Source organism: Streptomyces formicae (assembly GCF_002556545.1).
Lineage (GTDB): Bacteria > Actinomycetota > Actinomycetes > Streptomycetales > Streptomycetaceae > Streptomyces > Streptomyces formicae_A.
Genome location: NZ_CP022685.1, coordinates 5,581,368 through 5,807,406, shown reverse-complemented (window position 1 = coordinate 5,807,406; position 226,039 = coordinate 5,581,368). Strand labels below are relative to the sequence as shown.

214 protein-coding genes, 1 pseudogene and 2 riboswitches (1 of these 217 running past the window's edge) are annotated in these 226,039 nt (G+C 70.8%); of the genes and pseudogenes, 59 read left to right on the top strand and 156 right to left on the bottom strand.

What is annotated here, in order from left to right:
* The 4 genes in view from KY5_RS25410 to KY5_RS25395 are tightly spaced (at most 59 nt apart) and all read right to left on the bottom strand, a layout consistent with a single transcriptional unit that may run on beyond the window.
* On the bottom strand, nt 1–1,041 hold the 5' portion of the coding sequence (locus KY5_RS25410) for a hypothetical protein (protein ID WP_098244387.1). 63 nt of this gene lie to the left of the window's left edge; only the first 1,041 of its 1,104 coding nucleotides appear in the window; its start codon is at nt 1,039–1,041; its stop codon lies beyond the left edge, outside the window.
* A gap of 53 nt (nt 1,042–1,094) precedes the next feature.
* Nucleotides 1,095–2,045, bottom strand: coding sequence for an N-acetylneuraminate synthase family protein (locus KY5_RS25405; protein WP_098244386.1), 951 nt, complete (start codon nt 2,043–2,045; stop codon nt 1,095–1,097).
* A gap of 13 nt (nt 2,046–2,058) precedes the next feature.
* On the bottom strand, nt 2,059–3,375 hold the full coding sequence (locus KY5_RS25400) for an N-acylneuraminate cytidylyltransferase (protein ID WP_098244385.1): 1,317 nt from the start codon (nt 3,373–3,375) through the stop codon (nt 2,059–2,061).
* 59 nt (nt 3,376–3,434) lie between these two features.
* On the bottom strand, nt 3,435–4,811 hold the full coding sequence (locus KY5_RS25395) for a DUF6716 putative glycosyltransferase (RefSeq protein WP_098244384.1): 1,377 nt from the start codon (nt 4,809–4,811) through the stop codon (nt 3,435–3,437).
* Between the two features lie 198 nt (nt 4,812–5,009).
* On the opposite strand from KY5_RS25395, the gene KY5_RS25390 reads away from it, so the two are divergent.
* Genes KY5_RS25390 through KY5_RS25380 form a run of 3 tightly spaced genes read left to right on the top strand, consistent with a single transcriptional unit; the run spans nt 5,010 to nt 8,511 of the window.
* Nucleotides 5,010–5,987 carry a glycosyltransferase family 2 protein gene (locus tag KY5_RS25390; protein ID WP_098244383.1) on the top strand — a complete coding sequence of 326 codons (978 nt, stop codon included), beginning with the start codon at nt 5,010–5,012 and terminating at the stop codon, nt 5,985–5,987.
* Nucleotides 5,987–7,369, top strand: coding sequence for a polysialyltransferase family glycosyltransferase (locus KY5_RS25385; protein ID WP_098244382.1), 1,383 nt, complete (start codon nt 5,987–5,989; stop codon nt 7,367–7,369). The genes KY5_RS25390 and KY5_RS25385 overlap by 1 nt, the downstream gene beginning before the upstream one ends.
* Entirely contained in the window at nt 7,366–8,511 is a 1,146-nt protein-coding gene (locus KY5_RS25380) for an acyltransferase family protein (protein WP_098244381.1), read from the top strand. The genes KY5_RS25385 and KY5_RS25380 overlap by 4 nt, the downstream gene beginning before the upstream one ends.
* Here KY5_RS25380 and KY5_RS25375 read toward each other — a convergent pair.
* Entirely contained in the window at nt 8,495–9,145 is a 651-nt protein-coding gene (locus tag KY5_RS25375) for a TetR/AcrR family transcriptional regulator C-terminal domain-containing protein (protein ID WP_159072598.1), read from the bottom strand. The genes KY5_RS25380 and KY5_RS25375 overlap by 17 nt on opposite strands.
* Nucleotides 9,146–9,182: 37 nt before the next feature.
* Here KY5_RS25375 and KY5_RS25370 point away from each other — a divergent pair, with 37 nt between their 5' ends.
* Together KY5_RS25370 and KY5_RS25365 are read left to right on the top strand one after the other, a co-directional pair.
* Nucleotides 9,183–10,640: an FAD-dependent monooxygenase gene (locus tag KY5_RS25370; protein ID WP_098244380.1), complete on the top strand. Its 1,458-nt coding sequence runs from the start codon at nt 9,183–9,185 to the stop codon at nt 10,638–10,640.
* Between the two features lie 18 nt (nt 10,641–10,658).
* On the top strand, nt 10,659–11,129 hold the full coding sequence (locus tag KY5_RS25365; RefSeq protein WP_098247475.1) for a MarR family winged helix-turn-helix transcriptional regulator: 471 nt from the start codon (nt 10,659–10,661) through the stop codon (nt 11,127–11,129).
* Nucleotides 11,130–11,150: 21 nt separating this feature from the next.
* Here the strand turns inward: KY5_RS25365 and leuE are convergent, their stop codons facing one another.
* Entirely contained in the window at nt 11,151–11,807 is a 657-nt protein-coding gene (leuE, locus tag KY5_RS25360) for a leucine efflux protein LeuE (RefSeq protein WP_098247474.1), read from the bottom strand.
* Nucleotides 11,808–11,996: 189 nt separating this feature from the next.
* Nucleotides 11,997–13,577 (bottom strand): acyl-CoA mutase large subunit family protein, encoded by a 1,581-nt coding sequence (locus KY5_RS25355; RefSeq protein ID WP_098244379.1) that lies wholly within the window; start codon nt 13,575–13,577, stop codon nt 11,997–11,999.
* 92 nt (nt 13,578–13,669) lie between these two features.
* On the opposite strand from KY5_RS25355, the gene KY5_RS25350 reads away from it, so the two are divergent.
* Complete coding sequence (locus KY5_RS25350) at nt 13,670–14,569, top strand: L,D-transpeptidase family protein (protein WP_098244378.1); 900 nt, start codon at nt 13,670–13,672, stop codon at nt 14,567–14,569.
* A gap of 271 nt (nt 14,570–14,840) precedes the next feature.
* On the opposite strand, the gene KY5_RS25345 is transcribed toward KY5_RS25350, so the two are convergent.
* From KY5_RS25345 to KY5_RS25330, 3 genes are all read right to left on the bottom strand, one after another.
* The gene (locus KY5_RS25345) at nt 14,841–16,061 is read right to left on the bottom strand and encodes a hypothetical protein (RefSeq protein WP_098244377.1); all 1,221 of its coding nucleotides are present in this window, start codon (nt 16,059–16,061) and stop codon (nt 14,841–14,843) included.
* A complete protein-coding gene (locus tag KY5_RS25340; RefSeq protein WP_098244376.1) occupies nt 16,061–16,726 on the bottom strand; it encodes an RNA polymerase sigma factor in 666 nt (221 codons plus the stop codon). Before KY5_RS25340 ends, KY5_RS25345 begins: the two co-directional genes overlap by 1 nt.
* 1,127 nt (nt 16,727–17,853) lie before the next feature.
* Complete coding sequence (locus KY5_RS25330) at nt 17,854–18,210, bottom strand: hypothetical protein (RefSeq protein ID WP_159072597.1); 357 nt, start codon at nt 18,208–18,210, stop codon at nt 17,854–17,856.
* Nucleotides 18,211–18,429: 219 nt separating this feature from the next.
* Here KY5_RS25330 and KY5_RS42965 point away from each other — a divergent pair, with 219 nt between their 5' ends.
* Nucleotides 18,430–18,552: a hypothetical protein gene (locus KY5_RS42965; RefSeq protein WP_267894293.1), complete on the top strand. Its 123-nt coding sequence runs from the start codon at nt 18,430–18,432 to the stop codon at nt 18,550–18,552.
* A gap of 548 nt (nt 18,553–19,100) precedes the next feature.
* On the opposite strand, the gene KY5_RS25325 is transcribed toward KY5_RS42965, so the two are convergent.
* The 10 genes and pseudogenes from KY5_RS25325 to KY5_RS25285 form a co-directional block, all read right to left on the bottom strand.
* Complete coding sequence (locus tag KY5_RS25325; protein WP_098244374.1) at nt 19,101–19,337, bottom strand: hypothetical protein; 237 nt, start codon at nt 19,335–19,337, stop codon at nt 19,101–19,103.
* Nucleotides 19,338–19,509: 172 nt separating this feature from the next.
* Nucleotides 19,510–20,130, bottom strand: coding sequence for a hypothetical protein (locus KY5_RS25320; protein ID WP_098244373.1), 621 nt, complete (start codon nt 20,128–20,130; stop codon nt 19,510–19,512).
* Nucleotides 20,131–20,665: 535 nt separating this feature from the next.
* A pseudogene (locus tag KY5_RS43260) lies at nt 20,666–20,912 on the bottom strand (DUF4158 domain-containing protein); the annotation flags it as partial.
* A 624-nt stretch (nt 20,913–21,536) separates the two neighbouring features.
* Nucleotides 21,537–22,544 (bottom strand): terpene synthase family protein, encoded by a 1,008-nt coding sequence (locus KY5_RS25315; RefSeq protein WP_098244372.1) that lies wholly within the window; start codon nt 22,542–22,544, stop codon nt 21,537–21,539.
* Between the two features lie 51 nt (nt 22,545–22,595).
* Complete coding sequence (locus tag KY5_RS25310) at nt 22,596–23,549, bottom strand: Rieske 2Fe-2S domain-containing protein (protein WP_159072596.1); 954 nt, start codon at nt 23,547–23,549, stop codon at nt 22,596–22,598.
* Nucleotides 23,550–23,681: 132 nt separating this feature from the next.
* Nucleotides 23,682–24,671 (bottom strand): Rieske 2Fe-2S domain-containing protein, encoded by a 990-nt coding sequence (locus KY5_RS25305; protein WP_098244370.1) that lies wholly within the window; start codon nt 24,669–24,671, stop codon nt 23,682–23,684.
* On the bottom strand, nt 24,668–25,735 hold the full coding sequence (locus tag KY5_RS25300) for a polyprenyl synthetase family protein (protein ID WP_234362857.1): 1,068 nt from the start codon (nt 25,733–25,735) through the stop codon (nt 24,668–24,670). Before KY5_RS25300 ends, KY5_RS25305 begins: the two co-directional genes overlap by 4 nt.
* A 65-nt stretch (nt 25,736–25,800) precedes the next feature.
* Nucleotides 25,801–26,328 carry a flavodoxin-dependent (E)-4-hydroxy-3-methylbut-2-enyl-diphosphate synthase gene (locus KY5_RS25295; protein WP_098244369.1) on the bottom strand — a complete coding sequence of 176 codons (528 nt, stop codon included), beginning with the start codon at nt 26,326–26,328 and terminating at the stop codon, nt 25,801–25,803.
* A gap of 423 nt (nt 26,329–26,751) precedes the next feature.
* The gene (locus tag KY5_RS25290) at nt 26,752–27,378 is read right to left on the bottom strand and encodes an RNA polymerase sigma factor (protein WP_098244368.1); all 627 of its coding nucleotides are present in this window, start codon (nt 27,376–27,378) and stop codon (nt 26,752–26,754) included.
* A gap of 156 nt (nt 27,379–27,534) precedes the next feature.
* Nucleotides 27,535–28,398 (bottom strand): hypothetical protein, encoded by an 864-nt coding sequence (locus KY5_RS25285; RefSeq protein WP_159072595.1) that lies wholly within the window; start codon nt 28,396–28,398, stop codon nt 27,535–27,537.
* Between the two features lie 350 nt (nt 28,399–28,748).
* Here KY5_RS25285 and KY5_RS25280 point away from each other — a divergent pair, with 350 nt between their 5' ends.
* Nucleotides 28,749–30,098 carry an FG-GAP-like repeat-containing protein gene (locus tag KY5_RS25280; protein ID WP_098247472.1) on the top strand — a complete coding sequence of 450 codons (1,350 nt, stop codon included), beginning with the start codon at nt 28,749–28,751 and terminating at the stop codon, nt 30,096–30,098.
* Nucleotides 30,099–30,123: 25 nt separating this feature from the next.
* Here the strand turns inward: KY5_RS25280 and KY5_RS25275 are convergent, their stop codons facing one another.
* The 4 genes from KY5_RS25275 to KY5_RS25260 form a co-directional block, all read right to left on the bottom strand.
* Nucleotides 30,124–31,722 carry an amino acid ABC transporter substrate-binding protein gene (locus KY5_RS25275; protein ID WP_234362856.1) on the bottom strand — a complete coding sequence of 533 codons (1,599 nt, stop codon included), beginning with the start codon at nt 31,720–31,722 and terminating at the stop codon, nt 30,124–30,126.
* Nucleotides 31,723–31,757: 35 nt separating this feature from the next.
* Complete coding sequence (locus KY5_RS25270) at nt 31,758–33,968, bottom strand: hypothetical protein (RefSeq protein WP_098244366.1); 2,211 nt, start codon at nt 33,966–33,968, stop codon at nt 31,758–31,760.
* 119 nt (nt 33,969–34,087) lie between these two features.
* Nucleotides 34,088–34,729 carry an RNA polymerase sigma factor gene (locus KY5_RS25265; protein WP_098244365.1) on the bottom strand — a complete coding sequence of 214 codons (642 nt, stop codon included), beginning with the start codon at nt 34,727–34,729 and terminating at the stop codon, nt 34,088–34,090.
* 126 nt (nt 34,730–34,855) lie between these two features.
* Complete coding sequence (locus tag KY5_RS25260) at nt 34,856–35,293, bottom strand: hypothetical protein (RefSeq protein WP_199843228.1); 438 nt, start codon at nt 35,291–35,293, stop codon at nt 34,856–34,858.
* Between the two features lie 278 nt (nt 35,294–35,571).
* Here KY5_RS25260 and KY5_RS25255 point away from each other — a divergent pair, with 278 nt between their 5' ends.
* Nucleotides 35,572–36,093, top strand: a complete 522-nt coding sequence (locus tag KY5_RS25255; RefSeq protein ID WP_234362855.1) for a hypothetical protein — start codon at nt 35,572–35,574, stop codon at nt 36,091–36,093.
* A gap of 11 nt (nt 36,094–36,104) precedes the next feature.
* On the opposite strand, the gene KY5_RS25250 is transcribed toward KY5_RS25255, so the two are convergent.
* The 4 genes from KY5_RS25250 to KY5_RS25235 form a co-directional block, all read right to left on the bottom strand.
* Nucleotides 36,105–36,692 (bottom strand): hypothetical protein, encoded by a 588-nt coding sequence (locus tag KY5_RS25250; RefSeq protein ID WP_098244364.1) that lies wholly within the window; start codon nt 36,690–36,692, stop codon nt 36,105–36,107.
* Nucleotides 36,693–36,763: 71 nt separating this feature from the next.
* Entirely contained in the window at nt 36,764–37,270 is a 507-nt protein-coding gene (locus tag KY5_RS25245) for a hypothetical protein (protein ID WP_098244363.1), read from the bottom strand.
* A 127-nt stretch (nt 37,271–37,397) separates the two neighbouring features.
* The gene (locus KY5_RS25240; RefSeq protein ID WP_234362854.1) at nt 37,398–38,207 is read right to left on the bottom strand and encodes a DUF4328 domain-containing protein; all 810 of its coding nucleotides are present in this window, start codon (nt 38,205–38,207) and stop codon (nt 37,398–37,400) included.
* A 147-nt stretch (nt 38,208–38,354) separates the two neighbouring features.
* On the bottom strand, nt 38,355–39,947 hold the full coding sequence (locus KY5_RS25235) for a beta-N-acetylhexosaminidase (protein ID WP_234362853.1): 1,593 nt from the start codon (nt 39,945–39,947) through the stop codon (nt 38,355–38,357).
* A 255-nt stretch (nt 39,948–40,202) separates the two neighbouring features.
* Between KY5_RS25235 and KY5_RS25230 the strand changes: the two genes are divergently transcribed.
* The 6 genes from KY5_RS25230 to KY5_RS25205 all read left to right on the top strand — a co-directional run bounded on the left by KY5_RS25230 (nt 40,203) and on the right by KY5_RS25205 (nt 45,048).
* Entirely contained in the window at nt 40,203–40,853 is a 651-nt protein-coding gene (locus KY5_RS25230; RefSeq protein ID WP_418952814.1) for a 2-oxo-4-hydroxy-4-carboxy-5-ureidoimidazoline decarboxylase, read from the top strand.
* Nucleotides 40,854–41,021: 168 nt separating this feature from the next.
* Nucleotides 41,022–41,402 (top strand): succinate dehydrogenase, cytochrome b556 subunit, encoded by a 381-nt coding sequence (sdhC, locus tag KY5_RS25225; protein ID WP_079043698.1) that lies wholly within the window; start codon nt 41,022–41,024, stop codon nt 41,400–41,402.
* Between the two features lie 7 nt (nt 41,403–41,409).
* The gene (locus KY5_RS25220; RefSeq protein WP_055550387.1) at nt 41,410–41,901 is read left to right on the top strand and encodes a succinate dehydrogenase hydrophobic membrane anchor subunit; all 492 of its coding nucleotides are present in this window, start codon (nt 41,410–41,412) and stop codon (nt 41,899–41,901) included.
* 16 nt (nt 41,902–41,917) lie between these two features.
* Complete coding sequence (gene sdhA, locus KY5_RS25215; protein WP_098244360.1) at nt 41,918–43,672, top strand: succinate dehydrogenase flavoprotein subunit; 1,755 nt, start codon at nt 41,918–41,920, stop codon at nt 43,670–43,672.
* Nucleotides 43,672–44,442: a succinate dehydrogenase iron-sulfur subunit gene (locus KY5_RS25210; RefSeq protein WP_098244359.1), complete on the top strand. Its 771-nt coding sequence runs from the start codon at nt 43,672–43,674 to the stop codon at nt 44,440–44,442. The genes sdhA and KY5_RS25210 overlap by 1 nt, the downstream gene beginning before the upstream one ends.
* A 198-nt stretch (nt 44,443–44,640) precedes the next feature.
* Complete coding sequence (locus KY5_RS25205) at nt 44,641–45,048, top strand: VOC family protein (RefSeq protein ID WP_098247467.1); 408 nt, start codon at nt 44,641–44,643, stop codon at nt 45,046–45,048.
* On the opposite strand, the gene KY5_RS25200 is transcribed toward KY5_RS25205, so the two are convergent.
* The gene (locus tag KY5_RS25200; RefSeq protein WP_098244358.1) at nt 45,045–47,438 is read right to left on the bottom strand and encodes a caspase, EACC1-associated type; all 2,394 of its coding nucleotides are present in this window, start codon (nt 47,436–47,438) and stop codon (nt 45,045–45,047) included. The two genes, KY5_RS25205 and KY5_RS25200, sit on opposite strands and share 4 nt — an antisense overlap.
* A 65-nt stretch (nt 47,439–47,503) precedes the next feature.
* Nucleotides 47,504–48,067, bottom strand: a complete 564-nt coding sequence (locus KY5_RS25195; protein WP_098244357.1) for a MarR family winged helix-turn-helix transcriptional regulator — start codon at nt 48,065–48,067, stop codon at nt 47,504–47,506.
* Between the two features lie 71 nt (nt 48,068–48,138).
* On the opposite strand from KY5_RS25195, the gene KY5_RS25190 reads away from it, so the two are divergent.
* Nucleotides 48,139–49,518 (top strand): MFS transporter, encoded by a 1,380-nt coding sequence (locus tag KY5_RS25190; protein ID WP_098244356.1) that lies wholly within the window; start codon nt 48,139–48,141, stop codon nt 49,516–49,518.
* Between the two features lie 20 nt (nt 49,519–49,538).
* On the opposite strand, the gene KY5_RS25185 is transcribed toward KY5_RS25190, so the two are convergent.
* The 4 genes from KY5_RS25185 to KY5_RS25170 form a co-directional block, all read right to left on the bottom strand.
* On the bottom strand, nt 49,539–49,760 hold the full coding sequence (locus KY5_RS25185; RefSeq protein ID WP_098244355.1) for a hypothetical protein: 222 nt from the start codon (nt 49,758–49,760) through the stop codon (nt 49,539–49,541).
* A gap of 28 nt (nt 49,761–49,788) precedes the next feature.
* Complete coding sequence (locus KY5_RS25180; protein ID WP_098244354.1) at nt 49,789–50,187, bottom strand: ATP-binding protein; 399 nt, start codon at nt 50,185–50,187, stop codon at nt 49,789–49,791.
* A gap of 164 nt (nt 50,188–50,351) precedes the next feature.
* Nucleotides 50,352–51,923, bottom strand: coding sequence for a metallophosphoesterase (locus tag KY5_RS25175; RefSeq protein WP_098244353.1), 1,572 nt, complete (start codon nt 51,921–51,923; stop codon nt 50,352–50,354).
* Nucleotides 51,924–51,925: 2 nt separating this feature from the next.
* Nucleotides 51,926–52,168, bottom strand: a complete 243-nt coding sequence (locus tag KY5_RS25170) for an SCO4848 family membrane protein (RefSeq protein ID WP_098244352.1) — start codon at nt 52,166–52,168, stop codon at nt 51,926–51,928.
* A 163-nt stretch (nt 52,169–52,331) separates the two neighbouring features.
* Here KY5_RS25170 and KY5_RS25165 point away from each other — a divergent pair, with 163 nt between their 5' ends.
* Nucleotides 52,332–53,540 carry a D-alanyl-D-alanine carboxypeptidase gene (locus tag KY5_RS25165; protein ID WP_324964250.1) on the top strand — a complete coding sequence of 403 codons (1,209 nt, stop codon included), beginning with the start codon at nt 52,332–52,334 and terminating at the stop codon, nt 53,538–53,540.
* Here the strand turns inward: KY5_RS25165 and KY5_RS25160 are convergent.
* Genes KY5_RS25160 through KY5_RS25145 form a run of 4 tightly spaced genes read right to left on the bottom strand, consistent with a single transcriptional unit; the run spans nt 53,485 to nt 56,438 of the window.
* A complete protein-coding gene (locus KY5_RS25160; protein WP_098244350.1) occupies nt 53,485–54,513 on the bottom strand; it encodes a YihY/virulence factor BrkB family protein in 1,029 nt (342 codons plus the stop codon). The two genes, KY5_RS25165 and KY5_RS25160, sit on opposite strands and share 56 nt — an antisense overlap.
* The gene (locus KY5_RS25155; RefSeq protein ID WP_418952877.1) at nt 54,501–54,980 is read right to left on the bottom strand and encodes a GtrA family protein; all 480 of its coding nucleotides are present in this window, start codon (nt 54,978–54,980) and stop codon (nt 54,501–54,503) included. Before KY5_RS25155 ends, KY5_RS25160 begins: the two co-directional genes overlap by 13 nt.
* On the bottom strand, nt 54,974–55,927 hold the full coding sequence (locus tag KY5_RS25150) for a decaprenyl-phosphate phosphoribosyltransferase (RefSeq protein WP_098244349.1): 954 nt from the start codon (nt 55,925–55,927) through the stop codon (nt 54,974–54,976). The genes KY5_RS25155 and KY5_RS25150 overlap by 7 nt, the downstream gene beginning before the upstream one ends.
* Nucleotides 55,920–56,438: a phosphatase PAP2 family protein gene (locus KY5_RS25145; protein ID WP_098244348.1), complete on the bottom strand. Its 519-nt coding sequence runs from the start codon at nt 56,436–56,438 to the stop codon at nt 55,920–55,922. The genes KY5_RS25150 and KY5_RS25145 overlap by 8 nt, the downstream gene beginning before the upstream one ends.
* 167 nt (nt 56,439–56,605) lie before the next feature.
* Between KY5_RS25145 and KY5_RS25140 the strand changes: the two genes are divergently transcribed.
* Nucleotides 56,606–58,057 carry an FAD-binding oxidoreductase gene (locus KY5_RS25140; RefSeq protein WP_098247465.1) on the top strand — a complete coding sequence of 484 codons (1,452 nt, stop codon included), beginning with the start codon at nt 56,606–56,608 and terminating at the stop codon, nt 58,055–58,057.
* A 13-nt stretch (nt 58,058–58,070) separates the two neighbouring features.
* A complete protein-coding gene (locus KY5_RS25135) occupies nt 58,071–58,826 on the top strand; it encodes a decaprenylphospho-beta-D-erythro-pentofuranosid-2-ulose 2-reductase (protein WP_098244347.1) in 756 nt (251 codons plus the stop codon).
* Here the strand turns inward: KY5_RS25135 and KY5_RS25130 are convergent.
* From KY5_RS25130 to trpS, 3 genes are all read right to left on the bottom strand, one after another.
* Nucleotides 58,823–59,014 (bottom strand): hypothetical protein, encoded by a 192-nt coding sequence (locus KY5_RS25130; RefSeq protein WP_098244346.1) that lies wholly within the window; start codon nt 59,012–59,014, stop codon nt 58,823–58,825. The two genes, KY5_RS25135 and KY5_RS25130, sit on opposite strands and share 4 nt — an antisense overlap.
* A 5-nt stretch (nt 59,015–59,019) precedes the next feature.
* Nucleotides 59,020–59,601, bottom strand: coding sequence for a 2'-5' RNA ligase family protein (locus KY5_RS25125; protein ID WP_098244345.1), 582 nt, complete (start codon nt 59,599–59,601; stop codon nt 59,020–59,022).
* An 83-nt stretch (nt 59,602–59,684) separates the two neighbouring features.
* On the bottom strand, nt 59,685–60,698 hold the full coding sequence (gene trpS / locus KY5_RS25120) for a tryptophan--tRNA ligase (RefSeq protein WP_098244344.1): 1,014 nt from the start codon (nt 60,696–60,698) through the stop codon (nt 59,685–59,687).
* An 89-nt stretch (nt 60,699–60,787) separates the two neighbouring features.
* On the opposite strand from trpS, the gene KY5_RS25115 reads away from it, so the two are divergent.
* From KY5_RS25115 to KY5_RS25105, 3 genes are all read left to right on the top strand, one after another.
* Complete coding sequence (locus tag KY5_RS25115) at nt 60,788–61,390, top strand: RNA polymerase sigma factor (protein ID WP_234362851.1); 603 nt, start codon at nt 60,788–60,790, stop codon at nt 61,388–61,390.
* Nucleotides 61,383–62,234: a hypothetical protein gene (locus tag KY5_RS25110; RefSeq protein ID WP_098244343.1), complete on the top strand. Its 852-nt coding sequence runs from the start codon at nt 61,383–61,385 to the stop codon at nt 62,232–62,234. The genes KY5_RS25115 and KY5_RS25110 overlap by 8 nt, the downstream gene beginning before the upstream one ends.
* Before the next feature lie 72 nt (nt 62,235–62,306).
* Nucleotides 62,307–63,047, top strand: a complete 741-nt coding sequence (locus tag KY5_RS25105; RefSeq protein ID WP_098244342.1) for a hypothetical protein — start codon at nt 62,307–62,309, stop codon at nt 63,045–63,047.
* A 145-nt stretch (nt 63,048–63,192) separates the two neighbouring features.
* Here KY5_RS25105 and glyA read toward each other — a convergent pair whose 3' ends face one another.
* Nucleotides 63,193–64,488: a serine hydroxymethyltransferase gene (gene glyA, locus KY5_RS25100; protein ID WP_098244341.1), complete on the bottom strand. Its 1,296-nt coding sequence runs from the start codon at nt 64,486–64,488 to the stop codon at nt 63,193–63,195.
* Nucleotides 64,489–64,528: 40 nt separating this feature from the next.
* A riboswitch (ZMP/ZTP riboswitch) is annotated at nt 64,529–64,619 on the bottom strand.
* A 111-nt stretch (nt 64,620–64,730) separates the two neighbouring features.
* Between glyA and rocD the strand changes: the two genes are divergently transcribed.
* Entirely contained in the window at nt 64,731–65,972 is a 1,242-nt protein-coding gene (gene rocD / locus KY5_RS25095; protein ID WP_199843222.1) for an ornithine--oxo-acid transaminase, read from the top strand.
* A 170-nt stretch (nt 65,973–66,142) separates the two neighbouring features.
* Entirely contained in the window at nt 66,143–66,583 is a 441-nt protein-coding gene (locus KY5_RS25090) for a hypothetical protein (RefSeq protein WP_098244339.1), read from the top strand.
* On the opposite strand, the gene KY5_RS42250 is transcribed toward KY5_RS25090, so the two are convergent.
* The gene (locus KY5_RS42250; protein ID WP_199843220.1) at nt 66,571–69,882 is read right to left on the bottom strand and encodes an ATP-binding protein; all 3,312 of its coding nucleotides are present in this window, start codon (nt 69,880–69,882) and stop codon (nt 66,571–66,573) included. The two genes, KY5_RS25090 and KY5_RS42250, sit on opposite strands and share 13 nt — an antisense overlap.
* Before the next feature lie 137 nt (nt 69,883–70,019).
* Here KY5_RS42250 and KY5_RS25080 point away from each other — a divergent pair, with 137 nt between their 5' ends.
* Nucleotides 70,020–71,051: an NADP-dependent oxidoreductase gene (locus KY5_RS25080; protein ID WP_098244338.1), complete on the top strand. Its 1,032-nt coding sequence runs from the start codon at nt 70,020–70,022 to the stop codon at nt 71,049–71,051.
* On the opposite strand, the gene KY5_RS25075 is transcribed toward KY5_RS25080, so the two are convergent.
* Complete coding sequence (locus KY5_RS25075; RefSeq protein ID WP_098244337.1) at nt 71,029–72,222, bottom strand: glutathionylspermidine synthase family protein; 1,194 nt, start codon at nt 72,220–72,222, stop codon at nt 71,029–71,031. The two genes, KY5_RS25080 and KY5_RS25075, sit on opposite strands and share 23 nt — an antisense overlap.
* A gap of 40 nt (nt 72,223–72,262) precedes the next feature.
* A complete protein-coding gene (locus KY5_RS25070) occupies nt 72,263–72,655 on the bottom strand; it encodes a hypothetical protein (RefSeq protein WP_098244336.1) in 393 nt (130 codons plus the stop codon).
* A 164-nt stretch (nt 72,656–72,819) separates the two neighbouring features.
* Between KY5_RS25070 and KY5_RS25065 the strand changes: the two genes are divergently transcribed.
* Nucleotides 72,820–73,683, top strand: a complete 864-nt coding sequence (locus KY5_RS25065; RefSeq protein WP_098244335.1) for a hypothetical protein — start codon at nt 72,820–72,822, stop codon at nt 73,681–73,683.
* A 43-nt stretch (nt 73,684–73,726) separates the two neighbouring features.
* Here the strand turns inward: KY5_RS25065 and KY5_RS25060 are convergent, their stop codons facing one another.
* A complete protein-coding gene (locus KY5_RS25060) occupies nt 73,727–75,157 on the bottom strand; it encodes a PLP-dependent aminotransferase family protein (protein WP_098244334.1) in 1,431 nt (476 codons plus the stop codon).
* A 47-nt stretch (nt 75,158–75,204) separates the two neighbouring features.
* Between KY5_RS25060 and KY5_RS25055 the strand changes: the two genes are divergently transcribed.
* Genes KY5_RS25055 through KY5_RS25045 form a run of 3 tightly spaced genes read left to right on the top strand, consistent with a single transcriptional unit; the run spans nt 75,205 to nt 76,900 of the window.
* Complete coding sequence (locus tag KY5_RS25055) at nt 75,205–75,729, top strand: carboxymuconolactone decarboxylase family protein (RefSeq protein ID WP_098247461.1); 525 nt, start codon at nt 75,205–75,207, stop codon at nt 75,727–75,729.
* Entirely contained in the window at nt 75,726–76,172 is a 447-nt protein-coding gene (locus tag KY5_RS25050; RefSeq protein ID WP_234362850.1) for a carboxymuconolactone decarboxylase family protein, read from the top strand. Before KY5_RS25055 ends, KY5_RS25050 begins: the two co-directional genes overlap by 4 nt.
* Nucleotides 76,169–76,900, top strand: a complete 732-nt coding sequence (locus KY5_RS25045; protein WP_098247463.1) for an isocitrate lyase/PEP mutase family protein — start codon at nt 76,169–76,171, stop codon at nt 76,898–76,900. Before KY5_RS25050 ends, KY5_RS25045 begins: the two co-directional genes overlap by 4 nt.
* 89 nt (nt 76,901–76,989) lie before the next feature.
* On the opposite strand, the gene KY5_RS25040 is transcribed toward KY5_RS25045, so the two are convergent.
* From KY5_RS25040 to KY5_RS25020, 5 genes are all read right to left on the bottom strand, one after another.
* Nucleotides 76,990–77,955 carry an ABC transporter substrate-binding protein gene (locus KY5_RS25040; protein WP_199843218.1) on the bottom strand — a complete coding sequence of 322 codons (966 nt, stop codon included), beginning with the start codon at nt 77,953–77,955 and terminating at the stop codon, nt 76,990–76,992.
* A gap of 2 nt (nt 77,956–77,957) precedes the next feature.
* Nucleotides 77,958–79,925 (bottom strand): ABC transporter permease, encoded by a 1,968-nt coding sequence (locus tag KY5_RS25035; protein ID WP_098244332.1) that lies wholly within the window; start codon nt 79,923–79,925, stop codon nt 77,958–77,960.
* Nucleotides 79,925–81,040, bottom strand: coding sequence for a quaternary amine ABC transporter ATP-binding protein (locus KY5_RS25030; protein ID WP_098244331.1), 1,116 nt, complete (start codon nt 81,038–81,040; stop codon nt 79,925–79,927). Before KY5_RS25030 ends, KY5_RS25035 begins: the two co-directional genes overlap by 1 nt.
* Nucleotides 81,037–82,572, bottom strand: coding sequence for a GMC family oxidoreductase (locus tag KY5_RS25025; RefSeq protein ID WP_098244330.1), 1,536 nt, complete (start codon nt 82,570–82,572; stop codon nt 81,037–81,039). The genes KY5_RS25030 and KY5_RS25025 overlap by 4 nt, the downstream gene beginning before the upstream one ends.
* A 141-nt stretch (nt 82,573–82,713) precedes the next feature.
* Nucleotides 82,714–84,243, bottom strand: a complete 1,530-nt coding sequence (locus KY5_RS25020; protein ID WP_199843216.1) for an aldehyde dehydrogenase family protein — start codon at nt 84,241–84,243, stop codon at nt 82,714–82,716.
* A gap of 165 nt (nt 84,244–84,408) precedes the next feature.
* Between KY5_RS25020 and KY5_RS25015 the strand changes: the two genes are divergently transcribed.
* Entirely contained in the window at nt 84,409–85,248 is an 840-nt protein-coding gene (locus KY5_RS25015) for a hypothetical protein (protein WP_098244328.1), read from the top strand.
* 10 nt (nt 85,249–85,258) lie between these two features.
* Here the strand turns inward: KY5_RS25015 and KY5_RS25010 are convergent, their stop codons facing one another.
* A complete protein-coding gene (locus KY5_RS25010; RefSeq protein ID WP_234362849.1) occupies nt 85,259–85,840 on the bottom strand; it encodes a hypothetical protein in 582 nt (193 codons plus the stop codon).
* Nucleotides 85,840–86,085 carry a helix-turn-helix transcriptional regulator gene (locus tag KY5_RS25005; protein WP_055554276.1) on the bottom strand — a complete coding sequence of 82 codons (246 nt, stop codon included), beginning with the start codon at nt 86,083–86,085 and terminating at the stop codon, nt 85,840–85,842. The genes KY5_RS25010 and KY5_RS25005 overlap by 1 nt, the downstream gene beginning before the upstream one ends.
* 38 nt (nt 86,086–86,123) lie before the next feature.
* On the opposite strand from KY5_RS25005, the gene KY5_RS25000 reads away from it, so the two are divergent.
* Complete coding sequence (locus tag KY5_RS25000; RefSeq protein ID WP_234362848.1) at nt 86,124–86,465, top strand: hypothetical protein; 342 nt, start codon at nt 86,124–86,126, stop codon at nt 86,463–86,465.
* Between the two features lie 49 nt (nt 86,466–86,514).
* Here the strand turns inward: KY5_RS25000 and KY5_RS24995 are convergent, their stop codons facing one another.
* Complete coding sequence (locus tag KY5_RS24995) at nt 86,515–87,462, bottom strand: LysR family transcriptional regulator (RefSeq protein ID WP_098244327.1); 948 nt, start codon at nt 87,460–87,462, stop codon at nt 86,515–86,517.
* Between the two features lie 200 nt (nt 87,463–87,662).
* Here KY5_RS24995 and KY5_RS24990 point away from each other — a divergent pair, with 200 nt between their 5' ends.
* The gene (locus KY5_RS24990) at nt 87,663–88,997 is read left to right on the top strand and encodes an MFS transporter (protein WP_234363210.1); all 1,335 of its coding nucleotides are present in this window, start codon (nt 87,663–87,665) and stop codon (nt 88,995–88,997) included.
* A 76-nt stretch (nt 88,998–89,073) separates the two neighbouring features.
* Here KY5_RS24990 and KY5_RS24985 read toward each other — a convergent pair whose 3' ends face one another.
* Together KY5_RS24985 and KY5_RS24980 are read right to left on the bottom strand one after the other, a co-directional pair.
* Nucleotides 89,074–90,063 (bottom strand): malate dehydrogenase, encoded by a 990-nt coding sequence (locus KY5_RS24985; RefSeq protein ID WP_098244325.1) that lies wholly within the window; start codon nt 90,061–90,063, stop codon nt 89,074–89,076.
* 801 nt (nt 90,064–90,864) lie between these two features.
* Nucleotides 90,865–92,016 (bottom strand): helix-turn-helix domain-containing protein, encoded by a 1,152-nt coding sequence (locus KY5_RS24980; RefSeq protein ID WP_098244324.1) that lies wholly within the window; start codon nt 92,014–92,016, stop codon nt 90,865–90,867.
* A 643-nt stretch (nt 92,017–92,659) separates the two neighbouring features.
* On the opposite strand from KY5_RS24980, the gene KY5_RS24975 reads away from it, so the two are divergent.
* The gene (locus tag KY5_RS24975) at nt 92,660–92,989 is read left to right on the top strand and encodes a hypothetical protein (protein ID WP_098244323.1); all 330 of its coding nucleotides are present in this window, start codon (nt 92,660–92,662) and stop codon (nt 92,987–92,989) included.
* Between the two features lie 67 nt (nt 92,990–93,056).
* Here the strand turns inward: KY5_RS24975 and KY5_RS24970 are convergent, their stop codons facing one another.
* The 4 genes from KY5_RS24970 to KY5_RS24955 all read right to left on the bottom strand — a co-directional run bounded on the left by KY5_RS24970 (nt 93,057) and on the right by KY5_RS24955 (nt 96,504).
* On the bottom strand, nt 93,057–93,740 hold the full coding sequence (locus KY5_RS24970) for a response regulator (protein ID WP_098244322.1): 684 nt from the start codon (nt 93,738–93,740) through the stop codon (nt 93,057–93,059).
* A 4-nt stretch (nt 93,741–93,744) separates the two neighbouring features.
* Nucleotides 93,745–94,926, bottom strand: a complete 1,182-nt coding sequence (locus KY5_RS24965) for a sensor histidine kinase (protein WP_098244321.1) — start codon at nt 94,924–94,926, stop codon at nt 93,745–93,747.
* A gap of 230 nt (nt 94,927–95,156) precedes the next feature.
* Complete coding sequence (locus KY5_RS24960) at nt 95,157–95,630, bottom strand: DUF3017 domain-containing protein (RefSeq protein WP_098244320.1); 474 nt, start codon at nt 95,628–95,630, stop codon at nt 95,157–95,159.
* Nucleotides 95,631–95,649: 19 nt separating this feature from the next.
* Nucleotides 95,650–96,504, bottom strand: a complete 855-nt coding sequence (locus KY5_RS24955) for a bifunctional methylenetetrahydrofolate dehydrogenase/methenyltetrahydrofolate cyclohydrolase (RefSeq protein ID WP_098244319.1) — start codon at nt 96,502–96,504, stop codon at nt 95,650–95,652.
* 254 nt (nt 96,505–96,758) lie between these two features.
* Here KY5_RS24955 and KY5_RS24950 point away from each other — a divergent pair, with 254 nt between their 5' ends.
* The gene (locus KY5_RS24950) at nt 96,759–97,391 is read left to right on the top strand and encodes a hypothetical protein (protein WP_098244318.1); all 633 of its coding nucleotides are present in this window, start codon (nt 96,759–96,761) and stop codon (nt 97,389–97,391) included.
* Nucleotides 97,392–97,477: 86 nt separating this feature from the next.
* Here KY5_RS24950 and purH read toward each other — a convergent pair whose 3' ends face one another.
* A complete protein-coding gene (gene purH / locus KY5_RS24945) occupies nt 97,478–99,040 on the bottom strand; it encodes a bifunctional phosphoribosylaminoimidazolecarboxamide formyltransferase/IMP cyclohydrolase (RefSeq protein ID WP_098244317.1) in 1,563 nt (520 codons plus the stop codon).
* 29 nt (nt 99,041–99,069) lie between these two features.
* Entirely contained in the window at nt 99,070–99,708 is a 639-nt protein-coding gene (gene purN / locus KY5_RS24940) for a phosphoribosylglycinamide formyltransferase (protein ID WP_418952813.1), read from the bottom strand.
* A gap of 254 nt (nt 99,709–99,962) precedes the next feature.
* Here purN and KY5_RS24935 point away from each other — a divergent pair, with 254 nt between their 5' ends.
* Nucleotides 99,963–100,733 carry a hypothetical protein gene (locus KY5_RS24935; RefSeq protein WP_234362847.1) on the top strand — a complete coding sequence of 257 codons (771 nt, stop codon included), beginning with the start codon at nt 99,963–99,965 and terminating at the stop codon, nt 100,731–100,733.
* Between the two features lie 36 nt (nt 100,734–100,769).
* Here KY5_RS24935 and KY5_RS24930 read toward each other — a convergent pair whose 3' ends face one another.
* Entirely contained in the window at nt 100,770–102,449 is a 1,680-nt protein-coding gene (locus tag KY5_RS24930; RefSeq protein WP_234363209.1) for a DUF6350 family protein, read from the bottom strand.
* A 233-nt stretch (nt 102,450–102,682) separates the two neighbouring features.
* Here KY5_RS24930 and KY5_RS24925 point away from each other — a divergent pair, with 233 nt between their 5' ends.
* Nucleotides 102,683–104,083, top strand: coding sequence for a sigma factor-like helix-turn-helix DNA-binding protein (locus KY5_RS24925; RefSeq protein WP_098244314.1), 1,401 nt, complete (start codon nt 102,683–102,685; stop codon nt 104,081–104,083).
* Nucleotides 104,084–104,267: 184 nt separating this feature from the next.
* On the opposite strand, the gene sucD is transcribed toward KY5_RS24925, so the two are convergent.
* The 7 genes from sucD to KY5_RS24890 form a co-directional block, all read right to left on the bottom strand.
* Complete coding sequence (gene sucD, locus KY5_RS24920) at nt 104,268–105,152, bottom strand: succinate--CoA ligase subunit alpha (RefSeq protein ID WP_055552078.1); 885 nt, start codon at nt 105,150–105,152, stop codon at nt 104,268–104,270.
* Between the two features lie 21 nt (nt 105,153–105,173).
* Nucleotides 105,174–106,352 carry an ADP-forming succinate--CoA ligase subunit beta gene (gene sucC / locus KY5_RS24915; protein WP_098244313.1) on the bottom strand — a complete coding sequence of 393 codons (1,179 nt, stop codon included), beginning with the start codon at nt 106,350–106,352 and terminating at the stop codon, nt 105,174–105,176.
* A 288-nt stretch (nt 106,353–106,640) separates the two neighbouring features.
* Nucleotides 106,641–107,339 carry a hypothetical protein gene (locus KY5_RS24910; protein ID WP_098244312.1) on the bottom strand — a complete coding sequence of 233 codons (699 nt, stop codon included), beginning with the start codon at nt 107,337–107,339 and terminating at the stop codon, nt 106,641–106,643.
* A 141-nt stretch (nt 107,340–107,480) separates the two neighbouring features.
* Nucleotides 107,481–108,332 (bottom strand): hypothetical protein, encoded by an 852-nt coding sequence (locus tag KY5_RS24905; protein WP_098244311.1) that lies wholly within the window; start codon nt 108,330–108,332, stop codon nt 107,481–107,483.
* 169 nt (nt 108,333–108,501) lie between these two features.
* Nucleotides 108,502–109,671, bottom strand: a complete 1,170-nt coding sequence (locus KY5_RS24900; protein WP_098244310.1) for a VWA domain-containing protein — start codon at nt 109,669–109,671, stop codon at nt 108,502–108,504.
* Nucleotides 109,668–112,121 carry a DUF5682 family protein gene (locus KY5_RS24895; protein WP_234362846.1) on the bottom strand — a complete coding sequence of 818 codons (2,454 nt, stop codon included), beginning with the start codon at nt 112,119–112,121 and terminating at the stop codon, nt 109,668–109,670. The genes KY5_RS24900 and KY5_RS24895 overlap by 4 nt, the downstream gene beginning before the upstream one ends.
* Nucleotides 112,118–113,296 carry an ATP-binding protein gene (locus tag KY5_RS24890; RefSeq protein WP_199843212.1) on the bottom strand — a complete coding sequence of 393 codons (1,179 nt, stop codon included), beginning with the start codon at nt 113,294–113,296 and terminating at the stop codon, nt 112,118–112,120. The genes KY5_RS24895 and KY5_RS24890 overlap by 4 nt, the downstream gene beginning before the upstream one ends.
* Before the next feature lie 153 nt (nt 113,297–113,449).
* Here KY5_RS24890 and KY5_RS24885 point away from each other — a divergent pair, with 153 nt between their 5' ends.
* Both KY5_RS24885 and KY5_RS24880 read left to right on the top strand, forming a co-directional pair.
* Nucleotides 113,450–114,805: an SWIM zinc finger family protein gene (locus KY5_RS24885; RefSeq protein ID WP_098244309.1), complete on the top strand. Its 1,356-nt coding sequence runs from the start codon at nt 113,450–113,452 to the stop codon at nt 114,803–114,805.
* 17 nt (nt 114,806–114,822) lie between these two features.
* Complete coding sequence (locus KY5_RS24880) at nt 114,823–116,409, top strand: DUF5691 domain-containing protein (RefSeq protein ID WP_098244308.1); 1,587 nt, start codon at nt 114,823–114,825, stop codon at nt 116,407–116,409.
* 35 nt (nt 116,410–116,444) lie between these two features.
* Here KY5_RS24880 and KY5_RS24875 read toward each other — a convergent pair whose 3' ends face one another.
* A complete protein-coding gene (locus KY5_RS24875; protein ID WP_098244307.1) occupies nt 116,445–116,861 on the bottom strand; it encodes a cobalamin B12-binding domain-containing protein in 417 nt (138 codons plus the stop codon).
* Nucleotides 116,862–117,282: 421 nt separating this feature from the next.
* On the opposite strand from KY5_RS24875, the gene KY5_RS24870 reads away from it, so the two are divergent.
* Nucleotides 117,283–118,197 carry an alpha/beta fold hydrolase gene (locus tag KY5_RS24870; protein ID WP_199843624.1) on the top strand — a complete coding sequence of 305 codons (915 nt, stop codon included), beginning with the start codon at nt 117,283–117,285 and terminating at the stop codon, nt 118,195–118,197.
* Between the two features lie 192 nt (nt 118,198–118,389).
* Complete coding sequence (locus KY5_RS24865; RefSeq protein ID WP_098244305.1) at nt 118,390–119,892, top strand: M23 family metallopeptidase; 1,503 nt, start codon at nt 118,390–118,392, stop codon at nt 119,890–119,892.
* Nucleotides 119,893–119,967: 75 nt separating this feature from the next.
* Here KY5_RS24865 and KY5_RS24860 read toward each other — a convergent pair whose 3' ends face one another.
* Nucleotides 119,968–122,532 (bottom strand): ATP-dependent DNA helicase, encoded by a 2,565-nt coding sequence (locus KY5_RS24860; protein ID WP_098244304.1) that lies wholly within the window; start codon nt 122,530–122,532, stop codon nt 119,968–119,970.
* A 243-nt stretch (nt 122,533–122,775) separates the two neighbouring features.
* A riboswitch (cyclic di-AMP (ydaO/yuaA leader) is annotated at nt 122,776–122,939 on the top strand.
* A 7-nt stretch (nt 122,940–122,946) separates the two neighbouring features.
* On the opposite strand from KY5_RS24860, the gene KY5_RS24855 reads away from it, so the two are divergent.
* Entirely contained in the window at nt 122,947–124,155 is a 1,209-nt protein-coding gene (locus KY5_RS24855; protein ID WP_098244303.1) for a C40 family peptidase, read from the top strand.
* A gap of 38 nt (nt 124,156–124,193) precedes the next feature.
* Here KY5_RS24855 and KY5_RS24850 read toward each other — a convergent pair whose 3' ends face one another.
* Both KY5_RS24850 and KY5_RS24845 read right to left on the bottom strand, forming a co-directional pair.
* A complete protein-coding gene (locus KY5_RS24850; RefSeq protein ID WP_098244302.1) occupies nt 124,194–125,114 on the bottom strand; it encodes a MerR family transcriptional regulator in 921 nt (306 codons plus the stop codon).
* A 218-nt stretch (nt 125,115–125,332) separates the two neighbouring features.
* On the bottom strand, nt 125,333–125,686 hold the full coding sequence (locus KY5_RS24845; RefSeq protein WP_055543936.1) for a hypothetical protein: 354 nt from the start codon (nt 125,684–125,686) through the stop codon (nt 125,333–125,335).
* Between the two features lie 345 nt (nt 125,687–126,031).
* Between KY5_RS24845 and KY5_RS24840 the strand changes: the two genes are divergently transcribed.
* Together KY5_RS24840 and KY5_RS24835 are read left to right on the top strand one after the other, a co-directional pair.
* On the top strand, nt 126,032–127,081 hold the full coding sequence (locus KY5_RS24840) for a C40 family peptidase (RefSeq protein ID WP_098244301.1): 1,050 nt from the start codon (nt 126,032–126,034) through the stop codon (nt 127,079–127,081).
* A 78-nt stretch (nt 127,082–127,159) separates the two neighbouring features.
* Entirely contained in the window at nt 127,160–127,780 is a 621-nt protein-coding gene (locus KY5_RS24835) for a hypothetical protein (protein WP_098244300.1), read from the top strand.
* A gap of 4 nt (nt 127,781–127,784) precedes the next feature.
* Here the strand turns inward: KY5_RS24835 and KY5_RS24830 are convergent, their stop codons facing one another.
* Nucleotides 127,785–128,510 (bottom strand): LuxR C-terminal-related transcriptional regulator, encoded by a 726-nt coding sequence (locus KY5_RS24830; RefSeq protein ID WP_098244299.1) that lies wholly within the window; start codon nt 128,508–128,510, stop codon nt 127,785–127,787.
* The gene (locus KY5_RS24825) at nt 128,507–129,796 is read right to left on the bottom strand and encodes an ATP-binding protein (RefSeq protein WP_199843210.1); all 1,290 of its coding nucleotides are present in this window, start codon (nt 129,794–129,796) and stop codon (nt 128,507–128,509) included. The genes KY5_RS24830 and KY5_RS24825 overlap by 4 nt, the downstream gene beginning before the upstream one ends.
* 184 nt (nt 129,797–129,980) lie before the next feature.
* Between KY5_RS24825 and KY5_RS24820 the strand changes: the two genes are divergently transcribed.
* Both KY5_RS24820 and KY5_RS24815 read left to right on the top strand, forming a co-directional pair.
* Nucleotides 129,981–131,345: a PspC domain-containing protein gene (locus tag KY5_RS24820; protein WP_098244297.1), complete on the top strand. Its 1,365-nt coding sequence runs from the start codon at nt 129,981–129,983 to the stop codon at nt 131,343–131,345.
* Nucleotides 131,332–131,556 carry a hypothetical protein gene (locus tag KY5_RS24815; RefSeq protein WP_098244296.1) on the top strand — a complete coding sequence of 75 codons (225 nt, stop codon included), beginning with the start codon at nt 131,332–131,334 and terminating at the stop codon, nt 131,554–131,556. The genes KY5_RS24820 and KY5_RS24815 overlap by 14 nt, the downstream gene beginning before the upstream one ends.
* Nucleotides 131,557–131,595: 39 nt before the next feature.
* On the opposite strand, the gene KY5_RS24810 is transcribed toward KY5_RS24815, so the two are convergent.
* The 3 genes from KY5_RS24810 to KY5_RS24800 all read right to left on the bottom strand — a co-directional run bounded on the left by KY5_RS24810 (nt 131,596) and on the right by KY5_RS24800 (nt 134,437).
* Nucleotides 131,596–132,120 (bottom strand): DoxX family protein, encoded by a 525-nt coding sequence (locus KY5_RS24810; protein WP_098244295.1) that lies wholly within the window; start codon nt 132,118–132,120, stop codon nt 131,596–131,598.
* A gap of 93 nt (nt 132,121–132,213) precedes the next feature.
* On the bottom strand, nt 132,214–133,479 hold the full coding sequence (locus KY5_RS24805) for a hypothetical protein (RefSeq protein ID WP_098247456.1): 1,266 nt from the start codon (nt 133,477–133,479) through the stop codon (nt 132,214–132,216).
* Nucleotides 133,480–133,651: 172 nt separating this feature from the next.
* Nucleotides 133,652–134,437, bottom strand: coding sequence for a class II aldolase/adducin family protein (locus tag KY5_RS24800; RefSeq protein WP_098244294.1), 786 nt, complete (start codon nt 134,435–134,437; stop codon nt 133,652–133,654).
* A 130-nt stretch (nt 134,438–134,567) separates the two neighbouring features.
* Here KY5_RS24800 and KY5_RS24795 point away from each other — a divergent pair, with 130 nt between their 5' ends.
* Entirely contained in the window at nt 134,568–135,047 is a 480-nt protein-coding gene (locus KY5_RS24795; RefSeq protein ID WP_098244293.1) for a pyridoxamine 5'-phosphate oxidase family protein, read from the top strand.
* 65 nt (nt 135,048–135,112) lie between these two features.
* Here the strand turns inward: KY5_RS24795 and guaA are convergent, their stop codons facing one another.
* Nucleotides 135,113–136,693: a glutamine-hydrolyzing GMP synthase gene (guaA, locus tag KY5_RS24790; protein ID WP_098244292.1), complete on the bottom strand. Its 1,581-nt coding sequence runs from the start codon at nt 136,691–136,693 to the stop codon at nt 135,113–135,115.
* Nucleotides 136,694–137,091: 398 nt separating this feature from the next.
* Here guaA and KY5_RS24785 point away from each other — a divergent pair, with 398 nt between their 5' ends.
* Nucleotides 137,092–137,424 (top strand): chorismate mutase, encoded by a 333-nt coding sequence (locus KY5_RS24785; protein WP_098244291.1) that lies wholly within the window; start codon nt 137,092–137,094, stop codon nt 137,422–137,424.
* 587 nt (nt 137,425–138,011) lie between these two features.
* Here KY5_RS24785 and KY5_RS24780 read toward each other — a convergent pair.
* The gene (locus tag KY5_RS24780; protein ID WP_159072594.1) at nt 138,012–138,869 is read right to left on the bottom strand and encodes a hypothetical protein; all 858 of its coding nucleotides are present in this window, start codon (nt 138,867–138,869) and stop codon (nt 138,012–138,014) included.
* 82 nt (nt 138,870–138,951) lie between these two features.
* Complete coding sequence (locus KY5_RS24775; RefSeq protein WP_199843208.1) at nt 138,952–139,317, bottom strand: hypothetical protein; 366 nt, start codon at nt 139,315–139,317, stop codon at nt 138,952–138,954.
* A 238-nt stretch (nt 139,318–139,555) separates the two neighbouring features.
* Between KY5_RS24775 and KY5_RS24770 the strand changes: the two genes are divergently transcribed.
* Entirely contained in the window at nt 139,556–140,590 is a 1,035-nt protein-coding gene (locus KY5_RS24770) for an LAETG motif-containing sortase-dependent surface protein (RefSeq protein WP_098244289.1), read from the top strand.
* 132 nt (nt 140,591–140,722) lie between these two features.
* Here the strand turns inward: KY5_RS24770 and KY5_RS24765 are convergent, their stop codons facing one another.
* The 9 genes from KY5_RS24765 to KY5_RS24725 all read right to left on the bottom strand — a co-directional run bounded on the left by KY5_RS24765 (nt 140,723) and on the right by KY5_RS24725 (nt 158,700).
* A complete protein-coding gene (locus KY5_RS24765; protein WP_098244288.1) occupies nt 140,723–142,543 on the bottom strand; it encodes a GMC family oxidoreductase in 1,821 nt (606 codons plus the stop codon).
* A 75-nt stretch (nt 142,544–142,618) separates the two neighbouring features.
* The gene (locus tag KY5_RS24760) at nt 142,619–144,235 is read right to left on the bottom strand and encodes a succinic semialdehyde dehydrogenase (RefSeq protein ID WP_098244287.1); all 1,617 of its coding nucleotides are present in this window, start codon (nt 144,233–144,235) and stop codon (nt 142,619–142,621) included.
* 146 nt (nt 144,236–144,381) lie between these two features.
* Nucleotides 144,382–146,145, bottom strand: a complete 1,764-nt coding sequence (locus KY5_RS24755) for a serine/threonine-protein kinase (RefSeq protein WP_234362845.1) — start codon at nt 146,143–146,145, stop codon at nt 144,382–144,384.
* The gene (locus KY5_RS24750) at nt 146,145–147,905 is read right to left on the bottom strand and encodes a serine/threonine-protein kinase (protein ID WP_098244285.1); all 1,761 of its coding nucleotides are present in this window, start codon (nt 147,903–147,905) and stop codon (nt 146,145–146,147) included. Before KY5_RS24750 ends, KY5_RS24755 begins: the two co-directional genes overlap by 1 nt.
* Nucleotides 147,906–148,022: 117 nt before the next feature.
* Nucleotides 148,023–149,651, bottom strand: a complete 1,629-nt coding sequence (locus tag KY5_RS24745; RefSeq protein ID WP_098244284.1) for a serine/threonine-protein kinase — start codon at nt 149,649–149,651, stop codon at nt 148,023–148,025.
* Between the two features lie 69 nt (nt 149,652–149,720).
* A complete protein-coding gene (locus tag KY5_RS24740; protein WP_098244283.1) occupies nt 149,721–151,367 on the bottom strand; it encodes a serine/threonine-protein kinase in 1,647 nt (548 codons plus the stop codon).
* 201 nt (nt 151,368–151,568) lie between these two features.
* A complete protein-coding gene (locus KY5_RS24735) occupies nt 151,569–154,238 on the bottom strand; it encodes a protein kinase (RefSeq protein WP_098244282.1) in 2,670 nt (889 codons plus the stop codon).
* Between the two features lie 124 nt (nt 154,239–154,362).
* Entirely contained in the window at nt 154,363–156,477 is a 2,115-nt protein-coding gene (locus KY5_RS24730) for a serine/threonine-protein kinase (protein ID WP_098244281.1), read from the bottom strand.
* A gap of 513 nt (nt 156,478–156,990) precedes the next feature.
* Nucleotides 156,991–158,700: a glycerol-3-phosphate dehydrogenase/oxidase gene (locus tag KY5_RS24725; RefSeq protein ID WP_098244280.1), complete on the bottom strand. Its 1,710-nt coding sequence runs from the start codon at nt 158,698–158,700 to the stop codon at nt 156,991–156,993.
* A 227-nt stretch (nt 158,701–158,927) separates the two neighbouring features.
* Between KY5_RS24725 and KY5_RS24720 the strand changes: the two genes are divergently transcribed.
* Nucleotides 158,928–160,181, top strand: a complete 1,254-nt coding sequence (locus tag KY5_RS24720; protein ID WP_098244279.1) for a nucleotide sugar dehydrogenase — start codon at nt 158,928–158,930, stop codon at nt 160,179–160,181.
* Between the two features lie 78 nt (nt 160,182–160,259).
* Here KY5_RS24720 and KY5_RS24715 read toward each other — a convergent pair whose 3' ends face one another.
* The 4 genes from KY5_RS24715 to KY5_RS24700 form a co-directional block, all read right to left on the bottom strand.
* Nucleotides 160,260–161,384 carry a GuaB3 family IMP dehydrogenase-related protein gene (locus KY5_RS24715; protein WP_098244278.1) on the bottom strand — a complete coding sequence of 375 codons (1,125 nt, stop codon included), beginning with the start codon at nt 161,382–161,384 and terminating at the stop codon, nt 160,260–160,262.
* A 112-nt stretch (nt 161,385–161,496) separates the two neighbouring features.
* Nucleotides 161,497–163,005 (bottom strand): IMP dehydrogenase, encoded by a 1,509-nt coding sequence (gene guaB, locus KY5_RS24710; RefSeq protein WP_098244277.1) that lies wholly within the window; start codon nt 163,003–163,005, stop codon nt 161,497–161,499.
* Between the two features lie 129 nt (nt 163,006–163,134).
* A complete protein-coding gene (locus tag KY5_RS24705; protein WP_055549856.1) occupies nt 163,135–163,710 on the bottom strand; it encodes a sigma-70 family RNA polymerase sigma factor in 576 nt (191 codons plus the stop codon).
* 266 nt (nt 163,711–163,976) lie between these two features.
* Nucleotides 163,977–164,588, bottom strand: a complete 612-nt coding sequence (locus KY5_RS24700) for a response regulator transcription factor (RefSeq protein WP_003948568.1) — start codon at nt 164,586–164,588, stop codon at nt 163,977–163,979.
* Between the two features lie 389 nt (nt 164,589–164,977).
* Between KY5_RS24700 and KY5_RS24695 the strand changes: the two genes are divergently transcribed.
* The gene (locus tag KY5_RS24695) at nt 164,978–165,301 is read left to right on the top strand and encodes a WhiB family transcriptional regulator (RefSeq protein WP_098244276.1); all 324 of its coding nucleotides are present in this window, start codon (nt 164,978–164,980) and stop codon (nt 165,299–165,301) included.
* Nucleotides 165,302–165,362: 61 nt separating this feature from the next.
* Here the strand turns inward: KY5_RS24695 and KY5_RS24690 are convergent, their stop codons facing one another.
* Nucleotides 165,363–166,259 carry a LysR family transcriptional regulator gene (locus KY5_RS24690; RefSeq protein ID WP_098244275.1) on the bottom strand — a complete coding sequence of 299 codons (897 nt, stop codon included), beginning with the start codon at nt 166,257–166,259 and terminating at the stop codon, nt 165,363–165,365.
* A gap of 81 nt (nt 166,260–166,340) precedes the next feature.
* Here KY5_RS24690 and KY5_RS24685 point away from each other — a divergent pair, with 81 nt between their 5' ends.
* Both KY5_RS24685 and KY5_RS24680 read left to right on the top strand, forming a co-directional pair.
* Entirely contained in the window at nt 166,341–167,018 is a 678-nt protein-coding gene (locus KY5_RS24685; RefSeq protein ID WP_098244274.1) for an MOSC domain-containing protein, read from the top strand.
* 33 nt (nt 167,019–167,051) lie between these two features.
* Nucleotides 167,052–167,825, top strand: a complete 774-nt coding sequence (locus KY5_RS24680) for an SDR family NAD(P)-dependent oxidoreductase (protein ID WP_098244273.1) — start codon at nt 167,052–167,054, stop codon at nt 167,823–167,825.
* A gap of 280 nt (nt 167,826–168,105) precedes the next feature.
* On the opposite strand, the gene groL is transcribed toward KY5_RS24680, so the two are convergent.
* From groL to KY5_RS24660, 3 genes are all read right to left on the bottom strand, one after another.
* The gene (groL, locus tag KY5_RS24675; RefSeq protein ID WP_098244272.1) at nt 168,106–169,734 is read right to left on the bottom strand and encodes a chaperonin GroEL; all 1,629 of its coding nucleotides are present in this window, start codon (nt 169,732–169,734) and stop codon (nt 168,106–168,108) included.
* A 144-nt stretch (nt 169,735–169,878) separates the two neighbouring features.
* On the bottom strand, nt 169,879–170,187 hold the full coding sequence (groES, locus tag KY5_RS24670; protein WP_016434667.1) for a co-chaperone GroES: 309 nt from the start codon (nt 170,185–170,187) through the stop codon (nt 169,879–169,881).
* Between the two features lie 506 nt (nt 170,188–170,693).
* A complete protein-coding gene (locus KY5_RS24660; protein ID WP_098244270.1) occupies nt 170,694–171,620 on the bottom strand; it encodes a polysaccharide deacetylase family protein in 927 nt (308 codons plus the stop codon).
* A gap of 82 nt (nt 171,621–171,702) precedes the next feature.
* Here KY5_RS24660 and KY5_RS24655 point away from each other — a divergent pair, with 82 nt between their 5' ends.
* Nucleotides 171,703–172,938, top strand: a complete 1,236-nt coding sequence (locus tag KY5_RS24655; protein ID WP_098244269.1) for a THUMP-like domain-containing protein — start codon at nt 171,703–171,705, stop codon at nt 172,936–172,938.
* Between the two features lie 144 nt (nt 172,939–173,082).
* Here KY5_RS24655 and KY5_RS24650 read toward each other — a convergent pair whose 3' ends face one another.
* Together KY5_RS24650 and KY5_RS24645 are read right to left on the bottom strand one after the other, a co-directional pair.
* Nucleotides 173,083–174,336 carry an RNA polymerase sigma factor gene (locus tag KY5_RS24650; protein WP_098244268.1) on the bottom strand — a complete coding sequence of 418 codons (1,254 nt, stop codon included), beginning with the start codon at nt 174,334–174,336 and terminating at the stop codon, nt 173,083–173,085.
* A gap of 108 nt (nt 174,337–174,444) precedes the next feature.
* Complete coding sequence (locus KY5_RS24645; RefSeq protein WP_098244267.1) at nt 174,445–174,798, bottom strand: YciI family protein; 354 nt, start codon at nt 174,796–174,798, stop codon at nt 174,445–174,447.
* Between the two features lie 392 nt (nt 174,799–175,190).
* Here KY5_RS24645 and KY5_RS24635 point away from each other — a divergent pair, with 392 nt between their 5' ends.
* Together KY5_RS24635 and KY5_RS24630 are read left to right on the top strand one after the other, a co-directional pair.
* Nucleotides 175,191–175,625, top strand: a complete 435-nt coding sequence (locus KY5_RS24635) for a hypothetical protein (RefSeq protein WP_324964135.1) — start codon at nt 175,191–175,193, stop codon at nt 175,623–175,625.
* Between the two features lie 38 nt (nt 175,626–175,663).
* Complete coding sequence (locus KY5_RS24630) at nt 175,664–176,260, top strand: class I SAM-dependent methyltransferase (protein ID WP_098244266.1); 597 nt, start codon at nt 175,664–175,666, stop codon at nt 176,258–176,260.
* Nucleotides 176,261–176,274: 14 nt separating this feature from the next.
* On the opposite strand, the gene KY5_RS24625 is transcribed toward KY5_RS24630, so the two are convergent.
* Genes KY5_RS24625 through tsaB form a run of 4 tightly spaced genes read right to left on the bottom strand, consistent with a single transcriptional unit; the run spans nt 176,275 to nt 178,835 of the window.
* Nucleotides 176,275–176,532: a hypothetical protein gene (locus tag KY5_RS24625; RefSeq protein WP_098244265.1), complete on the bottom strand. Its 258-nt coding sequence runs from the start codon at nt 176,530–176,532 to the stop codon at nt 176,275–176,277.
* A complete protein-coding gene (gene tsaD, locus KY5_RS24620) occupies nt 176,529–177,653 on the bottom strand; it encodes a tRNA (adenosine(37)-N6)-threonylcarbamoyltransferase complex transferase subunit TsaD (protein WP_098244264.1) in 1,125 nt (374 codons plus the stop codon). The genes KY5_RS24625 and tsaD overlap by 4 nt, the downstream gene beginning before the upstream one ends.
* Nucleotides 177,646–178,128, bottom strand: a complete 483-nt coding sequence (rimI, locus tag KY5_RS24615) for a ribosomal protein S18-alanine N-acetyltransferase (protein ID WP_199843622.1) — start codon at nt 178,126–178,128, stop codon at nt 177,646–177,648. The genes tsaD and rimI overlap by 8 nt, the downstream gene beginning before the upstream one ends.
* 50 nt (nt 178,129–178,178) lie before the next feature.
* Entirely contained in the window at nt 178,179–178,835 is a 657-nt protein-coding gene (gene tsaB, locus KY5_RS24610) for a tRNA (adenosine(37)-N6)-threonylcarbamoyltransferase complex dimerization subunit type 1 TsaB (protein WP_098244262.1), read from the bottom strand.
* A gap of 154 nt (nt 178,836–178,989) precedes the next feature.
* Between tsaB and KY5_RS24605 the strand changes: the two genes are divergently transcribed.
* Complete coding sequence (locus KY5_RS24605; RefSeq protein ID WP_098244261.1) at nt 178,990–179,538, top strand: hypothetical protein; 549 nt, start codon at nt 178,990–178,992, stop codon at nt 179,536–179,538.
* 578 nt (nt 179,539–180,116) lie between these two features.
* Here the strand turns inward: KY5_RS24605 and tsaE are convergent.
* From tsaE to KY5_RS24570, 6 genes are all read right to left on the bottom strand, one after another.
* A complete protein-coding gene (gene tsaE, locus KY5_RS24595) occupies nt 180,117–180,629 on the bottom strand; it encodes a tRNA (adenosine(37)-N6)-threonylcarbamoyltransferase complex ATPase subunit type 1 TsaE (RefSeq protein WP_098244259.1) in 513 nt (170 codons plus the stop codon).
* A gap of 10 nt (nt 180,630–180,639) precedes the next feature.
* Complete coding sequence (locus KY5_RS24590) at nt 180,640–181,872, bottom strand: alpha/beta fold hydrolase (protein WP_199843206.1); 1,233 nt, start codon at nt 181,870–181,872, stop codon at nt 180,640–180,642.
* Nucleotides 181,873–181,895: 23 nt separating this feature from the next.
* Entirely contained in the window at nt 181,896–183,065 is a 1,170-nt protein-coding gene (gene alr / locus KY5_RS24585; RefSeq protein ID WP_098247455.1) for an alanine racemase, read from the bottom strand.
* Between the two features lie 62 nt (nt 183,066–183,127).
* Entirely contained in the window at nt 183,128–184,024 is an 897-nt protein-coding gene (locus KY5_RS24580) for a L,D-transpeptidase family protein (RefSeq protein WP_098244258.1), read from the bottom strand.
* Between the two features lie 103 nt (nt 184,025–184,127).
* Nucleotides 184,128–185,564, bottom strand: a complete 1,437-nt coding sequence (locus KY5_RS24575; RefSeq protein WP_098247453.1) for an NAD(P)H-hydrate dehydratase — start codon at nt 185,562–185,564, stop codon at nt 184,128–184,130.
* 46 nt (nt 185,565–185,610) lie between these two features.
* Nucleotides 185,611–185,979: a holo-ACP synthase gene (locus tag KY5_RS24570; RefSeq protein ID WP_098244257.1), complete on the bottom strand. Its 369-nt coding sequence runs from the start codon at nt 185,977–185,979 to the stop codon at nt 185,611–185,613.
* 58 nt (nt 185,980–186,037) lie between these two features.
* On the opposite strand from KY5_RS24570, the gene coaA reads away from it, so the two are divergent.
* Together coaA and KY5_RS24560 are read left to right on the top strand one after the other, a co-directional pair.
* Nucleotides 186,038–187,036 carry a type I pantothenate kinase gene (gene coaA / locus KY5_RS24565; protein ID WP_199843204.1) on the top strand — a complete coding sequence of 333 codons (999 nt, stop codon included), beginning with the start codon at nt 186,038–186,040 and terminating at the stop codon, nt 187,034–187,036.
* A gap of 22 nt (nt 187,037–187,058) precedes the next feature.
* Nucleotides 187,059–188,006 (top strand): DUF389 domain-containing protein, encoded by a 948-nt coding sequence (locus KY5_RS24560; protein WP_098244256.1) that lies wholly within the window; start codon nt 187,059–187,061, stop codon nt 188,004–188,006.
* 19 nt (nt 188,007–188,025) lie between these two features.
* Here the strand turns inward: KY5_RS24560 and glmM are convergent, their stop codons facing one another.
* The 4 genes from glmM to KY5_RS24540 all read right to left on the bottom strand — a co-directional run bounded on the left by glmM (nt 188,026) and on the right by KY5_RS24540 (nt 191,869).
* On the bottom strand, nt 188,026–189,384 hold the full coding sequence (gene glmM, locus KY5_RS24555; RefSeq protein WP_098244255.1) for a phosphoglucosamine mutase: 1,359 nt from the start codon (nt 189,382–189,384) through the stop codon (nt 188,026–188,028).
* Between the two features lie 138 nt (nt 189,385–189,522).
* Nucleotides 189,523–190,044 (bottom strand): 30S ribosomal protein S9, encoded by a 522-nt coding sequence (gene rpsI, locus KY5_RS24550; protein ID WP_055548454.1) that lies wholly within the window; start codon nt 190,042–190,044, stop codon nt 189,523–189,525.
* Between the two features lie 42 nt (nt 190,045–190,086).
* Nucleotides 190,087–190,530 (bottom strand): 50S ribosomal protein L13, encoded by a 444-nt coding sequence (rplM, locus tag KY5_RS24545; RefSeq protein WP_030782512.1) that lies wholly within the window; start codon nt 190,528–190,530, stop codon nt 190,087–190,089.
* 187 nt (nt 190,531–190,717) lie between these two features.
* A complete protein-coding gene (locus KY5_RS24540; protein ID WP_418952812.1) occupies nt 190,718–191,869 on the bottom strand; it encodes a glycosyltransferase family 87 protein in 1,152 nt (383 codons plus the stop codon).
* 191 nt (nt 191,870–192,060) lie between these two features.
* On the opposite strand from KY5_RS24540, the gene KY5_RS24535 reads away from it, so the two are divergent.
* Complete coding sequence (locus tag KY5_RS24535) at nt 192,061–192,930, top strand: hypothetical protein (protein WP_098244253.1); 870 nt, start codon at nt 192,061–192,063, stop codon at nt 192,928–192,930.
* 24 nt (nt 192,931–192,954) lie between these two features.
* Here KY5_RS24535 and truA read toward each other — a convergent pair whose 3' ends face one another.
* From truA to rplJ, 41 genes are all read right to left on the bottom strand, one after another.
* A complete protein-coding gene (gene truA, locus KY5_RS24530) occupies nt 192,955–193,809 on the bottom strand; it encodes a tRNA pseudouridine(38-40) synthase TruA (protein ID WP_098244252.1) in 855 nt (284 codons plus the stop codon).
* A gap of 81 nt (nt 193,810–193,890) precedes the next feature.
* Nucleotides 193,891–194,382, bottom strand: coding sequence for a 50S ribosomal protein L17 (gene rplQ, locus KY5_RS24525; protein ID WP_098244251.1), 492 nt, complete (start codon nt 194,380–194,382; stop codon nt 193,891–193,893).
* A gap of 146 nt (nt 194,383–194,528) precedes the next feature.
* Nucleotides 194,529–195,551 carry a DNA-directed RNA polymerase subunit alpha gene (locus KY5_RS24520; RefSeq protein ID WP_016645160.1) on the bottom strand — a complete coding sequence of 341 codons (1,023 nt, stop codon included), beginning with the start codon at nt 195,549–195,551 and terminating at the stop codon, nt 194,529–194,531.
* A 176-nt stretch (nt 195,552–195,727) separates the two neighbouring features.
* Nucleotides 195,728–196,132, bottom strand: coding sequence for a 30S ribosomal protein S11 (gene rpsK / locus KY5_RS24515; RefSeq protein WP_003948617.1), 405 nt, complete (start codon nt 196,130–196,132; stop codon nt 195,728–195,730).
* 65 nt (nt 196,133–196,197) lie between these two features.
* Entirely contained in the window at nt 196,198–196,578 is a 381-nt protein-coding gene (gene rpsM / locus KY5_RS24510; protein ID WP_030782528.1) for a 30S ribosomal protein S13, read from the bottom strand.
* Nucleotides 196,579–196,805: 227 nt separating this feature from the next.
* Nucleotides 196,806–196,919, bottom strand: a complete 114-nt coding sequence (gene rpmJ, locus KY5_RS24505) for a 50S ribosomal protein L36 (RefSeq protein ID WP_003948619.1) — start codon at nt 196,917–196,919, stop codon at nt 196,806–196,808.
* Nucleotides 196,920–196,976: 57 nt separating this feature from the next.
* Nucleotides 196,977–197,198, bottom strand: a complete 222-nt coding sequence (gene infA / locus KY5_RS24500) for a translation initiation factor IF-1 (RefSeq protein WP_003948620.1) — start codon at nt 197,196–197,198, stop codon at nt 196,977–196,979.
* Nucleotides 197,199–197,370: 172 nt separating this feature from the next.
* On the bottom strand, nt 197,371–198,207 hold the full coding sequence (gene map / locus KY5_RS24495) for a type I methionyl aminopeptidase (protein WP_098244250.1): 837 nt from the start codon (nt 198,205–198,207) through the stop codon (nt 197,371–197,373).
* A 106-nt stretch (nt 198,208–198,313) separates the two neighbouring features.
* A complete protein-coding gene (locus KY5_RS24490; RefSeq protein ID WP_098244249.1) occupies nt 198,314–198,967 on the bottom strand; it encodes an adenylate kinase in 654 nt (217 codons plus the stop codon).
* Complete coding sequence (gene secY / locus KY5_RS24485; RefSeq protein ID WP_055553518.1) at nt 198,967–200,280, bottom strand: preprotein translocase subunit SecY; 1,314 nt, start codon at nt 200,278–200,280, stop codon at nt 198,967–198,969. The genes KY5_RS24490 and secY overlap by 1 nt, the downstream gene beginning before the upstream one ends.
* A gap of 226 nt (nt 200,281–200,506) precedes the next feature.
* Nucleotides 200,507–200,962, bottom strand: a complete 456-nt coding sequence (gene rplO / locus KY5_RS24480) for a 50S ribosomal protein L15 (protein ID WP_098244248.1) — start codon at nt 200,960–200,962, stop codon at nt 200,507–200,509.
* Between the two features lies 1 nt (nt 200,963).
* Nucleotides 200,964–201,146, bottom strand: a complete 183-nt coding sequence (gene rpmD, locus KY5_RS24475; RefSeq protein WP_055553514.1) for a 50S ribosomal protein L30 — start codon at nt 201,144–201,146, stop codon at nt 200,964–200,966.
* Complete coding sequence (gene rpsE / locus KY5_RS24470; protein ID WP_055553512.1) at nt 201,146–201,748, bottom strand: 30S ribosomal protein S5; 603 nt, start codon at nt 201,746–201,748, stop codon at nt 201,146–201,148. The genes rpmD and rpsE overlap by 1 nt, the downstream gene beginning before the upstream one ends.
* A gap of 41 nt (nt 201,749–201,789) precedes the next feature.
* A complete protein-coding gene (gene rplR, locus KY5_RS24465) occupies nt 201,790–202,173 on the bottom strand; it encodes a 50S ribosomal protein L18 (protein WP_055564833.1) in 384 nt (127 codons plus the stop codon).
* Between the two features lie 3 nt (nt 202,174–202,176).
* Nucleotides 202,177–202,716 (bottom strand): 50S ribosomal protein L6, encoded by a 540-nt coding sequence (rplF, locus tag KY5_RS24460; protein ID WP_098244247.1) that lies wholly within the window; start codon nt 202,714–202,716, stop codon nt 202,177–202,179.
* 21 nt (nt 202,717–202,737) lie between these two features.
* Entirely contained in the window at nt 202,738–203,136 is a 399-nt protein-coding gene (gene rpsH / locus KY5_RS24455) for a 30S ribosomal protein S8 (protein WP_030359017.1), read from the bottom strand.
* A 221-nt stretch (nt 203,137–203,357) separates the two neighbouring features.
* A complete protein-coding gene (locus tag KY5_RS24445) occupies nt 203,358–203,543 on the bottom strand; it encodes a type Z 30S ribosomal protein S14 (RefSeq protein ID WP_003956452.1) in 186 nt (61 codons plus the stop codon).
* 5 nt (nt 203,544–203,548) lie between these two features.
* Nucleotides 203,549–204,106: a 50S ribosomal protein L5 gene (rplE, locus tag KY5_RS24440; protein ID WP_055553506.1), complete on the bottom strand. Its 558-nt coding sequence runs from the start codon at nt 204,104–204,106 to the stop codon at nt 203,549–203,551.
* Nucleotides 204,106–204,429 carry a 50S ribosomal protein L24 gene (gene rplX / locus KY5_RS24435; protein WP_016645174.1) on the bottom strand — a complete coding sequence of 108 codons (324 nt, stop codon included), beginning with the start codon at nt 204,427–204,429 and terminating at the stop codon, nt 204,106–204,108. The genes rplE and rplX overlap by 1 nt, the downstream gene beginning before the upstream one ends.
* Nucleotides 204,430–204,431: 2 nt before the next feature.
* Nucleotides 204,432–204,800, bottom strand: a complete 369-nt coding sequence (gene rplN, locus KY5_RS24430; RefSeq protein WP_003974257.1) for a 50S ribosomal protein L14 — start codon at nt 204,798–204,800, stop codon at nt 204,432–204,434.
* Nucleotides 204,801–204,927: 127 nt separating this feature from the next.
* Nucleotides 204,928–205,212: a 30S ribosomal protein S17 gene (gene rpsQ, locus KY5_RS24425; RefSeq protein ID WP_098244246.1), complete on the bottom strand. Its 285-nt coding sequence runs from the start codon at nt 205,210–205,212 to the stop codon at nt 204,928–204,930.
* Nucleotides 205,212–205,436, bottom strand: coding sequence for a 50S ribosomal protein L29 (rpmC, locus tag KY5_RS24420; RefSeq protein WP_005481220.1), 225 nt, complete (start codon nt 205,434–205,436; stop codon nt 205,212–205,214). Before rpmC ends, rpsQ begins: the two co-directional genes overlap by 1 nt.
* Nucleotides 205,436–205,855, bottom strand: a complete 420-nt coding sequence (rplP, locus tag KY5_RS24415) for a 50S ribosomal protein L16 (RefSeq protein ID WP_055553500.1) — start codon at nt 205,853–205,855, stop codon at nt 205,436–205,438. Before rplP ends, rpmC begins: the two co-directional genes overlap by 1 nt.
* 5 nt (nt 205,856–205,860) lie before the next feature.
* Nucleotides 205,861–206,703 carry a 30S ribosomal protein S3 gene (gene rpsC, locus KY5_RS24410; protein ID WP_055553498.1) on the bottom strand — a complete coding sequence of 281 codons (843 nt, stop codon included), beginning with the start codon at nt 206,701–206,703 and terminating at the stop codon, nt 205,861–205,863.
* Nucleotides 206,703–207,050, bottom strand: coding sequence for a 50S ribosomal protein L22 (gene rplV, locus KY5_RS24405; RefSeq protein ID WP_016645177.1), 348 nt, complete (start codon nt 207,048–207,050; stop codon nt 206,703–206,705). Before rplV ends, rpsC begins: the two co-directional genes overlap by 1 nt.
* Nucleotides 207,051–207,092: 42 nt before the next feature.
* A complete protein-coding gene (gene rpsS / locus KY5_RS24400) occupies nt 207,093–207,374 on the bottom strand; it encodes a 30S ribosomal protein S19 (protein WP_018528354.1) in 282 nt (93 codons plus the stop codon).
* Between the two features lie 12 nt (nt 207,375–207,386).
* A complete protein-coding gene (gene rplB / locus KY5_RS24395) occupies nt 207,387–208,223 on the bottom strand; it encodes a 50S ribosomal protein L2 (protein WP_055553495.1) in 837 nt (278 codons plus the stop codon).
* 39 nt (nt 208,224–208,262) lie between these two features.
* Nucleotides 208,263–208,682, bottom strand: a complete 420-nt coding sequence (rplW, locus tag KY5_RS24390) for a 50S ribosomal protein L23 (RefSeq protein WP_055553493.1) — start codon at nt 208,680–208,682, stop codon at nt 208,263–208,265.
* Complete coding sequence (rplD, locus tag KY5_RS24385) at nt 208,682–209,335, bottom strand: 50S ribosomal protein L4 (RefSeq protein ID WP_098244245.1); 654 nt, start codon at nt 209,333–209,335, stop codon at nt 208,682–208,684. The genes rplW and rplD overlap by 1 nt, the downstream gene beginning before the upstream one ends.
* An 8-nt stretch (nt 209,336–209,343) precedes the next feature.
* Nucleotides 209,344–209,988, bottom strand: a complete 645-nt coding sequence (rplC, locus tag KY5_RS24380) for a 50S ribosomal protein L3 (RefSeq protein WP_098244244.1) — start codon at nt 209,986–209,988, stop codon at nt 209,344–209,346.
* A 14-nt stretch (nt 209,989–210,002) separates the two neighbouring features.
* Complete coding sequence (gene rpsJ / locus KY5_RS24375) at nt 210,003–210,311, bottom strand: 30S ribosomal protein S10 (RefSeq protein WP_003948644.1); 309 nt, start codon at nt 210,309–210,311, stop codon at nt 210,003–210,005.
* Nucleotides 210,312–210,827: 516 nt separating this feature from the next.
* Complete coding sequence (gene tuf, locus KY5_RS24370; RefSeq protein ID WP_098244243.1) at nt 210,828–212,021, bottom strand: elongation factor Tu; 1,194 nt, start codon at nt 212,019–212,021, stop codon at nt 210,828–210,830.
* A 144-nt stretch (nt 212,022–212,165) separates the two neighbouring features.
* The gene (fusA, locus tag KY5_RS24365) at nt 212,166–214,292 is read right to left on the bottom strand and encodes an elongation factor G (protein ID WP_098244242.1); all 2,127 of its coding nucleotides are present in this window, start codon (nt 214,290–214,292) and stop codon (nt 212,166–212,168) included.
* A gap of 39 nt (nt 214,293–214,331) precedes the next feature.
* Nucleotides 214,332–214,802, bottom strand: a complete 471-nt coding sequence (gene rpsG, locus KY5_RS24360; protein WP_055553483.1) for a 30S ribosomal protein S7 — start codon at nt 214,800–214,802, stop codon at nt 214,332–214,334.
* A 2-nt stretch (nt 214,803–214,804) separates the two neighbouring features.
* The gene (rpsL, locus tag KY5_RS24355) at nt 214,805–215,176 is read right to left on the bottom strand and encodes a 30S ribosomal protein S12 (protein ID WP_003948652.1); all 372 of its coding nucleotides are present in this window, start codon (nt 215,174–215,176) and stop codon (nt 214,805–214,807) included.
* Between the two features lie 266 nt (nt 215,177–215,442).
* A complete protein-coding gene (locus tag KY5_RS24350) occupies nt 215,443–215,859 on the bottom strand; it encodes a hypothetical protein (RefSeq protein WP_098244241.1) in 417 nt (138 codons plus the stop codon).
* Between the two features lie 11 nt (nt 215,860–215,870).
* On the bottom strand, nt 215,871–216,629 hold the full coding sequence (locus tag KY5_RS24345) for a hypothetical protein (RefSeq protein WP_098244240.1): 759 nt from the start codon (nt 216,627–216,629) through the stop codon (nt 215,871–215,873).
* 146 nt (nt 216,630–216,775) lie between these two features.
* Nucleotides 216,776–220,675 (bottom strand): DNA-directed RNA polymerase subunit beta', encoded by a 3,900-nt coding sequence (locus KY5_RS24340; protein ID WP_098244239.1) that lies wholly within the window; start codon nt 220,673–220,675, stop codon nt 216,776–216,778.
* Nucleotides 220,676–220,771: 96 nt separating this feature from the next.
* Nucleotides 220,772–224,257 (bottom strand): DNA-directed RNA polymerase subunit beta, encoded by a 3,486-nt coding sequence (rpoB, locus tag KY5_RS24335; RefSeq protein ID WP_098244238.1) that lies wholly within the window; start codon nt 224,255–224,257, stop codon nt 220,772–220,774.
* A gap of 575 nt (nt 224,258–224,832) precedes the next feature.
* Nucleotides 224,833–225,219, bottom strand: coding sequence for a 50S ribosomal protein L7/L12 (gene rplL, locus KY5_RS24325; protein WP_098244237.1), 387 nt, complete (start codon nt 225,217–225,219; stop codon nt 224,833–224,835).
* Between the two features lie 108 nt (nt 225,220–225,327).
* Complete coding sequence (gene rplJ / locus KY5_RS24320) at nt 225,328–225,858, bottom strand: 50S ribosomal protein L10 (RefSeq protein ID WP_098244236.1); 531 nt, start codon at nt 225,856–225,858, stop codon at nt 225,328–225,330.
* Between the last annotated feature and the right edge of the window lie 181 nt (nt 225,859–226,039).

Genomic DNA, 226,039 nt, shown 5'->3' with positions numbered 1-226,039 from the left:
CCCGGACAGGAAGCCCTGGGCGCGCGGGGACGCCGTCTCGGTCAGCCAGGCCGGGTCGATGTCGCAGACCGCGACCTTCACCTCGGTGCCCGCGAGGGCGAGCGGCAGGGTGTGCACGACCGTCGAGGGGAAGCTGAGGATCGTACGGCCGATGGGGCCGCGCCGCGCGATCAGCTCCAGGGGCAGGTCGGGGCGTACGACCTGGAGGCCCGTCTCGACCGCGAGGCGGTGGAGCTTCTCGGCGCTCTCGCGGCGGTGTGCGAAGTAGCGGGTCGCGCCGTGCGTGTGCGAGAGCGCGCGGACCGCCTCCACGTAGCGGTCGGGGTCGACCACCCCGGTCTCCACCAGGGAGGTGCCGACGAGGTCGGCGCCCCGGGTGATGCGGGGCGGTCCGAAGCGCTCCCTGGTCCAGGCGAAGGCGTTGACGGAGACCGTCACGCCGTCCGGTGCCTGGTCGATGGGCATCGCGGAGAAGACCTCCACGGCACGCGCCCCGCCGGGAGTGAGGCGGCGCCGTGCCGTGGCCGACACCGGGGCGAAGACCAGGTCACGGGGGCCCGGTCTGCCGCCCTTGCGGTGCCAGCGCACCAGGCGTTCCCCACGGGCCAGTTGGGCGATGAACTCCATCGTGGCCGTGCCGTCGTCCACGACGACCAGGGAGCGGGCGCGCGTGATCGTGAGCAGCAGCTGCACGTAGCGCGAGAAGGGGTCGCCGATCACTATCCGGTCGGCCCTGCGCAGCGGGCCCGCGAGGCCGCCGATGGTGTGGAAGGGGGCGGCGGTGCCACCGCGCGCCTCCTCCCAGCGGACCTCGACGCCCTCGTCACGGGCCAGCTGGGCCATGCGCCGCAGCTGGCCGCGCGTCATCGGGTCGTTCGGGGAGAGGACGACGACGGTGAGTCCCCCGGTCGGGCCCGTCGCGGCCGCGGCGTGCGCCCACTCCAGGACGTTCAGAAGCTGAACAGGGCTCTCCACGAAGGCGAGCGTGGAGGGAGCGGTGGTGCCGGTGGCATCGGCGGCTCGGCCGACTCGGGGGCTCATCGTCGTATGTCCGTATCCCGTTAATCCGTATCCGGTTAAAGCGGGTCGCGTGCTCAGACGGCGACCGGCTCGGTCTCGGCCGACTCGCTCTCGGCGACGACGCCCGGGACGCGGCGCAGCTTCTTCATCGGGCCGAGCTCCGACTCGTAGACCTTCTTGACGCCGTCGCCGAGGGACGCCTCGATGGTGCGGATGTCGCGGACCAGACGGGTCAGGCCCTGCGGCTCGACGGAGGCGGCCTGGTCGGAGCCCCACATGGCGCGGTCCAGGGTGATGTGGCGCTCGACGAAGGTGGCGCCGAGGGCGACCGCGGCCAGCGTGGTCTGCAGGCCGGTCTCGTGGCCGGAGTAGCCGATCGGGACGTTCGGGTACTCGGCCTGGAGGGTGTTGATGACGCGGAGGTTGAGCTCCTCGGCCTGCGCCGGGTACGTCGACGTGGCGTGGCACATCAGGATGTTGTCCGAGCCGAGGACCTCGACCGCGTGGCGGATCTGCTTCGGCGTCGACATGCCGGTGGAGAGGATGATCGTGCGTCCGGTGGCGCGCAGGGCGCGCAGCAGCTCGTCGTCGGTGAGCGAGGCGGAGGCGACCTTGTGGGCGGGCAGGTCGAACTTCTCCAGGAAGGCGACGGCCTCGGTGTCCCACGGGGACGCGAACCAGTCGATGCCGCGCTTGGCGCAGTGCTCGCTGATGGCCTGGTACTCGGACTCGCCGAACTCCACGCGGTGGCGGTAGTCGATGTAGGTCATGCGGCCCCAGGGGGTGTCGCGCTCGATGTCCCACTGGTCGCGCGGGGTGCAGATCTCCGGGGTGCGCTTCTGGAACTTGACGGCGTCACAGCCGGCCTCGGCGGCCACGTCGATGAGCGCGAAGGCGTTCTCCAGGTCACCGTTGTGGTTGATGCCGATCTCGCCGGTGATGTACACGGGCTGGCCGGGGCCCGCCGTCTTCGAACCGAACTGACGGAGGCGGGAGTTGGCGCCGATGGGGGTGATGGAGCTCATGGCAGAACAGTCCTTAACTGTGGAGGGAGTCGAGAGAGGGGCCGAGGATCCAGGTGGCGATCTCTCGGATCGCGCCCTCACCGCCGGGGACGGTGGTGACCGCGCGGGCCGCGCCGCGTACGACGTCGTGGGCACTGCCGACCGCCACGGGCCAGCCCACGAGGGCGAAGCACGGGAGGTCGTTGACGTCGTTGCCGACGTAGAGCACGCGCTCGGGCGCGATGCCCTGTTCCTCGCACCACTGCTTCAGTGCGAGGTCTTTCCTGTCGATGCCGTGCAGGACGGGAAGCTTGAGCTTCTTCGCGCGCGCGGCGACGACCGGATTCTGTTCCGTGGACAGGATCAGCATGTTCAGGCCGCTCCTGCGGAGGGCCGCGATGCCGAGGCCGTCCCCGCGGTGCACGGAGACGAACTCCCTTCCATCGGAGTCGATCAGCACCCTGTCGTCGGTCTGGGTGCCGTCGAAGTCGAGGACGACCGCGTCGATGTCGGCGGCGGTCGGCAGGGCGTCCGCGCGGTCCGCGTCGAAGAGCGGGGCGAGCGCGCGGGCGCGGGCGAGGTCGTGCGGGTCGTCGACCTCGAGGACGCGGGCGGGGTCGGTGCGCACGGGCTCGGTGTGGCCGAAGAAACGGTGCTTCTCGGCGCGGAAGCCCGCCGCGTCCATCGCGTAGGCGGCGCCGGTCTCCAGGAGGTCCTGGGGGCGGTCCTGGCGGCGCGGCCGGAAGGACTTGTCGTGGTTGACGCCGTAACCGCCGCGCGTACGGGTGGAGTTGGCGAGGGTCGCGGTGCCGCCGGCGGCGTCCGTGCGCTGCGCGGTGACGTCCGCCGAGCCGTCCGTGGCATCGTCGGCGTCGTCGGCCGCGTCGCGCCAGATGAAGCCGTGGAAGGGGGCGACGGTGACGGCGGTGTCCGCGCCGTTCTCGACGACCGCTGCGGCCACCCCGTCGATGTCCTCGCGGGTGAGGAAGGGGCTGGTGCACTGCACGAGCAGGACGACGTCCACGGCGGCGCCGTGCAGGGCCTCGTGGGCGTCCATGGCGTGCAGGACGGCGGCCTCGCTGGTCGCGGTGTCACCGGCGATCGCGGCGGGGCGCAGGACGACCTCGGCTCCCGCGGCGCGGGCGGCCTCGCCGATCACGTGGTCGTCCGTGGAGACGACGACGTCGGTGACCAGGCGGGCGGCCAGGCACTCGCGGATGGCTCTGGCCACCAGGGGCACACCGCCGACCGGGGCGAGGTTCTTGGCGGGCACGCCCTTGGATCCGCCTCGGGCGGGGATGACGGCGAGGACGCGGCGCACCTGCGTGCCCGCTGGGTCGGGGTGGGACATGGCGGCTCCTGAGAGGTCGGCCGAGGAGGGGTGGGGGGTGACGGCGGCACGTCCGGGGTTCACAGCTCGCCCATCCGCCGGATGACGGGCGCCACGCGCTGCACTCCGTGGCGGTAGGCGCCGCGGGCCGCGCGGCGCACGATCTGCCGTACGGGACCGGGGTCCTTGTCGGCCGAGGGCGCGCCGGGCAGGGGTGCGCCGTCCGGGCCGAGGTGGTGGCGGGCGAGGATCGCGGGCAGATAGCCGCGCGCGGTGGTGAGGCTGTAGTACGGCCGCAGGGGCGGGAGTTGACCGGCGGCCGCGTCGGCGAGCAGCTCCGTGACCCGCTCGCGCGCCCCGTCGAAGGCCCGCTCGTAGCTTCCGTCGGCGGCGACGCCCTGCCGGGACAGCCACCGCTCGTCGGGCTCCGGCAGGTCGCCCGCGTCGAGGCGGTCCCAGGAGGTGAGGCAGCCGGAGCCGGTGAAGTGGTGGTTGCCGAGCGCCTCGCGCACCCCGAGGTCGGTGAGGATCGCGGTGGGGACGCGGCGGTGCAGGGATTCCAGCGCCGCCGTCGAGGAGACGGTGACGAGCAGGTCGGTGCGGTCGAGCACCTCGCCCATGTGCCCGTAGACGAGACGGAAGTTGGCGGGCAGGCCGCCGTCGACGCGCTGCGCCAGCTTCTGGTAGGGCAGCTCCTCGATGTGCGTGGTGTGCTCACCGGGCTTGCTGCGCAGCTTGAGCAGCACCTCGCGGTCGGGGTGCAGTCGGGCGTGTTCGACCAGGCGGCGCAGCAGGTAGGTGCGCTGGGCCGCGCTCTCCGGCACGGAGGGCTGGGCGGCGAAGACGACGGTGTAGGGGTCGTGCTTCTCGTAGGGCGCGCCGCCGAGGAAGGGCAGCGCGGCCTCCGTCACCGCGGCGGCGTCGGCGCCCACTCCTTCGTACACGGCGCGGAAACGCTCCGCGTCCTGGCGGGAGTTGGCGAGGACGACGTCCGCGCCGTGCCGCAGCAGGAGGCCGTCGGCGAGCTTCTCGTAGACGACGCCGACGTAGCCGGTGACGACGACGGGACGCTTGCCCGCGTCGCCGGTCAGGCGGGCGTCCTCGATGACCCGGGCGAGGCCGTGCAGGACCGCCTGGACCGCGCCGCCCACCAGGGCGAGCACGATCACGTCGGGCGCGTCGCGCTGCACCTCCCGCAGGAACTCGACGGCGGTGACCTCGCGCAGCGAGTCCGCGCGCACTCCCACCTCTTCGAGCTGGCGGGGGGTCGGGGTGGCCCGGCCGCGGAGCAGATAGCCGCTGAGGCGGTGGCCCTGCGCTCCGTGCCCCTCGGGTCCATGCCCGTTCGGCCGACTGTCCGATACGATGCGGTTCGCGGTGAGAGCGCCCCATTTCCATCGCGTATCGGAATCGGCGAGCACGGCGACCCGCAGCGGGTTTCGATGACTTCCTTGCACGTCCCAGACGCTAGGAAGGCATTTCGATTCGCGGCCCAACTCAGGTGCAACAAACGGTTAACAGCATGCCGACGAATGGCGAATCAGCCCGGGAAATGGCTCAGGCGAAGGCTGGTTAACCGTTCCGCCACACGTCGTTCACCTGACATCCCACTGCGGGTCGACCTGAATCACGGGCCGACACCTAACGTCACCCACGTGGTTAAGCTCTCCGTCATCGTGCCGTTCTACAACGTGCAGCAATACGCGCCCGACACCTTGAAGAGTCTGCGCGCGAACGCGCGTGACGACTTCGAATTCATTCTCGTCGACGACTGTTCGCGCGACGAGACACCGGACATCCTGGAGCGTGCCGCGCGCGAACTCCCCGGCGCCGTCCATCTCAGACATGAGACGAACGGCGGCCTGGCGACCGCCCGCAACACGGGACTCGACGCGGCGCGCGGCGAGTACCTCACCTTCCTGGACGGTGACGACTGGCTCGCCCCGGGCTACTTCGCCCAACTGGTGGCCGCCATCGAGGAGTTGGGGTGCGATTTCGTGCGCACCGACCATGTGCAGTGCACCGCGCGGGCGCGCACCGTCCACCGCGTACCGCACGGCAGGCGGGGGGAGGTGCTCAGTCCGCGTGACGTCATCCTGCCCGCGGACCGCTCGACGTCCGTCGACTACGCCTACGCGTGGGCAGGCGTCTACCACCGCAGGCTCGCGGAGGCGGGCCTGCTCCACTTCACCGACGGGCTGCGCACCGCGGAGGACAGGCCCTGGATCTGGCGGCTGCACCGCGAGGCCGAATCCTTCGCCGCGGTGAGCCTTCTCGGCGTGTTCTACCGGCGCGGGGTCGCCTCTTCGCTCACGCAGATCGGTGACGTACGACAGCTCGATTTCATCAAGGCATTCGACCAGGTGGTGCGGGAAACCGCGGCGGACAGGGACGCGGACGAACTCCTGCCGAAGGCCGTGCGGACTTACTGTGCGATCATCTCCCACCATTTGGGATCCATCGAAAGGTTCGAGCCATCCGTGGCGCGCAAATTGAAGTCAATGAGTGCGGCCGCGCTGAAGCGGATGCCGCAGGACGTTCTCGACGAGGCGCTCGACTCCATGGACATACAACGGGCGACCCGTCTTCGCAGGCTGCGCAGGCGCCCGGTGTCGGCGGAGGTGGCCGCGTAATGGCGCAGCCCCGCACGGCGCCCGCTCCGGCGTCCCGCACGACCCAGATCTTCATGGCGTCCACGCTGTACGGCGCGGCGACGCTCGCCGCCGCCCTGGACGCCGACCGCTTCGGCCCGGCCGACCGGCGGATCCTCCTCGTCAGCAACAACGCGGCGACGCCCGAGACGACGACGCCGCTCGACGAGATGCCGGGCTTCGAGCGGCTGCGCGGCCGCTTCGACGAGGTGCGCTCCTGGAACGAGGCCATCTCCCCTTTCCATCCCGGCGGTTGGGCCCCGCGCGGCGACGACGTCGTGCTGTGGGAGCGCTACATCCGGCTGCTCTGGGACCTCGGTGACGACGACGTCGAGCTGGCCGTCGAGTCGATCCAGGTCAACCCGGCGCTCGCCCTCGCGCAGATCTTCACCGGCGTACCCGTGGACGTGTACGCCGACGGCCTGATGAGCTACGGCCCCACCCGCAACAAGATCGACCCGCTGGTCGGCACGCGCGTGCGGCGCCTGCTCCACCTGGACCTAGTGCCGGGCCTGACGCCGCTCCTGCTCACCGAGTTCGACGTGGCCCCCGAGGTCGTACCGACCGAGACGTTCCTCAAGGTCCTCGGTGAACTCGCGGAGGACGAGGAGGAGTTGCCGTCGATCGAGGCGCCCGCGCTGGTCCTCGGCCAGTACCTCTCCGCGCTCTCCATCCTCACCGCCGAGGAAGAGGAGGAACTGCACATCCGCATGGTGCGCGGCGCCGCCGAACTCGGCTACACCCGCGTGGTGTTCAAGCCGCACCCCACCGCTCCCGCCCGCTGGTCGCGCTCCCTGGAGAAGGCGGCAGGGGCGATGGGCGTCGAACTCACCGTCCTGGACACGCCGGTGCTCGCCGAGGTGCTCTACCAGCGGATGCGGCCCGCGCTCGTCGTCGGCTGCTTCTCCACCGCCCTCGTCACCGCGTCCGCGCTCTACGACCTGCCCGCCGCCCGCACCGGCACCGACCTGCTCCTGGAACGCCTCGCGCCCTATCAGAACAGCAACCGCGTCCCGGTCACCATCGTCGACGCGCTGCTGCCCGAGCTCACCGACCGCACGGCGGTCACCGAGCAGCGCACGGGCATGGGCGTGGGCGAGCTGACCCAGCTCCTGAAGGCCGTCGGCTTCGCGATGCAGCCGCAGATCTATCCGGGCCTGCGCCCGGACGCCGAGCGGCATCTCGCCACCCACCTCGACGCCGGCACCTGGCGCTACTTCAAGCGGCGCCGCCTCACCGCACTCGCCCTGCCCGGCGCGCTGCCCTCGCAGCTCGCCTTCATCCCGCGCAACGCGACGGTACGCCGGGTCGCCCGCCGGGCCCGCTCGGTGCAGCGCACCATCAAGAGGACCGCGCTCGGATGACCGCTCCGGCACCCACGCTCCCGAAGCACTCGCCGGGAGCGGACTCCCCATCCGACGCGCCCGCGGCCGCTCCCGCGCCGACCCGCGCGCGCCCGCGCCTGCGCGCCCTGGACGGACTGCGGCTCGTCGCCGCGCTGATGGTCGCCGCCTACCACTACGGCGGCAGGGACGGCGAGATCGCGCAGGCGTGGGGGAGCTCCCCCGCCGACCAGTTCCCGACCGCGAGCGAGTGGTTCGCCTACGGCTGCCTCGGCGTCCAGATCTTCTTCGTGATCAGCGGCTTCGTGATCTGCATGAGCGGCTGGGGCCGTCCGCTGCGCTCCTTCTTCGCCTCCCGCGCCTCGCGCCTGCTGCCCGCCTACTGGGCGGCGATCGTCCTGGTGACGGCGGTCTTCGCGCTGCCGGTGGTCACCTACGCCGCCGTCTCGCCGAGCGACGCGCTGGTGAACCTCACCATGCTCCAGCAACCGCTGGGCGCCGACCGGGTGTTGGGGGTGTGCTGGACCCTCTGGGCCGAGCTGCGCTTCTACGCGCTCTTCGCGCTGTGCGTGGTCATGCCGGGCGCGACCCGCGCGCGCGTGGTGCTGTTCTGCGCGGGCTGGACCCTGGCGGCGGCGATCGCCGAGGCCGCGAACGAGCCCCTCCTGGACCTGGTCCTGATGCCGGAGTACGCGCCGTTCTTCATCGGCGGCATCGGCATCTACCTGCTGCACCGCGACCGCCGTGACGTCACGGCATGGGGCATCGTCGGGGTGAGCTGGCTGATCGGCCAGCACTACGCGGTCGACCGGCTCTGGCACGCGCCGAACCCGGACTTCTTCTCGTACCGCTCCTCGTCCGTGATCATCGCGATCGTCACGGCGGGCTTCGCCGCGGTGCTCCTGATCGCCCTCGGGTACCTGCACCGCGCCGACTGGCGCTGGCTGACCGTGGCGGGCGCGCTGACGTACCCGTTCTACCTGGTGCACGAGCACCTGGGCTGGGTGACGGTGGCCGCGCTGCACCGGAAGCTGGGACTGCCCTCGTACGCGACGTTCGCCCTGACGATCGCGGCGATGCTGCTGCTCGCCTGGCTCCTGCACCGCCTCGTGGAGCAGCGGCTGACCCCGCTGATCCGCACGGCGCTCACCCGGATCCGGTAGCCCCGAGCGTCGCCCCGATGCCCGCGACGACCGCGGCGAGTCCCGCCTCGAAGCCGCGGTCGTGGTCGCGGAACACCTCCTCGCCCGCGGCCGCGGCCAGCGGGTAGTCGGCCAGGCGCGCGGCGCGGGCCACGAGGTCGTAGCCGCCGTCGCCGCGCGCGGGGTCGGGGCCCGTGGCCTGCTCCTCGATGACGTACCCGATGGTGTAGCTGTACACGGTGAACCAGGCGCGCGCGGCCGCGGCGGGCGGGAAGCCCGCCGCCGTCAGTACTCGCAGATGGGCCTCCATGGGCGCGGCGTACGAGGTGTCCGTGAAGTGCGTGCCGCTGTAGACCTTGGCGCCGTCGCGGTAGCGCAGCAGGTGTTCGCGCAGGCCGCGCATCGAGCCGGTGAGCGCCACCCGCCAGTCGGGGTCGGGATCGGCGAGGAAGTCCTCGCTCATGCGCCGCATCAGCTCGGTCGCCATCTCGTCGAGCAGCGCCTGCTTGTCCTTGAAGTGCCAGTAGAGCGCGGGCGCCTTGACGTCCAGGCGCTGCGCGATGGCGCGCAGGGTCAGCCCTTCGAGTCCGGTCTCGTTCAGCAGGTCCAGTGCGGTGCGCGCCACCAGGGCGCGGTCCAGCTTCGTCGTGGCCACCTTGACAACTTAACACCGTTAAGCCCATGCTCCGGACATGGAACTTAACAACGTTAAGGAGACCGGTGTCCTCATCGCGGGCGCCGGACCCACCGGCCTCGCCCTCGCCTGCGACCTGGCCAGGCGCGGCGTGCCCGCCCTCGTCGTCGAGCGGGCGCCCGCCCTCTTCCCCGGCTCGCGCGGCAAGGGCATCCAGCCCCGCACCATGGAGGTCTTCGACGACCTCGGGGTGAGCGACGCGGTGCTCGCCTCGGGCGGCCCCTACCCGGTCGCCATGGTGTGGCGCGAGGGCGAACGGCGCGGCGAGCACCGGATGTTCGACGCGTCGGAGCCGACCGGGGCGGCGCCGCACGCGGGGCCGTGGATGCTCCCCCAGTGGCGCACCCAGGAGATCCTGCTCGCGCGCCTGCGGGAGCTCGGCGGCGACGTCACGTTCGGCGCGGCGGTGACGGACCTGACGCAGGACGCGGACGGCGTCACCGTCGGCCTCTCGACGGGCACGGCGGTGCGCGCGGCGTACGCGGTGGCGGCGGACGGCGGCCGCTCCACCCTGCGCAGGGCGCTCGGCATCGCCATGACCGGCGAGACCGTGGACCCGCATCCGGTCCTGGTCGCGGACGTCCGCATCCCCGCGCTCGACCGCGACAACTGGCACATGTTCTCGCCCGCCGACGACGACGGCCTCGCCCTGGCGATCTGCCCGCTGCCCGGCATCCCCGACTTCCAGCTGACCGCGCGGTTCCCGGCGGGGACGACGCCCGACCTCTCCCTCCGGGGCGTGCGCGAGGTCGTCGCCGCGCGTACGCACCTGTCGGCCGACGACGTCACCGAGGTGCGCTGGTCCTCGGACTTCCGCCCGCGCGCGGCGCTCGCCGACCGCTTCCGCGCGGGCCGGGTCTTCCTGGCCGGTGACGCGGCGCACGTCCACTCCCCGGCGGGCGGGCAGGGCCTGAACACCAGCGTCCAGGACGCCTACAACCTCGGCTGGAAGCTGGGCGCGGTCCTTCGCCTCGGCGCCCCCGACGCCCTGCTCGACACCTACGAGGAGGAGCGGCTGCCCAACGCCGCCCATATGCTCGGCCTCTCCACCCGCATCCACCGGGGCGAGGCCCGGCGCGGCGCCGCCACCCAGCAGCTCGGCATCGGCTACCGCGCCTCGTCGCTAGCGGTGGAGACCCGCGCGGGCCTGGCCGACGAGGCGCTGCGGGCGGGCGACCGCGCACCCGACGGCCCGGACGCCACCACGGGCGAGCGGCTCTTCGACGCGTTCCGCGGCCCGCACTGGACGCTGCTCGCGGTGGGCACGGACACGGAACTCCCGCCACTGGACCGGACGCTGGTCCACGCACACCGGATCCCCGCCTACGAGCCCTACGGCAAGGGCGTCTTCCTGGTCCGCCCGGACGGCTACCTAGGGTGGGCGGGGGCGGACGCGACGGGGGTGCGGGCGTACCTGCGGTCCCACCTCGGGGCGGTTGACCTCAAGTCGACTTGAGGTCCTACGTTCGTGGGCATGACGACTTTCACGTACTCACACAGCGACGCCGACCTCGTCAACCAGCCGATCGGCTACTGGAGTTCGGCCGCGGGCACCGCCGTGGTCCACCACATCCGCACCCACCTGGCCGAGCTCGGCCTCACCCAGCCCCAGTGGTGGGTGATGGGGCAGCTGCACGACGCGCCCGAGGGCGGCCGGGGGCGCGACGAGGTCGTCGGCGTCCTGCGCGGCTACCTGGACACCGGCGACGGCGCCCTGCTGCACAACATCAGCGCCCTGCACGACCGCGGCCTGATCACCGAGGACACCGCGGGCCGCATCGCCCTGACCGACGAGGGACGGGCGCTGCGGGAGCGCGCGGCCGAACGGCAGCAGCAGATCCGCGCGGAGATCCACGAGGGCATCACCGAGGAGGAGTACGTCCTGACGCTCAAGGTCCTGCAACGCATGATCCACAACGTGGGCGGCGCGGCCTGGCACCACTGAGCCGACGCCGGACCCCGCCCGTCAGACGCTGCTGAGCGACAGCTTCACCGCGAAGCCGATGAAGAGCGCGCCCGCCGCCGACGTGGCACCCGCCGAGAGCCGCTTGCGGCGCCGGAACGCGGCGGCGAGCTTGGTGCCGCTGAAGATCAGCGCCGTGAGGTAGAGGAAGCTCGCGATCTGCGCGAGGGCGCCGAGCACCACGAAGGAGAGCGCCGGGTAGGCGTAGCCCGGGTCGACGAACTGCACGAAGAAGGCGATGAAGAACAGGATCGCCTTCGGGTTGAGCAGGCTGATCACCAGCGCCCTGCGGAACGGTCGCTCGGCCGCGCCGCCGTCCGCCGGGTCCGTGCCCGCGTCCTCGAAGCGCTCACGGCGGGAGCGCCACAGCGCGACGGCGGCCCGCAGCATCCCGATCGCGAGCCAGGTCAGGTACCCGGCGCCCGCGTACTTCACGATCCCGAAGAGCACCGCGTTGGCCTGGAGCAGCGAGGCCACACCGGCCGCGGACAGCGTCATGAGCACGGTGTCGCCGCACCAGACGCCCGCGGCCGCGGTGTACCCGGTGCGTATGCCCCGGCGCGCGGCGACGGAGAGCACGTACAGCGAGTTCGGCCCCGGAAGCAGGACGATCAGGACGAGGCCCGCGAGATACGTAGGAAGGTCTGTGACACCCAGCATGGCCGGAGTGTCGCACGCGCGTACGACATAGGGCACGGGTGTCCGGAGACCGGACAGCGCGCGCCCCTCATGACTGTGCGCGCCCGTGCGCGCGGAACGCCCGGAGTGCGGAGCATGCGCTCTACGAAGCGACCGCGCGACGCGCAGCCCGAGGAGCGTGAAGCCCGCGGCCCCGCGACCCGCGGCCCCTCAGAACGCGTCCGTGGGCTCGTACGCTCCCCACACCTCCCGCAGCGCCCCGCAGACCTCCCCCACCGTCGCCCGCGCCCGCAGCGCGTCCTTCATCGGATAGAGGACGTTCGCCTCGCCCTTCGCCGCCTCCTTGAGCGCGGCCAGGGCGCTCTCCACCGCCGCCGCGTCGCGTTCCGCGCGCAGCAGGGCGAGGCGGGCGCTCTGCCGCTCCTCGATGGCCGGGTCGACGCGGAGCGGCTCGTAGGGCTCTTCCTCGTCGGACCTGAACCGGTTGACGCCGACCACGACGCGCTCGCCGGAGTCGGTCTCGCGGGCGATCCGGTAGGCGTTGCGCTCGATCTCGCCCTTCTGGAAGCCCTGCTCGATGGCGCGCACCGCGCCGCCCAAGTCCTCTACGCGCAGCATCAGTTCGCGCGCGGCCGCCTCCACGTCGTCCGTCATCCTCTCCATCACGTACGACCCGGCGAACGGGTCCACCGTGGCGGTCACGTCCGTCTCGTACGCGAGGACCTGCTGCGTGCGCAGGGCCAGGCGCGCGGACTTGTCGGTGGGCAGCGCGATGGCCTCGTCGAAGGAGTTGGTGTGCAGCGACTGGGTGCCGCCGAGGACCGCGCCGAGACCCTGGACGGCGACCCTGACCAGGTTCACCTCGGGCTGCTGCGCGGTGAGCTGGACGCCCGCGGTCTGCGTGTGGAAGCGCAGCATCAGCGACTTGGGGTTCCGCGCGCCGAACTCCTCGCGCATCACCTCGGCCCACATGCGCCGGGCCGCGCGGAACTTGGCGACCTCCTCCAGGAGCGTCGTACGGGCCACGAAGAAGAAGGACAGGCGCGGCGCGAAGTCGTCCACGTCCATGCCCGCGGCGACCGCCGTACGGACGTACTCGATGCCGTCGGCGAGGGTGAAGGCGATCTCCTGCGCGGGCGATGCGCCCGCCTCCGCCATGTGGTAGCCGGAGATCGAGATGGTGTTCCACCTGGGCAGCTCGGCGCCGCAGTACCGGAAGACGTCCGCGGTCAGGCGCAGCGAGGGGCCGGGCGGGAAGATGTACGTGCCGCGCGCGATGTACTCCTTGAGCACGTCGTTCTGGATCGTGCCCGTCAGCCGTGCGGGGTCGACTCCCTGTTCTTCCGCGACCAGTTGGTACAGGAGCAGGAGCAGCGCGGCGGGCGCGTTGATCGTCATCGACGTGGAGACCTCGCCCAGCGGGATGCCGTCGAACAGGACCCGCATGTCGTCCACCGAGTCGACGGCCACGCCCACCTTGCCGACCTCGCCGTGCGCGATCGGGGCGTCGGAGTCGTGGCCCATCTGGGTCGGCAGGTCGAAGGCGACGGACAGACCCGTCGTGCCGTGCTCGATCAGCTGCCGGTAGCGGGCGTTGGACTCCGTCGCCGTACCGAAGCCCGCGTACTGGCGCATCGTCCAGGGGCGGCCGGTGTACATGGAGGGGTAGACGCCCCTGGTGAAGGGGTACGCGCCGGGCGCGCCGAGCCGCTCGGCCGGGTCCCAGCCGGCCAGCGCCTCGGGTCCGTACACGGGCTCGATGGGCAGTCCGGACTCCGACTCGTGTGTCATGCCTCCAGCTTGCGCCCGCGACGGGCACGCGTCACTCGCGGCAAACCGGGAAACACTTCCTGGAGTGATGTCCAGGAGCACTGGGGGGCGTGATGGGCAAGGGCGCGATATCGGTGGGAGCCGTGGCGGTGCTGGTGCTCGCCGCGGGGTGCAAGGCCGCGGCGATAGACACGGACGGCGGGCGGCCGAGCGCGGCGGGAGGCGGCGGGGACGGCAAGCCGGGCGCTTCGGCGCCCGCCACGCCCGCTCCGGACCCGACACCCGGTCGTACGAAGCCGTCGCAGCCGAGGGAGCCGTCGCAGGCGCCGGACCCGTCCAAGCCACGGGAACCGCAGGCGCCTCAGGAACCGCAGGCGCCGCCGAAGACGCTCCTCGCCCGGGGCGCGCACGGCGGGCAGGTGCGGGAGTTGCAGGCCAGGCTGCGCCAGGTCGCCTGGTTCCACGAGAACCCGACCGGGACGTACGGCCCGGCGACCACCGCCGCCGTCAGCGGTTTCCAGGGCAAGCGCGGCCTGCCCCGCACCGGCGCCGTGGACACCGCCACCTGGCAGCGGCTGCTCGCCATGACGCGCGAGCCGACGCGGTTCGAGCGGTACGCGGGCGGCGGCATCCCGCCCGCGAAGCCCGATCCGCGCTGTCTGACGGGCCGCGTCCTGTGCATCGCCAAGAGCAGCCGCACGCTGACCTGGATGGTGAACGGCAAGGCCCGCTCGACGATGGACGTGCGCTTCGGCGCGCAGTACACGCCGACCCGCGAGGGCACCTTCAGCGTCTACTGGAAGTCGCGGCACCACGTCTCGACGCTCTTCCACACCGCCATGCCGTACGCGATGTTCTTCAGCGGCGGCCAGGCCGTGCACTACTCGTCGGACTTCGCGGCGACCGGCTACGGCGGCGCCTCGCACGGCTGCGTGAACGTCCGGGACGAGAAGAAGATCGCGAAGCTCTTCGGCGAGGTGCGCAAGGGCGACAAGGTCGTCGTCTACAAGTGACGGCCGCCGTCTACAAGTGACGGCCGTCGTCTACAAGTGACGGCCGTCGTCTACAAGTGAAGGCGTCCCGCAGAGAGCGGGTCGTCCGGGGAGAGAAAGCAGCGTGGGCGGGATCGGGGGAACGTATCCCGCCCACGCTGGTGGCACGGAGCCGAAGGTACGGGGGGAACCCCCGGCTCGTGCGCGGGCCGATGACCAGTCGGCTCACTACTTACTGCGCCACCGTGCCGAAAAACGTCACACCCGGTCTCTGAATCCCGCCACGCAGGGGTTACGGCAGGTTCGGCAGAGCGCTGTAGGACGCCGTGGGGACCGTGCCGGGGGCGGAAGGGGACGACTGGGGCGGGCCGGGGTGGCCCCCGGTGTCGCCGCCCGAGGAGCCGCCGTCGCCGCCGTCCTCGCCCCCGCCGCCGCTCGAACCGCCGCCTTCGCCGTCGTCGCCGCCGTCCTCGCCGTCGTCACCGCCGTTGCCGTTGCCGCCGTTGCCCGCGCCCGCGTTGGCGCCGCCGTGGCCGCCGCCGTTGCCGCCGCCCGAGCCGCCGAGCACCCGGCCGCAGAACTCCTCCACGCGGGCGCGTCCCTTGGCGGCCTCTTCGAGACGGCGGCGCTTCTCGCCCTGGAGCTCGCCACTGCGGTAGGCGCGGCAGGCGGCCACGGCCTTGCGGTACCAGTCCCCGGTCTTGTCGCCCCGCGGCGTCTCGGCGCCGCCCGGCTTCTTCGTGGTGCCCGTGGTGTCGCCGCCCGCCTCGGCCTCGGGGGGCGAGCTGCTCTCGGTCTCCCGCGTGGGCTCCTCGTCCGGCGCGCTGCTCGCGTCCGGGTTCAGCTCCTCGGAGGGCTCGCTCGCGTCGTCCGACGGCGTCGGCAGGGACTCCTCGGAGGTGGCGACGGGCGATGCGGAAGCGGCCGGGCCCGATTCGCCGTGACCGCCGAACGGCGAGGGCAGCACTCCCGTGCCCGCCGCCACGGCGACACCGCCGACCATGCACGCCGCGAGCGCGGCGGCGAGCCCGAACCGCACCGGTCTGCCCCACCGGGAAGGACGCGGGCGCTCGGCCGCGCGGCCGAGGCGCACGGTCTCGCCCGCGGCGGCCTCGTGGGCGGGCGTCGCGTAGGCGGCGGAGCGGGTGGTGGCCCGCGCGGAACCAGGACCCACCGCCCGGAAGGCGGCCAACGCGGCGGCCTCGCCCGGGAGTTCACCCTGGACTTGCTGCTGCGCCGCGTCCTGCTGCGCGGGGCTCTGCGCCACGGGCTCCGCACCGGCCTGGAGCGCCGCGGCGGAACGGTCCGCGCCCGCGGTGGAACCGTCCGTGCCACCGGTGGAACCGTCCACTCCGGGGACGGTCGCGCGATCGTCGGCGGCCAGCGCGTCGAGCGCGCGGGCGATCCTTTCGGCCTGCGCGCGCACGTGAGGGTCGACGTCTTCGAGGGGCTCCCCGCGCAGCAGGCGCTCCGCCGCGTCCCGGTCCAGCCACTGGTACTGCTCGTCGGCCATCACATGTCCTTCTGCGTCCGCGTACGCGAATGCGTCACACCGGCGGACGTCACCGCGTGCCCACGCGGTTCTCTCTGAGGGGGTACGGCGCCCAGCGCGTCCGTCGGTCCCGCGCCGTCCGCGCCGAGCAGTTCCGCGAGTCGCTTCAGCCCGCGGTGCGCCGCCGTACGGACGGCCCCCGGGCGCTTGCCGAGGGTCTGGGCCGCGCTCTTCGCGTCGAGACCGACGACGACGCGGAGCACGACGGCCTCCGCCTGGTCCTGCGGGAGCTGCGCTATCAGGGCGAGCGCCGCGTCGGTGGCGAGGGACTCCATCGCCTCCCCCGCGGTGTCCGCTTCGCCGGGTTTGCCAGTCAGCTCGGACTCGTCGCCGCCTATCGCGGGGCGGCGGCCCCGCATGCGTATGTGATCGAGGGCGCGGTTGCGCGCTATGCGCGCCGCCCAGCCCCTGAACCGGTCGGCGTCCCCGCTGAAGCGCTCCAGATCGCGCGCTATCTGCAGCCAGGCCTCGGAGGCGACGTCCTCGGCGTCCGGCTCGGCGACCAGCGTGCGTACGTATCCCAACAGCCGCGGGTGCACAGCGCGGTACACAGAACGGAACGCGGTCTCGTCCCCGTCCTGCGCCGCAAGCACCGCGGCGGTCAGCTCCGCGTCGTCCCCCAGCACTCTCTCAATCCTGCCACTCGGAGATCTGCGCCCGGCCCCGGCGCGAAGCAGCACGCTACGGCCTCGCCAGGCCCACGTCCATGTTTGTACAACGTGCAACTACCGAGTGACAGAGCGCGGTGTGACAGAAAACGCACGCGCGGCGCTGAAGGAAGTACGGACCGCACGCGGTTCGTGCCGCGTGCCGGCCGGGGCCTCTCCTGTGGGGGGTGGCGGCCCCGGTCGTCGCGGAGATGCCCCGTGCTCCGGTCTGCCAAGACTCGGAGTGCGGGGCATCTACATGGCCCACAGCGTGGCCAACGCATCTTCAGACTCACCCCATGCCCTCTAGGCCGATGCGCTGGGCAGTGCCGGCCTCCCGGAAGACCGAGCCGCTCCCTGGTGGAGCACCATCGGGCGCTGACCTGGCCGGCATCTTGCGGGCCGCCCGGGGCTGTCCCGCCCTTACACAGCCTGTAGCCGTCACGTGCGAAGACCAGGCCGTGATCGTCCCAGTTCGAGCCGAGCTCTTCCTTCCACATCCAGGCCGTGGTCGACAAGGCAGCAGATCTGCGCGTGCTGGTCGTCGGCCGCGAGGTCTGGAGCACTTCGCGGCGCGCCCTCGCCGTCCGCCTGACGGAGGCGGGCGTCCTCTCCAGCCCCCGCTGGCGGGCGGCGGTGGAGGCCGTTCCCCGCGAGCTGTTCCTGAACCCCGGCGTGTTCCTGCCCGCGGAGGGGGCCGGTGGCTGCCGGTGGCCGCGGTCGGCACCGACCCGGCCCAGTGGGTACAGAGACGCATGCAACTGCCGGTACTCCGCGTATACGTGGACGACACGACCAACTACTGCAGTTTCAGCCGACCCGCCACGCAGTACAGGACCAAGACACTGGCTTGGGGGGCCGCCTCAGTATCCGAGGCTCCTCTTCTTCTAACCGCCCGGCAGTTCGGCCCATCGCATCCGGGCTGCGGGGCGAGTCAGCTAGAGCCTGTCCGACGGGTCGGGTGACGGTGTTCGCGTTCACTCGTTCTGCCAGGCGTGGGGAGGGGCGATCTGTCGGACCTGGAACGGGCTCGGCTGGAAGGCGACGCGAATATGAGGGGCCCGGAACCGTGACGGCGGTTCCGGGCCCCTCATGCGTGCGTCAGCTCAGACGATGAAGTTCTCGCAGGCGGTCGGAATCCAGCCCTTGGTCCCCCGGTAGTTGATGTACGACCACCGGTTGTCGTTGTGCCAGCCGCACTTCGAGTAGGTCTGCCCGTACTTCACCTCGCACGCGGCCCACTTGGCCTTGGCACCCTTCGGGTACAGGCCCTTGGCCGTCGAGTTGAGCTTCCGCGTCTTGCGGATCTTGACGCTCTCCTTCGCCTTGATCGTTTTCCCCTTGCCGCACGACTTGCTCGCCACGCTCGTGGGAGCGGCATCCGGCGTGACCGCACCGGCCGTCGCCGTTCCGGCCGCAAACGCGGCCCCCGTCATCGCCACGACACCCAGCAGAGAAGCCAACTTCCGCACTGCACAACCCCGTTCGCTAGCTGCGGGGCTTCTGCGCACCCCGCGGTACGCCGCACACCCTAGGTCATCATGATCGCGTACGCGAACGGAAAGGATATGGAGAGAAACACGGAAGGAGACGTGAAAGGAGACGCGGCGCCGACCTCCCGAAGGCTCCCGCCGGACCCGCCGGACCCGCCGTTGAGCGATCCTGTCGGAGCGGAAGACCAAATGAGCGGCAGCACCGGCAATGTGGAGAACTCCGTCTCGGGCGGACAGCAGGCGCGTCACGACCTCTTCGCGGGAGAAGCGGCCGCGTTGGTGCGCTCCCGGGCAGGTAGTTCCCCCGGGTAGGCCGGTGGGTCCGAATCGGCGTGCTGCTCCTCGTGGGCCACTCTCCCCAGCGCCCGCCCAGGCAGCCGAGCCAGGCCGGAGAAGGGTTGGGCTGCGCCGCTCGGAGATGGACGCCCTGCGTCGGTACACCGCGCTGACCGGACAACTGCGCCGGGGCCCGGCACCCGGCCTGACGGAAGCCGTCGCAGCCGCCCACTTCGTCCCCGCACCGGCCCGGTGGATCATGCACGTGAACGATGAGCAAAGACGGTCCATGGCACGCGCGTTCTTCCTTGAACGGCTTGGTGGATCTGCAGCGGCGGCCATCCACTTCGCGCGTGAACACAGGACGACCCATCCGCCTCGCCCACTCCACTTCCCGCCCGTCACGTAGCCTGCCGAAGCCGAGGTCAGCTAGCGGCCGCGGAAGTGGATGAGCGTCACGGTGGGTGCAGGCCGGACGTGTATCCAGCAGCGCGCCCACCGTCATCCACTCGCCGCAGGCTGCAAGGGTCTGCGTTTGATGCCGGCGGCGAGGCCGGTCGCCTCGCCGCCTGAGCCCGGGGGATCTACTTGGCGTGGTTGAGCACGTTGCCGTTCACGCAGTGGTTGAGCGTGTTGCCGTTCCAGGCGCCGCCCACGGGCACGACGGCGAGTTCCTGGAAGCAGACGGCGGCGGCGGTGAAGTTCCAGTTGTTCGCGGCGTTGATGCCGGGACCGAAGTTGTCGCCGTCGTCGGCGTGGGCAGGGGCGGCAAGGCAGGCCACGGCGAGAGCGAGGCCAGCGACAGAGATGATCTTCTTCATGCCCGGAGAACGAGGCTCTGGCCCGATGGTTGCGGCCCGGCTCTTCGGTGTGGGGTCACATGCTCTGACCTGGCCCGGCCCTCGCCGGGGAGGGGTTTTCGGCAGTGTCACACGGCGCTGTCGTCGACGGCGTGGTCGAGGAGCGCGCACATCACTGTGAGGCCCTCTCGTGTCAGCCCTGGCGGGTGAGGCGTGTGGTCGTGCGCAGTCCGAAGCCGTTGTCCTCCGTTGAGGCCAGGACCGTGGGGGTCTGGCTGCCGGAGGGGCAGTTCTGGGCGGCGAGCGCGTAGCCGTAGATGTACTTGCCGACGGAGTCCAGTTTGTCGATGTGCTTGAGCTCGCCCTTCACCGTCTGCCAGACCTCGTGGAGCACGGGCTCGTGCATCTTGGCGTTGAACTCGACCTTCGGGGCCCCGGTGAGGTTGAGCGTGTAGCCGCTCCTGCTCGTGACCTTCCCGTCCGCCGTGGTGTTCGCCCAGTATTCGCCCCGCGCGTCCTTGGTGAACTTGACCACCAGTTCGGCCTCGGCGTTGATGCCCGCAGCCGCTCTGAGCGGGGTGGAGGGCGTGTCGAGGCGGTGCGGGTTGAGGATCGGCGGCAGCAGGGAGGGGTTCAGTGATCCCGTGGTCTTGGTGGTGCCCCGGTAGGTGCTGCCCACGTACGCGTCGCGCGTGCCGCCGCACGCTGGGGCCTGCGCCTGCGCCAGGTCTGCGCCCGGGAGTACGACGAGGAGCGGGGCCGTGAGGATCGCGGACGTCACCAGCCGCATGGAGCGGGAGGAATGCCGGTTCATCGAGTTTCTCCTTTTGGTTCGGCGGTGCAGAGACGGGCACACGGTTGAGGGACGTCGCGCAGCGGACCGGCCCTCACCGGGAGACCTCAACTGCGTTCCCCCGGGGCATGACGCTCCAGTGCTCACTGACCTGAAGTGACCCGAACAGGGGTGCGATAAAACTCCAATGGCGGACAACGGCCGGAAGGTGCTGACTCGGCTCACGCCTCGCGGAGCGTGATGAATAAGCGCTGGATGTTGTGCGGTTCACGACCGACGCGAGGGCCCGGTGGCTTTGTCAATCAGTAGTCAAGTTGACGAACTCTTGTGCTTCGACGATCACGGCTTGGCGCTGTTTGTCGTCTGTGAGTGCTGCGGTACCGAGTCCAGCATCGGAGAGGACACTGTGGCCCAGGCCCGCCGCGTTCGCGGCCGTTGACTCAATGCCGGATCCGCATGGTTCGACCCCAAGGGCCGACCGGCCGATTGGGAACTGGAGCACCAGCTGTGCAACGTTCCGCCGAGCCAGCGCTTACCTTGATGGTCTGCCAGTTCGCTGTCGGTGAGTCCACGCCCGCCCGTGCAGGACGGTGCTGACCGCCTCGACCACGCCACATCCTCGTGCTACTCGCAGGACTCCCGGATCTCCCACGCGTGCTCCGTATGCCGTCGGCTTGCGCTCGGTGTACCGCTTCAGGCACGAGACATCCCCGATGCCGAGCCGCACGGCTAAGTGCTCGATGACGTGCCCACGGCGCGTCCAGCAGGTCGTCCGGGAGGAACCGGCCGATGTAGCGCACCGTGCGAACTCGCGGCCGCGCTCGACCGTGCGGCACCGGTGTCATGCCGACGCTATCGCTCGCATGACTGAGCCGATCCAGGAGAGCTGCCGGGGCACTTCCCCGGACTCGGCGCTGCCAGGGCGGCCGGAGGCTCGCGCCGACCGACCGCCCTGGCAGGCGACGGGCACGGATGAGCAGGACTCGGTCTCGCTGGCTCCCTTCCCCTGCCACATGGATGAACCGCCCTGGCCGCTACGGCCGGGCCGCGTCTGGCCTTGCGCACCGACCGGTTCATCCGCCTCGCCCTCGCCGCCGGACGGAAAGCCGCCGGTGACGTCGGCCTGGGGCACTCGGCCTGCGGCGCCAACCGCGTCGGGATCATCCTCGGTGTAGGCGGCAGCAGCCAGGACCACATGATGGAGGTGTTGCCCTTGTCAGGGGGGCTGATCGACGTTGCGGTTGCCCCCCCCAGGGCGTCGAGCCCAAGGTCACGGACTGAAATGGTGCCCGAACGAGCTCATCCGCTGTTCCGGTCCCCTGCCGCCGGGCTGCCAGTCGCCTGGTCAGGACCCGCAGAGTGCGGCTGGGCCGATCAATCGCGGACGGGGAGACAAGCGTCGCTCCGCGGGGAAGTCCAACTCGCCTTCAGAACAGTCCCCTCACTCGGAGCGGTTCGTCAATTCCATCGCCGCGGACCTGGATTCCGTGGGACCCGTAGCGTGGGGAGATCAGCGCCCAGTCGTGGTACCCGCGTGTGCCCGCGAGTACCGCGTCTGCGGCGCGCAGGCACTTTTCGATGTCGGTTCCGTCCAGGCCGACGCGTTGTTCGGCGTACGCCTGGAGGCGCGCATAACAGCGGCGCATCAGGTCGGCCTGCTCCTGTCCCCAGGCGACTGCTTTCGCGATCGCGTCTTCCCGGCTGTAGCCGTGCGCGTTGATCATGACTTTGATGAAGTTGTGCTCGTCGTCGTCGGATTCCTCCTTCTCCAGCGAAGCCAGGTCGTCGACCGCCAGTGCCACGCCGTTGGCCGCGCGTCGCAGGTTCTGGACTTCTGGACTGTGGAACCAGGCAGGGGGGAATTCTTCGTGACCCAGCTCGACGTACTCGAACCACACGGCGCCCCCGCTGCAAATGTTCCACAGGGAGACGTAGTTCTCGAGATCCAGCGCGTTCATGGCGCGGTACCTGTTGATGGTTTCCCATGCCTGTCCCCAGAAGTAGGCGCGCCAGGTGTGAGAGGCGTGTTCCTGCCAGTGGGGGGAGGCGACCTCGACACTGCGCTTCCACACATCGTGGAAGGCATCGACGACCACTGGCGCGGGCCCCACGGCGTGAAAGTCGAGCACGGCACAGAGCTGCTCGACAAGCTTGATCACGTGGTGCGGCTCGCGGCCGAACTTCGTGTCGAGCCCGTCGTCGATCACCCATGTCACCGCGAGGTAATCCGTCAGGATGTTCAGCTCCTCCGAGCCCGCCCAGGGATAGCCCATGGCCGTCAGGAGGGCGACGTCCTCACTTCCTAGCTGCTGAGTCCGGGAATCGCTGGGAAGCAGGTCGTACCCTTTCATCCACTTGAGGAGGTGCTCTCGTGCGGCCTGGACGTGGGGACTGGTCGCGGAGATCCCGGGGATGTCGAATTCGGTCCTTGGCATGCGGGCGTCCTCCTGAACAGTGGATGGGTTTGGCGGTGCGTTCCGAGAGCCCTAGTGGTGGAACTTCTCGGCCCACTTCCGGGCAGGCATGATGGGCCCGTCGCCCTGGGCCAGCTTCGGGCGTTCGATGAAGACGCGGCGGTCCCAGATCCTGATGTCGTTGTTTCCCTGCACGGTGCTCAGCCGCATCACCACGTATCCCACCAGTGTGGATACGACCCGGAGGATATGGCGGCCGGCCGGATTTCCGGGCGCGGAGCCGCAGCGGGTGACCGTGGTCCGGCGCAGTGTGATGAGGCCGCTGCCCTCCGGTGTGTATCCGATGATCTCGTACGCGGACACGGCGAACTTCGGCATCTTCAGACTCACGACTGCGTACCCGAGCCCGTACATCTCCGCGCGGACGTAGGTGGGGATGTTGCGGTAGAAACCGGTGAGTTCGAGGTCTATGACGTACCGAAAGTCGTCTTCGATCGGATGACCGTTGACGATCTTCGCCTGATTCGCGTGCACGACCTGGAAGTGCCCGAGGTCCACACCGTTCTCCAGGAGATCGATCTGGTTTCCGCGGAAGGTGTTCTGGTTGCGGTACCCGTAGCCGAAACCCTTCAGGTCCACCTGCTCGATGCGCCAGGCCGGGGCCGTGGCGGCCTCGTGGTACCAGGCGAAGACGAAGCCGTTGGCTTCCTGGGTGGGGAACGTACCCACGCGGGCGTTGTGGGGCGGGGTGGTGTTGTAGCCCGTTCGTGCGCAGGTGCCGTCGGGGGCGAAGCCGAAGGCGTGGAAGGGGCACACGATGAGCTGGCCCTCTACGTGACCACCGCCGAGGTGTGCCCCCAGGTGCGGACAGGTGGGCAAGATGACATGTGCCTGCCCGTCAGCGGTCCGATAGACGACGACCTCTGAATCGGCGAGCTTGCTGGTGATGACCTTCCCCGAAGGAACGTCGCGACTGAACGCGACCGGATACCAGCCCCAGGGGTATGTGTGGCGCTGCATCGTCATGCCGCTCTTCCTCATCAGGTCGGGGAGTCGGCTCTACGGCCGACTCCGGGTGGTAGCCGATGGCAGGCGAGCACGTGTCGCCCCTGAACAGGTGCGGACGAGGCACCGGGGCCGGTTGTCCCGTGGCGGCGTTCAGGCGGCGGGCGGAGGATCCGGCTGCGGGGCGGCCTCGTCGAACTGCCTCATCCATCGTCGGAGCGCGGCGATGTCCTCCTCCCCCTTGGTCAAGTGCGCGTGCTCGGGGTAGACCCGGTGCGCCCAGATGAAGATGTCGCGTTTCATCTGGTGGGTGGCCCCCCAGTGGGCGAGGTGGCTGACGAGGCGGTCGGCCCCTTTGCGTGCTGCTCCCTTGAGGAAGGTGGTGGCATTGGCGTACGTCGCCACTCGCAGAACCGATGTCCCCTGGTCTGCCGGGGTCTGCGTGACGATCTCCAAGAGCCGGAAGGCGGTACGGGGCATCGTCACGTGGGCGTGGATGAGGCCGGTTCCCTCCGCGTTCAAGCTGGCGAGCGTGGGGTAGTTCACCCAGAATCCCGCAGCGTTGAGACGGATCGACATCACGTGCTTCTCAAAGACGGTAGGGGCGGTCCGCCGGGGCGCCTCCATGGTGTGCAGGGCGGCGAAGTGCTGGTAATCGGGAGCGTTCTCGACCATGTCGCGGGGGCTGGCACTGATCGTCGCTTCCCAGGTGACGGCGTAGGTGAACGGGGATCGGTCCAAGTGAAGGGGCGTCCAGGCAGGTTCGGTCTCGCTCACCCAGACGTAGATGAATCCGTTGTTCTCGTGCACCCGGTAGTGCTGGACGCTCGGACGGATGGGGGGAGCCCCCCAGGGAACCTCGACGCATCGCCCCTCGGGGTTGAACGCCAGGCCGTGGAAGGGACAACGGATGTTGTCTCCCTCCACCCGACCGTGCCCGAGGCTCGCCCCGAGGTGCGGGCAGACCGGGTTGATCGCGTGCACGACTCCGTCAGCGGTCCGGTACAAGGTCACCTTCTTCTCGCAGACGACGGTGTTGACGATCTGCTGGTGCTTCAGGTTCTTGGAGTGGGCTGCTGCGAACCAGGTCGCGTCGTAGCCCGAGTGCCGGTCTCCGTTTCCTGAGCGAACGGCTGCGGTCATGACGTCCTCCACACCGTCTTGTCTGCGAGGCTGCGCAGTTGGTGGTGCACCTCGCGGGGCAGGGAGAGGCCCTCGAGGGCGGCCAGGGCCTGCTCGTAGCGGTTAGTGATCATGTGCTCGACGGCCTGGTCCGCGCCGGTGGCCCGCAGGACGGCCCGCACGGTGTCGGTGTCGTCCTCGTCCAGGCGGGCATTGCCGTACAGAGTGCGCAGCAGCCGTGCCTGGGTGTCGTCCGCGGCCTTCAGGGCGAAGGAGATGAGCACGGTGTGTTTGCCCTCGCGCAGGTCATCGAAGGTGGGCTTGCCGGTCTCGGCTTGATGGCCGAAGACCCCCAGCAGGTCGTCGCGGAGCTGGAAGGCTTCACCCAGCGGCAGCGCGAACGCGCTCAGTGCGTCCAGGAAGCGGGCATCGGCTCCGGCGAGGGCGGCACCGATGTGCAAGGGCCGCTCGCAGGTGTACTTGGCGGTCTTGTACCGGATGATCGCCAGCGCCGGGCCGGTGTCAGGGGAGGGGCGTCCGGTGGAGATCAGGTCCAGGTACTGGCCGTGCAGCACCTCCCCCCGCATCAGGTCGATGAGCGGCGCCACCTGTTCGAGCTGGGCCGGGCCGAGGCCGGTGTCCGGGGCACGGAGGAGTTCGTCGGACCACAGCAGGGCGAGGTCGCCGGCCAGGATGGCCGCGCTGGTGCCGATGTCCTTGGCCAGAACAGCGTCGTGGCCCGCACGGTGACGTGCAGCCAGCGCGCGGTGGACGGTAGGCCGTCCGCGGCGGGTGTCGGAGTGGTCCATGATGTCGTCGTGGATGAGGCAGAAGGCGTGAAACATCTCCAGAGCCGCGCCCACCTGAACCGCCTGCGCCAGGCCGCCCCCGCTGCTGCTGCCGGTGGTGTGCCAGCCCAGCACGCACAGCAGCGGGCGCAGGCGTTTACCGCCGGCCGCCAGAAAGTCATCCAGTGCCTGGGGGGCCTCGACAGGCAGCCCCTGTTCGCGAGCCGCGGCCTTCTTGTGGTGGATGAACGCGCCCAGAACCGCGTCGACCTGATGACGTATCCGGGCCGGGTCCAACGGGTCAGGGCAGGAGAGCATGGAGGGCAAGGGCTGGAGGGAGGGAGGCAGTGATCCGTTGACGGTCATGTCTGTTCACCGGCTTCACTGGAGTTGACCATCCTTCTTGGTGTGCTGCCGCTACTCGTGTCGGGCAGGCGGGACGCTCCGCCCAGTTGCGTCTCGACGAACGCTGATGCGGGGGCGGTGCGCAGCACTTCGCCGTGGCAGAAGACCTGTCCGTTGCCGTAGGAGACGCGCAGGGGGTGGGGGAAGCCGTCGAAGGCCGCCTCGACCTGGGAAACAGGTTTGTGGATGTCGGCCTGGAGGCGCGGGCGACCGCCGCGGCCGGGGCAGGCGGCGATCTCCAGCTTGCGAGGGCGCAGTCCCGGGGTCCGCGGGATGCGGCAGCCCGCCTTGACCTGTTCCACGGGGTCGGCCGAGAGGGAGACGCGGTTGGTGTCGCCGATGCCCTCCGCGACGAGGAACCGGCGGATCTCCCCGGCCAGCCCCGGCAACTGGTCCTCCGGCAGCGCACGCAGCGCCCCCGGGCCGACCACCCGCTTCAGCAGCGGCACCACCGGCACCACGCTGTCCGCCACGACCGTGGCCATCCCTCTGCTCCTCCCACCGGACGCGCCCTCTGCCGACCGTCGACCGTGCACCCCGGAAACCAGGTACACAGCACAAGGAAGCCGGCAGATCAGTGACGCTGTGACGCTGCACGTCGTTATTCATTTGCCCTGCCCCTGCACAACATGCCTGCTCACAGGGGGCTCGAAAGCATCCAACGAGGCAGGGGGGGGCGGAACAGAACATGGACATGGCATATCCCGTGCGGAAGCGCTCCTTCCGCACCACCACCGCCCCCCCTGCCCCGGGCGCCTGAAGGCGGCTTCACCGCCGCCTGGACCACACCGCCCAGCAGAGGACTCCGTGTGCGCCTCGATGAGGCTCGGCCTCGCCGCGTCTGTACGCCTGGCCCGACGGCCCGAGCCACCCGCTCCGCCATCACCCCCGCGCCCGGCGCGCGCCCTTCATCTCGACTCGCCCAGCGTGCCGGGCCCCTCATCCGCCGCGCCGTCGGGGCCGAGGCGCTCCCCGAGCCTGCGCAGTCCCCGGTGGGCGGCCGTCCGTACCGCTCCGGGCCGCTTGCCGAGGACCCGGGCCGTCGCGGGGCCGTCGAGGCCGACGACCACCCGCAGCAGGACGGCCTCCGCCTGGTCGCGGGGCAGTTCGCCGATCAGGTCGAGCACCCGTCGGGTCGAGATCGCCTCGAGGGCCTGTTCGGGGGTGTCGTGCGGGCCCGGCAGTTCGAGCAGGTCCTGTTCCGGGGCTGCGGGGCGCGGCCGGGTCCGCTGTCGGCGCAGGTGGTCGAAGGCCCGGTGCCTGGCGATCGTCGCGGTCCAGCCGCGGAATCCGGCGCCGTCCCCGCGGAAGCGCCCCAGGTCCCTGGCGATCTCCAGCCAGGCCTCGGCCGCCACGTCCTCCGCGGTCTCCCCCTCGGTGCCGACCAGGCCGCGCAGATAGCCGACGAGCCCGGGCTGGACGAGCCGGTAGGCGATGGCGAAGGCGGCCTCGTCGCCCTGCTGTGCCGCCGCGATCGCTCTGCCCAGTTCCTCGTCGTGCGCCCGCGCGCGACGGGATCTCCCACCCTGGCCCAACGCTTTCCCATCCGGCCGACGCGGCACGGTTCACCGTGCCCGTGCCCCCCCCACGGTCACCAGCGTCCCCCGGCACGGAAGTGTCACAGCGCGGGAGGGCACGGCCATCGGCGCGGGCCGCACGGTCCTGGCGGCGGGTCCCCCGGCGTACGCGCCTCACACCTCGAAGAGCGAGCCGCCGCCGGTACCTCCCGAGACCTCCGAGATGTCGATGGTCTGCGCCGCCGCGGGGGCCACCGCCTCGACCGGCTCGTCGTAGTCGGACATCCGCATCCTCATCGTCTCGCCGTTCTCCGCCGCCTCCAGGCCGAGGACGTACGGCTTGCCGTGCGCGGCCACGTACACGGTCGTCTCCCCGTTGCCGTGCTCGACGAGCGGAATGACGTCCTCGCCGTAACGCCGGGTCGGACCCTGGGCCTTGATGACGTCGTCCGGACCGGGGCCGCCCGGCATCTGCCTGGTGATCTTGTCGAGGTCGCAGCTGTCCACCGGCATCGCGGCGGAGCCGACGGCTCCGCCCGTCGGGATCTTCAGGTACTTCCCGCGCGCCAGCGCCGTCCGCTCGCGGGCCCGCGCGGCGATCTCCGGGCCCCGCCGGATCGCCAGCTCGCGGATCTCCTGGAGGGACCGGTCGCTGAACCGCACGTAGGTCGCCCGGCCCTCGATCATGATGAGGTCGCCGCGCTGCGTGGGGCCCGCGTCGAACGTGCCCGTGCAGTTGCTGTCGCGGTCCATGTGCAGGGAGACCTTCTGGCGGCCCCGCGCGCTGGTCCTGTCGACTGCGAGGCGCAGCGATCCCACGTCCTTGAACAGGCCCATGGCCTCGACGGAGATTTCCTTGCCGCGCCGCTCGTTCTCGGGCGTGACCTTTTCGAGGGTGCCCCCGGAGTAGCTCACCGCGCGGTCGTGGGTGCCGCAGGACGTGAGGACGCCCGCCACCGCGCCCACCGCGAGCGAGAGCGCGGCCGCCCGCACCCACCGTCTTCCCGTCCCTGTCCCCGTCCCCGTACGCCCGTACACGTGACTCCCCACCCACAGACATTTCACAGCGTCACACCTCTCACATGACCCAGCGCACCCGCCCGCCCCGCTGTCACACCTGTGGCGTGCGGGATACGTCACGCGACAAATCGCCCGCACTCCTACAACCCTTTCCCTCTTCGGCCGGTCGTACGGACTCGCTTGGTTCACCTGGAATTCGTTGAGGGGTGGGGTAATTGAGGCCGCGCGGAGCACGTGAGGAAGCCCGTGGAAGCACCCGCGGAAGAGCCCGTTCCACGCATGCGTACAGACCGCTGGGTCTGCGGCGCAGGGCGTGGCTGACGATCGGCGCCGTCGTGCTGGGGGGCGCGGGCACGGTACCGTACGCGATGGCGGAGCCCGGCGCGGGCAAGAACTCCGCGATACCCACCGGGGACTTCAACCGCGACGGCATCACCGACCTGATCGCGGGCACCCCCAAGGCGTCGTCGAGCCGCGGCCGCGTCACGGTCGTGCCCGGCGGCCTCGAAGGGCCCGTGGCCGCCTCGAAGATCTCCCTCACGCAGGCCAGTGAGGGCGTGCCCGGCGCGTCGGAGACCGGCGACGACTGGGGCGCGGCGACCGCGTGGGGCGACCTGAACGCCGACGGCTACGCCGACCTCGTGATCGGCGCGCCCGGCGAGGACGACGCGGCGGGCAACACCGACCGCGGCGCGGTCACCATGCTCTACGGCCCGAAGTTCACCTCCGGCACGGACATGCAGCTGGCGGACGACTTCCACTACAAGGGCGCCAGGTTCGGCTCTGCGGTCGCCTCCGGCGACTTCAACGCGGACGGCAAGGCGGACGTGTTCGCCACCGCGACGGGCACGGGCGGCTCGTGGGCCGCGCGGCTCGACCCCGAACACGAGTCGGGCGGCAGCCTCACCTCGGGCGACACGGCCATCGCGTACGCCGACGCGGCGTCCGGCGACTTCAACCGCGACGGCTACGCGGACGTCGCCCTCACCTACCGCGACCAGGCGGGCAAGGGCAAGGTCGCCTGGTTCAGGGGCGGCCGCTCGGGCCTGAGCCGGGTCGGCGTCCTGTCCGTGCCCGGCGGCCGCTCGGTCGCCGTGGGCGACGTCAACGGCAACGGCTACGACGACCTGGTCATCGGCCAGCCGTACACCGCCGAGTCGGGCGCGCACGCGGGCGGCCAGGTGACGGTGGTGCCCGGCACGTCGACGGGCCTCACGTCGACCGGCGCGAAGACCGTCCACCAGGCCACGTCCGGCGTCCCCGGCGCGGCGGAGGCGGGCGACGCGATGGGCTGGTCGGTCGCGGCGGGCGACTACAACGCCGACGGCTACGCGGACGTCCTGACCGGCGCGCCCGGCGAGGACATCACCCGCTCGGGCACCGCCCGCGAGGACGCGGGCACCTCCCTCCTCCTGAAGGGCTCCTCGTCCGGCCTCACCGGCACGGGCGCGAAGGCCTTCTCGCAGGACGAGCCCGGCGTCCCCGGCTCCACGGAGACCGGCGACCGCCTCGGCTCGTCGGCGACCCTGGCGCACCTCTCCGGCTCCGCCCGCGCGGACCTGGCCATCGGCGTGGAGGGCGAGGACGCGGGCGACGGCACGATCCTCCAGCTGGACAGCGGCAGTTCGGGCGTGCCGGGGTCCAGCGGCGTCTATTACGGGCGTACGGATCTTGGGACTCCTGCCGGGGCGCGGCTGGGGCAGGCGCTGACGCCGTGACGCGGCAGGCCGGGTGCCCGGCGGATCACCCCGTTCCGCTGGGCACCCGGCAGTCCGCGGGCTGCGGCTTGCCCTTGGGCCATCCGATGCCCACGAACTCCAACTTCTTCGTGGTCGGGTTCAGTTCGACCACCGCCACCGGCTTGTCGTAGGCGTTGCCCGCGTTGGTGAGGCAGATCAGGCCGCTGGTCCCCACGACCCGGTTGGTCGCCTCGATCCGCTGCCACATGTCGGAGACCCGCTTCAGGGGCGGCACCGTGCCCTCGGTCTGGGCGTTGGCGAGCAGGACGGCCTTGGCGATGGTGCGGACGCCGTCGTGCACCAGCATGGTGCGGGAGTCGTCCAGGCGGACGTCGCCGATGTGGCCCGCGGATCCCCTGCCGATCAGGAGGCGCAGCTCGCGCAACTCCTTCTGGGGCTCGGTGAAGTAGTCGGGCCGCTTCTTCGCCGCGCCCTCGCGGCCGAGCTCCGTGTCCCAGGCCGCGGGGTGCCCCGGGGCGGCGTACTGCACCGTGACGATGGGCTCCTTGCTGTCGCCGCCGCGCAGCTTCGCCCAGTCGTCGCCCTTCATGTAGCGGTTGAGCGTGGCCGAGCCCGAGCCGCTGACGATCGTGTACTTCTTGCCCTTGCACTGCACGTCGGCCAGTTTCAGGGCGAAGAGCCGCAGGTGTACGGGGCGGCCCGCGAAGTAGACGTAGCGCGCGGAGGACTGGCAGATGTTCTGGGCGATGAGGGTGAAGTCGTTGCCCGTGTCCCCCGGGTCGGTGATCGAGGGGGATTCGAACGGCTGGTCCTTGGGACCCGGAGGGCCCGGTTCCGTACGACTGAAGGCCTTGGCGAGCGAGTCGTTGTAGATGTCGTGCGGCCGCGTGTCCTTGACCAGGACGGTGTCCTCGTCCTTGAGCCTGCCGTGGAAGCTGGCCAGCGCGTCCGCCTGCTGGCGGTTGGTCGGGATGATGCGGGCGAGGCCGGGATAGGGGACCTTGCCGGTGCTCTTCTCCGGGTTGGCGAGTTCGTCCGCGCTCACCCGGCTCGCGAGGACCGGGATGTGCAGTTCGTTGGTCAGGCGCGAGATGGCCTTCTCCGTGGCGTCCAGGCTCAGGTTGAAGCCGGTGACGGCGCGGAGGTTGTCGCTCTTGTCCCTGGACATCTCACCCAACTGGTCGACGACCGCGGCCTGTTGGGCGTACCCGTCACCGGGATTGGCGAGCACGAGGCGCATCAGCGGGGTGCTCTCGTTGCGATTGGACCGGTACTGCGCGAGATAGGCCCCCTGGATCTCGCTGCGCAACTGCACGCGCTCGGCGGCGATGTCGGGCTGCAACGGCAGCATCAGGGCCACGGTGACATGGGGCTTGTCGCCGACGAACTTCTCGTTCTCCTTGGCGATCGCCCGCGCGACCTCCCTGATCTCCGGCGTACCGAAGTCGTAGCCGGAGCCGTTGACGCCTATGCACTCGCCGCCGTGCTTCTCGACGCCGGAGGCGCAGCTCTCGGGTGCGCCGATGGGCGGCAGGAACACCCACAGGAGCACGCCCGCGGCCGCGAGGCCGAGCAGCGTGAGGATCCTGCGCATCCAGTTGGCCCAGAACGTGTTGTACAGCCAGTTCCCGAACTGCCTCAACGCTGCCCCTCCCTCTCCGTCGTCCTCCGTGCGGGTCAGCCGAACCCGATGTGTTCCGTGCACACGCACCGTTGCAGCGGCTGCTTGTCCTCGGCGCGATCGCCCCAGTCGCGGGCCATGCGGATGAGCAGCGCGGCGCCGTCCGCCGCCCTCGCCACGTCCGCGCCCTCGGGGCCCTGGTCGCGCACCGCCTCGTCGGCGATCTTCGACAGCTCCTCGCTGAGCTCGCGCAGCGGCCCGCGCAGCACCGTCGGCACGGTCTCCTCCAGCGGCTGGATGCGGTCCTCGGTGAGCCACACCGCGTGCAGCAGCCGGTCGACCCTGCGGCGCAGGGTGTCGCCGCGCACCTGCGTCTCGCCGAGGGCGCGCGCGTAGCGGTCGTCGTCCGCGCCGATCAGCGCGGCGTCCGCGACGGCGAGGAGTTCCTCGCACCACTCGGCGGCGGGCCGGGTCAGGAAGGTCCCCGCCAGGTACCGCGTGACGAGGTCCGCGCCGTCGGAGGCGAGGAGGTGGTGCATGCGGTGCGCGCCCGCGGTCACGAACAGCGCGTCGGCGTGGTGGTCGCCGAGGTCCCGGTAGTGGCCCTGGAGCAGCGCGTGGTCCGCGTGCCAGGCCGCGCCGCCGTCGCGCAGCCGGTACAGGCGCCGGGTGAGCAGGCGGCGCAGGCCGAGGTCGCCGATGAAGTGCCGGGGGCAGCGGGGCCAGCCGGTGTCCTCCAGGAGTTCGGCGATGCGGTAGGCGTTGAGGCGTTCGCTGCGGTCCTCCTGGACGGCGCGCACCAGGGTCTGGGCGCACTCCACGTCGTGCGCCACCGACAGGTGGGTGAGCAGGTCGAGCCAGTGGCCTCGGTGTTCGGGCGGCAGCTCCTCGGGGAGTTCGCGGCCGACGAGTTCATCGACGAGTACGTCGGCCACCGGGCGGTCGGCGACGGGGCGGCCCTGTTCGTCCTCGCCCGCGGGCACCCGGGCGTCCAGGATCGCCCAGTCGGTGCACTCCTCGGGCGTGGGGAACGACGCCGCCGCGGTCGCCTCGCCGAGCCGCGTCACGAACAGCGGGCGGCCGCCGCTCAGCCGGTGCACACCGCTGTGGATGCGCAGGCGTACGGCGTTGTCGGGCTGCTCCCTGCCGCCCCTGAGCCTGCTGAGCTCGTCCTTCTGCTGGTCGCGGGTGAGCACGGGCATCCGTACGCGCAGCACGCCGCGCCACAGCGGCGCGTGGTCGGGGACGGCGTCCGGCGGGCGGCTCCACGCGGGCAGCGCGCCCATGAAGGGCCGCCACGTGGCCATGTCGTCGTGGTCGCTGCCCGCCCTGTGCAGGAAGCGGCCACCGTCCTCGCGCCGGGCGGTCGCGATGATCACGAGCCGGTCGTGGTGCCCCCGCTCCCGGTCCTCGAGAACGGGCTTCAGCAGGCGCCTGCCCAGCGCGCCGTCCGCGTGGTCGAGGAGCAGCGCGGGCCGTCCCACGCGCGTCAACTGGCCGCGTACGTTGCCGTACGCGGCGTCGATGTCCTGCCGCAGTGCCCGCAGGAGGAACCCCTCGGCGATCCGCCGCGCCTCCCCGCCCTGCTGGAAGTCGTCGGCGAGCGACCGCAGCCCGACCAGCGGCTGACCGCCCGCGCCGGGGTAGTCCCCGTAGCAAGCCGTCAGCGCGGCCCTGCCCTCCTTGGAGGTGCGGGCGAGGAGCCCGTCGAGGAGCGCGTTGATGAACGGCCCGACCAGCGGATGGGTGACGAGCCCCAGCAGGAAGCCCACGTAGTTCTTGGCCGTGCCCTTCAGCACGCCGCGCCAGAAGGAACCGGGCGGCAGCAGACCATCGAGCCGGCCCACCTCGTCCACCAGGCGCGTCGCGGGGGCGAGCGGGTCGCTCGCCGCCACGGCCGCGAGGCCCGCGTAGAGCCGTGGCACGGGTATCCCGCCGCCGTCACCGCGCCAGTCGACGTACTGCGAGGCGATCTTGCCGAGCACCTCGGTCACTTCCGACCGGCTCCGCGGCCGCTCCTCCGCCTGCTCCCGGCACCCTGTCAGGGCGCAGTCGACGTACGCGGTGGGCACGCGCGGCCCGAACCGCCCCCGCACACACCGCAGGAGCCGCCCCTTCCCCATCCCCGGCCCGCCCACGAGCAGCACCACGGGCAGGTCGTCCCCGTAGAGCAGATCCCGCCTCCGCCCGGCCGCCGTCCTGCCGAGCAGCCGAGCGATCAAGCCGCCGTCGGCCAGCAGCTCATCGAATCCCAGTTCCTCAGGCACGGGCCTCTCCGCGGCCGTGAGTGGCCAGATCGCTGAATGATGGCTCGTCAGGCTAACGAGACGCATGAGGCTTTGGGGAGAGTTTCGATGAGCTCGTGACATCCGGCCGGAAACCGCTCTCAGCAGGCCGCCCGTCTCACCCTGCGCACCGCGTACTCGCCCCCGGCGGCGCGCCGCCGCGTCGGCGCCTCGGCGTCCAACTCCCCCGCCAGGCGCCGGAGTCCGCGGAACGCCGCCGACCGCACCGCCGACGGCCGCTTGCCCAGGACGCGGGCGGCCGCGGGGGCGTCGAGGCCCACCACGACGCGCAGCAGCACCGCCTCGCCCTGGTCCGGGGGCAGCGCGCTCACCAGTCGCAGCACGTGCGCGGTGGAGAGTGCCTCGAGGACCTGGCCCGCGGTGTCGTCCGTGCCGGGCAGGTCGAACACCTCCTGCGAAAGGTGCGCGGGGCGCGGCCTGCTGCGCTGCCGCCGCAGGTGGTCGATCGCCCGGTGGCGCGCGACGGTCGCGGTCCACCGGCGGAACTCGCCGCCGCCCCCGCGGAACCGGTGCAGGTCGCGGACGATCTGCAGCCAGGTCTCGGACGCGACGTCCTCGGCGTCCTCGCGCACGAGTCCGCGCAGGTACCGGAGGAGTCCCGGATGAACACAGCGGTACACCACGGCGAAGGCCGCCTCGTCCCCCGCCCCGGCGGCCACCAGGGCCCGCGTCAACTCCTCGTCACTGCCCGCCGCATGGCGATGTACCCCACCCTGCCCCACGCTCTCCTCTTCACCCCGCCGACACCGCCCACCGTGCCCGTGCCCTGCCGCGCGCCTCGCCCGGCGGCTCACTCTGCCGCAGTCACCCAAAACAAAAGAAGACTCAATAAACCAACGACGGCCAATTCACGCCGCGTGCCCGACCCGTCCGGGCAGCGTCAGATAGAAGATCTGCAACGAGGATTCGGATCCATCCATTCCGCCGCGCTCAAGGCAATTGACGACCTTCCCCAAGGGGTTCCACACCCGACCGTCCGGCATTCGGACACCGACGGACTGCCCGAAGAATTCCCGCTGTTCCTTGTCGAGGTCGATCCACATGGCACCCGCACGCCGCACGAGGACTTCCCCGACATAGGCCCCGAGCCCGAACAACGCCCCCGCGATCTCACTCCGCTCACGGCCGCCCTTGCGCAGCCCTTCGATGAGGAAGTCGACCACGCGGAGGCTGGCGACGGAGAAATCGAGCGGCAGCCGATTCCGCGAAGTCACCTGCGCCACGAACCCCCGGGCCCGCCCCCGCATCTCCGCGGCTCTCGGCACCTGTCTGCCCTCATCGTCCATGACGTCCGCTCCTACGACTCGGTGATCGGGAGAGCGCGCGACGCACCCTCCCCCTACCCAGCGGAAGCCACTGCTCTGCTGTGACGGGCTCCCGGCATGCCGCTTCTCACAAGACCAACTGCCTTACGCCGTGAGCTCTGTTAGAGCTGACATGACGGATAATCACCCACTACGTCCGCTATCTTCCCCGCCTGGTGAACGGCGGCCCGGATGTTGTATAACCGGGCCGATTTGCGGGGTCGGCCGCCACCGGCCCCTCACGCGCATGGGGTGGGGAAATGAAGAAGGAGATCGCGGCCGAAGCGGGGAAGGATTTCGGCACGGTGGCCGGAATCGAGGAAACGGGGGAAACGGTCGTCCCGGAAAGCGAGGTCGAAGGAGAGGTGGTCGGCGAGATATCCGACCGGCGCGTCGTGTCCGTCGGCGCCGCGCTGTTCGCCCTCTGCGCCGCGTTCATCGTCTACGGCGCCCTCGACGAGGACGAGCCGGAGCGACGACGCCCCGCCCCCACCGCGTCGGTGACGTACCGCGTCACCGGCACGGGCGAGGCCGGAATCTCGTACGTGGCCGGGGGCGCGAAGGGCGACGCCACGGTGGAGGACGGTGTCGACCTGCCCTGGCACAAGACCGTGCGCGTACCGCTCGGTGAGGACCCGGCCGTCAGCATCCGGCTCGGGAAGGAAGGCGGGGAGGCGAGCTGCGTGCTCGCGATCGGCGGCGAACACCGGCGCCGCGCCACCGCGTCCGGCGCCTACGGACGGGCCACCTGCACGGCCGACCTGCCGGCGAAGCGGAACTGACGTACTACCCGCTACCCACGCCCCCGCGCCCGCCGCGAGACCACCGCCCGCAGCACCCGGCGTCCCTCCATGGACACGTCCAGGGCCTGTCGCAGTCCGCCCGCCGGGCCCGCGCCCCGGTTCGCGAGGAGCTCCAGGATCCTTATCTGGCGGCGCAGCTCGGCCGCGACGAGCGGCGACATGCTGTCCGTGCGACCCTCGCGGCGCGCCCGCACCGACCGGCCCGCGCCGTCCGGCGCGGTGTCCAGGAGCCGGTGCACCTGGAGCGCGGCGACGGAGCAGCCGTCCGCCCACTCCCGCACCTCGGCACCGCGCTGCGCGCCGGGCACGGCGTCGAGCATGCGCCGGGCGAGCGCCACGGCCTCGCCCGACGCCCCCATCGCCCCCGTCGCCCCGGACGGCTGCGCCGGGGGACCGAGCGCCTCGCGCGCGTCGGCGAGCGGCCCGCCCCAGTCGCCGCCGTCGGCGAGGCTCGCCCACAGCGGGCGCAGCAGGTCGTCGTCCGCGCCGAGTACCGGCACGCACCGGTCGAGGCAGGCGAGGCCGCTGGCCGCGAGACCCCTCTCGTCGGCCTGCGCGATCAGCTCCACCAGGCTCATGCTGTACGTCTCCCGTCCCGGACCCTGCACTGCCCCTTACTGCGTGCACTGCCCCGGGAACGTCACTGCCGTCACTGCGGCACGACACCGAGCCGGTCGAGGAGGCGGAAGAAGAGTTCCTCCGCCGAGGGTTCGGCCTCCGCGTTCAGCACGTCGAGCAGGGGCGCCTTCCGCGCCGTACGGCCCGCCTCGGCGGCCCAGGCCACCGCGCGTTCGGCGGCGTCGCGCGGTTCGAGGAAGTAGTCCTCGACGGTCAGCCCGCCGTCGCCGAGGTATCCGGCCATCGCGCGGCGCGCCAGACAGGTGGTCCAGGCCCCGCTCTCCGGCGCCGACGCCTCGATGACGACGCAGTCGCTGTCCATGACGTATCCGAAGAGCGCGGGCGCGCCCGTCTCCAGGGCCAGCGTGTTCATGTTGCCGACGTCGCGCGTGCCGTCGCCGCCCGGGACCTCCCACACCTGCCAGCCGTCGTCGCGCCGCACCAGGAGGCTGAGGTCCTCGCGGACGCTCGCCACCGCCGAGAGCTCCGCGAGCGGCTGCTCGCTCCTGCCCACGACGTAGTACCCCCAGTAGCCCATCGCCGTACCCCCGCTGTGCTCCGTGCTGCCCCGTTCCGCCTTCTTCGGGCGAATACACCACAGGCGTGGGCGAGTTCGCCACCAAAAAGGAGAAACCAAACAAGAACGCAAAGAACAGAAGTGCTCGCTAACCGTGCAGGCCGCCCAGCGGAAAGCCGCCCGGCACGACCCCGGGACCCGACCGCGCCTTCTGGTCCTGCCTGCGCGTGAGGCGGTGCACGAAGAGGATCGCGAGGACCGCGGCCGCGATGTCGAGCGCGTCCGACACCATCATCCCGGTGAGGGCGGAGTTGATCTCCTCGGGCTCCTCCGCCGCCGAGTAGCGCCGCCCCGCGTAGCGGCCCGCGAGGAGGCTCACCAGCCACAGCGTCCACCAGGCGTTGATCAGCCAGGGCGTCTCGCGCTCCGCCGGCGCCTCCAGGCTCTTGGAGCGGTCGCCGCTCGCGTCCCAGATGTCGATGGCGATCCGGCGCGGGAACCACAGGTTCACCACGGGCACGAACCAACTGCCCACCGTCCAGCCGCGCGACTTGCTATGGATGTGCGGGTCGAACGCCTCCGCGTTCACGCGCACGCGGTGGAACCAGACGAGGAAGACGACGCAGGTCGCGACGAGCGCCACCAGTTGCACCCCACCGGCGGCGGAGTACAGCTTGTCGGCGTGCTCGGCGTCCCGTGCGATGTCGTCGCCGTACTCCCCCGAGATCAGGTCGTCCATCACGCCGCGCACCGCGGTGGCCGCCCACAGCGCGTACAGATCGGTGAGGACGACGACGCCGAGCAGCGCCATGGCCGCCCTGCCGAGCCCGACCGGCGAGCGCAACCAGGCGGCGGGACCGCCACCTGGCGCGGGCGCGGCCGCGGGCGGCGGCGCTTCATAGGCCGCCACCGTGACGCAGACGTCGCAGAGCCCCTCCGACGTCGTCGCCGTGTTCAACTGACATTCCTTGCACAGCATGGCCGAGCCACCCCCCACGGGTTCACGGACTTGGTCCGGTGTTCGAAGACCGCCCGCGTCCCTCCCCAGAGCGCGTACGACGGCCGCAGGACCTTACCCCATCAGGACGGGCCACCTCAGGACAGATCAGCCCGTCTCGTCCGCCAGCTTCACGAAGTCGGCCCAGGACCGCCCCGGATCGCGGGGGTCCCACAGCTTCTGCACCGTCGCCCGCAGCGGCATGCGGATGCCCCGCGCCACCTGCTCCTGGGTCTGCGAGCCCGCCAGGTCGCACCAGACGGCGAAGGTGCCGCCGAGGATCTGGTCGTCGTACTTCCTGTCCACCGGGCGGGTGCCGCGCAGCACCAGCGGGGTCCAGCTCTCGTAGATCCGCTGACCGGTCGGGTAGCGGAAGGTGTTGGGCTGGCCGAGCACGTAGTAGAGGTACTCGTCGTTGTAGTTGAGGAGCTTCCGCCCCGCGCGCAGGTACTCGACGGGCTCGCGCGCGCCGATCTCCTTGCCGGTCCAGTACGCCACTTCGAGGTCGTCGGCGGCCTGCTCGGTCCCGCCCCTGAAGAACCCGTCGTTCCAGGCCAGCGGCTTCTTGTCGAACGGGCGCACGGTGTCGGCCCGGTCGTTGAGCCAGCCCGTCGTGAGGTCCTGCACCCGCCCGTCGGGGCCGTACTCCTCACGGGCGGCCGCGGCCAGCCGCGGGTAGGAGCCCTCGGGGTCCCTGACCGTGAGGGCGCGGTACTCGTCGGCGCCGAGGTGCCAGTGGGCGCCGGGGAACAGCTCCGCGTACTCCTCCAGGAGATCGTCCACGATCTCCGCCGCGCCCGGCTCGGAGATGTCGACGGCACCCCGCGTGGCGATGCCCCGGGCGTCGCGGAGCTGGAGGGAGGGGTGCTGGCGGATGACCGCGCCGAGGTGGCCCGGCGAGTCGATCTCCGGCACGACGGTGATGTGACGACTTTCGGCCAGTTTCACGATGCCGCGGACCTGCGCCTTGGTCAGGTGGTCGGCGGAGACGATCTCGGGGTGCGAGTCGGACTCGACGCGGAACGCCTGGTCGTCGGAGAAGTGCAGCCCGAGCTCGTTGAACTTGAGGTCGCCGAGCTCCCTGACGCGGTCCTCGATCCACCCCACGTCGAAGTGCTTGCGGGCGATGTCCAGCATGAAGCCGCGCCGCTCCTTGGCCGGACGGTCCCGTACGACGCCCTCCGGAGCGGTCCGCTCGCCGCGCACCTCCTGCTTCAGGGTCCGCGTCCCGTAGAAGACGCCCGTGTCCGTGGGGGCCTCGATCCGCACCCGCCGGTTCTTCACGGAGAGCGTGTACGACTCCGGGCCCGCGCCCTCACCGGAGGTGAGCGCCAGCTCCACGTCACCCTGCCGGGCCGCGCCCTCACCGGCGTACTTCAGTTTCAGCTCACCGGCGAGCAGGCGGCCCTCGTCGGCGAGGTCCCCGTCGCGGACGACCACGCGGCCGGAGTCGGCGGGCCGCCACCCGGGCCCGCGCGCGGCGGTGTGCTCGCGCACGGCGGGGATGGTCTCGGGCGCCTTGGAGAGGGCGTAGCTCCTTTCGGGGCTCGGCGAGGCGGACGAGGCGGACTTCCCGTCCGAGGGCGGCGGATTCGCGGACCCCCCGCCTTCTCCGTCCCCACCGGGCCAGAAGGCCACGGCGAGCACAACGGCCCCGGCGACGACGGCACCCCCGGCGGCCACGACGGGCCCGCGCTTCACAACACACCCCCCGAAACGGGACGAAAGGGTGGGCTGGTGGGGGAAACCTGCCGCGAAGCGGCAGCACAGAACACCCCGTACGGCACCACACCACATGTCAGACCCATGGATCCACGCTACGACGCGCCCCCGCGAGAGACTCGTCCACACCACAAGTCGAAACTCTCCCGTACGGGTGAAATTCGCCCATCCATCGGACGTCTGTCACCACGCCTCGCTAGCGTGGCGACTCCCCCACACCGCACCGCCCCGCCCTTGCCGTCCCCTGCCCAGGAGCGCACGCTGCCCCCGCACCGTTCCCCTAGTCCCACCGGCCGCGCCGCCCTGCGTCACCTGAACTCCGCCACACCGGACGCGGCCGAGGCCGTCCTGCTCACCTGCTGCGGCAGCGGTTACTGGGCCCGGCAGGTCGCCGCCCACCGGCCCTACCCCGACCTGGACGCGCTGCTCGCCGCGGGCGACGAGGCGTCGTACGACCTGGCGCCCTCCGACCTCGCCGAGGCCCTGGCGAGCGAGCCCCTCGACCCGACGGTTCCCCACCAGGGATCCCGGGTCAGCACCTCCCTGGGCACCTACACCGCCGTCCACACCGCGCTGCGCGCCGCCCACGCCGCGTACGAGAGCCGTTTCGGGCACTCCTTCGTGATCTGTCTCGACGACGCCGCGCCGGACGAGGCCCTCGACCTGCTGCTCTCCGGCATCCGGTCACGCCTCGGCAACGATCCTGAGGACGAGCGCGTCATCGCCGCCGAGGAGCTGCGCAAGCTCGCCCGCGGCCGGATGGCGCGGCTGACCATGGCCCCGGCCAGCCACGACACGGACGCCACGTACGAGAGGAGCGCGGGACACGCCGCCGCGGAAACCCGCCCGCAATCGCGTCCCGATAGCCCGTACGTGCCTGTTTGATTGCCTGTTTGATCACACCGGCGGACCCGGGGCAGGTCCACCGACAAGTCGTCGATACGATGACGAGCGGCCGGTGGACCGTACCCGGCCGGGCTCGTCCGACAAACTGTGTCTCATCGGCAAAAAGATGGCGGCCGGCCCCAATCCCCGCTCCCGGAGGGTTCTTCCGTGCCGGCTGGAACGCTGTACCGCGGCCGGGAAGGCATGTGGTCATGGGTGGCTCACCGAGTCACCGGTGTCCTCATTTTCTTCTTCCTGTTCGTGCATGTCCTCGACACCGCTCTCGTCCGCGTCTCTCCGGAGGCGTACGACGATGTCGTGGCTACCTACAAGACGCCGATCGTCGCTCTCCTTGAGTACGGCCTGGTCGCCGCCATCCTCTTCCACGCGCTCAACGGCCTGCGCGTCATCGCCGTGGACTTCTGGTCGAAGGGTCCCCGCTTCCAGAAGCAGATGCTCTGGACCGTCGTCGGCATCTGGCTCGTCCTGATGGTCGGGGCGCTCTACCCCGTCCTCGGCCACGCCGTCCGCGAAGTCTTCGGGAGCTGACGCCAGAATGTCCGACACCACGCTTGAGAAGTCCGGAACGTCCGGGGTCGGCCCCGTCGAGGGCGTCTCGCTCTACGACGCCGACAACCCGGCCCCGGTCATCGAGGCCCCGCGCAAGCGGACCTCCAAGACCCCGCGCTCGACCCGCGGCAACTTCGAGATGGCCGCATGGCTCTTCATGCGCCTGTCCGGCGTCGTCCTGGTCGTCCTCGTCCTCGGCCACCTGCTGATCCAGCTGGTGCTCGACGGCGGTGTCTCGAAGATCGGCTTCGCGTTCGTCGCGGGTCGCTGGGCCTCGCCGTTCTGGCAGGTCTGGGACCTGCTGATGCTGTGGCTCGCGATGCTGCACGGCGCGAACGGCCTGCGCACGGTCATCAACGACTACGCGGAGCGCGCGAACACGCGCCTGTGGCTCAAGGGCCTGCTGTACACCGCCACGGTGTTCACCATCCTTCTGGGCACGCTGGTGATCTTCACCTTCGACCCGAACATCCGCTAAAGCCGAGGCGACTTCAGTGAAGATTCACAAGTACGACACCGTCATCGTCGGCGCGGGCGGCGCGGGCATGCGCGCCGCCATCGAGTCGACGAAGCGCAGCCGCACCGCCGTGCTCACCAAGCTCTACCCCACCCGCTCCCACACGGGCGCCGCGCAGGGCGGCATGGCCGCCGCGCTCGCCAACGTGGAGGAGGACAACTGGGAGTGGCACACCTTCGACACGATCAAGGGCGGTGACTACCTGGTCGACCAGGACGCCGCCGAGATCCTGGCGAAGGAGGCCATCGACGCGGTCCTCGACCTGGAGAAGATGGGCCTGCCGTTCAACCGCACGCCGGACGGCACCATCGACCAGCGCCGCTTCGGCGGCCACTCCCGCAACCACGGCGAGGCGCCGGTCCGCCGGTCCTGCTACGCCGCGGACCGCACGGGCCACATGATCCTCCAGACCCTCTACCAGAACTGCGTCAAGGAGGGTGTGGAGTTCTTCAACGAGTTCTACGTCCTCGACCAGATCATCGTGGAGGAGGACGGGGTCAAGAAGAGCGCGGGCGTCGTCGCCTACGAGCTGGCCACCGGCGAGATCCACATCTTCCAGGCGAAGGCCGTGGTCTACGCGTCCGGCGGCACCGGCAAGTTCTTCAAGGTGACCTCGAACGCGCACACCCTCACCGGTGACGGCCAGGCGGCCTGCTACCGGCGCGGCCTGCCGCTGGAGGACATGGAGTTCTTCCAGTTCCACCCGACCGGCATCTGGCGCATGGGCATCCTGCTGACGGAGGGCGCCCGCGGTGAGGGCGGCATCCTCCGCAACAAGGACGGCGAGCGCTTCATGGAGAAGTACGCGCCGGTCATGAAGGACCTCGCGTCCCGTGACGTCGTGTCCCGCTCCATCTACACGGAGATCCGTGAGGGCCGCGGCTGCGGTCCCGAGGGCGACCACGTCTACCTCGACCTCACGCACCTCCCGCCGGAGCAGCTGGACGCCAAGCTCCCGGACATCACCGAGTTCGCGCGGACCTACCTCGGCATCGAGCCCTACACGGACCCGATCCCGATCCAGCCGACCGCGCACTACGCCATGGGCGGCATCCCGACGAACGTCGAGGGCGAGGTCCTCGCGGACAACTCGACCGTCGTTCCCGGTCTGTACGCCGCCGGTGAGGTCGCCTGCGTCTCCGTGCACGGCGCCAACCGCCTGGGCACGAACTCGCTCCTGGACATCAACGTCTTCGGCCGTCGCGCGGGCATCGCCGCCGCCGAGTACTCCGCCAAGAACGACTTCGTCGAGCTTCCGGAGAACCCCGAGGACCTGGTCGTCGGCCTCGTCGAGCAGCTGCGCGACGCCACCGGCACCGAGCGGGTCGCCGACCTCCGCAAGGAGCTGCAGGAGACCATGGACGCCAACGTCATGGTGTTCCGCACGGAGCAGACGATCAAGACCGCGGTGGAGAAGATCGCGGAACTCCGCGGCCGCTACAAGAACGTCTCCATCCAGGACAAGGGCAAGCGGTTCAACACCGACCTCCTGGAGGCCATCGAGCTGGGCAACCTGCTCGACCTGGCCGAGGTCATGGCGCAGTCGGCCCTGGCCCGCAAGGAGTCCCGCGGCGGTCACTACCGCGAGGACTACCCGACCCGCGACGACGTCAACTTCATGCGCCACACCATGGCGTACCGCGAGGTCGCCGACGACGGCACGGACTCGATCCGGCTCGACTACAAGCCGGTCGTCCAGACCCGCTACCAGCCGATGGAGCGTAAGTACTGATGGCTACCCCCACCCTCGACAAGGAAGACGCCAAGCCCGAGGCGGGCTTCGCCGACTCCCCGTACATCACGATCACCCTGCGGGTCCGCCGCTTCAACCCCGAGGTCTCCGCGGACGCCACGTGGGAGGACTTCCCGCTGGAGATCGACCCGAAGGAGCGCGTCCTCGACGCCCTCCACAAGGTCAAGTGGGACCTGGACGGCACGCTGACGTTCCGCCGCTCCTGCGCGCACGGCATCTGCGGCTCGGACGCCATGCGCATCAACGGCAAGAACCGCCTGGCGTGCAAGACCCTGATCAAGGACGTCAACCCGGCCAAGCCGATCACGGTCGAGCCCATCAAGGGCCTGACGGTCCTGAAGGACCTGGTCGTCGACATGGACCCGTTCTTCCAGGCGTACCGCGACGTGATGCCGTTCCTGGTCACCAAGGGCAACGAGCCGACGCGTGAGCGTCTGCAGTCCGCCGAGGACCGCGAGCGCTTCGACGACACGACCAAGTGCATCCTGTGCGCCGCGTGCACGTCCTCGTGCCCGGTGTTCTGGAACGACGGCCAGTACTTCGGCCCGGCCGCGATCGTCAACGCGCACCGCTTCATCTTCGACTCGCGCGACGAGGCGGGCGAGCAGCGCCTGGAGATCCTCAACGACAAGGACGGCGTGTGGCGTTGCCGCACGACGTTCAACTGCACGGACGCCTGCCCGCGTGGCATCGAGGTCACCAAGGCGATCCAGGAGGTCAAGCGCGCGCTGATCACGCGTCGCTTCTGATCGGTCTCCGCCCGTACGACGCCCTGCGGCCCCGCTCCTCGTGAGGAGCGGGGCCGCAGGGCTCAGCGGGGCCGTACCGGCTCAGCGGGGCCGTACGGCTCAAGAAACGCGTGCTCGCGGCGCGGTGCACGCGCGCCTGCGCCCCCGCGGCGCCCCTCGCCCTAGCCTGACGGAATGTCAGACAACCAGTCGGTCGGCCTGTCCGCTGACCAGTCCGCTGAGCTGCTCGGCTACGACAACGTCCTGTTCCCCGTCGGCGACCTCGGCGAGGCCGTCGGGTTCTACGAGCGGGCCGGGTTCCCCGTCTCCTTCCGGCTCGACGAGATCGGGCTCGCCATCCTGAAGGTGGGCAAGGAGACGCCCGGCGTCCTGCTGCGCGTGGAGGACGGCATCGCACCGCGTACGCCGCCGTGGCCCTCGCCCCGCGTGTGGCTGGAGGTCAGGGACGCCCGTGCCAAGGGGCGGGCCCTCGCCGACGCGGGCATCCCCCTGCTCGCCGCGCCGTTCTCCGTCGCCACCGGGTGGACCGTGGAGATCGCCGACCCGTGGGGGAACGTCGTGGGCTTCACGGACTACCTCAAGCGGCCGGAGCTGGCGCGGACCTAGGACCTCACGGCCGCGCCGCGGCGGACACCGGAGCACTGCCGGATCAGCTCCGGCGTCAGCGGTCCCCCGTCCGGTGAGGTCACCACGGCCCGCAGCTCGGGCGACTGGGCGGCGGCGCGCAGCGGCTCGGGGAAGTGGTCCGAGACCCACAGCGGCTCCGCGATGCCCTCCACCGCCTCCGGGTGGGCCGCCAGGTGGTCCGCGACGTTGGGCCAGCGGACACAGATCAGGCTCCACAGCGCCACGGCGTCCGGATCCACGTGGATGCCCTCCATGAAGCGGATGGGCCGCAGGACGCTGTAGATGTTGAGGAACTTCTTGACGGCCCGCGGGTTGTCGCCGAGTACCGCCGCGAACTTCCGCAGGGTGTGCTCGGCCCTCCGGCGTTCGGTGACGCCCCGCATCGTCTCGTAGACCGATCGCGTACGGCCCTCCTCGAAGCGCCGCAACCGCTCCATGAAGTCCCCTTCGGCGCGCGGCGTGACAGGATCCCGAGGAGACGGCCCCGCCTCTTCGGGGGGCGGGGGCGGGCCCGCGACCCTGAGCATCCGGTCCAGGTACGCGGTCCGCGCCCCCGCCGAGAGCGTCGGCACCGGCAGCGAGAGCTGGAAGAGCTTGTCCAGGAAGAGATGGCCCAGGGGCCTGCCCGGCTCGGTGATGCAGTCGGCGAACGACTCGTGGGCGGTCTCGTAGCTGCGCCTGAGCCAGCTGCCGTCGGCCGCGACGACGAAGTGGGCCGCGTACCGCGTCCCTCCCCGGGCGCCCCTCGTGGCGTTCCCCGTGCCGGTCCCCGTTCCGTTCCCCGTGGCACGGACCAGGGTCTGCACCATGTCCAGGAACTCCACCACGTACGCCTGACCGCAGCGGTCGAGGTCGTCGACGAAGAAGACGACCGGTTTGCCCGCGTGCTCCAGCAGCCACTGGAAGTGGGCGGCGATGTCCGCCATCGGATTGGCCTGGGTCTGCTCGAAGAGCCTGGCGCCGCGCACCGAGTCCCACAGGAACAGGCGAGCGGCGAGGAGCGCTCCCGCGCCGAGGGTGCCCAGCGCGGCGAAGAGCGCCGTGGCCGCCTTGACCTGCTGCTCCCAACCGCCGAGGCCGGAGTCCTGCGGCCAGATGAGATACCCGAGCAGGGCGGCGAGCAGGGCCACGACGACGAAGGCCAGGGCGTAGGGCGCGCCGGTTCTGCGGGCCCGCGCGGCCGACTCCCTGACCCGGACGAAGGGACGCGACCACCGGGGCCTGCTCCCCGCGACCGCCTGGCGCAGGCAGGTGAGCAGGGACCACCAGGCGGGCGCGAGCCGGGACTGCTGCCAGGCGTCGAACCGTACGACGCGGAAGTGGGTGTCGAGCTGCCCCTCCAGGAGGTTCAGCAGACTGCTCTTGCCGCTGCCCCACGGGCCGTCGAGGTGCACGAGGAAGGAGAGCTCGGGCTGCGTCACGTGGGTTTCCATCAGGCGCAGGGCGAGCACCTTCGCCATCGGGGCGCGGTGCAGGAGGTCTTCGGTGGCGGGGGCGTCGTGGGCCCATTCGACGTCTTCGTGGTCTTCGTGGTCTTCGGGTTCCTCGGCTTCCTCCGCCTCTTCGGCTTCTTCGGCTTCCTCGGCTTCCTCGATGTCTTCGGCCTCGGGCGTCGGAGATTCCGTGGCCAGCGGCTCGTACGCCCGGTTGCGGACCAGGCCCACCTCGACGCCGACCCCGTTGGTTTCCTGCACCTGCGGTCCCGGCAGGCCCAAGGACCGCATGGTGTAGCGGAGTTCGGCGGCGACGGCTCCCAGCGTCAGCAGCTCGGCCGACCCCGGGATGCCCTGCCTCAGCAGCCGGATCAGCTCCCCGGTGAAAGCCGTGTAGGGCTCGCCGGGGCGGGCCAGGGCCAGGGCGGTGGAGGCGCTCGACGTCAGCGTGAACGTTCCCGCCACCTCGCTGAGCGCGGCGAACTCGGAGGCCGCGGAGCTGCTCATGGAGGTCAGGGCGCGACCGCTGTAACAGCAGTCCAGTACCAGGATCTTGACCCGTGCCGGACTCCGGTTCAGGACGCGCCGCACGCTGTGGAACGGCAGGGCCGACAAGGACGGGTCGTCCTGCCTGGTCTCCGGCAGCGCGAGGTACAGCTCCCCGTCGTCGCCGACGAGGCCGTGGCCTGCGTAGTAGACGAGCAGGACGTCCGACGCACGGCTCGTCACCTCGTTCGTGCGGACCACGACCTCGTCCGCGTGTGAGGGGTTGACCACGGTCAGGACGCCAGACCGCCGGAACCCTCCGGACTCCCCGAGGACGGAACGCAGGTCCACCACGTTGTTGCGGATCGCCGGGATGTCGGGGAGATGCGCGTACGCGTCGCAGCCGATCAGCACGGCCTGTGAGCGTTCCGGATCCGGCAACCGTGGCATCGCGCGCCCCCCGTGGTCTCAACGCGGCTGCCCAGTATGGGACATCGGGCCCGGAGCCGCGCCTCTCAGGAGCGGTCCCAGCCCGCCCCGCCGCTCTCCTCCGCCACCACCATGATCCGGCGCAGCATGTCCGAGAGCTGCGCGCGCTCGGCCTTGGGGAGCACTCCGAACAGCCGCTCCTCCTCGTGGCCCACCACGTCCATCGCACCGAGCCAGGTCGCCCTGCCCTGCTCCGTGAGCTCCACGTCGACCCTGCGGCGGTCCCTCCTGGAGGGCGTACGACGGATCAGGCCGCGCCGCTCCAGGCCGTCCAGGCGGCCGGTCACGGAGGCCGGTGCCAGGTCCAGGTCGGCCGCCAGTTCGGAGGGGCTCGCCGAACCGCCGCGGCCCGCCAGTTTGTGCAGGGTGTCGAACTCGTGGCGCTCCAGGTCGAAGTCGGCCAGGGACTGCTCGCGGACCCGGCGCAGGTGGACGGTCAGCTTCTTCATGCGGGTGACGGCGCCTTCGACGTCCGGGTCGAGGGTGGGCAGGACCGGAAGCCATCGCTCCAGGTGGCCGTCCGTCCAGTCCCGGCCCTCCGCGGCTTCACCGGCCCGGGTGTCGCTCTCACGCTTCTTCGCATCCGCCATGGAGGGCAGCGTACTTCGGTCCCTCATATTTCGTTGACGAATAGTTCGGAAGCGAAATACAGTCCGCTCCCATGTCCCGCTCCGCGCCACCACCGACGCCCCGGCAGCCCACCCGCCTGCCTTCCCGGACACCCTCTCGCCCGCTCTCCCGCCCGCCCTCCCGCCTGCTCTCCCGGTTCCTGCCTCAACTCCTCCTGCGGAACTGCTCCTTCCGCCTCCTCTTCCTCGGCCGCTCCCTCTCCCTCGTCGGCGACGCCGTCATCCCCGCCGCCCTGACCCTCGCCGTGCTCCGCGCCACCGGATCCACCTCCGACCTCGCCCTCGTCCTCGGCTGCGCGATGGGCCCCCGGCTGCTCCTGCTGCCGCTCGGCGGTGTCGTCGGCGACCGGTTCGACGCCCGCACCGTCGCGCTCCTCACCGATGTCACGCGCTGCGCGACACAGCTCTTCGTAGGCGTCGAACTGCTCGGCGGCGAACCGCTGTTGTGGCACATCGCCGCCGCGTCGGCCGTCGGCGGGGCCGCGTCCGCCTTCTCCATGCCGACCCTGCCGACGCTCATCACGGGCACCGTCGCCGAGCAGGACCGGCTCGGCGCCAACACGCTGCTCGGCGTGGTCAGGAGCAGCACCGCCCTCGGCGGCCCCGTGCTCGCCGGGGTGCTCGTCGCGTTCGCGGGCCCCGGCTGGGCCTTCGTCCTCGACGGCGCCTCGTTCGCCGTCAGCGCGTGCCTCCTTTCGGTGATCCGCGTCCAGCGCGCCGCCTCCGAGGAACCCGCCGAAAGGCGCTCCCTGCGCAAGGACCTCGTCGAGGGCTGGCAGGAGGTGCGCGGCCGCGACTGGTACTGGACGAGCCTGCTCGGCCACTCCGCGTGGAACGGGGCCGCGGCCGTCCTGACGACCCTCGGACCCGCCGTCGCCGTCGCGGAGTTGGGCGGCGAGGGGGTCTGGATCTGGCTCCTGGAGGTCGGCGCCGTCGGCCTCCTCCTCGGCTCCCTGCTCGCCGGACGGGCCCGGCCACGGCGTCCGGTCCTCATGGCCAACCTGGGGCTCTCGACGTACGCGCTGCCGCTCGCCCTGCTCGCCTTCGAGGCCCCCGCCCCGGCCGTCATCGCCGCCTACGGCCTGGCCCAGGCCGGTCTCGGCTTCCTCAGCCCCGTGTGGGAGACCTCGGTCCAGGCGGCGATACCGGCCGGGGCGCTGGCCCGCGTCACCTCGTACGACTGGCTGCTCTCGATGGCCGCGATGCCCCTCGGATACGTCCTCGCGCCCCTGGCGGCGGACGCCTGGGGGTCAGGGGTCCCCCTGGGGATCGCGGCCGTCCTGGTGGCCGTGGCGTGCGCGGGGACGGCGGCGGTGCCGGGCGTCCGCCGCTTCACCCTCCCCGCGCACCCTGCCGAGGCCGGGGCGGACGGCACAGCGCCCTCGGCCGAGCCGGACGGCGTCCGCGTCTGACAGCGGGCGGCGGGCCCGGGTCAGTTCACCGCGTCCACCTCGTCCACGCTCGGGGTGACGTCGTACGCCAGTGGCTCGTCGCCGATCATCACGTGGCGGGCGCTGGAGGCGTAGCCGGGGGCGGGGGCGGGGCTGATGGTGGGTGGGCCGATGGTGGGTGGGCTGAGGTGGGTGGGCTGAGGTGGGTGGTCGAGCCCGGGCAGGCGGCGTGGGTCGACGCGGGCGTCAGCGACGTGCCACACGCCCGCTCGCGCGAGCGGCGGCGCCCGTTCAGCCCCGTACCAGCGCCCACACCGTCTTCCCCTCGCTGCCCCGCCGCCACACACCCCACGCCTCCGCGAGCGCGTCCAGGAGGCGCAGGCCGCGGCCGTTCTCGTCCTCCAAGCCGCCCGCGCCGCGCGGCTCGGGCACAGAAGGGCCCCCGTCGGAGACCTCGATGAAGCACGCGCCGTCCGCGAGCACCGTCACCGCGACCTCGAAATCCCGCTCGGTGACAGGACCGTGGAGGATCGCGTTCGTCGCGAGTTCCGACACGAGCAGCACGGTGTCGTCGAGCGCCCCCTGACCGGACGCCTGCCCCCAGGCCGACAAATGATCACGCACCCGGGCCCGGGCGAGCGGCACGGACGCCGGGTGCGGTGGCAGTCGGAAGGCATCACGTCTCAACAATCCCCGTTCCCCCTCCGGCCCGGCACGCGTCAAGAACCGCACAGACATCCGATGCCCATGCTGCGCTGAGAGACCGCGCGGTGTCACCGCGTCACACGAGGACTCGCCGATATCCGGCCAGATCCGGCGAGTTTCGACTCAACCACCCCCGAAGGGACGGCACTTCAGGCTCGGCGCGACGCCAGTTCCACGACCGTGATGTCCGACGGCGCCCCGACCCGCACCGGCGGCCCCCACGCACCCGCGCCACGGGTCACGTACAGCTGCGTGTCGCCGTACCGCTCCAGGCCCGCGAGCGTCGGATTGGCCAGGTCCGCGATGAAGTTGCCGGGCCACAGCTGACCGCCGTGGGTGTGCCCCGAGAGCTGGAGGTCGACACCGTGCTCCACGGCGTCGTGGATGACGACGGGCTGGTGGGCGAGGAGCACGGAGGCCCGCGAGCGGTCCCGGTCACCGAGCGCTTCGGCGAAGTCGGGCCCCTTCCCCTCGCTCTCGCCCGCCACGTCGTCGACCCCGGCGAGGTCGAACCAGGGCAGCTCGGTACGCGCGTTCCGCAGCGGCCGCAGACCCAGCTCACGCACGTGCTCGACCCACTGATCGGCCCCGGAGAAGTACTCGTGGTTGCCGGTCACGAAGAAGGCGCCGTGCCGCGCCCGAAGTCCCGCGAGCGGCGCGGCGGCGGGCCGCAGGTCCTCGACGCTGCCGTCCACCAGGTCGCCCACGACGGCGATCAGATCGGGCTGCGTGGCGTTGATCGTGTCGACCACGCGCCGCGTGAAGTTCCTGCCGAGGATCGGCCCGAGGTGGATGTCACTGACCACGGCGATCCGGAACCCGTGCGCCGCGCGCGGCAGCTTGGCCAGCGGCACGGTGACCCGCTTCACCTTGGGGCCGCGCAGCACGCTGTACGCCCCGTAGCCGACGGTCCCCGCCGCGACGGCAGCGGCGCTCCCGCCGATGACACGGGAGACGAAGAGCCGCCGCGAGGGCGCGGGGCGCGGCGCGGGCTTCCCGGTGGGCGGGCCTTGGGAGGGCGGCGTCGCAGAAAGCGGTTCTTCGGAGCGCGGCCTCTCGGCACGCGGGCCCTCGGAGAGCGCCGTCGCAGAAGGGACCTCTCCGGAGCGCGGCCTCTCGGCACGCGGGCCCTCGGAGCGCGGCATCGCAGAAGGGACCTCTCCGGAGCGCGGCCTCTCGGCACGCGGGCCCTCGGAGAGCGGCATCGCAGAAGGGACCTCTCCGGAGCGCGGCCTCTCGGCACGCGGGCCCTCGGAGAGCGGCACCTCGGAAGGGGCCTCTCCGGAGTGGCCCTCTCGGGAAACGGCCCCTACGGAGGACACCCTTTCGGAGGACCCCCTCTCTGAGAGCCCCCTCTCGGAGGGCCCCCGCTCGGAGGGCCCTCCCTCGGAGACCACCGCACCCCGCTCCACCCACCGCCGCAGCAGCAGCCGCACCGCCTCCCCCACCACCAGCGCGAGCACCAGGTAGAGGAAGAGCGCCATCCACAGGAAGCCCGGCCAGGCCAGGACCCGCTGGAGCCAGAACGGCGCACCCGCCCGCTCGGTCACGAGCGCCGCGACCATCACGACCGGCGCGGCCACGACGACCACCGTCCCGACGCGCCGGGCGAGTGACCCGGGAGTGGTGGTGTCACGCACGAGGCGACGCCACACGTACCAGTGAAGCGCGGCGAAGGCCGCGAGGACGGCAAGGCCCACGAGGACCAAGAGAACGGCCACCGCTATGACGTTCTGCGCAAGGCACGCACTCCACGGAACCCGATGACCCCTACCGCCGTCCCCAAGACAAAGGAGACAACGGCAAGCGTCAGGTGCACCCAGAAGTACCCGGTCGGGTTGTCCGCGTCGTCGAAGGCCAGCCCACTGCCGTCCTTCCACAGGTTCTTGACGAAAGTGATCCAGATGAACCAGCTCCACACCCCGAAGGCGAGCAGGAACCAGGAGACCGGGCGGCTGAGCTTCATGCGTTCAGTATCGCGAGGTCTTTCTCCGCACCGCCGCCGGGGTGGGGAGGCCGGGACACAGCGCACCTCGGCGACGACTTCCACAGCGGCGCCATGTACGTTCTCGTCCGTGCCTGCCTTGAAAAAGACCGCCTTCTTGGTCGCTTCCGCCGCATTGTTGTCCATGTCGACCGCGGCGCCCGCACTCGCGGACGGTAAGCCGGGAGGGGACGAGGGCCGACCGAAGCCGCCCGGCAAGATGTCCACGGTCGGCGGTGCCCAGCTCGGCGAGCCCGGCACCCAGGTGAAGCTCAAGCCCGGCGCCCCCGTGCTGCCCAAGGACCTGACGGGACGCTCCTGGATCGTCTCGGACGCGGAGTCCGGCGAGGTCCTCGCCTCGCACAACGCGCACTGGCGACTGCCCCCGGCCAGCACCCTCAAGATGCTCTTCGCAGATACGGTTCTGCCGAAGTTCCCCAAGACGCAGAAGCACAAGGTCGCGCTCTCCGACATGGCCGGCATCGGCGCGGGCAGCAGCATGGTCGGCATCAAGGAGAACGAGACGTACTCCGTCCACGACCTGTGGCTGGGCGTCTTCCTGAAGTCCGGCAACGACGCGGTGCACGTCCTGTCCGCGATGAACGACGGCGTCCCGCAGACCGTCAAGGACATGCAGAAGCACGCCGAGGACCTCCAGGCGCTCGACACGCACGTGGTCTCCCCCGACGGCTACGACGCCAAGGGCCAGGTCTCCTCCGCGTACGACCTGACGCTGTTCGCCCGCTCCGGGCTGCAGAAGAAGGACTTCCGCGAGTACTGCGCGACCGCCACGGCCACGTTCCCCGGCGCGACCAAGAAGGTCACCAAGGGCAAGGACAAGGGCAAGACCAAGCGCGAGTCCTTCGAGATCCAGAACACCAACCGGCTGCTCACCGGCGCCCCCGGCGTCAACCCCTACAAGGGCATCGCGGGCGTCAAGAACGGCTACACCACGAACGCGGGAAACACCTTCACCGGTGTGGCCGAACGGAACGGCAAGGTCCTCCTCGTCACCGTCATGAACCCCTCCTCCACCGAGACCCACGCGGTCTACAAGGAGACCGAGCGGCTCTTCGACTGGGGCTTCAAGGCGTCGGGCAAGGTCGACCCGGTGGGTGAGCTCGTCGCCCCGAAGGGCGCCACCGGTGCGGGCAAGGGCGCTCCTGGCAGCGGCGGCGACAACGCGGCCGGGACCAAGAACGTGGCCCACGCCTCCGACGACGGGTCGAGCGGCATGGGCATCGCCCTCGGCGTGACGGGCGGCGTGCTCGCGCTGCTCGCCGCCGGTGTCTTCGTGATCAGGCGTCGGTTGCCGCTGCCGGGCCAGGCCGGTCGCCGCGTTCCGCGCGACTGACCCCGGTCCGCGTAGCGGCTTCCCCGCCGGATCCCGCTCGGGTGGATCCTCCGGCCCCTGAAGAGGCCGTCTCTACGGAGACGGCCTCTTCGTCGTCCGCCTCGTTTTCCGCCGTCTCCTTGTGGGACGCCCGCCGCGTCGCCGTCCAGGCCGCGCAGAACAGCAGCAGCTTCGCGGTGAAGTTGATCCACAGGAGCAGCGCGACGGGCACTCCGAAGGCGCCGTACATGCTCTTCGCGGCGACGCCCTTCATGTAGCCGCCGAGCAGCAGCTTGAGCAGCTCGAACCCGGCCGCGCCGATCAGCCCCGCGATGAGCAGGTCGCGCCGGTGCGGCTGTACGCCGGGCAGCAGCGTCAGGACGTAGAGCAGCAGCAGGAAGTCCGCGAGTACGGCGATCGCGAAGGCGATGACCTGGAGCAGCACCGCGCCCCAGCCCTGTTCGTCGATGCCGAGGCGGTCGGCGGTCCAGCCCACCGTGGTCGACGCGAGCGCGGACGCGACGACCGACGCGAGGCCCGCGCCGCCGAGCCCGATGAGCACCCCGGCGTCCTTGACCTTGCGCAGGATCGGGTTCTCCTCGGTGTCCTCCAGGTCCCAGACGGCCCGCAGGCACTCCCTTATCGAGCCGACCCAGCCGATGCCGGTGAAGAGCAGCAGGGCGCCCGCGACGAGGCCGACGGTGCCCGCGTTGGCGACGAGCGCGTTCAGGTCCAGCTGGTCGGAGATGCCGGGGACCTGCTCGGAGATCTTGTCCTCGAGATGGTTCTGCTGCGTCTTCGAGAGCGTCGCGGCGGCGACCGCGGCGGCGACGGTCAGCAGCGGGAAGAGCGCGAGGAAGCTGATGAACGTCATGGCCGCGGCGAGGCGGGCCCAGTGCACCCGGTCGAGCCGCTCGTAGGCGTGCCACGCGTGCGTGCGCATGACCCGTTCGACAAGCGGCCCGATCACGGGCAGTTTTTTCAGCCAGTCCATGAAGCCTCCCTGCTCGCAGTCCTGCCCGATGTCCGGAAGACCAAAGTCCGAGTACCCCAGAACCGCAGAACAGTGGCGAATGCCATACCGATCCCCGCTCCGGAGACGGTGTCCGCGCGCTGGGACGTGAAGCCGAGGCCGTAGTGGGACACGGCGATGCACAGGAGTTGCACCAGGGCTCCCGCGATGTTGACGGCGAAGAAGACCGCGTACTGCCGCAGCCGCGGGACGTCGGCGGCATCGCGCCGGTAGGTGCCGAGCGCGTTGCCCGCGTACGCGACCGAGCAGCCCGCCACGAAGGACAGGGCCTTGGCGGTCAGCGGGTCCATGCCGACGGGTCCGCGCAGCCAGACGAAGAGACCGAGATCGGCGGCGTACGCGCAGATCCCCGCGGCGGCGAAGCCGAGCAGTTCGGGCCCCAGCGCCCGCAGCCGTTCGCGCGGGGACCCCGCTCCCCCGCTCACCAGTCCGTGACGGCGAGGCCGTACATGGCGAGCCACACCAGGCCGATCACGGCGAGCGCCCGGTCGCGCAGCACGACGTCCTCGGGCTCGCCCGCCGTACCCCGGTCGGCGAAGACGGCGTAGCGCAGGATCGCGAGGATGAACGCCGCCATGGACAACTGACGCCAGGGCAGCAGGCTGCCGTTGGCGGTGCCGCCGCTCTCCATGGCCCACAGGCAGTACGCCAGGACGGCGACCCCGGCGGCCAGCTGCCACACGAAGCGCAGGTAGCCGGTGGTGTACTCGGTCAGCAACGCGCGCGTGGCGCCCAGTTTTTCGGAGCTCCCCGCCATCTGCACGGCCTCGGAGTAGCGCTTGGCGGAGACCATGAAGAGGGCCCCGAAGCCCGTGGTGATCAGGAACCAGCGCGACAGCGGGATGCCGAGCGCGAGTCCGCCGATCATGGCGCGCATCAGGAAGCCGGTCGTCACGATCGTCAGATCGACGACCAGGACGTGCTTGAGGCTGACGCAGTAGGCGAGTTGCATGCCTACGTAGGCGGCGAGGAGCGCGGCCGTCAGCGGGGTGCACAGGACCGCGGCGGCCACCGGCGCGAGCACCGCGAGCACGCCCCCGACGGCGTACGCGACGGACACCGGCACCTGTCCCGCCGCGACTGGCCTGCGGCACTTGGTGGGGTGGGCGCGGTCGGCGTCGGCGTCGCGCGCGTCGTTGATCAGGTAGACGGCGGACGCGGCGGCCGTGAACAGGACGAAGACGATCGCGAGTTGACTGAGCGCATGGCGGGAGAAGAGCTCGCCCGCGGCCGCGGGAGCGGCGACGACCAGCACGTTCTTCACCCACTGGCGGGGCCGCGCGGTCTTCAGGAGGCCGAGCGGCAGGCTGACGGGGCCCGGCCTCGACGGTTGGGGCGGACGGGCGCGTTCCAGAGTGGCGGAACGTTCAGGCATGTGTGCGGCCTCCGTTCATCCAGGCGGCTCCCGCTCGCGCGGTCAGCGCTCCGAGCGCCGCGCCCGCGGCCACGTCCGTCGGGTAGTGCACGCCGACGACCATCCGGGAGACGCACATGGCGGCGGCCAGCGGGGGGACCAGGTGGGCGCCTACGGGGCCCAGGGCGCCGTACGCGACGGCGGCGGCCGCCGCCGACGTGGCGTGCGAGCTGGGGAAGGAGTGGCGGCCCGAGGTGCGCACGAGGGGCACGACGCCGCGGCTGCCGGGGCGCGGTCGGCGTACGACCTGCTTGACGCCCATGCTGACCAGGTGGGCGGCGACGGTCAGCGCCGTGCCGCGCAGCCACGCGCCGCGCCGCTCGCGGTCCACGTAGGCGCCGGTGAGTCCGGCGGCGATCCAGAGCGCGCCGTGCTCGCCGCTCCAGGAGAGGGCGCGCGCGGCGGACGCCACGCGCGGATTCGCGCCGCAGTCGCGCAGGGCCGCCAGCAACCGGTGGTCCATGTCGTGCATGTGGCCTCTTTTTCGAAGACATGTCGAGAACTGGGCATATCGACTCTTCTAGGCAACGCACCAATATTTACGGCAATGTTGAGTGACACTCCATCAATCACCCATTTCGGTGAGGAGATGGATGATTAGGAGCAAAGTATCCCGGTATGGGCGATACGGTCGCTTGCATGCCTGCCGACTCCCCCACCGACTCCCTCGCCACCCCCTCGACCGGCTCCCCCGTCCCACCCGCACCCGTGGCCACGTCGGACGCCGCACCCGTGGCCGCGTCGGACGCCGTGTCCGTCTCCGGCTGGGGCCGCACCGCCCCGACCACCGCCCGGCTCGTCAGGCCACGCACTCAGGAGGAGGCCGTCGCCGCGGTGCGCGGCTGCGGGGAGCGCGGCGGCATCCCCCGGGGCCTCGGCCGCGCCTACGGAGACGCGGCACAGAACGCGGGCGGCGCCGTCTTCGACATGACGGGCCTGGACCGGGTGCGCGCCATCGACGCCGACGCGGGCACCGTCGTGTGCGACGCGGGCGTCTCGCTGCACCGCCTGATGGAAGTCCTGCTCCCCCTCGGCTGGTTCGTGCCGGTGACCCCGGGGACCCGCTACGTGACGGTCGGCGGGGCCATCGGCGCCGACATCCACGGCAAGAACCACCACGTCTCGGGATCCTTCTCCCGGCACGTGCTCGCGATGGACCTCCTCACCGCCGACGGCACGGTCCACACGGTCACGCCCGGCACCCCCCTGTTCGACGCCTCGGCGGGCGGCATGGGCCTGACCGGCATGATCCTTTCGGCGACCGTCCAACTCCAGCCGGTCGAGACGTCCTTGATGAGCGTCGACACGGAACGCGCCACGGACCTCGACGACTTGATGGCCCGTCTCGCCGCCACCGACCACCGCTACCGCTACTCGGTGGCCTGGATCGACCTCCTCGCGCGCGGCGCGGCCATGGGGCGCTCGGTCCTGACCCGCGGCGACCACGCGCCCCTGGACGCGCTCCCGGCCCGGGCACGCGCGCGCAGGGCCCCGCTGGCGTTCCGCCCCGGCCAGCTGCCCGCCGCCCCCTCGTTCGTACCGGAGGGGCTGCTCGGCAAGGCGTCGGTGGGCCTGTTCAACGAGCTCTGGTACCGCAAGGCGCCCCGCTCCCGCACCGGCGAGCTGCAGAAGATCTCCACGTTCTTCCATCCCCTGGACGGCGTCCCGCACTGGAACCGCGTCTACGGACGCAGCGGTTTCGTGCAGTACCAATTCGTCGTCGGATACGGCAAGGAGGAGGCCCTGCGCCACATCGTGCGGCGCATCTCGGAGCGCGGCTGCCCCTCCTTCCTCGCCGTGCTCAAGCGCTTCGGAGAGGGCGATCCCGGCTGGCTGTCCTTCCCGATGCCCGGCTGGACCCTCGCTCTCGACATCCCGGCGAACCTGCCGGGACTCGGCGCCTTCCTCGACGAACTCGACGAGGAGGTGGCCGCCGCCGAAGGGCGCGTCTATCTCGCCAAGGACTCGCGGCTGCGGCCCGAGATGCTCGCCGCGATGTACCCGCGGCTCGACGACTTCCGCGCTCTGCGGGCCGATCTCGACCCGCGCGGCGTGTTCCGCTCGGACCTCTCCCGCCGCCTCGCCCTCTAGGAGACCGGTACTCATGAAAGACGCCTTCGGCACCCCTCAGTCCCTGCTCGTCCTCGGCGGCACCTCCGAGATCGGCCTGGCCACCGCCCGCCGCCTCGTGGCCCGCCGCACCCGCACGGTGTGGCTGGCCGGACGGCCGTCCCCGGACCTGGAGAAGGCCGCGGCCGCACTGCGCGACATGGGCGCGGACGTGCGCACCGTCGCCTTCGACGCCCTCGACCCCGAGTCCCACGAGGAGTCCCTCGGCAAGATCTTCACCGAGGGCGACATCGACATGGTGCTGCTCGCCTTCGGGATCCTCGGTGACCAGGCGCGCGACGAGGACGAGCCGCTCTCCGCGGTGCGCGTCGCCCAGACCAACTACACCGGCGCGGTCTCGGCAGGTCTGGTCTGCGCGCGGGCGCTCCAGTCCCAGGGGCACGGCTCCCTGGTGGTGCTCTCCTCCGTGGCGGGCGAGCGGGCCCGCCGCTCGAACTTCATCTACGGCTCCAGCAAGGCGGGCCTCGACGCCTTCTCCCAGGGCCTCGGCGACGCGCTGCACGGCACCGGAGTGCACGTGATGGTCGTCCGCCCCGGCTTCGTACGGTCGAAGATGACGGCGGGCCTGGAGGAGGCGCCCATGGCGACCACTCCGGACGCGGTGGCGGAGGCCATCGAGACGGGCCTGCGGCGCCGCTCGGAGACCGTGTGGGTGCCAGGAGCACTGCGGGTCGTCATGTCGGCGCTGCGGCACGCACCGAGGCCGTTGTTCCGACGGCTGCCGGTCTAGGCGCCCCGTCGGGGTTCGTACGTGGCGACGGCGGGCAGGGTCAGCGGGTTGCCGCTCTGCATGACGTAGACCTTGCCCGCGCCGACGAACTTCCGCGTCCCCGGCACCGGCACGATCGGGTCGAGCCAGAGCTGCTGCTTGCCCTTGGCCGTGACCTCGCCCGCCGCGGGCAGACGCGGCCAGGACACCTTGGTCAGCGAGCGGGCAGCGTGCCCCGGGCCGCCGGGGCCGGGGCTTGAGGGGGCACTACGGGGCCGCCGAAAGCGAACTCGCGCAGCTTGCGCCAGATGCCGTCGGAGCCCTGCTCGTAGAGGGCGAACCCGGTGCAGGGCCACTCGGCCTCGTACTCCGAGAGCTCCTGATAGGCCCGGTCCATCGCCTCTTCGGAGATGCCGTGCGCCACCGTGACGTGCGGGTGGTACGGGAACTGGAGCTCGCGCTCCATCGGTCCCGAGGCGTCCCGCACCCGCTCCTGCAGCCAGGAGCAGGCCGCGCCGCCCGCGACGACCTGCACGAAGACGACGGGCGAGAGCGGCCGGAAGGTGCCCGTCCCCGAGAGCCGCATCGGGAAGGGCCGCCCGGCCGCCGCGACCGAGGCCAGATGGGCCTCAACCGCGGGCAGCGCGGACGCGTCCACCTCAGTGGGCGGGAGCAGGGTCACGTGCGTGGGGATGCCGTGCGCCGCGGGGTCCCCGAAGCCCGCGCGCCGCTCCTGGAGCAGGCTGCCGTGTGGCTCCGGGACCGCGATCGACACACCGATCGTTACGGTCCCCACGTCGTACTCCTGTCGTCGTGTTGGTGGGCAGGGGGCGCTGCGGTGCAGCGCGGGTGCGGCTGTCGTGCTCGGTCCTGTGGGGCTCAGTGCTTGGCGGGCAGGAAGCCCACCTTGTCGTACGCCTGCGCGAGCGTCTCCGCGGCGACGGCACGTGCCTTCTCCGCGCCCTTGGCCAGGATCGAGTCGAGCGTCTCCGGGTCGTCCAGGTAGGCCTGGGTGCGGTCCCGGAACGGGGTCACGAACTCGACCATGACCTCGGCGAGGTCGGTCTTGAGCGCACCGTAGCCCTTGCCGACGTACTTCTGCTCCAGTTCCGCGATACCGGTACCGGTGAGCGTGGAGTAGATGGAGAGGAGGTTGCTGACACCCGGCTTCTCCGCCGTGTCGTAGCGGATCACCGTGTCGGTGTCGGTGACGGCGCTCTTGACCTTCTTGGCCGTGGCCTTGGGCTCGTCGAGGAGGTTGATCAGGCCCTTCGGCGTGGACGCCGACTTGCTCATCTTGATCGACGGGTCCTGAAGGTCGTAGATCTTCGCCGTCTCCTTGAGGATGTACGGGGAGGGGACGGTGAACGTCTCGCCGAAGCGGCCGTTGAAGCGCTCGGCGAGGTCACGGGTGAGCTCGATGTGCTGGCGCTGGTCCTCGCCGACCGGGACCTCGTTGGCCTGGTAGAGCAGGATGTCCGCGACCTGGAGGACCGGGTACGTGAAGAGACCCACGGAGGCGCGGTCGGCGCCCTGCTTGGCGGACTTGTCCTTGAACTGCGTCATGCGCGACGCCTCGCCGAAGCCGGTGAGGCAGTTCATGACCCAGGCGAGCTGCGCGTGCTCGGGCACGTGGCTCTGGACGAAGAGCGTGCAGCGCTCCGGGTCGAGGCCGGCGGCGAGCAGCTGCGCCGCGGCGAGCCGGGTGTTGGCGCGCAGCTCCGCGGGATCTTGCGGAACCGTGATCGCGTGCAGGTCCACCACCATGTAGAAGGCGTCGTGGGACTCCTGCAGCGCCACCCATTGGCGGACCGCGCCGAGGTAGTTGCCGAGGTGGAACGAGCCTGCGGTGGGCTGGATTCCGGAGAGCACACGGGGTCGGTCTGAGGCCATGCGACCCATTCTCTCAGGTGACTCTCATAGCTCGGAAACAGGTGTGTGACGGGTGGGAACCGATCGTGTCCGGCCGGTGTATCAAGAGTGTGAGGGCACAGGGGGAGGTCCTGGAGGGGGGCCGCGTCGTCGACGAGGGTGCGGTGATCGCCCGCGTGCGCGCCGGAGAGCCGGAGGCGTATGCGGAATTGGTGCGCGCGTTCACCGGTATCGCCCTCAGGGCGGCGAAGGCGCTCGGAGCGGGATCGGACGCGGAAGACGTGGTGCAGCAGGCCTTCTTCAAGGCTTACTGCTCACTGGCGCGGTTCAGGGACGGCTCGGCGTTCAGGCCGTGGCTGCTCTCGATCGTGGCCAATGAGACGAGGAACACAGTGCGTTCGGCGGTCCGGCAGCGGTCGGTCGTCGGCCGCGAGGCGGCGCTCGCCGAGGCGGAGCCACTGATACCGGAATCGGCGGACCCGGCCGTGGCGGCCCTGGAGGACGAGCGCAGGGCGGCGCTGCTCGCCGCCCTCGACCTGCTCAGTGACGATCACCGCCTGGTCGTGACCTACCGCTATCTCCTGGAGATGGACGAGGCGGAGACGGCCCAGGCGCTCGGCTGGCCGCGGGGCACGGTGAAGTCCCGCCTGAACCGCGCCCTGCGCAAGCTGGGGCAGCTGCTTCCAGGGGAAGGAGGTGGAGGGCATGAGTGAGCGGCGCGGCGAGGGCGACACGCCCGAGCCGGAGCGGCTGCGCCAGGAGCTGCTGGCGCTGGGCCGGTCGCTGGACGCGCCCGGAGCGGGCGGCGAGCCGGGCGATTCCATGGCCGAGCGCGTCCTCGCGCGGATACTCGCGGAGAGGATCCCGCCTCCCGTGGCCGAGCCGCCCGGCCCCGTCGAGCGGCTGCACCGGCTGCGGCGCGGCCTTCGGACACGCTGGCGAACGGTGACGGCCGCGCTGTGCGGGCTGCTCACGGTGCTCGCGCTCACGCCTCCGGTGCGGGCCGCGGTCGTCGAGTGGTTCGACTTCGGCGGCGTCGAGGTGCGGTACGACCCGTCGGCGACCCCGACGGCCAGCGCGCGCGTGCCCGCGTGCGCCGATCCGCTCCCGATGCGCGAGGCCCGGCGCCTCGCCGGGTTTGCGCCCGTCGTGCCGGGCGCGCTCGGCACACCGGCCGCGGTGTCGGTGACGCGGGAGCCGGGCGGCCGCGCCCTGCTCACCCTGTGCTGGCACGAGGACGGCCGGACGATACGGCTCGACGAGTACCCGGCACTCCTCGACCCGGGCTTCGCCAAGACGGTGCCGAAACTGCCCGAGTGGCTCGACGTGGGCGGGGGGACGGCGCTGTGGTTCGCCGAGCCGCATCGGCTCACCCTCCGGCTGACGGACGGCGACGGCGACCGGTGGCGGCGTACCGAGCGCGTCGCGGGCCCGACGCTGCTGTGGACGCGCGACCGCGAGCGGCTGACGCTGCGGCTCGAAGGAGTGGCGTCGAAGGAGCGGGCGCTGAAGATCGCCGAATCCGTTCCTTCCGGGTCGTCCGGATCGGGAACCTGAACGGCTCGGCCGGTGTACCAGAAGTGAACCGGCGCGGAGGGGCCGCGCCGCGGGGCGGCTGGGGGATCGGACATGGGGAAGGCAAGGGGAGCGTGGGGATCGGCGGTCGGGCTCGCGGCCGCGACCGCTCTGGTGGTGCTGAGCGCACCGCACGCGGTGGCAGGCGGGCCGACGAGCGTGCTGCTCGTCTCACCGGAGAGCACGGAGGCGGCGGCGCTCTACAACAACGACGCGAGGTACGGCCAGTTGGAGCGCTCGCTCGAACCGGCCGGTGCCCTCGACGGACCGGGCGAGCAGCCGCCGGGTCTCGGCATCGGCGAAAGCACCCGCCAGATCAACATCACCTGGATGGTGCACGACGTGAGCACGTGGCGGGTGGACCGCGTCTATCCCCCGCTGTCCGGCAAGAAGGGCGCGGACGTCTGGGTGCACCGCTCGACGGACGTCGCATCACTCAACGGCACCTGGTACAAGGCCAGGGATCCCGAGCGCCTGAGGTCCCTGCTCAAGCAGCTGGGGCTGATGGGCAAGGCGTCCCAGGAGGGCCATTCCGGGATCGCGCCCAGCGATGAGGAGACACCGGCGGCACCAGCAGCACCGGAGAAGCGTGAGGACCCGCAGGCGGCCGAAGCGAGGGGCGGCAGCGGGGGAAGTTCCGACACCGAATGGTGGTGGGCGATACCGGGCGCCGGAGCCGGGGCGGTCGCCGCGCTGCTGCTGCGCGGGCCGGTGACCGAGGGCTGGGCGGCGGCGTCGGCGTGGCGGCGACGGCCCCAGGATCGCGGGCCCCGCCAGAAGCTGCGGGACCTGTGAGCCGCAGGGCCTTGAGTCGCCGAGCCTGTGAGTCGCAGGGCCTGTGAGTGGCCGTCCACCGCGCCCGCCGGGCAGACGGCGAGCACGGCGGACGGATTCCGGCGGCGGATCAGGCAGCGGATCAGGCAGCGGATCAGGCGGCGGGTCAGACGGTCGGCAGGCCCGGGGCCGGGTGGGCGGCCATCAGGTCGGCGACCTCGCACCGGATCTTCGTCAGGGCGTCCTCGTCCCCGGCACCCGCGGCGGTGACCGAGCGGTCGATCCAGTCGGCGACGGTCGCCATGTGCTCCGGACCCAGTCCGCGCGAGGTGAGGGAGGGGGTGCCGATGCGGATGCCCGAGGGATCGAAGGGCTTCCTCGGGTCGAACGGCACGGTGTTGTAGTTGACGACGATCCCGGCCCGGTCCAGGGCCTTGGCGGCGACCTTGCCCGGGACGTCCTTGGGGGTGAGGTCCATCAGGATCAGATGGTTGTCGGTGCCGCCGGAGACCAGGTCGAAGCCGCGGGCGAGGAGGGCTTCGGCGAGGGCCTTGGCGTTGGCGACGACGGCGTGGGCGTAGTCACGGAAGGAGGGCTGGGACGCCTCGTGCAGGGCGACCGCGATGGCCGCGGTGGTCTGGTTGTGCGGGCCGCCCTGCAGACCGGGGAAGACCGCCTTGTCGATGGTTTTGGCGTGCTCCTCGCGGGACATGAGCATCGCGCCGCGCGGGCCGCGCAGGGTCTTGTGGGTGGTCGTGGAGATCACGTCGGCGTGCGGCACCGGTGAGGGATGGGCGCCGCCCGCGATGAGTCCGGCGATGTGCGCGATGTCGGCGACCAGGACCGCACCGGCCTCGCGGGCGATCTCGGCGAAGGCCGCGAAGTCGATGGTGCGGGGAAGGGCGGTGCCACCGCAGAAGATCAGCTTGGGGCGTTCCTTGAGGGCGAGGTCGCGGACTTCGTCGAGGTCGACGAGACCGGTGTCCTGGCGCACGCCGTACTGCACGCCGCGGAACCACTTGCCGGTGGCGGAGACGCCCCAGCCGTGGGTGAGGTGGCCGCCCATCGGCAGGGCCATGCCCATCACGGTGTCGCCGGGCTCGGCGAAGGCGAGGTAGACGGCGAGGTTGGCCGGGGAGCCGGAGTAGGGCTGGACGTTGGCGTGCTCGACGCCGAAGACGGCTTTGGCGCGGGCGATGGCCAGACGCTCGACGAGGTCGATGTTCTGCTGGCCCTCGTAGTAGCGGCGGCCCGGGTAGCCCTCGCTGTACTTGTTCTGCAGGACGGTGCCCGAGGCCTCGAGGACCGCGGTGGATACGTAGTTCTCGCTGGGGATCAGTCGCAGGGTGTCGGCCTGCAACCGCTCCTCGGCGTCGACCAGGGCGGCCAGTTCGGGGTCGGTGGCCGTCAACGCGGGATGGATGGGCCCGGAGCCGGGCCGAGCGGAAGAAGGGAGAGTCATGGCGTCCTCCGGGGCGAGCGGTGAGTGTCCGGTCGTGGTCCCGGGGTGCCCAGGCGGGCGGCACCTCGAAGGTTCTGCCTCGCACGGCTTCCTCGGGGTCCGTTCCCCGTGCGCCAGTCGCCGTGCTGTAGGGGCCACCTTAGCTGGCGCGCCGATACGGCATGTTTCTTCGTCCACGATGCGAGCGACGATAGAAATTGGGCGCCACACCCGCCTCACGCCGCACGACGAACGGAGACCCCGTGTCGACCACGCCAGCTGCTTCTGCGTCATCGCCGTCGTCATCGGCCACCGAGGAGTTGATCGCCTCGGCCGAGTCGCACAGCGCGCACAACTACCACCCGCTGCCCATCGTGGTCGCGTCGGCCGAAGGTGCCTGGATGACCGATGTCGAGGGACGCCGCTACCTCGACATGCTCGCCGGGTACTCGGCGCTCAACTTCGGCCACGGCAACCGCCGTCTGATCGATGCGGCCAAGGCACAACTGGATCGGGTGACGCTCACCTCGCGCGCCTTCCACCACGACCGGTTCGCGGAGTTCTGTACGCGCCTCGCCGAGCTCTGCGGCAAGGAGATGGTGCTGCCGATGAACACCGGCGCGGAGGCGGTGGAGACCGCCGTGAAGACCGCGCGGAAGTGGGGGTACCGCGTCAAGGGCGTGCCCGACGGGCAGGCGAAGATCGTCGTCGCGGCCGACAACTTCCACGGCAGGACCACGACCATCGTCAGCTTCTCCACCGACGAGGAGGCGCGGGCGGACTTCGGTCCCTACACGCCGGGATTCGAGATCGTGCCGTACGGCGACCTGGGGGCGATGCGGGCCGCGATCACCGACAACACCGTGGCGGTGCTCATCGAACCGATCCAGGGTGAGGCCGGGGTGCTGGTGCCGCCGCCCGGATATCTGGCGGGGGTGCGGGAGTTGACCCGCGAGCGCGGGGTCCTGTTCATGGCGGACGAGATCCAGTCGGGGCTCGGCAGAACAGGACGGACGTTCGCGTGCGAGCACGAGGGCGTGGTGCCGGACGTGTACGTGCTCGGCAAGGCGCTCGGGGGCGGGGTCGTGCCGGTGTCCGCGGTGGTCGCCGACACCGATGTGCTCGGGGTGTTCAAGCCGGGCGAGCACGGGTCGACGTTCGGCGGCAATCCGCTCGCCTGCGCGGTGGCGCTCGAGGTCATCGACATGCTGTCGACGGGTGAGTTCCAGCAGCGGGCGACGGAACTCGGCGAGCACCTCCACGCGGAGCTGAGGCTGCTCACCGGCACGGGCAAGGTGACGGAGGTCCGGGGGCGCGGGCTGTGGGCGGGCGTCGACATCGCCCCGTCGTACGGCACGGGGAGGGAGATCTCGGAGAAGTTGATGGAGCGCGGGGTGCTGGTGAAGGACACGCATGGGGCGACGATCCGGATCGCTCCCCCGCTGGTGATCAGCAAGGAGGATCTGGACTGGGGGCTCGACCAGCTGCGGGACGTACTGAGCTGAGTCCGACCGGGTCGTTTGGCGCAGTTTGAGGTAGATGGACCCTTTCAGGACGTTCGACCCTGGCGGGGCGATCCCGTTCCCGTATAGCTTTACTTCTCTTTTGTCCGGATTGGTGAAGCTGTGCGGGGTGGGGTTCTGTGGGGGTACGGGCGTGGCACTGGGGGGCACTGGTGGCGGCGGCACTGCTGCTGTTCGCGGCCTGTCAGTTCGCACTCGGCGAGGAGGACAAGGCCCCTCGATACGTCAAGGACGGCACCGCGGACCTCGAACTGAGCGTCACAGGCCGCCCGATACCGGAGACGCTGGCCGTCGTCGAGCAGGCCCTGGTGCGGCTGAAGGAACGGGACGCCGAAGGTCTCGCCGAGCTGGCGGAGGACGACAACGGAGCGCGGAAGACCGCCCGGGCCTGGGTGAAGAAGTGGGGGGACGCGGCACAGAAGCCGGTCGTCGCGGACTTCGGCGACGACACGATCAGCACCTGGATCACCGAGCTCAAGTTCGAGGGGGAGGCAGAGCCCCTGTCGATCGACCTCAAGCACAAGGGCGAGGGCAAGGGGGACCCCAGCCGTGAGATCGGCATCATCATGAGTCCCGGGTACTACGACGGCTGATGGGTCGCGCGGATGCGCTGGAGGGCGCGGCCCACGTCCTTGCGTTCGGCGGGCGGCAGGGGCGCGCCCGCTGCCTCGCGGAGGGCGGCCGCGGTGCCGAGGAGTTCGGCGGCGTGGGTGGGATCGTCGGCCAGGGCGCGGGCGCCCGCGAGTCCTTCCAGGGCGAGGGCCACGGCGCGTTCGTCGCCGGTGGTGCGGGCCACGGCCAGGCCGTCGCGGTGGAGTTCCTCCGCGCGCGGGGCGTCGCCGCGCTGTTCGGCGACGTAGCCGAGCTGGGCCAGGATCAAGGCCGTGCCGGAGTCGACGCCGAAGCGGCGGTTGAAGTCCAGCCAGGGCACGAGGAGTTCCTCCGCGGTGTCCAGGTCGCCGCGGTGGCGGGCGCCGATGGCCAGGCCCGTCTCGGCGAACTGCTGGGCGGGGCGGTGCGACTGCTGGGCGGCGAGGCGGGCCGCGCGCTGGTGGTGGTCGGTGGCGGCGGGGTCGTCGCCGGTCAGGAGGGCGAGTCTACCGAGGCGGGAGAGGCGGAAGGAGAGGTCGGTCCAGAGTTCGAGTTCCTCGGCGCCGCGCAGGCCGTCGCGTTGGAGACGGGCCGCTTCGTCGTAGTCGGCGGCGATCTCGGCGAGCACGCCGAGTTGTTCTGACGACTGCAACTGGCCCCAGCGGTCGCCCAGTTCGGTGAAGAGGGCAGCGCTGCGGGTGGCGTTGTCGCGCAGGGCCACGAGGTCGCCGCGGTAGAGGGCGCGGGTGGCACGGGTGGACAGGGCCGCGGCCTCGCCCCAGCGGTCGCCCGCGGCCCGGAACTCGGCGAGCAGCGCGTCGACCCGGGCATCCTCGCTCGCCGTGTGGTCGAACCCGCACCGCGCGAAGGCGAGCAGCCAGCGGGAGCGGGCGTCAGCGGGGGTGGTGGCCTCGCGCTCGCAGGTGAGGCCGTGCGCGCAGGTCTCCTCGCCGGTCAGCAGGGCGAAGGCGGCGTGGGCGGAGGCGGCGGCAGTGCGGGCCGAGCGGAGGTCCGTGGCGTGGACCTGAGGTTCCGACGTGAGGTTCAGGGCCAGGTCCAAGGAGCGCATGGCCTCGCGGAGGCGGCCGCGCAGGAACCAGTACCAGGTCAGGGCGTTGACCAGGCGCAGGGCCGTGGTGGCGTCGGCTTCATCGGCGGACCACTCCAGCGCGGCGCGCAGGTTCACCGCCTCGCGGTCGAGCCGCCGCAGCCAGCTCCGTTGTCCGGGGCCGCGCAGGGCGGCGGCACCGCGTTCGGCGAGGGCGGCGAAGTGGTGGGCGTGGCGGCGGCGCAGGGTGGCGGTCTCGGCGGCCTTGTCGAGGCGTTCGAGGCCGTACGCGGTGACGGATTCGAGCATGCGGTAGCGGATCTCGGGGGTGGCCCCCGGCGCCGGGGTGAGGAGGGAGCGGTCCACCAGGCGGGTGACCAGGTCGAGGACGTCGTCCTCCACGACCACCTCGGACGCGACACCCTCCGGTCCGGCCGACTCCGACCCGGCAGCCTCCGGCCCGACCGACTCCGGTCCAGCCGACTCCGGCCCTACCGACTCCGGAGGTGACAGCACCTCCTCCGCGCTCTCCAGGGTGAAATCGCCGCTGAATACAGCCAGTTGACGCAGGGCCCGGCGTTCCGGGGGCGTGAGGAGCTCCCAGCTCCAGTCGATCATCGCGCGCAGGGTGCGCTGGCGGGCCGGGGCGTCGCGGCGGACCTGGTTCAGGAGGCGGAAGCGGTCGTGCAGGCGGTCGGCGAGGGCGTGCACGCCCAAGGCGCGTACGCGGGTGGCGGCGAGTTCCACGGCGAGCGGGATGCCGTCGAGGCGGCGGCAGATGAGGGCGGCGGCCTCGCGGTTGCCGTCGTCGAGGACGAAGCCGGGCGCGGTGGCCGCCGCCCGGGTGGCGAAGAGCCGCAGCGCCTCTTCCTCGCCGAGCGGCGCGACCGCCTCGATGATCTCGCCGGACAGGGCGAGCGGCTCCTGACTGGTGGCGAGGATGCGCAGGTGCGGTGCGTGGCGCAGGAGTTCGGCGGCGAGGTCGGCCGCGGGGCCGAGGACGTGTTCACAGTTGTCGAGGACCAGCAGGAGCCGACACCCCGCGAGAGCCCGCCCGAGCCTCCCGAGCCGACCGGACTGTCCGAGCCGACCGGGCTGTCCTATCCGACCGGGCTGCTCAAGCCGTCCCGGCTGCCCGAGTCCCTCAGATGCCACGGTTGACCCGTCGGAGGAGGCCGACGCCGCCCCCGGCTCCGGCTCCGGCGGATCAGCCGGGGCGTCGTCGCGGATGCCGAGGGCCGCCGCGACCGTGGAGGTCACCTCGCCCCGGGTGCCCGCGAGTTCGGCCAGGTGGATGCCGTCGGGGAAGTGCTCCGCCAGGGCCGCCGCCGATTCCAGGGCGAGGCGGGTCTTGCCGACGCCGCCGGGCCCGGTGAGGGTGACCAGGCGTCCGGACATGATCAGTTCGCGTACGCGCTTGACCGCCTGTTCGCGGCCGATGAGGCCGGTGACCTGCGCGGGCAGGTTCATGAGCGGCCGCGCCACGGCAGACACGGCAGGCGAGGCGGACACGTCCTGGCGGAGCATCGCCTCGTGCAGGGCGCCGAGTTCGGGGCCCGGATCGATGCCGTGTTCGTCGGCGAGGCGCAGTCGCAGGTCTCGGTAGGACTCCAGCGCCTCGGCCGTGCGGCCCGAACGGTACAGGGCGGTCAGGTAGGTGCCGCGCAGCCGTTCACGGAGGGGCTCCCGCGCGACCAGTGGCGCGAGTTCGTCGGCGAGCAGCGCGTGTTCGCCGAGGCCGAGGCGGAGTTCGGCCAGGGTCTCCTGCGCGGTGAGCCGCTGCTCGTCGAGGTGCGCGACCGTCTCGCGTACGAAATCGGCGTCGCGGAAGTCGGCATACGCGGGTCCGCGCCACAGCGCCAGGGCGTCGGTCAGGAGTGACGCTTTCGTACGGGGATCGGCGCCCGCGTCGTACGCGCGCGAGGCCAGCGAAGCGAACCGGTCGGCGTCCACGTCCTCGCGCGAGACGCGCAGCTCGTATCCGGCAGGACCGCGTGCGACGAGGCCGCGGCCGCCCGGCTCGGCCGCCTCCAGGGTTCGGCGCAATTGGGAGACCTTCGTCTGGAGGGAGTTGCCGGGCGACGACGGAAGCCGGTCGCCCCAGAGATCGTCGACGAGCGTGTCCACCGGGACCGGGCGGCCCGCCCGCACGAGGAGCGCGGCGAGCAGCGCGCGCACCTTCGGCTCGGGAGCGGGCGCGGCCGCCCCGTCCCGCGTGCGCACCACCAACGGGCCAAGCACCTCGAATCGCATACGGCCACGTTAATCGGGCCCGCACGGCCGCTGACGGGCCCCCGTGCGCGGACCGTCAGAGTTCCGTGCGCGCGACCCGGCACGGTGGTTCCCGTGAGCGACACCGCAAGAAGCCCGAAGCACCGGAAGGAACCGTCATGACCCTCTCCCGCGAAATCCGCCTCGCCGCCCGCCCCACAGGCGAACCCACCCCCGCCGACTTCGAGTTGGCCACCACCGAGGTACCCGGCGAGCTCGCCGAGGGGCAGATCCTCGTACGCAACACCTGGATGTCGGTCGACCCGTACATGCGGGGCCGCATGGACGACGTGCCGTCCTACATCCCGCCGTTCCAGTTGGGCGCGCCGCTGGAGGGCAGCGCGCTCGGCGAGGTCGTCGCGTCCAACGCCCCCGCCGTGCCGGTCGGCGCCACCGTCTCGCACTTCCTGGGCTGGCGGGAGTACGCCGTGGTCGACGCCGCCGCCGCGACGGTCGTCGACACCTCGATCGCCCCGGCCGACGCCTACCTCGGCCCACTCGGCACGACGGGTCTGACCGCGTACGCCGCGCTGACCCGCACCGCTCCGGTGCGCGAGGGCGACGTCGTCCTCATCTCGGCCGCGGCGGGCGCGGTCGGCAGTGTCGCCGGGCAGATCGCCCGCGAGCTCGGCGCCTCCCGGGTGATCGGCTCGGCGGGCGGTCCCGCGAAGACGAAGAAGCTCCTGGACTCCTTCGGGTACGACGCCGCCATCGACTACCGCGCGGGCGGCCTGCCCGAGCAGCTCGCCCAGGCCGCGCCCGACGGCGTGGACGTCTACCTCGACTCGGTCGGCGGCGACCACCTGGAGGCCGCGATCGGCGCGATACGTCCCGGCGGCCGCATCGCGCTGGTCGGCGCCATCAGCACCTACAACGCGACCGGGCCCGTGCCGGGACCGAACAACCTCTTCCACGCCGCCAAGCAGGAGGCGACGCTGCGCGGCATGCTCGTCACCAGCCACCTCGATCTGTTCCCTGAGTGGATCGGCCGCGCGGCGCCGCTGCTCGCCGACGGCGCACTGCGCACCGAGCAGACCGTCGTCGACGGCATCGAGCGGGCGCCCGAGGCGTTCCTCGGGGTGCTGCGCGGGGCGAACACCGGCAAGATGCTGGTCCGTATCGGCGCCGTCACAGGATCACATGAGGGATGAACCGGGCGTACTCGTCCGTGATCAGCCCCGCCGATTCCCTGATGCCGAGTCCCGCCGCCTCGTCCTCGACGACCCACGCGCCGAGGACGACGCGGTTGCCGTCGAAGTCCGGCAGGGGCGCCAACTCCTGATAGCAGCAGGGCTCTTCACGGGGCAGGAGTGCGGCACCCCGTTCACCCGGTTCGTGCACGGTCACCCCCGCGCCCTCCCTGCCGAGCAGCGGCTTCGCCACGTAGCCCCGCGTGGTGGCCAGCTCGCGCGGCCCGTCCAGATACGCGGGCAGCAGGTTCGGGTGCCCCGGATACAGCTCCCACAACACGGCGAGCAGCGCCTTGTTGGAGAGCAGCATCTTCCAGGCGGGCTCGATCCACAGCGTGGAGCCGGTGCCGCCGCCGTTGTCGAGGGTCTCCAGGACGTGCGGCGCGAAGCGGTCCGCGGTCAGCCACTCCCACGGGTAGAGCTTGAAGCAACTCCGCATGAAGCGCAGCTTCTTGTCGACGAAGCGGCCCGAGAGCCGGTCCCAGCCGATGTCCTCCATGGAGATGGATTCGGCGGCCAGGCCCGCCTGTTCGGCGGTCTCGCGCAGGTACGCGACCGTCATCAGGTCCTCGCCGAGTTCATCGGCGGCGGAGTGCGCGAAGTACAGGGGGCCGCCGGGCGGAAGGAGCGGGGCCTGCTTCTTCCAGGCGTCGACCAGGCGTTCGTGGAGGGAGTTCCACTGGTCGGCGCCGGGGAAGCGCTCCTCCATCCAGAACCACTGGGGGCTCGCCGCCTCGACCAGGGACGTGGGGGTGTCGGCGTTGTACTCCAGCATCTTGGCCGGGCCCGTGCCGTCGTATCGGAGATCGAACCGCCCGTACAGGGAAGGGAGTTCGGCCTTGCGGCGCCATGCCTCGGCGACGGCGTCGACCACCCTCGGGTCCGTGATCCCGAGGTCGCCGAAGCGGTCGTGCGCGACGATGTGCTCCGCCGCGGCGAGGCACATCGCGTGCAGTTCCTCGACGACCTCCTCCAGCGCCTCGACCTCGGGGAGGGAGAAGACGTAGTACGCGCTCTCGTCCCAGTAGGGGCGCAGCGAGTCGTCGGGGTAGCGGGTGAGCGGGTAGACGAGCCCCTGGTCCTCGACGGTCTGCTGCCAGCCGGGGCGGGGGTCGATGGTGCGGCGTTCCATGTCTCGGCGTCTCGCGTCTCGCGTCTCGTGTCTCGGCGTCTCAGCCGCCGCCGCTGCCGCTGCCCGAGCAGCCGAAGCCGTCGCGGTCGACGGCCTCGCTGCGGCTGAAGGTGCCGTGATCGGCATAGCGGCCGTCGACGTCGGCGTCGTAGTACCAGGTGGGATCGGTGCGGCCGGAACCCTTGGCGGTGCCGGTGCCCTTTCCGGTGCCGGTGCCGTACGAGGCGCCCGCGCCCGTCTTGCGTCCCGATGTCCCCGTCTTGCAGCCCTTGTCGCTGACGATCTTGTAGCCGAGGAGCGCGTCGTAACTGTCCCGGTCCACGCAGCGCCGGTCCGGGTCCGAGCCGCAGGAGGTCAGGGCGGCGGCGAGGACGCCCATGCCGCCGAGTACGACCGTGCTGGACCGCAGCCGCCGTGGTTGCTTCTGTGCCATGTTCCGCTCCCCCGTCGTCCTGCTTCGTACGTTGATCGCCGATCAGCGTAGGTAACACCCGGCACGCCCCGGCGGGCGCCTCCCCTCGGTGTCCCTTGGGTCCGTTGGATCCCTTGGGTCTCCTTTGACTCGCCTTCCTCTACAGTCACTTCGTGTCTCTTGGGATGATTTGCGCTCTCGGTTCAGCGGTCTGCTTCGGCACGGCCTCGGTCCTCCAGGCGGTCGCCGCCCGCGCCACCGCGCCCGGCACGGGGTCCGGCGTCGACCCCGCGCTGCTCCTGCGCGCCCTGCGCCAGTGGCGCTACCTCGCCGGACTCGCGCTCGACGGACTCGGCTTCCTGCTCCAGATCGTCGCCCTGCGCTCCATCCCGATCTACGCGGTGGGCGCGGCCCTCGCCGCGAGCCTCGCCGTCACGGCGGTGGTCGCCGCGCGCCTCCTGCACGTACGGCTCAGCGGCGTCGAGTGGGGCGCGGTGGGCGTCGTCTGCGCGGGCCTCGCGATGCTGGGCCTGGCGTCCGGGGACGAGGGGGAACGCACCGGCTCGACCACGCTTCGCTACGTGATGCTGGGCGTCGCGCTCGCCGTCCTGCTCCTCGGCGCGGTGGCGGGCCGACTGCCCGACCGGGGCCGGGCCCTCGCGCTCGGCCTGGGCGCGGGCTTCGGCTTCGGCGTGGTCGAGGTGACCGTACGCCTGATCGACGACATCTCCCCCGGCGCGCTCGTCACCAACCCGGCGACGTACGCCCTGCTGCTCGGCGGAGGCGCCGCCTTCCTGCTCCTCACCTCGGCCCTGCAACGCGGCTCGGTGACCACGGCCACCGCGGGAATGGTGATCGGCGAGACGGTCGGCCCGGCGCTCGTCGGCGTGGTCTGGCTCGGCGACCGCACCCGCGAAGGGCTCGCCTGGCTGGCGGTCCTCGGCTTCGCGGTGGCGGTCGCGGGCGCGCTGGCGCTGGCGCGGTTCGGCGAGGCGCCGGAACAGGCCGACGGACCCGAGGAGTTGACCCGGCCCGCGCCGAGGAGCTGAGCTCGAACGCCCGCTGGCGCCCGGGGAAGCAACCGGCGGCCCTTCACGGAAGCACCCGGCACAGCGCCTCCAGCGCCCCCGCCCACGCGTGCTCCGCCGGTGTCCCGTACCCCACCACCAGCGCGTCCGCCTGCCGCACCGCCGCGCGCGGATGCCGGAAGCGGGACAGGCCCTGCACCGCGAGGCGCTCCCAGTTGGCGGCCTGGACGACGGACTGCTCGGTGCCCTGCGGGAGTTCGACGACCGCGTGCAGGCCGGCCGCGATGCCGGTGGCGCGGGTCTCGGGGGCGCGCTCGGCCAGCGCGGCCACCAGGTGGTCGCGGCGGCGCCGGTAGCGCAGGCGGGCGGCGCGCACCTGACGGTCGTACGCGCCCGAGGTGATGAACTCCGCGAGCGTCAGCTGGTCCAGGGCGCCGCACGACCAGCCCGACGCGTCCTTCTCGCCGAGGACCTCGTCGCGCAGCGCGGACGGCAGCACCATCCAGCCGAGGCGCAGTCCCGGGGCGAGCGACTTGCTGGCCGTGCCCAGGTAGACGACGCGTTCGGGGTCCAGGCCCTGGAGGGCTCCGACGGGCTGGCGGTCGTAGCGGAACTCGCCGTCGTAGTCGTCCTCCAGGATCAGTCCGCCCTCGCGCCGCGCCCAGTCGACGGCCGCCGCGCGCCGCTCGGGCCGCAGAGGCACGCCCATCGGGAACTGGTGCGCGGGGGTGAGGAGCACCGCCTTCGAGGCGCCCGCGCCCGACCCGCCAGACCTGCCGGACCCCAACCCGGCCGTGCACGTGCCCAGTTCGTCGAAGTCGAGCGGCGCCGTGCGCAGGCCCGCGCGATGCAGCAGGTTCCAGTGGACGTCCAGGCCGTACGACTCCACGGACACCTCCCGCACGCCGCGCTGCCGCAGCACCCTGCCCAGGATCGAGAGGCCGTGCACGAAACCGGCCGTGACGACGATGCGGTCGGGGTCGGCGCGCACGCCACGGGCCCGCGCGAGGTAGCGGGCGAGCGCCTCGCGCAGTTCGACGCGGCCGCGCGGATCGCCGTACCCGAGCGCGTCGTTGGGGGCGGCCGCCAGCGCGCGGCGGGCCGCCTTGAGCCACTCGGTGCGCGGGAACGCGGACAGGTCGGGGGTGCCGGGCGTGAGGTCGTACGTCGGCGCCCCGCCCTTCCTGCGCGGCGTCGCCGCCCGCACCGGCGGCGCGACGACCCGCTCGGCCACCCGCGTGCCCGAACCCTGCCGCGCGGTGAGCCAGCCCTCGGCGACCAGGTCGGCGTACGCGTCGGCGACGGTGTTGCGCGCGATGCCGAGGTCGACGGCGAGCGAGCGGGACGACGGCAGGCGCGTGCCGGGAGCCAGGCGGCCGCCCCGCACCGCCTCGCGCAGCGCGTCGGTCAGCCCCTTGCGCACCCCGCCGCGCGACGCCTCACCGCCCGTCTCCAGGTGCAGGTCGACGCCCAAAGTGGCCCATGTTTCTCCCATGGAAATGGACCATACCCGTGGGCTACCCCGACCGTAGGCTCGATCCCATGACGACGAACGAGAACACCACCGGGACCACGACGGGCGCCACCAAGGAGTACGTCCACGAGCACAGCCCCCGCCTGGACTGGGCGAAGCACGCCCCCGAGGTCTTCAAGGCCATGATCAAGCTCGACACGGCCGCCCGTAAGGGCCTCGACCCGGTGATCTTCGAGCTCATCAAGATCCGCGCCTCGCAGCTCAACCACTGCGCGTTCTGCCTCGACATGCACACCAAGGACGCCCTCGCGGCGGGCGAGAGCGTCGAGCGGATCATCCAGCTCAGCGCCTGGGACGAGTCGCGGCACTTCTACACCGCCAAGGAGGTCGCCGCGATCGAGCTGACCGAGGCGATCACCGTCCTGACCGACGGATTCGTGCCGGACGAGGTGTACGCATCGGCCGCCGAGCACTTCGAGGAGGCCGAGCTCACCCAGCTCATCGCCGCGATCACGGTCATCAACGCGTGGAACCGCTTCGGCGTCACCACCCGCATGGTGCCGGGCCACTACAAGGCCGGGGAGACCAAGTGACCGCCCGTACCACGCACTTGGACAAGGGCGTCGCGGGCGCGATGAGCGCGCTGAGCGGCGCCGCCAAGCAGGGGCTCGGCGATCCCGTGCTCGCCGAGCTCGTGATGATGCGCGCCTCGCAGATCAACGCGTGCGCGTTCTGCCTCGACATGCACGTGGACGCCGCTCTGGAGGGCGGCGAGACGCCGAAGCGCATCGCGCTCCTCAACGCCTGGGAAGAGGCCGGGGAGTTGTTCACCGAGCGCGAGCGTGCGGCGCTCGCGCTGACCGAGGCGGTCACCGTCCTGACCGAGGGATTCGTCCCCGACGCGGTGTACGAGGTGGCGGCCAAGCACTTCGGCAAGGCCGAACTCGCCCATCTCATCGGCCTGATCGCCGTCATCAACAGCTGGAACCGGCTGATGGTCAGCCGCCGCATCGCGCCCGGCGGGCCCGCGTGGTGAGCGCCGTCGAGACGCTGCGCGCCCTGCACCACGACCGGGCGCCCGGCGATCCGCTGGTCCTCCCCGGGCCGTGGGACGCCGCGAGCGCACGGGTCTTCGAGGAGGCGGGCAGCCCGGCGCTCGCCACGCCGAGCGCGGGGATCGCCCTCTCCCTCGGGTACGAGGACGGTCAGGTGCCGCCGGACGAGATGTTCGCGGCGGTCGCCCGGATCACCCGGGCGGTCTCCGTGCCGGTGACGATGGACGCGGAGGCGGGCTACGGCCTCGGCGCCGGGGAGCTGGTGGACCGGCTCCTCGAAGCGGGCGCGGTCGGCTGCAACCTGGAGGACTCCTCCGGAGGCAAGGGCGCGGAGGCTCTCCGCGACCCCCGGGAGCAGGCGGATTGGCTCGCCGAGGTGCGGGAGGCCGCGGGGGAGCGGCTCGTCATCAACGCGCGGGTCGACACGTTCGTACGAGGCGTCACCGATCCGGAGCGTGCGGTGGAGCGGGCCCGCCTGTACGTGGCGGCGGGCGCGGACTGCGTCTATCCGATCCTGGCGCCGGTCGAGGCGATCCCCGTGCTGCGGGCCGGGATCGAGGGGCCGCTGAACGTGGTGGCCAGGCCGGGTGGCCCCTCCCTCAGGGAGCTGGGCGAGCTCGGCGCCACGCGGATCACGTTCGGGCCCGGTCTGCTGCACCGGACGATGTCGGCGCTGCGGGGCATCGCGGACGAGTTGACCTGGGCGTAGAGACGTAGAGACGCAGAAGACGTAGAGACGTGGAAGTGCCGGGTGCCTCCGAAGAGGCACCCGGCACCGGCACGACGGAAACGACCGCCCTACTTGGGAAGCCACGCCTTCCACTTCGACGGGTTCTTGTCGATCCACGCCTTCGCCGCGTCGTCCGGCGACATCTTCTTGTCGGCGATCATCAGGGAGACCTCGTTCTGGTCCGCCTCCGACCACGTGAAGTTCTTCAGGAACTTCGCCGCCTCGCCGCCGTTCTTGGCGAAGTCCGCGTTGAAGTACTTCTGGAGCGGCGTGTGCGGGTAGGCACACTTGATCTTGGCGGGGTCGGCGTCGCAGCCCTCCTTGTACTCGGGCAGCTTCACCTCCGTCATCGGCACCTTCTCGAACAGCCACTGCGGCTTGTACCAGTAGGTGAGGAACGGCTTCTGCTTCTTGGCGAACTGCTCGATCTGGGTGATCTGCGCCGCCTCGGACCCCGCGAAGACCACCTCGTAGTCGAGGCCGAGGTTCTGCACGAGGGCCTTGTCGTTCGTCACGTACGACGGGGAGCCGTCCATGAGCTGGCCCTTGTCGCCGCTCTCGGACGTACGGAACTGGTCGGCGTACTTGTTGAGGTTCTTCCAGTTGGTGACGTCCGGGTGCTTCTTGGCGAAGTACGTCGGGACGTACCAGCCGATGTGCCCCGTCACGCCGACGTCGCCACCGGGGACGATCGTCTTCTTGTCCTTGACGTAGCGCTGTTCCTGCTCGGGGTGGCCCCAGTCCTCCATGATCGCGTCGACGCGGCCCTGGCTGAGGGCGTCCCAGGCGGGGACCTCGTCGATCTGGACCTTGTCGACCCGGTAGCCCAGCTCGTTCTTGAGCAGGTACTCGGCGACGGCGACGTCCGCCTGCGCGCCGACCCAGGACTGGACCGAGAGGGTCACCGTCTTGGCCCCGGCGGCGTTCGCGTACGGCGACGCCTGCTTGGTCATGTCGGCGGCACCGCAGCCGGAGAGCGCGAGCAGCGCGCCGACCGCCGTGACCGCACTGGTCACACGCGTACGTACCCGCATGGTCACGCTCCCTTCTTCGCGCGGCGTTCCGTCGGCTGCGTGACCCGGTCGAGCATCAGGCCGAGGCAGACGATCGCGGCACCGGCCACCAGGCCGGTCGCCAGGTCGCCCTGCGCGATGCCGAACACCACGTCGTAGCCGAGCGCGCCACCGCCGACCAGACCGCCGATGACGACGACGGCGAGGACCAGGACGACGCCCTGGTTGAGGGCGAGGAGCAGCGCGGGGCGGGCCAGCGGCAGCTGGACCTGGCGCAGTTGCTGCCAGCTGGTGGCGCCGAGGGAGCGCGAGGACTCCATCGCGGCGGCGTCGACCTGGCGCAGGCCCTGCGTGGTGATGCGGACGACGGCGGGCAGCGCGTAGACGACGGCCGCGGCGACCGCGGGGGCGCGGCCGATGCCGAAGAGGGCGACGACCGGGATGAGGTACACGAACTGCGGCATCGTCTGGAAGACGTCGAGCACCGGGCGCAGCAGGCGTTCGAGCCGTGCGCTGCGGGAGGCGGCGACGCCGATCGCGAAGCCGAGCACCAGCGTGACGGCGACACCGGCGAGGACCTGCGAGAGCGTGTCGAGGGACTTGTTCCACACGCCGAGCACGCCGATCGCGCCCATCGCGGCGACGGCGGTGAGCGCCGTCTGCCAGGTGCCGATCAGCCAGGCGAGCGCGGCGACGATCAGCAGGACCGACCACCAGGGCAGTCCCTGGAGGCCGTCGCGGACCGGGTTCAGGACCCAGGTGGTGAAGTGCGCGGCCCAGTCGGCGGTGCCGCCGACGACGGGCACGTCGGTGTAGAGGTGGTCGACCATCCAGTCCTTGGCCGTGTTGACCGAGGGGGCGATGTTGACGACCCAGCCGGTCGGCCAGTCCACGCGGTCCGCGAAGCGGGCGGCGAGCGCGGCGACGACGGTGACGGCGGCCGCGATCGACCAGCCGCGCCAGCCGCGCAGCGGCGAGTCGTCCTCGACGTGCGCGCCCATGCGCTCGCCCGCGGCGCCGGTCACCCGGTCCAGGACGACGGCGAGCAGCACGATCGGGATGCCGCCGGCGAGCGCCTGGCCGACGTCGACGGTGGAAAGCGCCTGGTAGACGCGGTCGCCGAGGCCGCCGGCGCCGATCACCGAGGCGATGACGGCCATGGAGAGCGCCATCATGATCGTCTGGTTGACGCCGAGCATCAGCTGCTTGAGGGCGAGCGGCAGGCGCGCGGAGAAGAGCCGCTGGCGCGCGGTCGCGCCGAGCGAGCTGACCGCCTCCATCACGCCGCCGTCGGCGCCGCGCAGGCCGAGCGCGGTGAGCCGGGCCATGGGCGGGGCCGCGTAGACGACCGTCGCGATGATGGCCGCGGGGACGCCCATGCCGAAGACGAGGGCGAACGGCAGCAGGTACGCGTACGCGGGGAGGACCTGCATGGTGTCCAGGACCGGGCGCAGGATCCGGAAGATCCGGTCGTTGAGCCCGCCCGCGAGACCGAGCAGCAGGCCGAGGACGACCGAGGCGAGGACGGCCACGATCATCAGGGCGAGCGTCTGCATGGTCGGGACCCACATGCCGAGCAGTCCGCACACGGCGAACGACGCGGCGGCCATGACGGCGAGCTTGACGCCCGCGACGCGCCAGGCGATGAGCCCGGCGGCGGCGGTCACACCGGCCCAGCCCGCGGCGAGCAGCACCAGGTAGACGCCGCGCACCGAGAGGACGATGGCGTTGCTGATGTGCCCGAAGAAGTAGGTGAACAGCCAGTGGCTGTCCCGGTTGTCGATGATCCAGTCGGTGGTCTTGCCCAGCGGCTCGGTCAGGTCGACGGTGAGCGCGTCCGGCCAGGCGCCGGACGCCCACTTGGCGTTGAGGATCGGCACGACGACGGCCGCGGCGACGGCGAGCAGCAGGAGCTTGCCGACGGCACGGTGCCTCAGGAGCGCACCGATTCCGGTATCTCGTACGGGACTCGATGCGGTGGCGGTGGCCATCAGGCGACCACCTCACCCTTGTCGGGGGCCGTTCGCGCGGCTGACGAGGTACCGGCGACCACGTCGAGCAGTCCCGCGTGGTCCACCACGCCGAGGCAGCGCTTGCCGTCCATGACGCGCACCGGGAAGCCGGAGCGGGCGACGGCCTCGATGGCCTCGGCGACCTTGGCGTCGGGCGCGAGGGCCGCGCCGCGGGCCTCCTCGTCGGCGTCGGCGGGGCGCATCGCGCTGCGCACGGTCATCACGTCGGCGCGGGCCACGTCGCGGACGAAGTCGCGGACGTAGTCGTCGGCCGGGGAGCCGACGATCTCCTCGGGGGTGCCGAGCTGGACGACCTTGCCGTCGCGCATCAGGGCGATGCGGTCGCCGAGCTTGAGGGCCTCGCTGAGGTCGTGGGTGATGAAGACCATCGTGCGGCCCTCCTCACGGTGCAGCCGGACGACCTCTTCCTGCATGTCGCGGCGGATCAGCGGGTCGAGCGCGCTGAACGGCTCGTCGAACAGCAGGACTTCGGGGTCCACGGCGAGGGCGCGGGCCAGGCCCACGCGCTGCTGCTGACCGCCGGAGAGCTGTCCGGGCCTGCGCTGCTCGAGACCGTCGAGGCCGACCTTCGCGACGACTTCGAGGGCCTTGGCGCGGCGCTCGGCCTTGCCGACGCCCTGGATCTCCAGGCCGTACGCGACGTTGTCGAGGACCGAGCGGTGCGGCAGGAGGCCGAAGTGCTGGAAGACCATGGCGGCGCGGTGCCTGCGCAGTTCGCGCAGTCGGGCCTTGTCCATGGCGAGGACGTCCTCGCCGTCGATGGCGAGCTCGCCCGAGGTCGGCTCGATGAGCCGGGTCAGACAGCGTACGAGGGTGGACTTGCCGGAGCCGGAAAGGCCCATGACGACGAAGACTTCACCCTTGTTGACCTCGAAGGACACATCGCGCACGGCGGCGGTGCAGCCGGTCTGCTCGCGCAGTTCGGCGGGGCTCAGGCCGTGCAGCGAGGTGTCGTCGGGTATGCGCTCCGCCTTGGGCCCGAAGACCTTCCAGAGGTTCTTGACGGCGAAGACGGGTCCGTCCGCGCTCGTCTTGTCGGTGTCCGTGGATGTCGTCACGGCGGCCTCGCTCATCGGCCGTCACCGCCCAGCATCTCGGCACATTTCTCCCCGACCATGAGTACTCCGATCATCGGGTTCACGGCGGGCATCGTCGGGAAGACGGATGCGTCCGCGATACGGATTCCGGCCATGCCCCGGATCTTCAACTCCGGGTCCACCACTGCGAGTTCATCAGTGGAAGCACCCATTCGGCAGGTGCCCGCAGGGTGGTAGACGGTGTGTGCGGCCTTGCGCACGAGTTCGCTGATCTCGGCGTCGTCGGTGACCTCGGGGCCGGGGAAGACCTCGCGCTTGAGCCACTTCTTGAACGGCTCGGCCTCGGCGACCTTCCGCGCCAGCTTGATGCCGTCGACGAGGGTCTGCCCGTCGTAGTCGCCCTCGTCCTCGAAGTACCTGAAGTCGAGCGCGGGCTTGACCTCCGGGTCCGCCGACGTCAGGTAGAGACGGCCGCGGGCACGGGACTTGGGGATGTTCGGCGTCATCGACACACCGTGCTCGGGGCGCTCGTAGCCCAGGCGCTCCGGGTTGTCGGTGAACGGGATCTGGTAGAAGTGGAACATCAGGTCCGGGCCCTTGTGGTCCGGGTCCCGCTTCACGAACAGACCGGCGTCCGAGTCCATCGCGGAGTTGCCGGGCAGCGGCCCGTTGGTCTCCCAGACGATGACCGACTCGGGGTGGTCGATGAGGTTCTCACCGACGCCCGGCAGGTCGTGTACGACCGGGATGCCGAGGGCTTCGAGGTCCTTCTTCGGGCCGATGCCGGAGTGCATGAGCAGGCGCGGCGTGTCGACGGCCCCGGCGCAGACGAGCACCTCGTTACGGGCGGTGAGGAGCTTCTCCACACCCTCCTTCGTACGGATGTGGACGCCGCGCGCGATCTTGCCCTCCAGCTCCAGCTTGGTGGCCCAGGTCTCCAGGAAGAGGTGGAGATTGGGGCGGTCACCGGCCTCCATGTGGGGGTGCAGGTAGGCGACCGAAGCGGAGGAGCGCTTGTTGTTCTCCGGGTGGTACGAGAGGTCGAAGAAGCCGACGCCCTCGTCGAAGGGCTTGTCGTTGAAGCCGACGACCTCGGGGACGCCGAGCGCGGTCTTCGTCGCCTCGACCCAGTCGGTGGCGATCTGGTTCTGGTCCTTCTTGGCGACGCGCACGATGTTGTTGCGCAGCTTGCCGAAGTAGGGGTCCATGGCCTTGGCGCCCCAGCCGGCCGCGCCCGCCTCTTCCCACTCGTCCCAGTCGGAGGGCAGCGGCTTGAAGGAGATCAGGGTGTTGTGCGACGAGCAGCCGCCGAGCACCTTGGCGCGGCTGTGCAGGATGTGCGAGTTGCCGCGCGGCTGTTCCGTGGTCGTGTAGCCGTAGTCGAGGTCGCCGCCGAGCAGGCCGAGCCAGCGGCGGAGCGTGAGGACGTCCTCGCGGTCGATGTCGCTGGGGCCGCCCTCGATGACGGCGACGGTGACGTCGGGGTTCTCGGTGAGGCGGGACGCGATCACCGATCCCGCGGTGCCGCCACCGACGATGACGTAGTCGTACTCGGTCTGGTCAGACATGCCTGCGTGCTCCTCTTCCTGCGAGGTCGTGCCAAGGTGCTTGCGCGTAATGAGCGGGGGGTGCTCGGGGGGGTGAAGGTGCTTGACGTACGTGCGCGGGGCGGTGTGTGCCGCCCCGCGCGAACCGCTACGTGCCGGGGCTCAGCCCGCGAACCAGCGGACCGGCTGTGGCGCCAGGTTCTGGTAGATGTGCTTGGACTCGCGGTACTCGGCGAGTCCGGCGGGGCCGAGCTCGCGCCCGACGCCGCTCTTGCCGAAGCCGCCCCACTCCGCCTGCGGCAGGTAGGGGTGGAAGTCGTTGATCCAGATGGTGCCGTGGCGCATCCGGCGGGCCATGCGGCGGGCGCGGCCCGCATCGGTGGTCCACACGGCGCCCGCGAGGCCGTACTCGGTGTCGTTGGCGAGCGCGACGGCCTCGTCCTCGGTGCGGAAGGTCTCGACGCTCAGGACGGGCCCGAAGACCTCCTCGCGGACGACCTTCATCTCGCGGTGGCACTGGTCGAGCACGGTCGGCTCGTAGAAGTAGCCCTCGGCGGGACGGACGTCGCTGGGCTCGGGGCGCTTGCCGCCGGAGCGGAGCACCGCGCCTTCCGCCAGGGCGGAGGCGACGTACGCCTCGGTCTTCTCGCGCTGCTGCTGGGAGACGAGCGGGCCGCACTCGACGCCCTCTTCGGTGCCCCGGCCGAGCTTGATCTGCTGGGCCCTGCGGGCGAGTTCGGCGACGAAGCGCTCGCGGACCGACTCCTCGATGATGAGGCGGCCACCGGCGGAGCAGACCTGCCCGCTGTGGATGAAGGCGGCGTTCAGCGCCTGGTCGACGGCGGTGTCGAAGTCCTCGTCGGTGGCGCAGGCGTCGGCGAACACCACGTTGGGGTTCTTGCCGCCGAGCTCCAGGGCGACCTTCTTCACGCCGAGCGCGGCGGCCTGGGCGACCTTGGTGCCGGAGACGAGGCCGCCGGTGAAGGAGACCAGGTCGACGTCGGAGTGGTCGGACAGGCGGGCGCCGACGGTGTGTCCCGGGCCGGTCACGATGTTGGCGACACCGGCGGGCAGGCCCGCCTCGACGAGCAGCTCGATCAGCGCGACCGTCGTCAGCGGAGTGACCTCACTCGGCTTGATGACGAAGGTGTTGCCCGCCGCGAGCGCCGGGGCGATCTTCCAACTGGCCTGCAGGAGCGGGTAGTTCCAGGGCGTGATCATCGTGCATACGCCGACGGGCTCGTGCACGACGACGCTGTGGATGTCGTCGGACCCGGCGTCGACGACACGGCCCGCGCCCTCACCGATGACGAGATCGGCGAAGTAGCGGAAGGCGTCGGCGACGCAGTCCACGTCGACCCGGCCCTCTTCGAGGGTCTTGCCCGCGTCGCGGCTCTCCAGGAGACCGATCTCCTCGCGGTCACGCACCAGGAGGTCGGCGACCCTGCGCAGGAGCGCGGCGCGCTCGGCGACCGGCGTGCTCGGCCAGGGGCCCTCGTCGAAGGCGGTGCGGGCGGCTGCGATGGCGGCGTCCGCGTCTTCCGTGGAGCCCTCGGCGATCACGGCGAACGGCTTGGCGTCCGCCGGGTCGAGGATCTCGCGGGTGGCGCCGGAGGCGGCGCTCAGCCACTCTCCGCCCACATGGATGGTCTGTTGTGCGGACACGTCCCGTTTGCCTTCCGTTCCTGTCATTTGCCCCGCCTGTCACTCGCGGTAGCCGGGTGCACCTGCCCTGAGGTGGAGAAAGCATGCGCAACCCGTGGCTGAAAGTGCGCTGTGTCACTGCGCGTGCGGGCACTCGGACCCAAACGTACGCTCGATGCATAGTTTGTCACCGGAGGTGACGGAATGAGCAGAATGTCCAGGAAGCGCGTGACGGGGAGTGCGGCCTGCTGCGCGGCCGCCCTCCTCATCCTCCCCGCATGTTCGTCGGACGGCGACGGCAAGGACAAGGTCAAGGACAGGACCGGTGGTGTCGGGAACCTGAGCGCACGGGAAATCTCCGACAAGGCCAAGCAGGAACTGCTCGACGCGAAATCGGTGCACATCTCGATGAGAGCGACGGGCTCGGACGCCACGAAGGACACGGATTCGGACACCGAGTCCGACTCCGACGCGGACACCGACTCGGACTCGGACGACCCGGCGTCGATGGAACTGACCCTCGACCGCGACGGCAACTGCGTCGGCTCGATGAAGATGGCGAACGGCGCCGCTCTTGAGCTGGTCAAACGCGGCGACAAGGTGTGGGTGAAGCCGGACGAGAAGTTCTGGAAGACGCAGGTGCCCGGCGGCGAGGGCGAAGCGGCGGCCGAGATCTTCAAGAACCGCTACGTCCACGGCACCACGAGCGATGTGATGCTCAGGGAGGTCTCCGAGGTCTGCGACCTCCGCAAGGTCCAGAAGGAGATCGAGGACGACTCCGACGACGCGACGAAGTCGCTGGCCAAGGGCGAGCCCACCACCCTCGACGGCACCGACGTCATCCCGCTGACCGGCAAGGACGACGGCAAGGAGACCACTCTCTACGTGGCCACCGAGGGCAAGCCGTACCTGCTGAAGGCGGTGGAGAAGGGCGACGGCGACGACACGACGACGACCTTCTCCGACTACGACAAACCGGTCCCCTCGAAGACGCCGTCGGCCGACGAGTCGGTCGACGTCTCCAAGCTCCAGCGGCAACTCCAGAAGATCTGAGCCACCCGGCTCAGACCCCGACCGGCTCCCCGTCGACCTCGTCGGCCTCGTCGGCCTCGTCCACCGGCTCGTCGGCGGCCGTCAGGCCCGCCATCCACAGCGGCATCAGCCAGTGCACGACGAACACGCTGAACAGCACGGGGAAGATCAGCCCCTCGACCTCGAACCCGGCGAGGCCCGCGCAGCCCACGGCGACGGTCGCGCCGAGCAGCAGCCACATCATCGCCTGGTGGGCGCGGGTCACCACGCGGTCCTTCTCGGCGCGCTGACGCTCGTCCAGGGCGCGGGCGCGCAGTTCGAGGAGGCCACGGGTGGCGCCGTTGATCACGCCGGTCGCGACGCACCACGGCAGCAGGACGCCGAGGATCCCGAACGTCGCCCAGCGCTCGTCACCGAGCACGGAGTAGAGCCAGCACGCGATGCCGAGCGCGGTCAGCGCCATGTGGGCGACGACGACGACGCGGCGGCGGCCCGCGGTGGCGTACAGCGGGGCGGCCTCGCGGCGGTTCATGATCGCGTACATGCGCCGGTCGTATCCGGTCATCCGCGCCTGCGCCTGTGCCTGCCCCTGCCGCGCGCCCTTGCCGCTCATCACTGATTCCTCCCGTAGACCTGATCGGTGAGCGGGCGGAACGGGTCGAGGGAGAACAGCGCCTCGACCGGCAGCTCGAAGAACTTCGCGATCTTCAGCGCGAGGTCGAGGCTCGGGTTGTACTGCCCCCGCTCGATGTAGCCGATGGTCTGGTAGTGGGCCCCCACCGCCTCGGCCAGGCTCTGGCGCGACACCTTCCGCTCGGCGCGCACCATCGCCAACCTGTTGTGCACTTGCTCGCTCATGTATAAGAACTACTACATTCATGAGCAGGTAAGCAATGATGAGCAACTGCATGGGAGTGACCGGCATGTTCGGCAAGCGGGAGACGGCAGTGGTGGTACTGCGCGACGCGGACGCGATCGCGGAGTCGATCCGGGCGGCACTGGCGGACGCGAGCGAGGCGGAGCGGCCGGGCCTCGAACGCGCGGCCGCACTCGTCGCGGCTGCCGCCGAGGGCGGGGACGCCGAGCTGCGCGCCCGGTGGGTCCGCCGACGGCTCGCGGACGCCGGGTACGAAGGGGAGCTCGACGCGGTGGCGGCGGTCAAGTCACTGCGGCAGGCGGAGCCGGGCCTGAGCCTGGTGGCGGCCGTACAGCTGACGAAGGAGGCGGCGGCGAGGTAGCGCGGGAGCGCGGCGGGTCACTCGCCTTCGCCCGACTCACGGGGGCGGGTCACTCGCCCCCCCCCTCCCGCGCCAGGAGGTCCCGCACGCACCCGCGCAGCCACGCGTGCGCGGGATCCGCGTCGTGCCGCGGGTGCCAGGCCATGCCCAGCGGGAGCAGCGGCAGGTCGAGGGGCACGTCGAAGGTGACGAGCCCCAGACCTTCCGCCAGGGGACGGATCCACGAGGCGGCGAGGCCCACCAGATCGGTGCGCAGCAGGACGAAGACGGACGACGAGAACGTCCCCATGCTGCCCACCACCCGCCTGCTCAGGCCGAGTTCGGCGAGCGCGGCATCCAGCGGACCGGCCAGACGCCCCCGGCGCGAGACGGTCAGATGCGCCGCGTCCGCGAGCCGACGCGCCGTCAACTCCCCTTTGAGCAGCGGGTGTCCGGGTCGTACGACACCGAGCATGCGGTCGTCGTGGAAGTGCTCGACGTGCACCTCGGGCGAGGTCGTGTCGATCACGCCGACCTCCAGGTCGGCGATGCCCTGCCGCAGCAGGGGCGCGTCCAGATGACTCTCGCCGAGGAACCGGAGCCGTACGCCGGGAGCCTCCTCGGCGGCGCGGGCGAAGAGCCCGGGGCCGTACACGGCGGCGAAGGCGTCGGTGCCGAGGATCGTGAGCGTGCGCGAGACCGTGCGCAGGTCCACGGCGCCGGGCCCCGCGAAGAGCGCGCGGGCCCGCTCCACCACCGCGCTCACCTCGGCCCGCACGGCCAGCGCGTGCGGCGTGGGCACCATCTGGCGGCCCGCCCTGACCAGGATCGGATCGCCCAGGGCCTTGCGGACGCGGCCGAGGGTGCGGCTCATCGCGGGCTCCGACAGATGCAGCCGCCGCGCGGCGCCCGACACGCTCTGCTCGTCGAGCAGCACGTCGAGGGCGACGAGCAGATTGAGGTCGAGCCCCGCGGCACCCACGGGGGCGCCCTCTGATCCGGATTGCGTCACGCGCATTCATCCCCTGCAAAAGATGCACTGGAAAGCAGGTCACTGCCGAGCCTACGGTGAACGGGCATCCCCCACCACGACGCTCCCGAGGAGGAGTCTTGCCCTCGCCTGCCCGCACGCCCGCCGACACCCCGGCCCGCACCCCGACCTCCGCGCCTCCCGCACCGGCCTCCGCACCCTCCCCGCCGCCCCCGCGCCGCTCGACCCTGCTCGTCCTGTGCGCTTGCGTACTCGTCGCCCAGGGCATGGTCGCAGCCATCAACCTCCTTGTCCCGCAGCTGAGTTCGTCCGCGCTGCACCCCTCCCCCAGCCAGCTCCTGTGGACCGTCGACGCCTACGTCATCGCCTTCGCGGGCCTACTCATCCCCGCGGGCGCGCTCGGTGACCGCTACGGCCGCAAGGGCGCGCTCCTCGCCGGTCTCGGCCTCTTCGCCGCGGGCGCCGCCGTCAGCGCGCTCGCCGCCGTACCGGCGACGCTGATCGCGGGCCGCGCGCTCTCCGGCGCGGGAGCCGCGCTGATCATGCCCGCCACCCTGTCGATCCTGATGCGCGTCACCCCGCTCGCCCACCGCCCGCGCGCCCTCGCCTCCTGGGCCCTGTCCGCCGGACTCGGCGGCCTCGCGGGCAACATCGGCGGCGGGCTCATCGGCTCCTACCTGCCCTGGCAGGCGCTGTTCTGGGTGATGGTGCCGCTGGCCGCCCTGCTCGCCCTGGCCGCCGCCCTGACAACTCCCCGTACGGACAAGGCAGTCGAGGCCCCGTCCCTCGACCCCGTCGGCACGCTCCTGCTCACCGGCGGGCTGCTCGCCCTGCTCTTCGGCATCATCGAGAGCCCGCTGCACGGCTGGACGTCGGCGCGCATCCTGACGGCCTTCGCCGCGGGCGCCGTACTCATCGCCCTCTTCGTCCGCCACGGGCTGCGCTCCCGGGCGCCCCTCTTCGACCCCCGGGTCTTCGCCTCGCCGCAGCTGCGCGCGGCGACCCTGGGCACGGCGGCGAGCTTCTTCGGCCTCTTCTCGCTCTTCTACGTCAACTCGCAGTTCCTGCAGTACGAGAAGGGGTACGGCGCCGCACGCGCGGGCCTGGCGATCATCCCGCTCACGATCGGCATGGTCCTGATCCCCCGGCTCGCCGCGCGCTGGGCGGGGCGCCCCCGTCCGGTGGTCGGCGGCGGTCTGCTCCTGATCGGCACCGGCCTGCTCGGCGCGTCCACCGCGACCGGCGCGACGCCCTACGCGGTCTACGCCTGCTGGCTGCTGATCATCTCGGCGGGCACGGGCCTGTGCATGCCCGCGCTCACGATGAGCGTGGTCACCTCGCTCCCGCCCCACCAGGCGGGTCTCGGCTCCGGCCTCAGCACCTCGGCACGCGAGGTGGGCGCGGCACTCGGCGTGGCCGTCACCGGCACGACCCTGGCCTCGCACGGCGGGGACGGCTTCGCGGGCGGGATGGAGGCGGCGCTGCGGATCGTGGCGCTGGTGGTGATCGCGTCGGCGGGTCTGGTCACGCTGGGCTACGGCAAGCGGGAGCCCCGCGCCTGACGAACACGCCCGAAGAACGGTGAACGCCCCTTGGCGGCCGCACGAAGCGGCCGCCAAGGGGCGTTCACCAACCGAATCAGATCAGACCGAGACCACGCACGGCCTCGCGCTCCTCGGCGAGCTCCTGGACGGAGGCGTCGATGCGCGTGCGCGAGAACTCGTTGATCGACAGGCCCTGGACGATCTCGTACTTGCCGTCCTTGGTGGTGACGGGGAAGGAGGAGATGAGGCCCTCCGGAACGCCGTACGAACCGTCGGACGGGATGCCCATGGAGGTCCAGTCACCGGCGGCCGTGCCGTTCACCCACGTGTGGACGTGGTCGATGGCGGCGTTGGCGGCGGAGGCAGCGGAGGACGCGCCACGGGCCTCGATGATCGCGGCGCCGCGCTTGGCGACGGTCGGGATGAACTCGTCGGCCAGCCAGGACTGGTCGCTCACGACGTCGGCGGCGTTCTTGCCCGCGATCTCCGCGTGGAAGATGTCCGGGTACTGGGTGGCGGAGTGGTTGCCCCAGATGGTGAGCCGCTTGATGTCGGCGACCGAGGAACCGGTCTTCTTCGCGAGCTGCGAGAGGGCGCGGTTGTGGTCCAGGCGGGTCATCGCGGTGAAGCGCTCGGCCGGTACGTCCGGGGCGGCGGCCTGCGCGATGAGCGCGTTGGTGTTGGCCGGGTTGCCGACGACGAGCACCTTGATGTCGTCGGCGGCGTTGTCGTTGATGGCCTTGCCCTGCGGCTTGAAGATGCCGCCGTTGGCCTCAAGGAGGTCACCGCGCTCCATGCCCTTGGTACGGGGGCGGGCGCCGACGAGAAGAGCGACGTTGGCACCGTCGAAGGCGACGTTCGGGTCGTCGCTGATCTCGATCGAGTTCAGCAGCGGGAAGGCGCAGTCGTCGAGCTCCATGGCGGTGCCCTCGGCGGCCTTCAGCGCCGGAGTGATCTCGAGAAGGCGCAGGTTGACCGGCACGTCCGCGCCGAGCAGGTGGCCCGAGGCGATGCGGAAGAGCAGCGCGTAGCCGATCTGGCCGGCCGCGCCGGTGACGGTGACATTCACGGGAGTGCGGGTCATGGCGATCTCCGTAAGACAGCTGGCGGTGGGGGTCCCTGTCCCTACGTACGTGGATCCCCTGGTTCCTGGATCCCCGCCGACGCCGCGCCGAGTCCTCGATCGCCTCTCGATGATCGATCTCTTGGCATCAAGAGAGATCCGCCGTCAGGCTATCGCGCTCCGACTCCCCCTGACCCCCGGCCCTGTGTGGCCCGGCCCACAGCCTCTGTGGCGGGGGGCGGCCGCCACCTCGGGAGAGGGAGCGTGGCGGCCGCCGTGGGGGTGTGACCACTCCCGTGGGGGTACGGTGCGCCTGCCCTCCGGGGAGCGGGTCATTCCCCCCTGTCGCCGTTTTTTCTCTCTGGTCGGGTCTGGGGTGCGTGGTTCCCTGCCGGGTGGGTGGGGGGTGGGGGCTTCTTGCCCACGTCCGGTGTGGTGTCACACGGGGTTTTGCGCAGTTCCCCGCGCCCCTGAAGGGGGCCCCGCCCGGTGGTCCGGTGCGGGGCCGCGGCGGTATGTCCGTCCTCGCCGTCCCAGATGGCCGCCACACTCCGGGCACCTCGGCACGTGGCCACATGTGCTCCGGGCGGACATACCGCCACGTCCCCTCCGGTCGAACAGCGACTGCGGCCCGGTGGGGGCCGGGAACCCCCGCCGGGGGACGGTCGCGAGCGCGCGCGAGGGGACGTGGGGGTATGTGCGCACGGAGCACATAAGTGACGGGGGCAGGGAAGCAAGTCCGTTGGCGGTCATCTGGGACGGCGAGTACGCACATACCCCCGCGGCCCCGCCCCCACGACGAACCCAAGGCGACACCGGCAGCTACGTCGTGCAACCCGTCTGGCCAGACGCAAGCGTCGCGCACGCCTTTGCCGCCGTGCCGTTCTTCACCGCCACCATCGGCGTATACGCGTCGAAGTTCTTGCTCACCGTCCCCTTCTGCTTCGCCCCCGCACCCCCACCGCCCCCGGTGATCTCCACCGTGTCCCCGGGCGCCGCCTGCGTGATCCGCGCCCAAGCGGCCCCGCACACCTTGCTGAAGCGCACCTCGATCACCGTCTTGCCGATCGTGGCCCGCGACGTCGTCCTCGCCAACTCGCCGCCGCACCCCATGTTCTCGGGATCCTTGCCCGCGCAGTCCGTCCCACTGCACTCGACCCCCGCGGGCAACTTCGCACGACTGGAACTGGGCGTAGCCGACGGCTTCGCCTCGTCCTTCTTGTCGTCGCCGCCCCGCGTCAACAGCACGGCAGCGGCGATCACGACCAGCGCCCCCACCGTCCCCGCGAGGAACATCGTCAGCTTCCGACGCCGCCGCTGGCCGTCAGGAGAAGCCCCGGCACCTCCGTCCTCCCCCTGAGGCGGAACGCCACCGGCACCGAACGCCGACGCGGACACGTCTCCGTACGAAGACGATGGAGCGCCGAAAGCACCACCGGGTGGAGAAGGAGAAGGGGAAGGAGAAGGGGCCGGGGAAGGGGCAGGGCGCTGCGGCGGCACCGTGGGGGAGACTCCGGCCGGGCCCGCGATCCCCGTAGCGCTCCCGATCCCCCCGCCCCCGTTCCGCGCAGCCGCCCCGTCCCCCTTGCCCTTGGGCGTCTTGGACGCCTTGGACGAACCGCCCGGGTTCTGGCCCAACTCCCCCAACGCCGCCCGCGCCTGCGAGATCCGGATCGCCTGCATGGTCATGTCGTGCCGCTGCTCGGAACGGCTCCACGCCCGCTCCGCCAGCTCCCACATGGTGATGAGATGCACCGGAGGCGTCCCGGTGACCTCGGCGAGCGCGACGATCGCCCCCTTGGGCGCGAGCAGTCGCCCGTTCAGATAGCGCTCCCACGACGTCTTGCTGTAGCCGGTCCTGTCGGACACCGCCGCGATGCTCAGCCCACTACGGTCGACGAGCCTGCGCAACTGGCTGGCGAACTCCCTGACCTGCGGGTCGAGCTCATCCGGTAGCGCCTTCCAACGAGGCATTGCTCCCCCTATTCCCCCCGTACGTGCCTGTCCTGCCCCCGCGCGTCCGTCTTGCCGCCATCCCGTTCTGGACTACCCAGAGGGATGCGCAAAGTCAGGATGTCAGTTCCGGCCGTGGGGGCGCACGGGAGCATTCGGGCCACTGGCGTGCAGCGTCACACTCCCCGCGATTCGCGGACCAGTGTCCCACCGCCGCCCCGCTCCACGATGCGGAACCCCTGGGACCGGTCCGGGACGTCACAGAGCGTCCCGATTGGGAGAGTTGACCGATTCCTTCCGCTCGTACGGACATCGGACCAAGCTCGTTGCACGCCCCGAACACCGTTGCGGAATGGTCACCTCCGTGCCACAGGGGCCGGTCATCCCTTGTCCGGGGTTGGCGGGTCCATGACTCTGGATCTCAAGCGAAACGCATCGCTTACATCGGCTGATTCCCACCGGAACCAGCGCGCTGACCGGCGGCGTTCGTCCTCCCACGGGGGTGAGGACGGGCGCCGTCTCAGGTTTGGGCGCGCGCCGTCCCACGAAAGGGTCGAAGAAGCGCGCACCGGCCATGTTCAGCCACGCACGAGCACGGCGGGTAGGCAGAGTTCGTGAGGAACCGCGACGCGACGCGGCACCCACCTCACGAAGGGCCCCGGACATGACACACGGCAACCGTCTCGCCCGCCTCACCACGGGCGCACTCGCCGCCTCCGCCCTCCTCGCCACGGGCCTGGCCATCGCGCCCACGGCAGCGGCGGCACCGGCCACCGCGCCCACCGCGATCCAGGGCACCGCCCCGTCCTGTGTGAAGCGGGACGTCATCAAGCACAAGAAGTACGTGAAGGTGACCAACCTCTGCGGCGAGGCCATGCACCTGAAGGTCGTCATCGACTGGGGCAACGACTCGCCGTGCCTGACCTACCAGCACGGCGAGCAGTGGGAGTGGAACTGGGGCCGCGGCTCCTACGGCAAGGTCGTCACCTGCTGAACCACTGGACGATGAACCACCAGGTGCTGAACCACCGGGCCCGCCTCCGCACCGGATCGCGGGCCCCTCAGCCCCCGGGCGTGACGAGCCCCGTCTCGTAGGCCACCACCACGGCCTGCGCCCTGCTGTCCAGGTCGAGCTTGCTCATCGTGCGGTTGAGGTGCGTCTTGACCGTGGCCTCGCTGATGTAGAGCCGCTCGGCGATCTCCGCGTTGGTCAGACCGCGCGCGATGAGCTTGAGGACCTCGACCTCCCGCAGGGTCAACGCCCCCAGATCGGGCGGCGGTTCGTCGCCCGCGCCACCGGGCCCCGCCGTCTGCCGGGCGAACGCCTCGACCAGGCGCCGCGTCACGCTGGGCGCGAAGAGCGCGTCACCGCCCCCGACCGCCGCCACCGCGGCGAGCAGCCGTTCGGGCCCGGAGTCCTTGAGCAGGAACCCGGAGGCTCCGGCCCGCAGCGCCCCGTACACGTACTCGTCGAGGTCGAAGGTGGTGAGCACCAGGACGCGCGGCGCCGGTTCGGGCGCCTGCGCGAGGATCTTCGTGGTCGCGGTGATGCCGCTCATGCCCGGCATCCTGATGTCCATGAGGATCACGTCGGGCCGAGTCCGCGCGGCGAGCGCGACCGCCTCGGCGCCGTCGCCCGCCTCGCCGACGACCTCCACGCCCGGCGCAGCCCTGAGCAGCCCCACCAGGCCCGCACGGATGAGGAACTGGTCGTCCACGACGAGCACTTTGATGCAGCCGGTCATCCGGTCATTCCGTAGCGTCGTCCCCCTGCGCTGCGGCCCGCGCCGAGGTCGGCAGGGTGAGTCGCACGGCGAACCCTCCCTCGCTCAGCGGGCCGATGCTGATCGTCCCGCCGTAGAGCTTGGCCCGCTCCCGCATCCCAAGCAAGCCGTGCCCGCTACCGGTCCGTAGTCTGTCCGGAATACCCCCCTCTCCGCCGGACGGCCGGGTGTTGGTGACGGACACCTCGATGTGGTGGGGCAGATAGCCGAGTTCGACGGTCGCGGTGGCGCCGGGGGCGTGCTTGATGACGTTGGTCAGAGCCTCCTGGACCACGCGGTACGCGCAGAGTTCGACGCCGGGCGCGACCTCGCGCGGCGTGCCGGTGACGCGCAACTCGACGGGGAGGCCCCCGGCGCTCAGCCGTTCCGTCATCTCGCCGAGCCTGGCGAGTCCGGGCATGGGCGCGTCGGGGGCCTCGGGCCCCTCCTCGCCGTCGTCGGGCCCCGACCGCAGCACGCGCAGCATGCGGCGCAGCTCTTCGAGGGCCTCGCCGCTGGTCCCCGAGATGGTGCCGAGGGCCGCGTGCGCGGTGGTGGGGTCGGAGGTGAAGACGAACCGTGCGAGGCCCGCCTGCACGGATATCACCGACATGTGGTGGGCGACGACGTCGTGCAGTTCGCGGGCGATGCGCCCGCGCTCCTCGGCGACCTCGCGCCGCGCCCGCTCGTCCTGCTCGCGCTTCAACTGCCGCGCCAGTTCGGCGGATTGACGTGCGACGTAGCCGAAGCGCCACAGCACGAGCGAGAAGCCGACGGCCTGTCCCACGACGGACGCCATCACGGCGTCCTTGCTGATGAGACCGGCGTAGATCCATACGGCGCACATCAGGGCCGCGCCCGGCAGGGAGACGCGGACGGGGTACACGGACGCGACCGTATAGACGGCGATCATGGGTCCGAAGGTGTTCACCACGGGCCAGTAGCCCAGGGTGACGTACACGGCGCACGCGAGGTGGACGACGAGCAGGACCGTGAGCGGCGCCCGGCTCCTGAACACGACCGGCAGGTTGACAAGACCCACCAATACGTACGCCCTGGCGTCGAGTTCGGGCCATCCCTGCCGCAGGGCCTCCTGTCCGAGCAGCACGGCCACCGTGGTCAGGGCGACCGCGATGAGCGCGTCGACGACTAGGGGGTGGATCCGCATCGCCGCAGCGTAGCCCGCGTGCGGGCGGCGTCACGTCAACCAGCGGCGGTACCGCGGAAGTTGTAGGAACCGCGCGGCTACCGCGCAAGGTGACCCGGACCTCCACCCCCCACGCGATGACGTGCGCCGGGCGGGTCCGTAAGTTCGGACGGGAGCGACGATGGCCCGTCCTCTCCGGGGGAAGGACGGGCCATCGTCACTCGAGCGGCGCGCGCGAGGGGCGGGGTGGTTCAGATCGTGTAGTGCAGCGTGTCGTCCAGGAACGGGATCTCCAGGATCGGGTCCGGCTGCGCCATCATCGCCAGGAGCACGATCGCGCCGCCGAGCACGCCGTACGTGACCATGTCCGTGAACCGCGAACGGACCGCGAGCATCCCCACGTCCGGCAGCATCCAGCGCAGCACGGCGCCGCCGATGAGCGCGAGACCGATCAGTATCGTGCCGAAGCGGAACGCGTCGAGCGCGGTGATCAGCAGGCCGAGCCCGACCGTGGAGACCACGGTGAGCAGGGGCCACTGCCGGGCGGGCGCGGGCGCGTCGCCGGGCGCCGCGCGGCCGCCGCCCTCGGGCCGCGCGGTGTCCCGCGTGAACAGCGGGAAGCGGCGCGTCACCTTCCGCGGCCGCCCGTCCGGGCTCGGCGCGCTGACCGCGCCCTTGGCCTCGGGAGCATCCGGGGTCTGCCCCGGCTCAGGTCCTGCACTCATGGCCTGGCACCTTTCCCGTTCAGCTCGCGGAGCGTTCCGCCGCCTCGACCACGTTCACCAGGAGCTGTGCGCGGGTCATCGGGCCGACGCCGCCCGGGTTCGGGGAGATCCAGCCTGCCACCTCGGCGACGCCCGGGTGGACATCGCCGACGATCTTGCCGTTCTCGTCGCGCGAGACGCCGACGTCCAGGACGGCGGCGCCCGGCTTCACGTCCTCGGGCTTGATCAGGTGCGGCACGCCCGCGGCGGCGACGATGATGTCGGCCCGCTTCAGGTGCGCGGCCAGGTCACGGGTGCCGGTGTGGCACTGCGTGACGGTGGCGTTCTCGGACTTGCGGGTGAGGAGGAGCGGCATCGGCCGGCCGATGGTCACGCCGCGGCCCACGACCACGACCTCGGCGCCCTTGATCTCCACGTCGTGCTGCCGGAGCAGCCGGATGATGCCGTACGGCGTGCAGGGCAGCGGCGCGGGCTCGTTCAGGACGAGGCGGCCGAGGTTCATCGGGTGCAGGCCATCGGCGTCCTTGTCCGGGTCCATCAGCTCCAGGACGCGGTTCTCGTCGATGCCCTTGGGCAGCGGGAGCTGGACGATGTAGCCCGTGCAGGACGGGTCCTCGTTGAGCTCGCGGACGACCGCCTCGATCTCCTCCTGGGAGGCGGTGGCGGGCAGTTCGCGCTGGATGGAGGCGATGCCCACCTGCGCGCAGTCGCGGTGCTTGCCCGCGACGTACTTCTGGCTGCCCGGGTCGTCGCCGACCAGGACGGTACCGAGTCCGGGCGTGACGCCCTTCTCCTTCAGGGCCGCCACGCGGGCGGTCAGTTCGGACTTGATCGCGGCTGCGGTGGCCTTGCCATCGAGAATCTGGGCGGTCATGCCCCCATCTTCCCGGATGAGCCCCGCCCGGTACCAATCAGGGCACTCCCCCGGGCGCACCGCCGTTCCGCCGCTGATCAGCGAGGTTGCACTTGCACAACACATACGGAATACGGCTGGACAAATAAGCCGTGGCTAAAGAACGATGTGCGGCACAGTGCCGCGGCAGTGTCGGGGGGACGGACCGCATCTGTAGAACTTCCTCCATGGTGCTCCGCGTCGTCCCCAGCACCACCCGACGGAGGAAGACCGCCATGAGTTACGGCGACCCGAACAACCCATACGGGCAGCCGCCCCAGCAGCCCCCGGCCGCTCCCGGGTACGGCTATCCCCAGCAGGCCCCGCCCGGCGTCCCGCCGCAGCAGGGCTACGGCTACCCGCAGCAGCCCGGCTACCCGGGCTACCCCGGTTACCCGGGCGGCAACATGATGCAGCAGTCGATGCCGGGTCTCCTGATGACCGCGCGGGTCTTCCTGTTCCTGATCTCCTCGGTGCAGATCCTGTCGACCATCGGCTTCCTCTACGGCGCCGCCGTCGCCAACGACGTCTCGGACAGCGCCGACGAGTTCGGCCTCGACGACGCGGGCTTCGGTGACGCGGCCACCGGCCTGTTCGTGGTCTTCGCGCTCATCGCCGCCGCTCTCGCCACCCTCTCGATCACGCTCGGCGTGAAGTTCGGCCGAGGCGGCCAGGGCGTGCGCATCACGACGGTGGTCTACGGCGCGCTCGGCGGCATCGTCGGCCTCATCTACCTCTTCGTCGGCCTGGACACGGGCCTGGCGACCGCGATCATCGGCCCGCTCATCTGGGTCGTCTTCGCCGTCATCATCACCCTCGCGCCCGTCGTCCCCAGCGGCACCGCGTGGTTCAACCGCCCTCGCTACTGAGCGAGTCGGCCCCGGCACGGGGCACGAACGGTGGCCGCGTCCCTCCTCGGGGGAGGGACGCGGCCACCGTCGTGTCAGGGTGCGGCTCAGTGGAAGAAGTGCCGCGTCCCCGTGAAGTACATCGTGACGCCCGCCTTCTTCGCGGCCTCCACGACCAGCTCGTCGCGGACCGAACCGCCGGGCTGGACCACGGCCTTGACGCCCGCGGCGGTCAGGATCTCCAGACCGTCGGGGAAGGGGAAGAACGCGTCGGAGGCGGCGTAGGAGCCACGGGCCCGCTCCTCGCCCGCGCGCTCGACGGCGAGCTTCGCGGAGTCGACGCGGTTGACCTGGCCCATGCCGACGCCGACCGAGGCACCGTCCTTGGCGAGCAGGATCGCGTTGGACTTCACCGCGCGGGACGCCTTCCAGGCGAAGGCCAGCTCGGCGAGCTCGCCCTCGTTCAGGGCGTCGCCCGTGGCGAGCGTCCAGTTGGCGGGGTTGTCGCCGTCGGCCTGGAGCCGGTCGGTGACCTGGAGCAGCGCGCCGCCGTCGATCTGCTTGACCTCCACGGCGTTGGACGGCGCCCGGTGGGCGCGCAGCACGCGGATGTTCTTCTTCTTGGTGAGGACTTCGAGGGCGCCGTCCTCGTACTCCGGCGCGACGATGACCTCGGTGAAGATCTCGGCGACCTGCTCGGCCATCTCCTTGGAGACGGGGCGGTTGACGGCGATCACGCCGCCGAACGCGGAGAGCGGGTCACAGGCATGCGCCTTGCGGTGCGCCTCCGCGACGTTCGAACCGATCGCGATGCCGCACGGGTTGGCGTGCTTGATGATCGCGACGCAGGGCTCGTCGTGGTCGTACGCGGCACGGCGCGCGGCGTCCGTGTCCGTGAAGTTGTTGTACGACATCTCCTTGCCGTGCAGCTGCTCGGCCTCGGCGAGACCGCCGTTGCCGTCGACGTAGAGGGCCGCGCCCTGGTGCGGGTTCTCGCCGTAGCGGAGCACGTTCTTGCGCGCGTACGTGGCGCCGAGGAACTCGGGGAAGCCGGACTCGTCGGCGGCCGCGTAGCCGTCCGCGAACCAGCTCGCGACCGCCACGTCGTACGCCGCCGTGTGCTGGAACGCTTCTCCCGCGAGGCGCTTGCGCGCGGCCAGGTCGAAGCCGCCCGCCGTGACCGCCGCCAGGACGTCCGCGTAGCGCTTCGGGTCGGTGACGACCGCGACCGAGGGGTGGTTCTTGGCGGCCGCGCGGACCATCGAGGGGCCGCCGATGTCGATCTGCTCGACGCACTCGTCGGGGGTGGCGCCCGAGGCGACGGTCTCCTTGAAGGGGTACAGGTTCACCACGACGAGCTGGAAGGGCTCCACACCGAGCTCGGCGAGCTGGCGCCGGTGGTCCTCCAGGCGCAGGTCGGCGAGGATGCCCGCGTGGACCTTCGGGTGCAGCGTCTTGACGCGGCCGTCCAGGCACTCGGGGAAGCCGGTGAGCTCCTCGACCTTGGTGACGGGCACCCCGGCGGCGGCGATCCTCGCGGCGGTCGAGCCGGTGGAGACGAGCTCGACGCCCGCCTCGTGCAGCCCGCGCGCGAGCTCTTCCAGGCCGGTCTTGTCGTAGACGCTGACGAGCGCGCGCTTGATGGGGCGCTGCGCAGCGTCGGTGTTCATAGCTGCGTTGGCGTTCGTAGCTTCGGCGGTCACGGGATAAGAACCTTTCGTCCCTCAATGCGGTAGCCGTGCCGGGCCAGACGCCCCACGACATCGACGAGCAGCGTGCGCTCGACTTCCTTGATGCGCTCGTGCAGAGCGCTCTCGTCGTCCTCGTCCCGGACCTCGACCACGCCCTGGGCGATGATCGGGCCGGTGTCGACGCCGTCGTCGACGAAGTGGACGGTGCAACCGGTGACCTTCACGCCGTACGCGAGCGCGTCGCGCGCACCGTGGGCCCCCGGAAAACTGGGCAGCAGCGCGGGGTGCGTGTTCACGAACCGCCCGCCGAAGCGCGCGAGGAACGCCTTCCCCACGATCTTCATGAACCCGGCGGAGACCACCAGGTCGGGTTCGTACGCGGCGGTCGCCTCGGCCAGCGCCGCGTCCCACTCGTCGCGGGTCGCGTGGTCCTTCACCCGGCAGACAAAGGTCGGGATCCCGGCGCGCTCGGCACGCTCCAGGCCCGCGATGCCGTCGCGGTCGGCACCGACCGCGACGATCTCGGCTCCGTAGCCCCGCGCGCCCTCTTCGCCGATGGTGTCGATCAGGGCCTGCAGGTTCGTGCCCGACCCGGACACCAGCACGACGAGGCGCTTGGGGCGCGCGACCACAGCGCTCTTGGCCACAGCGGGGCCCTTTCTCGGGAAGTGCGTCTTTGTATGGTCGTACGAAGGCTTCGTGCCCCGCGATACGGGGAACCCTACGAAGCGGCCGACCGCCAGCAACGATACCGGCACCCGGAACCGCCCCTCACGGGACGGTGGCGCGGGGGGAAGGTAGCGTCTGTGGGAAAGGCGCCTCAATACCGACGAATGCCGAGTTGCCGAGCCACCGCACGAAGGCTCCACCACGGCCCTACCAAGGGGAAGACGCACACCTGATGCCGGACCGTAGCCGCCCTTCGTCTCCACCGCAGGATTCCGATTCCCAGGGACCGAAGTCCCGGGACTCGGACCGGCAGGGAACGGGCAAGGACGACGACAACCCCTTCGCGCCGCCGCCGGAGGGGACTCCGGACCGGCCCTGGCAGCCGCGCCGCCCCTCGGGCGACTCCGACCAGGACGGTGCGGGCGGCGGCTCCCCCTGGGGCAGCCAGTGGAGCGACCGGCAGCCGGGACGCTCCCAGGGCGGCTTCGGCGAGCGCCCCGGCCAGCAGAACGGCCCCGGCCAGGAGGGCCCGTCGGGCCCCGGCGGTAACGGCGGTGGCATGCGCTGGGACCCGACCGACCCCGCCCAGCGCCGCGCGCGTTACGCCCTGCTCTCCGGCATGTGGGGCTTCTTCTTCGCGCTCTTCGGCTGGCGGTACGTCGCGCTGCTGCTCGGCGCGCTCGCGCTGATGTGGGCCGTCCAGTCGCTGCGCGCCAAGCGGCGCACCCCCGACCCCACGGCCGCCGCGCCCGCGGGCCGCGAGGGCACACCGCAGGCCGACCAGGCGCCGACCAGCACGCGGCCGCAGACGACGGCGGCGATCAGCGGCCTGGTGACGGGCGCGCTCGCGCTGGCCATGGTGGCGGCCACGTTCACGGCGCAGCTGGTGTACCGGGACTACTACACGTGCGTGGACGACGCGCTCACCAGCGCGTCGAAGCAGTCCTGCGAGGACCTGCTGCCGAAGCCGCTGCGCCCGCTCCTCGGCGAGCAGGACGACTGACGCTCCCGCCCCGCCGCGAGGTCCTTCCGGGCCCGTTCACCCCGAGCCGGGGTGAACGGGCCCTTCGCGTTCCTGCGGGAGTTCCGAGGCCGTCCGAGCGCCCGGTTCCGGGGCCCGCCCCGCCTCCATGAGCGCCTGCCAGCGGGCCTCGCGGCGGGACTCGTCGTGCCAGGCGGGCGCGGTTTCGAAGTCGTACGGCTCGAAGTCGGGCACGGCCGGTGCGACGGGCTCGGCGGACGAGGCGCCCCCGGGGGGCTTGGGGGTCTTGGAGGCACGGGCGGGCCACGGCAGCCGGACCTTCGGCATGCGCACCCTCCCCCGTACGCGAGGCATCGGCACCCGCACCCGGGGCAGGTGCGGCCGGGGCACCGCGAGGTGCGAAAGCCAGGACCGCCGCCCGCCCTCCGTCGCGGGCTCCCCCACCACCGCCTCCTTCGGCGCCGCGGGCTGCGGCTCCCGCAGCCGCCACGCCCGCAGCGCCAGCGCACCCGGCACCCCGACCAGCGCAGCCCAGCCGAGCGCCGCCGCTCCTGTCTGCCACCACACCGGACCGAAGTCGGCGAGCACGGCCACGCCCATCGGCCCGCCCGCGAGCGCGCTGAGCAGCGCCGTCGCCGCACCGCACACGGCCGAGGCCGCCGCCGCGCCCGCGGCCGTCCGGCCCCGCGACCACGCCTCGTCCCGCTCGCCGAAAGCCGGGGCCGCCGCCCGCACCGTGCACCACGCGACCATCAGCCCTGCCGCCACGGGCACTCCGGCAGCGGCCCAGGTCAACGGGGATCCCGGCCCCTCGGGAGGCACCGCGGCGAGCAGCGGGAAGGGCGGGAGCAGCGGCCCCGCGCCCACGGACAGCGGGCCCGCCACCGTCCCCGTGCCCAGGGCGAAGCCGGGGCCGAGTCCATAGGCGGCGCCCCACACCGCCGCGTTCGGCACCAGCGCGAGGGCGAGCAGCAGCACCGCGAACCGCCCCGACCACACGTCCGTGACCTGCGCGAACGACTCCCGCATCGGGCCCGCGTGCAGCACCAGGGAGACCGCGACGAGCAGCGCGCCACCGCCGACGAGCACCAGCGTCGCCGCCGCCCCTGCCCGGGCGAGCGCCAGCGCCCGCCTGCGCACGAAGAAGCCGTGTACGAAGAGCGCCCGCACCCCGTCGGGCAGCGCGGTGAGCACCCCACGCAGCGCCACCGGCAGCGGCCCGCGCGGACGGCCGTGCGCCGTCCACACCCCGAACCCGGCCGCGACCACCACGAGCAGCGGCAGGTGCACGGCGGCGCTGACCCAGGACGCCCGCAGCTCACCGCCCGCCGCGTAGAGCGTCGCGGCCGCGCCGACCAGCAGGTACCCGGCCACCACCCCGCACCACGCGGCGCGCACCTCGTGCCCGCGCCCCTCGGGGGCCGCCGCGTCCCTGGCCGCCCGGTGCACGAGCCAGCCCGGCAGGACGACGAGCAGCAGCGGCGTGACGCCGACCGGCGCGGGCACCCCGGAGAGCGTGTCCGTCCTGATCAGCTCGGTGCCGTGGGCGAGCAGCCAGAGCCCAGCCGCCACGTGCAGGGCGCCGCCGGGTCCGCTGTCCGGGTAGGGCGAGCTGATCCACAGCACCATCACGAGGACGGCGAACGAGCCGAGCCCGAGCCCCGCGGCGACGGCCCCGCCGACGACGCAGGTGGCGAGTCCCGGCGAACGGTCACCGTCCCGTGCGGTCAGCGGCAGCGGCTGTGACTGCGGCTGCTGCTGCGGCGGCTGCGGCTTCGCGGGCGGCGACGACGAGGCGCTGAGGTCGGTCGGTCGGTTCACCCGGCCATGCTCCCAACGACACGCGCTTTCTTCCCGTAACAGGCGAATACCCGAAGTGTCGCTCAAGATACGTTTATGTACTTTTTCGTACGGCGGAACGGCTGCGCCCGGCCGTTCGCCGCACGTCGGCCCACCGCGCGGAGAGTCCGATGACCCAGAGCCCTGCCACGCCTCTGCCGTCCCCCAAGGAACGCCGCAGGCTGCGCGAGGCGAAGTCGCTGAGCCAGGCCGACGTCGCCGCGAAGGTGGGCGTCACCCGGGAGACCGTGCGCTCGTGGGAGACGGGCCGCACCAGCCCGCGGGGGCGCAAGCGCGACGCGTACGCGAAGCTGCTCGACGCGATCGCGGACGAACAGTCCGCGCGGCCTCCGGCAGGCGTAGGCCGGACGGCCGAGCCCACGCCCTCTTACGGGCCCTCCGCCCCTGAAAAGCCGTCCCCGGAGCCATCCCCGAAGCCGAAGAACGGCACCTCGCGCAACGGCTCCGCGCCGCTCCACGGCTCCACGCCACACCACGGCTCCGCGCACCCGAACCCCGTACGCCCCGGCCCTTTGAAGATCGCCGCCCTCGCCACCGCCGACCGCGGCAGATCACGGACCCGGCCCGAACCCACCGCCCAACGCGCGTCGAAGCCGCAGGCGACCCCGCGCGGCTCCCGCAAGCTCCCCCACCGCGGCCCGGCGCCGGTCGGAACCCGGCGGACGGCCCCCGCGTCACCCGACCCGGTCAGCTCCGCACAGCCGGATCGGCCCGCCCTCACCCCCGCCCAGGCGTTTGACGCGCTCTGCACCCACTGCGCCCCCGGCCTCGTACGCCAGACGTATCTGCTCACCGGGCACAGGACCCTCGCCCAGGAGTCGGTGGAGCGGGCCTTCCAACTGGCCTGGCAGCGCTGGCCCGAGGTGGCCGTCGACCGTGACCCCGCGGGCTGGGTGCGCGCGGCGGCGTACGAGTACGCGATGTCCCCCTGGCACCGCTTCCGGCCCAGCCAGCGGCACCCCGACGCACCGCCCGCCGAACCCGCCGACCGCGCGTTCCTCGACGTACTCCTGAGCCTGCCGCCCGCGCAGCGCCGCACGCTGCTGCTCTACGACGGCGTCGGGCTCGACCTGCCCGAGACCGCGGCCGAGACGGAGGCGAGCACGCCCGCGGCGGCCAACCGACTCCTGCACGCGCGCGAGGCGGTCGCCGAACGCCTGCCCGACCTGGCCACGCCCGACGCGCTGCACCGGCGCCTCGGCGAACTGGGCGGCGCGGAGAAACTGGGCACGCCCGAGGCCGCACGCATCCGCACCGGCAGCGAACACCGCGCCCGCTTCTGGACCCGCACGGCGATCGCCTTCACGGCCCTGATCATCGGCGCGACGGCCCTCACCCTGAGAACGGCCCCCACGCACTACGAGCCCCCACAGGCACCGGGCAAGGCCATCAGCGGAATCCCGGCCCGCATGGGCCCGGGCCCGCTCTCATACGAGGAAACGGAACTCCGCGAGAAACTCCGAGCGGAACTACCGAACGACGAGGCCCGCTTGAAGCCACAGCCGAGGTAGGCGGCCAGGAGGGTCGCCCCTTAAGGGGCGCGGGGAACTGCGCAAAGGGGCGCGGGGAACTCCGCAAGGGGCGCGGGGAACTGCGCGCCAAGCCCCCACACCCCCGCAGCCGAAAACAAAAGTGGGCCCGCACCTCAAGAAGAGGTGCGGGCCCACTTTCGACTGCTAAAGGCCAGGGGCCAGCTCAGCCCGCGAGAATGGCGCGAGCCAGCTTCGCCGTCTCGGTAGGCGTCTTGCCGACCTTGACGCCAGCGGCCTCAAGCGCCTCCTTCTTGGCCTGCGCCGTGCCGGAGGAGCCGGAGACGATGGCACCGGCGTGGCCCATGGTCTTGCCCTCGGGCGCGGTGAAGCCCGCGACGTAGCCGACGACCGGCTTCGTCACGTTGGCCTTGATGTAGTCCGCCGCGCGCTCCTCCGCGTCGCCGCCGATCTCACCGATCATGACGATCAGGTCGGTGTCGGGGTCGGCCTCGAACGCCTCCAGGGCGTCGATGTGCGTCGTGCCGATGACCGGGTCGCCACCGATGCCGACGGCCGAGGAGAAGCCGATGTCACGGAGCTCGTACATCATCTGGTACGTCAGCGTGCCGGACTTCGAGACCAGGCCGATGCGGCCCGGCTTCGTGATGTCGCCCGGGATGATGCCGGCGTTGGACTGGCCCGGGGTGATGAGACCGGGGCAGTTCGGGCCGATGATGCGGGTCTTGTTGCCCTTCGACTTCGCGTACGCCCAGAAGGCGGCGGAGTCGTGGACGGCGATGCCCTCGGTGATGACGACGGCGAGGGGGATCTCGGCGTCGATCGCCTCGACGACGGCGGCCTTGGAGAAGGCCGGCGGCACGAAGAGGACGGACACGTTGGCGCCCGTGGCCTCCATGGCCTCCTTGACCGAGCCGAAGACCGGTACCTCGGTGCCGTCGAAGTCGACCTTCGTGCCCGCCTTGCGCGGGTTCACGCCGCCGACGATGTTGGTGCCGTCACCCAGCATGAGCTTGGTGTGCTTCATGCCCGTGGCACCGGTCATGCCCTGGACGATGACCTTGCTGTCCTTGTTGAGGAAGATAGCCATGGCTGTTCTGTCCCTCGTCCCTTACTTCGCGGCCGCGAGCTCGGCGGCCTTGTCGGCCGCGCCGTCCATGGTGTCCACACGCTGCACGAGCGGGTGGTTGGCGTCGCTCAGGATCTTGCGACCCAGCTCCGCGTTGTTGCCGTCGAGGCGCACGACCAGCGGCTTCTCGACCTTCTCGCCCTTCGAGGCGAGCAGCTCGAGGGCCTGCACGATGCCGTTGGCGACCTCGTCGCACGCGGTGATGCCACCGAAGACGTTGACGAAGACGGACTTGACGTCCGAGTCGCCGAGGATGATCTCCAGGCCGTTCGCCATGACCTCGGCGGAGGCGCCGCCACCGATGTCGAGGAAGTTGGCGGGCTTCACGCCACCGTGGTTCTCACCGGCGTACGCGACGACGTCCAGGGTCGACATGACCAGACCGGCGCCGTTGCCGATGATGCCGACCTCGCCGTCGAGCTTGACGTAGTTGAGGTTCTTGGCCTTGGCGGCAGCCTCGAGCGGGTTGGCTGCGGCCTTGTCCTCAAGAGCCTCGTGGTCGGGCTGGCGGAAGTCGGCGTTCTCGTCGAGCGAGACCTTGCCGTCCAGGGCCAGGATGCGGCCGTCCTTGGTCTTCACCAGCGGGTTGACCTCGACGAGGAGCGCGTCCTCGGCGACGAAGGTGTCCCACAGAGTCACCATCGCCTCGGCGACGCCCTCGGCCACCTCGGCCGGGAACTTCGCCTGGGCCACGATCTCGCGGGCCTTCTCGATGTTCACGCCCTCGACGGCGTTGACCGGGACCTTCGCGAGGGCCTCGGGGGTCTTCTCCGCGACCTCCTCGATGTCCATGCCGCCCTGCACCGACGCCATGGCGAGGAAGGTGCGGTTGGTGCGGTCGAGGAGGTACGAGACGTAGTACTCCGCCTCGATCTCCGGGGACAGCTCGGCGATCATCACCTTGTGGACCGTGTGGCCCTTGATGTCCATGCCGAGGATGTCCGTCGCACGAGCGACGGCCTCGTCGGGGTTGGCGGCCAGCTTCACGCCACCGGCCTTGCCGCGGCCACCGACCTTCACCTGTGCCTTGACGACCGACTTGCCGCCCAGTCGTTCGGTGGCCTCGCGCGCCGCCTCAGGCGTGTCGATGACTTCACCGGCCAGCACCGGTACACCGTGCTTGGCGAAGAGGTCCCTCGCCTGGTACTCGAACAGGTCCACGCGCGTCCGTCCCTTTTCCGTGATCTCGCTGCGATCTCGCTGCTTTGGTGTCAGCTGTCTGCGTGGGCGTGCCGCGGAGGGCAACGTGACTGCGCTGTCACAAGGGAGGCGTAGGACGGAGTCCGGTACGCGGCATGTCCGTCTCGCAGGTTATCGCCGCGGGCCGTAGGTCCCTAAATCGCAGATCACATTTGGGCGGTGATGACTGTCACAGATCACCCGCCCCGCGGGCCGGGGGCGGCCCCTGCTGCGCCAGGGGCCGCCCGTTTGCTCCAGTTGCTCCCGCGATCAGCCGGTGTACACGTAACCCGGCGTGATGTCGCCGGTCACACCCCGCACACCGGTGACGGCGTTGCCCGCGAGGGCCCCGGCGTCGGGGGTGACGGTGCGGGTCACGTCCTGCGCCAGGTACGACACGTCACCCACGGCCTGCTCGGCGACCGGCACGACGCCGTCGACGGCGGTGGCGGCGACGGGGGGCAGGACGGAGGCCGAGGTCTGGTCGACGGCCGGGGACACGGCGCCCTCCAGGTCCGGGGCGAAGGCCGAGAGGGGACCGAAGAGGTAGTCGATGTCCGTGTCGGGGGCCTGGACGTCGGGGACCTGGACGTCGTCCTGGGTGGGCAGCGTGTCCGGGGCCGGGAGCCTGTCCGGGGCCGGGAGCTTGTCCTGGGTCGGGAGCTTGTCCTGGGTGGGGAGCTTGTCCTTGACCTGGTCGGTGTCGACGGTGGGTGCGGTGTCGACGGACTTCACCTTGGCGGCGGCACCGGTCGCGACCTTCTTGACCTGGCCCACGGCGGAGCCGTCGGTGACATCGGTGACGTCGGTGGTCTTGCCCTGGACGTCGGCGACCGCGTCGGACGCCTGGTCCGGCACCGCGATGGAGTGCTGGGGCAGCTCGTCCGCGCTGGCGACGGCCGAACCGAGCGCCCACGCGCTCGTGACACCGGCGGCTATGACGAGGGAACGGCGGATGTTCTTGTTCATGCTTGCGTCAGATCCTTCGAATTCGTGCTCTGGCTGTGGATCCGGTCCCGAGGCGTACGGAGATGTACGGAGACCTAGGGGAACCGGAGGGCAGACCTGTTCCGCCCCCGCGCGGCAGGTCATCGCGGGGAAAGGGCTGCCCTAGCCAGGGAATTCGGGAATGTCCCGCTGTCTGTCGCGGGTCGGCACGGAGTCCGCGGCGCGCCCGGGCCCGGAGAGGAGCCGGACCGGCGCACGGCCGTCGAGCACCGCGGCGTGCAGATCGCCGTGCCGCGCCACGCCGCCGTCACCGGCGGACGCGTTGCCGAGGGAGCCGCCGGGATGGGCGGGCGCGGGCGGGGACTCGTGCCCGGTGCCGTACTCGCTCTTGCTGTGACGGGGATCGACGCGTCGGTCCCCGTCGGCGCCGAGTCCGGGACCGGGATGCCAACTCCCCGTTCCGTACGCCAAGCCGACCTGCGGCCGGACCGGCCGCTCGGACCGGTGCGTGCGCTCGTGCGCAGCCGGGCTGTCACCGTGCGGCGCGGCGTCCGGAGCGGGCGCGGGCTCTGCCTCGGGCCCGCCGCCACGTCCGTCACCGTCACCGGTTCCCGGAAGAGGCCGCTGCCGAGGCAAGAGCTCCGACGGCGAAGGCGCCTCGCGCAGGCCACCGGCCGCCTCGTGCACGGCCTCACCGACAGGACGCACGACGGGCTCGGCAACGGGCTCGGCGACCGGCTCGGCGACCGGCTCGGCAACGTGCCGCACCGCCGGGGCGACGGGCTCCGCCCGCTCGACCGGCTCGGCCTGCTTGAGGGGCAGCGGCTGCACCTGCCGAGGCGCAGAGCCATCGCCCAGTGGCCCGTCCGCCGCCTGCGCCCGCTCCCCGGAGAGGAACCCGAGCACGAGCAACCCGCCCAGCAACAGCACCACTTGCAGCGCGCGCCGCCCGGCCACCGTGCGCACGAAGCGCCCGGCGGAACCGGTCGGAGCGGCTGCGGAAGCGGAAGTCACAGCGGGAGGGGTCCTCTGCGGCAGAAGGGATGCCCGCGTCAGGGCGGGTGCACGTGCGGCACATGCGGCACGGCGGAGCGGAGCGGAACGTATCGCTCCGCGAGTGCGGTGCGACGATCCTCGCACGGGACGCCCGCAGTCGCGCAAGTCCCCTGTTACCGATGCGCGTTCATGTCCTGTTCCCCGCTGTCGTGTCCGGTATGGGAAGTGGGCGCCTTTCGATCGCCGCGGCCATCACGTCGGGGAAGAGGTCAGGCGTGCAGGCGAAGGCCGGTGCGTCGAGCGCGGCGAGCGCCGCCGCGTGCTCGCGGTCGTACGCGGGCGTCCCCTCGTCGGAGAGCGCGAGCAGCGTCACGAACTGCACCCCGGACGCCTTCATCGCCGCGACCCGCTTCAGCATCTCGTCGCGTATGCCGCCTTCGTAGAGATCACTGATCAGGACGACGACCGTGTCCGCGGGCCGGGTGATCTGCGACTGGCAGTACGCGAGCGCCCTGTTGATGTCGGTCCCGCCGCCCAGCTGCGTACCGCACAGGACGTCCACCGGATCGTCGAGCTGATCGGTCAGGTCGACGACGTTCGTGTCGAAGACGACGAGCCGCGTGTTGAGCGACCGCATGGAACCGAGCACGGCGCCGAACACCGAGGCGTAGACGACGGACGCGGCCATCGACCCCGACTGGTCGATGCAGAGGATGACCTCCTTCTTCACCGACTGGGAAGCGCGCCCGTACCCGATCAGGCGCTCGGGGACGATCGTCCCGTGCTCCGGCAGGTAGTTCTTGAGGTTGGCCGCGATCGTGCGGTTCCAGTCGATGTCGTGGTGGCGCGGCCTGCTGACCCGCGCGCTGCGGTCGAGGGCACCGGTCAGCGTGGAGCGGGTCCGCGTCGCGAGCCGCTTCTCCAGGTCGTCGACGACCTTGCGCACGACGGCCCGCGCGGTCTCCTTGGTGGTCTCCGGCATGGCCTTGTTGAGGGAGAGCAGCGTCCCCACCAGGTGTACGTCCGCGTCGACGGCCTCCAGCATCTCGGGCTCCAGGAGCAGCGTGGAGAGCCCGAGCCTGTCGATGGCGTCGCGCTGCATGACCTGGACGACGGACGAGGGGAAGTACGTCCGGATGTCCCCGAGCCAACGCGCCACGGACGGCGCGGATCCCCCGAGCCCCGCCGAACGCTCCTGCCCCCGGGCTCCCTTGGCGTCCCCTCCCCCGTACAACGCGGTGAGCGCCCCGTCCATCGCCGCGTCCTGCCCGGCGAGCCCGCACCCCGTGCCGTCCGCGTCACCCCCACCGAGCACGAGCCGCCACCGCCGCAGCCGCTCATCCGTAGCCCCGCTCATCGGCCCACCCCCACAAGGTCGTTGTGATCACCCGCACCGGCCCCGGACCCCGTCCCGGCCCCAGCCCCAGCCCCAGCCCCAGCCCCAGCCCCAAGCAGCAACTCCACAACCGCCAGCACCGCATCCGCCCGCACCGCGTCGATCTCCGGATCGAACCCGGGTATCCCTCCCGCGACCGTGGCCACCGCGCCGGACGACCCCCCGCCGGGACCACGCCGCACCAGCTCCCCCAACGTCCGCCGCACCCCTGGCTCGTACGCCGAGAACGTGCGCCGCAGCAGTGGCAGTACGTCGGTGAACGCGTCGCCGGAGACCCCGCTCAGCCAGTCGTCGACCAGTCCGAGCAGCCGCTCGTCGTGCACGAGCAGCATCCCGCCGCCGGACGCGCCCCCGACGAACCCCTCGATCCAGGCGGCGCCCTCGGCGGGCGCGCTTCCCCGGGAGAGCGCGAGCCCCATGAGCCGGGCGACGTCCTCGTCCCCCAACTCCCCGCCGTCCAGGAGCAACCGCACACTCCGCCCGCGTACGACTCCGGCGACGGCCTCCCGCCCAGCGAGCTTCCGCAGCACGGAGTACCACCGGACGCGGACGTCCTGGGCGTCGCCCGTAGCCGACGACGACGCCAGCTCGCCCAGCAGCCCGACCGCTTGGTGCACCACGTCGACATGCCCCCGCATGGCCAGTGCCGCGTCCGCGTCGAGCCCCGCGCACGCAGGCGGCAACCCGACGAAGACCCGCTCGGCGAGCCCGAGGGCGACCTCGCCGAGCGCCTCCGTGCCGGTCCCCCGAACATCCCCGTACCGAAGGGACCGCACCAGCGCGGGCAGCGCCTGTGCGAGGTGGCCAACGTCCGTGTCCAGCGCCGCCCGGTCCGCGAGCACCCGCATCACCACGGGCAGCGCGTCCGGCAGCTCGGCGAGCAGACACCGCTCCGCGAGGGAGGTGACATCGGCGAGGGCGACCGCCTCGACCGCGTCGGCCGACGCCCTGCCCGTGGCCGCGCCGAGCACCGTGGTCCCCCACACCCCCGCCTCCGCGACCCGCACGGACAGCTCAGGATCCCAGCGCAGTCGCCAGGTCTCCCGGAACGTGCCCGTACTCCCCCGGGACGCGGCCGGATCGCCCCAGCCGATGCCGAGCAGCCTGAGCCGGTGCAGCAGGGTGCTGCGCGCGGCGTCGGTCTCCTTGCGCAGGTCGAGCTCCAACTGCCGCTCCAGCGCCTCCGGTTTGAGGCGCAGCCTGCGCTGTATCCGGGTGAGGTCGCGCTGCAACGGCACCGCGGGCGCCGCGTCGGGCACCTCCCCCAGGACGTCCCCGACGACGAGCCTGTCGTGCACGAGCCCGAGCGGCACGTCGGAGCCCTCGCACATCACCGCCCGTACGGCATCGGTCGCCTCGGTGAGCCCCGCCAGCGGCCGCCCCCGCATCGCGGCGAGCGTGTCGGCGAGCCGCACCGCCTCGATGACGTGCGCGGACGACACCGGCCTGTCCTCGGCGCGCAGCAGCCCCGCGACCTTCGTCATCCAGCGCTCGACGGGCCGGTCGGGGGCGCCGAACAGGTGGCCGTACCAGCCGGGTGACGTGATTCCCGCGCCGTACCCACTGGTGCGGGAGAGCCTGCGGTGCGTCCAGGGCACCCACGTCATCTCGGCCTTCACCTTGGGCAGGCCCTTGAGCAGCGCGCGGTCGGCGGTCACCGTGACCTTCCGCCGCAGCGCGGGAACGTGCCAGGCGCCGCACACCACGGCCACCCCGCCCGCCCCGAACTCCTTCTGCGCCGCGCGCACTTGGATGCGCATGTAGGCCTCGCGCGTCAGGTCGCGCGCGTGCCCGCCGTCCCCGTACTCCTCGCGCAGCGCCGTCATGGCGTCGCCGAGCGCCTCGAACGGTGCGAACGCGTCGTCGCCGGGTCCCCGGTGCTCGACGACGTCCTCCCACCAGCGCTCGGGGTCGTCGTACCCGGCGGTCTCGGCGAGCACGGCGAGGGGATCGATCCGCACATCATCCCGGCCACCCTCCGCTCCCCCCTCGCCTTCGGCCTCACCCTCACCCTCACCCTCACCTTCGCCTTCGGGCTCGCCCTCCCCCTTGCTCTCGTCCTCGCTCCGCTCCTCGGCGCGCAGGGCGAGCGAGTGCGCCGCGGGGAGGTCGATGAACCGCACCGGCACGCCCTGGCCGAGCGCCCACTGGATGGCCACCCACTCCGGAGAGAACTCCGCGAGCGGCCAGAACGCCGAACGGCCGGGCTCGTCCACCACGTGCGCGAGCAGCGCGACCGGCGGCCGCATCCCCTCGTCGGCGGCGAGCGCCACCAGGGCGTCGGCCTCGGGCGGCCCCTCGACCAGGACGACCCCGGGCCGCCCCTCCTCGAGCGCGGCCCGCACCGCACGCGCGGATCCCGGACCGTGGTGCCGCACCCCGAGCAGCAGCGGCTCCCGTGCCGTCGTCACGCGCTCACCTCGCGGCAGGCACGGTAGAAGTCCTTCCACCCGTCGCGCTCGCGCACGACCGCTTCGAGGTACTCCTGCCAGATCACGCGGTCCGCCGCCGGGTCGCGCACGACGGCGCCGAGGATGCCCGCCGCGACGTCACCGGGGCGCAGCACGCCGTCCCCGAAGTGGGCCGCGAGCGCGAGGCCGTTGGTGACGACGGAGATGGCCTCGGCGGTCGACAGCGTGCCGCTGGGCGATTTCACCTTCGTACGCCCATCGGTGGTGACGCCGTCGCGCAGCTCGCGGAAGACGGTGACGACGCGCCGGATCTCGTCGAACCCCTCAGGCCCTGTGGGCAGTTCGAGTGACGTGCCGAGCTGGTCGACGCGGCGCGCGACGATGTCGACCTCGGCGTCCGCGCTCTCCGGCAGCGGCAGGACGACGGTGTTGAACCGGCGGCGCAGCGCGCTCGACAGGTCGTTGACGCCGCGGTCCCTGTCGTTGGCGGTGGCGATGAGGTTGAAGCCGCGCACGCCCTGCACCTCCTGCCCGAGCTCCGGGATCGGCAGGGTCTTCTCCGACAGGATCGTGATCAGCGTGTCCTGCACGTCGGCGGGGATGCGGGTCAGCTCCTCGACCCGCGCCGTCATGCCCTCGGACATGGCGCGCATGACGGGGCTGGGCACGAGCGCGTCGCGGCTCGGCCCGTGCGCGAGCAACTGCGCGTAGTTCCAGCCGTACCTGATGGCTTCCTCGGGGGTGCCCGCCGTGCCCTGCACGAGCAGGGTCGAGTCCCCGCTGACCGCGGCGGCCAGATGCTCGGACACCCAGGTCTTGGCGGTCCCCGGCACGCCGAGCAGGAGCAGGGCGCGGTCGGTGGCGAGCGTGGTGACGGCGACCTCGACGATGCGCCTCGGCCCCACGTACTTCGGTGTGATCACGGTCCCGTCGGGCAGCGTGCCGCCGAGCAGGTACGTCGCGACGGCCCACGGCGAGAGCTTCCAGCGGGCGGGACGCGGCCGGTCGTCCTGCGCGCCGAGCGCGGCGAGTTCGTCGGCGAACGCGTCCTCGGCATGCGGCCGCAGGACCTCCGCGCCGCTCACGGAACCGCTCGCGGAATCAGTCACGGAATCAGTCGCGGGCACGGGCCCGTTCGCGGTCGCGGACGTCGTCGAGTCGACGGAAACGGTCATGGAGCGATCCCCCTCCAGCTCGTCCGGACGCATCTGGCCCGGATGTGTCTCCACCGTGCACCACGCCACTGACAATCGCCCCGAGCAAGCCTCTGACCTGCACCGATGACCGCTTCCCGGTCGATTGTCAGTGGCGGCACCTACCTTCGAGACATGACTCAGCAGGGGGTGCGCTGGACGGCGGATCAGGTGCTGGCACTGGCTCCTGATGCCCCGTCACGCAAGGCGGGCAGCAAACTCGGTGTCGCAGGACCATGGTCGGAGGCGGGCAGTTCTGGCGAGGGGACGGTGTGGGGCCTGTGCAAGGGCAGTGGCAGCAAGCCGTATCAGACGGTCGTCGACATCACGTGCGCGGGAGAGGCGGCCGGCCCGGCGTACAAATGCAGTTGTCCGAGCCGCAAGTTCCCGTGCAAGCACGCGCTCGGACTGTTGCTCGTCTGGGCGGGCCAGGACGGCACGGTGCCGGAGGGCGAGCCTCCGGCCTGGGCGGAGGAGTGGCTGGCGACGCGCCGTAAGAGAACGGCGGAGAAGCGGAGTTCGCCCCCATCGTCCACCCCCGCCGACCCCGAAGCGGCACACCGCCGCGCGGAGAAGCGGGCCGAGCGGATCACTGCGGGCGTGACGGAGCTGGAGCAGCGCCTGTCCGACCTGCTGCGCGGCGGCACGGCGGCGGCCGAGCAGACGGGGTACGGCCTGTGGGAGGAGACAGCCGCCCGCATGGTCGACGCGCAGGCTCCCGGACTGGCCGCGCGCGTGCGCGAATTGGGGGCGATCCCGTCCTCGGGCCACGGCTGGCCGGTCCGTCTCCTTGAGGAGTGCGCGCTCCTGCACCTCCTCGACCAGGGCTGGCTGCACCGCGAAGAGCTGCCGGACGAGCTGGCCGCCACGGTCCGCTCCCGCGTCGGCCTGCCCGCCCAGCCCCAGGGGCCGCCCCTGCGGGACCACTGGCTGGTGCTCGCGCAGTACGACACGGCGGACAGCAAGCTCACCACGCGCCGCATATGGATGTACGGCACGGAATCGGGCCGCACGGCACTGCTTCTCTCCTACGGGGCGGCGGGCCGGGCCCCGTCGCTCGCGCTGCCGGTGGGCCTGGCCCTCGACGCCGCACTGTCGTGGTACCCGGGCGGGATCCGGCTCCGCGCGGACCTCGGCGAGCAGTTCACCGCCCCGGCCCCCACACCGCTGCGCCCACCGGGCGTCCGCGTGTCCGAGGCGACGGCCCACTACGGAGAGGCCCTGCGAAAGGACCCCTGGCTGGAGTCGCACCCCGTGACCCTGGCCGACGTCACCCCGACCCAGTCCACGGACGGCTGGCAACTGACGGACCCTGAAGAGGACTTGGCGCTCCCCCTCTCCCCGTCGGCCGCGTCCCGACCGGGCCTGTGGCGCCTGGTGGCGCTGTCCGGCGGCGCACCGCTCACGGTGTTCGGGGAGTGCGGCCACCGCGGCTTCACCCCGCTGGCGGCCTGGCCGAAGGACGCGGAAGGAACGATCCCGCTGTGCTGACACCTCAGGAGGCAAGGATGCCCGCGCTCACGCCCTGGGAGGAGCTCGTCACCACGGCCCTCCTCGGCACGGACCGCCGCGCGCTCTCCACACCCGGCAAGGAGGCACCGCTCACGCTCCTCGACCAGGCGGCGGCACAGACCGTACGCCGCAGGGCCGGTCTGCGCCCCGCCCCGGCGGCCGCACCGCCCCAGCCCGCCGCCGACGACCCGAGGCCACCGTTGCCTCCCGCGGCGAGGCAACGCCTCGCGACGCTCCTCACCGACCAGCCGGGCTCCGGCGGCAGCGGCAGAAGGGGCGCGGCACCGGACCTGATGGAACTCCTGCCCCAGTGGCTCTCCCTGGCGAACGCGCGGGGCTACGGGGCGCCGCCCGAACTGCTGCCCGCCCTGCTCAACGCGGCACGCGGACGCACGGACCTGCGCCCCCAGGCACTGACCTTCGCGGGCCCCCGGGCCCTGTGGCTGGCCCGCCTCAACCCGGACTGGAAGTTCGCGCTGCGCTCCACCCCGGGCGGCGGCATGGCGCTCCCGGACCCCACGGACACGGCGCAGGTTCAACAACTGTGGGAGGAGGGCCTGTTCGCCGAGCGGGTCGCCCTGCTCACCACCCTCAGGGAGCACGACGCGCAAGCGGCCCGCGCCCTGCTGTCCACCACCTGGCAGACGGAGCGCGCGGAGGACCGCCTGATGTTCCTCGACACCCTCCGCACGGGCCTCTGCGAAGCGGACGAGCCCTTCCTTGAGGAGGCCCTCACCGACCGCAGCCGCAACGTCCGCGCCACGGCCGCCGAACTGCTCTCCGCGCTCCCCGCATCGGCCCTGGCCGCGCGGATGGCGGCCCGTGCGGCCTCCTGCGTGGCCGTGGACCACGTGGCGAGCACGCCGACACTGACCGTGGAGGCCCCGCACGAGTGCGACGCGGCCATGGAAAGGGACGGCGTCGTCGCCAAGCCCCCCACCGGCCGTGGCGAACGCTCCTGGTGGCTGGGCCAGTTGGTGGACTCGGCCCCGCTCAACAGCTGGCAGGGCCGCCTGGGCAACCGCACGCCCACCGAGATAGTGGCGCTCCCGGTGGCCGACGACTGGCGCGGCGAACTGCACGCGGCATGGTGCAGGGCGGCCGTACGACAGCGGGACGCGGCGTGGTCCAGGGCGCTGCTCGGCACTCCCGCGTCCCCTGACGCCGCGGGCCCAGGAGCGGTCTCCCTGGCCGAACGCGCCAAGCTCCTGGCGTCCCTTCCCCCGCGGGAACGCGCCGACTGGGTGGCGGGTTTCATCGCCGCGCACGGCCTCTCGGAAGCCTTCCAGCTCCTCGGCGTCTGCGCGGTCCCCTGGGCGGAGCCGCTGGGCCGCGCGGTGGTCGACGCCCTGAACATCGCCCGGGACGCGGGCAGTTACCCCTGGAGCTTCAGCGGGGTGATGGGCCTGGCGGAACGCTGCCTGGACCCCGCGGAGGCCGTACGCCTGGAGGCCCTCACGGCCGTCCCCGACGAATCGGAGAACGCCTCGCCCGGCGCGGGCGGCTACTGGTCGGAAGCCTTCCAACGCCTGGTGACCACGCTCCGCCTGAGAGCCGCGATCACCACGGAGCTGACCCCCTGACCGCGCCGTACGCCCTACGCCCTACGCCCTACGCCCTACGCCCCGGCGGTCTGCCGCACGTTGGCCCGGACCCACTCGACGATCGACGTCGTCGTAGCCCCGGGCGTGAAGATCTCGGCGACGCCCTTCTCCTTCAGCGGCGCGATGTCCGCCTCCGGGATGATCCCGCCCCCGAACACCTTGATGTCCTCCGCGTCCCGCTCCTTGAGCAGCTCGATGACGCGCGCGAACAACGTGTTGTGCGCTCCGGAGAGGATGGAGAGACCGATCGCGTCGGCGTCCTCCTGGATGGCGGTGTCCACCACCTGCTCGGGCGTCTGGTGCAGCCCGGTGTAGATGACCTCCATACCGGCGTCCCGCAACGCCCGCGCGATCACCTTGGCCCCACGATCGTGCCCGTCGAGCCCCGGCTTGGCGACCACAACGCGGATCGGACCGGCTGCCACACCCATCACTGCCTCCATGTCCCCACACCGCACGAACGGCGGGGCAAGTGAACGAACGTTATCCCCAGCATCGCGCACCCGGCAGTTTCACGGTGGAGAGCGAGGGGGAAATCACACGTTGGGACACGTTCGCTGCGCGTCGCTCCGTCACCCGGGAGTTCACGCTCCGCATCCGGACCGGACCAGGCGCGAGGGGAGCCGCGACGAGATCGCCGGACCACCACACCGGCAGCCGCACGGTGTGGTGGTCCGGCGCATCGGCGATGCACGGGGGCAAGGAGCGCACCGCTCGGGGCGCAGCGCGCCACCGCACGGGGGCACGGAGAAGCCCCCTCCGCACAGCCGGCTCCTCGCCCACGACTCCCCCTAGGGCACACGGGGGACAGAGCCGTCCTCCCGTGCGCCAATCGGGAGGTCGACGATGCCGATGACAGGGGTCCACCCCTTTCGCCCACTCAGCACGATCAGCCAGCTCGGCTGGCTGCTGCCGAAACTCCCGCCCCTCTCCCTCCTGACGCGCTCCCGCGCCCAGACGAAGGCCAGAACGGAACGCACCTCCCTGGCCCTCCTCAAGGCGACCGCCCTGGAACTGACGATCCTCGCGGGACACCTCCTCCTCTATCCCTCGGGCATCGCCCAGGAACGCAGGGCGACCCCGCTCCAGCCGCCCCCGGACGCCCCCCGCCTCCCTCCGGACGCCAGGCCCCCGGTGCTCCTCCTGCACGGCTTCATCGACAACCGCTCCGTCTTCGTGCTGCTGCGCCGCGCCCTGGCCCAACACGGCGGCCGCCGCGTGGAGTCCCTCAACTACTCGCCGCTCACGTGCGACGTCCGCACCGCGGCCGAGTTGCTGGGCCGCCATATAGAGGAGCTCTGCGAGCGCACGGGCCACGCCAGGGTCGACGTCGTGGGGCACAGCCTCGGCGGCCTGATCGCCCGCTACTACGCGCAGCGCCTCGGCGGCGACGTCCGCGTACGCACGCTGGTCACCCTCGGCACGCCGCACACGGGCACCCGCGTCGTGCCCCTCGCCGACGCGCACCCGATCGTCCGGCAGATGCGCCCGGGCTCAGCGGTGATCGAGGAACTGAAGGAACCGGCGCCGGGCTGCCGCACGCACTTCGTGAGTTTCTGGAGCGACCTCGACCAGCTGATGGCCCCGTTGGAGACGGCCTGCGTCGACCACCCCGACCTGACCGCGCAGAACGTCCGCGTCACCGGCATCGGTCACCTGGCACTCCCGGTGCACCCCGCAGTCGCCAACGGCATCATCCAGGCGCTGGACCTGGCACGTCCGGGAACCGACGCCAAGGGCGCGCCCGGCGGGCTGACGGTCGCCTGACCCCGAAATCGCCGCCCAAACGTCGAACGGTCATCGAACGCAGGGCCAAAGCTGTGCCCACAGACCACCGAAAGACGGCCGAATGCCCGTTTCCTGAGACCACGAAACCTGACGAAGATTGTCGCGCCCGTATACCGCCGGGTACAGTCGCCGCACTGCTCTGCCCCTGCTGCCGAGGCGAAAGAGAAGTTGGTGAACGACCGTCACCCGTCGGGGAGCTCGACTCCCCCGCCCTCGGCACCCGGCGCCGACCACGCGCACTACGCGACGTACGACCAGCACCATGCCGCTCCCCAGGGGCATGACGCCTACGCCACCGGAAGCTTCAGCACCGGGAGTTTCGACACCGGCAGCTTCGCCGCCGACCCCCTCTTCGGGGACATGAACGGCGGCGGCCAGAGCACGTACGACACGGGCCAGTGGGCGACCACCACCGGCACCCAGCAGACGCTCAACTACGACGCGTACGCGGCGCAGCACCACGCGGCCACGTACGACACCGGCAGCTACGACACCACCGGGATGTGGGCGACGGGCAGCTATCAGCAGCTCGCCGACATCCCCTCGCAGCCGGGCCCCGACACCAGCGGCCAGTGGGACGCCACCGCCTGGAACCAGCCGTCGAGCACCGGCCAGTGGGACACACAGACCTTCGAGACGGGTGCGTACGACACGGGTGCGTACGACGCGACCGCGTGGAACTCGGCGGGCGGGACCTACGAGTCCCCCGCACCGCACGAACCGCAGTCGTACGAACCCGCCGAGGCGTACGACCCGTACGACCCCTACACCGCGTACGAGGCCGACACCCCCTACGCGACCGAGGCCGCGTACGAGGCCGAAGCGGCCGCCTACGAGGCCGACGACGAGGACCTCGAACCGATCGGGGAGCCCCTGGGCACCGAGGCCGAGGGCCGTTCCCCCCGCGGCGGACGCGGAGCGGGCGGCACGGGCCGCTCGAGGACCCGCCGCCGCTCCCCCGCCAAGCGCTCCGCGCTCTTCACCGTCGCCGTGCCGTCGGCCTGCGTGATGGGCGTCGCGGGTGTCGCCGCCGCGTCCGTGGGCAGCTTCGGCGGGGACGAGAGCAAAGACACGACGGCGTCGGCCCCGGACCCCACGTCCGTGAAGCCGTCCGCCGCCAACAACAAGCTGGACACCCAGCTGGCGAACCTCTCCGCCGACGCGGGCGACTTCGCGGACCGCGCGAGCCGCACGCAGGAGCGCATCGACCTCAAGGCCCAGAAGGCGGCGGCCGAGAAGAAGGCGGCCGCGGAGGCCGCGCGCAAGGAGCGGCTGCGCCCCAAGTTCGCGCTGCCGGTGAAGCAGCACGGCCTGAGCGCGTACTACGGCCAGGCGGGCGTCAACTGGATGTCCGCGCACTCCGGCATCGACTTCCCCGTGTCGTACGGCACGGAGGTGCTCGCCGCGACCGACGGCACCGTCTCCACGAAGTGGAACAGCGCCTACGGCAACATGGCGATCGTGACCGCCAAGGACGGCACGGAGACCTGGTACTGCCACCTCTCCACGCACAAGATCTCCAGCGGCCCGGTGAAGGCGGGCGAGCCCATCGCCTTCTCCGGCAACTCGGGCAACTCCACAGGACCGCACCTGCACTTCGAGGTGCGTCCCGGCGGCGGCTCCGCGATCGACCCGCTGCCGTGGCTGCGCAGCCACGGCCTCGACCCGACGTAGGCGGCGAGCGCCGCCGTCCCGCAGGGCCACCGACCCCGCGGGACCACGACAGTCCCTAGAGCTTCTCCACCGGGCCTAGAGCTTCTCCACCGGCGCGTACCTCAGCAGCAGCCGCTTCGGCTTGGGCTCGCCGAAGTCCACCGTCGCCTCGGCGTTCGCACCCGATCCCTTGACGCCAACCACGGTCCCGAGGCCGAACTGGTCGTGCGTGACCCGGTCGCCGACCGCGAGCGCGACCACCGGCTTCTCCGTCGCACGGCGCGTGGCGAACCCCTGCGCGCCCCCGGAGCGCGACCGCGACGAGGACAGCGACGAGGCGATGCCGCCGGCCGGACCAGACGAACCCGACGAACCCGAGGACGCCGGGGCGCCGACCGCGCCCGTCCGCTTCCAGTCCAGGTGGGTGTCCGGGATCTCCTCCAGGAAGCGCGACGGCGGGTTGTACGAGGGCTGGCCCCAGGCGCTGCGCATCGAGGACCGCGTCAGATAGAGCCGCTCACGCGCGCGCGTGATGCCCACGTACGCCAGGCGCCGCTCCTCCTCCAGCTCCTTGACCTGCCCCAACGAGCGCATGTGCGGGAAGACGCCGTCTTCCATGCCGGTCAGGAAGACCACGGGGAATTCGAGGCCCTTGGCGGTGTGCAGCGTCATCAGGGTGATGACTCCGGAGCCGTCGTCCTCCTCGTCCGGGATCTGGTCGGAGTCGGCGACCAGGGCGACGCGCTCCAGGAAGTCGGAGAGCGAACCGGTGGTCGCGGCACCGGCCGCCTCCCCGGCACCCTCCGCGTCCGCCGCGTTCTCCCCGCCGTCGCCCTCCGCGCCTTCGGTGGCTTCGGTGGCTCCGGCGGCCTGGCCGCTCTCCTGCTCGAACTCCAGCGCCACGGCGGCGAGTTCCTGGAGGTTCTCGATGCGCGTCTCGTCCTGCGGGTCGGTGGACGCCTGCAACTCGGCGAGATAGCCGGTCCGTTCGAGCACGGCCTCCAGGACGACCGCCGGGCCCGCGCCGGACTCGACGATGGTCCGCAGCTCCTCCATCAGCGTGTTGAAACGCCTGACGGCATTGGTCGACCTGGCGGCCATGCCGTACGCCTCGTCGACGCGGCGCAGCGCCTGCGGGAAGGAGATCTTCTCGCGCTGGGACAGCGCGTCGATCATCGCCTCGGCGCGGTCGCCGATGCCTCGCTTGGGGACGTTGAGGATGCGCCGCAGCGGCACCGCGTCCTCGGGGTTGGCGAGCACGCGCAGGTACGCGAGGACGTCCCTGACCTCCTTGCGCTCGTAGAAGCGCACGCCGCCGACGACCTTGTAGGGCAGGCCGACGCGGATGAAGATCTCTTCGAAGACACGGGACTGCGCGTTCGTACGGTAGAAGATCGCGACGTCGCCCGCCTTCGCGTCGCCCGCGTCGGTGAGCCGGTCGATCTCGTCGGCGACGAACTGCGCCTCGTCGTGCTCGGTGTCCGCGACGTATCCCGTGATGCGCGCGCCCGCGCCCTGGTTGGTCCACAGGTTCTTCGGGCGGCGGCTCTCGTTCCGCTCGATGACCGCGTTCGCGGCGGTCAGGATCGTCTGCGTGGAGCGGTAGTTCTGCTCCAGGAGGATCGTCGTCGCGTCCGTGTAGTCCTCCTCGAACTGGAGGATGTTGCGGATGGTGGCGCCGCGGAAGGCGTAGATCGACTGGTCCGCGTCACCCACCACACAGAGCTCGCCGGGGTCGTCGCCCTCGCCTCCGGAGGGGCCGACCAGCTCGCGCACCAAGGCGTACTGCGCGTGGTTGGTGTCCTGGTACTCGTCGACCATGACGTGCCGGAAGCGGCGCCTGTAGTGCTCGGCGACGTCGGGGAAGGCGCGCAGGAGGTGGACCGTCGTCATGATCAGGTCGTCGAAGTCCAGTGCGTTCGCCTCGCGGAGGCGGGACTGGTACATCGCGTAGGCCTGGGCGAGGGTCTTCTCGAAGCCGTCGGCGGCCTGGCCCGCGAAGTCCTCCTCGTCGATCAGCTCGTTCTTCAGGTTGGAGATCTTGGCGCTGAAGGACTTCGGCGGGAACTTCTTCGGGTCGAGGTCCAGATCGCGGCAGACCAGGGCCATCAGACGCTTGGAGTCCGCGGCGTCGTAGATCGAGAAGGAGGACGTGAAGCCCAGCTTCTTGTACTCGCGGCGCAGGATGCGGACGCAGGCGCTGTGGAACGTCGACACCCACATCGCGTTCGCCCGGGGGCCGACGAGCTGCTCGACGCGCTCCTTCATCTCGCCCGCGGCCTTGTTCGTGAAGGTGATCGCGAGGATCTGGCCGGGGTGGGCGCCGCGCTCGGCGAGGAGGTACGCGATGCGGTGGGTCAGCACGCGGGTCTTGCCGGAACCGGCACCGGCGACGATGAGCAGCGGGGAGCCCGCGTGCACGACGGCCGCGCGCTGGTTCTCGTTGAGACCGTCGAGAAGCGTCGCCGGGTCGATGACCGGGCGCGGGGCACCACCGCGGTAGTGCGTGTCCCGGGTCATGGGCGCGTCGAACTTCCCGTCGAACAGATCGTCCGGAACGGGCTCCGGAGCGGTGTCCTCGGGTGGCGGCGGGGGCTCTTCGTCCGCGGCCCGTGAGGGCTGCAGGTCCGCCAGGAAGCTGTCATCAAAGAGGCTGCTCATCGCCTCCCGAGTCTAGGCGGCCCCACTGACAACCCGCCCCGGGTTCCGGCCACCTCCGCCCGATGACGTCCCGCCCCCGGGCGGTCACGCTCCGCTTTCGCGCGGCATGCCCCCATCGGGCGCTTCGAAAAGTCACGAAAATGTATCGGGCATATCGAACATCAACCTTCACACGGGCCACACGAGTTGGCTAGCGTGCTGCGCGGGCTGCTCGTCCCCCCACCGGCGAACCCCGCCGGGAACGGGTGGCCTCCGCCGAGTTCGACATGGTCGGAGCCGGGGACCCACCAAGACCTTGGGGTGAATCGGCCCCGTACGAAGCACGACGTACGGGACCGTAGGGCAACCTTCCGGATCGTCCGCCCGAACCCGACAGCTAACCCGGTAGGCGGTCTACGGAAGGAGTCGCCTCTCTTGGCGTCGCACCGCAAGCCGCGGACCCGGGCAGCCGGTAAACGCACGGCCCCCGCCATCGGCATCACCACGGCCGCCCTCACCTCGGTGGCACTCCTGTCGCAGAGCGCGCAGGCGGCCCCCTCAGCGCCGACGAAGCCCAGCCTCGAAGAAGTGCAGAAGAAGGTCGACGACCTCTACCACCAGGCGGGCGTGGCCACCCAGAAGTACAACTCGGCCAAGGAGAAGACCGGCAAGCAGCGCAAGAAGGTCGACCATCTCCTGGACGACGTGGCCAAGCGCACCGAGAAGCTGAACGAGGCCCGCCAGGAGCTCGGCTCCTTCGCCGCCGCGCAGTACCGCACCGGCGCCGTCTCCGAGACGGCGACGATGATGCTCGCCAACGATCCGCAGGGCTACTTCGACCAGAACCACCTGTCGGACCGGCTCACCGAGCGCCAGAAGAAGGCGGTCGACGACTACCAGACCGAGCAGGTCTCGGCGACGAAGCAGCGCACGAAGGCGGCGAAGAGCCTCAAGACGCTGACCGACTCGCGGGACGACCTCAGGACGAGCAAGCGGACCGTCCAGAAGAAGCTGGGCGAGGCCCGCAAGCTCCTGTCGGAGCTGACCGCGGAGGAGAAGGCCAGGCTCGCGTCGATCGAGCGAAAGAAGGAGCAGGAGGCCAAGCGCAAGGCCGAGGAGCTGGCCCGCAAGCAGGCCGCCGAGGCGGAGCGCGAGCGCAAGGCGGAAGAGGCGGCCCAGAAGGAGAAGCAGAAGGAGAAGGACGGGGGCCAGGACTCCGGTTCCGGCTCGGGTTCCGGCTCCGGATCGGGCTCGGGCACCGGTTCGGGCTCGGGGAGCACGGACGGCAGCTACGCCACCAAGGCCGCGAAGGTGATCGACTTCGCCGAGGCCCAGATCGGCAAGCCGTACGTCTGGGGCGCGACGGGCCCCGACTCCTACGACTGCTCCGGGCTCACCCAGGACGCGTGGAAGGCCGCCGGGATCTCCCTGCCGCGCACCACGTGGGACCAGGTGAAGGTCGGCACGACGGTGAAGACGGCCGACGCCAAGCCGGGCGACCTGGTCTTCTTCTACGACGACATCAGCCACGTCGGGATCTACATCGGCAACGGCAAGATGATCCACGCCCCGAAGCCGGGCGCGAACGTCCGCGTCGAGTCGATCTACTACATGCCGATCCACAGCGTGGTGCGTCCCGCCTGAGTACGGCCTGAGTACGGAAGGGGCCGATCGGCGAGGTCTCAGGGTGCGGGTGGGTCTTGGGCGGACAGTTCTTCGGCCAGTTCCATACAGCGCAGGCGGGCCGGGGAGAAGTCGTAGGGCATCTTGCCCGTGGCTTCGAGGACGCTCATGGAGTCGGCCTGCCGCCCGCCTGAGCCGAGGTCGGCCTCGTCCTCGCCGTCAGCGGCGGTAGCAGGGTGCAGGGCGTCCCAGGCGTCGAAGAGGGCGTCGTCGTCCGCGGCCAGGCCGGACTCCTCGATGACGGCGTAGAGGGCGTTCTCGAAGGCGTGCCGCTCGACGGCCACTTGAGCCACCCGTGGATCGTCGACGGCGACGCTGTCGTCGAGCGCCTCCTCGGCGTCCTCGATGCGGTCGGATTCCTTCCGCAGAGCGGGATGCGTGGCCAGGGCGATGAAGCGGGTGGCCTGGACGGCCGCGCCGAGCGGACCGAAGATCCGCTCGGTGACCAGCAGACCGTCCAGGTCCGCCTGGCGCAGGGAGCCCTCCGGCAGGTCCTTGAGGCGTGCGGTGACGAAGTCGGAGAGCAGGCCCGTCCGGCTGCCCTCGGTGCGCATCCGCCGCACGGCGGCCCGTTGCCGCCGCACTTCCGCCTCCTGCTCGGCGAGGGTTTCCTCCAGCCGCTCCAGGACGCCCGCGATGCCGTCTCCGCCGTCCCCGCCGTCCGCCCCGGCAGAGGCGGTGTCGGTGGTGAAGGCGTCGCGGATGTCGTCCAGGGCGATCCCGGCGTCGGCGGTCTTGCGGATCCACAGCAGGCGGATCATGTCCTCGTACCCGTAGCGGCGACGGCCGTCGCCGCCCCGCTCGGGCTCGGGGAGCAGACCGATCTCGTGGTAGTGGCGAATCGCTCGTGGCGTGCTGCCGACGAAGGCCGCCGCGTCCCCGATCTTGACCTGGCGGGGCGGCGTGAAAGACGAACGCATGAGCCGGGGCCTTTCCTCAAGGGATCGGGACGTAGGGATCAGGCAAGTAGTAATCGGGCAAGCAGTGATCGGGGCGCAGGTCCACCGCACCACATGCCGCTACGGAAGGTGCAACCCCGGCCGACCGAAAAGCACCCTCTACGCGAAGCACCCTCTACGCGCGCGTGGCCCGCATCCTCCAGGGGATGCGGGCCACGCGCGCGTAGAGGGCGGAAAACTCAGGTCCAGAGCACCGCGATGAAGATGTTCGCCACGGTCAGCAGACCCACCGCCCCGAACATCCCCTTGTCGACCTTCTCCTCGTCCCGCTTCACATAGACCAGCGCGAGGATCACGATCAGCACGGCCATCTTGATGCCGATCTTGAGGTTGTTGACCGGGTTGTCGTCCGCCTGGTTCAGGCCGACCAGGACGACACCGGTGACGAGCATGGTCAGCGCGCCGTGCAGCATCGCGGGGCTGAAGCGGGCGGTGCCCTGGCCCATCTGCTTCATCTGGGTCAGGAAGCCGCCCAGGAGCGAGGCGATGCCGATGATGTGCAGGCCGACGAAGAGATGGATGAGTACGTCCATGAGCCGGAGCCTAACCGGGGCCTGTTTTCCCCGGGACGGCCGGTCCCTTATCACCGCCAGGCGAGCCGTCGGGGCACAAACGTCACATCGGTCATAGAGCCATGTGAAGTGGGTGTTCAAGGGCGATTCGCGCGATCACATTCAGTCACCGTGCTGTCCACATCCTCCACTTCCGCGCAATCCCTCACCAGGCCGTGACGGTCAGGTTTAGCGTCCTCCACCAGGTGACCGGCTCCCCACCGCCGCCCGGACCCGGGGCGGCAGTCGGCCACCACCGCCGAGGAACCGGCGGCGGTCCGCTCCCCCTGTGCGGGCCGCCGCCGGACACGTGAGGAGCTCCACTTCGTGTCAGCGCACCGCAAGCCCAAGCAGCGCTCGCTCAGCGGAAACACCGCTCGCACGGCCGTCACCATCGCCCTCGCCGGGGCCGCGTCGGCGACCGCGTTCGACGGCGTGGGGCACGCGGAACCCCGCCTCAGCCCCGCCGAGGTGAAGTCCAAGGTCGACTCGCTCTACCGCGAGGCGGAGATCGCCACCGAGAAGTACAACGGCGCGAAGGAGAAGGCCGAGAAGGCCGAGAAGTCCCTCGGAGTGCTGCGCGACGAGGCGGCCCGCAGGACGGAGAAGCTCAACTCCGCCCGCGACGAGATCGGTTCGTACGCCGCCGCCCAGTACCGCACCGGCGGCATCGACCCGACCGTGCAGCTCGCCCTCTCCTCCGACCCCCAGCAGTTCCTCGACCGCGCCGCGCTCACCGAGCGGGCGGGCAACCGCCAGGCGGCGACCGTCAGCGGCATACACAAGCAGCTCCAGGAGATCGACCAGCTGCGCTCCGAGGCGGACGACCGCCTCGCCGCCTTCCACAAGCGCCAGGCGGAGCTGAAGAAGCAGAAGAAGACGATCACCGGCAAGCTCGACGAGGCCAAGCGGCTCCTCTCCCAGCTCACCGGCGACCAGCGCGCCGAGCTGGCACACCCCGACGGCGACCGCGCCACCCGCTCGGACGCCCGTGACGCCGCCGTCGGCGGTGCGGCCAAGGCCCCCAACACCCGTGCGGCGTCCGCCGTCGCATACGCCTACAAGGCCATCGGCAGCCCTTACGTCTGGGGCGCCACAGGGCCGGGCGCCTTCGACTGCTCGGGGCTCACCCAGGCCGCCTACCGTTCCGCCGGCGTCTCGCTCCCCCGCACCACCTACGCCCAGATCGCCGCCGGCGAACGCGTGTCACGCTCCGCGCTGCGCCCCGGTGACCTGGTGTTCTTCTACTCGGGCATCAGCCACGTCGGCATCTACGTGGGCCATGGCCAGATGATCCACGCCCCCAACCCGAGCGCTCCGGTGCGGCTCGCGCCCATCGACCAGATGCCGTTCGCGGGCGCCACCCGCGTGGTGTGAAGGGGCCGTTGAGCCCCAAACGATCCGGCCACCCGGTCGGCGCGATCCGGCCATAAGGCCGCGGGTAATGTCACGTCCATGCCTAGCCGTACGCTGCCGCCGCCCCCACCACCCGCGCACCTGCGCACCTGGCCGGACCGGCAGACGCTGCTCACCGACCGCGGCATGGCCCTCGACGACTTGCGCAGGCGGCACTTGGGCGTGCACCGGCTCCTGCTGCTGTGGCTGTGCGGCCTCGGAGGCGTGGTCGGCTGTGCGCTCCTCACGCTGCCGCTGCAGTTCATCGACGACAAGGACCCCAGCTTCTTCCTGCTCGGCCCGGTCCTCGTGGTGCTGGGCGTGGCGGCACTCGCCCCCTCGGTGATCGGCGTCGTCCTCGGCATCCGCCACGACCGTCGGCTGCGCGAACTCACCGACGCCTGGCTCGCGTTGGACACCCACCCGGCCACCGACGCCCGGCTGCGCTCCCCCGGCCTCAGCCTCTTCTGGCTGCTGTCCTCGCTCGCCGTCTGCGCGCTCGGCCTGTGGGCGTCCTTCGCCGCTGCCGCGTACGCCGAACCGGGACGCGACACCTACGCCGACGTCGCGCTCGGCATGGGCGCGGGCCTGGTCCTGTGGCTGACGGGCCTCATCGGCGCCGCGAAGGCCGCCCGCCACTACCGCTGGGCCCTGCGCAGGCTCGGCCCGGCCCCGAGGTGAGACCTCAGACCAGCCGCCGCGCCGTCGCCCACCGCGTCAGCTCGTGCCGGTTGGACAGCTGAAGCTTCCTCAGCACCGCCGACACGTGCGACTCCACCGTCTTCACCGAGATGAAGAGCTGCTTGGCGATCTCCTTGTACGCGTACCCGCGCGCGATGAGCCGCAGCACCTCGCGCTCGCGCTGGGTGAGGCGGTCCAGGTCCTCGTCGACCGGGGGCGCGTCGGTGGAGGCGAAGGCGTCCAGGACGAACCCGGCGAGCCGCGGCGAGAACACCGCGTCGCCCTCCTGCACCCGGAAGATCGAGTCCACCAGGTCCGTGCCGGTGATGGTCTTGGTGACGTAGCCGCGGGCCCCGCCCCTGATGACGCCGATGACGTCCTCGGCGGCGTCGGAGACCGAGAGCGCGAGGAAGCGCACCGGGTCCGTCGCGGCGGTCATCAACGGGGCGCAGCGGCGCAGGACTTCCACCCCGCCGCCGCCGGGCAGGTGCACGTCCAGGAGGACGACCTCGGGTCGCGTGGTCGTGATGACCGTGACCGCCTGGTCGACGTCGGCCGCCTCCCCGACGACCTCGACGCCCGTGACGTCGGTCCTGCCGATCTCGGCCTGCACGCCCGTACGGAACATCCGGTGGTCGTCGACCAGGACGACCCGCACACGACGCCCGCCCTCGCTCCCGCCCGCCCCGGCCTGCTCCGCGGGCTCGTTCGCCTCGGTCGCGTCGCTCATGTCGTCGCCGTCCTCTCCATCTCCAGCTCGACTTCCGTGCCGCCCCCGGGCACCGCACGCAGCCGCGCCGTGCCTCCGTTGCGCTGCATACGGCCGATGATCGATTCTCGTACGCCCATGCGGTCGTCCGGCACGGAATCCAGATCGAAGCCGGGACCGCGGTCCCGGACGGACACGAACACCGTCTCTCCCTCGACCTCGGCGAAGACCTGCACCGCACCGCCCTCGCCACCGTACTTGGCGGCGTTCACCATCGCTTCCCTCGCGGCCTGCATCTGCGCGGTCAGCCTCTCGTCGAGCGGGCAGTCGCCGACCACGACCACCTCGATCGGGACGCCGTGCTTGTCCTCGACCTCCGCCGCGCTCTGCCGGACCGCCTCGGCGAGGGTGTCCGGCTCCTCGTCCTCGTCCTTGCCGGTGCCCTCGGGGTTGTAGAGCCAGGCCCGCAGGTCGCGCTCCTGGGCGCGGGCCAGGCGACGGACCTCGCTCGCGCTCTCCGCGTTCCGCTGGATGAGGGTCAGGGTGTGCAGCACGGAGTCGTGCACATGGGCGGCGACCTCGGCCCGCTCCTGGGCCCGGATGCGCATCAGGCGCTCCTCGGAGAGGTCCTGCGTCATGCGGACGAGATACGGGCCCGCGAGGAGCGCGATGCCGACGAGCACGGCGAGCGCGGCCTGGAGGACGGCGCCCAGGTGCGCGGCGGAGCCCTGGAGCACGAAGACGCCGGAGACTCCGGCGCCGACGAGCAGCACTCCGGCCGCCGTCCGGGCGATCGTCAGCGTGCGCCTGCGTCGGCCGACGGCCATCCAGCGAGCCCTGCGGGCATTGTCGGCCTGGCGCCAGACCAGGGCGACACCGGCCGCGACGAGCAGGGTCGGGACGACATACGCCTTGGTCGAACCGTCCAGGTCCACATTGCCGACGAAGACCATGGCCACGACGACCATCGCGAGGAGCGCGACGATCTGGCCCTTGTCCGGCTTGCGGGCGACGAGCCTGCGTCGGCCGTCGGACGACGTCTCGGTGGCGACGGCCGCGGGCGGGCGCTCGGAGCCGACACCGCCGATGCCGAGCGGGACGAAGAACCAGAACGCCGCGTACAGCAGCGCGCCCAGGCCGTCCGCGGTGAACAGGCCGACGAAGACGAGCCGGACCCAGATCACGGGCAGTCCGAGATGTCCCGCGAGGCCGCGCGCGACACCGCCGAGCCAACGGCCGTCATCGCTGCGGTAGAGCTTTCGCAGCGGTCGGACGTCGTCGATGGGCGGTGCAGCGGCTTCCGGCATGCCACCGATATTCACACGTGCGCGCGGGTGCGGGCATCAGGGTCGACCCCCGAGACTTCCCTGATCTCCGTCCCCGTCCCGGCCCTGTCAGGGTCGGGTCCCCAGGGGTCTCAGGGGCAATATCAGGGTTCGGCCAGGGTCGTCCCGACTGCCGCGGCGGCCTCGCGGCAGTCACCATGGACGCATGACAGATCAGCAGCCCGCCGAGACGGTGACCGAGGCCGCCCTCCGCGATGCCGTGCACGGCTCGCGGGGCGAGCACGGCGGCCTCGCGGGCGGCCCCGAGCCGGGCCTGCCCGCCGTGGAGCGCACGTTCCGTCGCGACCGCGGGCACAAGAAGCTCGGCGGCGTGTGCGCGGGGCTGGGACGGCACTGCGACATGGACCCGGTGATCTTCCGCATCGGTCTCGCGGTCCTCGCGATCACCAGCGGCATCGGCCTGGTGGTCTACGGCTTCGCCTGGCTCCTCGTGCCGTACGAGGACGAGGAGGAGAACGAGGCGCGCAGGCTGCTCTCCGGCCGGGTCGACGGGCAGGCCCTGACGGCCGTGCTCTTCGCCCTCGTCGGCTGCGGCGTCTTCCTCACGCTGTTGAACAACGGCGGGGCGCTGACCTTCGCCGCCGTCCTCACCCTGCTCCTCGCGGGCGCGGGGTACTGGTCGCAGCAGCGCGGCGCGCCCTACCCCGACCCGGTGGCGGCGCACGCCGCGGCCGACGCCCCGCCCGAGGCGAAGGCGCCGCCGGTCGCCGGTGGTCCGTCGTGGTGGCGCGACCCGATCGTGAAGGACGGCACGCACGACGGGATCTCCGGCTACTTCTGGGGCCCCGCGGGCCTCGACGTCAGCTACCGGCCGAGCGGCCGCCACCCCGGCACGCCTCGCGGCGAGACCCCGCCCGCCCCGCCGCCCAGGCCCCGGGGGCCCCGCTGGATCGGCGGCTGGGTGTTCCTGTTCGCCCTGCTCGCGGGCGGCCTCGGTACGGGTCTGACGTGGGAGACGCACCCACTCGGCACGACCTTGCAGACCGGCCTGGCCTGTGCGCTCGCGGTGTTCGCCATCGGCATCGCGGTCAGCGCCCTCCTGGGACGCACGGGCGCGGGATCGATCGTGCTCGCGGTCCTCACGGCCGGACTCCTTGCGGCCACGGCCGCCCTCCCGAAGAACATCACCACGCACTACGCCCGCACGGACTGGATACCGGCCACGGCGGCGGACGTCCGGCCGCAGTACGAGGTGGGCCTCGGCACCGGCAGGCTCGACCTGAGCAAGATCCGTGTCGGCAAGGGGCAGACGGTGAAGACCCATGCCGAGGTCGGCGCGGGCGATCTCCGGGTGACCGTGCCGAAGGACGCCACCGTGCGCCTCTACGCCGAAGTGGGCGTCGGTGACATCGTGTTGCCGAGCGACAAGAACAAGGACCTGGACATCGCGCCGGGACGGGAGAAGAAGGTGACGCTGGAGCCGCCCTCGGGCAGCACGTCTGGCGGCACGATCGATCTGCACCTGGAAGTCGGCGTCGGACAAGCGAAGGTGACCCGTGCTACGTCATGAATTCCACCCGGGAAAGCTGGTCGCGGGCCTCTTCCTGCTGGCGATCGCCGTCGTGTACGCGGGCGACGCGGGCGGTGCCTGGGACGCGCCCTGGTTCGTCGCGCTGCCGATGGTGATGGTGGGGCTGCTGATCGCGGGCGTGGTGGCGGCGGTCCACGGGATACGTCCGCGGTCCTCGGGCCGTGCGGGCGGCCGACGCCCTCCGGACTAGCCCCGGCCGCAGAATCCTTCAGGACTGGTCCGGGCCCGGCTAGCCGAGCCCCATCGCGTTCCTGCGGCGTTCGGCGAGCAGGGCGTCGAGGGAGAAGACGGAGGCTCCGGCGAGCACCAGGGGCAGCCACGCCATCAGGTAGGCCAGGTCGTTGCCGTAGTAGTAGGGCTCGGTGGACCAGCTGACGGTCAGCCAGAGGCTGAGCGAGATCAGCGCTCCGCCGAGCGCGGCGAGCCGGGCGAAGAGGCCGAGCAGAGTGCCGATGCCGACGGCCAGTTCGCCGAGGGCGATGGCGTAGCCGAAGCCGACGGGACTCTTGAGGGCGAGGTCGACGAGTGCGGGGATCGCCGAGATGTCACGGACGCCCTCCATCATGGCGCCGATCGAGCCCGCCCCGCTGGCCTGCATGAAGGCGCTGTCGGTGAGCTTGTCCAGACCGGCGTAGATGAAGGTGACGCCGAGGAAGACCCGCAGGGGGAGCAGGGCGTAGCGGGTGGCGGACTCCCGCCAGTCGTCGCGTCTGACATAGCTGGTGTGGCTGTCCGTCCGCATGCCGTGCGCCATCGCTCCGCCGCCTCTCCCGTCGACCCGTCATCTGACCATACGTACGAAGAGGGGGTGCTGCTCACCGATGGCGCCGACAGGGAAGCGACGGTTTCAGTCCGTGACGTCGATGGTGACGCGGTTCGTCTCGATGCCCGCGGCGGTGATCACCTGGACGTCGACGCGGCCGGGCTCGACGTCGACGGGGACGGGCACGGTCAACGTGGCGTCGGTCGGGTTGGTGAAGCCGCCCGGCACGGGGACGAGCGGCACGTGGACGTGCACGGTGCCGATGCGGACGACCATGCGGGCGAGCCGGTCCGCGGCACCGGCGCCGGGCGGCACGAAGCCCGCGCCGCGGATCTCGATGTCGTCACCCGTACGGATGGGTGCGTCCAGGTCACCCGCCTCCCTGGCGCGGACGACGGAGAGGATCACGGGACGGCCGCCTTCGGAGTACTTGCCCGCCAGGTATGTCGCGGCGGAGACCAGGACGAGCAGCGCGAGCCCCCACGGCAGGTCGGGCAGCTGCTCGGGGCGGCGCGCGAGCCGGACCGCGGCGAAGACCACCGCGACCGCGCTGACCAGGACGTACTGCACATCGGTGAAGCTGCCGCGGCCCGCGTCGTCGGTGAGCGCGTCGGCGGCCCGCGGCCGGTCGGCGCGGACCTTCTGCAACCGCTGGCCGAGCACGCGCACACCGACGACGCGGCGCACGAGCACCGCCACCCCGCACACCACGGCGAGGACGGTCACCATCCCCGCGGCGCGGGCGAGTTCGAGCCCGGAGATCAGCTCGTCGCGCCGGTCAGGGCCGGACGCCGCGGCCAGTTGGCCCGCGAGGACGAGCACCGCGAAGACGACGAGGAGCACCCAGCAGGCGGCCACGGCACGCGAGGTGGAGAGCCGGTTGTCCTCTCCGATCACCGGTGCGAGGACCCCGCCGCGCGCCCGGTGGAGGTGTCCGGCGCCGGTCAGCAGCGCGCCCACGGCCAGGGCCGCGAGGAGACCGGCCGTGCGCGCGGCCGTCCAGCCGGGGCCGATCGCGGTCAGCGCCTGGACCACGAGCAGCACGGCGAACGCGCCCCAGACCACGACGAGCGTGCGCGTCCACAGCCGGTGCGGCCAGGCGTCGCCCTCGGCCCTGCCGCGCTCGGCGACGGCGCGCGCGGACTGCGTCAGTTCGTCGGACACCCACTGGCGGGAGGCGCCCGCCGAGTGCGCGACGGCAGGCGGCAGCCCCTCCCCCGCCGCGAGTGCGTCGCGCTTGGCGAGGAACTCGGCCACGGCACGCCGGTGCCCCTCGCGCGCGCCGTGCGGGCAGCCGCCGCACGTGCAGCCGCCCCCGTGCGCGCCCTGTCTCGCCTCCTGCACTGCCACCTTCTGCGCCGCCTTCCCCACCCCGAGGGCCGCCGGGACGGCCCGTGAACTTCCTTGCAGAGAAGGGGAATTGTGCCGCACTGAAGGACGAACGAATCCCGTAGGTCAGGTCAGTGGGGGTGAACGCGCCACGCTCGCATTGACGGGCGGGGCACGGACCTGGGCGGACTCCTCAGGTCAGCAGATCCGGTTCGCTGCGGCTGATGTCCTGCCACAGGGACTGGTAATTGATCCACGCGACCAGATCGCTGCCGAGCTGCTCCCTGGTCCGCACCGCCTGCTTGTGGCCGATCAGCACCGGCCGGCCCGCGGCCCGCGCGCTCAGCTGGACCTGGCAGGAGCGCTCCATGGTGATGAACCACCAGGCGGCGGCGTCGACGGAGTCGCCGACGGTGAGCAGCCCGTGGTTGCGCAGGATGACCGCCTTGTGGTCGCCGAGCGCGGTCGCGATCCTGCGCCCCTCGTCGGCGTCGACGACGACTCCGGTGTAGCCGTCGTACAGCGCGTGGCTCTCGTAGAAGGCGCACGCCTCCTGGGTGATCGGGTCGAGGAGTTCGCCGAGCGTGGCGAGGGCGCGGCCGTGCAGCGAGTGGCAGTGCGCGACGGCTACCACGTCGGGCCGCGCCAGATGCGCCTGGGCGTGGACGGTGAACGCGGCCTGGTTGACGTGGTGGCGCCCCTCGACGACCTGCCCGTCGGCGTTGGCGAGGACGAGGTCGCCGACGGTGATGTGCTTGAAGGGCATCCCGAAGGGGTTCACCCAGAAGCAGTCGGCGTACTCCGGGTCCCGCGCGGTGATGTGCCCGGAGACGCCGTCCTCGTACCCGAGCCGCCCGAAGAGCCGCAGGGCACCGGCGAGGCGCTCCTTGCGGTGGCGCCGTTCGTCCGCCACGGAGTCGTGCACGGGCGGCATCGCGAACTGCAACCGCTCGACGGGTATCGGTGTGGGCGCCTGCATGTGTCCTCCATCCCTGGCTGTACGGGGCGGAAGTTACCGGTGGGAAGCACAGGAGGACAGAGGCAGGGCACGATCAACGGTGCCGCGAATACGGACAGGAGGTGTCGGGTATCCGCGTCAGACTCTCCGTATGTCGTGGAACTGGGAAGCCTTCGCCGCCGCAGAGTCCGACCTCGCCGAGACCGTCGAGAAGCGCTTCGGCGCGTTCACCCACCACACCCTCGCGACGCTCCGCAAGGACGGTTCGCCGCGCACCACCGGGATGGAAGTCCGCTTCCTGAACGGCGAGTTGTGGCTCGGCATGATGCCGAACTCGCTCAAGGCGCTCGACCTGCGCCGCGACCCGCGCTTCGCGCTGCAGGCGAACCACGGGCCGGGCTCGGAGATGGCGGACGGCGACGTCCGGATCGCGGGCCGGGCCGTCGAGGTGCGGGATCCGGAGGTCGTCGCGCTCTACACGGAAGCGGTGCATCCGCCGGACCCGGACGCGTTCCACCTCTTCCGCACCGAGCTGACGGAGGTGGTGCGCACCTCCATCGAGGACGGCACGTACCTGGCCGTCGAGGTGTGGAAGCCGGGCGCCCCGCTGAAGAAGACCAGGCGCGCCTGACCCGTCGTACGCGAACGGCGTCGCCCACAGGGTGTGGACGACGCCGTCTCAGCGGTGCGGGGAGATCACTCCCACTCGATGGTCCCCGGCGGCTTGCTCGTCACGTCGAGGACGACGCGGTTCACGTCGGCGACCTCGTTGGTGATGCGCGTCGAGATCTTCGCGAGGACCTCGTACGGCATGCGCGTCCAGTCGGCCGTCATCGCGTCCTCGGAGGAGACGGGACGCAGCACGATCGGGTGGCCGTACGTGCGGCCGTCGCCCTGGACGCCGACGCTGCGGACGTCCGCGAGCAGCACGACCGGGCACTGCCAGATCTCCCGGTCGAGACCGGCCGCCGTCAGCTCCTCGCGGGCGATGGCGTCGGCCTCGCGCAGCAGGTCGAGACGGTCCTTGGTGACCTCGCCGACGATGCGGATGCCGAGGCCGGGGCCGGGGAACGGCTGGCGCTGGACGATCTCGTCCGGCAGGCCGAGCTCGGAGCCGACCATCCGGACCTCGTCCTTGAACAGCTGGCGCAGCGGCTCGATGAGCTCGAACTCGATGTCGTCGGGCAGACCGCCGACGTTGTGGTGCGACTTGATGTTCGCCGTGCCGGTGCCGCCGCCGGACTCGACGACGTCCGGGTAGAGCGTGCCCTGCACGAGGAAGGCGACCTCGGGGCCGTCCTCCTGGAGGATCTCCAGCTGCGCCTGCTCGAAGACGCGGATGAACTCACGACCGATGATCTTGCGCTTGGTCTCCGGGTCGGAGACCCCGGCCAGCGCGTCGAGGAAGCGCTCGCTCGCGTCGACGACCTTCAGGTTCGCGCCGGTGGCGGCGACGAAGTCCTTCTCGACCTGCTCGGTCTCGCCCTTGCGCATCAGGCCGTGGTCGACGTAGACGCAGGTCAGCTGCGAGCCGATGGCCTTCTGTACGAGGGCGGCGGCGACGGCGGAGTCCACGCCGCCGGACAGGCCGCAGATGGCGCGCTTGGTGCCGACCCGCTCGCGGATCGCGGCGACCTGCTCGTCGATGACGTTGCCGGTCGTCCAGTTCGGCTTGATGCCCGCGCCGCGGTAGAGGAAGTGCTCCAGGACCTGCTGGCCGTGCGTGGAGTGCATCACCTCGGGGTGGTACTGCACGCCGTACAGCTTCTTCTCGTCGTCCTCGAAGGCCGCGACCGGCACGACGTCCGTGGACGCGGTGACGGTGAAGCCCTCGGGCGCCGCGCTGCACGCGTCGCCGTGCGACATCCACACGGACTGCTCGGCCGGGGTGCCCTCGAAGAGGGTGGATCCGGGCTTGGAGACGGACAGCGGCGTGCGGCCGTACTCACGGGCGCCGTTGTCGTCGACGGTGCCGCCGAGGGCGGTCGCCATCAGCTGGAAGCCGTAGCACATGCCGAAGACGGGGACACCGGCCTCGAAGAGCTGACGGTCGACGGTGGGCGCGTTCTCCGCGTACACCGACGAGGGGCCGCCGGAGAGGATGATCGCCGCGGGCCTCTTGGCGAGCATCTCGGAGACCGGCATCGTGCTCGGCACGATCTCGCTGTAGACCCGGGCCTCACGGACGCGGCGGGCGATGAGCTGGGCGTACTGCGCTCCGAAGTCGACGACCAGGACGGTCTCGGGAGCGGCGGCAGCGGGGGGCGCTGATGGCACGGCGGCGGCCTTCCGGCGTTGAGCGTGAGCGAGAGGCTCAGTGCGTGAGCAGGGGGTCTGTGTTTGTCGATTCTACCGGGCCTGGCGGGGCCTTCTTCGTCGCATCCGACGGAGCGGAGCCGCTGTGCGGGACGTCTCAGCATCCGAGCCGCCGGGGAGGCCGGATTGACCGGGCACGCGCCCGTGGGGGCATACTGGCTCCGTGACCAAGCACCTGAGCTTCCTCTTTACCTATGGCAACCGGCCTGCCGGCTGCCATGGTCGAGCTGCTTGATCACCTGACAAGCGACTTACCGGGCGCCCCGGGCCGACAAGGCCCGGGGCGCTCTGTCGTTCGCGGACCTTGCCGCTCCGGGGCTCCCCCACCCACGAAGACCCCAGGACACGAGGAGCCCCACATGACCGCCACCGCCACCACCGGCACCGTCGCAACCACCGCCGTCACCGCCGTCACCGCCGCGGACAAGACCGGCGCCCGCACCCCCGAGGCCGCGGACCTGATCGAGAACGCCCGTGAGCGGATCGACACGCTCGACGACCGCATCATCGGTCTCATCCAGGAACGGATGGCCGTCTCGGCCGTCATCCAGGAGGCCCGCATCACCTCCGGCGGCCGCCGCGTGAACCTCTCCCGCGAGATGGAGGTCCTCGGCCACTACAGGGACTCGCTCGGCAAGCCCGGCACGACGCTCGCGATGACGCTCCTCGAGCTGTGCCGGGGCCAGGTCTGACCCGGCGCGAGGGCCGCCCCGGGCGCCTGTGGACCTGAGTTCGGATGCGTTCTCACCCGTACGGCGCGTGACCGGTTCCGGGCGGGCTTCGTTGGTCCCGGTGTCCGTGTCAGCCAGGGGCGGGCCCGTAAGAACCACGCGTGGCTCCGCTGGAGCGATGAGGCGTACGGATCGCATGCGTACGCCGTGGGACCTCGCTCCAGATATGTGACCGGACGGCAGGGGACAGCAGCCCGGTCACCCAAGAGAACGGTCGGCTTCGGGGACGCCCGGAGCCGGCCGGCCTCCGTCCCCCTTCCCCCCTTGTCGATGTGGTCGAAACGGTTGCGTCCCCAACAACGCATCCAGCACGATGCGTAAGAGGGCGGGGTTCCCGACCCCCCTCCACAGCTTCATTGCCAATGGTCGATACCACCCGAGCGCCCCCTGTGCGCCGGGGCGGCCACCGGCACTCGAACCAGCGGCGCACACCCCCCGGCGCCGCCCCGAGGCATCGACGCTGCCCTGACGTCGGTGCTGACAGCCAAGGGCCCCGCGGATCCGTCCCGCGGGGCCCTTCGCTCTGCCTGAACGCCTCCTCCGTCAACTCACACCTTGCTGAGCTGTGCGTCGACGATCGCCGGGGCGAGCTTCGGGTCCTCGTCCGCCGTGGGCGTGCCGGCGCCCTCCCTGCCGTCCCGTGCCGCCTCTTTGTCCTCCTGGACGCCCTCGGGGTCGTACAGGTTCGACGCCTCGAAGACGACGAGGGTCCCGCCGCGGCGGACCACCGTGACGCTCTCGCGCATCAGGAACTCGCCCTTGCGCTGGGCCAGTTTGTACGACACGGCCTCGTCGCCCTTGTCCGGCGCGGGCAGCGCGTGGACGCCGAGGAACCGGTGCGCGCCGACGCCGAAGGTGGAGCACTTCTTCGACTTCAGGGCCGTGCGCAGGCCCTCCATGGACTTCGTGGCGTCGGCCCGCGCGTAGGCGGAGAGGCCGACGTCGGTGATCGGCACGTCGCCCTTGCCGGAGCCGCCCGAGGCGTCGGAGCCGCTCAGGACGCGGCCGACGTGGGCATCGGCCTTCGGCGGCGTACCCGGTCCGAGCACCGCGGCGAGCGGCGCGCAGACCGAGGGGGACACGGTGCCCGCCGGGCGCGCGGCGGCCTCGTCGGCCTTCTCGACCTTGTAGCCCTTGATGTCACCGGCCCCGAGGGCGGCCTTCTCCAGCTTGGCGGCGGCCCGCGAACCGCCGGAGCCCGCGCCACCGTCCGCGCCGGAACCGGAACCGGAAGCCGAGTCCGAACCAGAACCCGCACTCTTGCTCGCGCCCGGCTTCGCCGACTTCCCGGCGTCGTCGCCGCTGCCACCACCGCACGCGGCGAGCGAGCCGAGTGCGGCCACCACGGATACGGCCACCACGGCCCGCGACACAGCTGACTTCACGTTCTTCCCCCACTCACTCACGTATCGCATCGTGCGGAGTCACCCGCACCCCTTCTACGACGGAGGAAGATCGCTGACGGTTCCGTCCTGCCGAACGGTCCGTTCACCAGCCCCAGATCCAGAAGCGGAACGGGCTGAGCAGCGCGATCGCGAGGGCCATGCCACCGATCACGATCACCACGCTCCACACCCGGCGGCTCCGTTCGGAGCGGCCGCCTCGGCTCGGTCCCGTGGGCGCGGCGCGCCAGCCGTCGGGGCGCCACGGCTCGGGATCGGCCTTGCGCTTCCCGCGCCTGCGGCGGAGGCGTCCGGCCCGCTCCGCCTGCTGTCGGGCCGCCTCCTCGTCCAGGCGCCGCAGCCGCTCGGCCACCATGCGCGCCCGCGCGGACGGCTCCTTCGGCGCGGTCGAGCGGATGTCCCGCTCGCTGTCCTTCTCGAATCTCTCCCACACCTCGTCGGGTATGGCCACGCTGTCCCCTCCCCCTTGAGCTCGGCCCGTTCGGGCGGGGGAAGTTCTACGGCACCCCGTCCCACCGGCACAAGCGTTGTGATCCACCGCACATAAGAATTCCGTCAGTTCGAGGACAACCATTCACAGGGATCGCAGGTCATGCATGCAGTAACAACGGCCACAACCGCGCCCCACCGCGGAGGCCTCCACCTCCGTACTGCCCACCAGGCAGTGCGCCGGACTCCCTGAGGTCTTCATGAAGCTTCGTCGTGCCATGGCCGTCACGGCCGCAACGGCTGCCATAGTCCCGATCGCGCTCCTGTCGGCGCCCGCCGCGTTCGCGACCGGGGACACCACCACCGTGTCCCCGACCGAGACGGCCACGGAGACGGCCAAGCCGACCGAGACGCCCAAGCCGACCGACAAGCCGACGGAGACTCCCAAGCCGACGGACAAGCCGACCGAGACGACGAAGCCGACCGAGAAGCCGACGGACAAGCCCACCGAGACGGCCAAGCCCACCGAGAAGCCGACCGAGAAGCCCACGGACAAGCCCACGGCCAAGCCGACCGAGGAGCCCACCGAGCCGCCCACCGACTGCCCGGTGGACGAGGACGGCGAGGACGTCGACTCCAAGCTGGAGATGAGCATCAACGGCCTGCCCGGCAAGATCGTCGCGGGCAGCGGCTGGCACCAGTTCGAGCTGCGTGCCGCCAACCCCACCGACGAGGAGCTCGGCGAGGTCCAGTGGATCGCGGCCGTCGACAGCGACGGTGCGGACGAGAAGGACTGGCTGAGCAACTACGCCAACCTCCAGTACTTCGACCCGGAGACCAAGTCCTGGGAGTCGATCGACGGCGACCTGGACGGCGGCCTCGCCTTCGGCGTCACCGAGCTCGGCGCCAAGGAGAAGGTCGACATCAAGCTGCGCCTCAAGGTCAGCGTCAAGGCCCCGGCCGGACCCGGTTACGCGATCGGTCTCGGCGGTTACGTCGACTCCGAGGCGAACTGCGTGCGCAACTCGTTCGACTACTACCCGCTGACGATCCTCAAGGCCGGTAGCGACAACGACGACCCGGGCACGGCCAAGCCGAAGCCCGGCAAGCACCTGCCGACCAACGTCACGAAGCCGCAGGGCGGCGCCAAGGACCTCCCGGTCACCGGCAGCCTCGCCGAGACCGGCTCCAGCTCGATGCTGCCGACGATCGGCATCGCGGGCGGCATCGCCGTCGTCGCCGGTGCGGGCGCGGTGTTCGTCGTGCGTCGCCGCAAGGCCGACGCCGCCGCGTAACAGCGGCAGCCGCCCGACCGGCGGCACCTGATCACGCGGAAGGACCTGCGCTCGGAGGGGGGTGCAGGTCCTTACGTGTGTCCAGGGGCAGTGGTGACGGTCCAGCGTGAGTCACCGGCCGACCAGGGAGAGTTACGGCTTCTTGGACGGCACCGTCGGCATCCCCAGGAACGGCAGCCGCAGCGCGCCGAACGCGTCCGCGGGGACCGCCGGGCTCTTCGGCTCGACCGCCGCGAGGCGTACGTACGCCGCGCCCTGCGCGGGACGCGGGTCATCGGCGCCCTTGTTGGGCCAGAACGACATGGCGCGCTCGGCCTGCGCGGTGATCGTCAGGGACGGGTTCACGCCCAGGTTCGCCGAGACCGCGGCGCCGTCGACGACCGAGATGCCGGGGTGGCCGTAGAGCCGGTGGTAGGGGTCGATGACGCCGGTGTCCGCCGAGTCGCCGATCGGGCAGCCGCCGAGGAAGTGCGCGGTCAGCGGGGTGCCCATGAGCTCGCCGATGTTCGATCCTGCGAAGCCGTTGATCTCCTGGGAGAGGATCGTCGCGGCGCGGGTCGCCTCGGGGATCTGGTTCGGGTTCGGCGCCCCGTGGCCCTGCCGGGCGGTGAGCAGGCCCTTGCCGAGCCCCTTCTCCTTGCGGTACGTCGTCAGGGAGTTGTCGAGCGACTGCATCACCAGGCCGATGATGGTCCGCTCCGACCAGCGCCGGTTGGACAGGGAGCGCACCGCGAGCAGCGGGTGGCGCGCCATGTTGCCGAGCCATCCGGTGACCCGGTCCTTGCCGCCCTTGACGCTGTACGGGACCTGGAGCAGCGTCATGCCGCCCATCGCGTTGGACTTCTTGCCGTAGCGGACGGGCTCGATGTGCGTGCTGTCGTTCGGGTGGATCGACGAGGTGATCGCGACGCCCTTGGTGAAGTCGACCTTCTCGGCGCCGTGCCGCTTGCGGTAGCGGCGGTCGGTGGTCTGGGCGCCCACCAGGGCCTCGGAGTTGGTGCGGGTCAGGGTGCCGAGCCGCTCGGAGAGGCGGGGCAGCAGCCCGGAGTCCTTCATGCGGTGCAGCAGGGTCTGCGTGCCGTACGTCCCCGCGGCGACGACGACCTTGCGGGCCTTGAACGTACGCCCCTTGCCCTTGCGCTTGTCGTCGGTGGGCAGGGTGCGCACCGCGAACCCGCCCCGCGAGTCCTCGGTGACGGCGACGACCGAGGTCATCGGGTGGACGACGGCGCCCGCCTTCTCGGCGAGGTAGAGGTAGTTCTCGTTGAGGGTGTTCTTCGCGCCGTGGCGGCAGCCGGTCATGCACTCGCCGCATTCGGTGCAGGCCCTGCGGGAGGGTCCGGCCCCGCCGAAGTAGGGGTCAGGAACTTCCTTGCCGGGCCTGGCCGTTGACTGTCCGTCCGCGTCGTCCTTGTCGCCGAAGAAGACGCCGACGGGCGCCATGTGGAAGCTGTCGCCGACCCCCATCTCCTGGGCGGCGGCCTTCAGATGGACGTCCGAGGGCGTCGTCGTGGGGTTGAGTCGTACGCCGAGCATGCGCTTGGCCTGCTCGTAGTACGGGCTCAGCTCGTCCTGCCAGTCCGTGATGTCCTTCCACTGCGGGTCTTTGAAGAACGGCGCCGGTGGCACGTACAGGGTGTTGGCGTAGTTCAGCGAGCCACCGCCGACGCCCGCGCCCGCGAGGACCATCACGTTGCCGAGCAGGTGGATGCGCTGGATGCCGTAGAGGCCGAGGGCGGGGGCCCAGAGGTAGTTCTTCAGGTCCCAGGAGTTCTTGGGCAGGGTCGCGCGCGTGAAGCGGCGACCGGCTTCGAGCACGCCTACGCGGTAGCCCTTCTCGGTGAGGCGCAGGGCGGAGACGGCGCCGCCGAAGCCGCTGCCTACGACGACTACGTCGTAGTCGTAGGTGTCGTCGTCGCCCACCTGGATCTGGGCAGAGCTCTCCTGTGGCATTGACTCTCCTCGTTCGATTCCCGCGGGCCGACTGTGGTCGCTCGCGCAGTTCCCCGCGCCTCTCGCGGGGCGCTGCTAGCGCAAGCGGAACGCCTTCATGACCTTCAAGCTCGTGCTCATGAACGCCGCGTACTTCTCGTCGTCCAGGCCGAAGGAGGGTGCGAGCGGCATGATCCGCTGGGTGGCGACGGTCTGCGCCTCGGTGTACTTGAGGATGCCCTCGGAGCCGTGCCTGCGGCCGAGGCCCGATTCCTTCATGCCGCCCATCGGGGACTGCACGCTGCCGTACGCGGGCGCGTAGCCCTCGTTGACGTTGACGGTGCCGGTGCGGAGCCGGGCGGCGACCTGGCGGCCGCGCCTGCCGTCCTTCGTCCAGACCGAGGAATTCAGGCCGTACGACGTGGCGTTGGCGAGCTCGACCGCCTCGTTCTCGTCCGTGAAGCGGTAGATGGAGACGACCGGGCCGAAGGTCTCCTCGTTGCAGACGGACATCGGGGCCTCGACGCCGTCCAGGATGGTCGGCTCGAAGAAGTAGGGGCCGATGTCGGGGCGGGCGACGCCGCCCGCGACGAGCGTGGCGCCCTTGGCGACGGCCTCGTCGACGTGCCGGGTGACGGTCTCCAGCTGCCGCTCGCCGACGAGGGAGCCCATGTCGGCGCCGTACGTGAGGGACGTGCCCAGCCGCATGGCCTTCGTGCGCTCGGCGAAGCGCTCGACGAACCGGTCGGCGATCGACTCGTGGACGTAGAGGCGTTCGATGGAGATGCACAGCTGGCCCGCGGACGAGAAGCAGGCCCGCACCGCGCCCGCCGCGGCCTTGTCGACATCGGCGTCGTGCAGGACCAACATGGCGTTCTTGCCGCCGAGTTCGAGTGAGACGCCGACCAGGCGGGCCGCGGCGCCCTGGGCGACCTCGCGTCCGGTGCGGGTGGAGCCGGTGAAGGAGACGTAGTCGGCGTGCTTGACGAGCTCGGGGCCCACGACCGGGCCCTCGCCGAGGACGACCTGGAAGACCTCGGAGGGCAGTCCGGCCTCGATGATCAGGTCGCGGGCCCACAGGGCGGTCAGGCAGGTCTCGGTGTCGGGCTTCATCACGAGCGCGTTGCCCGCGACGAGGGCGGGCAGCGCGTCGCCGATGGACAGCTCGAAGGGGTAGTTCCAGGGGGCGATCTGTCCGACGACGCCGCGCGGCTGGCGGTTCTCGGTGACCTTGGTGAGGGTCGGGACGACGCCGGTGTGCCGCTTGGGGCTCAGGTACGAGGGGGCCTTGCGGCCGTAGTGCCGGGCGGCGACCGCGACGGCCTGGATCTCCTCGTGCGCGTGCAGCCGGGCCTTGCCGGTCTCCAGCTGGATCAGGTCGAGCACCTCGGCCTGGCGCTGGAGCACCAGGTCGTGGAAGCGGAGCAGGACGGCGGCGCGCTGCCTGACGGGGGTCCGCGCCCAGGCGATCTGGGCCGTACGGGCCCGCTCGAAGGCGGTGGCCACGTCCTCGGGGGTGGACTCGGGCAGGTCGGCCAGCTTCTCGCCGGTGAGCGGCGTGTGGTTGGCCGTGCGCCCCGAACCTATGACGTCACGCGTGAGCTGGGCGATCAGCTCGGGCGTGACCACGTCGGCGGCGGTGCGCGCGCCTTCGGGAGCCGGGGCTGTCGGGTTCGTTCCGAGGGGCGCTGCGGTGGCCTGCGAGTCCGTCATGCTCGTGAGACTAGGCCCACGTCAGGCTTTTGGGTACCCATCGGTAATGGGCCTTCACCACTCACGCACACGGCGCCAGTGATTGCTGGCGGCAAAGCCGCTGATCAGCGCGTTGTCACGGTATGCGGCCCGACCTCACGGCAATTTCAGGAGCCCTCCGCGGAGCCGGTCATGTCCTTTCCGATCTTGAGGCGTTCGCGCACTCCCTTGAAGAGCGCGGTGCCCTCGCGCTCCTCCCGCGTCCCCTTGGGCATGTCCACGCGCAGCTCGTAGAACTCCTGGTCGGCCGTGATGATCATGAGCTGCATGCAGCGGGTCGCGGTGCCGTCGTCGTACGTCGTGTCGGCGATCGCCGCGTCGTAGCCGTGGAAGGAGGTCTTGGTGTAGTTCGTGCGGGCGCCCGTGTCGTTGTCGCGCCAGACCGACGCCTCCTGCTTCGCCCAGGTCATGGCGGGTGTCGACGCCGCGTCCTCCTTGGTCAGCCGCACTTGCAGCAGGCTCCCCTCGGAGGGGCTGTAGACCACCAGGCGGGCCGCGAGCCGCGCGTGGTCGGCGTCGCTGTCCTCGCGCGCGAAGACCTTGTACGTGGTGGGTACGGAGATCTCCGCGTCGAGCTTGTCCTCGGGGCGGGTCTTCCACGCCGTGGGCTTCTTGGCGGGGGGCTTCTCGGCGCCCGAGGGGTCGTCAGGGATGTCGTGGGGCGCGTCGACGCTTCCCGGCGGCGCTCCCTCCACCCCCTCGTCGTACGAGGTGTCACCACCGCCCACGGACACACCGAGCCACACACCGCCGCCCACCAGGAGCGCCCCGGCGAGCGCGGCGGCCAGCAGGGCGGAGGTGCGGCGGGGCTTGGACGCGGGAGCAGGCGCAGGAGCGGACGCGGGAGCAGGCGCAGGAGCGGGAGCGGGGTCCGGGACGCCGGGCTCGGAGTCGTCCCCCGGCCGCCGCCCCTGCCGCCGCGACATCCGCAGCGTCCCCACGTCGTCCGACAACTCCCGCATCCCCGACGGGTCCTGCGCGGGCACCTGCTCGACCGGATCCGGCAGCGAGCGTCCCTCCGCCACCGCCTCCAGCGCCGCCGCGACCTCGGCCGCGCCGGGCCTGAGGTCCGGGTCCTTGGTCAGCAACCGCTCGATCAGCGGACCCAGTTCCCCGGCCCGCTCCGGCGGCGGCGCCTGCGCGGAGAGGACCGCGGCGAGCGTGGACTCCATCGTCGTACGGCGGAAGGGGGACCAGCCCTCGACGGCCGCGTAGAGGAGCACACCGAGGGACCACAGGTCGGACTCGGGGCCCGCGCCGCGCCCCGACATCCGTTCGGGCGCGATGAATTCGAGGGAGCCGACGAACTCGCCGCTCACCGTGAGCGACTCCTCGCCCTTGATGTGCGCGATGCCGAAGTCGGTGAGGACGACGCGGCCGTGCGTGCCGATGAGGACGTTGGCGGGCTTCACGTCGCGGTGCACGATGCCCTGCGCGTGCGCCGCGGCCAGCGCGCCGACGACCGCGAGCCCGATGCGGGCCGACTCCTCGGGCGGCAGGGCCTCCCGCTGGAGCACCTCGTGCAGGGACTCGCCGCGGATCAGCTCCATGACGATCCACGGCAGCCCGTCCTCCAGGACCACGTCGTGGATGGTGACCGCGGCCGGATGGTCCACGCTCGCGGCAGCGCGGGCCTCCCGGTGCAGCCTGGCGTAGATCCGCCGCACCATCGCGTCGTGCGGATCCCCGGGCAGCCGCGGCTGCTTGACCGCGACGTCCCTGCCGACCAGCTCGTCGACGGCACGCCACACCGTGCCCATGCCCCCGGAGCCGATGCGCTCCGCGAGGCGGTAACGGCCGCCGATCAGACGGCCGTCGGCGCCGGTGCCCTCCCGGCCCCGACCGTCCCGCATTCCCCCGTCGGCGCTCATCAGACCTTGTCGATCTCCAGATTCTCGATGGCGGTCTTCGCGACCTCACGGCCCCGGTCGGTGAAGTCGCCCTTGCCCGGGTAGCTGATGACCAGCTTGTACATGTCACCGGCCGTGGTCTTGTAGTAGAAGCCCTTGAGCTCGCGCGGGCGCGGGTTCTGGCTGTCCGTGGTGGAGTACACGACGGTGTTCTCCGCGGCCTTCTTGCCCTGGTAGTCGGTCTCCGCGGGGTCGGTCCTCGGCGCGGGTTCGGGGGCCATGCCCAGGTCGTACTTGCCGGACGCCTTGAACTCGGCGTCGTCGTCGTACATCTCGGCGGCCGCCGTCCCCGCGATCTCGCCGCTGGCGTCCTCGGACTTCTTGAGCAGGGTCAGGTTGACCCAGATCTCGCCGCTCCAGTCGGTGTACTGGACCCAGTGCTTGTCGTCGTCGGCCTCGGGCCTGGAGACCTGGTAGCCGTCGGGCACCGCGACGGTCGCGCCGAGCCCCTTCGCCTCCTGCTTCTTCCATGCGTCGGGCAGCGACCCCGCGAACGGGTCCGCGACGACCAGGTACGCCGCCACGGCCGCCGCGACGACCACCGCGCCGATGCCGATCAGCGTCTTGCGGCCGAGGACGAGACCCTTGCGGCCGCTCCCGGCGTCGCCGGTCGGGACGAACTGCGTCGGAGCGGCCTGCGGAGGATCGGCCGCCTCCTCCAGGAGGGCGCGGACCTGCGCGGCGTTCGGCCGCTGCGCGGGGTCCTTGGCCAGCAGGCGGTTGATCGCCTCGGCCAGCGGCCCGGAGTCCGAGGCGGGCGGCGCGGGCGTCGCGTTCAGGACCGACTGGAGCGTCGCGGGGGTGTTGCTGCGGCGGAAGGGCGAGACGCCCTCCGTGGCCGCGTACAGGACGACGCCCAGCGACCAGAGGTCGGAGGCCGGTCCCGGGCGCTGCCCCAACACCCGTTCCGGCGCGATGAATTCGGGCGAGCCGACGAAGCCGCCGGTGTCCGTCAGATTGGTCTCGCCCTCGATCTGGGCGATGCCGAAGTCGGTGAGGACCACGCGGTCGTGGTTGCCGAGCATCACGTTGTCCGGCTTCACGTCGCGGTGCAGGATGCCCGCCTGGTGCGCGGCGTCCAGGGCGTTCAGGACGTCGCGTCCGACGCGGGCGGCCTCGCGGGCGCCGAGCGTGCCCTCCTGGAGCACGGCGCCGAGCGAACGGCCCCGCACCAGCTCCATGACGATCCAGGGCTGCCCGTCCTCGACGGCCACGTCATGGACGTTGACCACGGACGGGTGGTCGAGCCTGGCCGCGGCGCGCGCCTCGCGGCGCATCCGCTCGAAGGCGTTGGCGCGCTCGCGCTCGGGCAGGTGGTCGGGGAGACGCGGCTCCTTCACGGCGACCTCGCGGTCCACCGTCTCGTCTTTGGCGCGCCACACCGTGCCCATGCCGCCGTGGCCGAGCTTGGAGAGCAGCCGGTAGCGCCCCGCGACGAGCCGCCCCGCACCCGGCTCCGCCGCGCCGACCTGCTGGTCGGGCACGGCCCGGGCGGGCTGGGCGTACGAGGATTCGCCGTACGGGGAGGAGACCTGTGTGACGGCGGGTGCCTGCGCGGACTGCGCGGACTGCGCGTACGGGTTGCCGGGGACGACCCCACCGTGCTGCCCCGCCTGACCGGGCTGCCCCGCCTGCCCCGGTACGCCCGACTGCTGCGGCGGACGCAGCCCGAAGCTGGTGGGATCGTTCGGGCCGTGCGGTGCTCCCCCGTTGTTACTCATGCCCTCATGAGTACCTTGCCGGGCACACCGGTTTCCAGCCGGGAAGCCCACTTGTGACCGGGGTGATGCACGCGACGGCACGTCGGCGGCACGTCGGCGGCGTACGGCCACCACGCCTCACCGGCGTACGAACGTGTCGACCGCCGTGTCGAAGTAGCGCCGCGCCTCCTCCGCGTCCCCGACCGGCGCCGAGACCCACACGTCGTACATCCGGCCGCCCTCCTCCCAGCACAGGTCGTACGTGTGGCGGGCGCCCTCCGCCGCCGTGAAGCCGTCCCAGGTGAACTCCCACAGGGCGGCGGGCCTGCCGTTGTGCGTGGCCTCCGTGACCTGTCCATCGCGGTAACCGGGGTTGTTCCGCGGGCCCTTCGCGGCCGAGCGGCGCTGCACGGCGAGCGGGCCGCCGGGCTCGGTGGCCGACTCCTTGACGCCGATGCGGTAGGTGCCGCCCGGCGAGACGTAGAAGACGCGGGGCCCGTCCACCTCGCGCCGGAAGCGGTCGGGGACGGCGAGCGTGAAGCCCTTGGGGTCCTTGACGACGTGGTAGTCGTCGGGCGCCTCGGGCGTCGAGGGGCGCGCGGTGGGGGTGGTCACGGTGACGGTGGGCGCCGGGTGGCCGGTCACCGTCGCCGAGTTGGGCGGCGTCGTGCCCCCGCCGTCGTCCCGGCCCATCAGGAGCGCGGCGGTGGCGACCCCGGCCCCCGCGACGGCCGCCACCAGCGCGGCCGCGATCAGCACGGCCCGCCCGTGCCCCCGTCGGCCCGCCGAGTGCCCCGCGACGGGCGGCCGCGCCCCCGCGGGCAGGTCGCGCTGCGTGGGTGAGTAACCGCCGCGCCCCGGCAGAACGTTCCTGCCGGGCCCCGGGCCCTCCCGCGGCGACGCGGGCATCCGCCCCGTCTCGACGTACGCCACGAGCAGCCGCTCCGCCTCGTCCGTGTCGAGCCGCCGCACCGGATCGCGGTCGAGCAGGCCGAGCACGACGGGCAGCAGGGGCGCGACGGCGGCCGGCGGGCGGATCTCGTCGTAGACGACGGCGTGCAGGACGCCGCCGATCGAGTCGCGGCGGAACGGCGACTCACCGGCGAGCGCGGTGGCCAGGAGCGCGCCGAGCGACCACAGGTCGGACTCGGGCCCCGTCCGCTCCCCCGCCATCCGCTCGGGCGCGGTGTACTCGGGCGAGCCCACGAACGATCCGACCTCGGTGAGCGTCGTCGCCCCGGTGACCTGCGCGATCCCGAAGTCGGTGAGGACCACGCGCCCGGTGTCCTGTTCGAGCAGGACGTTGGCGGGCTTGAGGTCGCGGTGCAGGACGCCCGCGTCGTGCGCGGCGCGCAGGGCGCCGAGCAGGTCGATGCCCATCCGGGCGACGGCGTGCGCGTCCAGCGGCCCGCCCCGCGCGAGCCGGCCCGCCAGCGAGCCGCCCTCGATCAACTCCATGACGATGTAGGGCTGTTCGTCCTGTACGACGACGTCGTGGACGACCACGATGTGCGGATGCCGCAGCTGGGCGACCGCCCGCGCCTCGCGCAGGGTCCGCTCGCGCTGCTCCGCGTCGGTGTCGGAGAGCGTCTCGTCGCGGTCCAGCTCCTTGACGGCGACCTGGCGCCCCAGGAGCAGATCGGTGGCGCGCCACACGACCCCCATGCCGCCCCGGCCGAGCCGCGCCTCGAGCCGGTAACGCCCCGCGATCACACGGGCGTTGCCGCCACCGGCGCCCTCGCCCGCGTGGTCTCCCAGGCTCCCCATGCGGCCATCATGCCCCACACGTGTGCGAACGGAATGGGGTGAAGCGCGCCGCGGGCCTGATCCGGCCGCTCAGTTCACCTTGCGCTCCTGCCACCCTTGCAGCATCGCGTCGAACTGCTCCCGGGTGGTGTCCCAGCCCTGGGCGGGCGCCGACATGTAGATCGCGTACTCGACGCCGTCCCGGCTGACGTAGTTCTGCGAGATGGCCCTGCGCGGCCCCGCGGTCGTGTCGTTGGCGCCCGCCGTCCAGCTGAACTGCCACAGCGCGCCGGGACGTTCGCGGAAGGTGTTGGAGTTCAGATCGAGCCGCTTGTACTCGGGGAGCTTGCCCTCCAGCCCCTTCTCCAGGGCCACCTGGTGCGTGTAGGGGCTGTCGAACGTCGGCTTCTTGTCGACGCCGATGCGCAGGAAACGGCGGCCGCCGTCGGGCGTGTAGTCGATCTGGTTGCCGTTGACCTCGCGCTTCCAGTTCTTGGGCAGCCGCAGGCTGAAGCCCTCCGGGTCGTTCACCCGCTTCCAGCTCTTGGGGATGCCGCCCACCGCCGTACCCGGGTCGTTGTTCCCCGTCGCCTTGTCCGAACCCTGGTCCGCGTAGTGCAGATAGCCGAAGACACCGGCGCCGCCGAGCAGCGCGGCCACCACGACGAGGGCGATGCGCGCGGGCCAGCGGCGGCGCTCACGCGCGGAACCGGTGGCGGGCGCGCCGCCGACGGTGGTGTGCCCGTGGCCCTGGTGCTGCTGCGGATGCGCGGTCGAGGTGTGCCCCTGCCCGTACGCGGTGGGCGTCTGCCCCTGCCCGTACGCGTTCTGCGCCTGTGCCTGCCCCTGCCCCTGCCCCTGCCCGTACGTCCCGCCGGACGGATGCACCTGCGTCGGCACGTACGCCTGCGCCTGCTGGGGCCTGCGCCCCTCCGCGGCCTCGGCCAGCATCGCCTCGGCGTCCTCCGCGCTCGGCCTGGCCGCCGGGTCCTTGCTCAGGAGCGCGCTGATGATCGGCGCGAGCGCTCCCGCGTGCTCGGGCGGCTCCGGCTCCTCGGTGACCACGGCCTGCATGGTGCCGAGCGGCGAGGTGCGCCGGAACGGGGAGGTGCCCTGGACCGCCGTGTACAGGGTGGCGCCGAGCGCCCACAGGTCGGACGCGGGGCCCGGGTTGGCGCCGCTGACCCGCTCGGGCGCCAGGTAGTCGACGGAGCCCACGACCTCGCCGGTCCGCGTGATCGTCGAGTCTCCCTCGATCGCGGCGATCCCGAAGTCGGTGAGCAGGATGCGCCGGTCGTCGGCGAGCAGGACGTTGCCGGGCTTGACGTCGCGGTGCAGGACTCCCGCGGCGTGCGCGGCGCGCAGGGCCTTCAGGGTCCACAGGCCGATGCGGGCGGCCTCGACGGGGTCGACGCGGCCGTCGTCCTTGACCGCGTCCGCCAGCGAGCGGCCCACGACCAGCTCCATCACGATCCAGGGCCGGTCGTCGTACTGCACCACGTCGTGGACGGTGACGACCGCGGGGTGGTTGATCCGGGCGGCGGCCCGCGCCTCCGTCTGGGTGCGCGCGAAGAGGACCGCGCGGTCGGCCTCCTGCACGAACTGCGCGGCCGTCAGTTCCTTGACGGCGACGGCACGGTGCAGCACCTCGTCCTGCGCGCGCCACACCCGTCCCATGCCACCGCGGCCGATGGACTCACCGAGTCGGTAGCGGCCCGCGAGGAGCAGGCCCTGCATCTGATTCACGTTCCCCCGCAATGGTCTTGACAGGCCCAGGTTAAGGAGGGAAGCCCGTACAGGGAACCGCCGGGGGTCCACGGAGACCGCACTGTGACGCATGTCGTGGATGTTCCATGCTGGTCAGAGGGGCCGCAGGACCGTGGCCGAAATACGCCCCACGGCGACTCAGCCGACGGCTCGTGCGTGCTCGTTGCTCACTCAGCCGACGACTTGGTACGTGCTCGACGCCTGCTCGTACAGCCGCGTCACCTCGTCCCGCTCCGCCTCGGGACCGCGCACCTGCACCACGTGGTACTTCCCGCCGACCACCATCGCGAGATTGCGTACGAAGACCTCGCGGCCGTCGGCGTCCTGCCAGGTGAACTGCCCCTCGGCCATGGCCCGCCCGCCGACGTCGATCCGCCGCATCCCGCTGGACGTCGCCCACGACGAGTCGCGGAAGGGCTGCAACTCGCGCTCGTGCTCGCGCTGGTACTTCATCGGGTCGCCGCCGAAGCTGTCCGTGCCGTCCCGCCCGGGGACCAGGAGCAGCTCGAAGTCACCGTGCGTGTAACGGACCTGACCACGGCCGTTCTTGGGCTGGCGGTCCCAGCCGCTGGCGACGGCGACCCGGAAGCCCTCGGCGTCCTTGCGCAGCGCGAAACCCCTCGGCAGATCGGGGTCGGTGGTCTGCGGCTCCTGTGAGCCTGGGCCCTTGGTCCTGGTCGGCTTGTCCTTGGGCTTGCCGCCCGGCTTCTGCCCCTCGCCCGGCTTGTCGTCGCCGTCCGTGCTCGGCTCCGAACTGACCTCGCCCGCCGAGCCGGTGCGCCCGCCCGGTGCCCGGTCGTCGGACTTGGGCATGAACACCATGGCGTACGCGACGGCCGCGACGAGCCCCGCCAGGATGGCGATCAGCAACAGCTTCCCGAGCGAACGGGGCCGCGCCCCGCTCGCGGGCCGGGGCACGCCCGGCCTCGAACCGCGGGGGCTCGTCTCCCTGAGCCGGGTCTCGCTCAGCCGCGCTTCCTTGGGCGCCCGGACCTCCCGTGGTGCACGGGCGGCCCTGACGTCCTTGCCCTGTCCCTTGCCCCTGCTCCTCTTGTGCTTGTGCCTGCCGTGCCCCTGCCCGGTGGTCGCGGGCGGCGCGGACCGCCGCTTGCGCACGACCTCACCACGCCGCCGTACGACGGGCAGCCTGCCCGCGTCGTACGGCGGGACCGGCACGACGTTCGCCCCCGCCTCCGGCTCCGGCGCCGACCGCACCAGCGAGCGCAGCCAGCCGCCGAGCTCCTCGAAGTCGAGCCGCTCGGTCGGGTCCTGACGCAGCAGCGACTCGACGACGGGGCGCAGCGGCCCGCACTCCTCGGCGAACGCGGGCGGCTCCGCGCACACCATCTGCACGAGCTCGGACGTGCTGTCCTCCGGGTACGGCGCGTGCCCCTGCACGGCACGGAACAGCAGAGCGCCGAGCGCCCACAGGTCGGTGGCGGGCCCGATGGGCGCGGCGAGCTGCCAGTTCTCGTGGACGGGCCCTGCCTGCTCGGGCGCCCAGCGCTCGGTGACGGCCCCGACGACGACCATGCGCGCGTGCCGGGCGCGCTCGGCGGCGAGCGCGGTGGTGGGGCCACGACGGGCAGTGGCGTCGGGGGCCGGGGAGGCAGGTGCGGGCGGCTCGGGGGGCAGAGATCGGGGGTGCGGAGGTTCGAGGTGCTGTGACTCGCGGTGCGGAGGTTCGAGGGAGCTTTCCCGCGCGGCCGCCCGGTTGCGCGGCACCGCCCCGTGCCAGGGCTTCGCGGCGCCCGCGACTCCGTAGGGATCCGAGATCCGTCCGGGCACGGAAGGCTCTTCGTCGTTCATCCGCGCCGCGGCCCGCGCCCCCGCGCGGTACGCCGCGATGGCCCCGGCCCGCGCGGCGCGCGCGTCACCCGGCGGCAGCCCCGCGGACTCGGGCGCGGGCTCGATCCCCACGTCCCCGGACGCCTCACCGAACGCGTCCCCCGGCTCGTCCCCGAACCGGCCTTGCCCGCGAAGCCCTGGGGCCTGCCCCTGTTCCTGGCCGTGATCCTGGGCCCGACGGTCCTGGCCGGGATGCCCGATCTGGTCCCGGTACAAGGGCAGTCCGCGACTCCCGGACCGGCCGCTCTCGTCGCCGCTCCAGCCCTCGTCCCCGCCCTCGCCCTCGCCCCCGTCTCCCTCTCCGTACGTGGCGACGTTCCCGACGGACCCGGCCGAGCCCGTCGGCTCGCCCTCCTCCTCGGGGCGCGGGTCGTACCCGCACAGCGCCTCCTCGGCCGCGCCCGCCGCGAGGCCCGTCAGCATCACCCGGCCGTCGTCGCATATCAGCACCGTGCGCGCGGTGATGTTGCGGTGCACCCAGCCGTGCCCGTGCAGCACGCGCAGCGCGGCGAGCACGTCCGCCGCGACCTCCGCCGCCCGGTAGGGACTCAGCGGCCGGTCGGCGAGGAGCGCGGCCAGCGGCCTCGCCGCCACCAACTCGCTCACTATCCACAGCGAACCGCCCTCGGCGAACACGTCGAAGACCTGGTCGAGCCGAGGATGGTCCGGTATCTGCGCGGCGGACTGCGCCGCCTCCATGGCACGGCGGACCGCGGGATCCGTGGGACTGCGCGTCGTACGCGCCGATGCCCGCCGGGCGCCGGTCCCCGCCGTCGCCCCCTCCCGAGGCACGAACCCCGCGGGCAGATCGGGCGGCTCCTCCTCGTCGAGCACTTCCGCATCGACGATCTCGGGCAACGGCACCTGCCTGACCAGGACTTCCTGGCCGCTGTACGTGTCGAAGGCACGCGACTCGGCAAGCTCGTACTCATCCGAAGGCGGCAGCGGCAGGCGGTAGCGGTCGGCGAGCACCCGTCCCGCATAGTCGTCCACGACGCATCCCCCGTCCCGCCCGGCGGTCAATTCCGTTCGTCTTACGGCTTGTTGCGGCGGCGTACGGTCCGCAAGCACTCACGATACGTGCCCTACGCGAACCGCAATGAGGGGATAGGAGATCTCAGGACTTCGGCTCGAACGTCTGCGTGAGGGTCCGCCAGGCGCTCTTGCGCTCCGCGCTCCCCCAGTCGTCGGCCTTGGCCGTGTACATCATTCCGTAGCCCAGCCCGCCGTTGACGACGAAGCCCCGGTCTATCGACCGGTACTTGGTGCCGCCGTCGACATAGGTGAATTCCCAGTCAGCCGTGTTCCAGTCCCGGTAATCCGCCTTCTCTATGCGGATCCGGTGGTACTGGGAGCGCACCATGTAGTTCTCCTGGCTCTTCCAGTCGGCCACCGGGTTGTCCTTGGGAGTGGTGGTCCAACCGACGAGCAGCTTCTGCCCGTTCGGCCCGGTGAAGCGTGCGCCCGCGCTGCCCGTGGACTGGTACTTCCAGCCCTTGGGCAGTCCTATGGAGAAGCCTTGGCCGTGCTTGTACGTCGACGCGGCCCCGTCACCGGGCTTCTTGTCCTTGCCCTTGTCCTTGTTCTTGTCCTTGGCGTCGCCCTTGCCCGGGTCGTCGCCCTTGTCCGCTTCCTCGCCCTTGCCCGAGTCCGCGCCGGTGCCCTTGCCGTCGCCGGAGCCCTCGCCCTTGCCGGACTCCTTCTCGGACTCCTTGGCCCCGCCACCGGCGGTCGCCCCGCTGGATGCGGCCTTGTCGCCGCCCTTGCTGTCCTTGCCGGACGAGCCCTTGTCGTCGCCCCCGAGCGCGAAGGCGAGCACCGTCCCGAGGACCGCGAGCACGGCGACCACGGACACGATCACCAGGGTCCTGCGCGGCACCACATCGGTGAGCGACGCCTTGACCGGCGCCCGAGGCGGCGTGCCCGGCTGCGGCGACCCGGCGGCCCCGGCCGCACCAGCGCCCGCGCCCCGCGCGGTGGCCGAGGCGGCGGCCTTGCGGGCCGACCGCAGGGCACCCTTCAGCCGGTCGGCGGCCTCCTCGGCCTTGCGCCCGCCGAGCGTCCCGGAGGAACCGGCGGAACCGGCGGACTGAGCCTGAGGCGCAGAAGGCACAGAAGGCGCAGAAGAAGGAGCAGCGGGGGGAACGGGAGGTACGGAAGGAGTAGCAGGCGCAGCAGGAACGGCAGGCGCAGCCGCGGAGGAAGCGGCGGCAGCACCGGCGGAACCCGATGCTCCGAGCCCCTTCTTCCCAAGACCTCGGCCCGGCCCCTTACCCGAGCCCTTGCCGAGGACCTTCTTGCCAAGACCCTTCTTGCCCGGAACGGGCGGCAGCGGCACCACCTTGGTCGCCTCGACCGGCTCGGGCTCCGCCTTGGGCTCCGGCGCGTGGATCACGTCCATCAGGAGCGCCCGCGCCCCCACGTCGTCGAGCCGCTGCTCCGGGTCCTTGGCGAGCAGGCCGTAGATGACCTTCTCCAACGGCCCGGCGTTCACCGGCTGTTCCACGTCCTCGGTCATCACCGCGGTGAGGGTCGCGATCGCCGATCCCTTGTCATACGGCGGCACGCCCTCCACCGCCGCGTACAACAGACCACCGAGCGACCACATGTCGGCCGCGGGTCCCGGCTTGTGCCCGCGCGCCCGCTCCGGCGAGATGTACGACGGCGCGCCGACGAGCATGCCGGTGGACGTGATCGACGGGTCGCCCTCGACCTGCGCGATGCCGAAGTCGGTCAGGACGACCCGGCCGTCCTCGGCGATCAGCACGTTCGACGGCTTCACGTCACGGTGCAGGATTCCCTCGCGGTGCGCGGAGCGCAGGACGTCGAGCACGGCGAGCCCGACCTCGGCCGCCCGACGCGGCGTCAGAAGGCCGTCCTCGCGGATCGCCTCCGCCAGCGACTTGCCCTCGACCAACTCCATCACGATCCACGGCCGGTCGTCCTCGTCGACCACGTCGTAGACGGTCACGGCGCTGGTGTTGCGGATCCGCGCGATCGCCTTGGCCTCGCGCAGCGTCCGCGTGATGAGGCGCCGCTTCTCCTCCTCGTCGATGCTCGAGGGGAACCGCAGCTCCTTCACCGCGACCGTACGGCCGAGCGTCTCGTCCTTGGCACGCCACACAGTGCCCATGCCACCGCGGCCGAGCACCTCTCCCAGCCGGTACCGGCCGGCGAGGAGACGTTCGCTCTTGTCCCGACGGGCCTCACCCGTCTGCTCCGCGTCCGACATGCGTCCCCTCTGCTGCTACCGCTGCTACCCGCGCAACCCGCCCTGACAGAGCCTTCATTGTCCCTTACTCAAGGACCGCTCCGCGCCCAGGGTCCACCGTCCCTCATGAAGGGCCGCGGACAAGGAGGGGGCCGCCGTACCGAAACCGCGCACGCGGTCGGCCGTCCTCCTCGCGGGGGCCCTCATCAGCGGGACGGCCAACCCGCCGGGGCCCGCGAATCCGGCCGTGGACGCCACTCTTCCGCTGCTCACCGGCCGAAGCAAGGCCCCGCCCCTCTGCCCGCCGACCGGCGAGGCAGCCGAACTCCCCCTGGCCGTGCGCCGCTCCCGGCGCCCGGGGCCGTCCAGGCCGTCACACCGGCCACGGGCGTCGGGAACGCCGCACGTCGGCGTGGCGCGCCCGGCGGCCGCGCCGCGCGCGTCCTTCTCCCGCGCGGGCCCCGCCGCCGCCCCGCGCCGATCACGTCAGGGTGGGCAGCATCACCCGGACCCTCAGAACCTGACCTCCGAGCGCTAGTTGAGCGGCACGATGTCCGGCGCGCCGAGCCGCGCCGCGTCCGCGGTCAGGTCGTCCGGCTGCCGCTGCGACTCGCGCTCGGCCTCCACCCGCTTCTCGTAGTGCTGGACCTCCCGCTCGATCTGGTCCTTGTCCCAGCCCAGGACGGGCGCCATCAGTTCGGCGCACTCGCGGGCGCTGCGCGTGCCCCGGTCGAAGGTCTCGATCGAGATGCGCGTGCGCCGCGTCAGCACGTCGTCCAGGTGCCTCGCGCCCTCGTGCGAGGCCGCGTACACCACCTCGGCGCGCAGATAGTCGTCCGCGCCCTGCAGCACCGCGCCGAGCGTGGGGTCGGCGGTCACCAGGTCGAGCACTTCCTCGGCCAGCGAGCCGTACCGGTTCAACAGGTGCTCCACACGCACCACATGAAGGCCCGTCCGCGCGGCGATCCTGGCGCGCGCGTTCCACATCGCCTTGTAGCCCTCGGCGCCGACCAGCGGGACGTCCTCCGTGACGCAGTCGGCGACGCGCTGGTCCAGGCCGTGCACCGCCTCGTCCACGGCGTCCTTGGCCATCACGCGGTACGTCGTGTACTTGCCGCCCGCGACGACCACGAGACCGGGGGCCGGATGCGCGACCGTGTGCTCGCGCGACAGCTTGCTCGTGGCGTCCGACTCCCCGGCGAGCAGCGGCCGCAGCCCCGCGTACACCCCCTGGACGTCGTCCCGCGAGAGCGGCACCGCGAGCACCGAGTTCACGTGCTCGAGGAGATAGTCGATGTCGGCGCTGGACGCGGCCGGATGCGCCTTGTCGAGGTCCCAGTCCGTGTCGGTCGTGCCCACGATCCAGTGCCGCCCCCACGGGATGACGAACAGGACGCTCTTCTCGGTCCGCAGGATCAGGCCGGTCGTGGAGTTGATCCGGTCCTTGGGCACCACGAGGTGGATGCCCTTGGACGCCCTGACGTGGAACTGTCCCCGCTCGCCGACCATGGCCTGCGTGTCGTCCGTCCACACGCCGGTGGCGTTCACGATCTGCTTGGCCCTGATCTCGTACTCCCCGCCGCCTTCCACGTCCTGCACGCGGGCGCCGACCACGCGCTCGCCCTCGCGCAGGAAGCCGGTGACCTTGGCCCGGTTGGCGACCTTCGCGCCGTACGCCGCCGCCGTGCGCACCAGCGTGGCCACGTAGCGGGCGTCGTCCATCTGCGCGTCGTAGTACTGCATCGCCCCGACCAGGGCGTCCTTCTTCAGGCAGGGGGCGACGCGCAGCGCGTGACGCCGGGTCAGGTGGCGGTGGGTGGGCAGACCCCTGCCGTGTCCGCGCGACATCGACATGGCGTCGTAGAGCGCGACGCCCGATCCCGCGTACAACCGCTCCCAGCCCTTGTGCTGCAAGGGGTAGAGGAACGGCACCGGCTTCACCAGGTGCGGGGCGAGCCGCTCCAGGAGGAGCCCGCGCTCCTTCAACGCCTCCCGCACGAGCGCGAAGTCGAGCATCTCCAGATAGCGCAGGCCGCCGTGGATCAGCTTGCTCGACCGGCTCGACGTGCCGGACGCCCAGTCCCTGGCCTCGACCAGGCCGGTGGACAGGCCGCGGGTGACCGCGTCGAGTGCCGTCCCCGCACCGACCACCCCCGCGCCCACGACCAGGACGTCCAGCTCCCGGTCGGCCATTCCCGCAAGTGACTCGGCACGCTCCGCCGGCCCCAGTGTCGCTGTCCTCACTGCTGCCTCCCGTTGCGATCGGGTGTGGTCGGACTCACATCATGCCCAGATTTCGGCCGCGCCCGCTGATCGCCGCCGCGGCCTGTGGACAACACTCCGGACTCCGGAGCCAGGCAATGCCGCATATCGGTCATATTTACTCCTAGTCTGACATTGCGCTGGTCCGCCTTGTCCACAGGGCTTGCGCACTCGTCCCGGTCCGGCTATTGGGAGGACGGCCCACCGCCATGCCCGCAGATCTCGCTGTCATCGGTCTCGGCCACCTCGGCCTGCCCCTCGCCCAGGCCGCCGTCGCCGCCCGCATCGCGACCATCGGCTACGACCCCGCCCGCGCCGCCGACCTGGCGGGCGGCAGACTGCCCTGCGACGGCGCCGAGGGCACCCTCACCGCGGCCGACGTCCGCCGGATGCTCTCGGGGGGCTTCCGGCCGACCACCAACCCGGTCGAGCTCGGCCGGGTCCGTACCGCGGTCATCTGCGCGCCCACACCGGCGGCCGCGGACCGCTCGCTCGACCTGACCCAGGTGGCCGAGGCCGCCAGGTCCCTGGCCGCACGGCTGCGCCCGCACACCACGGTGATCCTCGAGTCTCCCGCCTACCCAGGGACCACCGAGGAATTCCTGCGCCCCATCCTCGAACAGGGGTCGGGCCTGCGGGCGGGCCGCGACTTCCACCTCGCGTACTCCCCGGGACGCCTCGACCCGGGCAACCGGCTGCACGGCTACGCGGGCACCCCCAAGGTCATCGGCGGCCTCACCCCGGCCTGCACGGAGTCGGCCGCCGCCTTCTACGGCCGCCTCACCGACAAGGTCGTCCGCGCGCGCGGCCCCCGCGAGGCCGAGACCGTGCACCTCCTGGAGACCAACTACCGGCACGTGAACATGGCCCTGGTCAACGAGATGGCGGTGCTCTGCCACGACCTGGGCATCGACCTGTGGGACGTCATCCGCTGCGCGGAGACCAAGCCGTTCGGCTTCCAGGCGTTCCGTCCGGGGCCCGGCGTCGGCGGCCACGGCGTCCCCCTGGACATCCCCGCCCCCTCCCGCGGCGCCCGCCCCCTGCGCATGGTCGAACTGGCCCAGCAGGTCAACGACCGCATGCCCCAGTACGTCATCCAGCGCTCGGCGACCCTGCTCAACGAACACGGCAAGTCCGCCCGCGGCGCCCGCGTCCTGCTCCTGGGCGTCACCTACAAGCCCGACCTCGCCGACCAGCAGGGCGCCCCCGCCCAGGAGGTGGCGACGCGCCTCATGGAGATGGGCGCGGCCGTCAGCTACCACGACCCCTACGTCCCCAACTGGAGCATCCTCGGCCGTCCGGTGCCGCGCGCCGACTCCCTCTACGAGGCGGCCGCCGACGCCGACCTCACGATCCTGCTCCAGCACCACCGCACGTACGACCTCCAGGGGCTCGCGGTGAAGGCCCAACTCCTGCTCGACACGAGGGGCGCGACTCCGGCGGGCGCCGCCCACCGCCTGTGAGGACGCGAAAGGGCCCCGGTACGCACGCGTACCGGGGCCCTTCGTAGACCCGCGTCCAGAAACCGGACCCTCAGATCGTCACCGCTTGTGCTGCGAGTCCGCGACGGTCACCTCGACGCGCTGGAACTCCTTGAGCTCGCTGTAGCCCGTGGTCGCCATCGCGCGGCGCAGCGCTCCGAAGAAGTTCATCGAGCCGTCCGGGATGTGCGAGGGCCCGGTGAGGATCTCCTCGGTCGTACCGACCGTGCCCAGGTCGACCTTCTTGCCGCGCGGCACGTCCTCGTGGACGGCCTCCATGCCCCAGTGGTGGCCCTTGCCGGGCGCGTCCGTGGCGCGGGCCAGCGGGGAGCCCATCATCACGGAGTCGGCGCCGCACGCGATGGCCTTGGGCAGGTCGCCGGACCAGCCCACGCCGCCGTCGGCGATGACGTGCACGTAACGGCCGCCGGACTCGTCCATGTAGTCACGGCGGGCGGCCGCGACGTCGGCGACGGCGGTGGCCATCGGCACCTGGATGCCGAGCACGTTGCGCGTGGTGTGCGCGGCGCCGCCGCCGAAGCCGACCAGGACGCCCGCGGCGCCGGTGCGCATCAGGTGCAGGGCGGCGGTGTACGTGGCGCAGCCGCCGACGATGACCGGGACGTCGAGCTCGTAGATGAACTGCTTCAGGTTCAGCGGCTCGGCGGCGCCGGAGACGTGCTCGGCGGAGACCGTGGTGCCGCGGATCACGAAGATGTCGACGCCCGCGTCCACGACGGCCTTGGAGAACTCGGCGGTGCGCTGCGGGGAGAGCGCGGCGGCGGTGACGACACCGGAGTCGCGCACCTCCTTGATGCGCTGCCCGATGAGGTCGGCCTTGATCGGCGCGGAGTAGATCTCCTGGAGCCGACGGGTCGCGTTCTCCGCGTCCAGCTCGGCGATCTCGTCGAGCAGCGGCTGCGGGTCCTCGTGCCGCGTCCACAGGCCCTCGAGGTTCAGCACGCCGAGGCCGCCGAGCTCACCGATCCGGATGGCGGTCGCGGGCGAGACGACCGAGTCCATGGGGGCGGCCAGGAAGGGCAGCTCGAAGCGGTAGGCGTCGATCTGCCACGCGATCGAGACCTCCTTCGGGTCGCGGGTGCGCCGGCTCGGTACGACGGCGATGTCGTCGAACGCGTACGCGCGGCGGCCGCGCTTGCCGCGCCCGATCTCGATCTCAGTCACGTTGTGGGGCCTTTCCCTCTTGGTCTGCCTGTCCAGTATCCCCGACACACGTGGAAGGGGCGGCCCCGGATGACCGGGGCCGCCCCTTCCACGCGCGCGTGGAGCCGGGAGGCTACTTGCTACGGCTGTAGTTCGGCGCCTCGACCGTCATCTGGATGTCGTGCGGGTGGCTCTCCTTGAGGCCCGCGGACGTGATGCGTACGAAACGGCCGTTGGCCTGGAGGTCGGGGACGGTGCGTCCGCCGACGTAGAACATCGACTGGCGCAGGCCGCCCACCAGCTGGTGCACGACGGCCGCGAGCGGGCCGCGGTAGGGCACCTGCCCCTCGATGCCCTCGGGAACCAGCTTCTCGTCGGAGGCGACGCCCTCCTGGAAGTAGCGGTCCTTGGAGAAGGACTTCTGCTCGCCGCGGGTCTGCATGGCGCCCAGCGAACCCATGCCGCGGTACGACTTGAACTGCTTGCCGTTGATGAACATCAGCTCACCCGGGGACTCCTCGCAGCCGGCGAGCAGCGAGCCCAGCATGACCGTGTCCGCACCGGCGACGAGCGCCTTGGCGATGTCTCCGGAGTACTGCAGGCCACCGTCGCCGATGACCGGGACACCGGCCTCCTTGGCGGCGAGCGACGCTTCGTAGATGGCCGTTACCTGCGGTACGCCGATACCGGCGACGACACGCGTCGTGCAGATGGAGCCGGGTCCCACGCCGACCTTGATGCCGTCGACACCGGCGTCGATCAGGGACTGCGCGCCGTCGCGCGTGGCGATGTTGCCGCCGATGACGTCGACGCCGGGGGCGTCGGACTTGATCTTGGCGACCATGTCGCCGACCAAGCGGGAGTGGCCGTGCGCGGTGTCGACGACGATGAAGTCGACGCCAGCGGCGACCAGCGCCTGGGCGCGCTCGAACGCGTCACCCGCGACGCCGACGGCGGCGCCCACGAGGAGGCGGCCCTCCGTGTCCTTGGCGGCGTTCGGGTACTTCTCGGCCTTCACGAAGTCCTTGACCGTGATGAGGCCCTTGAGGATGCCCGCGTCGTCGACCAGCGGAAGCTTCTCGATCTTGTGGCGGCGCAGCAGCTCCATGGCGTCCACGCCGGAGATGCCGACCTTGCCGGTGACCAGCGGCATCGGCGTCATGACCTCGCGCACCTGGCGCGAGCGGTCCGACTCGAAGGCCATGTCACGGTTGGTGACGATGCCGAGCAGCTTGCCCGCCGGGTCGGTCACCGGGACGCCGCTGATGCGGAACTTCGCGCAGATCGCGTCGGCCTCGGCCAGCGTCGCGTCCGGGTGCACCGTGATCGGGTCGGTGACCATGCCGGACTCGGAGCGCTTCACCAGGTCGACCTGGTTGGCCTGGTCGGCGATGGAGAGGTTGCGGTGCAGCACGCCGACGCCACCCTGCCGCGCCATGGCGATCGCCATGCGGGACTCGGTGACCTTGTCCATCGCGGCCGACAGCAGCGGGACGTTCACTCGCACGTTCTTCGAGATGAGCGAGGAAGTGTCGATCTGGTCGGGCGCCATGTCCGACGCGCCCGGCAGCAGCAGCACGTCGTCGTAGGTCAGCCCGAGCGTCGCGAATTTATCGGGCACTCCGTCGACGTTTGCAGTCATGACACCTTCCCCAAATGGCCTTGATCGGTGCGGATGTCCATGCTAACGGGATCCGAGGGTGTCTCATTCCACGATCAAGATCATCGGCAAGCTTTGTACGTTCCTACGTCGCACACCCATGCGGCGCGGCTACTGCTCGGCCAGCGCCCGCAGCCGACTCAGCGCCCGGTGCTGGGCCACGCGGACCGCCCCGGGTGACATCCCCAACATCTGCCCGGTCTCCTCCGCGGTGAGCCCGACGGCGATCCTGAGCAGCAGCAGCTCCCGCTGGTTCTCCGGGAGGTTGGCCATGAGCTTCTTGGCCCACTCCGCGTCGCTGCTGAGCAGGGCGCGCTCCTCGGGACCGAGCGAGTCGTCGGGCCGCTCCGGCATCTCGTCGGAGGGCACCGCGGTCGATCCGGGATGGCGCATCGCGGCACGCTGCAGGTCGGCCACCTTGTGCGCGGCGATCGCGAAGACGAACGCCTCGAAGGGACGCCCCGTGTCCTTGTAGCGCGGCAGCGCGAGCAGCACGGCGACGCAGACTTCCTGCGCCAGGTCCTCCACGAAGTGCCGCGCGTCACCCGGCAGCCGGGAGAGCCGCGTACGGCAGTAACGCAGCGCGAGAGGGTGCACGTGCGCCAGGAGATCGTGCGTGGCCTGCTCGTCACCCTCGACCGCGCGAAGGACGAGGGCACCGATCACCGTCGTCTTGTCATCGCGCATCGGTCCATGGTGCCTTGACGGCGACTGTTCCGTGGCACCGCGTCCGTAGTTGTGCACTGAAGCGTTATGAGCAGGCGCGCCGGAAGTCATCTCCTGCGCCCTCCCCTCCCGCTCGATCGACTCGTCCCCGAGGAACTCCACACCTCAAGGATGCGGCATCGGCGGCGAAGCGCCAGCAATCGCTCCCGACGCGGGGTGCGACGAGCATCCGTCACCCCGCCCACCACGCGGCGGGCGGGGATCGCCGTGCCCCCGCGGCGACACACTTAGCGGACCAGGCCCCAGCGGAAACCGAGCGCCACGGCGTGCGCGCGGTCCGAGGCGCCGAGCTTCTTGAAGAGCCGCCTCGCGTGCGTCTTCACGGTGTCCTCGGAGAGGAAGAGCTCGCGCCCGATCTCCGCGTTGGAGCGGCCGTGGCTCATGCCTTCGAGCACCTGGATCTCGCGCGCGGTGAGCGTGGGCGCGGCGCCCATCTCGGCCGAGCGCAGTCTGCGCGGGGCGAGCCGCCAGGTCGGATCGGCGAGCGCCTGGGTCACCGTCGCCCGCAGTTCGGCGCGCGAGGCGTCCTTGTGTAGATAGCCGCGGGCACCGGCGGCGACCGCGAGCGCGACCCCGTCCAGGTCCTCGGCGACGGTGAGCATGATGATGCGCGCACCGGGGTCGGCGGACAGCAGCCGCCGGACGGTCTCCACGCCGCCCAGACCGGGCATGCGTACGTCCATCAGAATCAGGTCCGAGCGGTCGGCACCCCAGCGGCGGAGGACTTCCTCGCCGTTGGCTGCCGTCGTCACACGCTCGACACCGGGCACGGTCGCGACCGCGCGGCGGAGCGCCTCTCGGGCAAGCGGGGAGTCGTCGCAGACGAGGACGGATGTCATGACTGTCCTCCGCGGCTCTCACAGCTGCTGCGCGTCACCTTGAGCCTCCAGGCTGGTACATATTCGTCACCTGTGCGGTTGACGCTCTCGGACACCTGCCCGAGCGCTTGTTCTTTCAACCGCCTCGCACTCTCAACGACGGTCACCCGAAAGAGTTACGGGGCGATCGGCCACCTTCGGCACTCTACGTGAGGGCGCGGACACAGCGCAGACAGCGCAAGAGACCCTCAACCTTTCATCACAAGCTATGCCCCATTTAGCGCCTTTTCTTCCCTTTTCCTGGTGTCTATGGCTAGATTCGCAATGAGTCATATTTTCATCTCCTTAGACAGTAGATGTACGGTCATGGGCACCGTATCCGCGTCAGAACGGCTTCAAGGGGACCAGCAATGGCAGATTTCTCCCGCCTTCCCGGACCGAACGCAGATCTGTGGGACTGGCAGCTCCTCGCGGCCTGCCGCGGGGTCGACAGCTCGCTCTTCTTCCACCCGGAGGGCGAGCGGGGCGCGGCGCGCAGCGCACGCGAGAACTCCGCCAAGGAGGTCTGCATGCGATGCCCGGTGCGCGCGGAGTGCGCCGCGCACGCACTCGCGGTGCGCGAGCCCTACGGCGTGTGGGGCGGACTGACCGAGGACGAGCGCGAGGAGCTCATGGGGCGCGCCCGCAACCGCCTCGTCACGGCGTCGGCCGCGGCGGCCGCGTCACACCACTGAAGGAACGTTTCCCCTAGCGCGTACGGGCAGGGCACGACCATGTCCGCGTACGTACGGAAGATCAGCGGGCGGCAGCCCGCGCCAGGTGGTCCAGAGTGGCGGCGACGGCCGGCACCTGGGCCAGATCAGGCAGCGTGAGCGCGACGATCTCGCGCTGCACGGCCGGCTCGACCGTCACGGTGCGGGCACCCTTGGGGCGCACCGACTCGATGGCGAGCTCGGGCAGCACCGCGACCCCGAGGCCCGCGCCGACCAGGCCGATCACGGCCGGGTAGTCGTCGGTCGCGAAGTCGATGCGGGGCACGAAGCCCGCACCCTCGCAGACCTCCACCAACTGCCTGCGGCAGCGCGGACAGCCCGCGATCCACGACTCGTCGGCGAACTCACCGATGGTGACCGACGCGGCGGCGGCGAGTCGGTGCCCCTCGGGCACGAGCCCGACGAGCCGGTCCGCGAGCAGCGGTCGTACGACGAGGTCGTCCCACTCCTCGGCGGCGGTCGCCCCCTCGTACCGGAAGGCGAGGGCCACGTCGCAGTCGCCCTCGCGCAGCATCTCCACGGAGCGCGGCGGCTCGGCCTCCACGAGGGAGACGCGGGTGCCCGGGTGAGCGGCGCGCAGGGCGGCGAGGGCGCCCGGCACGAGCGTGGAACTGCCGCTGGGGAAGGAGACGAGCCGGACCCGGCCCGCGCGCAGGCCCGCGATGGCGGCGACCTCCTCCTCCGCGGCGGTGAGCCCGGCGAGGATGCCCGTGGCATGCCTGACCAGGGCTTCTCCGGCCTGCGTCAGACGCATCTCGCGGCCGGTGCGGATGAGGAGCGGGGTGCCCGCCGAGGATTCGAGTGCCTTCATCTGCTGGCTCACGGCCGGCTGGGTGCAGCCGAGCTCGCGCGCCGCCGCCGAGAAGGAGCCGGTGGCGGACACGGCTCGCAGGACACGGAGATGACGGGCCTCGATCATGCTTCGAGCATAAGCGACGCTTGGACTTGTCGCGAAATATTGCATCGCGACTTTGGGGCGGCCTCGCCTAGCCTGCCTGTCATGAAGCTGCTCTCCGTAAACCTGGGCCGCCGCACGGCCGTCGAGTACACCGATTCCTCCGACGGCCTCACCGGCATCGACAAGCAACCGACGGACGACGCCGTCCTGGTGACGGCGCCGGGGGTGAAGGGCGTCGGCGGCAGCGGCCTCGCGGGCGACGAGATCGGCAACCTGCGCCACCACGGCGGGCACGACCAGGCGGTGTACGTCTTCGCGCGCGAGGACCTCGACGTCTGGCAGGACCTCCTCGGGCGCCCGCTGGCCAACGGCGGCTTCGGCGAGAACCTCACGACGTCCGGGATCGACGTGAGCGGCGCGCGGATCGGCGAGCGCTGGCGGATCGGCTCGGGGCCGCTGCTCGAAGTGTCGGGCAGCCGCATTCCCTGCCGTACGTTCCAGGGGCACCTGAACGAGAAGGGGTGGGTGAAGCGGTTCACCCAGCACGGTGTGCCCGGGGCGTATCTGCGGGTGATCGAGCCGGGCGAGATCCGGGCGGGCGACCCGGTCGAGATCGCGCACCGGCCCGCGCACGACGTCACCGTCGCCCTGCACTTCCGTGCCGTCACGACGGAGCGGTCGCTGCTGCCGCGGATGCTCGCGGCCGGAGACGCGCTGCACCCCGAGACGGTGGCGAACGCGCGCGAGTACGTCGAGAAGTACGGCGCACCGGACGCGTGACGTCGCGGTCCTCGGGATCACTAGCCTTGGGCCATGACTACGGCTCTGATTACGGGATCGACCGCCGGTATCGGCGCCGCCTTCGCGCGGCGGCTCGCGGCTGACGGGCACAACCTCGTCCTGGTGGCACGCGACACCAAGCGGCTGCGGGAGCAGGCGACCGAGCTGCACGACCGGCACGGCATCGAGGCGGAGGTGCTGACCGCGGACCTCGCCACGGACAAGGGCATCGAGACCGTCGAGGAGCGTCTCTCACGCCCCAGGGAACCCGTCGACCTGCTGATCAACAATGCCGGTTTCGGCAACAAGGGCAAGTACCTGGACGTCCCGATGAGCGACGAGCTGACCATGCTCAAGGTGCACTGCGAGGCGGTGCTGCGGCTGACGTCGTCGGCGGTGGAGTCGATGCGCAAGCGCGGCAGGGGCGGGGTGGTGAACGTCGCCTCGGTGGCGGCGTTCGTGCCGCGCGGCACGTACGGCGCGTCCAAGGCGTGGGTCGTGCAGTTCACCCAGGGCGCGGCGAAGGACCTGACGGGGTCGGGGGTGCGGCTGATGGCGCTGTGCCCCGGGCTGGTGCGGACCGAGTTCCACGAGCGCGCCGGGATGGGCACGTCCAACATCCCGAACTGGATGTGGCTCGACGCGGACAAACTGGTCGCCGCGGCCCTCGCCGACCTCGCCCGTGGCAAGTCCCTGTCCATCCCCGACCCGCGCTACAAGGCGCTGATGGGCATCGCGAAGGTGACGCCGAGGTCGTTGCTCGGTGGGGTGACGTCGCGCACTGGGCGCAAGTACGGGCCTCGGTAGGTCTGCGAGGGCGTTTCGGGGGTGCGTCTGCCGGGTTGCTGTCCGTCGCCGACCGCGGGTTTCGTCGTGGCCGATCGCGCAGTTCCCCGCGCCCCTAAACGCGCGTCTCCCGGACGGGGCGCCCCGTAAGGGGCGCGGGGAACTGCGCGAGGACGGACCACGATCCGCGGTCGGCGACGGCGAGCAACCCGGCAGACGAGCATCCGTAAATACCGAGGCCCGGCGCCCCCAAGCAGGGGGCACCGGGCCTCAGTTCAGCTACGCGCCAGCGTCAGGCGGGTCAGTGCGAGTGACCGTGCCCGTGGCCCGCGCCGGCGTCCGCCTCTTCCTCGGCCGGCTTCTCGACGACCAGCGTCTCGGTCGTGAGGAGCAGCGACGCGATGGACGCGGCGTTCTCCAGGGCGGAGCGGGTGACCTTGACCGGGTCGAGGAGACCGGCCTTGACCAGGTCGCCGTACTCGCCGGTCGCGGCGTTGAAGCCGAAGCCCTTGTCGAGCTCGGCGACCTTCGAGGTGATGACGTAGCCCTCGAGGCCCGCGTTCTCGGCGATCCAGCGCAGCGGCTCGACCGCGGCGCGGCGGACGACGGCGACACCGGTGGCCTCGTCGCCCTCCTTGCCGAGGTTGCCCTCGAGTACCTTGACGGCGTGCACCAGAGCGGAGCCACCACCGGAGACGATGCCCTCCTCGACCGCGGCGCGGGTCGCGGAGATGGCGTCCTCCAGACGGTGCTTCTTCTCCTTGAGCTCCACCTCGGTGGCGGCGCCGACCTTGATCACGCACACGCCGCCGGCCAGCTTCGCGAGGCGCTCCTGGAGCTTCTCGCGGTCCCAGTCGGAGTCCGTGGCGTCGATCTCGGCCTTGATCTGGGAGACGCGGCCCTCGACGTCGGCCTTGTTGCCGCCGCCGTCGACGATGGTCGTGTCGTCCTTGGTGATCGTGACGCGACGGGCGGTGCCCAGCACGTCGAGACCGACCTGGTCGATCTTGAGGCCGACCTCTTCGGCGATGACGGTGCCGCCGGTGAGGGTGGCGATGTCACCGAGCATGGCCTTGCGGCGGTCGCCGAAGCCGGGAGCCTTCACCGCGACGGCGTTGAAGGTGCCGCGGATCTTGTTCACGACCAGGGTCGAAAGGGCCTCGCCCTCGACGTCCTCGGCGATGATCAGGAGCGGCTTCGAGGCGTTGGCCTGGATGACCTTCTCGAGCAGCGGCAGGAGGTCCTGGATGGAGGAGATCTTGCCCTGGTGGATCAGGATGTACGGGTCGTCGAGGACGGCCTCCATACGCTCCTGGTCGGACACCATGTACGGCGACAGGTAGCCCTTGTCGAAGGCCATGCCCTCGGTGAAGTCGAGCTCCAGGCCGAAGGTGTTGGACTCCTCGACGGTGATGACACCGTCCTTGCCGACCTTGTCCATCGCCTCGGCGATGAGCTCGCCGACCTGCGGGTCCTGGGCCGACAGACCGGCGACGGCCGCGATGTCGGCCTTGTCGTCGATCGGACGGGCGGTGGCGAGGAGCTCCTCGGAGACGGCCGCGACGGCGGCGTCGATGCCCTTCTTCAGGGCGGCCGGGGAGGCACCGGCGGCGACGTTGCGCAGGCCCTCCTTGACCAGGGCCTGGGCGAGCACGGTGGCGGTGGTGGTGCCGTCACCCGCGATGTCGTTGGTCTTGGTCGCCACCTCCTTCACCAGCTGGGCGCCGAGGTTCTCGTACGGGTCCTCGACCTCGACCTCACGGGCGATGGTGACGCCGTCGTTGGTGATGGTCGGGGCGCCGAACTTCTTGTCGATGACGACGTTGCGGCCGCGGGGGCCGATCGTCACCTTCACCGTGTCGGCAAGCTTGTTGACGCCGCGCTCAAGGGCGCGACGGGCGTCCTCGTCGAACTTCAGGATCTTCGCCATGGGAGCGATTCAGCCCTCTCGAAAACTCAGGGGGTCCGGGGGGCTCCCCCGGAACGTTCAGCAACGAACTACGCCCCTCGCCGCCCGGCATCAGCGGGGTGACCAGGGGCGCAGCTCAAAGCAATGCTTCTGCTTCGGGGTGAACTACTTCTCGACGATCGCGAGCACGTCGCGAGCCGAGAGGACGAGGTACTCCTCGCCGTTGTACTTCACCTCGGTGCCGCCGTACTTGCTGTACAGCACGATGTCGCCGGTCTTCACGTCGAGCGGCAGGCGCTCGCCGTTCTCGAAGCGGCCCGGGCCCACGGCCAGGACGACGCCCTCCTGGGGCTTCTCCTTGGCGGTGTCCGGAATGACCAGGCCGGAGGCCGTGGTCTGCTCGGCGTCGAGCGGCTGGACCACGATGCGGTCCTCGAGCGGCTTGATGGCAACCTTGGAGCTTGCGGTCGTCACGATCCGGTCTCCCCCTTCGGAGATCTACGGGGTTAACAGTCTGGGGTGGCGACCAGGTGGATCCGTCGTCGCGGGTGCCGGACCTGCCCGTCGCTGTTGGCACTCTCCAGCGGGGAGTGCCAGAAGCGAGACTAGGACGGGGATTAGCACTCGGTCAAGCGGAGTGCCAATCGACTGCGTCGGGCTTCAGCGGGGCTTGGAGTGGTGCCCCCTGTCGTCGCAACGCTTCTTGGGGGGCGGGGGCTCCTTGTCGGCGACTTCTTGGTGCCCCGGTTTCGCCGGGTCTGCAGGTGAGGCTGTGCCCACCCGTTCCGCCTTGCGGAACGCCTGCCCACAGCTGGGACCGGCTTGCCCCGGTTTGCGTTGGGGCATCTTCTGGGCCGCCTTTCTGCCCAGTCGCTCGATCGGGTCCACCGATTCCGCGCACCCCGTGAGCAGTGCGGGCGCGAGCACTCCGCACAGGAGGGCCCCGGCGAGGAGGCGGCGACGCGCTCGCGCCCGGGGGGTCACAGGTAGTCCTCCAGCCTGGCCACCGCGTACCCCTTGTCCGTGACCGTCTTCATGACCTTGCGGACCATGTCGGGCATCGTGCCCTTCCAGTCGGCGCGGCCCCGGAAGTGCGTGAGGATGATGTCGCCGGGATGCAGGTCCCGGTCCCACTCGCGCCACTCCATGTGGTCGGCGAACGCCTCCGACGCCCACAGGGGCACCGCCTTGATGCCACAGGACTTGGCGGCGCGCAGGGAGTCCTGGTTGTAGTTGCCGTACGGCGGGCGGAAGAGTTCGGGCCGTTTGCCGTAGTGCTTCGTGATGACGTCCTGCATGCCGCAGATCTCGCGGCGCTGCGCCTCGTAGGAGAGCCCTGGCAGGTAGCGGTGGTTGAGGGTGTGGTTGTTCAGGGTGATGCCGCGGGACTGCATCTTGCCGAAGTACGCGTAGTCCTCCTTGACCAGGTAGTCGCTGAGGAAGGCGGTGTACGGGAGCTTCAGGTCGCTCATCATCCGCAGCAGCGCCGGGTCCTTCTCGGCGCCGTCGTCGATGGTCAGGAAGACGACCTTCTCCTTGGTCGGGATCGTCGTGAAGACGGGCGGCAGGCTCGACTGGCCCTTCACCTCGAAGCCCTTGCGGGTGGTGAGGCGCGGCTTGACCGCGGGGGCGGGGGGCGCCGCGAGCGGGGTCTTCGCCAGGCCCCACCGCTTGGCCGCGGCGACCCGCGCGGCCTGGGCAGCGCCGAGCCGCTGGGCGTAGGAGTCGAGGGCGCGGGCGGGCGGCGCCTGGAGCGGCTGCTGGCCGTGGGCCGGTTCGACGGTGTCGGATTCGCCCCCGACGGCGCAGCCCGACGCGATCGCGACGACCGTGATCACCGCGGCGGCGGCTCTCGCCTGATTCTTCCGTCTTCTGGCGGATTCTTCCGTTTGTCGTACTAGTTGCATGGCGCCGGATCCTCGCAGCTCAAGGCCCTGATGAAGGGCCGACACCGCCACCGGCCGCGCACCATCCACCGACTGGCCCACAATGGGGCAGGTGAACGACCCGAACACGCCGAGCGGCCACGAGACCGACCTCGGCGACCCCCTCGCCGCCTTCGCCGCCCTGCACACCGAAGCGGGCCGAGCCCTGCTCGACGAGGTGCGGGACGTGGCGCCCGCGCAGGAGCTCGCCGCCGCGACCCGGCTGCGCCGCGAACACCCCGCCGCGCTGGTCTCCACCGCGCTCGCGCAGGCGCGCCTGCGGCAGCGGGCCGTGGCGAAGTTCGGCGCCGAGGACGCGGCCCGGATGTTCTTCACGCCCGACGGGGTCGAGCAGTCCACGCGCGCCTCCGTCGCCGCGCATCGCGCCGAGAGCTTCACGTCGCTGGGCGTACGGTCCCTGGCCGACCTCTGCTGCGGCATCGGCGGCGACGCGATCGCCCTCGCGCGGGCCGGGATCTCCGTGCTCGCCGTCGACCGCTCCCCGCTGACCTGCGCCGTCGCCCGCGCCAACGCCGAGGCGCTGGGGCTCGCCGAGCTGATCGAGGTGCGCGAGGCGGACGTCACCGAGGTCGACACGTCGTCGTACGACGCGGTGTTCGTGGACCCCGCGCGCAGGGGCGGACGCGGCCGGATCTTCGACCCCGAGGCGTACTCACCGCCGCTGTCCTGGGCGGTCGCCGCCGCGCTCAAGGCGCCGCGTGCCGCGCTGAAGATCGCGCCGGGCATCCCGCACGAGGCGGTCCCCGCCGAGGCCGCCGCGGAGTGGATCTCGGACGGCGGCGACGTGAAGGAGGCGGTGCTGTGGTTCGGCACGGACTCCCCCGCCTCGCACCGCGCGACCCTGCTGCCCGGCGGCGCCAGCCTGTGGTCCTCGCTCGACGCGATGCTGCCCGACCCCGAAGTGCGCCCCGTGGGGCGTTACTTGTACGAGCCGGACGGCGCGGTCATCCGCGCGCACCTGGTGGCGGAGGTGGCCGCGCGGGTCGAGGGCGGCCTGATCGACGAGACCATCGCGTACGTCACCTCCGACGAGCTGCACCCGACCCCGTACGCGGTGGCGTACGAGATCACCGACCAACTCCCCTTCGGCGTGAAGAAGTTGAAGGCCCTGCTGCGGGAGCGGGAGGTCGGCGTCCTGACCGTGAAGAAGCGCGGCTCGGCGGTGGAACCGGAGGAGCTGCGCCGCAAGGTGAAGCCGCAGGGAAAGAACGCGGCAACGGTCTTCCTGACCCGGGTGGCAGGCGCCCCGACGATGCTGATCGGCCACCCGGCCCGTTAGGGGCGCGCGCCCTGTAAGGGGCGGCGCCCCGTAAGGGGCGCGGGGCTGTGACACATGCGGCTCCGCCGCGCGGGCGCGCGACCGGGCCCCGTAAGGGGCGCGGGGAACTGCGCGACCAGCCACGGCGAGCCCGCAGCGAAGGGGTCAGCAGTCGGCAGCCCGAGTAAGAAGCAGTTCCCGCTCCCGCCCGTTGCGGGCCAACGACGCCGCTCGCTCGAACTCCGCGCGAGCCTCGGCCGACCGGCCGAGCCGGGCAAGCAAGTCGCCCCGCACACTGGGCAGCAAGTGATAGCCCTTCAGCGCGGGTTCATCGGCCAGCGCGTCAACAAGCACAAGCCCCGCCTCAGGCCCCTCGGCCCGAGAAACCGCCACCGCCCGGTTCAACTCGACCACCGGCGAGGGAACCCGGGCGGCGAGCAGCCCATAGAGCGCGGCGATCTGCTGCCAGTCCGTCTCCTCGTACGTATGCGCGTGGGCGTGACACGCGGCGATCGCGGCCTGCAAGGCATACGGCCCCAAGGCCCCCGCGGCCACGGCCTGCGCCCGGGCCAGCGCGGCGAACCCCCGCCGGATCAGCATCTGGTTCCAGCGGGCCCTGCTCTGGTCCGCGAGGAGCACCGGTTCGCCCGCAGGGCCCGTCCGCGCCGCCGAGCGGGACGCCTGGAGCTCCAACAGGGCCGCCAGGCCGTGCACTTCGGACTCCTTGGGCATCAGCCCCGCGAGCACCCTGGCGAGCCGCAGCGCGTCCTCGCACAGCGCGGGCCGCAGCCAGTCGTCGCCCGCCGTGGCGGCGTACCCCTCGTTGAAGATGAGGTAGATGACTTCGAGGACGGAGCCGAGGCGGTCCTCCCTGTCGGGCCCGTACGGGACCTCGAAGGCGACGCCCTTCGTGGCGAGGGTGCGCTTGGCCCGTACGATGCGCTGCGCCACGGTCGGCTCCGGCGTGAGCATCGCGCGCGCGATCTCCGCGGTGGTCAGGCCGCCGAGCAGCCGCAGGGTCAGCGCCACCCTGGCCTCGGCGGAGAGCACCGGGTGGCAGGCGGTGAAGACGAGGCGCAGGAGGTCGTCGTCGATGGCGTCGGGGTCGGCGGGCTCGTCGACGTGCGGCGGCGCGCTCTCCAGGTCGCGGCCGACCTCGGCGAGCTTGCGGGCGTAGCGCTCGCGGCGGCGGACCAGATCGATGGCGCGGCGCTTGGCGGCGGTCATGAGCCAGGCGCCCGGGTTGTCGGGGACACCCTGCTCGGGCCACTGTTCGAGGGCGGCCACCAGGGCGTCCTGGGCCAGTTCCTCGGCGATGCCGACGTCCCGCACGATGCGTGCGACGCCCGCGATGAGGCGCGGCGTCTCCATGCGGAAGACGGTCTCGATGGCCTGGCGGGGGTGCTCGTCCGACGCCATGGGGCGGGGGTGCTCCGTGGAATGGCTCACGGCGATCCATCAGAGCACCCCGTCACGACGCCCGCAAAGGCACGGCCCCGCTCGACGACTCAGCCCCTGATCAAGGACTCATCCCTCGATCTCGCGAACCTCCGCCGTGATCGTCCAGTAGTCCTCGTGGGTCTTGAGGAACCGCTTGGTCCACTCGACCGCCTCCGCCATGTCCTTGGCCTGGCAGATCGAGTAGCCCCCGACGACCTCCTTGGTCTCGGTGAACGGACCGTCGGTGGTGGACAGTTCGCCCTTGTCCCAGGTGACGCGGGTGCCCTCGGAGGTCGGCCGCAGCCCCGCGGTGTCGAGCATCACCCCGGCCTTGGTGATCTCTTCGAGCAGCGCGCCCATGCGCTCCTGGAGCTCGGGGCTCGGTCCATCCGCGGGGGCGTTCTTCTCGTCGATGCGGATCATCGTCAGATAGCGCGGCATGGTGGTCTCCCATCGGGTGGTGGCGGGGGCTTCTCCTCGCCTCTCACCCCTGCGTCGAACGGGAGACGCCCGTTTCGACATCGTCGCCGAGATTCTTCGAAGTTTCTTCGCGGGCGTACGTTTCCGCAGGTCGCGCGGGTGTTGAGGCGGGCGCCCGACGGCCGTGCAGCACCGCCGTCGCCAGCGCGGCCGCCGCCAGGAGCCCGGCGGACACCGCGAAGGCCGTCGCGTGCCCCTCGGCGAGGGAGGCCCGGCCCCTCCCCGCCCCCGTGGCGACCCGCGGAGAAGAAGCGCCGCGTCGGCCGCCCCCGCCGCGTCGACACGGAGACGATCGCCGCGACGGCCCGCCGGATCCTGGCGGAGGAGGGCGTCGCGGCGCTGAGCATCTCCTGATGCTCACGCTCTCCGGCACCGCGGCGACGACCCCGCGCCCCGAGCTGCCCGCCGAACCGCGCGAGCGCCTCCTCGCCGTCGCCCTGCACATGCACGACACGCTCGCGCGGCTGCCCTGGGTGGTCGAGGAGATCGTCGGCGCGGAGGGAGGCGACTGCGGACTCGCCCCCGCCGACGCCGTCCGCGCCTACCGGACCATCTGGCACCGCGTCTACGGAGACCTGGCCTTCCGCCACGCAATGCGACGCCGCGCCGAGGAGCCCGAGCGCAAGCGGTACTTCCCCGACATGCTCACGGAGGCCGACGCGGACGAGCTCCCCCACCTCGCGGCGCTCGCGGGACGCTGGGAAGAGCTGACGGTGAACTACGCCACGGAACGCCAACTGGGCGCGGTCATCGACGGGTTGCTGAGCCGGGCGGAACGCCCGCGCTGATTCCCGGTGGCCCGGGTCCGTGTGTCAGGCTCACCCGCATGCCCTTCGACCACAACGACCACTACCACCGGCTGCTCCTGCGCGAGCTGCCCCCGCACGGCCGCACCGCCCTCGACATCGGCTGCGGAACCGGCCGCTTCGCCCGGCGCCTCGCGGACCGCGGCTACGAGGTCGACGCGCTCGACCCGTCGGCGGAGGTCATCGCCGAGGCGGAGGCGGCCGGGGGCGGGCCCCGGTACCGGCAGGCCGACGTGACCGCGCTGGACCTCCCCGCGGGCCACTACGACGTCATCAGCTGCCTGGCGAGCCTGCACCACCTGCCGTTCGACACGCTCACGCGCCTGCGCGCCGCCCTCGCGCCCGGCGGCACCCTGCTCGTGCTCGGCTGTTACGCGGGAATGACCCCGTGGGACGTCGTGGCGTCCCCGGCCAACGCGGTGGCCAGGGTGGCGGTGTACGCGACCGAGCGCCTGCGCGGCACGTACGCGCCCCCGCTCAAGCCGCCCGTGAAAGAGCCGGACATGAGGCTCCCGCAGATCCGCGCCGAGGCCGCCCGCCTCCTGCCCGGCAGCCGCCTGCGCCACCTGCTCTTCTGGCGCTACCTGTTGACGTACCGCAGGCCGCTGGAGAACTGACCTCGGCGGCGGGGCTAGCGCTCCTCGACCGACTCGAACCGCCACCTGTGCACGAGCCGCGTCACCAACTCCGGTGAGGGCTCGGCCAGTTCGGGCAGCTCGGCGTCCAGCGAGGCGTCCCACCACGTGATGACGAGGACCCGGTCCTGCGGCGCCCGGAAGGTCTCACGCCGCAGTGGCTCGCCGGACAGCTCCTGCGCCCGCGCCCAGGCGAGCAGGTCGTCCCCGCGCCCCTCGACGGCACGGGCCTCCCACATCAGCGCGACGCTCACGAGTACAGGTTCTCCTTGCTGACCTCGTGCACGTGATCGTGGTCGTGGCCATGGCCGTGCGTGTGTGCGTGCCCCGGCACGTGCGGCTCCGTCACCGGCAGCGACGAGTCCGCCGACAGGTCCCAGTCCGACGCCGCCCTGTTCCGCGCCACCATCTCGGCGCCGAGGGCCGCGACCATCGCGCCGTTGTCCGTGCACAGCTTGGGCCGCGGCACCCGAAGGCGGATCCCGGCCTTCTCGCACCGCTCCTGCGCGAGCGCGCGCAGCCGCGAGTTCGCGGCCACGCCGCCGCCGATCATCAGGTGGTCGACGCCCTCGTCCTTGCAGGCCCGCACGGCCTTGCGGGTCAGCACGTCGACGACCGCCTCCTGGAAGGACGCCGACACGTCCCGCACCGGCACGTCCTCGCCCGCGGCCCGCTTCGCCTCGATCCAGCGGGCGACGGACGTCTTCAGGCCGGAGAAGGAGAAGTCGTAGGCGGGGTCGCGGGGCCCGGTGAGCCCGCGCGGGAACGCGATCGCGTTCGGGTCGCCCTCGCGCGCGTACCGGTCGATGACGGGCCCGCCGGGGAAGCCGAGGTTGAGCACCCGGGCGATCTTGTCGAACGCCTCGCCCGCCGCGTCGTCGATGGTCGCGCCGAGCGGCCGTACGTCCGAGGTGATGTCGGCGGAGAGGAGCAGCGAGGAGTGACCGCCCGACACCAGCAGCGCCATGGTCGGCTCGGGCAGCGGCCCGTGCTCCAGCTGGTCCACGCAGATGTGCGAGGCGAGGTGGTTGACGCCGTACAGCGGCTTGCCGAGGGCGTACGCGTACGCCTTGGCTGCCGAGACGCCGACGAGCAGCGCGCCCGCGAGCCCGGGGCCCGCGGTCACCGAGATGCCGTCGAGGTCCTTCGCGCTCACCCCCGCCTCCTTCAGCGCGCGGTCGATGGTCGGCACCATCGCCTCCAGGTGCGCGCGGGAGGCGACCTCGGGCACGACGCCGCCGAAGCGGGCGTGCTCGTCGACGCTGGAGGCGACGGCGTCGGCGAGCAGGGTGGTGCCGCGGACGATGCCGACGCCGGTCTCGTCGCAGGAGGTCTCGATGCCGAGGACGAGGGGTTCGTCGCGCGAGTCAGCCATGAATCTCGGTTCCTTGTACGCCGGTTGCGGAGGTGGAGGGATCGGTGCGGCGCATGACCAGCGCGTCCACGTTGCCTGGCTGGTAGTAGCCGCGCCGGAAGCCGATGGGCTCGAAGCCGAAGCGCTCGTACAGCTTCTGCGCCCGGGTGTTGTCGACCCGCACTTCCAGCATCACCTCGGCGCACTCGAAGGCGGTCGCGGCGCGCAGCAGGTCCGTGAGGAGCCGGGCGCCGAGGCCGGTGCCCCAGTGGTCGCGGGCCACGGCGATGGTCTGGACGTCGGCCAGGTCTCCGGAGGCGGCGAGCCCCGCGTAGCCGACGAGGCGGTCGCCGTCCATGGCCACCACGTAGCGGCGGGTGGCGAGGGGGCCGCGCGCGTGGGCGAGCTCCGACCAGAACATGCCGCGCGACCACGCGTCGTCCGGGAAGAGCTCCTTCTCCAGGACGAACACCGGATCGATGTCCCACCAGCGCATCTCGCGCAGCACGGCGCCGTCCGTCTCCTGGGTCGCCTGGATCGCCTCGGTCACTTGGGGGTGACCACCTTGTAGTTCTTGGGCACCTGCGCGTCGGGACGGCGCAGGTACAGCGGCCGGGGCTCGAGGAGCTCCTCGCCCGCGGCCAGCTTCTCGGCGGCCAGCGAGGCGAGCGCGGCGGCCGACACGTGCTCGGGGGCGCGCGCGTCGGGGAACGTGTCCGGATAGAGCAGCGCGCCCGCGCCGACGGCGGGCAGCCCCTCGACCTCGGCGGCGATGTCCGCGGGCCGGTCGACGGCGGCATCACTCGCACGAGTGCGTACGTCGTCGTAGCGCGCCCAGTAGACCTCTTTGCGCCGGGCGTCGGTGGCCACCACGAAGGGGCCCGACGCGATTCCGGAGGCGTACGCGAGGCCGTCCAGGGTGCACACCCCGTGCACCGGGACGCCGAGCGCGAGGCCGAACGTGTCGGCGGTCATCAGGCCGACGCGCAGTCCTGTGTAGGGGCCGGGGCCCACGCCGACGACGATGCCGGTCACGGCGTCGAGTCTGAGCCCGGCGTCGGCGAGCACCCGGTCGACGGCCGGAAGCAGCAGTTCTCCGTGACGGCGGGCGTCCACCTGGCTCGACTCCGCGATGACGGAGGAGCCGTCGTGGAGGGCGACGGTGACGGCGGGCGTTGCGGTATCCAGAGCGAGCAAGAGCACGCGAACAGCCTACGGCTCCGACGCCCGTCGCACGGCCGCACCGGCAGGGGGCCGCCGCACGGGGGACGGGGGCGCGGCTGCCCCGGGGAGGGGCGCGGCGGCTGCTACCGTCACCCCGTAGCCGTAGCAGTACGAAGAGGATGGGTGGCGCAAGGTGTCAAGGAGCAGCTCGGGATTCGTGGCCGGGCTCACCGCCGCTGCGCTCGCCGCGGTCGGCTTCCTCGCCTACCAGGCGTCCGCCAGCGCGCCCGACACCCTCGGCAAGCCCGAGAAGTCGCCGTCCGCCTCCGCGTCGCGCTCCCCCAAGGACAAGAAGAACCCCACGGCGCTGCCCGCGCAGTCCGGCACCGGCGAGCGGGTCGTCTACTCCCTGGGCGACGACCGCGTCTGGCTGGTCACGGCGGCGGGCAAGGTCAAGCTCACGTTCGAGGTCATGCCCGGCACGGTGGACCCGACCCCCGGCAAGTACGCCGTGACCTCCCGGACGGGCTCGGTCACCGGTACGGACGGCACCCCGATCGAGCACGTCGTGATCTTCACGACCAGCGACGGGGTCGCGATCGGGTTCAGCGCGGCCGTGGACGGCTCGACGCCCAAGCCCGACCCCGCGAAGAAGACGGGCGGCATCCGCGAGTCCCGCGCCCACGGCGACGCGATGTGGCAGTTCGCGGGAATCAGCCAGAAGGTCGTCGTCGTTCCCTAGCCCCGTCGCTCCTGGGGTCCGGGTCACTGGGCGGCGTGGAGACCACGCTCGCAGCGGCGCAGGACGCCAGCAGATCACTCATGGAGAACCGCGCGGGCTCCGCCACGCGCGAGGGCCCTGGCACCGGCAGCCCGTGCGGCTGCGGCTGTACGTCACGTTCTGAAGCCGACATGGATGCCTCCTGGGCTCCGGGGGCAGACGTGGTTAGGTAGACCTAACCAGCACCGGTATCCATGTCACCACGCCCGACACGCACCGCGCAACATTTTCCCGACGCGTTGTCGGAACGAGGGCTCGGGCCGACGAGGGCCCAGTCGTGACGCGGGGGCCGGTGCCGACCGCAGACGGCGCGAGCGGCCCCGGGCCGCAGGCCGCAGGAGCTTGAGTCACCCGGAGCGCAGACGCCAAAGGCGCGGGCCGTACGCGACCCGCGCTGCCGAAAACCCACTCACCCAGCCAAGCCCGCCCCTCACCACGAGGCCAACGCAGGCGACAGCCCAGGGCGGCGCCAAGAACCCGAAAGACGACAGCCAGGTCACCGGCACCGCAGGCACATGCCCGCCAACGCCGCCCGCGGCCTACGCCGCGAGCAGCGTCAAGTCCTCGCCCGACCAGCGCGCCCCGAGGCCCGTCAGCGTGACCTCGCGGACCTCGTCCGTCGTGTCGCCGACCGCGCGGTCGATGACCACCCGCAGGCGGTCGTCCGAGAGTTCCTCGACCTTGCCGTCGCCCCATTCGACGACGATCACCGAGTCGGGGAGCGAGACGTCGAGGTCCAGGTCCTCCATCTCGTCGAGCCCGCCGCCCAGGCGGTACGCGTCGACGTGCACCAGCGCGGGGCCCGCGCCGAGCGGCGGGTGGACGCGGGCGATCACGAAGGTCGGGGACGTGACGGCGCCGCGCACGTCGAGGCCCTCGCCGAGCCCTCTGGTCAGCGTCGTCTTTCCGGCCCCGAGCTCACCCGTGAGCATGACGAGGTCGCCGGGACGAAGGATCTTGGCCAGGCGGCGGCCCAACTCGCCCATCTGCTCGGGGGAGTTGACCGTGATCTTGAGGGTGGTGGCCGGGGCCTGGTGGTGCGGTGCTTCCATACCGCCCACGTTAGCCCCTGGACGCCGCCGCACCGTCCGCCACCGGCACACCGCCCGCCCGCGCAAGGAGCTCCACGAGCCGTTCGGTGACCACCTCGGGGTGCTCCAGCATGACCATGTGCCCCGCGTCGGGGACGAGGACGAGCTCGGCGTCCGGCAGCCGCTCGGCGATCGCCTCGCTGTGCCCGCTCGGCGTCACCATGTCGTGCTCCCCCGCGAGGACCAGGACGGGCAGGTCCGCGAAGTGCTTGAGCGCCTCCGCCTTGTCGTGCTCGGTGAACGCCGGGTAGAACTCGGCGACCACGTCGATCGGCGTCGACTCGATCATGCGCTCGGCGAACCGCGCGATCGCCGGATCCACGTCCTTGGACGAGAACGAGTAGCGCTTGATGACGCCCGCGAAGAGATCGGCCGTGGCCCGCCGCCCCCGCTCCACCAGCTCCGCCTGCGAGCCGAGCGCCCGCAGCACCCCGGGCAGCACCCGCCGCACCGCGTTCATCCCGGCCACCGGGAGTCCGAAGTTCACCTGTCCGAGCTGCCCCGACGACGTACCGACCAGGGCGACGCCGACGACGCGCTCGCGGATCAGCTCGGGGAACTGGTCGGCGAGGGCCATCGTCGTCATGCCGCCCATGGAGTGCCCGACCAGGACGAGGGGCCCCTCGGGCGCCGCCGCCTCGATGACGGCCTTCAGGTCGCGCCCCAGATCGTCGATGGAGACGGGCACGCCGCGCTCCAGCTGGTCGACGCCGCGCCCCGAGCGGGCGTGGCTGCGCTGGTCCCAGTAGACCGCCCGCACGACGCCGCGCAGGGCGGCCCGCTGGAAGTGCCAGGAGTCCTGGCTCAGGCAGTAGCCGTGGCTGAAGACGACGGTGACGGGCGGGGACGCCCGGCGCCCGCGGAGCCCGCGCCGCCGCGACGCCCTGCCGCCGTCCGGCCCGCCCGCCTCGCCCTCTTCGACCTCTTCGACCTCGTAGAAGAGCTCCGTGCCGTCCTCGGCGTACGCCGTGCCCGGCATGCCGCGCAGCGAGCCGTAAGGACCCGACGAGTCGAGCGCGAGCCGCGCCTTCTTGCGCATGCCACGGCCGACGGTGAGCCGCTCGATGGCGACACCCGCCGCGGCACCCGCGGCGATGACCCCTATCGCGGCACCGGCCACGCCCGCCCTGCGCCAGTTCCCCGCCGCGGCGGCGGCCTCCGTCACCGCTTCCACCGCGGCCGCCCCCGTGCTGCTCTCGCTCACGTGCCGCTCCTCCGTCAGATCCGTCAGTCGTCGTGCTGCTCGTCCGCTCCGGTCCGCTCGTTCACATAGACGCGCGGGACCCGCGATCCGATGCGCGTCACGATCTCGTACGCGATGGTGCCCGCGGCCTGCGCCCAGTCCTCCGCGGTCGGCTCGCCGCGGTCGCCAGGGCCGAAGAGCACCGCGTCGGAACCCACTTCGGGCTCGTCCCCGCCGAGATCGACCACAAACTGGTCCATCGCGATACGACCCGCCGCCGTCCGCCACTTGCCGCCGACCAGGACGGGCCCCGCACCGGACGCGTGACGCGGAATGCCGTCCCCGTACCCGGCGGGGACGAGGCCGAGCGTGGTGTCCCCCGGGGTCGTGTAGTGATGCCCGTAACTGACGCCGTGTCCCCCGGGAGCCCGCTTCACATGGGCGAGCGAGGCGGCGACCGTCATGACGGGGCGCAGCCCGAAGTCCTGCGGGGTGCCGATCTCGGGGCTCGGCGAGACGCCGTACATCGCGATGCCGGGGCGTACGAGATCGAAGTGGGTCTCCGGAAGGGTCAGCGTCGCCGGGGAGTTGGCGATGTGCCGCACCTCGGGACGGACGCCCTGCTCCTCGGCGTACGCCACCATCTCGCGGAACACCGTGAGCTGGGCGGCGATCGAGGGGTGGCCGGGCTCGTCCGCGCACGCGAAGTGCGACCAGAGGCCGGTGACCTTGACGGTCCCCTCGGCCTCGGCGCGCAGGACCTCGGTGATCAGCTCGGGCCAGTCGGCGGGCATGCAGCCGTTGCGCCCGAGACCCGTGTCGGCCTTGAGCTGGACGCGGGCGGTGCGGCCCGCGTCCCGGGCGGCGGCGGTCACCTCGCGCAGCGCCCACAGGGCGCTCACCGACATGTCCAGGTCGGCCTCGACGCCCTCGCGCCAGGGGTCACCTGGCGTCCACAGCCAGCACATGATCCGCCCCGGCAGGCCGGCGGCCCGCAGGGCGAGCGCCTCCTGAGGCGTCGCGGTGCCCAGCCAGTCGGCCCCCGCGTCGACCGCGGCCCTCGCGCAGGGCACCATCCCGTGTCCGTACGCGTCGGCCTTCACCACGGCCATGAACGCGGCGCCCCGCGCGCGGGCACGCAGGGCGCGCACATTGGCGCGGAGGGCGGCGAGGTCGATCTCGGCGCGGACACGGAAAGGGGCTGTCTCGTTCATCGCGGACAAGTGTCTCAGAGGCGACCGACAGCCCTTTCTCCAGCGGCCCAGGACCGCCCCGCTCAGGTGCCCGGCTTGCGTCCCCACACATAGACCCGGTCGCCCTCGAGGAGCGTCTTCCACAGCGCCTTGGCGTCGGCAAGCCGCATGTTCACGCAGCCGCGCGAGCCCGGCGGGCCGTAGACGTTGCCGTAGATGGCGTGGAACGCCTGCCCGCCGTCGAAGAACTGGCTGTACGGCATGGGGGTTTCGTACAGCGAGGACCAGTGGTTCTTGTGCTTCCAGTAGACCTTGTGCCAGCCGGTGCGGGTCGGGTATCCGGCCCGCCCCGTGCGGATCGGCACGGGCCCGAGCAGCACCTTCTCGCCCTTCTTCACCCACATCAGCTGCCGGGACAGATCGACGCAGGCGAGGCGGTACGCGCGCGTGGGGCACTTCTTCGTCGCCGTGGGGTTCTCGCGGGCGTCGAGCAGCCGCATCCTGGCCCAGGTCACAGGACCCGCGAACCCGATGGCGGGCCGGATGCCCTGCGTGCGCTGGAACGCCCGGATGGCCCGGCAGTCCGCCGCCGACTGCCTGCCGTCCACCGGGCGCCCCAGATGGCGCTCGGCCTGGCGCTGGTAGGGCCCGGCGCGCTTGGTGCAGACGGCGGCCGCGGCCTTGGTGACGACCTCGCTGGGCGGCACGTACTCGATGAGGGCGTCGGTCCCCGCGGGCGCCTCCATGGGCTCGACCGCGTCCTCGGCGGCGCCGGGCCGGTACACGTGCGGCGGCAGGGCCTGGTCGGGGGTGTCCAGCTGCCACGGGTGGGGCGGGGCGAGCGGGACGCCGGGAACCAGCGCGGGTGCCGCCGGGGCCGGTCGCGGCGGCGCGGGGTCCGCGGCCGCGGAGGCCCCGGGCAGCGCGGCGGTCAGGACGAGCAGCACGGCGAGTCCGCGGTGGGCTGTCTTACTGATCATGTGATGAGCGAACCCCGGACCGGCGCCGTGCCGCCGTCAGCCGCGCTCAGGTGCCCTCAGGTGTCACTCGAAGAGCAGCACGCCCACGTCGTGGAGCCGCTCCTCAGCGCCGTACGTCCCGCCAAGCGGCCGGAATCGCGTCGGCCACGTCGTGCGCCCCCACCGGCGCCCCGTCCGCGGCGAGCCGGGCCGCGAGGCCGTGCAGGTACGCGCCGACGGACCCGGCGTCCAGCGTGCCGAGACCCGCCGCGAGCAGCGAGCCCGCGAGCCCGGACAGCACGTCGCCACTGCCCGCGGTGGCGAGCCAGGGCGTCCCCGTGGGATTGACGCGTACGACGCCGTCGGCCGAGCCGACCAGCGTGGTGGACCCCTTCAGGAGCACGGTCGCCCCGTAGCGCCCCGCCAGCTCCCGTACGGCGGCGAGCCGTCCCGCCTCGACCTCGGCGCGAGAGACCCCGAGGAGCGCGGCGGCCTCGCCCGCGTGGGGCGTGAGCAGCGTGGGCGCGCGCCGCTCGCGCACGGCCCGCTCCCCCGCGAGCCGCAGCCCGTCGGCGTCGATCAGCACGGGCACCTCGGCGTCGACCACGTCCCGCAGCCGCTCCGCGTCGTCCCCGAGCCCAGGGCCCGCCACCCATGCCTGCACGCGCCCCGCCTTGGACGGCGGCCCCTCGGACACCAACGCCTCGGGGAACCGCGCGATGACGGCGTCCGCCGCGGGCCCCACGTACCGCACGGCGCCCGCGCCCCCGCGCAACGCGCCCGCGACGGCGAGCACGGCGGCCCCCGGATACCGCGCGGAACCGGCGACGATCCCGACCACCCCCCTGCGGTACTTGTCGCTCTCCCCGGTCGGCACCGGCAGCAGCCCCGCCACGTCGGCGTACTGCGGCGCCTCCACCACGGGCTCGCGCCCGGCCATGTCGAGCCCGATCCCGACGAGCCGCACCACACCCGCGTACTCCCGGGCGGGATCGACGAGCAGCCCCGGCTTGTACGCCCCGAAGGTCACGGTCACGTCCGCCCGCACCGCGTCGCCGCGCACCTCACCCGTATCCGCGTCGACACCACTGGGCAGATCGACGGCGACAACGGCCCCCGCGGACTCCCGCGCCAGCTCCGCGAGCCGAGCGGCACGGGGCCTGAGCCCCCCGCGCCCCCCGATCCCCACGATCCCGTCGACCACGAGCCGGGCCCCCCACACGAACCCCTCGGCCCGCTCGTCCTCCCCGTCCACCACGACACCGCCCGCGGCACGCAACGCGGCAAGCCCCCCGGCATGAACCCGCTCGGGCGAGAGCAGCACGGCACGCACGCCCGCCCCTCGCAGAGCGAGCCGCGCCCCCGCGTACAGGGCGTCCCCGCCGTTGTCCCCGCTCCCGACCAACAAGGTGACCCGCGCCCCGTAGACGCTGCCGAGCACCCGCGCGCACTCCACGGCGAGCCCCGCCGCGGCACGCTGCATCAGCGCCCCCTCGGCCAGCCGCCCCATGAGCTCCCGCTCCCCGGCCCGAACGCTCTCCACGCCATAAGCAGTACGCATGGCCCCAGTCTGCCCCGCGGACACCGGGCTCACCGGGCTCACCGGGCTATCCCTCCGCGATCACCACAGCGGAAGCGACCCCCGCGTCATGGCTGAGCGACACGTGCCATCCCCGAACCCCCAGAGCGGCTGCCCGCTCCGCCACGCTCCCCCGCACCCGCACCCGCGGCTGCCCGCTCTCCTCGACCCACACCTCGGCGTCCGTCCACCGGAGCCCCCCGGGCGCCCCCAGCGCCTTGGCCAACGCCTCCTTCGCCGCGAAGCGCGCCGCCAGCGAGGCGACCCCCCGCCGCTCCCCGCTGGGCAGCAGCAACTCCCCCGTCACGAAGAGACGCTCCGCCATCCCCGGCGTCCGCGCCAACGCGGCCCCGAACCGCTCGATCTCCGCCACATCGATGCCAACCCCGATAATCACCGGCTCAGCGTGACACACCCCACCCCGCCGACCGTTCAAACAGCCGTAACAATGGACTGTGATCTCTTCGGTCTCCGAGCCAACGAAGGCTCCGCGGAGCGCCCACCGGCACAAGCCGGAGGCGACTCCCTACGTCGACCTCACCCGCACGCAGTGGAGCGCGCTGCGCGCCAAGACTCCCCTGCCCCTGACCGCCGAGGAGCTCGAAAAGCTCCGCGGCCTCGGCGACGTCATCGACCTGGACGAAGTGCGGGACATCTACCTCCCGCTCTCCCGCCTGCTCAACCTCTACGTCGGCGCGACGGACGGCCTCCGCGGCGCCCTCAACACGTTCCTCGGCGAGAAGGGCTCCCAGTCCGGCACGCCCTTCGTCATAGGAGTCGCGGGCTCCGTGGCGGTCGGCAAGTCGACCGTCGCCCGCCTCCTCCAGGCCCTGCTCTCCCGCTGGCCCGAGCACCCCCGCGTGGAACTCGTCACCACGGACGGCTTCCTGCTCCCCACCAAGGAGCTGGAGGCCCGCGGCCTGATGTCCCGCAAGGGCTTCCCCGAGTCGTACGACCGCCGCGCCCTGACCCGCTTCGTGGCCGACATCAAGGCGGGCAAGGACGAGGTCACCGCGCCCGTCTACTCCCACCTGATCTACGACATCGTGCCCGGCCAGCGCCTCACCGTCCGCCGCCCCGACATCCTCATCGTCGAGGGCCTGAACGTCCTGCAGCCCGCGCTCCCCGGCAAGGACGGCCGCACCCGCGTGGGCCTCGCGGACTACTTCGACTTCAGCGTGTACGTGGACGCGCGCACGGAGGACATCGAGCGCTGGTACCTGAACCGCTTCAAGAAGCTGCGGAACACCGCGTTCCAGAACCCCTCCTCGTACTTCCGCAAGTACACGCAGGTCTCCGAGGAGGAGGCCCTCGACTACGCCCGCACCACCTGGCGCACCATCAACAAGGTCAACCTCCTGGAGAACGTGGCCCCCACCCGCGGCCGCGCGGCCCTCGTCATCCGCAAGGGCCCCGACCACAAGGTCCAACGCCTGAGCCTGCGCAAGCTCTGACCACGGCGACTACGCTGCGCGCATGCTGCATCTGCGCCTCATCACCCCCGCGGACAAGACCGACGAGGTGGTGCGCCTGATCGAGAAGACGGTCGGCACCACCCACCTCGCGGTGGTGCCGGGCGCCGCCCGCAACCCCGTCGGCGACGTCATCATGTGCGACGTCGCGCGCGAGGCGGGCGACGAGCTGATCGGCGGCCTGCGCGCGCTCGACATCGACAAGTCCGGCTCGATCGCGGTGGAGAACATCGACCTCTCGCTCTCCAAGCGCGCCGACAAGGCGGCCGACGAGGCCCCGGGCGAGGGCGCGGACGCGGTCCTGTGGGAGCAGCTCACCGACGCCACGCACGAGGAGTCGACGCTCTCCGTCACCTACGTCGCGTTCATCACGCTCGCCACGATGATCGCGGCCTGCGGCGTGGTGCTCGACAACGCGATCCTGATCGTGGGCGCGATGGCGGTGGGCCCGGAGTTCGGCCCGCTGGCCGGGTTCTGCACGGCCCTGGTGCGGCGCGCGCCCCGCCTCGCGCTGCGCTCGCTGATCGCGATCGTCGTGGGCTTCGCGGTGGCGATGCTGGTGACGGTGGGGTTCAGCTACTTCATGGACGGCGTCGGCCTGTTCAGCCAGGACATGCTGGACAGGGAGCGGCCCAACACGGCGTTCGTCTACGCGCCCGACTGGTTCTCGTTCGTCGTCGCGGTCCTCGCGGGAGCCGCGGGCACGCTCTCGCTGACCTCGGCGAAGTCGGGCGCGCTCGTCGGCGTCGCGATCTCGGTGACGACGGTCCCCGCCGCGGCCAACGCGGCGGTCGCCCTCAGCTACGGGGAACCGGGCCAGACCTGGGGCTCCACCGAGCAGTTGCTCCTCAACCTGCTCGGCATCGTCCTGGCGGGCACGCTCACGCTGCTGGCCCAGAAGTTCTTCTGGGCCCGCCAGCGCAAGCGTGCCGCGAGGTCACAACACTTCTAGGGCCTGAGGCCCAACGCCCTTATCCGAGCGCGGACTTGACCACGTCGGCGAGCCGCCCGGCCACCGATCGCGCCTGCTCGATGTCGGCGGCCTCGACCATGACCCGCACCAGCGGCTCGGTCCCGGAGGAGCGCAGCAGCACCCGCCCCGTGGAGCCCAGCTCGCGCTCCGCGTCGGCGACGGCGGCGGTCAGCTCGGCGGAGGTCGTCACCCGCGTCTTGTCGACGTCGGGCACGTTGATGAGGACCTGCGGGAGGCGCTCCATGACGCCCGCGAGGTCCGCGAGCGTCCGCCCGGTCTCGGCGACCCGCGCCGCGAGCAGCAGCCCGGTCAGCGTGCCGTCACCGGTGGTCGCGTGGTCGAGGATGATGACGTGCCCGGACTGCTCGCCGCCGAGGGCGAAGCCGTGCTCCTTCATCGACTCCAGGACGTACCGGTCGCCGACGGCGGTCTGCACCAGCGAGAGGCCCTCGCGCTCCATGGCCAGCTTGAAGCCGAGGTTCGACATGACGGTGCCGACCACGGTGTCGTGCCGCAGCGAGCCGTGCTCGCGCATGGCGAGGGCGAGCACGGCGAGGATCTGGTCGCCGTCGACCTCGGCACCGGTGTGGTCCACGGCCAGGCACCGATCCGCGTCCCCGTCGTGCGCGACGCCGAAGTCGGCCTTGTGCTCGACGACGGCGGCCTTGAGCAGCTCCAGGTGCGTGGACCCGCACCCGTCGTTGATGTTCAGGCCGTCGGGCTGGGCGCCGATCGTGATGACCTCGGCACCGGCGCGCGTGAACGCCTCGGGCGAGACGCGGGCGGCCGCGCCGTGCGCCTCGTCCAGGACGATCTTCAGCCCGTCGAGGCGGTTCGGCAGGACCCCGATGAGGTGCGCGACGTACTGGTCGAGCCCCTGGTCGTACGACTTCACACGGCCGACGCCTGACCCGGTGGGCCGCTGCCACGGGTCGCCGGTGCGGTGCTCCTCGTAGACGGACTCGATGCGGTCCTCCAGCTCGTCGGCGAGCTTGTGGCCGCCGCGGGCGAAGAACTTGATGCCGTTGTCCGGCATGGCGTTGTGGCTGGCGGAGAGCATCACGCCGAGGTCGGCGCCCAGCGCACCGGTGAGATGCGCCACCGCGGGGGTGGGCAGCACACCGACGCGCAGGACGTCCACGCCCGCGCTCGCCAGGCCCGCGACCACCGCGGCCTCCAGGAACTCCCCGGACGCACGTGGGTCACGGCCGACCACCGCGACCGGGCGATGGCCCTCGAAGGTGCCCACCTCGGCCAGCACGTGCGCCGCCGCCACGGAGAGTCCGAGCGCGAGCTCGGCCGTCAGATCCGCGTTGGCGACACCACGCACGCCGTCCGTGCCGAAGAGTCGTCCCACTGCTGTCCTCCGAACGTTCCAGAAAAGCCGATACCCCTGTCCCGGTGGTTCCCGGAGCCCCAGGGGTTCCTGATAGACGAACGCCCCGGCAGCACGGTACGTGCCGCCGGGGCGAACGAAAGTACAAGCAGGCAGCGATTAACGCTTGCTGTACTGCGGGGCCTTGCGGGCCTTCTTGAGACCGGCCTTCTTGCGCTCGACCGCACGGTCGTCACGCTTGAGGTAACCGGCCTTCTTGAGGGCGGCGCGGTTGTTGTCGACGTCGGCCTCGTTCAGCGCACGGGCGACACCGAGACGGAGCGCACCGGCCTGACCCGAGACGCCGCCACCCGAGATGCGGGCGATGACGTCGTAGCGGTCGTCGAGCTCGAGCACCTTGAAGGGCTCGTTGACTTCCTGCTGGTGGACCTTGTTCGGGAAGTAGTCCTCGAGCGTACGCCCGTTGACCTTCCACTTGCCGGTGCCGGGCACGATGCGAACGCGCGCGATGGCGTTCTTGCGACGGCCCAGGCCGGCGGCCGGCTGCGGGTCGCCGAAGCGCGCGGCGTTCGACTCCGAGGTGTACTCGCCCTCGACGGGCGCCTCGGACTCGGTGGTGTACTGCTCGACGTCAACAACCTCGGTCTCTTCGACCGGCTGCTCAACGGTGGTCTCGGCCACGATTCTCCTCAGAATTCTTTACGTCTTTGGGGGTGGCCGGAACTACTGCGCGACCTGGGTGATCTCGAACGGGACCGGCTGCTGAGCGCCGTGCGGGTGCTGGTCGCCCGCGTAGACCTTCAGCTTCGAGAGCATCTGACGGCCCAGGGTGTTCTTGGGGAGCATGCCCTTGACGGCCTTCTCAACGGCCTTCTCGGGGCTCTTCTCGAGCAGCTCGTCGTAACGGACGGAACGCAGACCACCCGGGTAACCGGAGTGGCGGTACGCCATCTTCTGGGTCTTCTTGTTGCCGGAGAGGTGCACCTTCTCGGCGTTGATGATGATGACGAAGTCACCGGTGTCAACGTGGGGCGCGTAGATCGGCTTGTGCTTGCCGCGCAGAAGGGTCGCAGCGGTGGTCGCCAGACGACCCAGGACGATGTCCCGGGCGTCGATGACGTGCCACTGGCGGGTCACATCGCCGGGCTTGGGGCTGTACGTACGCACTTCGTAGCCTTCGCTTCTTCAGTGGATGGGGTCCAGACACACGGCACCCAGGAAGCGATCATGCAGCTGGGGCCCACAATGCCGGGGACGCTGCCCGTATGCGAGCCACTGGTAACTGCTCCAGGGAACCTACGTAAGGGCCCTTTCGCGTGAGAACGAGGAAGCCAATACGTATCAGTCCCCGAGACTACCCGCGCTGCCCCGTACGGGTCAAAACGCGCACCCGGGGACGGGCGGTCCGGCTCCACCTCACCCGGCGGCCCTGCTCCTCCAGGTTAACCGTCCCGCCCGTCACACACCGCCACCCGACGACAGCGGCCAGCAGGCACAGCGTCACCGCGTCCTTGAAGGCCCGCCGCGTCCCCTCCTCCAGCCACGGCCAGGTGAACCCCGGCACCTGCGGCACGAGCGCCACCCAGAACCACGGGCTCCGCCCCACCGCCCCCGGCGTCAGCACCCCGGCGAGCAGCAGCGGAAGGACGACGAGGAGGTAGTGGTCGTACGAGGGCCGGGAGACCAGGAACGCCGCGAGCATCAGCATCACGGCGCTCTCCACGACCCGCGCCGCCCCCTCGCCGCCACGCCCCCACCGCCGCCACGCGCACCACACCCCGGCCGCCGCGGCCCCCAGGGCAAGCAGCGTCGCGGCCGACCGCGGCGCCCCGAGCCGCGCGAGCACCGCCGCGGGCGACGCCTCGTAGAGACGTACGAAACTGTCATCGCCCCGCACCAGGAACGGCAGCGTCCGCGTGAAGAAGCCCCCCGGATCCGGCAGCAGGAGCGCCACGGCCACCGAGAGGGCCACGGGCACCCCCACCGCGACCGCGAGGGCCCGCCACCGCCGCCCGAACACGAAGAGCAGCACGACGGGCGCGAGCAGCGGCTTCACCGCGACGGCGGCACCGACGGCGAGCCCCGCGGCGACCCACCGTCCCCGGCGGACGAGGAGCAGCGCGAGGGGCAGCACGGCCGCGGAGGCCACCGTCCAGTTACCCAGCGCGACGAGATGCCCGAAGGGCGCGAACCCCAGAGCGAGCCCGAGCAGCCCGAACACGGCGAACCTGCTCCCCAGGGCGACCCCGTGGATCCGCAGCGCACACCCCCACCCGAAGACGAGGCCCGCGGTGACCGCGAGGGGCACCAGGAAGCGCAGCACGCCGGTCGGCAGCACGGCCTGTGGCACCGCGGCGAGCACGGCCCCCGGCAGATACAGGAAGTGCCGGTCGGCATAAGGGGAACGCCCGTGGAGCCACGCCTCGGCGGCCCGCACCACGATGGCGTTGTCCATCCCTCCGTCCGGCACGGCGAGCCCCACGCGGACGCCCCCGGCGAGCAGCACCACCCCTAATACGGCCCAGGCGTGCCAGGACGCCGGAAGCAGCAGCCACCCCCGGACCGCACTCCCCCGCTCCCCCGCCCCCGCTGCCCCACTAACCTCCGATTTGCCCGTATCCATACGCCTCAGGCTAGGTCGAGCACCCCTCTCGGCCCCCGCTCAACATCCCCAACTCCCCGTCTAAGATGCGGCCCATGAGCTTTGGGCAAGGGGGACCTCAGTGGGGTCCGGGGGGAACGGGCGGGCCCGGCGGCGGACCCACGCCCGACTGGGCGGCGCTCGCCGAGGCCTCCGAGGCGCGCACCCGGCGCCGCAAGTGGCTCCTGATCGGCGGCGGCGCGTTCGCCACGATCGGCATCGCCGCCGCCGTCGCCATCACCGTCGTCTCCGCGAACAGCGACGACAGCTCCGCGTCGAACAAACCGGCCAGCGAGCTGCCCGCGACCGCGGACATCCCCGGCGCCAGCACGGACCCCGAGCCGTCCTTCAAGGAGACGACTCCGCCGCCCCCGCCGGACCCCAAGGACTTCATCTCCAGCGCCAAGAAGGACAAGGCGCCGCTCACCCCCGAGGGCCTCTTCCCCGGCAAGACGTTCACGTCGGGCGAGAAGGTCTACAAGAAGGGCGCGACCGACAGCACCAAGAAGTGCTCGGCCATCACCCAGAACGCGCTGGGCGCGGTCCTCGCCAAGAACGACTGCACCCGCCTGATCCGCGCCAGCTACATCCTGGACGGCATCGCGGTCACGGTCGGCGTCGCCGTCTTCGACACCTCGGCCGACGCCGCCAAGGTCAAGGAGCAGGCGGAGAAGGGCCTGGTCCACTCGCTGCCGGGCAAGGGCATCCCCACCTTCTGCCGCACCGGCGTGTGCCGGGGCACCTACAACGCCTACGGCCGCTACGCGTACTTCACCACCACCGGCTACCCCAGCGGCAAGAACGTCACGGACAAGGACACCAAGGCGTACTCCGTCGGCGACGACCTCGCCAGGCTGGCCTTCCAGCGGATCACGCAGCGGGGCGAGGCCCAGGCATCGGCCGCCGCCAACGCCCCGCAGCAGTAAGGCGGCCGCGAGCCGGGCCGGGGCTCAGCAGCACCCGGCCCCGGGCAGCGTCCGCTTGTTGCGCGCCTCCTTGCTGCGCGCGGCGAGCAACTCGTCGGCGGGGTAGCCGACTTCTTCGAGCGTGAGCCCGTGCGGCCGCACGACGTGCACCGCGGAGTCCCGCACCCCGGCCGCGAGCACCTTCGCGGGCCACTCCACGGGCCGGTGCCCGTCCCCCACGAACAGCATGGCGCCCACCAGCGAGCGCACCATGTTGTGGCAGAACGCGTCGGCCCGCACGGTCGCTTCGAGGATCCCGTCGTCCCGTCGCACCCAGTGCAGTTGCTGCAACGTCCGAATGGTCGTGGCGCCCTCGCGCTTCTTGCAGTACGCCGCGAAGTCGTGCTCCCCGAGGAGCGTCTCGGCGGCCGCGTTCATGGCGTCGAGGTCCAACTCCCAGTCGTGCCACAGCACATGGGAGCGCAACAGCGGGTCGACACCGCCCGGGTGGTCGGTCACGCGATAGGCGTAGCGCCGCCACACGGCCGCGAACCGCGCGTTGAACCCGGCGGGCGCCTCGGCCACCTTCCACACCCGCACGTCGTGCGGCAGCCGCCCCGAAAGCCTGCGCAGCAGCTTGTCACTGTGCTCGGCCCACACGCTCTCCGGCAGATCGACGTGGGCGACCTGCCCCCTGGCGTGCACCCCGCTGTCGGTGCGCCCCGCGACGGTCAGCTCGTACGTCTCCTGCGACCGGGTCACGGTCCGCAGCGCGCTCTCGATCTCGCCCTGGACGGTCCGCTGCCCCTGCTTCTGCTTGGCCCAGCCGGAGAAGTCCTTTCCGTCGTACGAAAGGTCCAGCCGCACCCGCACGAACCCGGGCTCTACCTCATCACTCACACCAACCATCCTCTCAGCAGGACCGACATGCGAAAGCGGGCCCGCCCCGAAGGGCGGACCCGCTCACAGAAGCGCTGGGCCTCAGGCGTCCTTGGACTCCTCGGCGGCCTCAACCGGCTTCGCGTCCTCGACGGGCGCGTCCTTCTTGAGGGCGTCTTCCTTGACCGCGCGCTTGGTCGCGGCCTCGGCCTCACCGGTGGCCTCCTGGGCCACGGTCAGGGCCTCCACCAGCTCGATGATCGCCATGGGCGCGTTGTCGCCACGACGGTTACCGATCTTGGTGATACGGGTGTAACCACCCGGGCGGTTCACGTAGCGCGGACCGATCTCCGTGAAGAGCGTGTGCACGATGCTCTTGTCGGTGATGACGGACAGCACCTGGCGGCGGTTGTGAAGGTCACCCTTCTTCGCCTTGGTGACCAGACGCTCCGCGTAGGGACGCAGACGACGGGCCTTCGCCTCGGTGGTGGTGATGCGGCCGTACTCGAAGAGCTGCTTGGCGAGGTTCGCCAGCAGAAGCTTCTCGTGCGCGGCGCTGCCGCCCAGACGGGCACCCTTGGCGGGCTTCGGCATGGTGTTTCTCCTTCATCGCTGCACCGGCCGTATGAGGTACCGATGACAGTGTCCGAGCAGGCGGTCGCCCGTCGGAGACCCGCGCCCCGTAAGGGGCGCGGGGAACTGCGCGACCAACCGAAGCGGCCCCGCAGCCAAAATCAGACCTAGTACTGCTCGGTCTCGACGAAACCGGCATCCGCGTCGTCGTCGGCGCCGAACGCGTCGGCGGCGGCGGTCGGGTCGAACCCGGGAGGCGAGTCCTTGAGGGCCAGGCCCATGCCGTTGAGCTTCATCTTGACCTCGTCGATCGACTTCGCACCGAAGTTGCGAATGTCGAGCAGGTCCGCCTCGGAGCGGGCCACGAGCTCACCCACGGAGTGGATGCCCTCGCGCTTGAGGCAGTTGTACGACCGAACGGTGAGCTCGAGCTCCTCGATCGGCAGGGCGAGATCGGCGGCAAGGGCGGCGTCCGTCGGGGACGGACCCATGTCGATGCCCTCGGCGTCGATGTTGAGCTCACGGGCGAGACCGAAGAGCTCGACCAGCGTCTTGCCGGCGGAGGCCATGGCGTCACGCGGACGCATCGCCTGCTTGGTCTCGACGTCGACGATCAGCTTGTCGAAGTCGGTGCGCTGCTCGACACGCGTGGCCTCGACCTTGTACGTGACCTTGAGGACCGGCGAGTAGATCGAGTCGACCGGGATGCGCCCGATCTCCTGACCGACCTGCTTGTTCTGGACGGCCGAGACGTAGCCGCGACCGCGCTCGACGGTCAGCTCCATCTCCAGCTTGCCCTTGCCGTTCAGCGTGGCGAGGACGAGGTCGGGGTTGTGCACCTCGACACCGGCCGGGGGCGCGATGTCGGCGGCGGTGACCAGACCCGGACCCTGCTTGCGCAGGTACATCACGACCGGCTCGTCGTGCTCCGAGGAGACGACCAGCTGCTTGATGTTCAGGATGAGGTCGGTGACGTCTTCCTTGACGCCCGGCACGGTGGTGAACTCGTGCAGGACACCGTCGATGCGGATGGACGTGACGGCCGCACCCGGGATCGAGGAGAGAAGGGTCCGGCGAAGGGAGTTGCCGAGGGTGTAACCGAAGCCCGGCTCCAGCGGCTCGATCACGAACCGGGAGCGGAATTCGTCGACGACCTCTTCGGTCAACGAGGGACGCTGAGCGATCAGCATGAAGTGATTCCTTCAGTCATGGGCACCCACTATTTGATGCCCTTGAGTACTGACAAGGGTACGGGCGATACGGCTCCGAAGAGCCGTACCGCCCGAAACCTCAGGTCAAGCGACGTAACGTCAGACGCGACGGCGCGGGTCACCTCCGCTCGCGCGGAGAGCGCCGTCACACAGCGTCAGACGCGACGGCGCTTGGGCGGACGGCAGCCGTTGTGCGGCGTGGGCGTCACGTCCTGGATCGAGCCGACCTCGAGACCGGTCGCCTGCAGCGAACGGATCGCGGTCTCACGGCCGGAGCCGGGACCCTTGACGAAGACGTCGACCTTGCGCATGCCGTGCTCCTGCGCGCGACGGGCAGCCGACTCGGCGGCCATCTGCGCGGCGAACGGCGTGGACTTGCGCGAGCCCTTGAAGCCGACGTGGCCGGCGGAGGCCCAGGAGATCACGTTGCCGGTCGGGTCCGTGATGGACACGATCGTGTTGTTGAACGTGCTCTTGATGTGCGCGTGGCCGTGAGCGACGTTCTTCTTTTCCTTGCGGCGCACCTTCTTGGCAGCGCCCTGACGACCCTTGGGGGGCATCTATAACTCCTACGGGAGGTGGTCGGTCCTGCAGCGTCAGCTGTCGATAGACCGCTGAGCGAGGACTACTTCTTGCCCGGCTTCTTCTTACCGGCGATGGCGCGACGCGGGCCCTTGCGGGTGCGGGCGTTCGTGCTGGTGCGCTGACCGCGGACGGGCAGGCCACGACGGTGACGAAGACCCTGGTAGCAGCCGATCTCGACCTTGCGGCGGATGTCGGCCTGGATCTCGCGACGGAGGTCACCCTCGGTCTTGATGTTGGCGTCCACGTACTCACGGATCTTGACGAGGTCTTCCTCGGTCAGGTCGCGAACACGGGTGTTGCGGTCCACCTCGGTGGCGTCCAGCGTCTGCTGGGCCAGCGTGCGGCCGATGCCGAACACGTAGGTGAGGGCGACCTCGATGCGCTTCTCGCGCGGGAGGTCAACACCTTCAACGCGTGCCATTCATGGCTCCTGTTGATTCTTCGGAGGTCTTCAGCAGAACCACTCCCGGTCGCCGTCCCCTCTTACGTGTCTTGCGCGAAGAGGTTTGGTACGAACCGGGTCCTCGGCCTCCGAGCCGAGGGTGTCGCCCTCCATGACCGGTGGAACACCGGCGGAACTGAAGAGGGACGGGTCCTGCGTATCTACTTACGTGCGTCGCGTGAAAATCTGCGAACTGCAGTCGTGCGTCAGCCCTGGCGCTGCTTGTGGCGCGGGTTGTCGCAGATGATCATGACCCGGCCGTGACGGCGGATCACCCTGCACTTGTCGCAGATCTTCTTGACGCTCGGCTTGACCTTCATTGGTGAGGTTCTCCGGGTCAGTGCCACCACCCCGCGCGAGCGGGATGCGGGCAAGATCTACTTGTACCGGTAGACGATCCGGCCACGCGTCAGGTCGTACGGAGACAGCTCCACCACGACCCGGTCGTCAGGGAGGATGCGGATGTAGTGCATACGCATCTTGCCGCTGATGTGTGCCAGGACCTGGTGGCCGTTCTGGAGCTCCACCTTGAACATGGCGTTCGGGAGAGACTCGACGACAGTGCCTTCGATCTCGATGGCACCTTGCTTCTTGGCCACGCTTCGCCCTTCGAATCGACTACCTTGATCGACTCCGTTCCCCGCATGCAGACACACGGATGCACGAGAGCCGACGCGTCAGTCTACGTCAGTGCACTCGGAAAGACGAATCGAGGAATTGTGCCCCACAGGCAAGATCCTTAAGCAAGCGGCCACGCCGGTGCCCCACGGGTCAGCCCAGCGGATCCGGCGCCACCGTGACCCCGTACTCCGCGAGCTTCGCCTTGCCGCAGTCCGGCGCCGTCAGCACGATCGGCCCCTCCTCGGTCAGCGCCACGGAGTGCTCCCAGTGCGAGGACCAGGTGCCGTCCGTGGTGATGACGGTCCAGTCGTCCTCCAGGACCTCCGTGCGGGGCGTGCCCAGGGAGACCATCGGCTCGATGGCGAGGCAGAAGCCGGGGACCAGCTTGGGGCCCTTGCCGCGGCGGCGCTCCACGTAGTTCAGGAGGTGCGGGTCCATGTGCATCTCGGTGCCGATGCCGTGGCCGCCGTAGTCCTCGACGATCCCGTACTTGCCGCCGCCGGGCTTCGGCTGGCGGCGGATGTACGTCTCGATGGCGCGGGAGATGTCGACGAGGCGGTTGCCCTGCTTCATGGCGGCGAGACCCGCCCACATCGACTCCTCGGTCACCCGGGAGAGCTCGATCAGCTCCGGAGCGTGCCCGGTGCCCACGAACGCGGTGTAGGCGGCGTCGCCGTGCCAGCCGTCGATGATCGCGCCCGCGTCGATGGAGATGATGTCGCCGTCCTTGAGGACGGTCTTCTCGTCGGGGATGCCGTGCACGACGACCTCGTTGACCGAGGTGCAGATCGTGGCGGGGAAGCCGCCGTAGCCGAGGAAGTTGGACTTCGCGCCGTGCTCGGCGATCACCTTGCGCGCGACGTCGTCCAGGTCCTTCGTGGTGGCGCCGGGCACCGCGGCCTCGCGCGTCGCGGCGTGGACGGCGGCGACGACCAGGCCCGCCTCACGCATCTTCGCGATCTGCTCGGGGGTCTTGATCTGCACCATGGGGCTTCCGCTCTCCGTCATCCGTCAACAAACCGGCTACGTACACAACAGTACGGCCGCGGTCCCCCAGAGGGCACCGCGGCCGAAACAGCGTACAGCGTACTGACTACTTGTCGCCCTTGAGGGCGTCCATCGCGCGCTTGGTGACCTCGTCCACCTTGCCGAGCGCGGAGATCGTCACGACCAGACCCTGGGTCCGGTAGTAGTCGATGATCGGCTCGGTCTGCGTGTGGTAGACCTCGAGGCGCTTGCGGACCGTGTCCTCGCTGTCGTCCTCGCGCTGGTACAGCTCGCCGCCGCAGACGTCGCAGACGCCCTCGGTCTTCGGCTTGGAGTACGTCACGTGGAAGACGTGGCTGGAGTCCTTGCGGCAGATGCGCCGCCCCGCGATCCGCTTGACGACCTCGTCCTCGGGGACCTCCAGGTCCAGGACGGCGTCGAGCTTCACGTCGTCGGCCTTGAGCGCCACGTCGAGCGCCTGCGCCTGCGACACGTTGCGCGGGAACCCGTCGAGCAGGAAGCCGTTCTCGGCGTCCGGCTGCGCCATGCGGTCCTTCGCCATGCCGATCGTCACCTCGTCCGGCACGAGGTTCCCGGCGTCCATGTACGCCTTCGCCTGCTTGCCGAGCTCCGTGCCCTGGCTGATGTTGGCACGGAAGAGGTCACCGGTGGAGATGTGCGGGATCGACAAGTTCTTGGCCAGGAACGCGGCCTGCGTTCCCTTGCCCGCACCGGGCGGCCCGACGAGGACGATTCGCATCAGCGGAGGAACCCTTCGTAATTGCGCTGCTGGAGCTGGCTCTCGATCTGCTTCACGGTTTCCAGACCCACACCCACGATGATGAGGATGCTCGTCCCGCCGAACGGGAAGTTCTGGTTAGCCCCGAAGCCCACCAACGCCATCGTCGGCACAAGAGCGATCAGACCCAGATACAGCGAACCCGGCCATGTGATCCGGTTGAGTACGTAGCTCAGATACTCAGCGGTCGGACGGCCAGCCCGGATGCCCGGGATGAAGCCACCATACTTCTTCATGTTGTCGGCGACTTCCTCGGGGTTGAAGGAGATCGCGACGTAGAAGAAGGCGAAGAAGACGATCAGAACGAAGTACGTGGCGATGTAAATCGGGTGGTCACCCTTGGTCAGGTTCGCCTCGATCCACGTCTTCCATCCCGACTGGCCACCCGCGAACTGGGCGACGAGCGCAGGAATGTAGAGCAGCGAGGAGGCGAAGATCACAGGGATGATGCCCGCCTGATTGACCTTCAGCGGAATGTACGTCGACGTTCCGCCGTAGGACCGGCGGCCGATCATTCGCTTCGCGTACTGGACGGGAATGCGGCGCTGCGCCTGCTCGACGAAGACCACCAGACCGACCATGACGAGACCGACCGCGATGACGGTGCCGAACTCGATCCAGCCGCCCGCGAGGTCACCCTGCTGCTTGATGGCCCACAGGGCGCTCGGGAAGGTGGCGGCGATCGAGATGAACATCAGGATGGACATGCCGTTGCCGATGCCGCGGTCGGTGATGAGCTCACCGAGCCACATGACGCACGCCGTACCGGCGGTCATGGTGATGACCATCGTGACGGTGACGAAGATCGACTGGTCAGGAACGATCTCGCTGGCGACCGAGCAGCCCTGGAACAGGGTGCCGGTGCGGGCGGTGGCGACCAGGCCCGTGCCCTGAAGGATCGCGAGCGCGATGGTCAGGTAGCGCGTGTACTGCGTGATCTTCGCCGTGCCGGCCTGGCCCTCCTTCTTGAGGGCCTCGAGCCGGGGGATCACCACGGTCAGCAGCTGCAGAATGATGCTCGCCGTGATGTACGGCATGATGCCGAGGGCGAAGATCGTGATCTGCAGCAGCGCGCCACCACTGAACATGTTGACGAGACCGAACAGGCCCTGGTTCGAGTTGGCCTGGTCGATGCACTGCTGGACGTTGGTGTAGTCAACTCCCGGAATCGGCACGTGCGTACCGATCCGGTAGATCACGATGATCCCGAGCGTGAAGAGCAGCTTCTTGCGCAGGTCGGGCGTCTTGAACGCCCGGGCGAACGCGGTGAGCACGGTGCCTCCTGCGACCCCCGCGCGCGTGCGCCAGAGGTGGTGGTCTGAGGTTCGACGAATACGTATCAGTCAAGAAAACCGTGCGGGCAGACCGCACGGAGCTTAGACAGTGCACGCCACCTTACCGGCGACCGTGCCCCCCTAGGAACGACCAACCGGGGATGCCCCTTTTGTGGGGCATCCCCGGTTGGGAATCGCTCATGTCATCGACACGTCTGAGGGAATATCAGACGAGCTCGGTGACGGTACCGCCGGCGGCGGTGATCTTCTCCTTGGCGGAGCCGGAGACGGCGTCAACCGTCACCTGCAGCGCCACGGTGACCTCACCCTGGCCGAGGACCTTGACGAGGCTGTTCTTGCGAACCGCACCCTTGGCCACGAGGGCCTCGACGGTGACCTCGCCCCCCTCGGGGAACAGCGCGCTCAGCTTGTCGAGGTTCACGACCTGGAACTCGGTCTTGAACGGGTTCTTGAAGCCCTTGAGCTTCGGGAGACGCATGTGGAGGGGCATCTGGCCACCCTCGAAGCGCTCCGGAACCTGGTAACGGGCCTTGGTGCCCTTGGTACCACGACCAGCGGTCTTACCCTTGGACGCCTCACCACGACCCACACGGGTCTTGGCGGTCTTGGCGCCCGGGGCGGGCCGGAGGTTGTGGACCTTCAGCGGGTTCTGCTCCGCCATGTCAGTCGACCTCCTCAACCGTCACGAGGTGGCGGACGGTGTGCACCATTCCGCGGAACTCGGGGCGGTCCTCCTTGACGACCTGCGTGTTGATGCCCTTGAGACCAAGGGAGCGCAGGGTGTCGCGGTGGTTCTGCTTGCTGCCGATGTACGACTTCGTCTGCGTGACCTTGAGGCGAGCCATTACGCACCCGCCCCGGCACGTGCACGAAGGAGAGCCGCGGGGGCGACGTCCTCGAGGGGCAGACCACGGCGAGCCGCGATCTCCTCGGGACGCTGCAGGCCCTTGAGGGCCGCCACGGTCGCGTGCACGATGTTGATCGCGTTGTCGGAGCCCAGGGACTTCGACAGGATGTCGTGAACGCCGGCGCACTCGAGCACGGCACGCACCGGGCCACCGGCGATAACACCGGTACCGGGGGAAGCAGGCTTGAGCAGGACGACGCCCGCGGCCTTCTCGCCCTGGATCGGGTGCGGGATGGTGCCCTGGATACGGGGGACCTTGAAGAAGTGCTTCTTGGCCTCCTCAACACCCTTGGCGATGGCGGCCGGCACCTCCTTGGCCTTGCCGTAACCGACACCCACGGTGCCGTCACCGTCGCCCACTACGACGAGCGCAGTGAAGCTGAAGCGACGACCACCCTTCACAACCTTGGCGACACGGTTGATCGCGACAACGCGCTCAACGTATGCGGTCTTCTCGGCGGCAGCGCCACCGTCGCGACCCTTCCGGTCCCGCCGCTCGCCGCCACCGGCACCGCCACCGCGGCGCTGGGGTCCAGCCATTGGAATTACCTCTCTCTGTTTCCGCTAGCTACGGAACCGACTCAGAACTTGAGTCCGGCTTCGCGGGCGGCGTCCGCCAGGGCGGCGATGCGCCCGGCGTACTGGTTACCACCACGGTCGAACACGACAGTCTCGACACCGGCGGCCTTGGCACGCTCGGCGACCAGGGCGCCGACCGACTTGGCAGCCGCGGACTTGTCGCCCTCGGCCCCGCGGATCGTGGTGTCCAGGGTCGAGGCCGACGCAAGGGTGTGACCCTTGATGTCGTCGATGACCTGGGCCACGATGTGGCGGTTCGAGCGCGTCACGACCAGGCGCGGACGCTCAGCCGTACCCGAGATGTGCTTACGGATGCGGATGTGACGACGCTTGATGGCAGCACGCTTGTAAGCGTCGCCCTTAGCAATCTTGACACCGTATGCCATGGCTTACTTACCCGCCTTTCCGACCTTGCGGCGGATGACTTCGCCTTCGTACTTGACGCCCTTGGCCTTGTACGGGTCGGGCTTGCGCAGCTTGCGGATGTTGGCCGCAACCTCGCCGACCTTCTGCTTGTCGATGCCCTCGACCGAGAACTTGGTCGCCGATTCGACCTTGAAGGAGATGCCCTCGGGCGCCTCGATCAGGATCGGGTGGCTGTAGCCGAGCGAGAACTCCAGGTTGGAGCCCTTCGCCAGGACGCGGTAACCGACACCGCTGATTTCGAGCTTCTTCACGTAACCCTGGGTCACGCCGGTGATCATGTTCGCCACCAGCGTGCGGGACAGGCCGTGCAGGGCCTTGTTCTGACGCTCGTCGTTCGGGCGGGTGACGTTCAGAACGCCGTCCTCACCCTTAGCGATCTCGATCGGCGCGACGACGGTGTGGCTCAGGGAACCCTTGGGGCCCTTGACCGCGACCGTCTGGCCGTCGATGGTGACGTCCACGCCGGCGGGAACCGTGATGGGGAGCTTGCCAATACGCGACATTAGCTATTCCTCCGTTCCCGACTACCAGACGTAGGCGAGGACTTCCCCACCTACGCCCTTCTTGCCTGCCTGCTGGCCGGTCAGGAGACCGTGCGACGTGGAGATGATCGCCACGCCGAGGCCGCCGAGGACCTTCGGCAGGTTGGTGGACTTCGCGTAAACCCGGAGACCGGGCTTGGAGATCCGCTTGATGCCCGCGATGGAGCGCTCACGGTTCGGGCCGAACTTCAGCTCGAGAACGAGGTTCTTGCCGACCTCGGCGTCCTCGACCTTCCAGCCCGTGATGAAGCCCTCCTGCTGGAGGATCTCCGCGATGTGAGACTTGATCTTGCTGTGCGGCATAGCCACGGAGTCGTGGTACGCCGAGTTCGCGTTACGCAGACGAGTCAGCATGTCCGCGATCGGATCAGTCATGGTCATGAATTGGCCTTCGGCCTCTCTCGCCGTGGTTTCCTATCTGCGCCATCCCTCTCCCCACTCAGAGGCGGGACGGGTGCGGCGCGGGGACCTACGGCGTAGTAAGTCGGTCAGGGCGGCAGACGCCCAACCCTCCTAGCCTAAGCCATGTGGAGGACGGCATCTGCCAACCCTTTACTTACCGAGAGATCCAGACAATCCCGTATGCCCAAGGGGCAGGGGGACTACCAGGAGCTCTTGGTCACGCCCGGCAGCTCGCCACGGTGAGCCATCTCACGAAGGCACACGCGGCACAGGCCGAACTTGCGGTACACGGAGTGCGGACGGCCGCAGCGCTGGCAGCGGGTGTACGCGCGCACACCGAACTTGGGCTTACGAGCAGCCTTGGCAATGAGAGCCTTCTTCGCCATCTCGCTTACGCCTCCTTGAACGGGAAGCCGAGGTGACGAAGGAGCGCACGGCCCTCAGCGTCGTTGGTCGCCGTGGTCACCACGGTGATGTCCATACCCCGGACGCGGTCGATCTTGTCCTGGTCGATCTCGTGGAACATGACCTGCTCCGTGAGACCGAAGGTGTAGTTGCCACGGCCGTCGAACTGCTTGGGGGACAGACCACGGAAGTCGCGGATGCGCGGCAGCGCGAGCGACAGGGTGCGGTCCAGGAACTCCCACATGCGGTCGCCACGGAGCGTGACGTGGCAGCCGATCGGCTGGCCCTCGCGCAGCTTGAACTGCGCGATGGACTTCCGGGCCTTCGTCACGGCCGGCTTCTGACCGGTGATCGTGGTGAGGTCGCGGATGGCGCCGTCGATCAGCTTCGAGTCACGGGCGGCGTCGCCGACACCCATGTTGACCACGATCTTGACCAGGCCGGGGGTCTGCATGACGTTCTCGTACGAGAACTCTTCCTGCAGCTTGCCCGCGATCTCCTCGCGGTACTTCGTCTTGAGACGCGGAGTGGTGGTGGTCGTCATCAGATGTCCTCACCCGTCCGCTTGGCAACGCGGATCTTGTTGCCCTCGTCGTCGAAGCGGTAACCGACACGCGTGACAACCTTGTTGCCGTCCTTCTCCACGACCAGCTGGACGTTGGAGACGTGGACGGGGGCCTCGGTGGTCACGATGCCGCCGGCCTGCGAGCCGCTGGCGGTCGGGCCGGCCTTCGTGTGCTTCTTGACCCGGTTGACACCCTCGACCAGGACGCGCTCGTCGCGCGGGTAAGCGGCAATGACCTTGCCCTGCTTGCCCTTGTCCTTACCGGTGATGACCTGGACCAGGTCGCCCTTCTTGATCTTCATGCTTACAGCACCTCCGGCGCGAGCGAGATGATCTTCATGAACTTCTTCTCGCGCAGCTCACGGCCGACGGGGCCGAAGATACGGGTGCCGCGAGGGTCGCCGTCGTTCTTCAGAATGACGGCGGCGTTCTCGTCGAAGCGGATGTACGAGCCGTCCGGGCGGCGGCGCTCCTTGACGGTGCGAACGATGACCGCCTTGACGACGTCACCCTTCTTCACGTTGCCACCGGGGATCGCGTCCTTGACGGTGGCGACGATGACGTCACCGATGCCCGCGTAGCGGCGACCCGAGCCACCGAGAACACGGATGGTGAGAATTTCCTTCGCACCCGTGTTGTCGGCGACGCGCAGTCGCGACTCCTGCTGGATCACGTCTATCTCCTGTTTGTCTGCCGGTTCCCCCGGGGCAGTTCAGTGAACTGCCCCGGGAGCCTGGCGGAACGAACCCTGAGGGAAACCCCTCAGAGCTGTACTTGTGGAATTCCCTTGCGGGAATTACCTACTTGGCCTTCTCGAGGATCTCGACGATGCGCCAGCGCTTGGTCGCCGACAGCGGACGCGTCTCCATCAGGAGGACGCGGTCGCCGACGCCGGCAGCGTTCTGCTCGTCGTGCGCCTTGAGCTTGTTCGTACGGCGGATGACCTTGCCGTACAGCGCGTGCGTCACGCGGTCCTCGACAGCGACGACGACGGTCTTGTCCATCTTGTCGCTGACGACCAGACCCTGACGGGTCTTGCGGAAGCCGCGGTCGGTCTTCGTCTCAGTCACGTTGTTCTCGCTCATCAGGCGCTCTCCACCGTCTCGATGCCCAGCTCGCGCTCACGCATCAGGGTGTAGATCCGCGCGATGTCCTTACGGACGGCCTTGAGCCGGCCGTGGTTCTCGAGCTGACCGGTCGCCGCCTGGAAGCGGAGGTTGAACAGCTCTTCCTTGGCTTCGCGAAGCTTGTTGAGAAGCTCCTCGTCACCCAGTTCGCGCAGCTCGGACGCCTTGGTTCCCGCCGACATCACGCTTCACCTGCCTCGCGCTTAACGATCTTGCACTTCATCGGCAGCTTGTGCGCTGCACGAGTCAGCGCCTCACGCGCGATCTTCTCGTTGGGGTACGACAGCTCGAACATCACGCGTCCGGGCTTGACGTTGGCGATCCACCACTCAGGCGAACCCTTACCGGAACCCATGCGGGTCTCGGCAGGCTTCTTGGTGAGGGGGCGGTCCGGGTAGATGTTGATCCAGACCTTGCCGCCACGCTTGATGTGACGCGTCATGGCGATACGAGCGGCCTCGATCTGACGGTTCGTCACGTACGCCGGGGTCAGCGCCTGGATGCCGTACTCGCCGAACGCAACCTGCGTGCCACCCTTGGACATACCGCTGCGCTTCGGGTGGTGCTGCTTGCGGTGCTTGACCCTACGGGGGATCAGCATTTCGGTCAGGCCTCCGTTCCGGTGCTCTCAGCAGCCGGAGCGGCAGCGGCGGGAGCGTCGGCCTTGGGGGCCTCGGCAGCCGGCGCGGACTGCTGCTGCGGCTTGCGGCCGCGGCCGCCACGCTCGCCACCACGGCCACCACGGGCCGGACGGTCGTTGCCGCCGCCACGGGCCGGGCGGTTGCCCGCACGGGCAGCGGCGTTCTCGGCGCGAACCTCGGCGATGTTCTTGACGTCGCCCTTGTAGATCCAGACCTTCACGCCGATGCGGCCGAAGGTCGTCTTGGCCTCGAAGAAGCCGTAGTCGACGTTCGCGCGGAGCGTGTGCAGGGGCACACGGCCCTCGCGGTAGAACTCCGAGCGGGACATCTCGGCGCCGCCGAGACGGCCACCGCACTGGATCTTGATGCCCTTGGCGCCGGCCTTCATCGACGACTGCATGCTCTTACGCATGGCGCGACGGAAGGAGACGCGGGAGGACAGCTGCTCCGCCACGGCCTGGGCCACGAGCTGAGCGTCGACCTCGGGGTTCTTGACCTCGAGGATGTTCAGCTGGACCTGCTTGCCCGTGAGCTTCTCGAGGTCACCGCGGATGCGGTCGGCCTCGGCGCCACGGCGGCCGATGACGATGCCGGGACGAGCGGTGTGGATGTCCACACGCACGCGGTCACGGGTGCGCTCGATCTCCACCTTCGAGATGCCGGCGCGCTCCATGCCGGACGTCATCATCCGACGGATGGCGACGTCTTCCTTGACGTAGTCCTTGTACAGCTTGTCGGCGTACCAACGCGACTTGAAGTCGGTCGTGACACCGAGCCGGAACCCGTGCGGGTTTACCTTCTGGCCCATTACCGGGTTCCTTCCTTGCTGCTGACGACCACGGTGATGTGGCTGGTCCGCTTACGGATCCGGTAGGCACGGCCCTGGGCACGCGGACGGAACCGCTTCAGGGTCGGGCCCTCATCCACGTACGCCTCGCTGATGACCAGCGAAGAGGCGTCAGAGTGGTCGTAGTTGTGCGCGGCGTTGGCAATGGCGCTGTCCAGCACCTTGCCGACCGGCACGCTCGCGGCCTGCGGGGCGAAACGCAGGACCGCCTGAGCCTCCGTGGCATCCATGCCACGGATGAGGTCCACCACGCGGCGGGCCTTCATGGGCGTGACGCGGATGTACCGCGCCTGGGCCCTGGCTTCCATGGTTGTCCCTTCGGTGTTAGTCATAGTCGATTCCACCCCGCCTTAGCGGCGCTTCGACTTCCGGTCGTCCTTGACGTGACCCCGGAAGGTGCGCGTCGGCGAGAACTCGCCGAGCTTGTGGCCGACCATCGACTCGGTGACGAACACCGGGATGTGGGTCTTGCCGTTGTGCACCGCGATGGTGTGACCCAGCATGCTGGGGATGATCATCGAGCGACGGGACCAGGTCTTGATGACGTTCTTGGAACCGGCTTCGTTCTGAGCGTCCACCTTCTTTACGAGGTGGCCGTCAACGAAGGGTCCCTTCTTGAGACTGCGCGGCATCTAAACCCGCTCCTAGCGCTTCTTGTTCGACTTGCGGCGGCGGACGATGTACTTGTTGCTCGCCTTGTTGCGATCACGAGTACGACCCTCCTTCTTGCCCCACGGCGAGACCGGGTGGCGACCACCGGAGGTCTTGCCTTCACCACCACCGTGCGGGTGGTCGACCGGGTTCATCACGACACCACGCACGGTCGGGCGGACGCCCTTCCAGCGCATGCGGCCGGCCTTGCCCCAGTTGATGTTCGACTGCTCGGCATTGCCGACCTCGCCGATGGTGGCGCGGCAGCGCACGTCGACAAGACGGATCTCGCCGGACGGCATGCGAAGGTGCGCCATGGCGCCTTCCTTCGCGAGCAGCTGCACGGAGGCACCCGCGGAACGGGCGAACTTCGCGCCGCCGCCGGGCCGCAGCTCGATGGCGTGGAGCGTCGTACCCACCGGGATGTTGCGCAGCGCCATGTTGTTGCCGGGCTTGATGTCGGCACCGGGGCCGCTCTCAATCCGGTCACCCTGCTGCGTGCCGCGCGGGGCGAGGATGTAGCGCTTCTCGCCGTCCGCGTAGTGCAGCAGCGCGATGCGCGCGGTGCGGTTGGGGTCGTACTCGATGTGCGCGACCTTCGCCGGCACGCCGTCCTTGTCGTGACGACGGAAGTCGATCACGCGGAAGGCGCGCTTGTGTCCGCCACCCTGGTGGCGAACGGTGATCCGACCGGCGTTGTTACGGCCGCCCTTGCTGTGCAGCGGGCGGACCAGCGACTTCTCCGGCGTGGACCGCGTTACCTCGACGAAGTCGGCGACGCTGGAGCCACGACGGCCCGGCGTAGTCGGCTTGTACTTGCGGATTCCCATTTCTCAGTCCTCGTCCGATATTCGGACCAGGGCGCTCCGTTAGGAGGCCTGGCCGAAGATGTCGATACGGTCGCCCTCAGCAAGGGTCACGATGGCGCGCTTGGTGTCGGCACGCTTGCCGAACCCGGTGCGCGTACGCTTCCGCTTGCCCTGACGGTTGATCGTGTTGACCCCGGTGACCTTGACCGAGAAGACCGCCTCGACGGCCTGCTTGATCTGGGTCTTGTTGGAGCCGGGGGCCACGATGAACGTGTACTTGCCCTCGTCGAGCAGCGCGTACGACTTCTCGGAGACGACCGGCTTGACGAGGACGTCGCGCGGGTCCGAGAAGGACTTGCTCAGCGGGGTGGGCTCAACAGCGATCTTGCCCTCGGTCGCGATGCGCTTCGCCTTGGCGACACGCGCGGCCTTGGCGGCCTTCGCAGCCTTGGACGCGATGCTCTGGTGACGAATAGCCATCAGGCTTCGCTCCCTTCGGTCTCATTGGCCTTGGGGCCAGACACGAAGGACTCGAAGGCGGCCTTGGTGAAGACCACGTCGTCCGAGACGAGCACGTCGTACGTGTTCAGCTGGCCCGGCTCCAGGATGTGCACCTGGGGCAGGTTGCGGGCGGAGAGCAGCGAAGTCTCGTCCGCGCGGTCGATGACCAGGAGCACGTTCTTGCGCTCGCTGACCTTGCCGAGCAGCGTCTTCGCGGCCTTCGTGGAGATGTCGCCCTCGACCACGTTGGTGACAACGTGGATGCGAGCGTTGCGGGCCCGGTCGGTGAGGGCGTGGCGCAGGGCCGCGGCCTTCATCTTCTTCGGGGTCCGCTGCGAGTAGTCACGCGGCTGCGGGCCGTGGACGACGCCACCGCCGGCGAACTGCGGCGCACGGGTCGAACCCTGGCGCGCGCGGCCGGTGCCCTTCTGACGGTAAGGCTTCTTACCGCCACCGCGGACTTCGCCGCGACGCTTGGTCTTGTGCGTGCCCTGACGGGCCGCGGCCAGCTGTGCGACGACGACCTGGTGAAGCAGCGGGATGCTGATCTTCTCGACGTCGAAGATCTCCGCGGGGAGCTCGACCGTCCCGGTCTTGTCGCCTGCCGGCGAAAGGATGTCAATGGTGCTCATGGGTTACCTCAGGCCCCCTTGGCCGCAGTACGGACCAGGACGAGGCCGCCGTTCGGACCAGGAACCGCGCCCTTGATGAGCAGCAGGCCCTTCTCCGCGTCAACGGCGTGGACGGTCAGGTTCTGGGTGGTGACCCGCTCGCTGCCCATGCGACCGGCCATGCGCTGGCCCTTGAAGACACGGCCAGGCGTGGCGCAGCCACCGATGGAACCGGGCTTGCGGTGCACGCGGTGGGCACCGTGGGAGGCCTTGCCACCGGCGAAGTTGTGACGCTTCATCACACCGGCGAAGCCCTTGCCCTTGCTCTTGCCGGTGACGTCGACCTTGATACCGGCCTCGAACGTCTCGGCAGTCAGCTCCTGGCCGAGGACGTACTCGCTGGCACCAGCGGTACGGATCTCGACGAGGTGGCGACGGGGGGTCACGTCGGCCTTGGCGAAGTGACCCTTGAGGGGCTTGTTCACCTTGCGCGGGTCGATCTCGCCGAAGGCGATCTGGACCGACTCGTAGCCGTCGCTGTCATTCGTACGGACCTGGGTAACGACGCAGGGTCCGGCCTTGACCACGGTCACCGGGACGACACGGTTGTTCTCGTCCCAGACCTGGGTCATGCCGAGCTTCTCGCCCAGGATGCCCTTGATCTGCTTGGTCATCTTCTCCGCGCCCTTCAGAGCTTGATCTCGATGTCAACGCCGGCCGGAAGGTCCAGGCGCATCAGCGAGTCAACGGTCTTGGGCGTCGGGTCGAGGATGTCGATCAGGCGCTTGTGCGTGCGCATCTCGAAGTGCTCGCGCGAGTCCTTGTACTTGTGCGGCGACTTGATGACGCAGTACACGTTCTTCTCAGTGGGCAGCGGCACCGGGCCCGCGACCGACGCACCAGTACGCGTCACCGTCTCGACGATCTTCTTCGCCGAGGAGTCGATGACCTCGTGGTCGTAGGCCTTGAGCCGGATGCGGATCTTCTGTCCCGCCATGGCTACTTAGTAGTCCTTCGTCTCGAACGCTCTGGCTCCCGGAGGGCCCTTTTTTCTACTTCCTCCGACCCACGCGGTCGGGCGTGTCGCAGTCCCGCTCACACAGATCTCCCGAAGGAATTCCCTGCTAGGGGCTGCGGCCCTTGATGACCGCGGGTCCGGGGGAAGAAACCCACCGGGCGCCTGGCCGAGCCACCGCACCGCACTTCCCGAAAGATTCCCGTACGTCCGCCACAGCGCTGCCTTACGGCAGATGGGGCGACGAGTACTGTGGGACTCGCTTTCGGTCCTCCCGGCGGGAGGCGCACAGCATCGGCACTCAACCGAGCAACCTGAACAGTGTGCCATACGTGGGATGCCGAAGGCCAATCGGGGCGAACTGTCAAGCTGCCACGGCCAAGATCGCGTACTCATCGCGTACACAAAGGGCCCCGCTCACCCAGAGGTGAACGGGGCCCTTCGCTGCGCTCAGTTCAGAGCGACCGGGTCTCCCCGATCTTCAAGCAAGCGGGAAGCTTACTTGTTGATCTTGATGACCTGGCCGGCGCCGACGGTCCGGCCACCCTCACGGATGGCGAACTTCAGGCCCTCTTCCATCGCGACGGGCTGGATGAGCTCAACGGTCATCTCAGTGTTGTCGCCCGGCATGACCATCTCGGTGCCCTCGGGGAGGGTCACGACGCCGGTCACGTCCGTGGTGCGGAAGTAGAACTGCGGGCGGTAGTTGTTGAAGAAGGGGGTGTGACGGCCACCCTCGTCCTTCGACAGGATGTAGGCCTGGGCCTCGAACTCGGTGTGCGGCGTGACCGAACCGGGCTTGATGATGACCTGGCCGCGCTCGACGTCCTCGCGCTTGATGCCACGGAGGAGCAGACCGACGTTCTCACCGGCCTGGCCCTCGTCGAGCAGCTTGCGGAACATCTCGATACCGGTGACCGTGGTGGTGGTCTTCTCGGTCTTGATGCCGATGATGTCGACGGTCTCGTTGACCTTGAGGATGCCGCGCTCGATACGACCGGTGACGACGGTGCCACGACCGGTGATCGTGAAGACGTCCTCGATCGGCATCAGGAACGGCTTGTCGACGTCACGCTCGGGCTCCGGGATGGACTCGTCGACAGCCTTCATCAGGTTGAGGACGGACTCACCCCACTCCTTGTCGCCCTCGAGCGCCTTGAGCGCCGAGACCTTGACGACCGGAACGTCGTCGCCCGGGAACTCGTACTCGGAGAGGAGCTCACGGACCTCGAGCTCGACGAGCTCCAGGATCTCCTCGTCGTCCACCATGTCGGCCTTGTTCAGGGCGACGACGATGTACGGAACGCCGACCTGGCGGGCCAGGAGCACGTGCTCCTTGGTCTGCGGCATCGGGCCGTCGGTGGCGGCGACCACGAGGATGGCGCCGTCCATCTGCGCGGCACCCGTGATCATGTTCTTGATGTAGTCCGCGTGACCGGGGCAGTCGACGTGGGCGTAGTGACGGCCCTCGGTCTGGTACTCGACGTGCGCGATCGAGATCGTGATACCGCGCTGGCGCTCTTCGGGAGCCTTGTCGATCTGGTCGAAGGCCGAGGCCTCGTTCAGCTCGGGGTACGCGTCGTGCAGCACCTTGGTAATGGCGGCCGTGAGGGTCGTCTTACCGTGGTCAATGTGACCGATGGTGCCGATGTTGACGTGCGGCTTAGTCCGCTCGAACTTCGCCTTCGCCACTGGGTCCTCCTGTGGAGTGGTTCTGTACGCCTTGCTTCATCGGCGCCAGGTGATCTTTGCTGGGAAGCCAGCCGCCGGGGTTCTTGCCTCGTGGGGTCGGACCCCGGCGGATGGTGTCAAGCCTAAAGCGTGAACTCGGGTGAGTTACTCGCCCTTGGCCTTCGCGATGATCTCCTCGGCGACGTTCCGCGGAACCTCGGCGTAGGAGTCGAACTGCATTGAGTAGCTTGCGCGACCCGACGTCTTGCTGCGGAGGTCTCCGACGTAGCCGAACATCTCCGAGAGGGGCACGAGGCCCTTCACGACGCGAGCGCCACTGCGCTCCTCCATGGCCTGGATCTGGCCACGGCGGGAGTTGATGTCGCCAATGACATCGCCCATGTAGTCCTCGGGCGTGGTGACCTCAACGGCCATCATCGGCTCGAGCAGTACGGGCTTCGCCTGCCGCGCGGCCTCCTTGAAGGCCTGCGAACCGGCGATCTTGAAGGCGAGCTCGGAGGAGTCGACCTCGTGGTAGGCACCGTCGAGAAGGATGACGCGGACGCCAGTCATCTCGTAGCCGGCCAGGATGCCGAACTGCATGGCCTCCTGCGCACCGGCGTCCACCGACGGGATGTACTCCCGCGGGATGCGGCCACCGGTGACCTTGTTCACGAACTCGTACGACGCGTCGCCGTCCGTGATCGGCTCGATCGCGATCTGCACCTTGGCGAACTGACCGGTACCACCGGTCTGCTTCTTGTGGGTGTAGTCCACGCGCTCGACGGTCCGACGGATCGTCTCGCGGTACGCGACCTGCGGCTTGCCGACGTTCGCCTCGACGCGGAACTCGCGCTTCATGCGGTCGACGAGCACCTCGAGGTGAAGCTCGCCCATACCACCGATGATGGTCTGGCCGGTCTCCTCGTCCGAGTGGACCTGGAAGGAGGGGTCCTCCTCCGAGAGGCGCTGGATGGCGACACCCAGCTTCTCCTGGTCGCCCTTGGACTTCGGCTCGATGGCGACCTGGATGACCGGCGCCGGGAAGTCCATGGACTCCAGGATCACCGGCTGCTTGTCGTCACAGAGCGTCTCGCCCGTGGTGGTCTGCTTGAGACCCATGACGGCGACGATGTCACCGGCGCCCACCGACGCGATCTCCTCACGCTTGTTCGCGTGCATGCGGTAGATCTTGCCGATGCGCTCCTTCTTGCCCTTGACCGAGTTCAGCACCGCGGTGCCGGCCTCGAGGCGACCGGAGTAGATCCGGACGAAGGTGAGCTTGCCGAGGTGCGGGTCGCTCGCGATCTTGAACGCGAGGGCCGACAGCGGCTCGTCATCGGACGGCTTGCGCTTGACGACCGTCTCCGGGTCCTTCACGTCGTGGCCTTCGATGGCCTCGACGTCCAGGGGGGACGGCAGGTAGCGCACGACCGCGTCGAGCAGGGGCTGGACGCCCTTGTTCTTGAACGCGGTGCCGCAGAACACGGGGGTGACGGTGGTGTCGCCGCCCTTGCCCGAGGCGATGGTGATGCGACGGATCGCCGCGTACAGCTGCTCCTCGGTGGGCTCCTGGCCCTCGAGGTACAGCTCCATCATCTGCTCGTCGTTCTCGGCCACGGCCTCGAGGAGCTTGCCGCGGTACTCGTCGGCGGCCTCGGTGTGCGTGTCCGGGATGTCGACGATGTCGTAGGCCTCGCCCATCTTGGTCTCTGCGGACCAGACGAAGGCCTTCATCGTGACGAGGTCGACGACGCCCTTGAAGTCAGCCTCTGCGCCGATGGGCAGCTGCATGACGATCGGGGTCGCGCCGAGGCGGTCGACGATCATGTCGACGCAACGGTGGAACTCGGCACCGGTGCGGTCGAGCTTGTTGACGAAGCAAATACGCGGGACGCCGTAGCGGTCCGCCTGACGCCACACGGTCTCGGACTGCGGCTCAACACCGGCGACGCCGTCGAACACCGTCACGGCACCGTCGAGCACGCGGAGCGAACGCTCCACCTCGACGGTGAAGTCGACGTGGCCCGGGGTGTCGATGATGTTGATGGTGTGGTCGACGTCGTTCAGCGGCCAGTGACAGGTGGTGGCAGCAGAGGTGATCGTGATGCCACGCTCCTGCTCCTGCTCCATCCAGTCCATCGTGGCGGCGCCGTCGTGGACCTCACCGATCTTGTACGAGACACCGGTGTAGAACAGGATCCGCTCGGTGGTCGTCGTCTTGCCCGCGTCGATGTGAGCCATGATGCCGATGTTGCGCACCTTGGCCAGGTCAAGTGAAGTGGTAGCCATATCGGCTCAGTCTTCTCTCGGTCTCGATGGGGGTAGCGACTACCAGCGGTAGTGCGCGAAGGCCTTGTTGGACTCGGCCATCTTGTGGGTGTCCTCGCGCTTCTTCACAGCGGCACCGAGGCCGTTGGAGGCGTCGAGGAGCTCGTTGAGCAGACGCTCGGTCATGGTCTTCTCGCGACGGGCGCGGGAGTAACCGACGAGCCAGCGCAGGGCGAGCGTGTTCGCACGGCCCGGCTTGACCTCGATCGGGACCTGGTAGGTCGCGCCACCGACACGGCGGGACTTGACCTCGAGGGTCGGCTTGATGTTCTCGAGCGCGCGCTTGAGGGTGATGACCGGGTCGTTGCCGGTCTTCTCCTTCAGGCCCTCCATGGCGCCGTACACGATGCGTTCGGCGGTGGAGCGCTTGCCGTTCAGCAGCACCTTGTTGATGAGGGAGGTCACCAGAGGAGAACCGTAGACCGGGTCGATGATGACCGGGCGCTTCGGGGCGGGGCCCTTACGAGGCATTCTTACTTCTCCTTCTTGGCGCCGTAGCGGCTGCGGGCCTGCTTGCGGTTCTTGACACCCTGGGTGTCGAGCGAGCCGCGGATGATCTTGTAACGAACACCCGGCAGGTCCTTCACACGGCCACCACGCACGAGCACGATGGAGTGCTCCTGCAGGTTGTGTCCCTCACCCGGAATGTAGGCCGTGACCTCGATCCCGGAGGTCAGACGCACACGCGCGACCTTACGGAGGGCCGAGTTCGGCTTCTTCGGGGTGGTCGTGAACACACGCGTGCAGACGCCGCGGCGCTGGGGCGAACCCTCGAGTGCGGGCGTCTTGTTCTTCTCGACCTTGTCCTGCCGGCCCTTCCGGACCAGCTGCTGGATCGTAGGCACTACTTCTCCGGTTTCTGTGTGCCGAATAGTAAAGCTAACCTGGAACGTTGCCGACCCACGCGGTCGGGTGTGTCGAATGCTGCAGACTCCCACCGCAAGGCGGGAAGGGGCGCAGATTTCGGTGGCCGTTGTCGGACTCACGATGCGGTTGAGGACACGCGCGCGAGCCCAGGCACACCCCAGGCACAAGGTCTGAGCGTACCTACCTCATCGAGTTCGGTCAAAACAAATGCGGTGGGGCCCGACACGCCGGACATCTCCGAGGATCAGCCGCGCCGCAGAAAGTCCTTGATCAATTTGGCGTCCGCCTGGTCCTTCGGCCGGAGCGAGAGCTCTTTCCAGGCGAGAATCTGCGACAACGGGCAGAACGGGATGCCGGAGACCCACTCCGCGCCCGCGATCAGCTCGTCGGTCCCCGGCGTACCGGGCAGCCACCGGTCGAAGACCTCGATGTCACCGTCACAGAGCAGCACCATGCGGCCGTGCCCTGAAGGCGCTGTGACCGGCTCGGCCAGACCGGCGGCAGTCTTCCAGGCGGCTCCCCGCGCGACGACGTCCAGATCCCCGATCCGGTCCCTGATGCCGTGCGCCAGCAGCGCGCCACTGCCCGCCACGACATAGTCCGTGGTCGGCAGGTCCAGGGACAGCAGCTTCCGGACCAGAGGGTGCCTTCTCAGCTCCACGTCGGCGCCTCCTAAAGGACGGGCAGCCCGACCGCTGAGCGAGCAGCCATGCCCATCGCCAACGAGGCGATGACACTGGCCAGCGTACCGATGAGGAAGTACTCGGACGCATGTTTGCCGTGATCATTCGTCGGCACACGGGCCAGCGACTTCGCCGCCAGCACCAGGGCCGCCGCCTCCGGTCGACCCGCCGCGAGAAACGTGAAGAGAAGCCCTCGCTCCAGGAGTCCGATCGCCCGGCCGGCGCTCATGAATTCCACGGCGGCCCGGCGCTCCCTGCTGTCCGGCAGCGCCAGAATCTCCTGACGCACAGGCCCTGTTGCCGCCTTGGCCAGGGCCCCTCCGCCGAATACGGAGATGAGCGCGGCCGAAAGGAACACCGCCGCCCTGTCGCTCAGGAACAGGTCCTTGGAGAGCGGTGCCACCGTCGTGCCCGCGGACCACACCGTCAGGGCGACGGCCGCCACGAGGACCCCGACACTCGCCCGCCGCGTACGGGCCAACCGCCCCGCCATCAGCGGCAGCGTCACCGTGACGCCCAGCTGCGGCATGCCCGCGGGATGCTTCCACAGCACGCACCCCAGGGACACCAGGACGGCCACCCCCAGCGCGAGCCACGCCCTCCCCTCGCGGGCGTACGGCGCGGCCGCGTACAGCCCGTAGGCCAGCGTGAAGACGACTGTCCGCCAAGGGCGCGGGCCCTGCCATGCCAAGCCCAACGGGATCAGGACCGCGGCGGCCAGACCGAAGGAAAGCCGAGCCGTCTCCACTCCCCCACTCCCAACTCCCCTGCCACGCAAGGCACTTGGAGTAGCGCGGCGTCGCCCCGCATCCTAGCCAACGGAACGCCGAAGGGCGGCCACCCCGTCCGAAACGGGGTGACCGCCCTTCAACTCAAGCGACTCGCTTACTTCGCCTACTGGTTGTAAGGCCCGTAGTCGTAGTCCTCCAGCGGAACGGCCTGGCCGGAGCCCGTGCCGAACGGCGAGTAGTCGATGTCGTCGTAGCCGACGGCCGAGTACATCGCGGCCTTGGCCTCTTCGGTCGGCTCGACCCGGATGTTGCGGTAGCGGGAGAGACCCGTACCGGCCGGGATGAGCTTACCGATGATGACGTTCTCCTTGAGGCCGATGAGGCTGTCGGACTTGGCGTTGATCGCCGCATCCGTCAGGACTCGGGTCGTCTCCTGGAAGGAGGCGGCCGACAGCCAGGATTCCGTCGCCAGCGAGGCCTTGGTGATACCCATCAGCTGCGGACGGCCGGAGGCGGGGTGACCGCCCTCGGTGACCACACGACGGTTCTCGGTCTCGAACTTCGAGCGCTCGACGAGCTCGCCCGGCAGCAGCTCCGCGTCGCCGGACTCGATGATCGTCACGCGGCGCAGCATCTGCCGGATGATGATCTCGATGTGCTTGTCGTGGATCGACACGCCCTGGCTGTTGTAGACCTTCTGGACTTCGCCGACCAGGTGGACCTGGACCGCGCGCTGACCGAGGATCCGCAGCACGTCGTGCGGGTTGGTGGCACCGAAGGTGAGCTTCTGGCCCACCTCGACGTGGTCACCCTCACGCACGAGGACCTTGGCGCGCTTCGAGATCGGGAAGGGAGTCTCGTCGCTGCCGTCGTCCGGCGTGACGACGATCTTCTTGGTCTTCTCGGTCTCCTCGATGCGGATGCGGCCTGCCGCCTCCGAGATCGGGGCGACACCCTTGGGCGTACGAGCCTCGAAGAGCTCGACGACACGGGGCAGACCCTGGGTGATGTCGTCACCGGCCACACCACCGGTGTGGAAGGTACGCATCGTCAGCTGGGTACCGGGCTCACCGATGGACTGGGCGGCGATGATGCCGACCGCCTCACCGATGTCGACCAGCTTGCCGGTGGCGAGCGAACGGCCGTAGCAGAAGGCACAGGTGCCGACCGCGGACTCACAGGTCAGGACCGAGCGGGTCTTGACCTCCTCGACGCCGTTGGCGACCAGGGCGTCGATGAGGACGTCACCGAGGTCGACGTTGGCCGGCGCGATGACCTTGCCGTCGATGACGACGTCCTCGGCCAGCATGCGGGCGTACACCGAGGTCTCGACGTTCTCCGTCTTGCGGAGCACACCGTCCTCGCCCTTGACCGCGATCTTCAGCTTCAGACCGCGCTCGGTGCCACAGTCCTCCTCGCGAATGATGACGTCCTGCGAGACGTCGACCAGACGACGGGTGAGGTAACCGGAGTCGGCGGTACGGAGAGCCGTGTCCGCCAGACCCTTACGGGCACCGTGCGTGGAGATGAAGTACTCGAGGACCGAGAGGCCCTCACGGAACGACGCCTTGATCGGACGCGGGATCGTCTCGTTCTTCGCGTTCGACACCAGACCACGCATACCGGCGATCTGACGCATCTGCATCATGTTTCCTCGGGCACCCGAGTCAACCATCATGAAGATGGGGTTCGTCTTGGGGAAGTTCGCGTTCATCGCCTCGGCAACCTCGTTGGTCGCCTTGGTCCAGATCGCGATGAGCTCCTGCGTGCGCTCGTCCTTGGTGATCAGACCGCGCTCGTACTGCTTCTGGACCTTCTCGTCCTGCGCCTCGTAGCCCTGGACGATCGCCTTCTTGGCCTCGGGGACCACGACGTCGGAGATGGCCACGGTGACACCGGAACGGGTCGCCCAGAAGAAGCCCGCCGCCTTCAGGTTGTCGAGCGTCGCCGCCACGATGACCTTGGGGTAGCGCTCGGCGAGGTCGTTGACGATCTCGGAGAGCTGCTTCTTGCCGACCGAGTAGTCGACGAACGGGTAGTCCTCGGGCAGCAGCTCGTTGAAGAGCGCGCGGCCCAGGGACGTACGCAGCCGGAAGCTGTCGCCCTGCTGGTACTCCTGCTCGCCCTCCTCGGCGACCGGCGGCACCCAGCCACGCGGCGGGATGGTGCCCACCGGGAAGCGGATGTCGACCGTCGACTGGAGCGCCAGCTCGCCGGCGTCGAACGCCATGATCGCCTCGGCGACGGAGCCGAACGCGCGGCCCTCGCCCTTGGTGTCACGGAGCTCACCGTCGGTGGTCAGGAAGAACAGACCGAGGACCATGTCCTGGGTCGGCATCGTGACCGGACGGCCGTCGGCGGGCTTGAGGATGTTGTTCGAGGACAGCATCAGGATGCGGGCCTCGGCCTGCGCCTCCGCGGAGAGCGGCAGGTGCACGGCCATCTGGTCACCGTCGAAGTCCGCGTTGAACGCGGTGCAGACGAGCGGGTGGATCTGGATGGCCTTGCCCTCGACCAGCTGCGGCTCGAAGGCCTGGATGCCGAGGCGGTGCAGCGTGGGCGCACGGTTCAGGAGAACCGGGTGCTCCGCGATGACCTCTTCCAGGACGTCGTACACGACCGTGCGGCCGCGCTCGACCATGCGCTTCGCCGACTTGATGTTCTGCGCGTGGTTCAGGTCGACCAGACGCTTCATCACGAACGGCTTGAAGAGCTCCAGGGCCATGGCCTTCGGCAGACCACACTGGTGCAGCTTCAGCTGCGGACCGACGACGATCACGGAACGCGCGGAGTAGTCCACGCGCTTACCGAGAAGGTTCTGACGGAAACGACCCTGCTTGCCCTTGAGCATGTCGCTCAGGGACTTCAGCGGGCGGTTGCCGGGACCGGTGACCGGGCGACCACGACGACCGTTGTCGAAGAGGGCGTCCACGGCCTCCTGGAGCATGCGCTTCTCGTTGTTCACGATGATCTCGGGCGCACCGAGGTCGAGAAGGCGCTTCAGGCGGTTGTTGCGGTTGATCACGCGGCGGTACAGGTCGTTCAGGTCGGAGGTCGCGAAGCGGCCACCGTCCAGCTGCACCATCGGACGCAGGTCCGGCGGGATGACCGGCACGCAGTCGAGCACCATGCCCTTGGGGCTGTTGCTGGTCTGCAGGAACGCGGAGACGACCTTGAGGCGCTTGAGCGCACGGGTCTTCTTCTGGCCCTTGCCGGTACGGATGATCTCGCGGAGGCGCTCGGCCTCCTCGTCGAGGTCGAAGGACTCCAGGCGCTTCTGCAGCGCCGCGGCACCCATCGAGCCGTCGAAGTACGTGCCGAAGCGGTCACGCAGCTCGCGGTAGAGCAGCTCGTCGCCCTCGAGGTCCTGGACCTTGAGGTTCTTGAAGCGGTTCCACACCTCGTCGAGACGGTCGATCTCGCGCTGCGCACGGTCGCGCAGCTGCTTCATCTCGCGCTCGGCACCTTCGCGCACCTTGCGGCGCACGTCGGCCTTGGCGCCCTCGGCCTCGAGCTCGGCCAGGTCGGTCTCGAGCTTCTTGGCGCGGGCCTCCAGGTCGGAGTCGCGACGGTTCTCGATCTGCTGGCGCTCCACGGAGACGTGCGCCTCCAGGGAGGGCAGGTCGCGGGTGCGGCGCTCCTCGTCCACGAACGTGATCATGTACGCCGCGAAGTAGATGACCTTCTCGAGGTCCTTCGGGGCGAGATCAAGCAGGTAGCCGAGGCGCGACGGGACGCCCTTGAAGTACCAGATGTGCGTGACAGGGGCGGCCAGCTCGATGTGGCCCATCCGCTCACGACGCACCTTGGCGCGAGTGACCTCGACGCCGCAGCGCTCGCAGATGATGCCCTTGAAGCGGACACGCTTGTACTTGCCGCAGTAGCACTCCCAGTCCCGGGTCGGACCGAAGATCTTCTCGCAGAAGAGTCCGTCCTTCTCGGGCTTGAGGGTGCGGTAGTTGATGGTCTCCGGCTTCTTGACCTCGCCGTGGGACCACTGTCGGATGTCGTCCGCGGTGGCAAGGCCGATCCGCAGCTCGTCGAAGAAGTTGACGTCGAGCACTTTGTCGTCAATCCCTCTTTCGGGGTCGAGTCTCAATCATGGTCTGAACGGGTCCGGGGAGAGCCGGCCGGATACGAGATCCGGCCGGCCAACCCGTCAGACCTCTTCGACGCTGCTCGGCTCGCGCCGGGACAGGTCGATACCGAGCTCCTCCGCCGCGCGGAAGACGTCCTCGTCGGTGTCACGCATCTCGATGGACATGCCGTCCGAGGACAGCACCTCCACGTTGAGGCAGAGCGACTGCATTTCCTTGATGAGCACCTTGAAGGACTCGGGAATGCCGGGCTCGGGGATGTTCTCGCCCTTGACGATGGCCTCGTAGACCTTCACGCGGCCGGTCACGTCGTCGGACTTGATCGTAAGGAGCTCCTGGAGGGCGTACGCGGCGCCGTATGCCTCCAGCGCCCACACCTCCATCTCACCGAAGCGCTGACCACCGAACTGAGCCTTACCACCCAGCGGCTGCTGGGTGATCATCGAGTACGGACCGGTCGAGCGAGCGTGGAGCTTGTCGTCGACCAGGTGGTGCAGCTTGAGGATGTACATGTAGCCGACCGAGATCGGCTCGGGGAACGGCTCGCCGGAACGGCCGTCGAACAGCGGCGCCTTGCCGGACGGAAGCACCATGCGCTCGCCGTCGCGGTTCGGGATCGTGTGCTCGAGCAGACCGGCCAGCTCGTCCTCGCGCGCACCGTCGAAGACGGGGGTCGCGACGTTCGTGCCGGGGTCGACCTGGTCGGCACCGATGGCCTGCAGGCGCTGCGCCCACTCCTCGCCGAGGCCCGAGACGTCCCAGCCGCGGCTGGCGAGCCAGCCGAGGTGGATCTCCAGGACCTGTCCCGGGTTCATTCGGGACGGCACACCCAGCGGGTTCAGGATGATGTCGACCGGAGTTCCGTCCTCGAGGAACGGCATGTCCTCGATCGGAAGGATCTTCGAGATAACACCCTTGTTGCCGTGACGTCCGGCCAGCTTGTCGCCGTCCGTGATCTTGCGCTTCTGCGCCACGTAGACACGAACCAGCTGGTTCACGCCCGGCGGCAGCTCGTCGCCCTCTTCACGGTCGAAGACGCGGACACCGATGACCTTGCCGATCTCGCCGTGCGGCACCTTCAGCGAGGTGTCGCGGACCTCGCGCGCCTTCTCACCGAAGATCGCGCGGAGCAGGCGCTCCTCCGGCGTCAGCTCGGTCTCACCCTTGGGCGTGACCTTGCCGACGAGGATGTCGCCGGCGACGACCTCGGCACCGATACGGATGATGCCGCGCTCGTCGAGGTCGGCGAGGACCTCTTCGGAGACGTTCGGGATGTCCCGGGTGATCTCCTCCGGGCCGAGCTTGGTGTCACGGGCGTCGACCTCGTGCTCCTCGATGTGGATCGAGGAGAGGACGTCGTCCTGCACGAGGCGCTGCGACAGGATGATCGCGTCCTCGTAGTTGTGACCCTCCCAGGGCATGAACGCCACGAGCAGGTTCTTGCCGAGGGCCATCTCGCCCTCTTCGGTCGCGGGACCGTCGGCCAGGACCTGGCCCTCGATCACGCGGGCGCCCTCGTCGACGACGACCTTCTGGTTGACCGAGGTGCCCTGGTTCGACCGGGAGAACTTGGCGATGCGGTACGTGGTGTACGTGCCGTCGTCGTTCGTGACGGTGACGTAGTCCGCGGAGACCTCCTGGACCACACCCGCCTTCTCGGCCTTGATCACGTCACCGGCGTCGACCGCGCAGCGGTACTCCATGCCGGTGCCGACGAGGGGGGCCTCGGCGGTGATCAGCGGCACGGCCTGACGCATCATGTTCGCGCCCATGAGGGCACGGTTGGCGTCGTCGTGCTCGAGGAAGGGGATCATCGCGGTCGCGACCGACACCATCTGGCGCGGCGAGACGTCCATGTAGTCGACGTCCGTGCCGGGCACGTAGTCGATCTCTCCGCCACGACGGCGGATCAGGACGCGGGCCTCGGCGAAGTGGAGGTCGTCCGTCAGCGGCGCGTTGGCCTGCGCGATGACGAAGCGGTCCTCCTCGTCGGCCGTCAGGTAGTCGACGTCGTCGGTGACCTGGCCCTCGACGACCTTGCGGTACGGCGTCTCGACGAAGCCGAACGCGTTGACGCGGCCGTACGAGGCGAGCGAACCGATCAGACCGATGTTGGGGCCTTCGGGAGTCTCAATGGGGCACATGCGGCCGTAGTGAGACGGGTGCACGTCACGGACCTCGAAGCCTGCCCGCTCACGGGACAGACCACCGGGACCCAGTGCCGAGAGACGACGCTTGTGCGTCAGACCCGACAGCGGGTTGTTCTGGTCCATGAACTGCGACAGCTGCGAGGTGCCGAAGAACTCCTTGATCGACGCCACGACCGGGCGGATGTTGATCAGGGTCTGCGGGGTGATCGCCTCGACGTCCTGGGTCGTCATGCGCTCGCGGACGACGCGCTCCATACGAGCCAGACCCGTGCGGACCTGGTTCTGGATGAGCTCGCCGACGTTGCGCAGACGACGGTTGCCGAAGTGGTCGATGTCGTCGGTCTCGACGACGATCGACGTGCCGCTGTCACCAACGGTCTCGACCTCACCGGCGTGCAGCTTCACCAGGTACTTGATCGAGGCGATGATGTCCTCGACCGTGAGGATGCCCGCGTCGAGCGGAGCGTCCGCACCCAGCTTCTTGTTGACCTTGTAGCGGCCGACCTTCGCGAGGTCGTAGCGCTTCGGGTTGAAGTAGAGGTTCTCAAGCAGGGTCTGAGCGGCCTCACGGGTCGGCGGCTCGCCCGGACGGAGCTTGCGGTAGATGTCGAGCAGCGCGTCGTCCTGGCCCTGGGTGTGGTCCTTCTCCAGGGTGGCGCGCATGGACTCGTACTCGCCGAACTCCTCGAGGATCTGCTCGGTCGTCCAACCGAGAGCCTTGAGCAGAACGGTGACCGACTGCTTGCGCTTGCGGTCGATGCGGACACCGACCATGTCGCGCTTGTCGATCTCCATCTCCAGCCAGGCACCCCGGGACGGGATGATCTTGGCGGAGAAGATGTCCTTGTCGGACGTCTTGTCGATCGAGGAATCGAAGTAGACGCCCGGCGAACGGACCAGCTGCGACACGACGACACGCTCGGTGCCGTTGATGACGAAGGTGCCCTTGTTCGTCATGAGCGGGAAATCGCCCATGAAGACCGTCTGGGACTTGATCTCGCCGGTCTCGTTGTTGGTGAACTCGGCGGTGACGAAGAGCGGGGCGGCGAACGTGAAGTCGCGCTCCTTGCACTCGTCGATGGAGTTCTTCGGGGGCTCGAATCGGTGGTCGCGGAACGTCAGGGACATCGACCCGGAGAAGTCCTCGATCGGGGAGATCTCCTCGAAGATCTCCTCCAGACCGGACTTGGTGGGGACGTCCTGTCCGCTGTCCAGAGCCGCCTCGACACGAGCCTTCCACGCGTCATTGCCGAGCAGCCAGTCAAAGCTCTCGGTCTGCAGCGCAAGAAGGTTCGGAACCTCGAGGGGCTCCTTGATCTTTGCAAAGGAGATGCGCAGCGGGGCGGTGCTGGCGCCGTTGTTCGTATTCGCGGTCGAGGCAGTGCGCGAGGCGGCCAAGAGGGGGTCCTTCCGAGGGCTCGGACTCACTACGCGCGTACCGGTCCCAAGCTGGACACGGAGACAGACTTCCCAGGTCAGGGAAGGATCGGTCCACAGTGCTCAAGCATGGGCATGCCCCTGGTGACGGGCAGGAGGCAGCTAACAGGCAGCGCAAAGGGTCAGTGTAGCCACTCGGCCCACTGATGTCCAGTGCGGGTTTTTGAAGACCCTCGTTGTTCTCAACCCCTGCTGCAAGCCACGCCCTCGATGCACATCGATACTGCCCTCTTCGCCGCCGATCCATGCCTCGGATCCGGATCGTTGTGACGACGCGTCCTGAGAATTGCGCGCTGCGTGCGGTTCGTCAAGGCCCCCCATGCCCAGACTTGGCTCCGGGATACGTCACCGTCACGGGCCGTACCGAGGCACAACGAAGATCACCATACTCGCCGGGACCGACATCGCAAGGCACCCGTGGCGGGAGTACCCGAGAACGCCGAAGGGCGACCACCCACATGGGTGATCGCCCTTCGGTACGCGCGCGTTACAGCGCGAGAGCCTTACGGCTCGGAAGAGTCAGACGACTCGTGAGGTCACTTGACCTCGACGGAGGCGCCGGCGCCCTTGAGGGCCTCGGCGGCCTTCTCCGCGGCGTCCTTCGCGACCTTCTCGAGGACCGGCTTCGGGGTGCCGTCGACGAGGTCCTTGGCCTCCTTGAGGCCCAGGGAGGTGAGCTCGCGCACGACCTTGATGACCTGGATCTTCTTCTCGCCGGCGCCGGTGAGGATGACGTCGAACTCGTCCTGCTCCTCGGCGGCCTCGGCGGCGCCACCAGCGGCACCACCGGCGACGACGACCGGCGCGGCAGCGGCGGCGGTGACGTCGAACTTCTCCTCGAAGGCCTTCACGAACTCGGAGAGCTCGATGAGGGTCATCTCTTCGAACTGCGCGAGCAGGTCGTCCTGGGACAGCTTCGCCATGATGGCGTCCTTCCACTAATTCGGCTGGTGCCGGGTGTACATGAAGGCGGGCGTACGTTGGGCCCGCTGTGACTGCCGCGTCAGGCGGCGGTCAATGTGCGAGCCGAATTACTCGGCACCGCCCTGCTCGGCCTGCTTGGCACGAAGCGCCTCCGCGGTGCGGACGAACTTCGACGGCAGCGCCTGGAAGACAGAAGCAGCCTGCGACTGCTTGCCCTTGAACGCGCCGGCCAGCTTGCTGAGCAGAACCTCGCGGGACTCGAGGTCCGCAAGCTTCTTGAACTCGTCGGCGGACAGCGCCTTGCCGTCAAGGACACCGCCCTTGATGACGAGGTTGGGGTTCTCCTTGGCGAAGTCACGAAGACCCTTCGCCGACTCCACCGGGTCACCGGTGACGAAGGCGACCGCCGTCGGACCCGTGAACAGGTCGTCCAGCGTGTTGATCCCGGCCTCGTTGGCCGCGATCTTGGTCAGCGTGTTCTTCACCACGGCGTACTCGGAGTTCTCACCGAGCGAACGGCGCAGCTGCTTGAGCTGGGCCACGGTGAGACCCCGGTACTCGGTCAGCACGGCGGCGTTCGAGCTGCGGAACTTGTCCGTGAGCTCGGCTACCGCGGCAGCCTTGTCGGGCGTCGGCATAGAGCGTCGGCCTCCTTCCGGGTGATGAGGACCGCTCAGAAGGGGCTGGGAAAAACAGAACGCCCCGGCGCAGGCGCACGGGGCATGAGCTCGACCGAACAGAATCCGGGAGCACTTCCACAGTCACCTGCGCGGGTCGTCCGCAGTCTTCAGCGGATCCTTCGGCCGCCGCACACTCTTG

Bases quoted from the DNA above. Each gene is read 5' to 3' on its own strand.
- KY5_RS25405 (WP_098244386.1), bottom strand. From the start codon at position 2,045: ATGAGCTCCATCACCCCCATCGGCGCCAACTCCCGCCTCCGTCAGTTC.
- KY5_RS25400 (WP_098244385.1), bottom strand. From the start codon at position 3,375: ATGTCCCACCCCGACCCAGCGGGCACGCAGGTGCGCCGCGTCCTCGCC.
- KY5_RS25385 (WP_098244382.1), top strand. From the start codon at position 5,987: ATGGCGCAGCCCCGCACGGCGCCCGCTCCGGCGTCCCGCACGACCCAG.
- KY5_RS25380 (WP_098244381.1), top strand. From the start codon at position 7,366: ATGACCGCTCCGGCACCCACGCTCCCGAAGCACTCGCCGGGAGCGGAC.
- KY5_RS25370 (WP_098244380.1), top strand. From the start codon at position 9,183: ATGGAACTTAACAACGTTAAGGAGACCGGTGTCCTCATCGCGGGCGCC.
- KY5_RS25365 (WP_098247475.1), top strand. From the start codon at position 10,659: ATGACGACTTTCACGTACTCACACAGCGACGCCGACCTCGTCAACCAG.
- leuE (WP_098247474.1), bottom strand. From the start codon at position 11,807: ATGCTGGGTGTCACAGACCTTCCTACGTATCTCGCGGGCCTCGTCCTG.
- KY5_RS25355 (WP_098244379.1), bottom strand. From the start codon at position 13,577: ATGACACACGAGTCGGAGTCCGGACTGCCCATCGAGCCCGTGTACGGA.
- KY5_RS25350 (WP_098244378.1), top strand. From the start codon at position 13,670: ATGGGCAAGGGCGCGATATCGGTGGGAGCCGTGGCGGTGCTGGTGCTC.
- KY5_RS25345 (WP_098244377.1), bottom strand. From the start codon at position 16,061: ATGGCCGACGAGCAGTACCAGTGGCTGGACCGGGACGCGGCGGAGCGC.
- KY5_RS42965 (WP_267894293.1), top strand. From the start codon at position 18,430: ATGAGCGGCAGCACCGGCAATGTGGAGAACTCCGTCTCGGGCGGACAG.
- KY5_RS25325 (WP_098244374.1), bottom strand. From the start codon at position 19,337: ATGAAGAAGATCATCTCTGTCGCTGGCCTCGCTCTCGCCGTGGCCTGC.
- KY5_RS25320 (WP_098244373.1), bottom strand. From the start codon at position 20,130: ATGAACCGGCATTCCTCCCGCTCCATGCGGCTGGTGACGTCCGCGATC.
- KY5_RS25315 (WP_098244372.1), bottom strand. From the start codon at position 22,544: ATGCCAAGGACCGAATTCGACATCCCCGGGATCTCCGCGACCAGTCCC.
- KY5_RS25310 (WP_159072596.1), bottom strand. From the start codon at position 23,549: ATGACGATGCAGCGCCACACATACCCCTGGGGCTGGTATCCGGTCGCG.
- KY5_RS25305 (WP_098244370.1), bottom strand. From the start codon at position 24,671: ATGACCGCAGCCGTTCGCTCAGGAAACGGAGACCGGCACTCGGGCTAC.
- KY5_RS25295 (WP_098244369.1), bottom strand. From the start codon at position 26,328: ATGGCCACGGTCGTGGCGGACAGCGTGGTGCCGGTGGTGCCGCTGCTG.
- KY5_RS25280 (WP_098247472.1), top strand. From the start codon at position 28,749: ATGGCGGAGCCCGGCGCGGGCAAGAACTCCGCGATACCCACCGGGGAC.
- KY5_RS25260 (WP_199843228.1), bottom strand. From the start codon at position 35,293: ATGGACGATGAGGGCAGACAGGTGCCGAGAGCCGCGGAGATGCGGGGG.
- KY5_RS25255 (WP_234362855.1), top strand. From the start codon at position 35,572: ATGAAGAAGGAGATCGCGGCCGAAGCGGGGAAGGATTTCGGCACGGTG.
- KY5_RS25250 (WP_098244364.1), bottom strand. From the start codon at position 36,692: ATGAGCCTGGTGGAGCTGATCGCGCAGGCCGACGAGAGGGGTCTCGCG.
- KY5_RS25245 (WP_098244363.1), bottom strand. From the start codon at position 37,270: ATGGGCTACTGGGGGTACTACGTCGTGGGCAGGAGCGAGCAGCCGCTC.
- KY5_RS25220 (WP_055550387.1), top strand. From the start codon at position 41,410: ATGTCCGACACCACGCTTGAGAAGTCCGGAACGTCCGGGGTCGGCCCC.
- KY5_RS25210 (WP_098244359.1), top strand. From the start codon at position 43,672: ATGGCTACCCCCACCCTCGACAAGGAAGACGCCAAGCCCGAGGCGGGC.
- KY5_RS25200 (WP_098244358.1), bottom strand. From the start codon at position 47,438: ATGCCACGGTTGCCGGATCCGGAACGCTCACAGGCCGTGCTGATCGGC.
- KY5_RS25195 (WP_098244357.1), bottom strand. From the start codon at position 48,067: ATGGCGGATGCGAAGAAGCGTGAGAGCGACACCCGGGCCGGTGAAGCC.
- KY5_RS25190 (WP_098244356.1), top strand. From the start codon at position 48,139: ATGTCCCGCTCCGCGCCACCACCGACGCCCCGGCAGCCCACCCGCCTG.
- KY5_RS25170 (WP_098244352.1), bottom strand. From the start codon at position 52,168: ATGAAGCTCAGCCGCCCGGTCTCCTGGTTCCTGCTCGCCTTCGGGGTG.
- KY5_RS25165 (WP_324964250.1), top strand. From the start codon at position 52,332: ATGTCGACCGCGGCGCCCGCACTCGCGGACGGTAAGCCGGGAGGGGAC.
- KY5_RS25160 (WP_098244350.1), bottom strand. From the start codon at position 54,513: ATGGACTGGCTGAAAAAACTGCCCGTGATCGGGCCGCTTGTCGAACGG.
- KY5_RS25150 (WP_098244349.1), bottom strand. From the start codon at position 55,927: ATGCCTGAACGTTCCGCCACTCTGGAACGCGCCCGTCCGCCCCAACCG.
- KY5_RS25145 (WP_098244348.1), bottom strand. From the start codon at position 56,438: ATGCACGACATGGACCACCGGTTGCTGGCGGCCCTGCGCGACTGCGGC.
- KY5_RS25140 (WP_098247465.1), top strand. From the start codon at position 56,606: ATGCCTGCCGACTCCCCCACCGACTCCCTCGCCACCCCCTCGACCGGC.
- KY5_RS25135 (WP_098244347.1), top strand. From the start codon at position 58,071: ATGAAAGACGCCTTCGGCACCCCTCAGTCCCTGCTCGTCCTCGGCGGC.
- trpS (WP_098244344.1), bottom strand. From the start codon at position 60,698: ATGGCCTCAGACCGACCCCGTGTGCTCTCCGGAATCCAGCCCACCGCA.
- KY5_RS25110 (WP_098244343.1), top strand. From the start codon at position 61,383: ATGAGTGAGCGGCGCGGCGAGGGCGACACGCCCGAGCCGGAGCGGCTG.
- KY5_RS25105 (WP_098244342.1), top strand. From the start codon at position 62,307: ATGGGGAAGGCAAGGGGAGCGTGGGGATCGGCGGTCGGGCTCGCGGCC.
- glyA (WP_098244341.1), bottom strand. From the start codon at position 64,488: ATGACTCTCCCTTCTTCCGCTCGGCCCGGCTCCGGGCCCATCCATCCC.
- KY5_RS42250 (WP_199843220.1), bottom strand. From the start codon at position 69,882: ATGCGATTCGAGGTGCTTGGCCCGTTGGTGGTGCGCACGCGGGACGGG.
- KY5_RS25080 (WP_098244338.1), top strand. From the start codon at position 70,020: ATGACCCTCTCCCGCGAAATCCGCCTCGCCGCCCGCCCCACAGGCGAA.
- KY5_RS25075 (WP_098244337.1), bottom strand. From the start codon at position 72,222: ATGGAACGCCGCACCATCGACCCCCGCCCCGGCTGGCAGCAGACCGTC.
- KY5_RS25070 (WP_098244336.1), bottom strand. From the start codon at position 72,655: ATGGCACAGAAGCAACCACGGCGGCTGCGGTCCAGCACGGTCGTACTC.
- KY5_RS25065 (WP_098244335.1), top strand. From the start codon at position 72,820: ATGATTTGCGCTCTCGGTTCAGCGGTCTGCTTCGGCACGGCCTCGGTC.
- KY5_RS25060 (WP_098244334.1), bottom strand. From the start codon at position 75,157: ATGGGAGAAACATGGGCCACTTTGGGCGTCGACCTGCACCTGGAGACG.
- KY5_RS25055 (WP_098247461.1), top strand. From the start codon at position 75,205: ATGACGACGAACGAGAACACCACCGGGACCACGACGGGCGCCACCAAG.
- KY5_RS25040 (WP_199843218.1), bottom strand. From the start codon at position 77,955: ATGCGGGTACGTACGCGTGTGACCAGTGCGGTCACGGCGGTCGGCGCG.
- KY5_RS25035 (WP_098244332.1), bottom strand. From the start codon at position 79,925: ATGGCCACCGCCACCGCATCGAGTCCCGTACGAGATACCGGAATCGGT.
- KY5_RS25030 (WP_098244331.1), bottom strand. From the start codon at position 81,040: ATGAGCGAGGCCGCCGTGACGACATCCACGGACACCGACAAGACGAGC.
- KY5_RS25025 (WP_098244330.1), bottom strand. From the start codon at position 82,572: ATGTCTGACCAGACCGAGTACGACTACGTCATCGTCGGTGGCGGCACC.
- KY5_RS25020 (WP_199843216.1), bottom strand. From the start codon at position 84,243: ATGACAGGAACGGAAGGCAAACGGGACGTGTCCGCACAACAGACCATC.
- KY5_RS25015 (WP_098244328.1), top strand. From the start codon at position 84,409: ATGTCCAGGAAGCGCGTGACGGGGAGTGCGGCCTGCTGCGCGGCCGCC.
- KY5_RS25010 (WP_234362849.1), bottom strand. From the start codon at position 85,840: ATGAGCGGCAAGGGCGCGCGGCAGGGGCAGGCACAGGCGCAGGCGCGG.
- KY5_RS25005 (WP_055554276.1), bottom strand. From the start codon at position 86,085: ATGAGCGAGCAAGTGCACAACAGGTTGGCGATGGTGCGCGCCGAGCGG.
- KY5_RS25000 (WP_234362848.1), top strand. From the start codon at position 86,124: ATGAGCAACTGCATGGGAGTGACCGGCATGTTCGGCAAGCGGGAGACG.
- KY5_RS24995 (WP_098244327.1), bottom strand. From the start codon at position 87,462: ATGCGCGTGACGCAATCCGGATCAGAGGGCGCCCCCGTGGGTGCCGCG.
- KY5_RS24985 (WP_098244325.1), bottom strand. From the start codon at position 90,063: ATGACCCGCACTCCCGTGAATGTCACCGTCACCGGCGCGGCCGGCCAG.
- KY5_RS24980 (WP_098244324.1), bottom strand. From the start codon at position 92,016: ATGCCTCGTTGGAAGGCGCTACCGGATGAGCTCGACCCGCAGGTCAGG.
- KY5_RS24975 (WP_098244323.1), top strand. From the start codon at position 92,660: ATGACACACGGCAACCGTCTCGCCCGCCTCACCACGGGCGCACTCGCC.
- KY5_RS24970 (WP_098244322.1), bottom strand. From the start codon at position 93,740: ATGACCGGCTGCATCAAAGTGCTCGTCGTGGACGACCAGTTCCTCATC.
- KY5_RS24965 (WP_098244321.1), bottom strand. From the start codon at position 94,926: ATGCGGATCCACCCCCTAGTCGTCGACGCGCTCATCGCGGTCGCCCTG.
- KY5_RS24960 (WP_098244320.1), bottom strand. From the start codon at position 95,630: ATGAGTGCAGGACCTGAGCCGGGGCAGACCCCGGATGCTCCCGAGGCC.
- KY5_RS24955 (WP_098244319.1), bottom strand. From the start codon at position 96,504: ATGACCGCCCAGATTCTCGATGGCAAGGCCACCGCAGCCGCGATCAAG.
- KY5_RS24950 (WP_098244318.1), top strand. From the start codon at position 96,759: ATGAGTTACGGCGACCCGAACAACCCATACGGGCAGCCGCCCCAGCAG.
- purH (WP_098244317.1), bottom strand. From the start codon at position 99,040: ATGAACACCGACGCTGCGCAGCGCCCCATCAAGCGCGCGCTCGTCAGC.
- KY5_RS24935 (WP_234362847.1), top strand. From the start codon at position 99,963: ATGCCGGACCGTAGCCGCCCTTCGTCTCCACCGCAGGATTCCGATTCC.
- KY5_RS24925 (WP_098244314.1), top strand. From the start codon at position 102,683: ATGACCCAGAGCCCTGCCACGCCTCTGCCGTCCCCCAAGGAACGCCGC.
- sucD (WP_055552078.1), bottom strand. From the start codon at position 105,152: ATGGCTATCTTCCTCAACAAGGACAGCAAGGTCATCGTCCAGGGCATG.
- KY5_RS24910 (WP_098244312.1), bottom strand. From the start codon at position 107,339: ATGAACAAGAACATCCGCCGTTCCCTCGTCATAGCCGCCGGTGTCACG.
- KY5_RS24900 (WP_098244310.1), bottom strand. From the start codon at position 109,671: ATGAGCGGGGCTACGGATGAGCGGCTGCGGCGGTGGCGGCTCGTGCTC.
- KY5_RS24890 (WP_199843212.1), bottom strand. From the start codon at position 113,296: ATGACCGTTTCCGTCGACTCGACGACGTCCGCGACCGCGAACGGGCCC.
- KY5_RS24885 (WP_098244309.1), top strand. From the start codon at position 113,450: ATGACTCAGCAGGGGGTGCGCTGGACGGCGGATCAGGTGCTGGCACTG.
- KY5_RS24880 (WP_098244308.1), top strand. From the start codon at position 114,823: ATGCCCGCGCTCACGCCCTGGGAGGAGCTCGTCACCACGGCCCTCCTC.
- KY5_RS24875 (WP_098244307.1), bottom strand. From the start codon at position 116,861: ATGGGTGTGGCAGCCGGTCCGATCCGCGTTGTGGTCGCCAAGCCGGGG.
- KY5_RS24870 (WP_199843624.1), top strand. From the start codon at position 117,283: ATGACAGGGGTCCACCCCTTTCGCCCACTCAGCACGATCAGCCAGCTC.
- KY5_RS24860 (WP_098244304.1), bottom strand. From the start codon at position 122,532: ATGAGCAGCCTCTTTGATGACAGCTTCCTGGCGGACCTGCAGCCCTCA.
- KY5_RS24850 (WP_098244302.1), bottom strand. From the start codon at position 125,114: ATGCGTTCGTCTTTCACGCCGCCCCGCCAGGTCAAGATCGGGGACGCG.
- KY5_RS24845 (WP_055543936.1), bottom strand. From the start codon at position 125,686: ATGGACGTACTCATCCATCTCTTCGTCGGCCTGCACATCATCGGCATC.
- KY5_RS24835 (WP_098244300.1), top strand. From the start codon at position 127,160: ATGCCTAGCCGTACGCTGCCGCCGCCCCCACCACCCGCGCACCTGCGC.
- KY5_RS24830 (WP_098244299.1), bottom strand. From the start codon at position 128,510: ATGAGCGACGCGACCGAGGCGAACGAGCCCGCGGAGCAGGCCGGGGCG.
- KY5_RS24825 (WP_199843210.1), bottom strand. From the start codon at position 129,796: ATGCCGGAAGCCGCTGCACCGCCCATCGACGACGTCCGACCGCTGCGA.
- KY5_RS24820 (WP_098244297.1), top strand. From the start codon at position 129,981: ATGACAGATCAGCAGCCCGCCGAGACGGTGACCGAGGCCGCCCTCCGC.
- KY5_RS24810 (WP_098244295.1), bottom strand. From the start codon at position 132,120: ATGGCGCACGGCATGCGGACGGACAGCCACACCAGCTATGTCAGACGC.
- KY5_RS24800 (WP_098244294.1), bottom strand. From the start codon at position 134,437: ATGCAGGCGCCCACACCGATACCCGTCGAGCGGTTGCAGTTCGCGATG.
- KY5_RS24795 (WP_098244293.1), top strand. From the start codon at position 134,568: ATGTCGTGGAACTGGGAAGCCTTCGCCGCCGCAGAGTCCGACCTCGCC.
- KY5_RS24785 (WP_098244291.1), top strand. From the start codon at position 137,092: ATGACCGCCACCGCCACCACCGGCACCGTCGCAACCACCGCCGTCACC.
- KY5_RS24770 (WP_098244289.1), top strand. From the start codon at position 139,556: ATGAAGCTTCGTCGTGCCATGGCCGTCACGGCCGCAACGGCTGCCATA.
- KY5_RS24765 (WP_098244288.1), bottom strand. From the start codon at position 142,543: ATGCCACAGGAGAGCTCTGCCCAGATCCAGGTGGGCGACGACGACACC.
- KY5_RS24760 (WP_098244287.1), bottom strand. From the start codon at position 144,235: ATGACGGACTCGCAGGCCACCGCAGCGCCCCTCGGAACGAACCCGACA.
- KY5_RS24755 (WP_234362845.1), bottom strand. From the start codon at position 146,145: ATGAGCGCCGACGGGGGAATGCGGGACGGTCGGGGCCGGGAGGGCACC.
- KY5_RS24750 (WP_098244285.1), bottom strand. From the start codon at position 147,905: ATGAGTAACAACGGGGGAGCACCGCACGGCCCGAACGATCCCACCAGC.
- KY5_RS24745 (WP_098244284.1), bottom strand. From the start codon at position 149,651: ATGGGGAGCCTGGGAGACCACGCGGGCGAGGGCGCCGGTGGCGGCAAC.
- KY5_RS24740 (WP_098244283.1), bottom strand. From the start codon at position 151,367: ATGCAGGGCCTGCTCCTCGCGGGCCGCTACCGACTCGGTGAGTCCATC.
- KY5_RS24730 (WP_098244281.1), bottom strand. From the start codon at position 156,477: ATGTCGGACGCGGAGCAGACGGGTGAGGCCCGTCGGGACAAGAGCGAA.
- KY5_RS24720 (WP_098244279.1), top strand. From the start codon at position 158,928: ATGCCCGCAGATCTCGCTGTCATCGGTCTCGGCCACCTCGGCCTGCCC.
- guaB (WP_098244277.1), bottom strand. From the start codon at position 163,005: ATGACTGCAAACGTCGACGGAGTGCCCGATAAATTCGCGACGCTCGGG.
- KY5_RS24705 (WP_055549856.1), bottom strand. From the start codon at position 163,710: ATGCGCGATGACAAGACGACGGTGATCGGTGCCCTCGTCCTTCGCGCG.
- KY5_RS24700 (WP_003948568.1), bottom strand. From the start codon at position 164,588: ATGACATCCGTCCTCGTCTGCGACGACTCCCCGCTTGCCCGAGAGGCG.
- KY5_RS24695 (WP_098244276.1), top strand. From the start codon at position 164,978: ATGGCAGATTTCTCCCGCCTTCCCGGACCGAACGCAGATCTGTGGGAC.
- KY5_RS24690 (WP_098244275.1), bottom strand. From the start codon at position 166,259: ATGATCGAGGCCCGTCATCTCCGTGTCCTGCGAGCCGTGTCCGCCACC.
- KY5_RS24685 (WP_098244274.1), top strand. From the start codon at position 166,341: ATGAAGCTGCTCTCCGTAAACCTGGGCCGCCGCACGGCCGTCGAGTAC.
- KY5_RS24680 (WP_098244273.1), top strand. From the start codon at position 167,052: ATGACTACGGCTCTGATTACGGGATCGACCGCCGGTATCGGCGCCGCC.
- groL (WP_098244272.1), bottom strand. From the start codon at position 169,734: ATGGCGAAGATCCTGAAGTTCGACGAGGACGCCCGTCGCGCCCTTGAG.
- KY5_RS24660 (WP_098244270.1), bottom strand. From the start codon at position 171,620: ATGCAACTAGTACGACAAACGGAAGAATCCGCCAGAAGACGGAAGAAT.
- KY5_RS24655 (WP_098244269.1), top strand. From the start codon at position 171,703: ATGGGGCAGGTGAACGACCCGAACACGCCGAGCGGCCACGAGACCGAC.
- KY5_RS24650 (WP_098244268.1), bottom strand. From the start codon at position 174,336: ATGGCGTCGGACGAGCACCCCCGCCAGGCCATCGAGACCGTCTTCCGC.
- KY5_RS24645 (WP_098244267.1), bottom strand. From the start codon at position 174,798: ATGCCGCGCTATCTGACGATGATCCGCATCGACGAGAAGAACGCCCCC.
- KY5_RS24635 (WP_324964135.1), top strand. From the start codon at position 175,191: ATGCTCACGCTCTCCGGCACCGCGGCGACGACCCCGCGCCCCGAGCTG.
- KY5_RS24630 (WP_098244266.1), top strand. From the start codon at position 175,664: ATGCCCTTCGACCACAACGACCACTACCACCGGCTGCTCCTGCGCGAG.
- tsaD (WP_098244264.1), bottom strand. From the start codon at position 177,653: ATGGCTGACTCGCGCGACGAACCCCTCGTCCTCGGCATCGAGACCTCC.
- rimI (WP_199843622.1), bottom strand. From the start codon at position 178,128: ATGCGCTGGTGGGACATCGATCCGGTGTTCGTCCTGGAGAAGGAGCTC.
- tsaE (WP_098244259.1), bottom strand. From the start codon at position 180,629: ATGGAAGCACCGCACCACCAGGCCCCGGCCACCACCCTCAAGATCACG.
- alr (WP_098247455.1), bottom strand. From the start codon at position 183,065: ATGAACGAGACAGCCCCTTTCCGTGTCCGCGCCGAGATCGACCTCGCC.
- KY5_RS24580 (WP_098244258.1), bottom strand. From the start codon at position 184,024: ATGATCAGTAAGACAGCCCACCGCGGACTCGCCGTGCTGCTCGTCCTG.
- KY5_RS24575 (WP_098247453.1), bottom strand. From the start codon at position 185,564: ATGCGTACTGCTTATGGCGTGGAGAGCGTTCGGGCCGGGGAGCGGGAG.
- KY5_RS24560 (WP_098244256.1), top strand. From the start codon at position 187,059: ATGCTGCATCTGCGCCTCATCACCCCCGCGGACAAGACCGACGAGGTG.
- KY5_RS24535 (WP_098244253.1), top strand. From the start codon at position 192,061: ATGAGCTTTGGGCAAGGGGGACCTCAGTGGGGTCCGGGGGGAACGGGC.
- rplQ (WP_098244251.1), bottom strand. From the start codon at position 194,382: ATGCCGAAGCCCGCCAAGGGTGCCCGTCTGGGCGGCAGCGCCGCGCAC.
- KY5_RS24520 (WP_016645160.1), bottom strand. From the start codon at position 195,551: ATGCTGATCGCTCAGCGTCCCTCGTTGACCGAAGAGGTCGTCGACGAA.
- rpsK (WP_003948617.1), bottom strand. From the start codon at position 196,132: ATGCCCCCCAAGGGTCGTCAGGGCGCTGCCAAGAAGGTGCGCCGCAAG.
- rpsM (WP_030782528.1), bottom strand. From the start codon at position 196,578: ATGGCACGCGTTGAAGGTGTTGACCTCCCGCGCGAGAAGCGCATCGAG.
- rpmJ (WP_003948619.1), bottom strand. From the start codon at position 196,919: ATGAAGGTCAAGCCGAGCGTCAAGAAGATCTGCGACAAGTGCAGGGTG.
- map (WP_098244250.1), bottom strand. From the start codon at position 198,207: ATGGTGCAGATCAAGACCCCCGAGCAGATCGCGAAGATGCGTGAGGCG.
- KY5_RS24490 (WP_098244249.1), bottom strand. From the start codon at position 198,967: ATGCGAATCGTCCTCGTCGGGCCGCCCGGTGCGGGCAAGGGAACGCAG.
- rplO (WP_098244248.1), bottom strand. From the start codon at position 200,962: ATGGCGGAGCAGAACCCGCTGAAGGTCCACAACCTCCGGCCCGCCCCG.
- rpmD (WP_055553514.1), bottom strand. From the start codon at position 201,146: ATGGCTCGCCTCAAGGTCACGCAGACGAAGTCGTACATCGGCAGCAAG.
- rpsE (WP_055553512.1), bottom strand. From the start codon at position 201,748: ATGGCTGGACCCCAGCGCCGCGGTGGCGGTGCCGGTGGCGGCGAGCGG.
- rplR (WP_055564833.1), bottom strand. From the start codon at position 202,173: ATGGCATACGGTGTCAAGATTGCTAAGGGCGACGCTTACAAGCGTGCT.
- rplF (WP_098244247.1), bottom strand. From the start codon at position 202,716: ATGTCGCGTATTGGCAAGCTCCCCATCACGGTTCCCGCCGGCGTGGAC.
- rpsH (WP_030359017.1), bottom strand. From the start codon at position 203,136: ATGACCATGACTGATCCGATCGCGGACATGCTGACTCGTCTGCGTAAC.
- KY5_RS24445 (WP_003956452.1), bottom strand. From the start codon at position 203,543: ATGGCGAAGAAGGCTCTCATTGCCAAGGCTGCTCGTAAGCCCAAGTTC.
- rplE (WP_055553506.1), bottom strand. From the start codon at position 204,106: ATGACGACCACCACCACTCCGCGTCTCAAGACGAAGTACCGCGAGGAG.
- rplX (WP_016645174.1), bottom strand. From the start codon at position 204,429: ATGAAGATCAAGAAGGGCGACCTGGTCCAGGTCATCACCGGTAAGGAC.
- rpsQ (WP_098244246.1), bottom strand. From the start codon at position 205,212: ATGAGCGAGAACAACGTGACTGAGACGAAGACCGACCGCGGCTTCCGC.
- rpmC (WP_005481220.1), bottom strand. From the start codon at position 205,436: ATGTCGGCGGGAACCAAGGCGTCCGAGCTGCGCGAACTGGGTGACGAG.
- rplP (WP_055553500.1), bottom strand. From the start codon at position 205,855: ATGCTGATCCCCCGTAGGGTCAAGCACCGCAAGCAGCACCACCCGAAG.
- rpsC (WP_055553498.1), bottom strand. From the start codon at position 206,703: ATGGGCCAGAAGGTAAACCCGCACGGGTTCCGGCTCGGTGTCACGACC.
- rplV (WP_016645177.1), bottom strand. From the start codon at position 207,050: ATGGAAGCCAGGGCCCAGGCGCGGTACATCCGCGTCACGCCCATGAAG.
- rpsS (WP_018528354.1), bottom strand. From the start codon at position 207,374: ATGCCGCGCAGTCTCAAGAAGGGACCCTTCGTTGACGGCCACCTCGTA.
- rplB (WP_055553495.1), bottom strand. From the start codon at position 208,223: ATGGGAATCCGCAAGTACAAGCCGACTACGCCGGGCCGTCGTGGCTCC.
- rplW (WP_055553493.1), bottom strand. From the start codon at position 208,682: ATGGCTATTCGTCACCAGAGCATCGCGTCCAAGGCTGCGAAGGCCGCC.
- rplD (WP_098244245.1), bottom strand. From the start codon at position 209,335: ATGAGCACCATTGACATCCTTTCGCCGGCAGGCGACAAGACCGGGACG.
- rplC (WP_098244244.1), bottom strand. From the start codon at position 209,988: ATGACCAAGCAGATCAAGGGCATCCTGGGCGAGAAGCTCGGCATGACC.
- rpsJ (WP_003948644.1), bottom strand. From the start codon at position 210,311: ATGGCGGGACAGAAGATCCGCATCCGGCTCAAGGCCTACGACCACGAG.
- fusA (WP_098244242.1), bottom strand. From the start codon at position 214,292: ATGGCTACCACTTCACTTGACCTGGCCAAGGTGCGCAACATCGGCATC.
- rpsG (WP_055553483.1), bottom strand. From the start codon at position 214,802: ATGCCTCGTAAGGGCCCCGCCCCGAAGCGCCCGGTCATCATCGACCCG.
- rplL (WP_098244237.1), bottom strand. From the start codon at position 225,219: ATGGCGAAGCTGTCCCAGGACGACCTGCTCGCGCAGTTCGAAGAGATG.
- rplJ (WP_098244236.1), bottom strand. From the start codon at position 225,858: ATGCCGACGCCCGACAAGGCTGCCGCGGTAGCCGAGCTCACGGACAAG.